The organism is Desulfatibacillum alkenivorans DSM 16219, assembly GCF_900142135.1.
Classification (GTDB): Bacteria; Desulfobacterota; Desulfobacteria; order Desulfobacterales; family Desulfatibacillaceae; genus Desulfatibacillum; species Desulfatibacillum alkenivorans.
The window spans coordinates 57,672-288,357 of the sequence record NZ_FQZU01000002.1 but is presented as its reverse complement, the minus strand read 5'-3'; the positions used below and the strand labels follow the sequence as shown (position 1 = coordinate 288,357).

Sequence of the window (230,686 nt, the reverse complement as noted above, 5' to 3'; positions counted from 1 at the left end):
CACCAGCCCGTGATCGGCCAGCTCGCGCATGACGCGGTCCGGATCAGCGCCTTCCTTATCCATCTTATTGACGGCCACGATGATGGGAACGCCGGCCGCCTTGGAGTGGTTGACGGCTTCCACGGTCTGGGGCATGACCCCGTCGTCGGCGGCCACAACCAGAATCACGATGTCCGTAACCTGGGCGCCCCGGGCGCGCATGGCTGTAAAGGCCTCATGGCCGGGAGTATCCAGGAAAGCGATCCTGCCCTTGGGGGAGTCCACCAGGTAAGCGCCGATGTGCTGGGTGATGCCGCCGGCCTCGCCCCCGGTTACGTTGCTCTCGCGAATGGCGTCCAGCAGGGAGGTCTTGCCATGGTCGACGTGGCCCATGATGGTCACGACGGGCGGACGGTTTGACAAGGCTTCGGGAGCGTCTTCCTCGGCCTTGAGGACGGTTTCCTCCTCGAAACTGGCCTTTTCCACTTCATATCCGAATTCCGCGGCCAAAAGCACGGCGGTGTCATAGTCCAGCATCTGGTTGACCGTGGCCATAATGCCCATGCCCATCAGGGTTTTGATAAGCTCGGCGGCCTTGATGCCCAAGCGTTTGGCCAGATCGGCCACGGCGATGGCCTCGTCGATCTTGATGCGGCGCTTGATGGCCTTGGGCGTGGTGGTTTGCGTCTTTTGCTGTCTCACAGGGGCGGCCTTCTGGCCCTTTTTGCCTTTACGCATCTTTCCGGGGGTCTTGTCGTAAAGATCGGCCCCTTCCACCACGGCCTTTTTGCGGAAAGAAATCTTTTTCTTAAAGAACCTGGAATCCGTTTCCTCGGTGGTTCCGCCATCGCGGCGTCCCTTTTTCTTGCGTTTTTCCTTCTTGGCCGACGGATCGCCGCCAAGGTCCTGAGGCGCACGGGGCTGGGAAGGGCCGCCCGGTCCACCCGGACCACCCGGTCCGGCCGGCGGCTGAGGAGCGGGTTTTTGACGGGATGCAGGCGGAACAACGGGTTCCACGGGTTTTGTAGGCAGACTGATGATTTTCGCCGCAGTCTCCTTTTTCTTTTTCTTTTTGCCCTTGGGCTTGGGAGCTTCCTTGGGGGGTTCCTTGGCGGCCTGAGGCTCCTGGGATTTGCCAGACTCCTTTTCATCCGGAGCTTTGGCCTTTTCTTCGGATTTTTTGTCTTCCGCAGGTTGAGCGGGCTCTTCGGCCTTGGCTCCTTCCTGGGGAGCTTCCGGAGCGGCTTTCCGCTCTTCCTGGGCCTTGGGCTCTTCCTCCGGCTTGGCAGGCGTCTCTTCTTCGGCTTTGGCCTCAACCTTGGCTTCCGGCTTGGCTTCCGGCTTGGCCTCGGGCTGTTCCCGGGGCTCGGCGGGAGCATCGGCGGCCTTGGCCGGAGCAGCCTGTTTTTCCTCAGGCGGTTCCGCAGGCGCGGGAGCTTCCTTGGGCGGCTCGGGCTCGGCCGGCTGGGCCGGCTCGGGCTTGGCTATGATCTTGGCCTTTTCCCCCGGAGGAGTCACATCCACCTTTTTCGAGGGTGCGGGCTTGGCTTCCGCCTTGGGAGCCTCTTCCGGCTCTTCCTTGGCGTGGACGGGAGCAGCCTTTTCGGGCGCAGGGGCGCCCTCTTCAGCCTTGGATTCTTCCGCGGCGGGAGCAGCCGCTAGGGGCTCGGGCGCTTTTTCGGCAACGGGTTCCGGAGCCTTTTCGGCTTCCGGAGCGCTGACGGATTCCTGCGCTGCATCCATTTCCTGCACGCCTTCCTCCGCCCCGTCTTCGGGCTTCGCCGCTTCTTCGGGGCCGCCTTCGGCCGGTTTGACGACTTTCTTACGCCGGCGAATAACGGTTGTCCCTATGCGCTTTTCCACCACGCTTTTCGCTTTAGGCCGGACCAGGCTGGCTTTCACCAAGGCCACCACATCGTCATCCAGACTGCTCATGTGGCTCCTCACAGGCGTGGGGAGGTCCATGGCCTGGAGTTTATCCAGGAGCACCTTATTGGTCATGTTGAGCTCCCGGGCTAATTCATGCACTCTGAGTTTTGCCATCCATTCCCCCTAAACCTGGTCTTGCATTTGACTGCTTCCGGTCATGTTCGGAAGTTGTTCCCGTTTCAAAAGAAGAAATACCCCTCTAAACGTTTTATGCAACCCTTTGGGCCTCTCCTGCGCCGCTGGGCGGCTTGGGCGGAAGGGCCCCTGGTTTATTCGTTTTGGTGTTCGTAATCCTATTGCCTTATTTCTCTTCTTCCGGCTCCTCTTCAGGCGCCGGTTCTTCCGCCGAATCTTCGTCCGAGCCGTCTTCAGGCTCGTCCTGCGGAATTTCTTCCTCTTCTTCGGCTTCTTCAACTTCTTCAGCTTCTTCGCTCTCTTCCGGGAACTCCTCTTCAGGCGCTGCTTCCTCCTGCTGGGCGTCCTCGGCTTCTTCAGCCTCCTGCGGCGCAGAGGCCTGCTTCTCCATGGCCATGCTGGCCATGGCTTCCTGGGCGGCGACGATGAGCGTGTCGGCCAGGGTCAGGTCTATGCCCTTGATCTGCACCAGATCGTCGGGGTCTGCGGCGGAAAGCTCTTCCACGGAGTAGAAGCCTTTTTCATATAGGGCGTCGGCGATGCTCTCGTCCAGTTCAGCCAGTTCCATGAGGGAGTTGTAGCCGTCCTGCATGGTCCTGCTGTAACGGGTTTCGCTCTTAACGTCCAAATGCCAGCCGGTGAGCTTGGAGGCCAGCCGGACGTTCTGCCCTTTCTTGCCAATGGCCACGGAAAGAAATTCGTCGGGGACGATGACTTCCATGGCATGGTTTTCTTCGTCGATAATGACCCTGGAAATCTGGGCGGGGGCCAGGGCGTTGCAGACGAACTTGGCGGAATCCGCGTGCCAGGGCACGATGTCGATTTTTTCGCCCCGGAGTTCGTGCACCACGTTCTGAACCCGGCTGCCCTTCATGCCTACGCAGGCGCCCACGGCGTCGATGTCCGAGTCGCTGGAGGCCACGGCGATTTTAGCTCTGACTCCGGGCTCCCGGGCGGCGGCCATCACGCTGACGATGCCTTCGCCGATTTCCGGCACTTCCATTTTAAACAGGCTGGTGAGGAAGTTGGGATGGGTCCGGGATAAAATAATCTGGGGCCCCCTGCCTTCCAGGACCACGTCCAGGATGAAAGCGCGAATCCGGTCCCCCCGGTGATACGTCTCCCTGGGAACCTGTTCGCGGGAGGGAAGCACGCCTTCGGTCTGTCCCAGGTTGACGATGATGTCGCCCCGGTCCATACGCTGCATGATGCCGTTGATGATTTCGCCCTTACGATCCATAAAGCTGGAGTAGACGGCGTCCCGCTCGGCGTCCTTGAGCTTCTGGATGATGACCTGCTTGGCGGATTGGGCGGCGATTCTGCCGAAAGTGGCGGTGTCCATTTTGCTGCCCAGGCTGTCGCCCAGTTCGCAGTCAGGATCCAACTCCCTGCCGTCTTCCATGGACATTTCCAGGTCCGGTTCGGTCACTTCCTCGACCACTTCCCTGAACTGAAAGACTTCCAGTTCTCCGGCTTCCTCATTATATTGGACTTCGATGTCCGCCCTGGGGCCTAATTTTTTTCGGGCTGCAGCCTGAAGAGCTTCTTCAAGGGTGGCAATGAGCACATTCCTGTCTATGCCTTTATCCCGGCTGACCTGGTCTATGACACGGCCGATGTCGCTGATCAACATGTGCTTTCTCCGTGCTTGTATTGGAGTCTGGCGGACTCGATTTCATGGAGCGCAAACTCCATGGGGACTTCGTCCGCGACTAAGGTTATCACGCCGTTTGAAGCGCCGGACAAGACGCCTCTGAATTTCTTGCGTCCCTCCCGGGGCTCCTTGGTCACAATAAGGGCCGTCCGCCCTTCGAACCGCCTGAAATGATCCTCCCTGGTCAGGGGCCTGTCCAGACCCGGCGAGGAAACCTCCAGACGATACCGGGGCATTTCATCCGCATAGGCGTCCAAAAGGTCGCCTACATACCGGCTGACCATGGTGCAATCGCCCAGGGTGATGCCCCCTTCCTTGTCCACGTACAGGCGCAAAATATAACCGCCGCCTTCCCTTTTGAACTCAGCAAGGACCAAGTCCATGCCCTCGGCTTCCAGGGCCGCTCCCGTCAGCTTCCGAACCTGCTCCAGAATCCTGTCCGCATCCACGCGGCGAATTCTGTCCTTGGAAACCCGGGGGGCGCCTTTTCGGGACTTATCTTTTTTCGTCTTTTGTCCCATATTCCTGTTCAGTCAAGGGCTTGGCCGTTTTTTCCCAGCCCTGGGGTCCAACAAATAAAAAACGGGCTAATCGCCCGTTTCCTGAACGCGGACACCTTGTGAACTTACATACGTCACCGGTCAACCGTTATCAAAAACTCCACAGCCAAAGTCAAACGTCCGGCAGTTGGTGACGAAACCGGAAGCCGCCTCGGTCAGGGAGCAGGCGAAGCCATTGTTTTGGAGCGGGCAACGAGATTCGAACTCGCGACTCCGAGCTTGGGAAGCTCGTACTCTACCAGCTGAGTTATGCCCGCCAACGCAGCTTGCAAATATGGCCTTTTTAGAGTGGGTTGTCAACTTTTTTTTAGGAATATTCGCCAAAGAGGCCTTTTACCGCCTGACGAACGAACTCCCTCTCCTCCAAGGCTGCCTTTATTTACAGCATCAGGGGGTTTGCGTCAACACCCCGGCTGCGGCGCGATTGGCCGTTTTATTTGAGGGAGGGCTTTTTTTCCCCTATGATATTATAAGCATTTCATCGGCCCTGATACGTCCCGGGCGAAAAAAACCTTCTTGACGCCGCCCTCCGCCTGCGTTATATTGCCATATAGCGATATGGAGGACGCCATGAAAGAATTCATCAAAGTCATGAAAGCCCTGTCTGACCCAAGCAGGGTGAGCATCGTAAAAATGCTGGGACGCAAAGTCATGTGCGTTTGCGAACTGCAAAACGCCTTGGGGCTGGCCCAGAGCACTGTTTCCAAGCACTTGAAAATACTTGAGGAAGCCGGGCTTATCGAATTTTACAAGGAGGGCCTGTGGGTGAACTACCGCCTGGCGGACGGTTCGGACAGCCCCTATGCGGCCAGCCTCCTGGGGCACCTGAAGCACTGGCTGGAAGACGACGCCGGAGTGCAGGGGCTGATGGCGCGGCTTCCCGACATCAATCGGGAGGAAATCTGCTCCAAGGGCCGCGCCCTGGCCAGTTAAGAACCCATACATCGATACATTCCGAAATATACAGCATATGCCGGGCGCCCCTCCCAGGGGCGGGTTTGGCGAACGGAGCAAAGGATAAATGGAACCGATTCAAGAAGATGCATGCAATTGCAAAGCCCCCCGGACGGGCGGGAACGCCGCCAGTGAGGCGGCCATGGAAAGAAAAACCTTAGCCCTGTATTTGGGCGGCAGCGTTTTTTTTCTTGTCCTCTGGTGGATTCTTTATAAAAATCTTCTTCCTCTTTCAGAAGCGGCGTCCGCCTTTTTGGCCTGGGCGGCCGGTTTTGATCTGGATGGGCATTTGGGAAGCTCCATATCCTTCTTTATCTATGAAGTTCCCAAAGTGCTCATGCTTTTGACCCTGGTGGTTTTCGGGGTGGGCATTGTACGGTCCTTTTTCACCCCGGAGCGCACCCGCGCCATATTGGCGGGCAAGCGGGAGTCGGTGGGCAATGTGCTGGCCGCCCTGCTGGGCGTAGTCACGCCTTTTTGCTCCTGCTCGGCCGTGCCTCTGTTTTTGGGATTCGTGACCACGGGCGTTCCCCTGGGCGTCACCTTTTCCTTTTTGATCGCCGCGCCCATGGTCAACGAAATCGCCGTGGTGCTGCTTTACGGCCTGTTCGGCTGGAAGATAGCCGCCATTTATGCAGGCACGGGCTTGCTTATCGCCATGATCGCAGGCTGGACCATCGGGCGGCTTAAAATGGAGAAGCACCTGGAGGACTGGGTTTTTCAGATTCAATCCGGCGGTCTGGGCGCGGAAGAGGAGGAACTGGACTGGGTCGGGCGCATTCGCTACGGCATTGAGGCGGTCAGGGACATTGTGGGCAAGGTGTGGCTCTACGTGATGCTTGGCATCGCCGTGGGAGCGGGTATTCATGGATACGTCCCCGAGGGCTTTATGGCTTCCTTTATGGGCAAGTCCGCCTGGTGGTCGGTTCCCGCCTCCGTATTGGTGGGAATCCCCATGTACTCCAACGCCGCCGGGATCATCCCCATTGTCCAGGCTTTGCTGGGCAAGGGCGCGGCCCTGGGAACGGTTTTGGCCTTCATGATGTCGGTCATCGCCCTTTCCCTGCCCGAGATGATCATCCTGCGGAAGGTCTTGAAGCCCCGCCTGATAGCCGTCTTTATCGGCGTGGTGGCCCTAGGAATCCTGCTGGTGGGATACATTTTCAACTTCCTGTTTTAGACGCGAGGGTTTCATGAAGATAATCAAGCTGGAATGGCGGCGTTTGACCCAAGGCGGCAAGACTTGCGATCGTTGTTCGGACACAGGGTGGGAGGTGCGCCGTGCGGCCAGCGAGTTGAGAAAATTGGGATGGGAGGTCTTGCTGGAGGAAATTCCTCTGGATGAAGAAAGCCTGGATCAGTCCAATATCATCCTGATTAACGGCGTCCCCATTGAAGAGATTCTGCCGGGGGCGCAAAAATCGGAAAGCTGCTGCGCGTCCTGCGGCGAAATGTTGGGCGCTCCGGTTATGTGCCGGACCGTACAATACAATGGAACAACCCACGAGGCCATCCCCGCTTCCATGATCATGGAGGCTGCGGCCTTATGCAAAGAAGAATTTTCGGAGTAAACGAGAAAGGAGATGCAATGGATATTAAAGTTTTGGGGCCCGGGTGCAAGAAATGCGAACAAACCGCCAAAATCGTCAAGGAAGCCCTGGCTGAAGCCGGCGTGGAAGCCAATGTGGAAAAGGTCACCGACATGATGGAAATCGCGGGCTACGGCGTCATGGCCACTCCCTCCGTGGTGGTGGACGGCCAAATGAAAATCGCAGGCAAGGTTCCCAAGAAGAAAGACGTTCTTTCCTGGCTAAAGTAAATAGGCTTATCAAGGGGGAATTCAATGAAAAGGCTGATCTTGATCAACCTGCTATTTCTTTTTATGCTGCTGCTTCACAGTCCGGCGGCGTCCCAGGATGCCGCCGGGGAGCCGATTCCGCAAGTCCCGACCCCGGGCATGGTCACCATGCTGGATTTGGGCGCCCACAAATGCATTCCCTGTAAAATGATGGCGCCGGTCATAGAGGAATTGCAAAAGGAGTATCAAGGGCGGGCGTCCGTCATCTTTATCGACGTGTGGCAAAACAGGGAGGAAGGCGCTAAATACAGCCTCAGAGCCATCCCCACCCAGATTTTTTACGACGAGACCGGCAAGGAAGTCAGCCGTCATGTAGGCTATATGGACAAAAAGAGCATTGTCGCCATGTTTGACAAACTGGGCGTCCCTAAAACCAAGGCGGCCGGCAATGCTCAATGATTTTTTCGTTACCGTAAACCACTGGATGTCCGGAGGGCTCCTTGCCGCTGCATTTGGCTGTCTGCTGTGGGGAATGATCAGCGTGCTTTTGTCTCCCTGTCACATGGCTTCCATCCCTCTGATAGTCGGATATGTCGGGGGGCAGGATAAAATCCTGGAAGTTAAGGGGGCGGCGAAATACGCCGCCGCCTTTACTTTTGGCTTGTTCATAACCATCGCCGTTCTTGGCGTCGTGTGCGCCGTCCTGGGGCGGATGATGGGGGATGTAAGCCCCTATTGGACCATCCTGGTGGGCGCCATCCTGCTTTGGGTCTCCCTGGATATGCTGGGGGTTCAAGCCTGCTCCATGTCCTCCGGCGCCATGTCCAGGCTGCGGGTCAAGGGGATAGGCGGCGCTTTTATTCTCGGCCTGGCCTACGGAATTCTTTCCGGATCATGCACCTTCGGGTTTATCGCCCCTATCCTGGCCGTCATTACGGTCCAGGAAAAAATTGCAACCGGCGTCATGATGATTGTATTGTTTGGGATCGGCCATTGCATTCCCATTGCAGCGGCTGGATCCAGTGCAGCGCTGGTGCGCAAGGTTTTGTCGAACAACGCCTTTCAACGGGGAGGCGCCTGGTTTCGAAAAGGCGCAGGCGTTCTGGTGGCCGGACTCGCCGTCTATTTCATCGTCCGGCCGTTTTTGCAAAATCCTCTGGTTTAAACGCCGTAATAAAGGCGCAGCCTAAAAAGCCGGTAAATCTTTTGCTACAACTCAACCTTACTAACGCAAATCAAACAAACAAGGTTTAATCTGCAACCTGCGGAGGAAGTTTATGATTCTGGAAAGCTACTCCAAACGCATCACCCGGCCGGATTGCAACCACAGTTTTGAGTCCGTGGTGTGCATAGCCAGCCTGGATTCGGATGTGGGAGATGCCCTGCCCTATCTGAACGCCGAGTTGGGCGGCATTGAATACCACAAGGACCCGCCCACGGTCATGTTCCGGGTGAATAATCGGATCATCAAGGTGGGCGCCCGGGAAATCGCTATCAACGCCCTGGCGGATGAGGCGGAAGCGGACAAAATTCTGACCTGGATGATCAACGAAATCAACCGGGTCTGGGAGGAAAGGGATTCCATAACCCCCTGTTACGAAGGCAAAAAATCGCCCCAGTTCCTGGAGATCCTCAAGCGCCTCCCAAAAACCAATTGCAAAAAATGCGGCCAGCCCACGTGCATGGTTTTCGCCAACCTGGTGCGGGAAGGCGGCAAGGGCGCGGAAGACTGCCCGGAATTGACCGGAGAAAAACTGGAAAGCCTGCAGGACTATCTGGCGGATTTCGACTTTGACGCCTGATAAAGGCTTTTGGAGATATAATCATGTCTGAAGAACTCATCAAAATCCTGTTTTTGTGCACCGGCAATTCCTGCCGAAGCCAGATGGCCGAAGGCTTTGTCAATCACTTGAGAAGCGACGAGTTCCGGGCCTGGTCCGCAGGCGTCGAGACCCACGGGCTCAACCCCCTGGCGGTCAAAGTGATGGCCGAAGTCGGGATCGACATTTCCAGCCACACCTCCAAGCTGGCGGACCAATTTCTGGACAAGGACCTGGATTACGTAGTCACGGTTTGCGACCATGCCAAGGAATCCTGCCCCATGTTTTTGGGCAGGGCCAAAAAGGTCCACGCAGGCTTTGAAGATCCTCCCGCTCTGGCCGCTGACGCAAAAACAGAAGAAGACGCTCTAGTGTATTACAGAAAGGTCAGGGACGAAATCCGGGCCTTTGTGGAAGCCATGCCCGATAATCTGAACAATGACTGACCATTTTCAAAAAGGGGATTTACCATGCAAAAAACGCGCGTTTTATTCGTCTGCGAACACAACTCCGCCCGGAGCAGAATGGCCGAGGCTTTTTTAAACGCCCTGGCAGGCGACCGGCATATGGTGGAAAGCGCAGGTTTTGATATCGCGCCGGTGAATCCCCTGGCAGCCAAGGTCATGGCTGAGCTTGGCATGGATATTACAGCCAAGGAATCCCAAAAGGTTTTCGATCTTTATAAATCCGGGCGCATATATGAATTCGTAATCACCGTCTGCGACGAGTCCCTGGCCGAGCAATGCCCTGTCTTTCCCGGCATTGTAAGGCGCTGCCATTGGAGTTTTCCCGATCCCTGGAACTTGGAGGGAAGCGAAGAAGAACAGTTGGAGAAAACCCGGGCGATCCGCGACCAGATCAAAGGCGCCGTGGAAGAATGGCTGGCGAACCCGGAGCAATGCTGCACATTAAAACCCGGCGAATAGCCAACCGCAATTTTATCTGATAATTTACAGCAGGGGGCCGAATGAGCGACGCCAAACGACTTTCATTTTTGGACCGTTTTTTGACTTTATGGATCTTTGCGGCCATGGCTTTAGGCGTGGTTAGCGGCTACCTTTTTCCGGATATCAAGAACGTCATTAACCATTTTTCCGTGGGAACCACCAATATTCCCATCGCCGTAGGCCTTATACTCATGATGTATCCGCCTTTGGCCAAGGTCAAATATGAGAAGCTCGGCCTTGTTTTTCGCGATTTCAAGGTATTGAGCTTGTCTCTGGTGCAAAACTGGGTCATAGGCCCCATTCTTATGTTCGGTCTGGCCATTGCATTTTTGTCCGGCCATCCGGAGTACATGGCCGGCCTTATCCTCATCGGCCTGGCCCGGTGCATCGCCATGGTAATCGTCTGGAACGACCTTGCTTCCGGAGACAGGGAGTATTGCGCCGGCCTGGTGGCCTTTAACTCCATTTTCCAGGTCCTGTTCTTTTCCGTATACGCATGGTTCTTCATCACTGTCGCGCCCGGTTGGATCGGCCTGGCGGGCATGGAAGTGGATATTTCCATGGGCCAGATTGCCGAAAGCGTGTTCATCTACCTTGGGATTCCTTTCATCGGCGGAGTGCTTTCCCGGGTCATCGGTCTGAAAACCGTAGGCGAAAAACGTTACGAAGAAAACTTTCTGCCCAAAATCAGCCCCATTACACTGATCGCTCTTTTGTTCACCATCCTTGTAATGTTTTCCCTCAAGGGCGAGTACATTGTGCAACTGCCCCTGGATGTTCTTCGCATTGCCGTTCCGTTGTGCGTATATTTTATCGTCATGTTCTTTGCGTCTTTCGTCCTCTCCATGAAAGCCGGGGCCACCTACGAACAATCCGCCACCCTTTCCTTTACAGCCGCCTCCAATAATTTCGAACTGGCCATCGCCGTGGCCGTGGCCGTTTTCGGACTGGATTCCGGCCAGGCTTTTGCCGCGGTAATCGGGCCGTTGGTGGAGGTGCCTGTGCTTATTGCCTTAGTCAACGCTGCTTTGTGGTTTAAGAAAAAATACTTCCCCTTTGAAAAACAAACGCCCACAGGCGTGTGCCACGTGACGTGCGAGTAAAATCAGGCTGCGCATTCCGTCAAAACAGGGGGCGGCCCAAATCGTGGATGACCGGCGGGAGTGCGGCATTGATTGCAGGTTTGCTTTTATGCCAACCAATGCTACTTATCAAATCCAACATCCAATTACTTAGACACCGGAGGATTTATGAGGCCGAGAATCAGCATGATCACCCTGGGCGTTCGGGATATGGACCGGGCGGTCCAATTTTATGAAGAAGGCCTGGGGCTTCCCAAAATGGACTACGACCCGGCGGTCGCCTTTTTCACCCTGAACGGAACCTGGCTGGCATTATACCCCTGGAACCTGTTGGCCGAAGACGCCCAGGTTCCGGCGGAAGGAAAGGGATTCCGGGGCGTGACCCTGGCTCATAATCTGGCCTCGGAAGCTGCGGTGGACGCGTTCATGGCTCAAGCGCTTGAAGCCGGGGCGGCCCAGATCAAGCCTCCCCAAAAGGTTTTCTGGGGCGGGTACTCGGGATATTTCGCCGACCCGGACGGGCATCTTTGGGAAGTCGCGTACAATCCTTATTTTTGGATCGGCCCCAAGGACGAAGAGGCCTGATGATAAAGGCGGGGGGAGCCCCCCCGCCCTTCTCCCTTTTACACGCCCAAAATCAACTTGGCCGACGTGAAGTAGATGAGCAGCCCGGTGATGTCCACCACCGTGGTGAGAGCCGGGCTGGCCACAATGGCCGGGTCCCATTTCATCTTTGCTGCAAACAAAGGCAAAATCGCCCCCGCCAGGGTGGCGGTAACCACCTGCAACGCCAGGGCGGCGGCTATGGCGAATCCCGCCTTGGCCAGGGAAATTCCCATGGGGATGTTGTCTCCGCGGGAAAGAAACATGACCTTAAGCCAGGACAGCCCCCCCAGAATCAACGCCAGCAAAACCGAAATTTTCAATTCTTTGTAAAGCACCCTGAACGTATCCTTGGGCGAAATTTCCTTTAAGGCCAGGGCTCGCACCACCACGGTCGCCGACTGGCTGCCCGTGTTTCCGCCGGTGTCCGCCACCATGGGCATATACAGCGCCAAAATCAACATGTGCATGAGGCTGGCCTGAAAGGAATGGATGATCACGCCGGATATCAGCCCCAGGGCGGCAAGGCCCACTATCCAGTATGCGCGATTTTTAAAATGAATCCAGGACGGGGTTTTAAGATACACGCCGGCTTCGTGGGCTCCGGTGATGGCCGCCAGTTTCTCCATATCCTCCGTGGTTTCCTGGGTGATGACATCCAAGGCGTCGTCATGAGTGAAAATTCCCACCAGAGCGTCGCCTCCGTTGACGACAGGCAGGGCCAACAGGTCGTATTTCTGGATTTTCCTGGCAGAGGCTTCCTGGTCGTCCTCCACCCGGGAAAAAATCACATCCTTGTGCATGATGTCCCCCACCCTTGCGTTGCGCCGCGCCGTAATGAGGTCCTTTAAGGATACAAATCCAAGCAGCCTGCGTTGTTCGTCCACCACATAGGTGTAATAAATGGTTTCCTTGTCCGGCGCTGCTTCGCGCAAGCGGTCGATGGCCTGGGATGCAGTGAGGTCCGCTGAAAGCGCGGCGTAGTCCGAGGTCATTACGGCGCCGGTGGTTCCCTCTTTATACGAGGCCAGGCGGCGGATATCCTCCCGCTCAGCCTGGGCCAGGGCCGGCAGCACGTTTTCCTGCAGTTCGCTGCTCATTTTCTTGAACAAGTCGGCCCGGTCGTCCGGGGGCATCTCCGCCAACAGGCCGGCAAGGTCCTTCCGGGACATCCCGGAAGCCATGCTCGCCTGAACGTCTTCATCCAGATGGCTGAAAATCTCTGCGCCCAAAGGGGCCGGAGCATGGCCAAGGACAACCCGCGCTTCGCTGTCCGGGAAGGAAGACAGAGCGTCGGCGATGTCGGCCGGATGATAGGATTGGCAGTAATTTCTTATGGATTGATAATCGGCGTGCGCGAGCATTTCGCGCAGTTCAATGATGTGGAGCGGATTTTTGATGTTCATGATTCACCTCCTTTTCAGCCGCGGCGAAAACGCATGGCGGCCGGAGGCGAATCAACAGGCTAGAACGGACCGGAGAGCCTGCCTATCGCGGAAGGGGCTGCATTGCGTGTACGCCGCAAAGCATGGGCGCATGGGCGCCAGACGATTTTTGCGTCCTGACAACGGGGACTGTGACTGTCTCCTGGGTCGTTCATGGGGCTTTCTCCTAGTGATTTCTGATATACGGGGGCAAACCTCCGCCCCCCTTAGCCGAGGGGGATTATCCTCCTGATCATATGGGAAGGCAAGAAAAAAATTCGGCCAGAATCACTTCCGGCTTAACAGGCTAGTTAAATGACATTTATAAAATTTTACACTGACTATGATTTCTCATTTTTTGCCATTAAAGGTCATATCCATCCTTGACTAATACGGATGCGTGTGGCACGGTTCAGGCTAATTCAACAATCGTACAAACTTGTTTGCAATTGGTTTGCAGAGGGGACGTTTTTTCGGCAAGCAATTGGTTTTTTGCTTGTGAGGGAGAGCAATGCCCAAAGACACCCGTTTACTTACTATCTTGATGCTGGCTTTGTTTTACTGGGTTCCCCAGGCTGCGGCTCAAATACCGGAAACGGAAAGAGCGGCCCTTATAGCATTGTACACAGCCGCGGGGGGAAGCAATTGGACGAATGCAGGCGGCTGGAAAGAGGAGCCTCTCGCCGAGGATGGATTCGCCCGGCCGGGAACGGAAGCCGGATGGTACGGCGTGACATGCAATAATGACGAGAGCCATGTGACCGGCGTCGCCCTTTCGGGAAACGGCTTGGCAGGGTCTATCCCGCCGGATTTATCCGCCCTGGCCCTGTTGGAGACTCTTGACCTGTCGAAAAACGCGCTCAAAGGGGAAATACCCGCTTCGCTGGGAAGCCTGAGCGCATTGGCCGGCCTGTATCTTCATCGCAACCAGTTGGAAGGCTCGTTCCCCGCCTCCCTGGGAAATTTAGGCGCCCTTGAACACCTGTACGCCAATCGCAACAACCTTTCCGGGCCTTTGCCCGAGGAGTTCTCCAGGTTGTCGGAGCTCAGGATACTGGACGTCCATCACAACTTGTTGAGCGGCGAGATTCCCGCGTGGCTGGGAGATCTTTTCTGGCTGCAACAGATATTGATCCACGCCAACAAATTTACCGGAAGGATTCCGGCGGAGTTGACCAAGCTCTTCATGCTGACCAAGCTGAACGTCAGCGAAAATCGCTTGACAGGCGGCCTGCCATGCGGCTTTGACGGCCTGTCTCAACTTCAGGAATTTCTGGCCTCCCAAAACAGCCTTTGCGGAGCCATTCCCTCGGGCATGGGAAGCCTCTCCAATCTCATGGTCCTTGATCTGAGCAACAACCGTTTTTGCGGGCCTGTTCCCGAAGAAATCGTCCACCTGACCTCCCTCCAGAACGGAAAAAACGATTTCAGGTACAATCAATTTTTTACGGATGATGCCACGGTCCGCGCCTTTATGAACGCCAAGCAGACGGGCGGAGATTGGGAATCCTATCAGATCGATTTTTTCTACGCCGGAGACCTAAACTGCGATTCCATCCTGACCCTGGAGGACGCCCTGGACGCTTTGCAATTCACAACGGCCAATGTACTCCCGTGCCGCAATCTGGGCGCCGGCGACGTCAACCAGGATGGAAAAGCCGGCATGGAGGAGGCTTTACACGCCATGCAAGCCTTTGGATCGGCGCCCGTTATCGAGGCTGTGCAGAGCAAACAAATTGAAGAAGGGAAAGCCCTGAGTTTTACCCTGCAGCTGGAAGCCCCTGGAAGCCTGCCGGTTCGATTCACCATGACCAACATGCCTTTAAACGCCTCCTTAAATCCGGAAACCGGCCTGTTCTCCTGGACCCCGGGAACTCAGGACGCTCAGGTGCACCAACCGGTCTTTTGGTGCGAGAACGCCCAGGGCGGGGGGGATTTCGCCTCCACGACGATCACCGTCACCCAGGGCATTGTTGAGGAAGGATGGGTTCTGGCGGACAACGAGCAGCCGACATCCCTGGATGTGGATTTGACCCTCCGTTGGAACACCCAGGATGCCATTGAGGCGGACGCAATCTGGAGCATCGCCCACCAATGGGGGGAAGACCCGGTCTACCATGCGTCAGTGGAAGGCTCGGCCCAAGGCGCTCCTGCCCTCATGAATCAGGATTACACAATAAACATTTCCTTCACTTCGTCGGACCCGATAACCACGGATTTTCCGTTCCTGGACGGACAAGTGATCACATACACCCTGAATCTGAAGAATATGATGTTTTATCAGGGCGCCTCGGCCGGAGATTGGGACTCCTTGCTGCCCTTATCCCCTGGCGTGGTGGAGTTGGAGCTTTCGGGAAGCGTGACAGGATCCCGGGTTTGGGGCGGCGGCCTGACCCCATGATAAAACAGGCCGGACAGCATGCGCCCGGCCCGTCGCCTGCTGCATTGACAAAAAAACTACAGATAAATTTTGCTCTGCTTTTTGTTCAGATCCTGGGGCGTGGACTTTTCCATCTCCATCCTCTGGGCGAACACGCCGCTCATGTCATTGATCTCCAAGGCGTCTTCCGGGCATGCGTCCAAACAGCCCAGACAGGCGATGCAAAGCGCGGGGTCGGCCTCCCCTTTCTCGGCATCCATGGCGCCGCTGGGGCATTGTTCCTGGCAGGCCATACACAGGCTGCACTCCTTGCCGTTTCTGGTGGGAAGCTGAGTCAGGGCCTTGAAACGAAATCCCTCGATGGCGTCCAGAAACTCCTCGTTCATATCGGTTTTTTCCAACTCGCCCAAAACGCCTGCGTCCTTGCCCGAAAAACGGGCGTAAACTGCAGCGGCATAGTCTTTTGCAACAGCAAAATCCGAGGCGTCCGGCCGCTCGGGGACGGCTTGCCAGCCGCCCCTGTTAAAGGTGTGGGCGCCCAGAAACTCGGCCGAAGCGACCACGGTGAAGCCGGCGGCCGCCAATATCTCCCTGGTGGAGTAATGGCAGGGATGCACGTGAAACCCGCCGTAGGTGAAATACATGGCCGCCTTTTTTCCCTGGCCGTTCAGGGTCTGCAGCCATTCCCGCAATACCCGGGGGGCGCGCATGGAATGGATGGGCGCCCCGAAAATCACGCCGTCCCACCCGGAGAAATCCATGGATTCCCTGCGAGCGGAGGGAACAGTGACGTCAATCTTCTCCACCTGGGCGCCCAGCCCGGCAAGGGATTGTTCAATGACGTCCGCCATCTTTTTTGTGTTGCCGGTGGCCGAAAAATATAGGACGGCAATCTTCATGTGCAGCTCCTTTCCCTATTTTATGGGTGTGCATTTCAAATATTCGGGTTTCTCTTCCGCAATGCTCCAGGCCCCGGACTCCAATATTTTGGCCTTGGTCCGCTCCCGGGGTTGGTGGCCGTCGTCAATAAACAGCAAGGCCGAAGACTTGGCAAACCGGTTGATCTCCCTCAAAAAAGCCGTGGGTTGGCTCACCATGTGGAACATGTCAAAAGCCCATACCAGGTCAACCGACTCGTCTTCCAGGGGCGCCCTGTCCTTTGCCGCCAGCACGGGTTTGACGTTGGCGAGGCCTCCCTTTTGAACCCTCTTTTGCACAGCCTCAATGGCCAGTTCATGGACGTCTATGGCGAACACCGTCCCCTTGGGACCGACCTTGCGGGAAGCCCGGGGAATATAAGAACCCGGCCCGCATCCGTAATCCGCCACCGTCATTCCCTCCCGGATGGGCAATTCCTCCAGCCGGGAGTCCACGGGAAAAAAACGGTCCCGGATGCTAAATAGGAAAGACATGCCCCGGAAGGCCCATCCGGGCATGCGATCCATCCTTTGGCCGAAGCCCTTCTCTTTCAGACTCATGATTTATGCTCCTTTGTTTAGCAGGTATACGCTTTTTGCAAAAAAAATTATCGGCGCTTCCCGAAAAAGTCGATCAGCCTGTCCAGGAACTCGTCCAAAAAAACCAACTGCTCCTCGGGCATGCCGAAAAAATACTCCTTAAACCCGCCGTCCATGGTCTCGTGCCAGTGCTCATGGGCGTAAAAGGCCACCTTGCCTTTGGACGTCAGGTGAACCAGCAAGCGGGAACTGTTGTCCGGATCCGCAATCTTGCTCACAAGCCCTTTGCCTTCCAGTTTTTTCAGGGTTTGCGACACGGCGCCCTTGGTCACGCCCATAAGCTCCGCCAAATCGGTCACGCTCACCCCCGCATGATGGCCCACGGCTTCTATCAGATGGATTTCGGCGCTGTGCAAATCCTGTTCTATACCGAACTTCCTGGGCTGTTTTTCCAGGTCCTGCCAGACCTTTACGGCTTTCATGAATTTTCCGATCAGGGAGAACGGCGTCGGCTTGTTTGAGTTCGTGTTCATGGAGGAAGTGTATAGCGACTAAACGCTTGCGTCAATCATTATTTTTCTTTCTGCTTTTTTTATGGAGCCCCAAAACCGCCTCGGTTATACCTGAAAACGGTTAGCCATATTGCTCAAAGACTCCCCAAGCTCCTTCAGGCTTCCGGTGGACTGCTCCAGTTGCCTGGCGCTGTCCATGTTTTGCTCGCACACCTGTTTTATGTTTTCCAGGGCGTGCGCCAATTGCTCCATGCCGGCCAATTGCTGGTGGCTGGAAGCGGCGATTTGCCGGGAGGACTTGGCGGATTCCGAGGAGCTTTGGGACAATCTGCGGATGGCTTCCTCGGCTTCGGAGGAGAGCATGCCTCCCTCATCCACGGCTTTGGAGCCTCGTTCCGTGGCCATGACAGCGGCGCTGGTGGCGTTTTGAATCTCGGAGAGAATGTTCCGGACCTGTTCCGTGGCCTGCTTGGACTGGTCGGCCAGGGTCTTGACTTCCTGGGCCACCACGGCGAAGCCCTTGCCGAAGTCGCCGGCTTTGGCCGCTTCGATGGAAGCATTGACGGAAAGCAGGTTGGACTGATTGGCCAATTCGTTCACGGCGTCGATGATTTCGGCGATGTTCCGGGTTTGCTCGCTCAATTTGACAATGCTTTCGGCCACATATTCCATTTCCGCTCTAATGCGCTCCATGCCGTCCAAGGTCTTGGCCGTGGCGGACAGCCCGCCTTGCGACACTTTTTCCGTGGCTTCCGCGGTTTGAGCCACTTCTTCGGCTTTTCCGCTGGAAAGGCGGACGGTTTCCTTGACTTCCTCGCCGGTTGTGCTGATTTCCGTCACCGAGGCCACCATTTCGGCGGCGCTGGCTGCAAACTGGGAGGCGGCGCCGGAAATCTGAGAGGTGAGATTGGCCAGATAATGGGCGGAATCCATGATTTCCGTAATCATGTCCTGCTGAGCGTCCATGAAGGCGTTAAACCACGAGGCCAGGTCGCCAACCTCATCCTGATTGGCGATCTTTATCCTTTGGGTCAGGTCCCCCGCTCCCTGAGCCACGTCCTTAAGGCCGTCGCGCACGGTTTTCAAGGGCTTCAGGATGGAAAACTCCAGGAAAAACCAGATGCCCAGAGCGATAAGCAGCATAAGGATCAGGCCCAGACCGATCACCCACCTGGCCATAATCCTGACGCCCTTGAGAATTTCCCGATCCTGGGCGTTGACCGCGACAAATAAGTCCGTGCCTTTCACTTTATTAATGGCCGCAGTGTAGATGATGCTCTTCCCGTCCTCCTCCCGCACCAAGTTATGATAAATTGCGTCCTCATTGCCTGAAAAGCCTGCATCAAGGCCGATATTGGTAAGATTCAAATTAAAATCAAGACCTTCATCCGGGTGAGTGAGGACCAGTCCCTGAGAATTGATCACAAAGGCGTGTCCGCTTTCCACAGTCTTTTCTTTCTCCATGAATCGGCTGCGGAAGAAAATCAAATTGATATTGGCGGTCAGGGAGCCCTTTAGGGAGCCGTTTTCCACGGCCACTTGAATTGGAATCACCGGGAGGCCGGACAGGGGGCTTTTCATCGCCTGATATATTGTGTATTTTTCATTGGAGATCAACACATTCGCGTTTTTCCCGGAATCGGAATACTTGACCGCGGCCTCCATGTCGTCAGAAACGAGGGGGGTTCCGTCAACATCCCGTAAAGTGACAAGTTCAAAAAAAGGATACAACTCCACAAGGCTTTTGAAATCCTCGGCCACGCTTTCTCGGGACGCCTGCCCCAAAAAATTGTCTTTGAGGGAATTGCGGTAATAGGCCTGCTTGGAAAGGCGAATCAGTTCAGACGTGTTTCTGCGCACCCAGGAGCCTAAATGGGCTGCCGAGGACGCCGCCTGGCTGGAAATGCGCGCCTCGGAATTCTTGACAAGCACGGTGCTAAGTTTGAAATAATTGATGGCGCCGATAATGCTTAAAAATACAAATGCGACAAGCACGGCCGGAAGCATGAACTTGATGCGGAGGCTTTTCTTCACGGGTTGGAACCTTTCCTTTTTTTATTTCATCAAGCTGGGGATGAATGCAAGAAAGAGGGCGCAAAACCCTGTTTAACGGCCTACGCCCTGTGCATATAAAAAAGGGCGCACCGTCTTGAACAACACGATGCGCCCATTGCAATTCCACACGAAATTTTGCAAAACAACATGCTTTCAGTACGTACTATCCAAACAGGCCGGAATCCAAACGGTCTGGTGCAATATAGACGGCAGCCTAACTGCCTCATTCACCAAATAAACCAACTCAGCTTGTTAAATGTTAATGGCTGCCAAAAAACCTCCGTGCACCGCTCCGTCTATCTTTCCCGGGGCTGCGCCATCCCCGATCACGGCGTAGGGGATGTCCAGTTCCTCCACCATGTTCGAAACCGTTTTTGCGGACCGGGAGCCCACGGCCATGATTACGTTGTCAAACTGCTTTTCCAGGGCCTTTCCGTCCACTTCAAACTTCACCAGCCCGCCGGCTACGGACAGCACCTTGGCGCTGGTGAGAATGTTGATCCCAAAACGCTGGGTGTTGTCCATCAACACCCACTTGGTGGACCGGCCCACGTCCTTGCCGGATTTGTCCAGCATTTCAAAAACCGTCACCTTGGACGAGCCTTCGAACATGAACTTCTTGATGCGTTCCGGCGGGACCGCATCGTAAGCCATGAGAAAATGCACGGCTTCGGGGCTGAGCGTGCCCTTTTCCGCGGCGAACATGGCGGTCTCCAGGCCCACGGCGCCGCCGCCCACAACCGCCACTTCCGGGCCCAGGGGGGGATCGTTCTTCAATACGTCCCAGGCGTTCAGCACGCAGGGATCGTCCTTTCCGTCAATGGGTGGAATCAAAGGCTCGGCGCCCTCGGCCACGATGATGTACTCCGGCGCCGCCGCCTTGATGAGCTCCGCATCCACTTCCGTGTTCAGGTGCAGGTCGATTTCAAGGCTTTCCAGCATGGCCCGGTAGTAACGGATTATTTCAAACAACTCGTGCTTATGGGGAGGCGCGCCCGCCAGCCACAACTGGCCGCCGATGTCGTCGCTTTTTTCATACAAGGCGACTTTATGGCCCGCCATGGCCGCCGTGACCGCGGCTTCCAGCCCGCCCGGACCGGCGCCGATGACCATGACTTTCTTGGGGGAGCCGGTTTTCTTCAAAATCCGCTCGCCCTCGTAGCTGGCCCTGGCGTTGAGCGCGCAAAATACGGGCTGGCCCGAAAAAACCTGGTCCGTGCAGCCCTGGTTGCAGGCCACGCAGGGACGGATTTCCTTTTCCCGGCCCGCTTGCGCCTTCATGGGCCATTCCGGGTCGGCGATCAGCACCCGGCCCAGGTTGACCATGTCCGCGCAATTGTCCCGGATGATCTTCTCGGCCAAGGCCGGCTCGGAAATGCGGTTGGACGCCATAATCGGCACATTGACCGCCTTTTTCACATTAGCCGCCAAAAAGGCGAACGCCCCGCGGGGCAGATCCATGGGAAGCTGAGGCACCTTGGTTTCGTGCCAGCCGCCGGTGACGTTGATGGCGTCGATGCCGGCCTTTTCGTAAACCTGGGCGATGGCGGGCATGTCCACGTCCGTATTCGCCCCGGGTATGAAATCATTACCGGCCATGCGGATGGTTACGGGAAAATCAGGCCCCACAGCATGTCTCAGCTTTTCGATGACTTCCCTGGGAAAGCGCACCCTGTTTTCAAAAGATCCGCCGTACTGGTCCGTGCGAAGGTTGGTCGTGGGAGAAAGAAACTGGGTGATGAGGTATCCGGCGGACCCGATGATCTCCACGCCGTCAAACCCCGCCTTTTTGGCCCGCACTCCCGCGTCCACAAAGGCTTTTTGGATTCCCGCCAACTCGTCCAGGGTCATTTCCTTGGGCGTCGCTTTGGAATAGGGGCTGAAAACCGGGGACACGCCCAAAGGCTGCTCATTGTTGATTGCGATGGGATGGGCGTAGCGCCCCGCATGAAAAAGCTGAACCCAGGCCTTGGCGCCCGCTTCGTGAATCACGTCCGCCAGCTTGGTGAACGCGGGAACCGCCTCATCGGAAGCCAGGGACAAAACGATAAATCCGGACCCGATAAAATCCACGCCCACGGGGCCGACGGTCACCAATCCGGCGCCGCCCGCTGCTCTCTCCCTGAAAAAATTGTAATAACGGTCGTTTAGACAGCCGTCATAGCTGTACAGCACCCCCAACGCCGGATAGGCTATCCGGTTTTTGATTTCCACCTTGTTGATCTTAATAGGAGAGAAAAGATAGTCGTACATACTAAACTCCTTGTAAAAGTGTTTGGGGGGTGGTTTGTTTGGGGCAATTGTAAAGAAATTGGAAAAATGCGCAAGCGAATTCTGAAAAAACGAAGGCTCGCTTAATTTCTTTCTCCGAAACAAGACCTTGAACGCTTGTTGAGCCGAACGCTCCACCCCCGAACGCCGGTCATTCATAGTATATACCTTCAACGCCGGATAAAACAAATGGACCTTTTTTCGTGAGCGGGTTAAAGTTTTTTACACAAAAGGCATTGCGAACCATTACCAGGCGAGAAAAAGCCATTCCGGAGGGCCTTTAATTTGAAATATATTATTTATAATATCATAATATTGAAAATAATTTTACCGCTTTTTGCATGGTGTTTTTTATGTTTGTTGATTAACGCGGCCTACGCCGAACCCATTATCGGAAATTTGCTGCCAGAGCGATCCGCCCCCTCCCCGGTGGTGGTTAAGGACGCCGATTCCCTCCCCAAGGCCGTTCCCAATACGGGCGCCCACCGGATTAAATTTTCCTGCACCGTGTTTTCGCCCAACGAAAACTGCTCCATAAAATCGGTCCGGGCGCTCATGGGGCATACGGCGACTTTTCAGGACGTTTATCTGCGTTCCGATCCCCGGCACACCCTTCCTTCCGGAGAAGGCCGATACACTGGCAGCCTGCTGGTGGACTCCTTGGCCGACTGCGGAACCTATTGGACGCCCCTCCGGGCGGAGGACTCCGCAGGAGCGCAGGGCCAGGGTATGACGCGATTTACGGTGGTGTTTCACAGGCCGGACGATTTCCCGGCCATCGGCTCTTCGGAATTCAAAACCCTGCTGGAAAGGGCGGGCGACAGCAATTTCGCCCCGGGAAACGTCATCCAGGTTCTGGCCGACGGCCCCGCCGCCCTGGCCAAACGCATGGAGCTGATCGAGCAGGCGACCCGGCAAATCAATCTCCAAAGCTACACCTTTGATAAAGACGCGGCCCAGGGCGCCCTGATGGAGCTTCTTCTAAAGAAAGCGAAGCAGGGGGTGGAGGTCAACATCATCCTCAATGCAGGCAGCCAGCTGCCCACGTCGCCTTCCGGCGCCTTGCGCCTGGAACTGGATGAGCTTGTGGGAAAATGGCTGGAAAGCGCGGAAAAGAAGCTCTCCACAAACAAGCCCGGCGAGTTCGTAGTGAAAAACTTTTTGTCCAAGAGCCCGGGACGGGGCGTGAATCTGATCCTGGTTTCATCCAAGGATCTGGCCCAAAGGCATAACGCCCGCAAGGGGCCTCCCGACCATTGGCTTACCAGAGTTTTGGAGGATAAGGGCGTGATTTCACCGGACCGGAGCCCGCCCTGGGACATCCGGGAAATATTCAAAGGCCCGGGCGGCCTGCCCGCCCTGCCCTTGCTGGACCACGCAGTGCACGAAAAAATTTTGGTTGTGGACGGCGCCAGGGCCATTGTGGGAGGGCGCAACCTGGAGGATCAATATTTTGACGCGTGGACCGACCTGGACCTGTATCTGGAAGGCCCGGTTGTGGATCAGATCCAGGGGGGCTTCCTGTATAACTACCGGGAGCTTGGCCGCACCAATCCTGAAGTCAGGCCGCCCATGGACTTGACCGTCCGGAACCAGGTGACGGGAAGCCAGGAGGCCATGTTCGTCCAAAGCAAGCCCTGGGACAAGGATTACGCCGCCCTGTACGCCCTGATTCAAAGCATTCGGGCCAGTGAAAAAAGCCTGTACATCACCTCCCAGTACCTTTCCCTGTCCCAAAGCCTGTTGTGCGACGCCATTATGGACGCCGCCGGACGGGGCGTGGACGTCCGCATCCTGACCAACTCGTACGAAACCTCCAGCCAGTTGTATTTCAGCGCCGGCTATTTCATCAGTTTGAACAATATGCAGGACCTGCTGGACGCAGGGGCGAGAATCTATACGGTCAACGGAGAGCCCGGCGATAAGGGCGCGCCCTACTGCCACAGCAAGGAATACCTGTTCGACTCCAAAATGGCGGCGGTGGGCTCTTTTAACCTGTCCCTGCGTTCGTCTTACATCGAGTCGGAAAACCTGACCTTTGTGGACGACGCCGCAATTTGCCTGGACAGGGAAAAGGATTTTCTGCAGAGAATCGGGAATCCGGCGACGGAAATAACCGCCGGGGAACTGGCCCAACAAAAAATCAAATACAAAAACCGGTTGGAGATCGCCTGGTACCTGGATTTGCTCTTTTAAGGACGATTCATCTGCGCAGGTTGGCCATATAAACGCCGATGAGCGTGAGCGCGCCGCCGCTCATTTGCGCGGCGTTCAGGCTTTCTCTCAACAAAACCCAGGCGGCCAGGGCTGTGACCACGGGAATTCCGTTCAAAAACACCGACGCCGAGGAGGCCCGGATTTTCGTCAGGGAATAGTTCCAGCAGAAAAAAGCCGCACACGTGGCGAAAATCACCAAGTAGCACAAAGCCCACAAGGAATGGGAAGTCAGGCCTTCCCACTTCACCTGGGGGAATTCCCAAATAAAGGCAGGCAGGTATAAAGTTGCAGCGAAAAGCGATTGCAGGCCCGTGATTGTCAAAGCCGAATGGGTCAGCCCCAAATCCCTGGCCATGATAATGTATATACTGGCGGCGATCACGGCGCCGAAAACCAGGGCGTCGCCCAACATCTCTCCGGACAGGGACCACTGGATCTCACGGCCTCCGGCCACCAAAATCCCGATTCCGGCCAAAGAAACCGCCACGCCCATGAAGTTCAGCCTGCTGGCTTTTTCCTTAAGAAAAATCGCGGCTGCAACCAGCACAAAAACCGGGATCGTGGCTATGATCAGGGATGCTTTGGGAGCGGAAGTAAGGCTCAGGCCTGTGGTTTCGCAATAAAAATACAATCCCGGTTCGAACAAGGACAATAAGGTTATTTTTATCCAATCTTTTTTAAGAAGGCGGGGAAATCCGGTCTTCAACCAGATCCCTGTAAACAAAAGCGCGGCCAGAAAAAACCGGATGAAAATCAAAGTGAATATGGGGATGGTTTCCAAAGCGATCTTGGACGCCACAAAGGACAATCCCCAAAAAACCACCGCCGCGAATATGGCCAGATAGGCAAGGGCGACCCCTTTGCCCGGCTGATCCCCAGCGGCTGTTACAATGTTGTTTTGCGCCACTTCTTTACTCCCTGCCCCGCCTCCATGGCCCTCAAAAGAGCATGGCTTCATAACACCTTTTGAAAAAAAGAGAAACGCCAAAAAGCAACGAGATAGTGAATCTTCAGCCTTTGGCAGCGACATTTTCAAAAGCCTTAGGGACGCCCGAGGAGCATGCCGGGCAGGGCAAGCCCCGCCCCTAAACCAAATCCAACCAAATTGGGGGCAATTATTCGAATAGTCGCGCGCCCCCTCGCCCTTTCCTTGACTAATTTTTAAAAATTATGTACTTTTATTCCAGAAGCTTATGACAGATAACCTTACGAAAAAGCAACGAAAACACACCATGAAGCAGGTGCGGAGCAAAAACACCAAGCCTGAATGGACCGTGCGGCGCACCGTCTTTCGACTGGGATTTCGATACCGGCTTCACAGAAAAGACCTGCCCGGCAAGCCGGATCTTGTCTTTCCCGGACGAAAAAAAATCATCTTCGTCCATGGCTGTTTCTGGCATCAGCACCAGGGATGCCCGGCGTCCAACAGGCCTGCATCCAACACGGAATACTGGAACAAAAAGCTGGACCGGAACATGGAGCGGGATAAAAAAAACATCGAAACCCTGGAAAGCAACGGCTGGCAAGTTCTCGTCATCTGGGAATGCCAGATCAAAGACTTGGAGCAGTTGGAAACGATCATCCGGGATTTTATTGAGGACTAAGGCCCATGGCTGACAAATTCCGATTTTACGAGTTTTTCGCCGGCGGCGGCATGGCAAGCCTTGGCTTGGGGCCTCAATGGAAATGCGTCTACGTCAACGAATGGTGCAAAAAAAAAGCACGCTCTTACGAAATCAACCACGGCGGCGCCCCCAGGGTGGATGTTCGGGACGTGGCGCAGGCGACTCCCGCCGACCTTAAGGAAAACGCGGATTTGGCCTGGGCCTCCTTTCCGTGCCAGGATTTGTCCCTGGCTGGGAACGGAAAAGGGCTTCAAGGCGCGCGCAGCGGAACCTTCTGGCCGTTTTGGGATCTCATGAAAGAACTGGACTCCCTGGGCCGGGGCGTCCCGGTAATTGTCCTGGAAAACGTAGTGGGCGCCCTAAGCTCCAACAAGGGGGAGGATTTCAAGGTTCTGGCCAAGGCGCTTAGCAGTGCGGGATATTGCTTCGGCCCATTGGTTATGAACGCGGTCCATTTCACGCCCCAATCCCGTCCCAGGCTCTTTATCGTCGCCTGCAAGAAGGCCGTGCTCATTCCAGAATCCCTTCGCCGGGAAGGGCCCGACGGATTCTGGCACACGCCCAAGGCGGCGCAGGCGTATAACTCCCTGCCGGCTTCCACAAAAAAGGATTGGATTTGGTGGAATCTGCCCAGGCCCGAACCGAGAAAGGTTGAACTGGCCGACCTCATTGAAGACGCACCTCAAAGCGTCTCCCTGTACACGCCTGAAGAAACGAAACGCATCCTCTCCATGATGTCCGAGGCCAACATCAACAAGGTGGAAGCGGTCAAAAAGTCAGGAAAAATAACCGTGGGGACCGTCTACAAAAGAACCCGCAAGGATTCAGACGGAAACCGGGTGCAAAGGGCGGAGGTGCGGTTCGACCAGATCAGCGGATGCCTGCGCACTCCGGCGGGCGGGTCCAGCCGGCAGATTTTAATGATCGTCAACGGCAAGGACGTTTCCGCCCGCCTGATTTCCACTCGAGAGGCGGCCCGGCTGATGGGCCTGCCCGACGACTATCAATTGCCCCAAAAATACAACGAGGCCTACCACCTGATCGGAGACGGCCTGGCTGTGCCCGTGGTGTCCTGGCTGGCGGACCATTTGCTTTATCCCCTTGCCAGCGTAAACAACGCCGCCAAGGAAGAGTAAACGCAACGTAGAAGACGCCGCCTATTGTGTATTTTCAGTTTTTCGAGAGTGAAAACACTATTTGTCTTTGGTGAAATAGTAAGTTACGCAGGCGCCCACAAAACCCGAAATGACAGGCAGCCAACTATTGAATAAATCCCCAAGAGAGGCGACTTTTTGGTCGCAATCCAATAGCAAGGCAACGAACATCGCCAAGTAATGCACAAAAAAACTGACTCCAAATATGATGACAATTATTATCGCCAATATTCGTGCGGTCTTGGCCTCATGCGCAACTTTATTGAATGTAAATTGATGAACATCCAGGTCGGTTACTTCCCCGGCTTCGAGGTAGAAGGGCTCCTCCGCACCTGAAATGGGAACGGCGCTTTCTTCAAACGGCTCACCGGCGACGATCTCGCCTCCGTCAATGGCTTCCAAAGAGTCCCGCCCGGTTCCCTCTTCTGTCATCATTTAGCTCCCATTAGTCAACTCAGGGATCACCATTACCCGTTCTTCGCCGGTGGACGGATTTTTCACCACGATCTCCGTAAAACCCTTGGCGCTTTGCTCCCTAAGGGCCTTGTTGATTTGCAGCGAGCGTCTGACCGCTTCCGCCATGGAGGGAAAGCCTCCGTCCTCTTTTAGTTTTTGCAGGCTTTTAAGGCTGGCCTCGTCAAAGGTGAACATGACGCGCTTTTTTTGATTTTCCATCTTTGGAACTCCTTTAATCCCCCTTCGCAAATTCCTCCGTGTATAAAATATGTTTTGTTTGTCATGGTGTCAATAGAATTATATCAAAATGATATAAAAAATATATCAAAAATATATCAAAAATATAAATCCAACCCAATGCCATGTCAAATTGCGTGGTAAGATAGCGCTATGGGAGGCTGTTTGCAGTGGGCTCTTTAGCTGGTTGGGAACAATCATCACCCTCCAACCCCTTGCCAGACGATGATAATCAGATTACATTGTGTTATGTGATAAAAATGCCGTTTGATGCACAATCATGGACCATGTAAAAAAATGACAATGCACGCAGCCGTTAAGAAACCGTTTTTCGCTGCAAATTAAATAAAAGGTGCAATCCAAATTATGCCCAATACCGTATTTGTTAAGAAATCCCGCATTCCCGCTTCGGTGGAGGAAGTCTTTGCCTGGCATGCCAGGCCCGGCGCCCTGGAGCGTTTGACTCCGCCCTGGACGGACATGGCCGTGCTGGAGAAGACCGGTCTTTTGGAGGTGGGAACCAAGGTTACGCTCCGTTTGAAAACCGGCCCAATCGCCTATAAATGGCGCAGCGAGCATTTCGCCCTGGAGGAGAACCGCTTTTTTGCGGACCGGCAGGTGAGCGGACCGTTCTCCCAATGGATTCACAAGCACCGCTTTCATAAAAACAACGGCGACTGCATTTACGAAGACAATGTGGAATACCGCCTGCCTTTTTCCTTTGTGTCCGGGCCGGCGGCCGGATGGTGGGCCGCCAGGGAGTTGGAAACCATGTTCACGTGGCGGCACGAAACCGTGCTTCAGGACGTGGCCTTGCATAAAAAGCTCGCCGCCAAGCCCATGACCATCGTCATATCCGGCGCTTCGGGCATGATCGGCAGGACTCTGGTTCCCTTTCTCACCACGGGCGGGCATAAGGTCAAAAAGCTGGTTCGCCGCCAGCCCGTTAACGAGGATGAAATCTTCTGGGATCCGGTCCGCGTCAAGTTGAATCCCCGGGATCTGGACGGGGCGGACGCCATTATTCATCTGGCCGGAGACAACATCGGCCAGGGGTTGTGGACCAACAAGAAAAAACGCCTGATCATCGACAGCCGGGAGCTTGGAACCGGACTTTTGGCCCGGGCCGCCGCAGCCATGAATCCCAAGCCCAAGGTGTTTTTAAGCGCTTCGGCCATCGGGTTTTACGGGGATACGGGCGACCGCCTTGTTTCGGAAGCGGACGGCCCGGGCGCTTTGTTCATATCCGAGGTGTGCGACCGCTGGGAAAAGGCGGCTCAGCCGGCTGCGGACGCTGGCATCCGCACCGTTTTGGGCCGGATCGGCGTGGTTTTATCCCCTCAGGGAGGCGCCTTGGCGGAGTTCCTGCCCCTTTTCCGGATGGGCCTGGGCGGCAAGGTGGGAAGCGGCAGGCAATATCTTAGCTGGCTCGGCATAGACGACGCCGTGGGCGCCCTGTTTCATTTGGTGTGCAACGATGCCGTGGAGGGCCCGGTGAACATCGTGGGGCCGCAGCCGGTCGCCAACCTGGAATTCACCAGGACCCTGGCCGGCGTGCTCAAGCGTCCTGCGTTCTTTCCGGTTCCGGCCTTTGCTGTGGACGCGGTCTTTGGGGAGAAGGGCCGGGAAGTGGTGCTTGCCAGCGCGCGGGTGAGCGCGGACAAGCTGGCGGGCTCGGGCTATGATTTCCGGTATCCCGGCCTGGAAGCCGCCCTGCGCCATATGCTCGGCAAAACCGGAGAGTCTTTGGATCAGGATGAGGAGAGATAATGCCAAGTCGAGTTCGAACAAGCAACCATGTTCCGAGGTAGTTCCCAAGGACGCTGGGTCCCGGCTTGCGGGACGATCCTGAAAAGCGGATCGCCCTTGCCGGGATGACGATCTTTTGAGCTTGTTGAAAGATTGGAGGGCGCTTGCCGCTCTTCTGTCATGACAAGAGAAAAACATCCAAGATCCTTTGAGTACGGAGGCCTCTGCACTCCGTCATCCCCGTGGAGAGAGGCGGCGGGATGATTGCGGTTTTTTTATGCAATCATCATGACGCACTCTCGGAAACGGGGCCCCAGTGTCTTTTTGGAAGCTGACAGATATAAAACAGAACGAACGCCTCCTTGAAAAGATAGAGGAAAATATGAGTTCCGGACTGAAAATCTTTTTTGCAAGCCTCATGTCCCTGGCCCTGGCCTTCGGATACCTGGACTATTTCGTAACCTCGGCCCATAGTTTTGAAAGGCTGCACATTTTCCTTTTCAACCTGTGCAGCGGCGGAACCATCATCCTGCTTTTCAGCGAAGAAAAAAGATGCCTGACGCTCCGGACCACGTGCTTTTTGATCCTGGGAATCGGATACGCTATCCTTGCTTTTCTGGAGATGTACATCACAGCCATGATCGTATCGGTCATCATGGCCGGAATCGTGGAAAGCATCCGCATGGAAAGATTCACCGTATTTCCATGGGGATTCGTCCGAAAAAACGAGCCGGTCTCCGCCAAGTTCCATCAGGCTTCGCTCCTGTGCCTGTCCATGGGCCTGTTCATCTCCACGGCCGTCATCCTGAACAACCAATTCATGCACTGGATTTATCTGCCCAAGCTGACCTTGAACGTTTTTTTCTTGGGATTCAGCTTTCCCTCCTCCCTCATCACCATGTCGCTCATTTTCTCCTACATGGAAAAAAGCGACAAAGGCGCCTCCGGGCCTTTGAAGGAATTGGGTTTCTGGGCCATCAACCTGGGCGTGATCATTTTTTTCATCTTCATCATATTCGAGCAGCTCGCCTGGCAGGTGGTGGTGACCCTGTGCCTCTTCGCCGCCGTTATCATGATTCTGGGCATCCACATGAAGTTGGGCCTGCCCCAGCAGCAGAAGCAATTCCTGACCTCCGGCCTGGGATTTCTTTTGTTCACGGCCGTCACGGGCATCGCCTACATCTTCCTGGAGATAGGCCCGGGATACGCCACCGAAAAATACAGATGGCTGCTTCGCCTCCATGCCTTCGCCTCCCTGTACGGCTGGAATTTGTGCGGGCTGGCGGTCATTGCCAGGTATTACGACTTTCCCATCAGCCTGAACTCCAAAACCCTCATCGGTTGGCATTGGTTTGTGGTTATCGGGCTGGCGCCCATCGGCCATTTGCATCCCATGCTGGCTTTCGCCGCCGTGGGCGGCTACATAGCCGTGTTGTACACCATCTTTTTCACCCACAAACTGGCCGATCCGGGGCCGATATAAGGCTGTTTTCGGCGTCTCAAAAACCAAAATTTGCTGCGCAGCCTCCTTGACTGCCTTTTGGAAATGATTATTTTAAAGTTACGGAAAGGCGGTGTTAACCGCTTGATATAATTCTTAAAGGAGGTGCGATTATGAACGAATATTTACCTGAACTTCGTAGGCAAGGACTGTTGGCTCGTCCCGCCTGGGACCTGTTCGATCGCATGTTCGAAGACTTCGGCTTAGGGCTTGCCAGAGACAGGGAATGGATCCCCTCTCTGGACGTTGCGGAAAACGAAGGGGAGTACGTCGTGACGGCGGAAATCCCGGGCCTGGCCAAGGAAGACATCGACATCAGCCTCAGCGAGGGCCTGCTCACCATCAAGGGTGAAAAAAGGCAGGAGAAGAAAGAGGAAACCGATACATACCACGTGATGGAGCGCAGCTACGGCAGCTTTTCCCGCAGCCTGCGGGTTCCCAACGGCGTGGATCTGGCCGGTGTTAAGGCCGAAACCGCCGACGGCGTGCTGAAAATTGTCCTTCCCAAGACTGAGGAGGAAAAAACCAGGAAAATCGAGATCAACTGATATCCTCCCAATGGCCTCCCCGGCCTGAATGGAATTTAACCAGGCGCCGGGCTTTGCCCGGACGCCTGTTTTTTCTTCACGAGCAAATTCACAATCCAACGCCAACTGGTCTACTGGGTTACTGGTCGGACCAATTTGCCCATTTATATCCCGTACATGCCCACGAATCACATGGTATGTATCTTGCTTCGAATAGAAAATCAGCTCCAACCAAAAAATATTCAAAAAAATTCTTATTCTTGACTCAGGTCAAGGACCGCTCGCTGTTTCCGTCCTATAACCGGAGTCAACATCGGGGACGGAATGCAATCCCCCGGACATAAAAAAAAGGACGGCCGAAAATATCGGCCAAGCAAATACAGGAGGCAAACCATGGCTCTTAGAAAAATCATCGAGATCGACGAGGAAAAATGCGACGGCTGCGGACAGTGCATTCTCTCCTGTGCGGAGGGGGCCCTGGAAATCGTTGACGGCAAGGCCAAGCTTGTCGGGGACATCCTGTGCGACGGCCTGGGCGCCTGCCTGGGCGAATGCCCCCAGGACGCTTTGCACCTCATCGAACGGGAGGCCCCCGAGTTTGACGAGGAAGCCGTGCACGAAAGAATGGCCAGGATGAAGAGCGACGCGCCCAAGCCGGCCGCCGGATTCGGCTGCCCTTCCTCCCAGGCCATGATCATGACCATGCCCCCCCAGGGAGATCCCGGGGAAGCCGGAGCATCCACCCTGGGCCACTGGCCCGTCAAGCTGCAGTTGATGGGGCCCAATACGCCCTTTTTAAAAGGCGCCGACCTGGTCCTGCTGGCGGACTGCGCGGCGGCGTCCAACCCGGCGCTGCATCAGAAAGTGCTGCCGGGCAAGGCCATCGCCATGGGCTGCCCCAAGCTGGACGACCTGCAGGCCCATATTGACAAGCTGGCCCAGATATTGGCTGGCGCCAAGCCCAAGTCCCTGACCGTCATGTTTATGGACGTGCCCTGCTGCAAGGGCTTTGTGTACGCCGCCCAGAAGGCCGTGGAAAAGGCCGGCGTGGATATGCCCATCGGGCTGATCCAGATCGGGCGGAACGGCGACGTGTTGATGGAAGGAACCCTGGATAAGGACGGAAAGCTAAGCTGATGAAATTATTCGCCGGAAAAGACGCGCAGGGCGGCCTGCCCTGGGATAGGGAGGCTGAACAGGCCCTGAAATCCGTACCCCTTGTGGTGCGCCCCATGGTTCGCGGCAAGGTGGAGCAAGCCGTGCGGGATAAAGGCGGAGCCGCGGTCTCCTTGGGCGACTACCAGGCGGCGGAGCAACGGTTCAAGGCCTTGATGTCCGGCAAATCCATGGATTCCCTGAAAGGCAAGATGCCCGCGAAGAACGAGGCCGGGGTTCCCATGCTGGTTTTCAACGCCTGCCATAACGCCTTGGCGGGCTGCCAAAATCCTTTGATCGACACGGAGGAATGGACTCTGGCCGTCAAAGATTGGGCCGAGGCCGCCGGGATTTCGGAGAAGCTGCGGCAAAAGGTCAAGGCCGACACGATCAAGTTTCATAACAAGGTCAAAGTGTCGGTTTCGGGCTGCCCCAACGGTTGCAGCCGGCCCCAGATATCGGACCTGGCCATTGTAGGATACGCACGGCCTGAATTTAACCTGGACGAATGCGTGGGCTGCGGCGATTGCGCCGAGTCCTGCCCGGATCACGCCATCGCAATGAGGGACGACCGCCCGGTGCATGATCCGGCCGCCTGCCAGGGATGCTTCAACTGCTCCCAGGCCTGCCCGGCCGGATGCATCCGCCTTGAAGAAAATGGCGGCAGGCTGCTGGCCGGCGGCAAGTTAGGCCGCCATCCCCACCTGGCGAGGGTTGTGGGCGAGTTCACCAGCCCCCGGGACGCCATGCCCGTGATCGACAAGATCGTCAGGGATTATTTGGATCACGGCCTGGAAAACGAACGGTTTGCGGATTTTTGGATCCGCTGGAATAGGAGGGAATAATGGGAAGAACAATGTGCCCCGGACAAGACACCATGTTTTGGTCCGCAGACGATGTTTTTGAAATTCCGTGCGGCAATTGCGGCCACGAAATTGAGTTTTTCCGCGATGACGCCCGCCGCAGATGCCCCAAGTGCCAGCATATGGTCAAAAACCCCAAGCTCAACCTGGGCTGCGCCCTGTGGTGCGAGCACGCCAAGGAATGCCTGGGCTACGATCCCAAAGAGAAAATGGGCGAGGGAGAAGGCGGCGCCTCCCTGGTGGATCAACTGGTGGACGCCATGAAAATGCAGTTCGGCAAGGATGAAAAACGCATCAACCACGCCTTGGAAGTTTTAGGTCACGCCCAGGACCTGATCAAGACGGAAGAAGGCGACCCCAAGGTGGTGCTTTCCGCCGCGGTGCTTCACGATATCGGCATTCAGGAAGCGGAAAAAAAGCACGGCAGCAACCGGGGCCGCTTTCAGGAGATTGAAGGCCCGCCCATCGCCCGGCCCATCATGGAAGGTTTGGGCATGGATAAGGAAACCGTTGACCATGTGTGCGACATCATCGCCAACCACCACACGGTCAGAGGCATGGACACTCCGGAGTTCCGCATCCTGTGGGATTCGGACTGGCTGGTGAACATCCCGGACGTGTACCCGGATTTTGACAAGGAGCACCTGGCCAAACTCATCAACAAGGTTTTCAAAACTGAAACGGGCAGGCAAAAAGCCCTTTCGATGTACGCTCAATAAAGAAGATTACGCGCAATATTACGCAGGACAACTCACACAACAAAGGAGGCCCCAACATGTTTTGTTACCAATGCGAACAAGCGGCGAAAGGAACCGGATGCGATGCCATAGGCGTTTGCGGCAAGCAGCCCGAGGTTGCCGACATGCAGGATCTTTTGGTCTACGCCCTGCGCGGCCTGGCCCAATACGCCCTGGAAGCCCGGAAACAGGGTATCGTGGACAAGGAAATTGACGTGTTCACCTCCAAGGCCCTGTTTTCCACCCTGACCAACGTGAATTTTGACAAAGACAATTTGGCTGAATGGGTCCGCAAAACCGTGGCATTGCGCGACGCCTGCAAGGAAAAGCTGGGCGTGACCCTGGACGGCCCGGCGGCCTTCGTCCCCGGCTCCACCTTAGACGAGATGCTGGTTCAGGCCCCGCAAGTGGGCCTCAAGTCCGAGCCGGACGTCAACCCGGACATCCTCTCCCTGCAGCACATTCTGCTTTTTGGGCTTAAAGGGGTTGCGGCCTATATGGATCACGCCGAAATCCTGGGCCAGAGCGATCCCGAAGTTTACGCCTTCTTGTACGAAGCCCTGACCGCTCCCCTGAATGAGGACCTGGGCCTGGACGAATGGGTCGGGCTGGTGCTCAAATGCGGAGAGGTTAACCTCAGGGCCATGGAACTCCTGGACGCGGGCAACACCGGAACCTACGGACACCCGGTTCCCACTCCCGTGCCTCTGGGCGTCAAGGCGGGCAAGGCCATCCTGGTTTCCGGCCACGACCTCAAAGACCTGGAAGCCGTCTTGAAGCAGACCGAAGGCAAAGGGATTAACGTTTACACCCATGGCGAAATGCTGCCTTGTCACGGGTATCCGGAACTGAAAAAATACGGCCACTTTTACGGCCATTACGGCACCGCCTGGCAGAACCAGAAAAAGGAGTTCGCAGCCTTTCCGGGCGCGATCCTCATGACCACCAACTGCATCCAAAAGCCCAAGGAAGAATACGAAGGCGCCATTTTCACCAGCGGCGTAGTGGAATGGCCCGGCGTGCAGCACATTGCCGACGGCGACTTCACCCCGGTCATTGAAAAAGCCCTGGCCCTGCCCGGCTTTACAGAAGACGCTCCCGGCAAGGAAGTTCTGGTGGGATTCGGCCGCAATGCAGTCCTGGGCGTGGCCGACAAGGTAATCGAGGCGGTCAAGGGCAAGGCCCTCCGGCATTTCTTTCTGGTGGCCGGCTGCGACGGCGCCAAGCCCGGCCGGAACTACTACACCGAGTTCGTGGAAAAAGTCCCCTCGGACTGCGTGGTCCTGACCCTGGCCTGCGGCAAGTTCCGGTTTTTCGACAAAGAACTGGGCGACATCGGGGGCATCCCCAGACTTTTGGACGTGGGACAGTGCAACGACGCCTACTCGGCCATCCAGATCGCCGTGGCCCTGGCCAACGCCTTTGAATGCGGAGTCAACGACCTGCCCCTGTCCATGATTTTGTCCTGGTACGAGCAAAAGGCCGTGTCCATCCTCCTGACCCTGCTGTTCCTGGGAATCAAGGACATTCGCCTCGGGCCGACCCTGCCTGCGTTCATCACCCCCAACGTCCTGGACGTGCTGGTGAAGAACTTCAACATCATGCCCATTTCCACCCCGGACGACGACCTGAAAGCCATCCTGGGATAATCAGGACGGCGTAAAAAACACCTTACAACAAACCCGGCCCGGGAGGTGTTTCAGCCTCCCGGGCCTTTGCGCTTGGACGCAGGAATCCAGGGTCCTTGCTTTTACATGAATCCGGGTTGCATCCATTCTCTCGGCGATTTTGTCAGAATGACGCCGGGTTCCCCTTTTGGGAGTGCTGAGTTTCAGCGCGACATGCAGTAAAACCATGCAGAGCAAGGAGTCCAAAAAATTCGGTGAACACGAGCGCCGCATCCAAAATCAAACAAAAAAAGCAGGTTTTCAACCCGCGCTGTTCGCCCGCCGGCCATCCCCAATTCCAATTATCAGTCCCGGTGGCACCTTGTGTTGCTAAAGCAAGCCAGACAGTAAACTACACTGTCTGGGCCACCCTAAAAAAACACAGCAAGCTGTGCGCCTGCATTGCTTTAACCAATCGATAGGCTCGAAGCCGAGTCCTTATCTATGGGTAGCCCCGGCACAGCAGTATCGTGCCGGGGTCGCAATGCGACAAGTAGTAAAACCTTGCGAGCCATGGAATCCGGGAAATTGGTAAGGACGGATGGTTCACCCAAAGCCAAGAACAAACGCAGGTTTTCAACCAACTCTATACGCCCGCCGACCATCCCCGATTTCCATCATCTTCACAGGCCGCTCCTTCTGTTGCTAACCAAACCCAGGCAACATACTACCGTTGCCTGGGCCACCCAACCAAAGAACGCGGCAAGCGGCGCCCCTACGGGGAGGAAAGACATTGCAACAAAAAAAAACCTCCCTGGAGGTTATTCCGGGGAGGTTTTTTGGGGTATTCAAATTGGCCTGTTCAATCAGGCCTTGTTTTTGTTCAATGCAAAGTAGGTGACCGGCACCACCAGTAGGGTAAAGGCCGTGGACGCAAACAAGCCGAAGATCAAGGCCCAGGCCAGTCCCGAGAATATGGGATCCAGGGTGATGGGCCAGGCGCCCAGGGCCGTGGTTGCGGCTGTCAGGATGATGGGCCGCAGCCGGACCGCGCCGCTTTGCAGGATGGCGTCTTTCAGGCCCATGCCTTCTTTAAGGGCCTGTTGGATAAACTCGATGAGCACCAGCGAATTCCTGATGACAATGCCGCCCAGGGCGATCATGCCGATCATGCTTGTGGCCGTGAAAAACACCGGGTTTTCAAAGGCCGCCACAGGCGGCGCGAAAAACAGGTTAAACAGCCAGAATCCCGGCATGATGCCGATGAATGTCAGCGGAATGGCCATGAGGATCAACACGGGCATGAAAAAGGAGTTCATCTGGATGACCAGCAGCACGTAAATGCCTGCAAAGGCCGCCAGATATGCTAGTCCCATATCCCGGAACACGCTCAGGGTGATTTTCCATTCCCCTTCTCCGGCCCAATCCACCTCGATGCCCGGAGGAGGCGGATTATCCTTTAAGCGGGATTGCATATCCAGGATGGCCTCGCCGGGCGCCCTGCCTGCCATTTCGCCGAACACGTAAACCACGGGCTTTAAATTTTTATGGTAAATGGGCTGATCCACCGGGATTTTCCGGAAGGCGCCCAACTCGCCCAGAGCAACCATCTTGCCGGCGGCGGTCTTGACGGGAATTTGCGACAATCCCTGGGCGCTGGACCGTTGAGCCCGGGGCAGGATGACCGTCACGGGCAGGAACTGGCGTTCCCCCGGAGCGTGCACCGTGGCCGGGCTGGCGCCGCCCACCGCCATACGCAGGGTTTGGGCGATCATTTCGGTAGTCACCCCGTGAAGGGCGGCTTTTTCCTTATCCAGCACAAAGTCCAGGCGATCCCGGGGCGTTTCCGTGGTATCGTCTATGTCCACCACAAAATCTTCATGCCGGAAAATTTCCTCTACATGAGCGGCGCCGTCAATGAGATCCTGGTACTGCATATGCGGAGAGCCGTAGATTTCCGCAACCACAGTGGAGATGACCGGAGGCCCGGGCGGGACTTCCACGATTTTCATGTCAACGCCGTGCTGATCGGCGATGGCCTGGAGGTCCTGCCGGAGCCTCAATACGATGGCATGGCTTTGTTCCTGACGCCTGACCTTGTCGTACAGGTTGACCCGGATGTCGGCCAGGTTTCCGCCCTTGCGCAAATAATAGTGGCGCACCATGCCGTTGAAGTCCATGGGGGAAGGCTCGCCTACGTAGGAAATGGTGTTGGTCACTTCCGACACGCCCCGGAGGTATTCTTCAAAGGCGCGGACCGCGCGGTCCGTGGCTTCCAGGGGCGTTCCCTCCGGCATGTCCAGGATAATCTGGAATTCGTTTTTGTTGTCGAAAGGCAGCATTTTCAAAGGCACGTGGCGGAACAAAGCCAAAGAGGCGGAAAAAATCAGCAGCCCGACCACCACCAGGCCCAGGAGGATGCGCCGCAGGCCTGAGTCCAAAAACGGCCGAATCACCCAGGCGTAGCCTTTTCTTATCCAGGCCGGGGTGACGTCCTGGCCGGCTTCCTTGGGAACCCCGCTTTTCTTAAGCAAAGTAAAGGTGAACCACGGCACAATGGTAAGCGCGCAGACCGTGGAGAATATAACGGTCAGGGGCACGTTGGCGGCCATGGGGGACATATACGGCCCCATCATGCCCGTGATGAAAAACATGGGCGTAAACGACACGATGATGGCCAGGGTGGACATGATGACCGGAGGCAGCACCTCGTTCACGGCGAACAGGGTGGCGCCCTTGGGCTTCAATTTGCCCATGCCGATATGGCGCTGGATGTTGTCCACATTGGTGATGGGGTCGTCCACAACCAGGCCCAGGGAAAGAATCAGGGCGAACAGGGTCACCCGGTTGATGGTATAGCCCATCATCATATTGACGAACAGGGCCAGGGCGAAGCTGATGGGCACGGCCAGAGCCACCACCATGGCTTCCCGCCAGCCCAGGGTAAAGATGAGAAGCGCCACCACGGTGAGGATGGCGAAAAAGAGAGAGCTTAAAAGGTCGTCCACCTTGGTTTGGGCGGTCTGGCCGTAGTCCCGGGCGGTTATGACGTGGACGTCGGGGGGGATCACGTCCTTTTTCAGCTCCTCCATTTTTTTGTGGATGTTTTGGGCCACGTTAACGGCGTTGACGCCTTTTTTCTTGGCCAGGGCCAGGGTGACCGCCGGGTATTCAACAGGCTCGCCGTCCAGGCCGTTTTCCTGGCGATAATGCTGGGAATAGCCGAACCGGGAGTACGAAAAAGCCTCCTCCGGCCCGTCAATGACCCTGGCGATGTCCCGCATGTATACGGGGCGATCGCCGTGGACGCCCACCACCAGATTTTCCACGTCCCGGGCGCAGCACACGAATCCGTCCGCCGTGACGGTGATATCCTTGTTGGCGCGTGAGAAGGATCCGGCTGTGACGGACGCATCGGTTCCGGCCAGGGTCCGCCCCACCTCCAGCATGCTCACGCCCAGGCCGTTCATGCGGTCGGGCAGCAATTCCACCCGCACCTCGCGCTTGCGGCCGCCCACAATGGACGTGCGGGAAATGTCCTCCACTTCGGAGAGGCGCGCCAGGACTTCCTGGCCGATACGGGTGAGGGCGTGGTCGTCGTATTTATCCGAATACAGGGTCAGGTTGACGATGGGCACGTCGTCGATTTCCACCGGCTTGACCACCCAGCCTTTGACAATGGGCGGCGCCTGATCCTGATTCATCATTATTTTGTTATGAAGCTTGACGATGGATCGCTCCCGGTCCTCGCCCACATAAAACCGGACCGTGACCACGGCCATGTCGCGGTGGGAGGTGGAATACACGTATTCCACGCCGTCTATCTGCCACAACAGCCGTTCCAGGGGCGTTGCCACCAGCTTTTCCACTTCCTCGGCGCTGGCGCCGGGGGCCTGGACGTACACGTCCGCCAGGGGCACCACGATTTGCGGCTCCTCCTCGCGGGGGGTGACGTAAATGCTGGCCGCTCCCATGCCAATAGCGAACAGGATGAACAATATGGGCAGCTTGGATTCCAAAAACAGGCGGACCACCCCAGTAATGAATCCGCCGGGCGCGCGGTCCTGATCAGCCATTTTCTCCCCCCCTGACTCCTACGGTTTCGCCGCCTTCCAGGCCGGACAACACCTCCACCTTGCCGCCGCCCAAAGGCTTTCCCGTCTTGACGAAGACCTTTTTCCAGATTCCGCCTTCCCGGACCGTGACCATCTCAAGCTGGCCGGTCCGTTCAATGGCGGATTTGGGGACCGCCACCACGGATCGGGTGGATGCGGGAATCATCAGCCTGCCGAACATGCCGGGGAACATGCCCTGGGTTTGGGGCAGGTCCACCTTGACCAAAAAGGTGCGGGTGACCGAATCGGCCGAAGGCACGATTTCCTCCACCGTTCCTTCAATAATCAAATCCATGGAGTCGATGGCGATTTCCAAAGGCGTTCCAATGCGCACCCGGCTGATGAGCCCTTCCCGGACCACCGCTTCCAGCCTAAGCTGGCTGCGGGTCTGGATGACCAGCAAGGGCTTGCCCGGCCACGCCAGGTCTCCCTTTTCCGCCAGCCTTTTGACCACCTCGCCGTCGGTGGGCGCTGTAATGGTGGTGTAGCCCTTGGCGATCATGCGCTGATCCACCACCTTTTGCGCCCTGGCCACGCCGGCTCTGGCCGCCTTGACCCCGTCCTCAGCCTGCCTTACTCCGGCTTGCGCCTGGAGATAGGCGGATTCGGCCTGCTCCAATTGCTGCTGTGTGGCGGCTTCGGAGGCGAAGTAGGTTTTGACGCGCTGATAGGCTTTAGCCGCTTCGTCAAAGGCCGCCTTGGCCTGCTCCAAAGCCTGCTTGGCCTGCTCGTGCATGGCCCGGGCCGAAACCAGGCCTTGGGCCGCTTCCTCCACCTGAGCGTTCAATTGGTCGCTGTCCAGTTGGATGAGCACCTGGCCCTTGTCCACCTGGGCGCCGGGGCTTACGTTGTATTGCAGAATGCGCCCGGTGGCCTGGGCTTCTATCCGGGTTTCGGTCCGGGGCCGAACCGTTCCCACGGCCTCGTAATATTCGATGATATCCTCCACGGACACGGTCGCCGTTGCTTCGGGCGCCGGTTCGGAGACCTTGGCGTCCACCCCGCCGGGAGGAATTTTTCCTCCGGCGAACACGCCGGTCATGTACAACATGAGCAAAACCAGCACAGCCAAGCCGATGACAGGTCCGATGATTTTTTTCGCTTTTGACTGACTACTCATTTTATTCACCCTCCAGGGAAGCCCATAAGCCCAAGGCGCGGCCGACGGAGGCCGCTGCTTTTTCACGGTCGAACACGGCGGAAGACGACCGGATGCGGGCGCTGTTGAACGCCAGCTCCGCGTCCAGATACCGGGTGACCGTCACCGAGCCTCCTTCGTATTGCTTTTTCACCAAACGCAGGGATTCCCGGGCTTGCTCCACGGCCGCGGCCGCCACGACATTTCTCGCCCTGGCGGAATCCAGGTTTAAATACGCCGTCTTAACGTCCAACAGCACGTTTTGCGCGGCTTTCCGGTCTGCGGCCAGCATTTCGTCCTGCACGTTTTTCGCCTTCCTGATTGCGGAGGAAGTCCTGCCGCCGGTGAAAGCGTTCCAGTTGATGATGACTCCGGCGGTCCAGTTGTCGCGATCCGAGTCAAAAGAGGCGTCCGGGTCGTCCATATAATATTTCAACTGCGCGTCGGCCGTGGGCAGATAATGGCTTTTGGCCATGTCCACGCCCATGGCGGATTTGATTACGGCGAGCCGGGCCTGCTTAAGCTCCGGGCGCTTGGCCAAAGCCAGGATCGAGCCGGCGGAATAGTCCGGCGGCAGGTCCGGATTCACGGCGGTCTGGGCGTCCAGCTCAAACTGGGCGTCCGGGTTCAGGCCCATGAGGTTGGCCAGGGCGGCCAGGGCCAGGCTGCGGTTGCTTTGGGCGCGCACCAGCTCTTCCCTGGCCTGGGCCAGACGGACGTCCAGGGAAAGCACGTCGGACTTGAGGGCGCCGCCCGCGTCGTACCGCACCTGCATGAGCCTCAACTCTGCCTCCACGGTGGACACCGATTCTTTGGCGATCTCGATAAAGTCCCCGGCCGCCAGGCAGTCGTACCACGCGCTGATGACCGACGAGACCAGTCCGTTATTGATGGCCCGGCTATCCAGCTGACTGATAGCCAGCCCGGTTTCGGCCATGTGGCGGTTAAGCCAGTCGCGGCCGCCGTTAAACAGGTTGACGCCCACCTTGGCGCCGATCTCGTAATTCTCGAACCATCCGGGGTCGTTAAAGTTGGTATTGGGAGGAAGCAAACGCTGATCGATGGTGGAAAACAAATAGCCGGAAGGCGCGTCTCCCTGGGAATAGGATCCGTACAGGGAAAGCACGGGCCAATAGGCGGCCTTGGCCTGATCGATCATGGCCTCGGACTGGCGAATACGGGCCAGGGCCATGTCGGTGTCCGGATTGTTCTCCAAGGCCGTTTTGATGGCCTCGGCCAGGGTGATTTTGCCCAGATCCTTGGCCGCTGGCGGCGTGTTTTGCTCCGGCGCCGGGCTTTGAATGTTTATCCTGCTGACTATGTTGTCGTAGTCGTAGCGGTTTTCCCATTGGGAGCGGGCGCAACCCGCGGAAAAGGCCAGCAGGGCGATGAGCCCCGCTGCAAGGAGCGGCCGAACCGGCGATGCGGCGCCTCCGCTCCTGAAAAGGAAAAAGGGTTTAAATAGCCAAGTCATACGTCCTCCCTGAATACGAAAATTATTCAGCCAACCCACGGGGGAACACGTCATGATACCAAGTTACCGTCTTCAAGTAATATCAACGCCGATTGTGCGGGGGCGCGATGCTTATCTCAAACCGCACACCCGGTTTATTGAACTGCCGTACCGGAGATAAGTTCACGCTCCCCAAAATCTCATACGCCCTCAGACGCATGCGCCTTTTTATTACCCGCCCCAAGGCAACTTGTTATGAAACCTGCGGCGTCAGGTTACCGGATAGCCTGCATTGATCCAGGCTTTCATGCCTCCGGCAAGACTGTGAACATGCTCGAAGCCCTGGCTTTGTAAAAAGCTGGCGGCGATGTTGCCCCGGTATCCCACGGCGCAGGTGACAATCACCTCTTCGTCCTTGGGAATGTCCGGGGGCGACTTCAATAACTGGGTGATGGGTAAATGGTCCGCGTACTGGATGTGTCCGCCGGCCCATTCGGCCGGGGTGCGAACGTCAAAAAAGTATTTTGGCTGACCCTTCGCCAGTTTGTTTTTCAACTTTTCCGGCGAAATCTGCCATAATTGGGTGATTGGCAGGCCCTCTTCCTGCCACGCGGTAATGCCTCCGTACAAATAGCCTATAATCCGGTCGTAACCTATGCGATGCAACTGAATTTCCATGTCATGGTAGGCTTTTTCGTCCGGAACTACAAGGATGAGATCCGCCTTGGGATCGATGACCATGCCGATCCAGTTGGCGGTTTGCTTTTTCAGGCCGATATTGATGCTGCCGGGAATATGCACCCCTCCGAAGGAGGCCGTGTCCCTGGCGTCCAGCACCAGTGCGCCCTGCTTCATGAAGTGCTCCACCTGAGCCGGGGACAGGTCTTTTACCACAGGGCACCGGTCCAGCAAGGGGACGCCCTCCATGTTGGTGTTGATGATATGGGAGAAGCTCTTGGGCCGCTCCGGGAAGGTCCCGGACATTTCCTTTTTGAAATCCGGCTCGGCCATACGCAAAAGTTCATTGCTCCGCTTTTCAAAACCAATGGTGGAGCTTGACTTGGAGCTCATGCCCCGGCCGCACAGGGAGCCTTCTCCGTGGGCCGGAAAAACCTCCAGGCTGTCCGGCATCATGCCCAACTTATTGTACAAGGAGTTGTAAAGGTTTTGCACCTGCTCGTCGATGAGTTCATTCCCCGCCAGGTCAGGCCTGCCCACGTCTCCCACGAACATGCAGTCGCCGGTCAAAACCAGCCAGGGATCTTCGCCCCGGGAAAGATCGGTCACCAGAATGGACATGGCGTGGGGCGTATGGCCGGGAGTCTTGATGAACTTGAGTTTGGCGTTTCCGAAGGTCATTTCCTGGCCCTCTGTTAAGACCGTGTGCTCAAACTTGACCGGGGTGTCTTCCATGTAGCAAATTTCCGCCCCGGTGCGGGATTTGATTTCCTGGTTGCCGGAGACGTGATCCGCATGGACATGGGTTTCAAAAACATGGGTGATGCGCATGTCGTTTTCCCGGGCCACGTCCAGGTACACTTGCATGTCGCGCCTGGGATCCACTACGCAGGCGACCCTGGCCATGGGGCAGCCGATCAGGTAGGAAAGGCATCCAAGGCCCTCTGCTACGAATTGTTTGAAATACATAGTCATCCTCCCTGCCGAATATTGATGAACGGAATATTTAATCCGGAGTGGGGTCGGCGCCATGAAAGACGCACAAACCAATGCATAATTTTCAGCAAAAACTCTCATCGTTTAATAATGATAATGCTTCCCACCCATGCTGGCAAGTTTTTGATTTTCTGTTGCAGCATGCCCGGCGTTGCCGCAATCCCGAAATATGGTGACTGGGAGCAATACAGTGACACTGGATCCCCGTTTCCGCCATTGCATCATGATGATCGCAAAACGACCCGCAATCATCATGCCTCCATGGCTCCACGGGGATGACAGAGAGGGTCGGCCTATATGGCATGTGGGCAATCCTGGTACAGTGCCCGGGCGCCCCGCGCCTGATTGTTGGATTTCGAATTCCACCCCCAAAATATCGACCGCCTTTTTTTGGCGAAAACGGGTTTCTCTCAATTTGATAATTGCTTGAGCTCTCTACTCAACCTACTATTTTTACATGAAAAGACGTAGGTTAAGTTGAGCTTGCCAAACCCAACAAGCAAGGGCGAAAGCAGCGTTTAAAGCATGATGCTTTGCCCTGCAACTATGTAACGAGTCAGGCGCTTTTTTGTTGGGTTCGAAGTCCAAAATCAGCGAAGGCTGCGTGATGCCTGGAAGCCGGACTTCTTAACCCAACCTACGGCTCTGCTTGACGCGACGTAGGTTGGGTTGAGCTTGCTAAACCCAACAAATGCAGATGGTAATCCCTCGATGAGTTTGCCAACGCCTAAATCGATCGTCATCCCCGCAAGGGAGATCCGCTTTTCCGGATCGACCGCAAGCGGGGACCCAGCGTCATTCTTGCTTTACCAGGAAGCCCGCCGACTTTTGCCCGATTGTTTGAAGCTGATCGGCGGAATTCGGGGGACATGACCTTATCTCGGGCATAATTCTCAAACATGAACGGCGCCCGATGAGATAAGGATTGTGTACCCTGAATTCGCACTTTGATCTATCGCTCCTCCATATTCTGGGATACTATGGGTACACGGTACTGATTTCGCCAGTTTTTCCAGGTGTATTTTTCCGGTTCGCGGAAATCAGTTCATGTCCCCAAATATTATGTTTCAGGCCCGAAGGGATTCAATGCGGGCCGCGTAGTCCTTGATCTTGCATTTTCGCTCCAGGCCGGAGGCGGCCATATAGCGGACCGTGCCGAATATGGGGCGGCGGCTCCAGCCGCGGTCGTGCAGCCCGAAAATCCAGCCGACGCCGGCGTAGGAATTCGGGTCCCTTCCGTCCAGGAAATACTTGTTGTTCAGATATAGCAGGACGTCCCAGGCTTTTTGCGGCGACGGCGACCACTCCAGGATTTTTTTGCCCCAATACATGCGCATGTGGTTGTGCATGTATCCGGTGGCGACCATTTCCCGCATGGCCGCGTTCCAATAGGGATCGTGGGTCTTGCAGGCCTCCAGTTGCTCCAATGTGTATAGGGGATCGCGCGGGTCTTGGGCGTGCTCCTTTAGGGTCTTTTGCGCCCAGTTGGGAAGGCAGGCGTATTGGTCGTAGTTCGGGGTAAAATGGACGAAATTCATGGCGAGCTCCCGGCGGACGATAATCTGCTCCAGATAGGCGGCCTGCGCTTCGGGATCCGCGTCTTTGAGATTTTTCACCTGCAGGGCCAGGGCGGCGGCGGAAACCTGGCCGAAATGCAAATACGGCCCCATGCCGGACACGTCTGCCAGGTCCGGCCGGTTGTGGTGTCGGCTGTAGTTGTCCAGGCTTTTTTGGATGAACGCGTCCATGCGCTTTTGCGCGGAGGAGGCTCCTCCTTTGAAAAAGGCGGAAACGCCGGACGGATTTTCCTCCATGCCCAGGCTTTTTAAGAGCGGCTGGGGATCAGACAGGTCCAGGCCCTGGACGTCAAAATCCCGGAGCTTGTTTTTCAGGGCGATTTTTTCAGGAAGCCGCAAAAAATTGTCCAATTCCCGGGTTATTTTGGGACGAATGGTGCGGGCCGCCCATTCAGCTTTTTGGGAGGCGATATTCACGGGGACGATGACGTCCGTCTCCACCTGGACGACCATACAGGAGGCCTGGGCGGCGACCTGGGCGCGCCACGCCTTTTGATGGCGCAAATATCCCTTGTCCATCACGATCAAGGCGGCTTTTCCGCCCAGTTCCAGGGCGGCCAGGGGCGGAGAGTTTTCCAGCACGACCAGGGGGATTCCCCTTTCACGGCAATGCTTTTGGGTTTCGGCCAGGCCTTCCAGCATGAACAAATAATGGCGATAATTGGCCTCGGGATAGTTAGCGGTCAGGCCGAACACAACGACGACGGGCAGGCCCAGATCGTTGGCCCGGCTGACGGCGAACTCAAGGGCCAAATTATTTTCGGCCCGCTGAGATTGCTGCATCCAGTACAGGACGCAGGCGCCCTTTTGCACGGGAAGGCCGTTCAGCTTTCGAATGCGGGCGGCGTCGGTTTTGTGCATGGCTTATCCGTGATTGCGCAGGCCCAGTTCCAGGGGATGCGGGTAAAGATAGACCTGCTCACTCAAATAGGGCTGATCGTACTTGCGGACGAAATGCTTGATCAGGGTGACGGGCACGATCAAGGGTACGGCGCCCTGGCGATATTGGTCCATGAGCTCCAGCAATTCCTGCTTTTCGTCCGGGGAGAGCTGCTTTTTGAAATAGCCCATCATGTGCTGAAGCACGTTGATGTTCTTGGCGGGCGTGGTCTTGAGGGCCAGGGCCTGGGTGAGGATTTCCAGGTACGCCGGGAAGAAATCCTCGGGCCTTTGCTCCCGGATTTTGGCCACCATGGGGCCCATCTGGCGGTAATGCTGCTGGCTGTGCGCCAGAATCAAGAGCTTGTGGCGGGTGTGGAAGTCCACCAGTTTGCCCGCGTCATAGCCGTCCGCGATCATGTCGCGCCAGCGCTTCATGACAAACACCCGGGTGATGAAGTTCTCCCGCAGGCCGGGATCGTGCAGCCTGCCTTCGTCCTCCACGGGCAACAGGGGGAAGTGGTCTTTGAACATCCTGGCCCAGATGCCCACGCCGTTCTTGCGGACGGTCTTGTCTTCTCCGTATACGGCGATCCGCTCCATACCGCTGGACGGAGAGCGGGTCTTGAAAATGTAGCCGCACAGATCTTCCTTTTCCAATTCCTTCAATTTTTCCACGCCCCATTCCTGCATCATGGGGGTGAGGTCCCGGCGGGTTTTGTGGGTCATGAGCCGCGGCGCCGCGGGATCGCCTTCCAGGCGCATGGACTCCCTGGGCACGGGCATGCCGCATTCCATCTCCGGGCATACGGGCACAAAGTCGAAGTAATTGCCCAGGGTTTGGGTGATGTATCTGTCGTGCTTGTGGCCCCCGTCGTAGCGGACTTTTTCGCCCATCAAGCACCGTGCGATTCCCATTTTTATTTTTTCGGTCATGGTAGAACGCCCCGTTTGAGTGTGAGTTGTTGCGAACCATGATACAGAGGTTTAGGGCGCAGATCAAATAATGTTCTGAACACAAACGGCAAAGGAGCTGCGAAGGCGTCGCATATATTGTTATCGTTAAGAGATATGGGGCGTCCGATTCAATCAGGATGCTAACGAACAAGGTCCTTTTTGGGCACTACGGCCATGGTGAAGATGGCCAGGGCGGTCATTTTTTCTTCGCCGCCGTTTAGGTCATACACTCGGCTTTCCGTGACCATGATTTTTCTGCCGCTGCGGATGACCTCGGACCGGCAAACCAGGCTGTCCCCGTGGGCGGGCGCCAGAAAATTGATCTTGAACTCAACGGTCAAAATCTGATCTTCCTCTCCGGCCAAGGTAAAAGCCGCGTACCCTGCGGTGTGGTCCGCCAGGGTGGAAACGGCGCCCGCGTGGACGAACCCGTCCTGCTGGCGATGGTTTTCTGTAATGACCATGCGGGATTCAAACTTGCCGTCGGAACTGGAGACGGCCTCCATACCGATATATTTGGTGAAGCCCAGGGAAAAATTCCCCATCAGATATTCCTGATATTTTGCATCCATGATTGATTTTTTCGCCTGATCTTGGGTTTGTTGATGGGTGAAAAATGGTTCCGCAGCCCTATGTGTTTGTCCGATCGTGCAATTATAGCATTAAACAGAGGGGGGCGCCACCTTAGAAAAATGAACGGAAAGGGTAGTGTGGCAAGGGTAGCCTCGGCACGGCGGTATCGGCGCCGGGGTCGCAACGCGACATGTAGTAAAACCTTTCAGGCAGTGGAACCTTAAGATTTATTCCGGACGGACAATCTGTCCAAAACAAAAATGCGAGGAGACCTCGCGAATACGAGCGCGGGGACCGTGCAACTACATATACCTGGTTTTGGATGAGGTTTTCGGCCGCTGGTTATTCCCAATTTCAACATGCCTCTTAGGTCGCGCTTATTGGCCTGGCGGCCCCCGGCATTGCATGCCGCGGCTGGCCAAAAAGACTTCTTTGTTGCGTCAATCGACCCGATCGTCGGGTTGATCCCCATCCAGGATCTCATGGGGCCGGACCAGTTCCGCACTGTGTTCTCGGGCGGGAGGCGGGCCGGACGTTGGGGCTTCCGCGTGCTCATGCGCTTGTTCGGCTGCGCGTTTCAAGGTTTTTACAGGCTTTCCGTTCCGGGCGGAGGAGCCTTGGATGAGGGCCGCCAGTCGGCTGACTACGGACGTCATCTGTTCGGCCTGAGCGTTCATTTGTTGGGATGCGGAGGCGGATTCCTCGGCGCTGGAGGCGTTTTGCTGAGTAATCTGATCCATCTCCCCCACAGCCTTGCTGACGGATTCAATGCCTCGGGCCTGCTCGTCCGATGCGGCGGCTATCTCTTCCACGATCTTCCCCACTTTAGAGGCTGTGTTGGACACTTCCATGAAGGCTTCGTTGGCGTCTTTGACCAGTTCGGCGCCTTCCGCCACCTTTTTGACGGTACCCTCAATGAGGCCGGCCGTGTTTCCGGCCGCCTGGGCGGCTCTTGTCGCCAGGTTGCGCACTTCTCCCGCCACTACGGCGAAACCGGCGCCCGCCTCTCCCGCCCTGGCGGCTTCCACGGCCGCGTTTAAGGCCAGCAGGTTGGTCTGAAAGGCGATTTCATCGATGGTTTTGATGATCTTGGAGGTCTCGCCGCTGACCTTGGCGATTTCCTCGATGGAACGGGTGAGTTCGCCCATGGAAGCGTTGGCGACGGCCACCACTTGCCCTGCTTCCTGCATGAGAAGGTTCGCCTGGTTGGCGCTTTCGGCGTTCTGCCGGGTGGCTGCGGTCATTTCTTCTATAAAGGAAGAGGTTTGCTCCAAAGAAGCGGCCTGCTGGGACGCCCCCTCGGCCAAAGACTGGCTTGCGGAGGAAACCTGACAGGAGGCGGAGGAGACTTCCTCCGCGCCCTGATTAAGCCCTTCGATGGCCTGGTTGATGGGGCTGGTGATGTAACGGGTGATGAGGAAAGCCACCACAACAACGGCTGCAAAGGTAAACAGCGCAATAAGGCCCATGAGCCCCATGATGGCTTTGGACGAAGCAAAGGCCTCGTCTTCGCTGATCTCAGCCGCCAAGGCCCAAGTCGCGTCGCCGAACTTGATGGGCGTGTAAGCGCAAAGCACGGAGTCGCCCCTGTAGTTGGGAAAAACGCCTTCGCCGGTTTGGCCTGACAGGGCCGCCCTGGCGCCCGGCGCGTCCACGCTTCCGGCTTGCGGATTGGCGAATGACGCGATTAAGGAGCGATTGACAGGGTCCAGAAAGGAATCGGAGCGCATCAGCTTGTCCGGCCCCACCAGATAGGTTTCGCCCGTCTCGCCCATGCCTTGCCTTTTGGTCATGATCGCATTGACGGCCTTGTGGGAGAGTTGGAGGGCCACCACCATTTCAAGCCGCCCGTTGCTGATCAGGGGTTGGGCCATGAAAGCGGCGGGCGCGCCCTTTGAGGGAGCGTAAGGTTGAAAATCGGTGAAGGAGAATTGCCCGGTTTTCAATACTTTTCGCGTCAGCTCGCCCAGGCCGGAGTCGGCGAATTCGCCGTTGATGATGTTGGTTCCGTAATCCGGCTCCCTGGCTACGGTGTAGAAAACGTCGCCTTTTGGGTGGATTAAAAAAAGGTCGTAATACCCCAACTGATCCACGAACTTGGAGAAGTAATCCCGGGCCTCGCCGTTCGCGACGCCGGCGATGGCCTCCTTTAGATTGATTTTGGATACGGCCGCCCAGTTCAGGCCCTGGATGGGCAGAGGATCGTAGGCGGTCATGACCAGCTTGCCGGTGCTGTCCGTAAACACGTTCCGGCCGGACTCCCCCTTGAGGGCGGCTTCAATATAGGGCGTGGATATGGGATGGCCCACCACGTACTTTCCATCGCCCATGGTTTTCATGTCGCTGCGAAAAGAGGTTTGGTCTCCGATCCTGCCCACGAGGTAGGACTCGCCGCTGACGCCCATTCCCGCCCGCTGTTGCATGATGGCGTTGATCTTTTCCGTGGGAATGCGAAAGGCCACGTAGCCTTGCAACTCTCCCATCTGATTGACCAGCCTGGCGGCCGTAAAGGCGGCCGGTTTGCCGCCGGAAGGAGCGTAAGGCTCAAAATCCCCAAGGCAGGCGGCGTTGTTTTTGGAAGCCTGGGCTTGCACGAACGCCTTGCCCAAGGGGGAGTCCTTCAGGCCGCTTTCCAGGATATTTTCCCCAAGATCCGCGCCTTTGGCCGTGGAGTAAATGATGTCTCCGTTCTTCCGGATAAGCAGCAAGTCGTACCACCCGTTTGCCTCGGCCATGGCTTTCATGCGTACGTCGTATCGCTTGACAGTGCCTTTATATTCCGCGGACTCCAGGTCGTTGTCAAAGGCTTCCAGGATGGCGTCCATTTCTATCAGAGCGTCCATGGTGTAGGGGTCTCCCTTGAGGACGTTCATCTGGGAGATCATGCCTTCCATGTATTCCATGATGTTGGTGCGTTTTAACTCCTGGGCCGTGGACAGCTTGGCGAAGGCGGCGTCTTTCAGGCTTTGCACGGTTTCCATGAGCACGCCCATGTCGGCTTGACGCGCAGAAAAAAAATCCTCCAGCTGGGATTTTTTGATTTCCCGAACGCTTTCCAAAGACTGATAGGCTTGCTTTTCCAATGCCTTGCCGGACTTATACAGAGAAACGCCCCCCACGAGGCCGAATGGGATCAAACCCACCGCCAAAAATGCAACGGCCAGTTTGACGCCCAGATTGATCTTGTCAAGCATTATGCATCTCCTTTGTCGAGCTATGGAACGCCGCCCGCTGGCGTTTATTCGCGGGCGAAATCTTCCGATCGATGAAAAACCGGGCCGTAAAATCCGCTGCAAACCGGATCGAACTGATTAATGAAATGGAAATACGGGCAACCAGATTGCAAATTCAATGCCGTTAAACGCATGAGAGGGCTTAAAACAAGGGATTTTTTACAGACCATTCCCCCGGGGTCGGACGGTTGACGGATGCATGTTGCAAGGGCGGGGCTGGATAAAAAAACTCCCCGTCCGAAAGACGGGGAGCAGATTGCATAAGGGCGTGCGCGAATGCGTGAATTTCTGTTTAAGGCCGGGCATGGGTCCGGCTTCGCGTCTTGTTTGCAGAAGATCAGGCGGCGCTTTGCAGCATGCCCACTTCCTCGGCGCTCAGGACTTTGTCGATATGGAGCAGAATCTTGACGCCGCCCTCCATTTTGGCCATGCCCAGGATGTAGTCCGTATTGAGCTTGGCGCCGAAAGTCGGGGTGGCTTCAATGTCTTCGGCCCGGATGTTAAGCACTTCGGAGACGGAGTCCACGACGATTCCGATTTGTACGGTTCCGGCTTCGGAAGCGATTTCCACCACAATGATGCAGGTGCGCTCGGTGTAATCAATGCCTTCGATCCCAAACCGGAGGCGCAGGTCCACAATAGGGATGACCTTGCCCCGCAGGTTGATGACGCCCTTGACGAAATCCGGGGTTTGGGGAACGGTGGTCACGGGCATCATGCCGATGATTTCCCGGATTTTAAGAATGCCAATGCCGTACTCCTCTTCCGCCAGGGTAAAGGTGAGATATTTGCCTTCGTGGTCGGACATCGCCTGGGTTGCTGCGTTCATTGCCTGGATTTCCTTGGACATGTTTCCTCCATTCACAGCCATCGCCGCCGGGCGCCAAGTTTTGGGCCGGGCGTTTCTTTGGATTGACGTTATAAATCGTTATTGTTCGGAGCCCGGAGCGTCTTGTATCAGGCCCAGGTCCTGCATTGTGCTCAAAAGCGCCTCTCTTTTGATGGGTTTGACAAGATACCCGTCGCATTGCTCCCGGAACGCCTTCATAATGCTCTGGGTGTCGTCCAGGGCCGTGGTCATGATGATTCTCGCGCCCTGCCCCGGCCGGATTCCATTTCTGATTTCCGTTTCCCGGATGGATTGCAGCACTTCCTGTCCGTCCATCTCAGGCATCATGACATCCAGGCAAATCAAATCGTAAGGCTCTTTTTTCAGCATGGACATATAAAAGGCCTTCACCGCTTCGGCGCCGTCCACGGCCAGATCCACCTCTCCATAAGCGGACAAGTGCTTAAAAAGCAGCTTGCGTCCCACAAAGTCGTCTTCCACAACGAGAATTTTCAGCCCCCCAGCGGTTTTGGGGCGCTGCTCCTGATTTAACAACCCGTTCTCCATGGTTGCGTCTCCTTTACCGGATGCCATCCATTGCGAATGAACCGTCAAAGCTCTGACAGCTCCACGCCGGCCCAGGGGCGGCCGGACTTTTTTTTACGAAAGCGGTTTTTTCGGCGGTTCACATTTTTCCGCCTTCCCGGTTTTACGGGAGGCCTTTGATCAATCCCATTTGTAACAGCATAGAATTTCGCCTCGGTATTTATCGCCCTACGAGATATGCAAGATTGATACCGAAGCCCAGGAGGAGCGCTCCAAAAACCCGGTTTAACGGAAAGAAAATACGGCGGAGACAAAAAAAACCCGCACAACCAAATACTTTCGGCTGTGCGGGCGTATATTCCAAAACGGCCCGTCAGGCCGCTTGGGCGCCTGAATCTATTCAGGCCTTTTTTTAGGGGCTGATAAAACTACGCGGTCAATTGTTTAAAGTCGAAATCCGGACTTTGGAGCTGCTCCTTGAATTGGGAAAAATCACGGTCCTTGCCGATGAGCTTGGTCACCTGGAAAAAGCCGGTCTTGTCGCCCAGCATGACGCACCCCACAATACGGCCGTTGTCAAAGACGATTTTCCGGTACACGTCTTTGGTTTCATACACTGCGGAGTCCAGTTTTCCGTCCGGGTCCAGTTCGCCGGCGGCCGCCAGTTCCACGCCCGCCACCTTGAGGGTGTTGGCCATGGGCGTGCCCCCGTATTCCTGGGCCTTGCCGGCCATGTTGTTTCCGGCTATGCGGCCCTGTTCGGAAGCAGCGGGCCAGATGCCGTAGGGGCGGCCCTCAAATTCTATCACGTCTCCGGCTGCGTAGACGTCCGCCATGGAGGTGAGCATATGCTCGTCCACCTTGACGGCCTTGTCGCAGGCCACATCCACCGGCTCGGCCAGGTCCTTGCACGGCCGGACGCCGGCCGAGATGATGACCATGTCCGCATCAAGGCTTTCGCCGCCTTCCAAAAGGACTTTTTCCACCCGGCCGTTTCCCTCAATGGCGCTGGTTTTGGAGTCCAGGCTGAAGCTGAAGCCCATGCCTTCCAGGATAGCCTGGAGCCGCTTGGAGCATTCCCAGTCCGTCTGGCGGGGCAGCAGGCGGCTCATGAACTCCACCACCCGGACTTTTTTCCCCAGTTTGATCAAGGCGTTCCCCGCTTCCAGGCCCAGAACGCCGCCGCCTATGACAACCGCATTGGCGCATTTTCCGGCGTAATCCTTGATGGCCCGGGCGTCCTGGACATTACGGAGCGTAAACACTCCGGGCAGGTCCGATCCCTTAATGGGCGGGACGAAAGAACGGCTTCCCGTGGCCAGCAGCACCTTGTCATAGGAAATCTTCTCGCCGTTTTTCAAGGTCGCGGTTTTAGACTCAGGATCTATTCCGGCCACTTCCGCCTTCAGGCGGATGTCTATGGCGCGCTCCTTGTACCAATCCGGGGCCTTGATAACCAGATCGTCCTCATCCGTCTCTCCGGCGATGTATTCAGGCAGCCGAATCCGTGAGTAATAAGGCAGATCCTCTTCGGTCAGGATGGTTATGCGGCCTTGGGAGTCGGCCTTGCGAATGGTTTCGGCGGCCGTGGTTCCGGCCACGCCATTGCCTACAATCAGATAATGAGTCATGTCTCCACCCGGCAAAAAAAATCCAACCGGCCCCCGCGGGCGGAGGCCGGTTATTGATTGGCGCCTAACACACAAAAAGAATTAAAAACTTGTAACAAAAGCCTGCACGGCTCGACTCTCCGCAAGCCGCCAAGGACGGAATCGAGCAAGGTTGAACCGATTATTTTCGGCATGGCGCCGCGAATCAGGCTTTGGCCAGCCGATTCGTCAGAACGGTGACGTGGGTCATCTCTTCCTTGATAATCACGTCGATTTTATCTTTGCCGTCCTTGCTGTCCACCAGCTCTTTCATACCAAGGTAAAAGACGATGGAGTCTTTTTCAGCCACTATGGCGTCTTTGATGATGGACTGCATCGAGGAAAAATCCATTTCCTTTTTAAAGAACACCCGCATATCGGCCAAAGACTTCAGGTACTGGCCGGTTTCGCCTTCAGGATCAAATGTGCTGGAGTTCTTGAGTTCCTCAGCAAGGTCGGAACGCAGCATGGCGAAAACCTTTTCGTGGTTTCTTTCCATGGCCGCCAGTTCCTCCAGAAATTGCTTGTTGTCGGCATCATCCACTTTTGCAGCGGCGTCGGAGTAAAACTTGGCGCCGTTCTTTTCAATTTCTTCCGCCATTGCGAATATTTCGTCTGCACTAAATTCGTAAGCCATGGTACGCCTCCTTAATAGGGTGACTAGTATGTTGATAAAGATTATTGTTATGGCACAAGTATTGTCAAGAAGAGTTTGCCATATTATAATTTCGGGAAAAAAGCAAAACAATCAGGGTTTGTTCTGAATGAACCCTGCGGTTTCCGACCAAAACCCAGGCATTATGCAAAGGAGTCAAGCCGAAAAAAACGCCGTGAAGCGCAAAACGGCCCCAAACTTCAACCCGGCGCCTGCCCGCCGGCGGGCAGGCTGAACAAAGGGAGCGCAGGAAAGACATCCATGTTTTTTTGGGAATCGGAAATAGCAGGGACCCGGGCGAAAAGGCTTGACAGGCGTCTTTCTCTTTGGATATAAGACAAAAAGCATCTTATTTATCTTTCTTTGGGAGGCCCCGTGAGACTCACACGCGCAGGAGAATACGGAGTGCGATGCATCCTTTATCTGGCGGCCTGCCCCCGGGGGGCGGTGGTCAAAAAAAAGGAAGTTGCGCTCAACATGGAGATTCCGGATCAATTCCTGTCGAAAATCGCCCAGCAACTGGCCGTGGCCGGCATCGTGGAAATCATCCAGGGCTCCAAGGGAGGGCTGCGCCTGGCCAGGGATGCCAAAGACGTCAGCCTGTTGGACGTGGTGGAGGCCATAACCGGGGAGATTTTTCTGAACGACTGCGTGTCGGATCCCAACTCGTGCCGGAACCAGCCCACGTGCTCCGTCCACCGGGTATGGAGCAAGGCCAGGATGCAACTGCGTGAAACCTTGGGGCTGGCGACCTTCGCCGGGCTGGTGGAGGAGGGCCACTGCCTGCAGAAAAAAGATGATAGAGCTTAAGCGATTCTTAGTTTATAATAAAAAAAATACATTCGTATAACATAAATCAACCCCAACCCCGTGGAGGAGGCGCCTTATGGACGTTTTGATGCTGTCTCGCCTGCAATTTGCAGCCGCAACCATGTTCCACTACCTTTTTGTTCCCCTCACCTTGGGTCTTTCCATCCTGGTCGCCATCATGGAGACAAAGTATGTGCGCACCGGAGACAAGGTGTATCTCAGGATGACCAAGTTCTGGGGAAAGATGTTCCTGATCAATTTCGCCCTTGGAGTGGTGACGGGCATCACCCTGGAGTTTCAGTTCGGCACCAACTGGTCCCGGTACTCGGCCTACGTGGGCGACATTTTCGGATCCATCCTCGCCATCGAAGCCACGGCGGCTTTTTTCCTGGAGTCCACGCTGTTGGGCGTGTGGATTTTCGGTTGGAAGAAGCTGTCGGCCAAGGCCCACGCCACGGTCATGTGGCTGGTGGCAGGGGCTTCGTCTCTTTCGGCGGTGTGGATTCTCATCGCCAATTCCTGGATGCAGCATCCCGTGGGATACGTCATCCGCAACGGCCGGGCCGAGTTGACGGACTTCTTCGCGGTTGTCACCAACGAATTCGCCATTTTGATGATCCTGCACACCCTGGCCGGCGCTTACGTGCTTTCTGCGTTTTTCGTCATGGGCGTCAGCGCCTATCATCTGCTTAAAAAGACGGATGACGATTTTTTCACCAAGTCCTTCCGCATGGCCCTGGTCATGGGCGTCATCTTTACGATCTTCGTGGCCGTTGAAGGCGATATCCACGGCAAGGACGTGACGCAGAAGCAGCCCGCCAAGCTGGCCGCCATGGAATCCCTGTGGGAAACCCAAACGCATGCGCCCGTCTATATGTTTGCATGGCCTGACGAGGAAAACGAGCGCAATGTCATTGAGATCATGCCGATCCCCGGCTTGCTGAGCCTCCTGGGCCACGGGAGCTTTGACGCCGAGGTTCAGGGCCTCAAGGACTTCCCCAAGGACGAGCGCCCGCCGGTCCTCATCGTCTCCATGGCGTTTAAAGGCATGGTGGGGCTGGGCACGCTGTTCATCTTCCTGACGCTGTTCGGGTTGTGGAAGCGGGACAAGCTCCAGGAGTACCCCCTGTATTTGAAAATCATGATGTTCGCCATCCCCCTGCCGTACATCGCCAACGAGTTGGGCTGGGTTTTGACGGAAGTGGGAAGGCAGCCATGGATTGTTTACGGAGTCATGAAAACGTCGGACGCGGTGTCGCCCATTCTGCAATCCCAGGGCGCCATTTCCCTGACGGCCTTTATCCTGATTTACGGCCTGTTGGGCGCGGTGGGATTTTACCTGATATACACCGCCGCCAAAAAAGGGCCTGAAGAAACCGAGGCATAACGCCGAAGGCCGCTTATAAAACGTTTATTCAACGACTTTGATAGAGAGTGCAACAAGGAGGTTTCCATGGTTTTGCAGAATATATGGTTTTTCTTATGGGGCCTGTTATGGGCGATTTTTTTCATGACGGACGGATTCGTTTTCGGCATGGGGACGATGTACCCCTTCCTGGGCAAGACCGAGGAGGAAAAGCGGATCATGATCAACTCGGTGGGGCCTTTGTGGGACGGGAACGAGGTCTGGCTGATCACTGCGGGCGGCGTCACATTCGCCGCATTTCCCGCTGTGTACGCCACCATGTTCTCCACCCTGTACACGCCTTTGATGCTGATTTTATTCGCCCTGATCCTGCGGGGCGTGTCTTTTGAATTCCGCAGCAAGGTGGACAGCCCCAAGTGGAAAAGGGTCTGGGACACGACCATTTTCATCGGCAATTTCGCCCCTGCGCTTTTGTTCGGCGTGGCTTTCGCCAACATCTTCCAGGGCATTCCCTTTGATGAAAACGGCATATTCCAGGGCACCCTGATTACGCTGCTCAATCCTTACGGGCTCATTGGCGGCGTGGTCTTTCTGCTTATGTTCATCGTCCACGGCTCCTTGTGGCTGGCCATCAAGACCGAAGGCGATTTGCAGGCCCGGGCCATTCAAACGGGCAAGAGGTTGTGGCCGGTCATGGCGGGCGCCATTGTGGTGTGCCTGATCGCCAGCGCGGTTTTTACGGATTTGTACGACAATTATCTTGCCAACCCGGTTCTGTTTCTTATTTTGGTATTAGCCGTGGCCGGGTTGCTCGGCATTAAAGTATTCATGGGCAAGGAGGCCTGGTTTAAAGCCTGGGGCTGCTCCTGCCTGTCCATCGTCGGCGTGACCTTTTTTGGCGTTGCCGGGTTGTTTCCCCGTTTGTACCCTTCAAGCATCAACGCCGACCTCAGCCTGACGGCGCACAACGCCTCTTCCAGCCCTCTGACCCTTAAAATCATGCTGGTGGTGGTCGTCATTTTCATTCCCATTGTCCTGGCTTATCAGACATGGGCGTATAAACTTTTCTCCGGCAAGGTTACGGAAGAAGATCTGTCGCACGAGGAAGCGTATTAGGAAACCCGGGCCGGCCCACAAGGTCTCCGGACTCACACGGAGCATGGGCCGGCCCATCTGAATCAGTGGCGCCTGATTCGTATTATTGTTTTACCAAAAACAGAGTGAAAGGTGAGTGGAATGTCACGAAATGAAGAACTCGACAAGGCTCTGGCCAATCTTCAGGCCAGCTCCGCAGACGTCCAGGCTTGCGCCGTGGTGTCTGAAGACGGACTGATTATCGCCAGCATGCTTCCCCAAGGACTGGAGGAAACCCACATCGCAGCCATGAGCGCAGCCATGCTGTCCATGGGAAGCCGCACCTCCATGGAACTGAAGCGCGGCAAACTGCAGCAGCTTTTCGTCAAGGGCGAGGACGGGTACGTCATCATCATGTACGCCGGCCCCCACGCTGTGATGCTCGCCATGACGGGAAAGGACGCCAAACTTGGACTGATCTTTTTCGACCTGGCCCGCGCCGCCGAGCAAGTGGAAAACATCTTGATGTAAAAGTAAATGAAGGACGCTGAGGTTTACCATGATAAAGTTATTTGAAAGCGCTGATCACGTAAACGTGATGTACAATGATTTGGGTTCGGGGGCTATGGTTCAGGCCAACCAGCACCTGGTGGTCCATAAGGGCGAAGGGCTGGTCCTGGACCCCGGCGGGCACAAAATCTACTCCAAGTTTTTTCCCGAGATCGCCGGCATTCTGTCCATCAACAACTTAAAGCACATCTTCTTCTCGCACCAGGATCCTGACATCATCGCCGCCGCCAACGGATGGCTTATGGTGACGGACGCGACAGCGTATCTCTCCACCATCTGGACCCGGTTCATCACCCATTTCGGCGTGGACGAACTGGTTATCGACAGAATCAAGCCCATCCCGGACGAAGGCATGGTCATTGAAGTGGCCGGCGAGCGGTTTCCCCTGATTCCCGCACACTTTCTCCATTCTTCGGGCAACTTTCAGGTTTACGATCCGGTGGCAAAGATCCTGTACTCGGGCGACCTGGGCGCATCCTTAGGCCAGGACTACGCTATTGTCGAGGATTTCGACAATCATATTCAATACATGGAAGGTTTCCACAAGCGCTATATCCCCACCTCCAAAGTTTTGAAGATGTGGGTGAACACGGTGCGCAAGCTGGATATTGAAATCATTGCGCCCCAGCACGGCGCCGTGTTCGGGAATCGGGAAATGTCCAACAAATTCATAGACTGGATCAGTACAATGAGCTGCGGCCTGGACCTGATGGACGCGGAATTTCCCATTCCCGCATAGCTGGAGCGCCAAGCAGTATGAACAGCAGTAACCAGGAATTATTCTCCGACGTCATTCGGGCCATGTCCCTTGTGCTGGATCTGGACGAGGGACGCAAGCTCAATCATGCCTGGAGGGTGGGGGTCATGTCCCACCTGATCGGCAAGGCCATGGGGCATCCCCGCTGCGATCTTTTATATCACGGCGGCCTGCTCCATGACATAGGATCGGTGGGTCTGAAAGACCATATCATCCACCATGCCAAAATGGGTTTTGAGGACCAGGAGGCAAGGGAGCACTCCTCCCGGGGGGCGGCCATTGTCAGGCCGTTCGCGCCCCTGGCCCCCATTGCGGATCACATCGCCCATCATCATGAGCATTATGACGGCGGCGGGTTCCCCAACGGCCTCAAGGGGGATGAAATTCCCGTAGAGTCCTCCATTTTGCAGGCCGGCGACATCATTGACGTGGAATTCCGCGGCATGCCGGCAAATGAGCGAACGGCCAATGTGGAACCGGTGCTGCGCTATCATTCGGGGCGCTCGCTGCCTCCGGAGACGGCGGAGGCGGCCATAGAAGTCCTTGCCTCGAACCCGGATTTGATGGCCGCCCTGTTCGATCCCATGGGGATAAAAACCCTGGTTTACGAAGTCGAGGCCGTTCCTCCTGAAGCGGAGAACTACTCCCGGCTGGATCTGCTGGGCCAGCTCTTGTGGCTTTCCGCCAGGATGATAGACGCCAAAAGCCCCAAGCTCATGGGCCACTCGGTGCGCGTCGCCTATTACGCCCAGAAGATAGCCCAGGCTTTGGGCGAAGAGGATATCAACCCCTGGGACGTGTTATGGTGCGCGTTGCTGCATGACATAGGCATCATGGGAGTGTCGCGCCAGGCATTGAACAACTGCGCCCGGGGCGAATCCCGCCACGGAGCTTTTGAGCGTCACGCCCGGTTTACGGTGGAGATCATTTCCAACATCAAGGATCTTGCGTACCTGGCTTACGCCGCAGGTTCGCACCACGAATGGTACAACGGGACCGGGTACCCTTTTGGCAGCAGAGCGGAAGGCATCCCCCTGATCGGCAGGATGCTGGCTTATGCGGACGCCTACGACTGGTTGACCAGCTGCTCGGTGGATGGCCCGCCCCTGGAGCACCAGGAGGCCATGGCGAAAATCCGGCGTGAAACCGGCTCCCGGTTCGACCCCAGAATAGCGCCCACGGCCTTGATGGTCCTGGACTCCTGCGGCGCCGGCGCCCTGCCCTTGCCTAAGGAAGCCTTGGAATTTCAGCGTCTGTTCATGACAGACGAGGCGGACGTGACCAGCCTGACGCCCGGCAAACGCGCCGTCACCCTCACTCCGGAAGGACGCGGGGCCATGCTGGGTCAGGCCGAGGAGTGGATCCGGGTGGTTTTGTCGGAAAAGCTGGAAATCCTGGAAGGCGGAGAAGGGGTGAAGAAGCTCCTGGGAAGCGGCGCCTCCCGCATAATGCAGATGATGGAAGGCGGCGCGGGAACCCAAAAGTTTCTGGCCATGCTTGAAAAGAGCGGAAAAAAGGTGATTTCCACGGATCTGGCGGCCCGGAACGGCGTGCATATGGAGGCGATCTTCCTGCCCCGCGCAAGGGGATGGGACGCCCTGCTCCGAAAAAAAAGCGGCGGCGGCCATCCCGTCAAACGCCTGTCCGTGCTGTATCAGAGCTTTTTGAACAGCCTGGAGGCCATTGTCTTCACGGACGGCAAGGGGTTTATCACGGACGCAAACAAGGCCATGCTGGACCTGTACGGCTACTCCATGGAGGAGCTTTTGGGCCAAACGCCGGCCATGCTTGGCAGTCCCGGCCAAAATGAGGTATATGATAAGATCCGGCGCGCGTTGGAAAAGCAGGCGGGAGGAAGCTGGTCCGGGGAGTTGAGCCATCGCACCCAAAACGGTGACGAGGTAACGGCCCTGGTTACGGTGAACTGTCTGTCGGATTCCACGGGGAATACGGTGGGCCATATCTGGCACATGGCGGATATCACCGAACGGCGGAATCTGGAAAAAGCCCTGGAAAGCCAGAACATTAAACTGGAAAGGCTGAACCAGTTAAAAAGCGACCTCATGGCCGTGACGTCTCACGATTTGAAGTCGCCCTTGAACGTCATCGCCGGCTATGCCGGACTGATTAAGGAAACGGCGGGATTCGCCTCGCCGGAAACCATTGCCAAGTACCTGGACAACATTATCTTTTCCGTGAACCGGATGGTCAAGTTCATCGGCCAGATTCTGGACGCGCAAAAGATTGAATCCGGCAAGCTGGACGTGGAAAAGGAGCCGCTGTTCCTGAACGAATTGCTTCAGGAGCACGTGGAGAACATGGCCACGGCCCTGCAGAATGGCGACAAGCGGATTATTTTTCAGGACAAAGGCGGGCGCCGCAAGGTGAACGCCGACCCCGAACGGATGATTCAGGTTTTTGACAATTTACTGTCCAACGCCCTGAAATTCTCCCCGGACGGGGGCGCCGTGGAGGCGCTATACAAAGACGACGGCGGAGACCGGGTTGAGATTATTATATCCGACGAAGGCCCTGGCATCCCCGAAAGCGACATGGAAAAAATTTTCGACCGGTATTTTCAGGTCAAGAAACAAGGGACTCATTCCGCGGAGCGCACTTACGGCTCCGGTCTGGGGCTGTATATATCCCGGGAAATCCTGCGGATGCACGGCGGATCCATTTCCGTTCGCAACCAGGCTCAGGGAGGGTGCCAATTCATTCTCTCCCTGCCTGCTCTCCAGGCGGAGGATTGAATCTACAGGAAAGGACGAAGTCCGGTGATCTCATGGCGGGTTTTCTAATTCTCATTACGGACGATGAACCCATGCAAAGGGAGCTTTTGGAGGAATATCTCAAGCTCTCCCATTACCGGGTGATCCATGCCAAGGATGGAAATCAGTGCCTGGAAATGATGCAGCAGCACGAGCCTGACCTTGTGCTGCTGGACATCCAGATGCCCGGCATGGACGGCTTCGCCACCCTGACCCAGATTAGGAAGATCCCGGCAATCGCCGACACGCCGGTTCTTTTTCTTTCCAGCCTGGACAGGCAGCACCTGAAAGTAAAAGGCCTGGAGCTGGGCGCCGACGACTATATTACCAAGCCTTTTCATCCCCCGGAGCTTCTGGCGCGGGTCAAGGCGAGCCTGCGGCGCACCATGCGCTACCGCAAGACCGAAGGGCTCATGGCCGGGGATCTGGCCAACGTCGCTTTGACGGATCTGCTCCAGAGCATGGAGTTGGGCGCCAAGACCGCGGCCATCCGCCTGGAAGGGATGAAGGCCAATATTTACCTGGAGGACGGAGCTTTGGTCCACGCCTCCATGGGGCCGTTCACCGGGGAGAACGCATTGGAGCGCATGTTCCTCATGGAAAAAGGTCCTTTTAAGGTGCAGTTCGATCAACTGCCCGAGGACCTGCCCAAAGGGTCCACCCCTTTGATGGCGGTCCTGATGAACGTCCTGGCGGAAGTGGACGAAATAAACGCCCACATCAACCGCATGAGCAAAGTCCCGGTGAGCCTGGAGCCCGGCCCGGCCTGGGATGATCCGCCGGGGTTGAAAGACCTCATGACGGAGCCGCCCACGCCCTTGCGCGATCTGACGGCCCTCATGGGCGGGAGCCTGAAAGAGAATTTACTGGCTGTGGTGGACGCGGTGAAAAAAGGAAAACTAAAACCTTCAAAGCCCCGGAGTTCAGCATAGGAGCCTGCGGGCTTCGTCCGGGCGGCAGGGAAGCTGATGCCGGCTCCCATGCCCTGAACCATACATTGGGAGACAGATATGGCCAAGGTCATTACAGTAGCAAGCCAAAAGGGCGGGGTTGGAAAGACGACCACCGTGCTTAACCTGGGTTACAGCCTGAGCAGGCTGGGCCAGAAGATCCTGGTGATGGACGCAGACCCCCAGGGCGGGATTGCCATTGCCAGCAACCTGAAAAAGCGCACCACCCAGGGGCTCGTGGACATTCTCAAAGGCCAGGAGGACCCCTCCAAGCTCATCATCCCCACCAAGGACGACAGCATGGCTTTTTTGGGCGTGGGCGCCATGGAGCCCGAAGAGGTCATGTATTATGAAAAGGAAGCCCTTAAGGGGAACCTGTCCAAGGCCATCCACGCCATCGCACAGCAGTACGAAACCGTGCTCATAGACGCTCCGGCGGGCGCGGGAAGCATTGCCTACGCCCTCCTGGCCGTCAGCAACAGCGTCATTCTTCCGGTCAATTGCCGGACCATGAACATGAAGACCATGGCCGGCATTTTAAAACTCATTCAACGAGTCAAGGCCAGGGCCAACAAAAGCCTGGCCCTGGAGGGCGTGGTGTTCACCATGATGGATGAGCAAAGCCCCTATCAGCGGGAAATCCAGCAGGAGATCCTCCAGAGCTTTCCACCGTCCATTTTTTTCGAAACCGTCATCCCCTATGACGAAATGTTTGAGTGGGCCTCCATGCGGTCCGTGGCCGTGGGTATGCTTCCCGACGGACAGGAAGCAGCGCGCCCCTACTTGGATCTGGCCATGGAACTGAAGGTCAGGGAACTGCAAAGCAAGATGAAAGGCGCAAGCAATGAAGACGTTGAAGGACTCTTCTGAAATACAGGAAGCGGCACGCATTCTGGACGAACTGGCAGGCCCGGCGGCATGGTCCCCTCCCCGCACTCCGGGATTTATGAGGCGCTCCGCGCCCCAGCCCGCCCCGGCGCCCAGGCAGGCCCCCCCAAGGCCCTCCGCTCCCGCAGCCCCCACCCAACTGCCCCCTCCGCCGCCGGAAGGAGAAACCAGGGGCGCGCGCCTGGAGAACGTCCTGTACGCCATGTGCAAACGGGGCGGCTTTAAAGGCGCCGTCATCGCCGACGACGACGGCCTGCCTCTGGCCGTGTTTAACAGCCCGGTGCAGGAGGAGGCCATCAGCGCCTTCACCATCGTCCTGGGCGACGCTTTGTCCAAGGCGGCCAAGCTCCTGGACCAACACGACGCTAACAATATTTCCATGGACATAAACTATACCGACAAGGTAGTCTTACGCAGATTTTTCATCAATGAAATACCATCCTATCTCATGGTGATATGCTCCCAGGAGGTGGATGAACGCGGTGAAATTGAGCTGTCCATTGATCAGGTTGCAGGGATTCTGCACGCCCGGTAATGGCGGCCTATTTCTATTCATACCCTTGACGGACGGGGGAATCGTACCTAGGTTTTTCAGGTAAATGCATTACCCAGCGCAGCTATGATGAGTGTCGCAGGCCTTGAAAAACCATCTTTTTAGGAGCTTTGAAAAAAAGCTCTTGACTTTTAGGAATAATTACTATTATTATTCTCAACCATGAACGCAAGCAATCACACATATCGCCCCGAGCCCCTGCGCATGACCAATCAGCGCAAAGGCATCCTGGAGGAAGTCCAAAAGGCCAGGCAGCATCTTACGGCGGATGAGGTTTATGAACTGGTGCGGAAAAAGCAGCCAAGGATCAGCCTGTCCACCGTATACCGCAACTTGGAAAAGATGGCGGACGCCGGCATTCTGGCCCGGCTGGAGCTTTCCGGGAATCAAAGGCGGTATGACTGGAACACGGACATGCACCACCATGCGCGTTGCGTGCGTTGCGGCGCGGTGCGCGACGTCCCAGTGGATGCAGGCGTGGAGCTTGATCTTGGAAGCCAGGCGATTAACGGCTTCGCCGTTTCCGGCTTTCGTTTGGAGTTTAAGGGCATTTGCGAGAAGTGCAGATAGGCGTTGGCCGCCGGCATGCTGCATGAACTCAACCGATTAAAAAAATCTTTGAAGGAGGATAGCAACCATGGCGTCATTAAAAGGCACTAAAACCGAAAAAAATATTTTGACCGCATTTTCCGGCGAATCCCAGGCAAGGAACCGTTACACCTATTTCGCCAGCAAGGCTAAAAAGGAAGGTTACGTGCAGATTTCCGCTGTTTTCGAGGAAACCGCCGCCCAGGAGAAAGAGCACGCCAAGCGCCTGTTCAAGTTTTTGGAAGGGGGCGAAGTGGAGATCACGGGTTCTTTTCCGGCGGGCGTCATCGGCTCCACCCTGGAGAACCTGAAGGAGGCCGCCGCGGGCGAAAACCATGAGCATACTTCCATGTATCCCGAATACGCCAATATCGCTCGGGAAGAAGGGTTCAATGAAGTCGCGGACGTGATGATGGCCATCGCCGTGGCTGAAAAGCAGCATGAAAAAAGATACCTGGACCTGGCCGCCAACATCGAGGCCGGCAGGGTTTTCAAGCGTGACGCCGCCGTCACTTGGCGTTGCCGCAACTGCGGATACCTGCATGAAGGAAACGAAGCCCCGACAGTATGTCCTGCATGCGCCCATCCCCAGGCCCACTTCGAGCTTCTGGGCGAAAACTGGTAACCGTCAACCATTGATTGCGCCCGCATTCCTTCGAAAGGCGGAGGCTTTAACGGCGCGCCAAACTTATGGAAAAGCAAACCAACTCAACAGGAGGTTAAAAAATGGCTGAAAGACTTCAGATCTACAAATGTGAAGCATGCGGAAACATCGTGGAAGTGTTGACCGGCGGCGCCGGCGAACTGGTATGCTGCGGCGCTCCCATGAAGCTCTTTACGGAAAACACTGTGGACGCCGCCAAGGAAAAGCATGTGCCTGTGGTGGAAAAGACCGCCGACGGCGTCAAGGTGACGGTCGGCTCCGTGGCCCATCCCATGGAAGACAAGCACTACATCGAATGGATCGAGGTCATCGTGGACGGCAAGGCCTATCGCGAGTTCCTGTCCCCCGGCCAAGCGCCCGAAGCCTCCTTCTGCGTGCCGGACGGAGACATTACCGTGCGGGAATACTGTAACATCCACGGGCTCTGGAAAGCCTAAGGAACCGTCGTCCCATACAGCGTAAAACCGCCCCGCTTTACTCCCTTGCCGGGGTAGAGCGGGGCTTTGATAAGGAGGCTCAAATGGCTACTTGGAGATGCTCCAACTGCGGTTATCAAATGGAACAGGACGCACCGCCCAACGAGTGCCCGTCCTGCAAGCAAAAATGTGAATTTTTGGACGCGTCCTGCTATACGCCGGATTGCCAGGATACTCAGACGGACGACCGGATTAAATAGGCCATGGCCCGACGCATTGACATGTGGAAAAAGGGCCTGATTCCGGCGGTTTTGGCCGCTGGAATGCTTGTCTTTAATTCCGGCGCTTTGGCGCAAGCGCCTCCCTTGAGCGAGGCCACGGAAGGCTGCCTGATGTGCCATGAGGAGGCCACCCCGGGAATCGTGGCCGATTGGAGAAACAGCCTCCACGCCAAGACGTCCTTTACCATGGCCGCCGGCGCCCCGGAGAAGTCCCGGAAGGTTTCCTCCCAGGCGCCGGAAGGCGAGCTGGCCGAGGTCGCTGTGGGATGCGCGGAGTGCCACACCTTGAACCCGGACACCCACAAGGACACGTTCGACCATGAGGGTTTTCAGGTTCACATCGTGGTGTCGCCCAAGGACTGCGCCGTCTGCCACGCCCGGCAGACCGACGAGTACAGCCGGAATAAGATGGGGAACGCTCACAGGATTCTGGTGGACAACCCCTTATACATGACCATGGTGAACGCCATCAACGGCCCGCCGGTCATCAAGGAAGGCAAGCCCGTGACTACGGCGGCGGACGATCTTACCAACGCGGAATCCTGCCTGGCCTGCCATGGGACCGAGGTGAAGGTTAACGGGACCCAGGTGCGCGAGACGGATTTCGGGGATCTGGAGTTCCCGGTTTTGGAAGGCTGGCCCAGCCAGGGCGTGGGCAGGATCAACCCGGATATGAGCGCGGGCGCGTGCACGGCCTGCCACCCCCGCCACGGGTTTGACATGGCCACGGCGCGCAAGCCGTACACATGCTCCCAATGCCACAAGGGGCCCGACGCCCCGGCGTACAGCATTTATTCGGTGAGCAAGCACGGCAACATCCAGGCGAGTCAGGACAAAGATTGGGACTACACCCAAAAGCCCTGGGTCGCGGGACGCGATTTTAACGCCCCGACTTGCGCGGTCTGCCATGCCAGCGGCGTGGAGGACGAGTTTGGAAACGTGCTGGCCGAGTCCACGCATCAGATGAACGACCGGCTGCCCTGGCGGCTTTTCGGGGTGATCTATTCCCATCCCCAGCCTAAAAAAGCGGATACCACCGTCATCCGCAACAAGGAAGGGCAGCCCATGGCGACCAGCCTGGACGGGGAATGGGCCAAGGATTACCTGATTGACGAAGCCGCCCGGGAGGAAAGAAAGAACGCTATGCTTGGGGTGTGTGCAGGCTGTCACAGCCGCCAGTGGTCGGAAGGCCATTGGGAGCGCATGGAAAACACCCTCAAAACCTCGGACGCGATGGTCAAGGCGGCTACGGACCTCATGGAGGAAGCCTGGAGCAAAGAGTACGCTCAGGCGGACAATCTCTTTGACGAATCCATTGAACGCAAATGGATGCTCCAGTGGCTGTTCTACGCCAACTCCACCAGAAAGGCCTCCGCCATGGCCGGGGCTGATTATGGGGTCTTTGCAGGCGGACGCTGGGACATGTCCAAAAATCTGGCGGACATGGCCCAATGGCTTGAAACGCAGAAAAAGTCTCAGTAGGGAGGTTTAAAATGGCCAAAGAAAGATATCAGATCAAATCGGAATGCCCGGAATGCGGGTGCGGCCTTATTTGCAACATGACGCCGGACGAGTTTAGAAAAAAATATGGTGACACCGACGGCAAAGTTAGGGTTAACTGTGACAAGTGCGGTAAGGATCATGAAGGCTGCGTGATTCACGAAACCGAATAACAGTTAACTAAAGGGATCACCATGAAAATCAGAACGTTTGCTTTGGGCGCCCTATGTGCGATATTGGCTGCAACAGGCCTAATGATTACGGCCGGCCCGGCTGTCTCGCAAAACCCGGGCGCCGCGCAAATGACGCTTCACGGAGGAAAGACCGGGGACGTCCCCTTTCCCCACGGCCAGCATCAGACCGTCCTGGGAAAATGCGACGCATGCCACGGCATGTTTCCCCAGGAGAAGGGCGTAATTGACAAGAAAAAGGAGGACGGCTCGCTTAAATCCAAAGCGGTCATGAACCAATGCACGGGCTGTCATAAAGAAATGAAAAAGGCGGGCGAAAAAACCGGCCCCACCTCGTGCAGGGGCTGCCACCAGAAAAATTAGGGAAAAAGCCGATTTTACCGGCGATACAAGACCACTGAAAGGAGAATCATTATGGATAGATGGGTATGTACGGTTTGCGGTTATGTTTACGATCCTGCGGACGGGGATCCGGACAACGGCGTAGCCGCGGGCACGGCTTGGGAAGATGTGCCCGATGATTGGGAATGCCCGGTCTGCGGCGCATCCAAAGACGATTTTGAAAAAGAGTAACACCCTGTTTGTCAGGTTTTTTCAGGGCGCCGGTTATGCCCGGCGCCTTTACTAATTCGGAGGGATAAGGACACAGAAACATGAAGCCCTTAGAAATAGCAAAAGATATTTATTGGGTCGGAGCCATTGACTGGAACATACGGGATTTCCATGGATATTCCACGTACCAGGGAACCACGTACAACGCCTTTTTGATCGTTGACGAAAAGATCACCCTGATCGATGCGGTCAAGGAAGAATTCACCAACGACATGTTCAGCCGGATCAGTCAGGTTGTGGATCCCTCCAAAATTGACATCGTCATATCCAATCATACTGAAATGGACCACTCCGGCGGCCTTCCCAAGGTCATGCATCGCCTAAGCAAGGACACGCCCCTTTATTGCTCCAATAACGGCATGAAGAATTTAAAGGCGCATTTTCATCAGGAGTGGAACTTCCAGCCCGTGAAAAGCGGAGACGAGTTGTCTCTGGGCAAACGCACCCTGTCCTTTTTGGAAACCCGGATGCTCCACTGGCCGGACAGCATGTTCACCTATCTGCCCTCGGACAAGATTCTGTTCTCCAGCGACGCATTCGGCCAGCATTACGCCAGCCTGGAGCGCTTTGACGACGAAGTGGGCGAAATGATCATGCCGCACGCCGCCAAATATTACGCCAACATCCTGCTGCCTTTCTCCCAACTGGTGACCAAGCTGGTGGACCAGGTGACGGAAATGGGCCTGGAAATAGACATGATCTGCCCGGACCACGGCATCTTGTGGCGCAAGGATCCCGGCAAAATCATCCAGGCATACGCCGAGTGGGCCAAGCAGACGCCCAAAAAGAAAGCCGTGGTGGTGTACGACACCATGTGGCACAGCACGGAAAAAATGGCGGACGCAATGGTGGAGGCTTTCAAGGATCTTGGCATCGAAGCCCGGGTCATGCATATTCGCTCCTGCCATCGCAGCGAGATCATGACTGAAGTCATGGACGCAGGCGCCGTGGTGGTGGGCTCCCCCACCATCAACAACAACATGTTCCCGACCGTGGCGGACTTTTTGACCTACATGAAGGGCCTCAAACCCAAGAACAAGGTCGGGGGCGCCTTCGGATCCTACGGCTGGAGCGGCGAGGCCGCCAAGCAGGTGAACGCGGAGTTGGAAGCCATCGGCTTTGAACTGCCCAACGATCCCCTGCGCGTCCAGTACATCCCGGACGGCGACAGCCTGCAGGCGTGCTACGCATTAGGCGAACAGATCGGCCAGACATTGTTGAAAAAGGTGGAATAATGAAAGTTCCGGTCGTGGATAACAGTACGTGCGTGGATTGCGAAGGCTGCATCGAAGTATGCCCCGAGGTGTTTTTTAGAAATAACGCCGGCATGATCCAGGTGAAAGACCTGGATTCCTATCCCGAAGAATGCGTGGACGAGGCCATCAAGTACTGCCCGTCGGACTGCATTACCTGGGAGGACGAATAGGAGAGAGCCATGGAGCAAAAGATTGTTTTGTTCGCATTCAGGGACGACCCCATGTGCTTTGTCCATGTGCTTTTATACGCCTTGGACTATGAGGCCAAAGGCTGGGAATCCAAAATCGTGGTGGAAGGCGCCGCGACCAAGCTCATCCCAGATCTGGCCGTGGAAGGCGCGCCGCGCCATTCGTTGTACAAAAGGGTTTTGGACAAAGGCCTTTTCGCCGGGGCGTGCAAAGCGTGCTCCCAGCAGATGAAGGTCTTGGAAGAAGTCAAGGCGACGGGCCTGGAACTGCTGGACGACATGGCGGGCCACCCGTCCATGTCCGCATTTCAGGAGCAGGGCTACACCGTCGTCACATTCTGATTTGTTTTATTCAAGCCCCGCCCTTTTTCACAAATCGGCGGGGCTTTTGTTTCCTATTTCGCTAAGACCCTATCAAGGAGCAGGCATGGCGGAAAAACGGACCGGAAGAAGGGCGTTAAAAAAACAGGTCCTGGAGATTTTGTCCCAGGAGTCCCCGGACCAGGCCCTGGCTCGAATATTGCAGCTTCCATGGAAGCAGGCGGTCAATCCGCTCATAGGGCTTTTATGCCATCAGGACGAAAAAATCCGGTGGCGGGCCGTTACGGCCCTGGGACGCCTGGTTCCGGCCATGGCCGAGTCCCGCATGGAGGACGCCCGGGAAATCATGCGCCGCTTCATGTGGCAGATGAACGAGGAGTCCGGAGGCATTGGATGGGGCGTGCCCGAAGCCATGGCCGAAGTCATGGCGAATCACCCCGGCCTGGCCAGGGAATTCGCCAAAATCGTGGTCTCCTACGTGGACGAAGACCAATGCTTTCTGGAGCACGACGTTTTCCGGCGAGGCGCCGTGTGGGGCGTGGGACGAATCGCCCAGGTCCACCCGAAGCTGGTGCAGGATGCGGGACCGGCCCTGGCGACCCTTTTGGACTGCCCGGATGCTCCGAATCAAGGCCTGGCCGCCTGGGCCGTCGGCAATATGGGTTACGCCCCGGCTGCGGATAAGCTCCGCGCCATGACGGATGACAAAACCATGACGCCTTTGTTCCTGGACGGAGAGTTAACCCAGGCGAGCGTAGGCGATCTGGCCCGGCAAGCCCTGAAAAAATTGGAGGCCGCTGCATCGTGAAAAAGGATAAAGGCGCCCTCCCCTGGCCCAAGCTCATTCAAGGGACCCTTTTACGGCGGTATAAACGCTTTATCGCCGACGTGGAGTTGGAGGACGGAACCGTGGTATCCGCCCATTGCCCCAATTCCGGCAGAATGACCGGCTGCTCGGACCCCGGCAGCCCGGTATGGATTTCTCCGGCCTCCAACCCCAAACGCAAACTCAAGTACACCCTCGAAATGATTAAAATGCCGGACTCCCTCGTCGGAATCAATACGGGAGTCCCCAATAAACTGGTGGCAAAAGCCATTGAGGATCAGGTGATCCCCGAACTTTCAGGATACGGCGGGCTGCGTATGGAAGTCCCGTACGGAGCCAACTCCCGCGTGGACATCATGCTTTCGGAGGAAGGCCGGCGGGATTGCCTGGTGGAAGTGAAAAACTGCACCCTGGTGGAAGACCGCCGGGCCATGTTCCCGGATGCAGTCACGGCCAGGGGCCTCAAACACCTGGAGGAGTTGGAGAAGGCATTGTCTCAAAATAAACGCAGCGTTATGTTCTTTCTCATTCAGCGAATGGACGCCGACGTCTTTGCACCTGCTGACCACATCGATCCGGCCTACGGGGCCGCCCTGCGCCGGGTTTGCGCCAACGGCGTGGAAGCCCTGGCCTGGGACGTTGACATGGACCTGAATTCCCTGCGCCTCAACCGGCCGCTGCCCTGCGATTTATCTTAACAAGCCTGCTGCATTTGAGTTGACAAGCCCCGCTCCTGTGTTAGATTATTGATAATGAGTCTCATTATTGAAACAGGCCCTTGGCGGCCCGATCAACTAAGGAGGCTGTTATGGAAAACTTTGAATACGATGTCACCTTTTACCCCCAGGACGCCTTTTCCAGGGTGGTTGCTTTCTGCAACGAGTCCGGGGGCTGTACTTTGGACAAAGTACCGGAAACGCAATGGTCCGCCCTGACCGCCGTCCTTAACGAGAAAGGGGCTCAAGGATGGGAGTTGGTTCAGGTTGGATTCGGCAAAGATGGATGCATGGCCATTTGGAAACGGCGTAGGCAGGAGTAGGAGCCTGCACGCTCATTTTCACGGTAAGGCGATTAGTTGCAGGAAGGCTTGAATGGGTTGGCTCGCTGTATGGGAAATAGGCATGCCGCCCTGTACTGATCCCCCCAGTAATATGCAAGGAGGATTGCATGGGAGAGACTAAGGAGCTGAAGAAAAAATTGACGCCTGCACGCGACTGCACCACTTGCGAGGCCACTGCGCAAATGATTGACAAGGCCCGCAGGGACGGGGTGGAGCTCGTGTTCGATAGGGCTGCGAGCATGAAGCCGTGTCCTATCGGCGCTGATTCAGCGTGTTGCAAACACTGTTCTATGGGGCCCTGCCGGTTGAACGCCAAGGATCCTTACGGAAAGGTCGGCGTTTGCGGCGCCACCATAGACACCATTCAAGCCCGAAACTTTGCGCGCATGGTCGCGTCGGGCGCCGCAGCCCATACAGACCACGGCATGAGCATTCTCCATTTGTTCGGAGAAGTGGTCAAGGGTCACAACAAGGACTACCAAATCAAGGACATCCAGAAGCTCCTCCAGGTCGCCGAGACTCTGGAGATTGAAACCGACGGCAGGGAGTACAATGACATCGGCCTGGATATTTACGAGGAGCTGATGAAAACCTACACCCTGGTGGAAGGGGAATTTCCCTTTGCCAAGGCCGTTCCGGAAAAAACCCTGGAAACCTGGCGCAAACAGGGCATCGTGCCCCGCGGGGCCATGCGCGAGATCATGGAAATCATGCACCGCACCCACATGGGCGTGGACCAGGATTACGAAAACATTGTCAACCAATGCAGCCGTACGGCGCTCTCCGACGGTTGGGGCGGCTCCATGGTGGCTACGGAGATTTCCGACATTATGTTCGGCACTCCCAGGCCTGTCATGGCGGAAGTGAACATGGGCGTTTTAAAGGAAGACCATGTGAACATCATCGTTCACGGCCACGAACCCAACCTGTTTGAGTCCATCATGGTTTCCACCAGCGACGCCACCATGGTTGAAGCGGCCAAGGCGGCCGGCGCCAAGGGCATTAACCTGGTTGGCATGTGCTGCTCGGGCGCGGAAATGATGTCCCGCCACGGCGTGCCCCACGCGGGCAACTTCATGTCCACCGAAGCCGTACTGGTAACCGGAGCCGTGGACGCCATGGCCGTAGACGTCCAGTGCATCAAGCAGGGTTTGGGCAAGGTGGCGGACTGCTACGGCACGGAGCTTTTCACCACCAACCCCCGTTGCCATATCGAAGGGGTAAAGCACATTGAGTTTGATGAAGACAATCCCATGGCTTGCACCGACGAAGTGGTGATCAAGGCCATCTCCCGTTTTAAGAGCAGAAAGGGAGATATCCAGATTCCCAAAAACAAAAACATAGGCATCCATGGATTTTCCAAGGAATACATCGGCTACATGCTGGGCGGAACCTTCCGGGAATCCTACGTGCCCCTGAACGAAAACATCATCAATGGTCGCATCCGCGGCGTGGCCGGCGTGGTGGGCTGCACCCAGCCCAGGACCAAGCAGGATTACATGCACGTGGAGCTGGTCAAGGAACTCATCAAGAACGACGTTTTGGTGCTCCAGACCGGATGCTCCCAGATCGCTTTGGCAAAGGCCGGGTTGCTCATTCCCGAGGCGGCGCACCTTGCCGGAGACGGACTGGCCGAAGTTTGCGAAACCGTTGGCATGCCGCCCATTCTTGGCTTGGGCTCCTGCGTGGACAACAGCCGTATTTTGACCGCAGCCAGCGAAATGGTGCGGACCGGCGGCCTGGGCCACTCCATTGCAGACCTGCCTGCCGCAGGCGCCGCGCCCGAATGGATGAGCGAGAAAGCCATATCCATCGGCCATTACTTTGTGGCCTCCGGCGTGTACACGGTGTTTGGGACCACCTTCCCCATCACCGAAGGCACCAAATTCCACAAGCACCTTTTTGAAGAGCTTGAGGAAATGGGCATGGGCAAATGGGGATTTTCCAACGACCCCATTGAGATGGCCCACATGATGATCGCCCACATCGACAAGAAGCGTAAGCAACTGGGCATTGACAAGGCCCGGGAGCGCGTCCTCATGGACATGGCGGACCGCCAGAAACTTGACGTCGCGTAAACGGAATTTCATCCGGGGGCTTCCTTGGGGAGCCCCCGGCTAAAACCCATAACATTGTGGTTGGAGCATCAAATAAACGAACCTGAACATCCGGGCTGCAGAAGAGGAGAATACGCATGAAAAGGGGATTGGTTGTTTATACCACACGGACAAAAGATACGGAAAAGATAGCGAACCTGGTTGCTGAAGGAATGCGCTTCGGAGGCATGGAAGCCAAGGTTTTGAACGTCAAGGACGTGAAGAACGAGCAGGACCTGGACGGATACGACGCCTATGCTTTCGGCGCGCCCACGTACCACGGAGAAATGCTCCAGGCCATGAAGACCTTTTTGTTCCTGGCTGAAAAAGCCGACCTGGCGGGAAAGATCGGCGGCGCTTTCGGCGCTTTCGGCTGGAGCGGCGAGTCCCCGGACCGCATTTTCGACACCATGAAGAATATTTTCAAGATGGACATGGTTTCCCAGTCCCTGCGTCTGAAAAATGCAGACCTGGGCGGCGGAGTGGCCATGGCCCAGGATTACGGCCGCGACATGGCAAAAAAGGCGGGGTGATATAACTCGCTGAAAATATATCGACCTGCAGAGGAACTCAAGGCCGGGACGCCGGCTTGAATACAAGCCCCATTTGGGCGCAGTTCTCCTTGCTCCAGGCGGCTAAGCCGCCGCCGCGGACCGGTTAGGCCCTATTTGGCCGGTCCGCGGCTTAAGAGGTTGTTTTGCCGGACCGATATAGTAATGAGAACTATTAAACCCTCTGCATCCTCTCCGAGGAAAAGGGGAGTATAAAAAGCACAATGAATAAAAAACCAAGGAGGCGCCCTATGATGCAACTGGAAGATATTAAAGCCAACAACGACCTGCTGAATAAAATCGACTGGGACATGACCCCCGAAGAAGCCGTCCGGCTTTACCTGGAATGGGGCAACAACTGGGCCATGGCCAAGCGCTACGTCATTCGCTCCGTGGACGACGAGACCCATTATTTCGTCGTGTACAACTGGGAGGAGGAACCCTACATCCTGCTCATCCGCCGCGATTCCTCGGAGGCCGAGGAGCTGGCCAGGATCGAGCTTCCCAAGGAGATTCAGGAAGTGTTTCGCGAATCCGTGGGCGGCAACCACGGCGTATACGCCGTGGAGGGCGAAGTGCGGGACTGGCTCAAGAACAGGCTTTACGACGCGTAATATGTTTCGGCCGGCGGAAAATCGGCTGCCGCCGGCCGGAATTCATCCCCGGTCACTCCGGAAATTTTTGCAAGGCGGCGTCGGCCCGTGGCGCTGCAAAAAAGGCGATCCGTCATTTCGGCGGGCCGCCTTTTTTTTGATCACATCACTCAACAGAATAACGCCTGCCGCCTCTATTTCAAAAACCGGCTCAAAAATCGCTTTCATGTTGGGTTCGAAGTCCCCATTCTTTATTGGCGGTTGGAAAAAATTCCTCAGGACTTCTTAACCCAACAAATGCAGGCCATTGCCAGCAAATCCCTATGGCATCAAGCCAGGGATTGTTCCGCCGATAATGAAGATTTTTGCTATGCCTGGATGGTTTCCCTGGCTTTTTCAACGGCTTCCTGGATATTGTTCATGATGTGGTTCATTTCCAGGGTTTCCAGGCCCAGGAGTTGGACTGCGTTCCGGTCGATTTTGTAGGGATTTGCAGGCATTCCCAAGTCCGCCGCGCAGACGTGGGCCATGGCGTCGGCCAAATGAACGATGGAGGCCAGGGTCTTGTGTTTCGTATTTCCCGGCTTGTGATGGTGCATGACCGCTTCGGTCATGTGGTCGGGGACCTTCCAGGAACTGCAAATCTGGGAGGCGATTTCCGCATGGTTCCAGCCGAGCAGTTCCTTCTCCGCCTCATAGGAGAGCTGCTTATTGGCAATCATACGGTCGAACTCCGCTTTTTCCTCCAGAACGAATTTGTCCAGGACCAGCTTGCCGGCGTCATGAATCAGGCCCGCTGCAAAGGCGTCTTCAGCCAGTTTTGGGCATACTTTTTCGGCGATGATCTTGGCGCCCATGCCCACGGCGATGGTGTGCCACCACATTTCTTCGCCCGTGAATCCGTATCCCATATAGTCCCTGTTTGCGAACACTGACATGGACGCCATGGATATGATTTCCGACAAGGTTTTGCGGCCCAGAACCACAATGGCTCTATCGATGGAGGCGACCTTGCACGCCAGGCCGTAATACGGAGAGTTGACCAGCCTGAGAATCCGGGCGGCGATGCCCTGGTCTTTTTCCAGGATTTCTCCTAACTGGCGGAGGTTGGAACTGGGATCAGCCATGACCTTTTGGGCCTTTTGGATGACAGACGGCATGGGGGGGAGCACCCGGACGCTGTTGGCGATGCGTTTTTTCATACGATTTGCATCCACGGCCTGCCTGGCGGGATAAAAGGACTCCAGGGAAACCGGGGCGTCCTCATAGGCAAAGCTGCCTGATCTCCAATGGAGCAGCTCTTCCATGGTTCTGTCTGTCAGAGCCTTTATTTCCGTATGCAGATCCTTGGGTTCAATCAAATGCTTGTCCACCAGAGCTTGGCCTAAAATGACCTTCTTTTGCCTGGCGTGAGTCACGGCCATCCTGAGGTTATCCTCTGAAATCAGGCCCCGTTTTCTTAATAACAAGCCTAGCCTTGCCTGGGATTTGGGGCCGGAGGCGTAAACCGCCTGTCCGTCCTTGAAAAATATAATCACGGTCTGAGCGTTGTCGGAAAACCGCAACACGCCGGTTCGTTTTGTCTGGGACAGAGTATCTATAAGGTGCGGAAGAGATCCCGGCTTGGAGAAATTTCCTTCAATCTGCATTTTTCTTTCCTTAAAATGTGGGAGAAGCGTTTTTATTGGTTCTTTTTCCAATTTCGGAATAATGCCCCTTAAGGTTTAGCAGGAATCCATAAATATTTGAGCCGGGGATAAAAATTGCAAAGTTGTGCAGAATTATGCGCTATGTTAATATGTTTTGTTTGGATATAAACCTCGTCGGGAGGCCGGCCCCTTGCAATCCCAGGTGAAAATTGTATATTGCCCGGGCGATTCCATTAAGCCGGCGTTCGGTCTGGCTGATACAGCCAGCCGGACTGTGTATGTCAGCCGGGACCTGCCCGGGCCTGTGAAGGACTTCGTTCTTAAGCACGAGCTTTTTCACATAAAGGATCGGCGCGGTTTTTGGTTTTGGCGAGAGGCCAAGGCCAATATGGCGGCGGGCTTTGAACATCCCCTGGGCTTCTGCTGGTGCGCGCTGATGAGTTTACAGCCATACAGGCTTCGATTTTATTTGCGCCGTTTTATAAAGGGCTTTTGATATGAGCATCGACTACGACATCGAGTTAGATGGCGTAACATTTGGATATACCCGCCAACCGGTATTGAACAACGTGCGCCTGCAGGTGGAGAAAGGCGAGTTCGCCAGCATTGTGGGGCCTAACGGAGGCGGAAAAACCACCTTGCTGAAACTCATGCTGGGACTGCTGAAACCGGACGCCGGCTCCATTACCATGTTGGGTACGACGCCTGAAAAGGCCCGGCTGAAAATAGGCTACATGCCTCAATACTCCCACCTGGACCCCCAATTTCCCGTGACCGTCATGGACGTGGTGCTCATGGGGCGTATGCGCAAAGGCGCCATGCTATGGCATTCCAAAAAAGACAGGGATGCGGCCATGGAATGCCTGGAGGAGGTTCAATTAAGCCCAATGGCCCACCATATGTACAGCGCCCTTTCCGGCGGCCAAAAGCAGCGGGTGCTCATCGCCCGGGCTTTGGCGTGCAAGCCTGAGCTGCTCCTGCTGGACGAGCCCACCTCCAACGTGGACCCGGAAGTGCAGCAAAGCCTGTTTGACATGCTTCAAAAATTGAACGAAAAAATGACCATCCTCCTGGTATCCCACGATCTGGGTTTCGTCTCCCAGGTGGTGAAAAGCGTGATCTGCGTCAGCCGGGAGCTGGTGGTGCATCCCACCAGCGAATTGAACGGCACCCTGATCAAGGAAATCTACGGCGGAGACTGCCGCCTGGTCAGGCACGATCACCGGTGCAGTGAGGGAGGGCATTGCCATGATTGAGTTCACCCAGGCCTTGATGAACCCGGACAACGCCTTTTTGCGACTCGCCTTCATCGTAGGCGGACTGGCCAGCGTGCCTTTCGGCATCATGGGCGCCTATGTGGTCACCCGAAGGATCAGCTATCTGGCCGGCGCTATTTCCCATTGCGTGTTCGGAGGCATCGGCCTGGGCCTGTATCTCCAAAACAAGATGGGCTTGCAGTGGTTCGACCCCATGTACGGGGCGGTGGGAGCGGCTTTGCTGGCCGCGGTCATCATCGGCGCGGTCTCCTTGTACGCCAAACAGCGGGAGGATACGGTTATCGGCGCCTTATGGGCCGTGGGCATGGCCTCGGGCCTGCTGTTTGTGGACGTTACGCCGGGATATTTTGACATCTCCAGCTATCTTTTCGGGGACATCCTTCTCATCTCCACCCAGGACGTATGGATGGTTCTGGGTTTGAACGTCCTGGTGGTGGGCTTGTCCCTGTGGTTCTACAACCGGCTCCTGGCCGTGTGCTTTGACGAGGAGTTCTCCGCCCTCAGGGGCATTCCCGTGGGCGCGGTTTACATGCTCTTGCTGTGCCTGACCGCCCTGACCGTTGTGCTTCTGGTGCGGGTGGTGGGCATTGTCATGGTGATTGCGCTTTTGACCATCCCGGCCGCCGTGGCCAGCCAGTTCGCCAAACGCTTGTGGCAGACCATGGTCATGGCCGTAGTCTTTTGCCTGGCATTCACCTGGACCGGCCTTGGCGTGAGCTATCATTTCAGCCTGTCCAGCGGACCCACGATCATCGTCATTGCCGGCCTGACCTATCTGGCCGTGGTTTCCGGCGCACGGTTTGTCGGCAAGAGAAGTTAAAGGCGGCGCATTTTTTTGGGGTCCGTGTCATTGGAAGCGGTTTCAGGTGCGCAACCATTATACGCAACATTCTTAATTTCAAATAGTTATATAGCATTCCCACGCGAAGCATGGGAAATAGGGCAAACAGGCGCCCTCGTGGAACGAAGCAGCGCTGCGCGGCTTGCCGCGCCATTCTATAGGGTGGTTCAGGCTTGATTGGTTGATGATGCAATCCTGGCGCACAGCTTGTTGCGCATTTAGGGAGCCAGCCCAGCGCATCGGGATTCCTGCAAACACAAAGGCCGGCCCCCTTTAAAGGGACCGGCCTTGTTGTATTCTTGAACGGCTTGTATCAGGCTTTGCCGCAGCAGCTTCCGGGGCCTGCGCAGCCGGCGTGGCCGGGGGCGGAGCCGCAGCAAGCGGTGTCTCCGGGGCCGGGCATGGCGCCAGTGGAGGCGCCGGCAAAGCTGGAATGGGCGGAAAGGAGCTTTTTCAGGTTCTGACTTCCGCAGCTTCCGCATTTTGGCGATTCATCCGAATTAAAGATCAATAATTCAAACTGGCTGCCGCAATCCTGGCATTGGAACTCAAAAACCGGCATGGTCATCCCTCCTTGTGATTATTACCCTTTTGGTATTCTTCAATGGCGTTTTGAAGCGTTTTTACCGTCAATTGAATGCAGTGCTGCTTTTGGTCGGGAATGTTTTCCAGTTCCTTAAAGATGACGCCTTCCGTGATTTCCTTTGCCTCCTCCAGGGTTTTTCCCTTGGCCATATCCATGGCCACCATGGCGGAGGAAATGGCGCCGGGACAGCCAAGCACCTGAATTTTGGCGTCCTGGATCTTGTCGTCTTCGATCTTGAGGAAAACCTTCATGGTGTCTCCGCAAGGGCCGGTCAGCTCGGTGATCTGGTTTGCTTCGTCCAGCTTGCCCATGCCTTTGCGTTCCGTATAATACTTAATGGCTTTATCAGAGTAGCCTGAAGATTGCAGCATTTCCTTTACGGCTTCTGCATCATAGTTTTGTAAAATGTCGCTTCCCATAGTTCGTTCCTTTAATCCATACTCTCATCCAAAAAGTTATCAAAGCGTCTATGAGGTTCAGGGCGCTCCGTATAAAAGCGCCGCCGAATTGACGCGTATTCTTTCACCCCGTCTTCCATGCCATTAATGCCGGTTTCAATCAAGGTCTAACTGCAAAAATGTTCCTTTTGAGAACAATAAAAGTCCGGCTTCAGGAAAAGGCGGAGGCTAACCAGCCTTTTGTTTGCCGTCCTTAATCGACGTCCATATAAAAACCAGGGTTCCCAAAATCGCCAAGACCGCGCTTGCCGTAAAGGCCGCGGACAGGGAGAACATGTCCATAAGCACGCCCGCCGCCACGGAGCCCGCAAGCATGCCCAGGCTGTGGCCTATGGTGAGCAGGGCCATGACCGAGCCCATGGCTCTTTCCTTATGCCCTTCAATGACGCAAATGGCGGTGAGGGCGGGCACCACAATGCCGCCGCCGATTCCAAAGGCCATGTTGCTGGCGAACAGATGCCAGAATCCGTCGGCGAAGGTGAAGGAATACACCGCAGCGGAAATCATAAGGCTGCCGATCACGCACAAGAGCCGTTTATCCACCCGGTCGGCCAGCCAGCCCATGGGCGTGGTAAGCACGCCGGAGGTTAAAACGCCCAGCATAATCAGGAATCCGATGGCGCTGGAAGACAGGTTAAAATGAGCGTCGGCGTACACCGGCAAAAAGCCCCAGATGGCCCCGATGCAAAAGGTGTAAGTGGTCCTTAACAGGACCGCGCCCATGATGCCGGCGTTTTTAACCAGGATCCTGTATGTCACCGGCTCCCGGCCCCTTTCCAGACGGGGTTCTTCCTTGACCGGGGGCAGAAAGTACTGGGCCATCAAAAAAGCCAGCAATGACAATACTCCCATGCACGCAAAGGCGGTTTGCAGGCCGAAGTGATCGTTCACCACCCCGCCCAGTATGGGGCCCAAAGACAGGCTGCTGTACATGGAGATATTGAACAGGCCCATGAAAAATCCTTCCCGGCCTTGAGGGGCTATCTCTCCAATGTAGGCCTGGCATACGGGAAGAATCATGGCCGAGGCAATGCCCTGGATAAACCGGATGACCACCAATTGAGTCACGCCGTGGGAAAACATGAAGGCGATGGACACCAGGGAGTAGGCGAACAGGCCAATGGTGATGAAGGGCTTGCGGCCCAACATGTCCGAACGCTTGCCGAAATAAGGCAGGAACAGAATGCGGGAAAGCGAGAACGAACCGAAAATCATGCCAACCATGAAGCCGGACGCGCCCAGATGATTGGCGTAGACCGGCAGGAGAGGCACGACGATTCCCACCCCTGTTACGGACGTAAAAATGCTGAAGAACAGGGTGATAAAAATTTTACGGTTCATAAAACTTCCTGTAGCGCCTAGTTGATTTCAGGGGACGCGATGTTTATCTCAGGCGTCATACATGGCGAGTTTCAAAATTTGCAGGAGATAAGTTCATGTCCCCAGAAATCGTAAACGCCATTAACGCATGCGCCCGCCTAGTATTTTCACCCCAAAAAAAACCTGGCGTAAAACGCCTTCCCCCTCCCCCTCTTTATCCTCGGATTTCGGCCACCACGGATTCCACGTACTGTCTGATTTCAGCCAGGCGCTTTTGGGACAAGGCCTCGAAGCGTAAAACCAAAACCGGCTGGGTGTTGGAAGCTCTCACAAGTCCCCAGCCGTCATCAAATATAATACGCGCTCCGTCAATATCAATGACCTCATGGCGGGAACGGAAATATTCCGTGACCTTCTCCACCACGCCGAACTTGACGTCCTCGGGGCATTCCACGCGTATTTCCGGGGTGTTATAGGTCTTGGGCAGGTCTGAAAGGAGCTCCGACATTTTTCCGCCGGAGTCGGCCAGGATTTCCAAAAGCCTGCACGCGGCGTAAGAGGCGTCATCAAAGCCCAGGTATCTGTCGGCAAAAAACATATGGCCGCTCATCTCGCCGGCAAGCTCGGCGTTCTCCTCCTTCATCTTGGCGCGAATCAGGGAATGGCCGGTTTTCCACATAATAGCCTTGCCGCCGCGTTTGTTGATGTCGTCATACATGGTCTGGGAGCATTTGACCTCGGAGATGAATACGGCCCCGGGCTTGCGGGTGAGAATTTCCCGGGCGAAAAGAGTCATCAACTGATCGCCGAAAATCATGGCGCCGGTTTCGTCCACCACGCCGATGCGGTCTCCGTCCCCGTCAAAGCCTATTCCTATATCCAGGCCTTTTTCCCGGACCAGGGCGGCCAAATCCTCCATATTGGCCATGACCGTGGGATCGGGCTCGTGGTTGGGAAAGGCGCCGTCCATATCGCAGTAGATGTCGTGCACTTCGCAGCCCAGGGCTTTCAGCAATGGGACGGCTATCACGCCGGCCGTGCCGTTGCCTGCGTCCACGCCGACTTTCAAGGGTTTGGCGATCGATATATTGTTGACGACATATTCCTGATAGGCGGGCTTGACCTCCACGTCCTGATTGGATCCTTCGCCCGATTCGAAATCCCGGTTATCCAGCAAAGCCAGAAGGCTGCGGATTTCCTGGCCGTGAATGGAGTCCGTGCCGCTGCTTAACTTGAATCCGTTATACTCCGGCGGGTTGTGGCTGGCCGTGACCATGACTCCGCCTTCTGCGTTCAGGTGATGGATGGCGAAGCTGAGCAACGGCGTGGGGCACACCCCGATATCCAAGAGGTCGCAGCCTGCGTCCATAAGCCCCTGGGCGGCCCGCGCCGACAAAGAGGGCGAGGACACGCGGCAATCGCGGCCCAGGACGATTTTGCGGTTTCCCTTTCGGATTAACAGGGTCCCAATGGCCCTGCCCAGATCATAAACGTTTTCCTCCGTAAGATCTTCGCCTGCAATTCCTCGAATATCGTACTCCCTGAACATTTGCGGATTCATGCAAAACCTCCAAAAATGATAATAGCATCAAGTTATATTTTTTTCCGGAAAGCTATATGAAATTGGCGACCAATACGGTTGCGCCCACCAGCCAGCAATAGGGGGCGAACCACCACAGGCTGCCCTTGCGCACAATGGCCAACAGCCATTTGAGGGCGGCCAGACCAGTGAGTGCGGAAACGATTCCTCCCAGCAACAGCATGGAAACCGGAGGATGAGCCGCGGCGCCGGCGTCCGCAACTTCCAGAATGAGCGCAGCCGCAATAGCGGGTATGGACAGCAGAAAAGAATAGCGGGCGGCTACCTCTCTGTCTACGCCTAAAAACAAAGCCGCGCAAATGGTGGAGCCTGAGCGGGATATGCCGGGCAGGATGGCCAGCCCCTGGACGGTTCCAACGGTCAGGGCGTTTCCCCAGGTTACCTTGGGCAATAGTTTGCCCTCGGCCCTGACATAGCGCGTGGCCCAAAGCAGGGCGCCTGTGATCAAGAGCATGGCCCCGGCCAGGACCGGAGACGCAAAGAGCTTGTCCGCAATTTTGTGAAAACCCATGCCGATGAATCCGGTGGGAATGGTTCCGATGATGATGAGCAGGGCCATGCGGGCGTCCTGGTCATCGGCCCAGACCTGGGCCATGGCGGCCCTGCCTTTGAGGACGGCTGCGCAAAAACGGAAGAGGCCTTTGGCGGCCTCAAGAATTTGGGGATAAAACACCCAGAGTACGGCTGCCAGGGTGCCCACATGCAGGCAGATGTCCAGCAGCAGCTCCGGTTCCTCCATGCCCATGAGTCCTTGGAAAAGGACCAGATGCCCGGAGCTGCTAACGGGCAGAAATTCCGTCAAACCTTGAATAACGCCTAATAAAACCACTTCAAGCCAATGCAAGGAGGTTCTCCTTTCAAATAGAAATTAGCATCTTAGGGGGCGTCCCCCGAGCAGTGCAGATGCTTTATCGTTTTTTGGGCGTTTGGGCAACCATTGTCTTCTCCGCAGCATTATCTTGTTCCAATGCAGGACGGCTTGCCGGATTGACAGTGAATTTTCTGGGTGGTAGGCTCCGGCAAATCAAATCAGGCTCCCACTGGAAAGGACATTGCTTGCATGAGGCGCTTTGATGCTTCAAAATTCCTGTTTTTCACGGCTTCAATCATTATCATCCTTGGTTTTACTTTTGTCTCAGGGCTTTATTTGGGAGGACATAAATCGCCTCTTTATATGGCCGTGTTGGACGTAAAGCATCAGATTGAGGAGTCCTTTGCCACGCTTTTTGGCGAACTTCCCACTCTGACAAAAACCAGCCCGCACCAGTTTCTGCAGCCGGCCAAATATGAAGGGGAAGGAGTCACCATTAACCACCCGGATAATGATAACCATGAATTTATATTTATGACGGGTTTTTTTGATGGAGGGAACGAAATCCGGCTCATCAAAAGGGACGGCAGTTTTGTTAACAGGTGGCCCATCAGGTTTTCGGAGATATATGAGGATGACAGCCACATGCTGCAGCCGCCGGCCACGGATTGGAATATCGATATACACGGCGCCGTCGCTTTGCCGGACGGATCGGTTGTATTCAACATGGTGCACGCAGGACTCGTCAAGCTGGATCGGAACGGCAATGTCGTTTGGAAATTGTACAAGGACACCCATCACTCCGTGGAGATAGCTGAAGACGGCGGATTTTGGGTCTGCAGCACCCGGTATTACGACGCAGACAGCGCATCCCCTCTCCCCCCTTTTGAAACTCCCTGCCGGGAAGACACGGCATTAAGGGTTTCCGGCGATGGTAAACTCTTGCAGGAAATCTCCATCCCCAAGCTGTTTTTGGATAATGGGCTTGAAACGATTTTGACCGCCAACGGATGCAGTTTTGACCTGGATGCCTGGTTGGACGATGAAATCGTCCATTTGAACAAGGTAGCCGAGTTGTCCAGGGATTCGGCGAAGAACTTTCCTCTGTTCGAGCCCCACGATCTGGCTATTTCCATCCGCGGATATAACCTTCTCGCGGTTTTCTCGCCCAGCACAAAAAAAATCAAATGGTGGAAAATCGGCCCCTGGCGGCGGCAGCACGACCCGGAGTTCAGCCCTGACGGCTCCATTGTTCTGTTCAACAACAACATATACCGCGATGTTTTCGGGCGTCCCCCCCATGCATCGGAAAGCCGTCCGGACATCCCTCGAGTAACCAACATCATGGCATGCAATCCCGTGACCGACCAATGCAAGGTTCTGTATGGCGGCGTTAAGGGGCAGGAATTTCTATCTGTCATCCGGGGCAAGGTGGAATTGACAGCCCGCAACGGATTGCTCATCACGGAATATGAGGGAGGGCGCGTGTTTGAAACCGACGCGGAAGGCCGCATCGTGTGGGAATACATCAACCGCTACGACGAAAACAGAGTGACTGAAATCACCGGCGCCCGGATTTATCCGGCCGAATATTTTTCGGAAACGGATTGGGGAGCCGAGGGCTAATAAATCCTTCGGTATGAGGCCAATTGCAACCAACTCATGCAGGCGGCCCCAGGTTCAGGGCCGCCTGCAAGCAGCGTTATGATTTGTATTTCCGCCAGATATCCATGAGGTTTGCGATGGCGGATTCCGGGTCCTGGGACTGGTTGACGGCCCGGACCACGGAAAAATTCTCCGCGCCGTGCTCCAAAACCTGGGGCAGGTTATCCGGGTTGATCCCGCCGATGGCCACGCAGGAAAGAGGCGATCCCTTGATGATCCGGCCCATGGCTTCCAGGCCCACCGTCGGGTCGGGCTTGTCCTTGGTGGGGGTGGGGAATACCGGTCCCACGCCGATGTAGCTGGGCTTCAAGTCCCGGGCGGCCAGCTCCTGCTCCACGCCGTGGGTGGACAGGCCGAACAGCTTGCCCGGCGCCGTCCATAACCTTCTGGCCTCCTCCAGGCTCATGTCCTCCTGGCCCAAATGCACGCCGTCCGCGTTCGCCTCCTTGGCGATGTCCACATGATCATTGACTATGAAAAGAGTGTCCGAACCTTTCGTGATTTCCCGGAGGCGCAGGGCTTTTTCCAGGATTTCCTCCCTGGGCTCGTTTTTCATGCGCAGTTGGAGATATCGCAGGCCCTGGTTGACGGCGGCCCGGGCGCAGGCCTCGTACCCGGCGATGGGATTGGTCAGGATCAGGTACAAACCGTACGGCTTATCCATCGATATCCTCCAGGATCATCCTGGCCACCTTGCGGCCGCTCATGAACATGCCGCCGAAAATGGGGCCCATGCGGAACCCGCCGCTGGCGTTGTTGGCGGCCATGCCCGAGACGTACAGGCCGGGATACAGGCGTTTGGTGTTTTCCACGGTGGAAGCCTCGCCCAGCTCCATCCACATGGGCTTCTCGCCCATGATCTTGCCCGTGGGGGTGTCGATTTTGATGCCCGCCTTGCGGGTGGCCAGGTCGGTGATTTCTCCGGGATGGCCGGTGCCGTCCAGGACGGCCTTGGCCATGACCACCAGGGGGTCCACGTGCATGCCCAGGCGCTCCACGGGAGTCCAGTTGACCACCACGCCGCAGATCCGGCCTTCGCGGCAGACCACGTCTTCCACGGACACGGCGTTGTTAATCATGACGCCGGCCTTTTTTGCGCCGAAAATCAGGCCCGAGGCCACTTCCACGGAGTCCGCGGTGTACAGGCCGTCTCCCGCGCTTTTATAGGAGATGTTGAAGTCCTCCAAAATGTGCAGGGCTTCCTCCTGGATGACGATTTCGTTGAACAGCATGCCGCCGCCCCACACGCCGCCGCCGGGCGCCAAAAGGCGTTCGAAGATGGCGACCTTTTTGCCTTCCTTGGCGAGCGCTGTGGCCGCCACCAGGCCGGAAGGGCCGGCGCCCACGATGGCCAGATCCACTTCCAGGAAATTCTGCAGTTTTTCAAAGTAGGTCCTTACGATTGCCGATGTGATTCTTTCTTCCATGATTCCTCCGAAAAAGTAAAAAAGGCGACTCCCGAATCCGGGAGCCGCCTTAATACTCTTTCGTGCACATGGTTCCCTAGCGCCGGCATTACCCGGATCAGGTTCAGTGGGTATAATCTCAGCCCGAATTTCTCTTCGGGCACCCCAACCATCATTTCGGTGTGGTATAGCCTGAAAAAGCCGCCATGTAAAGGGATTAATGACCGGGCGTCATTAGAAGACGCCAAACAAAAAGGAATCAGGCCGGCATATATATGCTCAAGGCATCCAGGTAATGATGCCGGCTTCGGGCTGCCGGGCCTTCCAATCCAAAAAGGATTGGATGTCGCGCATTCCGTGTTGAATCACCGCCTGATAGATTTCTATGCCCATGACGTTTTGATCTGCGGGCATGGCGTTCTTGATGGATAGAACGGCAAGGCGCGATTCCGGCGTCAATGCCTTGGAAACCCGCTCGGCAACCTTTTCAAAATGCCCGGCGAAGACGGAGTCCACCAGAATATGGATCATATCGATCTTCCAGGCTTGTCCATCCGGGGCTTCGTATACGGCGTGCCATTCCAGGCACTTGTCTTCGGCGTCCAACAGGTTGATGTAGTTGACGGAGCGGACGCGGGGGTTTTCCGCAATTTTCGACACGGCTAAAAAACTGTCCGGCAGGCTGAAAGGGTTTGTATAGACATGGCAGTCTATATCCCTGTGGTTCATCATCAGGCCCATGGCGAAGGAGCCCACCATGTTCAGGGTCGCGCCCACGGACTTCCAGGATTCCATGAGACGAACATCTTGGATCACTTGCCGGGCTTGTTCGTCCAGCAGTTCGGCCTTTTTCAAAAGATCTTCCATTGGTTGCCCCTCTTTATTTCCGGACTTCCACCTGTAAGCGCCCGCCGGCAGGCCCGGTTCCGTGGGTTAAAACGCAAAGGCAGGTTTTTTGTCATATTTCCCTGATCAAGGCAAGGAAAAGGTCTGATCCGGGGGCGCGTTTTTTTCTTCGGTCGTAAAATTTATTCTTGACAACATGAGGCAGAACATCCAAGTATTATTCATCAAACAGTTTGCAGCGATCCTTGCTTTTTCAAGCCGAAGCCATGCCCATGGCGCCGCAGGCCTTGAAAACCGCGGGCGCTTTTCAAGAATCGGCCTGAATCCGGGGGGAAATTCAGGACGCCTCAGGCCATATGCAACCAGGCTAAACGCCAATTTGCTTTACTTTAGACTAACTACACGGATTTCCGGGGACACGATCCTTATCTCAAACGATAGCCATGGAGAGTTGAATCGTTTTGACAGAGATAAGGTCATGTCCCCGAAATCCGCCGCTTCCGAAATACATCGTAGTATGTACTTCTTGATGTAAAGCAGCTTGGCCTTAAAGCCCAATCACAGCAGACACGTCAGGACTAAATTATGAAAGCATGGATTTTCGCCGTTTTGCTAGCTGCGGCATCGGTCAGTGTGTATAGTTATCCGAACGCGTTAAACGACATGACTCCTGACGGCAAGGGCGCGCAGGCCGCGGAGGAAATTCTTGAGGTAGTGCAAAGGGCGGCTGCGTCCATGGAGATGGCGCCGAACATCCAGGAGTTTAATGCCTTTGTGTATGAAAAAGCCTCTAAATTCAGCATCGATGAGTTATATGAAAGCGGCTTTTTAGAGACTCTTCCGGACGGGTCCAGGGGACTGGTTTTTATCGGAAGTAACCAACCTGGCTCTTACGCCCTGACCACCGGCCGGTCAGGCGCCAAGCCTTGTCCCGGCGGTTTTACGGCGGAATTCGGCTTAAAGCGGCATGAGACCTGCGAATACGGCGGCCCCAGTTTTTCGGCCCATATGGACATCCGGGCCAACACCCTGAGAATGTCGGACCAAACCGGCCTGGCGCTTCACGAGGGTTTTTTAAAAGTGATCGATCCGAAAAACTTTCATGAACTGCAGGCCTTGCGCACCCGCAGGGACCGCCATATCAAAATGGAAGCCCTGATGGTGTTGAAGGAGTTTTACACAAAGTTTCCTCACGGTGCGCGGTTGATTCAGCTTTACACCTACCCGCTCCATTCCGAGATCGTCACCCGGGAATTTGAGGGACAGGAATACACGGTGCAAAATTTCCGGGTGTTTTTAAAGCTGGACGCCATCAAAAAAGATTATCCTTTTTTAAGCGGCTACCTGGAGGATTTCAGGGATCTGTTTCGCAGCGAGGTAATCGTCTCCAACAAACAGGGCGCGACCATCCTCAAGATGGCTTTTGACTCCCAGAAAGACATTTTCAGCCTGTCCATGCTGACCCGGCAGGGGAAGGTCATCCCCTTTGACGCCAAGGGAAATCCTCTGTTTGATCAGGAAGTGCGGGGCGTGGGCCTGAAGGAATTGGAATTCGACGTGGACATGACCTTGTTCGTGAATGTATTCGGCATCAAGTTCACTACGGAAAACATAGACTCTGCATGGCGCTATCATCGGGAGGGGACCAAGGGGGCCCTGGAAGTCAGGCTGACCAACATTGACCGGACCAGCCTTTTCGGCAAGGCCGAAGGCAAAGTCCCGGATTGGGTCCGCGATCTGGCCATCCCCAAAAAGGTGGACAACGTGCTGTTCGGCTTCACTCGCCTGCTGGTGAACGCCAATAACGGGGAAGGCTCACGCATGGTCATGGAATGGGACGACTCAGACCCGGAGAACGTGGCCTTTCATATGCGCGGAACCACGGAGTTGCTGGATAATTACTATGTGCGATTCGCCGCCGCAGCCATCAAGTATTGCTTCCAGACCGACGGAAACACGCAGTACGACATGCAGCGCTTGCTGACCCGCACCCTGAATGCTATAATTCTGGACATGCGAATGTACTCGGGGGACGGGGTGCGGCAGGAGGCATTGAGCAACGCGGGAAGCGTTTCCAAAGACGGTTAAAGGAGGCAGGATGCAAGGAGAAAACACGCACAGCGTGGCGGTCGGCTACATCTTATGGATTTTCGGATTTTTCGGCGCGCACCGTTTTTATTTCGGCAAGCCGGTTTCCGGCACTATTTATTTTTTCACCTTCGGCCTGTTTTTAATTGGCTGGATTGTGGACCTGTTACTCATCCCGGGCATGGACGCCAAAGCGGAAGTCAGATACGAATCCGGCCCCGTGGATTACACCATCGCCTGGATTCTGCTCACCTTTTTAGGATATTTGGGCATACACCGGTTTTATATGGGCAAATGGCTGACCGGCCTTTTGTGGCTGGTTACCGGCGGGCTGTTTGCCGTGGGATACCTTTACGATTACTGGACCTTGAACGGGCAGATCAGCGAAGTCAACTCTCAACGCGCTTAATCAAACTATCTGATTTAAAAACTATTTAGCACTTCATGAGGCGGCCTTTGCATTGCAGCACAGGCCGTCTTTTTTTATAAGCGCCCATATTCGCGTCCCGCACATTGACATCTACGGCTTGAACATGTACACTATAGCTGTACATATATGTAAAGGAGGCGAAAATGGCTATCCAGACAACCTACACGCATGCCAGAGCGCATTTGGCTTCGCTGCTGAATGAGGTTTCGGAAAACCGGGAAGTGGTGATCATCCAGCGCCGGGGGCATGAGGACGTGGCGTTGATATCGGCGGATGAGTTGGGAGGGATTCTTGAGACAGCTCACTTGCTCAGGTCTCCCAGGAATGCAGAGCGTCTGTTGACGGCATTGGAAAGAGCCAGGAGCGACCAGGGCTCCGCCCAGCCCGTGGAAGATCTTCGGAGCGAGGTCGGCCTTGAGTAAAAGGCGGGAAAAGCTCCCGGACGATTCCGGGGGGCGCCTGTCGGTCTTTCAGCCTGAGTTCAGGGAGGACCTTCGATTCTGGGTGGAAAAGGACCGAAAGACAGCGTTGCGGATTTTTCAACTCATAGAAGCGGTCATGCGCGGCCCATTCAAGGGGATCGGCAAGACGAAGCCTTTAAAATATCCCGGCCCCGGCGTATGGTCCCGCCGAATCACCCAGGAGCACCGATTGGTATACTTGGTGCGTGATGCGCGAATCGACTTTATTCAGGCGCGCTATCATTATTAGGATAGAGATTAGTAATCAGGCATTATCGTTCAAATCAGTTGAAAGACCCGCCTAAAAAAGACGACAGCAGCCATGATGCCATGCTTTCAAAAGGACGCTGGGTCCCCGCTTGCGGCCGATCCTGAAAAGCGGATCGCCCTTGCGGGGATGACGGACTGTTACGGCAAATGCAAACATAGAGGTCGGTTGAAATTTCAGCAGAGCATGACTGCACCTCTGAAAAATCTCAAATTTATCCAAGTCGCTCGTCATCCCCGTGAAGGGATGCGGCGGGATGATTGCGGTAGTTGTGCAATCATCATGACGCACTCCCGGAAACGGGGACCCAGCGTCTTTTTTTTGGGCGCTTGCCCAACAATGGCGCCTCTGGTTTTCTAATTGGCGCAACTATGCGTCAGCATGCGTCACGAACGCAGAGTGGCGATGAGGCGCAGGGGCTTGAGCAGCAGATCCAGGGCGCACAGGATGTTGGGCGCCACAATGTCCGCCGCCTGCACGGCGACTCCCGCGGCGCATTCAGCGCCCACAACGGCAATGCCCAAAGCGGCTTTTTCAAGCATCAGGCAATCGTTGCGCCCATTGCCCACGGCAATGGTTTTTTTCGCGCCCTGCTCCACCACGTATTGCTGCTTCGCCAGGTCCTGGGCTTCTTTGCCGAGGACGGAAACCGTAAAGCCGGTCCCTTCAAAGGCTGCTTTTACCGTACCGAAGGTATCGGCGGTTAAAATATGTATTTCCAGGCTTTGGGAAAGGGTTTTCAGCCTTTCCATAACTCCGTCTATCACCTTGCCGTCTATGGCCAGGGTTCCGTTATAGTCCAGCACGAGACTGCCGTAAGACGCGTCTCCGTAACCGGGGATGGAAATATTGATCACGCGTTTACCTCCACGCCTGCAATCCGGAGTTTGTCATCCACGGTTGTTACGGCCTGCATTTCAAGCATTCCGAAGGGTTCCGGGGGACTGAGGCGAATGGTCAATGATTTAGGATCATTGACGAACTTCTTCAACTCTTCCGTGATGGCTTTGACGGCGGGGCTTTCGTCTCCCGTCATCTGGGCATCCAGGGCTTCAATCATTTCCGCTTTGACCTCGGCAATGGTCATGCCCTGCTCTTTGGCGGCCTGCTCCATGGCCAGGACGAGCAATCTCGGGTCTTTATAGGTTAGTGAAGCGCCGACAACCTTGGCTTCCGAAAGAACCTTCAAGGCCGTCATGTAAGCCTGAAGCCGGGAGACCTTCTCTTCGGGAAGGTTCAGGTTGCAAAAATGAAAATCCATCTCCAGGGTTCCCATCTGGTCTTCGGTGATGCGCAGGGTGTTTATGTCCAGGGTCTTTTTATCTTTGGCGTAATCATAGGCGCATTCCAGGTTCCAGGACAGGGCCTCGGGATCCAGGCCGGCGGCCTGGGCCCTGGCGATGTATTCGGCGCCGCCAGCTTCCGACTTCATTCCGATAAGTTCAAAATGCTGCTTGCCGGGGTCGGAAACGCCCCACCTGAAAGAGTGGATGATGGCCTTGTCAATGGATATGGGTTCGGGAGACTTTGCCGTGATGAACTTCAGGCCTCGAAAATGGGCGGCGCCGGTAAAAAGGTTGACGGAAGCCTTGTCGCACTGGACGTCGGCCGGAATGCCGGCTTTCTCCAGGCCTTTGGTCAACTCTTTTTCCGCGCGTTGGTTGAGATGCCACTGCCCCCCTGCAATGGCGCAGCCCAGCAGTACGGCCAAGACAACAATACTCGCCGCAACCTTTTTCATGAGGAATTTTCCTTGTAATATTAAGCAGTAAAAAGAAAACAGCTTCCCTCCGAATTTCGGAGCATAAACCAGGGGCGGGTTTTTGTCAAACCCCAACGAGGAGACAGGTTTTTTCCGTAAAAAGCTGCTTTTGAGCTTAGAGCCTAAACCGCCCGGCAAGCTCCTTCAACTCCTGCCCTAAATTATGCAGTTGGACGGTGGCGCTTTCCAATTGCTTGGCGCCTTCCGAGTTTTGCTTGCTGGCTTCGGTAATGCTGTCCAGAGCGTCGGAAAGCTGCGCAATGCCGACCAGTTGCTGCTGGCTGGACGCAGCAATCTGGGTTGCGGAGTTGGAGGCCTGCAGCACGCTGGATTCCAGAGCCCGGATGGACTCCCCGGAACGGGATGCCAGGGCTTCCCCCGTGTCCACGGCCTTGGAGCCTCTTTCGGTGGCGAGCACCGAGGCGCTGGTGGCTGTCTGGATGTCGTTCAGGATGGTCCTCACCTGGCTGGTGGCTTGCTTGGAAAGGTCGGCCAGAGACTTGACCTCCTGGGCCACCACGCCGAAGCCCTTGCCGAACTCGCCGGCCTTGGCGGCTTCTATGGAGGCGTTGACCGAAAGCAGATTGGATTCGTTGGCCAGATCCGCCACCGTATCGATGATTTCGCCGATGCTGTGGGTGTGCTCGCTCAATTTTACGATGCTTTCGGCGATGTACTCCATTTCCTCCTTGATGCGCTGCATGCCTTCCACGGCTTCATCCGTGGCTTTTCTTCCGGCCTCGGAAATCTGGGCGGTGGCTTCGGCCTCCCGGGCCACGGCTTCGGCTTTTTCGTTGGCCACGGTGGTGGTCTGCTTGACTTCCTCCGCCGTGGTGCTCAACTCCAGCACGGTGGTGGAGGTCTCCATGGAACTGGTGGACAACTGGGATGAGGTTGCGGAAATCTGGCTGGACGAGGTTGCCAAGGCGTCCGCGCTTTCTTTAATGCGGGAAACGATGACGTGAATTTTCTCGATAAATACGTTGAAGCTCCTTGCCAGATCCCCGATTTCGTCCTTGGACTCGACGTTCAGGCGCACTGTCAGGTCGCCGTCGCCTTCGGCGATGTCCCGGAGGTTGTCCACCACTTCCTGCACATGGGAGAATATGCTTCTGGAGGCGAAAAAACTGACCGGAAACATCACGCCCGTACACACCAGAAAGATGACAATCAGCACCCAGGTGACCTGCCACGTGTTGGACCTGGCCAGATCCATGGGAGTGAGGGAAACCAGGGCGCCGATGCACTGGGATTGAGCGTACAAAGGCAAAGAAGCCTGAAAATAATTTTTCCCGCCGATTTTGACCTCACTATGGATGGGATCCTGCGCCATGAGGCTCCAGTTATCGTACACCTTCTTAAACGGGGTGAAGTCGCATTGCTGCTGGGCGGGCAAAGTCCCCCGGCTCAGGCCCCCGGGCAGGAACAGGTTGACATTGGCGTCGCTGATCTTGGCGGAGCGCTCCACAAATTGCTGCTCAAAATACTTCACCGCAGTAAGAAACCCGAATTGCCTGGGCTCAAAATCCTCCAATTCGTCGCTATAAACCGCCCCCATAACGGGGACCAGCGCAAACTGCCCTATCCGATCCCCTTTTGTATAAAAGTCCTCTATTGCGAAGGCGGGGGCGTTTCCTTCCCAATCCCTGCTTATATCCGGATCGATGGCGTCCACTTCGGTCCATTCCACATTGGCCATGTTAACGCCTTTTTTCACCTCAACCATTTCCTGATTTTCCGCGTTGTGGGTAAAGGCAATCGTGACGTTATCCCCATTGGTTTGCAGGCCGAGAATGAACTTGCCTTCCAGATTGTACAGACGCACTTCCTGCACCCCGGATGAAGAAGCCACCTCGAAAATGGATTCGGCCATGGTCAGATACTCGGACCGGAACATGCTCCTGTATTGCGACCCGAACAAGGAAAAGTCGGCGCTGTTTTTTTCATCCGTATTCTCCTGGATGAACTGCACCTTGATTCCCAAATCCTGAGCCGTGGCCATTTGGCGGGCTGCAGCGGCCAGCTTTTCCTGCCTTTCCGTAATGTCCTGCCTGATGATTTTAAATGATTTGTCCAGGCTGTCATTGGATGCGGCGCGCTGCTGCTTGTACACGATAAGAGAAACCAGGATGGTGCACACCACCATGACAATGAGTAATACCGAAGGGACTCCCAGCATCAATTTGGTCTTTAATTTCATTACAGGAACCACTCCTCTAACATTGGATGATTAACGGACGGGACGGCCTGCCGGCGGACGCGAGGCGCAATGTTACGATTCGTTTTCCGCAGAAAAATTTTTAGGATGGATAAATGGAAGAAGAACTCCCCCTCACATTGTAACGGTAGACTGAATTATACATGATTTAAAACGTTAGGCAATAGCATGTTTGAAATCCGTTTGGATTCCGGCAGTTAGTTTCATTCTTAAGTGTAAAATCCTGGGGAAAACTTGAGATTTTTGTCTGTTTTTATAAAATCATCGCCTTGGCGTCCTGCGGGGAAGGCATTTGGAGGACGCTGGCCGCCGGAATGCGGCAGGATAAAGGATGCACCGGGGCGCCGCCGGGCGGGGCCATAGAAGTCCTTGGGAATGGATCAGGCCACGGGGCCTGTAAGGGCTTGAACGAAAAGAAGGTATTCCGGTGCAGAAAAAAGGGGCTGGCTGGCCCCCGGACCTTTGGGAAAAAGGTCCGGGGATAATAAGCCTTAGGGCTTTACGATCTTGCCGGATTTAATGCAGTTGGTGCAAACCGTGATTTTTTTAACCTGCCCATTTTCCTGCAAGCTGCGGACTTTCTGCAGGTTGGGGTTAAAACGGCGTTTGTTCACGTTATGGGCATGGCTGACGTTGTTGCCGACCATGGGTTTTTTTCCGCATATTTCACACATTCTGGACATGATTCATTCTCCTGGCTGTTCTATGTCGTCTTTGGGGCCCCCAAAGACGAGCCCCTGCAAAAGAACAATCTGGTATACCAAACAGCCGGTCTTGTAAAGTCTTTTTTTTATTTTTGCCCCTGAAAAAGAAAAGGCGGAGGCCTTAAGCAGGGCTGCTCCGCGCTTTTCAAAACCTATTCAGATTCGGGCGGGCCGGACTCCACCTCGGGGATGACAACCCCTTTTTTGGCGGCCTTGGCCCGTTCCTTGTCCAATTTCTTTTTATACTTCTCAGCCTCTTCGCGGCGTTCTTCCTGGGCTTCGGCCTTCAATTCCCTGGCCTCGGCCTCTTCCTTGGCAATGAACGCGTCGCACAAGGCCGCATATTCCAAGGCCTGGCGATGCACCCCTACGTCCGGGTAAGCGGCGAGAATGTCTCTAAAGCGCACCCGGGCTGCGTGAAACTCTTTCGCCTTAAAATAATAAGCGCCCACAAACAGGTCGTGGCGGGCCAGGGTTTCCTGGCAAACCTTGATGTGTTCCAGAGCCATGGCCGCTTCCGCGGAGGCGGGATATTCCCGGGTCAGCCGCAGAAAATTCTCCAAAGCCGATTCCGTGGCGGTCTGGTCCCTGTCCGGCAGGGCTTTTTGTTCGAAATAGCACATGCCGATTTGAAAAATCACGTAAGGAATGGCTTCGTTCCTGGGATGCAGGCTTTCAAAATACTCATAGGCGTAGATGGCGTCTTCGTAATTTTTCCTTTTAAAATAGGAGTCCGCCAGTTTCAGCTCGGCCAGAATGGCGTACTTGCTGAAAGGGTACCAGTCCTTGAGCTTTTCAAAAGACTCGATGGCCTGGGTGTAATCGCCTTTTTCATAATACCGGATCCCGTCCGCAGCCAGTTCCTCGGCGGGTTTTTCCTTGGAATCCTTGAACCAGGAGCATCCCGGCGCCACGAGCGCCAGGATGAGAAGGACTAATAGCGTCTTTTTCAAGATTTTACCTGCTCTACGTAATGTTCCGCGCTGACGGCGGCGATTGCGGCGTCGCCTACTGCCGTGGCGACCTGCCGTAAAGGAGTGTTGCGCACGTCGCCCACTGCGAACACGCCGGGGACCGAGGTTTGCATCCTGGCGTCGGTGACGATAAAGCCGCCGTCATCCACTTCCACGGCGCCGCCGAGGAAGTCCGTGTTGGGCAGGATGCCCACCCAGATGAAGCAGCCTTCCACGGCCAGCTCCCTGGTTTCGCCGGTTTTTACGTTTTCCACCAATACCTTGTCCAGGCCGAACAGCCCGTCCACCTTGGTGACGATGGAATCCCAGAGGATTTCCACCTTGTCGTTGGCCAAAACCCGGTCTTGAAGAATCTTTGTGGCCCTAAGCTGATCCCTCCGGTGAATCAGGTAAACCTTGTCCACAAACTTGGTCAAGTACAGGCTTTCCTGCACTGCGGTGTCCCCTCCGCCCACGGCGGCCACGGCCTTGTTCCTGTAAAAAGGAGCGTCGCAGGTGGCGCAGGTGGAAATGCCTTTGCCGATGAACTGCTTTTCTCCGGGCACGCCCAATTTTTTCGGGGAGGCGCCGGTGGCCAGGATCACAGTGGTTGCGGTGAGGGCCGCCCCGTCGGACAGGTTGACCTTTTTCACGTCCCCGGTAAAATCCACGGAAGTGACTTCGCGGCTTTCAATGGGAACCCCGAAATTTTCGGCCTGGGTCTTCATGGCTTCCACGAGTTCCCAGCCGGAGAGTCCTTTGGGAAATCCGGGGTAGTTTTCGATAAAATCCGTCACCAGGATCTGACCGCCGACGGCGGCCTTTTCCAGGAGAAGCACTTTCATGCCCGCCCGGGCTGCATAAATGCCTGCGGTAAGCCCGCCCGGACCGCCGCCAATAATCAGGCAGTCGTAATGGGAGTCGCTCATTGATTTATCTTCCGGCTTTTGAGGTGACAAAAATTTACAGGGCCTTGTTCAGCGCTTCCTCAATCTTGGCGCGAGGCACGTTGCCCGTAATCTGCTCCACCACTTCTCCGCCCTTGAAAACGATCAGGGTGGGGATAGCGCGAATTCCGTATTTGCTGGGAGTGACGGGATTGTCGTCCACATTGCACTTGGCGAATGCGACTTTGTCGCCCATCTGGGCAGCCAGTTCCTCAACAACAGGAGCGATAGCGCGGCAGGGGCCGCACCAGGGAGCCCAGAAATCCACGAGTACGGGTTTGTCCGACTGCATAACGTCGCTGTCAAAGCTGGAATCGTTTACTTCCAAAATGCCTTCAGCCATGATGTATTCCTTTCCTTTTTATAAAGGCCTCTGGCCTTTTATGGTTGCGCATTCTCCGGCCTGTGTGCATATTTGAGCAAGGCGCGGGAACGCGAAGGACTTGTACTGTCATGATAGTATCGCTTCTCGATAATGTCAACCTGCCAGGGTCAGGGAAACAGCCGTTAATTCCCGCAAAAAGGGCGTTGCCAAAGCCCTTTATAAAGCGTACCATGGCCCTGGCTGTTTTTTAGGCCTGTTGGAAAAATTGCAGACTTGTTTTAAGGAGGCGGCATGAGCCATCATCATAACGACGACCACGCCCATGATCACGGACACGATCACGGACACGATCACGGGCACTGCCATGATCACGGACATGACCATGAGCATACCCATGCCCACAGCCATCCCCACAGTCACGGGGACGGACAGGATCACGGGCACGCCCACGAGGGCCAGGCGCCCAAAGAGCACGAACACGAGCACAAGCACTCCCACGCCCATGATCACGACCACGGCGCAGGGGATCACGGCCACACCCATGAAACGGTATCCACCATGACCATGGGGGAAAAGCTGGCCAAGCTGCTGGACCATTGGGTCGCCCACAACCGGGACCACGCCCAAACCTACGAAACCTGGGCGGCCAGGGCGGACGGGGAAGGCATGGGCGACGTGGCGGTTTTGCTGCGTAAAGCAGGCGACATGAACCTGGAAATCAACAAGGTGTTTCAGGAAGCGGCCTCCAAGCTGAAATAAGGTCTATTGATTTCCAAGGGGGGCGCGATACTTATCTCAAGCGTCAAAACCAATGCATTGCTGCTTCTTCCAAGAGATAAGCGCATGCCCCCGGAAATCTGCACTGAAATAGAAACGTCTTAGAATCCCGGAAAACAGGAATCCCAAAAGCCGGCCGCCGGCTTTTGGGAGCCTTGTTTCAGGATATTGTCGTATCAGGAGAGGGCTTCGGCCCTCGCATCGTATGGAATGCAACTTGCATAAATATCGCGTGGATCCTCGGGAGATTCACTTCATCCGCTTTATCATGGAAGCCTGCGATCACGTGGCCGTGGTTTCCACCCTCGACGTAAAATCCGGGCTGATTTCCCTCTCCGTGCCGCCGGACAGGGAGGAGGAAGCGGAGGAGATTATGAATTCCCTGGGCAGATCCATCTTCTTGGATAAGCTGGAAGACAGAGAGCAGGCGCCTTGAAACCAAAGAAATTATACATAAAGACAATGGGATGCCAAATGAACGTCTACGACTCGGAGGCCATGGCCCGGGTTTTGGCGCCCATGGGATACGAACTGACAGCCCATAAAAAAAACGCGGATTGCCTGCTGTTAAACACCTGCGCCATTCGCGCCAAGGCGGAACAGAAAGTGTTCAGCTACCTGGGGCGGCTTACGGGCCTGAAGGGGAACAACCCGGACCTGCTCATCGGCGTGGGCGGCTGTGTGGCCCAGCAGGAGGCTAAAAAAATTTTCGACCGGGCGCCCCATGTGGATTTTGTATTCGGCCCCCATGCCATCAACCGGCTGCCCGAAATCGTCGCCCAGGCCGAGCAGGGAAAGCGGCACGCTGCGGCCACGGAGTTTCTGGATTCCTTTGAGGAAATCACGCAGCCTCTTCTGGACAAAGCCGATCAGGAGCAAAGCGGCGTTTCCGCCTTTGTAACCATCATGTCCGGCTGCGACAACTATTGCACCTATTGCGTGGTGCCCCACGTCCGGGGCAGGGAAATGAGCCGGGCCAGCCAGGCCATCCTGGCCGAGGTGGAAAGCCTGGCCGCCAAGGGCGTCAAGGAAATCACCCTTTTGGGCCAGAACGTCAATTCCTACGGAAACAAGGAAGGCTTCGGCTCTTTTGCCGAACTGCTGGGTTTGGTCCATGAGGTGGAAGGCGTGGAGCGGATTCGCTTCACCACCTCCCACCCCAAGGATTTGTCGCAGGAGTTAATACAGGCCTTTGCGGAGCTCCCCAAGCTGTGCAAGCACATCCACCTGCCGGTCCAATCCGGATCCAACCGCATTTTAAAAAAAATGAACCGCGGCTACACCCGGGAGGACTATTTGGGCAAGGTGTGCGCTTTGAGGGAAGCCTGCCCGGAAATCCGCCTGACCACGGACATCATTGCGGGATTTCCATCGGAAACCGAAGAGGATTTCCAGGACACCATGGATCTCATCCGCCAGGCGGATTACGACTCCCTGTTTGCATTCATGTATTCGGACCGCCCCCTGGCGCCCGCCGTCAAATTTCCCGGCAAACTGAGCGAAGAGGTGAAAGGCCGCCGCCTGGCCCAGGTTTTGGAGGTTTCGGAGGAAATAGCCCGGGCCAAGCACGCCGCCATGATAGGCTCCAAACAGCAGGTTTTGGTGGAAGGAAGAAGCGTTCAGAACCCGGAGCAATGGCGAGGCAGGACCGGCGGCCACGTTACGGTCAATTTTCTCGCCCCGGCCTGCGGCGGTCTTGTGGGAAAACAGGTGGACGTTTTAATAGAAAACGGGTATTCTAATTCCTTGTCAGGAAAGTTATGGACAGAGGACGGAGACTGCCCAAAGCCCCCAACGGAGGAAAGCCATGCTGCATGAAATGGAGGTAGCTGGACTTGCCCTGGACCCTTCCAACAACACGCCTATTCTGGTGTTGAAGTCCCTGGACGGCGAGCAAACCCTACCCATTTGGATCGGGCTGCTGGAGGCGGCTTCCATTGCCATGGCCCTGCAAAACGTGGAGTTCAGCAGGCCCATGACGCACGACCTGTTCAAGAATTTCGTAGACACCCTGGCTATCAGCGTGGACAAGGTGGAGGTGTGCGACCTGCAGGAAAGCACCTTTTTCGCCAGGATTTTCTTTAAAGGGGAGGAAGGCGAGTTTTCCCTGGACGCCAGGCCCAGCGACGCCATAGCCATCGCCCTTCGGACCAAATCGCCCATATTTGCGGAAGACGAGGTCATCGCCAAGTCATCGACTTCGGGCCCGGGCATTGCGGAAGACGAAAGCGAAGAGGGTAAAAAGTGGGCCGAATACCTGGAAAAACTCAACCCCGAGGATTTCGGGAAATATAAAATGTGATCGCCCATGATTGATCTGCACACCCATACGGTTTTTTCGGACGGCGTCCTCATTCCCGCGGAACTGGCGCGGCGCGCCCAGGTGGCGGGCCTGACGGCCATGGCCATGACGGACCACGGGGATCATTCCAACCTGGATTTTATCATCCCCAGACTGGTTACGGTGGCCAAGGAGTTAAACGCGGTCATGCCTTTCACCGTGATTCCCGGCATTGAACTGACCCACGTGCCGCCGCCCATCATCGCTGACGCGGCCGCCAAAGCCAGGGACCTGGGGGCGCAAATAGTGGTGGTTCACGGAGAAACCATTGTGGAGCCCGTGTGCCCCGGAACCAACCAGGCGGCCATCAAGGCCTGCGTGGACGTGCTGGCCCACCCCGGCCAGATCACCGAAGCTGAGGCGGCCCTGGCTGCAGATAAAGGGGTGCTCCTGGAAATCACCGGACGCAAGGGCCATAGCCTGACCAACGGGCATGTGGCGCGCATGGCCAAAAAGGCCGGCGCCCGCCTTGTGGTGAACTCCGACTCCCACGCGCCAGGCGACCTCATGAGTCCTGAATGGGCCGAAAAGGTGGTTTTGGGCGCCGGCTTGACAAGCGAGGATTTTCAGGCCATGCAAAAGGAGGCCCAAGCTTTTCTGCCCAATCAAGGGCTGGCCAAAAACGCCTCGTTGCGAATGCTCGTTGTGGATGACGACGCCATGAGCCGCATGGTGTTATGCCGCTCCTTGGGCGCCTACGGGGAATGCCTGACCGCCGCTAACGGCCGCGAAGCCATCGACGCCTTTCGCCGGGCTCTGGCGGAAAACAGGCCCTTTGATATGATTACCCTGGATGTGATGATGCCGGACGTGGACGGGAGGTCCGCTCTGACCCAGATTCGCTTCCTGGAAGAAGATAGGGATATCGAGCCCGAAAAAAGAACCAAGATTATTATGACCACCACCCTTTCGGAACGAAAAGATATTGAGGGGGCGTTCAGGGATCAGTGCGACGCATATGTCACCAAACCCGTCAGAGTGGACGAGCTTTTGGAACGGGTGAGGCAGTTCGGGCTCATCGACTGATTGCAAACGCCGGGGAGGACATTTGAGGCCGTTTTTTTTATTCAAAACTTTAAGCGCACTGGCTTGCTGTTTATTCTGCCTTGCGGGTCCGGGACATGCCGTGGAAGTGAGCATCGCCCAAGCGGAAGCAAAGTCAGGCGAAACAATCTCCGTGCCGGTTATGATTGACGCGGTGGACAACCTGGCCGGAGTGAAGCTGGTGGTCCTGTACGACGCCAGCGTGCTGGAATTCAAGAACGCCGTCAAAGGCCCCAAAGCCGGCAGCCTGATGCATGTGGTCAACAGCAAGACTCCGGGCCGGGTGGTGGTTGTCATGGCCGGCGCCCGGGGCATCAAAGGCGAGAACTTTCCCATAGTCACCCTGGACTTTCTGGCCAAGCCCTGCGGCCAGGAATCCTGTGTCTCCAACCTGAAAATTACAGAGGCTCAGCTCATGAGCGACAAGCTCAAGGATCTGCAATTTTCACTTAAATCTCAAGATGTTGTAATTGTTCCAGCTAAGGAGGCCACAGCCTCGCCGGCCCCGTCGGAAAAAATACCGAACGCCTCCTGAAATATTTTGACAAGCCGAGAAAAAGCGTGTTACCCATAGCCGTTTTGACCAACGCCTAACTTTTGGCTGATGCGGTTCATGACCTTTGTCATGTTATCCAGGAGGATGAGTATGCCCTACCCCTACGAGAAGTTGACCAAACTCCCCACGCGCGAAAAACTCACACTGCTCATGAGAAACGAAAAACTGTTTCACATCATTTTCGCCGAACAATTCGGCAAAAAAACCCTGGATTTGTTGTTCGGCGTGGCCACCAAACTGCGCAAGATCGCAAAATCCCGGGAAGGGCAGGACTTTCTGGGCAACCTGCTGGCGCATAAGTCGGCCATGCTGTATTTCACCCAGCCTTCCACAAGAACCTATTTGTCCTTTGTGCGGGCGTGCCAGTTTTTGGGCATGAACTACGCCGAAGTCCGGGATCCCAGCATTTCGTCCTCGTTCAAAGGGGAGAGCGATATTGACGGCGTGCGCACCTTTTCCAATTATTTCGACCTGATCATCATGCGCCACGCCGAAGGAGGATTCGCCGAACGAGTCGCCTATCTCATGAACGAGACGGGCAGGCCTATTCCGGTCATCAGCGCGGGCGCAGGCCCTGACGAGCATCCCACCCAGGCGCTTTTGGATCTGTATACGTTAAACCGCTCCTTTGGGGAAAGGGCCGGCGGCATCAACGGCATTCACATCGCCTTCATGGGCGACGTGGCCAGGGGCCGCACGGTGCGCTCCCTGGCCAAACTCCTCACCCGGTACGAAAACATTACCATGTCCTTTGTGTCTCCCCCGGAATTGAAGATCAAAGAAGATCTGAGAAAATGGCTGGACCGCAGAGGCGCCACCTTCCAGGAAATCGAGGACGTGAACACCATTATCAAGGATATTGACGCCATTTACGTCACACGCATTCAGGATGAGTACAAAGACGAAAGCATTGTGGAAGATGAGGTTAATTACGAACCTTATTGCCTGACCATGGAGCAGGTGAACCTGATGAAGCCCACGGCAATCGTCATGCACCCCCTGCCCCGGCGCGACGAACTGGACGTGAGGATCGACCAGGACCCCAGGGCCGCTTACTGGAAGCAGGAGCGCAACGGCATGTGGATTCGCGCCGCCCTGGTGGCCTACGTTTTTAATGCAGACAGCATGATCAATCATTATTATACGGAAAATTACAGCCACTAAAAATGCCGAGGCCGCGCCCCGGGGCGCTTGCTATGAGGAATGATAAAGCCGATGGGCGTTTTGTGCGCCCATCGGCGTTTTTTTACAATTTTTTCGGGGCGCTTCATACCAAGTTGCAATCATTCCAGTGATTTGCTCATTCTTTTAAATCACACCCTGTATTATTTCACAATGACACTGGGTCCCCGTTTCCGGGACGGCGGCGGGGATGACGGAGGGCGGCGGTCGTAGCAGCCGCCTTGCATTGTTGGGTTTCGCGGCGGCGATGCAATTTTTTAGACAGGTTTTAGCAAAACGCATTTTTTCCGATTCAATATTCTGTTTCAACGCTCTACCCAACCTACGTTTTATCCATAAAAATAGTAGGTTGGGTAGGGCTTGCAGAATTTTTTCAAAGAAGAATGTCCATCCCCCGCCGGAATAGTGGTTGACGCCTGAAACGTACGCGCGAAACCCAACAAATGGATTTGCGACCCCAAAACTTATTGTCTCCCGGAAAAATCGTCATCCCGGCAAGGGCGATCCGCTTTTCAGGATCGTCCGCAAGCCGGGACCCAGCGTCATTTTGGATTTAGCTTTGCGTATTATTACCTGTTTGAACGCAGTTTGGTATCAGACTTGTTTTTGTTGGGCTTCGCGGGGCGCTGCCCAAGCTGCGGCGTTACATGGTGAGGCCTAAATTGGGTTAAAAAGTCCGGCCTTCAAAATAAAAGCCGGCGATCATGCATACGGACTTCGACCCCAACAAAATGCCGCCTGAATCGCTTCATTCAAACCCGCCTCAAGAAGTCTCAAACGTCAAACGTAGATTTGACCCCATGTCCATTCGACCTAAAGCCGGCGGAGTACGCCCAGGGTTCCGGTCATGGGACATTCTTCAAAAAGCTTGGACGCCTTGGCCAGGTTGTAAATCTCGTAGGGCGCCTGGCCGCCCTTGGCCGGATCGTCAAAAATGTCGTGAATGGCAAGGTAGCCGCCGGGCATCACATGCCCCGCCCAGGAGACATAATCGGTATAGGCCGCTTCAAAGGTGTGGCCGCCGTCAATGAACACCAGGGCCAAAGGCGTGGCCCACTGCCTGGATGCGATGCGCGACCTGGTCACCATGGCGATGACCGTGTCTTCCAGGCCGGCGGTTTCCAGGGTTTTCCGGAAAAAGGGAAAGGTGTCCATCCGGCCTTCGCCGTCCACCAGATCCGAATCGTGGTATTCCTCGCCGGGCTGCTGCTCTTCGTTGCCCCGGTGATGGTCGATGGAAAAAAGCACTGCGCCGGCTTCTTTGCAGGCGGTTCCCAAAAACAGGGTGGACTTGCCGCAATAGCTGCCGATTTCCAAGCAGGGGCCTTTGGCGCCGGCTTCCAGGGCGATGTCGTAAAGCCTTTGGGCTTCGTCCAGGGCTAAGAAGCCCTTAACGGGCAGATTGTACAGGGTTTTGATATCCATATGCTTCTTTCTGCCTCTTTTTACAAGGCGCAGATGTTTTATTTCACATTGCAGTCAATCAATCAGCTTCTGAAGATTTCGAGGGGGCACGATACCTATCTCCGTAGTCATACTCAGTGAATTTTTGCGCTTTTACAGAGATACATTCATGTCCCCGAAATCACAAGCGCACTAGAGGCATTGACCCGCCTATTCTCCATTAAAAATGTCGACCACAGCCCGGCTTATCTGATCGGATGCCCGGCGGCGACCATCATAATGATTCCCTCTTCCTCCGGGTCCAATTGCAGGAGGGCGTCGGCCTCTTCGTCGTATATGGCGCCGATGGCGCAGGTTCCCAAGCCCAGGCCGGCGGCGCTCAGGGCCAGGTTTTGGCCCATGTGCCCGGCGTCCAGATAAATGTATCTGTAGGCCCGCTGTTTGTATTTCCATTTGCTGCGCTCCCAGACCGCGGTGAACAAAAAGGTCGCGGCGGCGGACATGCACATTTTCTGGTCCAGGGCGGCCCGGGTGGCATGGGGGCGAAAATCCCCCTCTTCCATCAATTCCAAGGAGTGATCCAGGGGAAAGTAATGGTACAGGCCGGGGGGCGCGTCCTTGACGTTATGAACAACCAGATAGGTTTCAATGGGATACAGAGCGCCGGCTGAGGGAGCGGTGCGAAAGGGGTAGTTTCCCTCTATGCGCTGAACGCCCGCCGCAGCCCAGGTTATATAGGAAATATCCTGAAACGAGACGGCCTTGCCGGAGAATCGCCTGACGCTTCGACGGGTTCTGATGCAAAGGTCCAGGGGGGCGATGAGCCGGGGTTTGGGCTTGTCCAGGACGATTTTTTTCGCGCCTTCGTATTCTTTATACGGTTTGGGCCGCGTGGAAAGATCCAGGCGCCCGCCCGGCAGTTTGTCGCGCTGGTATTTGGTTTCCTTTTGAAACCTGTCCCCTATTCCATCCATATTCCCTCCCTGTTTTTTTTCGGATGCCCTTTAGTGCATCGTCCGGGGTTCCTGGGACGGCTGGATTTCCCCGTACATTTCTTCGTAGTTTTTCAGGTTTTCCAGCAGTGCCGAAATCATGCGTTTAAGGTGTCCCGGACTGGTGACCACCCGGGATGTGACCGCCCCGGCCGGAGGCGCAATCATCAAAAAATCCAGAATGAATTCCTCGCGGGTGTGGGAAACCGTCATATTATTAGCGTAATTGCCTCCATGCAAAGATTCCGGAAAATGCACGCGGATTTCCTTGGGTTCGTCTTTCATGGTCTTCTCCTGATAAGGGTTTGGCGCAGGTGGAGAGAATTCAACCGTCACTGGAATCGCCCGGGCGAAATCACCACAACGGGGGGCCTTCATCCAAGACAGTAGTGTAAAACACAGGGCCGACCTTGGCGGTGGCGGACACGTCCTCGGGGTCCAGATACTTGATGACCTCTTCCTTGCCTTCAAAGACGCCGGGAATGGAGGCGTACTTGTCCGTGTAAAAGCAGTACTGAATTTTGAAATAATTGCGGTAGAAAACAAACAGCGCCCTGTCGTGATTGTCTTTCCGGCAGTCGTAGATATGGTAGTCGCCCACTTTTTCCATGGACCGTTTTTTCCATTCCGTGGCCTGGGAGGCCAGTTGCACGCTATCCACTTCGGCGTTCAACACAAGGGAGTCATGGACGAAAAATATTCCTTCGTGGGTGACCCCGTACAACGGTTTTTCTTCGGGGATGGGATGCGTCGGGATTTTTTCAGCCCGGGAGGCGCAAGCCGCCAGGAGCAGGGAGCAGACAAACAATATTGCGAATTTTTTCATGATTCCTCTTGTAAGTTGGGTTTCCCCGGGACCGGGTCAGTCCTTTTTTTGCCTGACTTGGCCTGTATTGTCAAGAAGACCTCATGGAGCGGGCCGGCCTTCCTGTCTTTTCGTTCAGGAATTTTGCTCCAAAAACGACTGTATTAAAGTAAAATACTCCCGGCCCGCCCTGTACATGATGTCATTGTGATCGGCGCCCGGGACCATGAAAAAATGCTTCACCGCGGCCGGGCAAGCCTCATGGAGGTTCTTCCCGTGCGACAGCGGGATGATGTGGTCGTGCTCGGCATGGATGACCAGAGCGGGCTTTTTGCATACGGCCATTTTCGCCAGATTGGCCACGGGATCGTCCTCTCTGGTGAGCCCCATATCCATGGTGTTAACGCCGATGGTGCGCAAAAGAGGAACCACCTGGGCGAACCCGGACTCTATAATCACCCCGTTGATTTCGGGCTGACGGGAGGCCGCAATCTCCAGGGCGGAAGCGCTGCCCAGGGACCGGCCCATGATCCACAGGCTTTTGGTCCTTCCCTCGCGTTGGAGCCAACTCCATACATGGTCGAAAACCGTCTGGGCGTCCGCAAGCATGGACGATACGCTGGGCGAGCCTTGGCTTTTTCCATAGCCCCGATAATCCACCACTAAAAAACTTATACCCAGGGATGTGTAAATCGGGCCTATGTCTTCATAGTCTGCGGCTATCTCCCCGTTGCCGTGAAAAAACAGGATGTTGTGACTGTCCTTATCCGCAAGATATATGCGGGCGCCCAGTTGCACTCCGTCGTTGGCCGGGATGGTCATATCCTGTCCGGACGGGGGCGCCGGAGACGGGTATTGAGGGCGCGGATGAAACAAAAACTGCGAGACCAGGGGGCTGTCGAGCTTTTCCAGGAGTTCTTGGGGGTCCATGCTTGCCTCCGAGTTTGAGTTATTCCTCATCGTCCCGGTATCGTTCCCGGATGGATTTGATGACGTCCACGCAGGAGAAAAAAATGTCCACCAACTCCGGATCGAACTGGGTTCCCCGCCCTTCCTGCAGGACCTTAAAGGTTTCCTCGTCGGTCCAGGCTTCCTTATAGACCCTTTTTGAGCACAGCGCGTCAAACACGTCCGCCAGGGCCACGATGCGCCCCAGAATTGGGATTTCCTCGCCTTTTTTCCCCCGGGCCATGCCGTTGGGCCCTGCGTATCCTTCCAGGGGTTCTCCCGTCAGATAATCCACGTGCCCCGGGTAGCCCTTGCCGTCCCACCGTTCATGGTGGTTGAGGGCCACGATCCGTGCGGCGTCGTCAAAATCCGACTGGGACTCGGCGAAAAGCCGGGCGCCCAGAACTGCGTGCTGCTTCATGATCTCGAACTCTTCGGGGGTAAAGCGGCCGGGCTTTTTCAGAATCAGGTCCGATATGGCCACCTTTCCCACGTCGTGAAGCATGGCCGCCATGCGGATGCTGTCCCGGGTGGATTCGATTTCCTCGGTGGATATGTTTCGCCTGGCCGCCCAGCGCTCGTAAAGCTCCAGGGAGTAGCCGCCCACCCGGTTAACGTGGGCGCCGGTTTCCTTGGGGTCGCGCATTTCGGCCATTTTGATCATGCGCAGTAAAATGGCGCGTGTCATCTGGGCCCGCACCAGGGCCACGGAGGCGATGCCCGCAAAATGGGACATCATCTGCTCGTCTTCCTGGGTGAAGGAAATGACCTCGCCGCTTTCGCCCTGGGCGTTGATGATCTGAAGCACGCCCATGACCTCATCCTTCATGTTTTTCATGGGGATGGCCAAAACCGAGCGGGTGCGGTATCCCGAGGTTTCGTCGAATTTCTTGTTGAAGCCGTACGGCTTGGACGGATCTATGGCGTGGGCGTCCTCCAGGTTCAGAGGACGGCCGGTTGCAGCGGCGTATCCCGCCACGCTTTTCTGGTCGATGGGAATGGAAAAGGTGGAGTAGATGAGCTTTTCGCCTTTGGGAAGCCTTTTTCTGAGGGTGTCGTTTTGGGTGTATGTAAAGTCAAGAGCCCCGTTCTTGGCGATATAGATGGAGCCGGCGTCGGCGTTGACGAACTTTCTTGCACGGGCGAGAATCCGCTCCATGAGAATGTCCAGGTCGTGCACCTCATTCAGGTCCGCGCCCAGGGTGGCCAGCGCCTGAATTTTTTCGTTTTCCCTCATCATGGCGAAACTCCTTCTCCAATCATGAAACCAAACCAGGTTACTCGCAAGGAATGAACAGGGGTCTGCGCTTTATCCGGGCGCCCAGGCCAAAGGATATTTTTTCACGTCTAGAATCTATTGTCTTTACCACTTACGTCAAGCCAAGAAAATTTTCAACCCCTGGGGCCATGGGCCGGGCTTTTTAGGGCTTGTGATTAGTGCGTTCCCTATGGTATATCTGAACGGAACATTAACTCATCAGCTTTTATGCTCTTTTTCAGGGGGACCCATGGATAATAAGGATATTCCCAGTGTAAATAACGATTTTTTCGAAGGCCTGACCGGAAAAATCTCTCAGGAAGACTCCAAGGGCTCGGAGGATGTCGGGAAGCGCATTCAGGAAATCCGCACCCAACGCGGCCTGTCTTTACAAGAATTGTCCCAAATGACGGGCTTTGACGTAGATCTTCTGGAAGGAATCGAAAACAACACGGTTCATCCCCAATTGGGAACCGTCATGAAGCTTTCCAAGGCTTTGGACAGCGCCCTATCCCGTTTGATTTCCGGCCAGGGCAATAAACCGTACGAAATTACAAGAAAAGGCGAGCGCAAAAGCATCGCCCGCTCCACCTCGGGCAAAGGCGGCAAAAAGGTGTACAGCTACCACGCCCTGGCCCATGACGTTCACGGCCGGAATATGGAGCCCCTTATGGTGGAGTTGGAGGAGAACCCGGACGCGGAAATGTCGGTCCACGAAGGGGAAGAGTTTATCTTTGTGCTCAGCGGCGTAGCCCACTTGAAAGTCGGGGACGATTCCTTCGACCTGGAGCCCGGCGACAGCGCTTACTATCTTTCCACCACCACACACAGCATCACCGGCAAAGGCGGGAAAGCGACCATCCTGGCCGTATTATTCGAATAGGCGCCCGAACGGTGAAATTCACCTTATCCTGGTGAATTTCACCGTTCCATCCATCCCCGCTCTAATTTCCGACCTTTTGATTAACACAGTTATCCCATTTTTTTCTTGTTTTTTCCCTGAGCTAATTCTAATTTCTTCCCTTTCCGCAGAAAATTGCCAGGCAAGGCCTTTGCTTTGGCATTGTCATTGCTAATCCTTATTCACAACTTTTTCAGTTCAGGGGGCCGGCCCTGTTCAGCCGGAAAACCGGTCCGCCGCAACCCGATGCATAAATACTGTCCGTATTGGAAAGAGGTTTTACAAAATCCTTGCCAAAACGCAGAACAGGACGATTTTGTGTTGCTAGTGCAAGCCAAAGGAGAATACAAGCAATGATTCGCCTGAATAAAAGGAATCAGCAAGGGTTCACGCTAATTGAACTTATGATAGTCATCGCCATCATCGGCATCCTGGCGGCCATCGCCATCCCCAACTTTGTTTCTTACCGGAAAAAAGCCTATAACCGCACGGCCCAGGCCGACCTTTCCAGCGCGTACTCGACGGTAATGGCTTATTACGCCGACGAAAAGCACAAGGAAATCGACAACTTCACCCTGGATAACCTCAAAGACGCAGGCTTCAAGCAAACCGTCGGGGTTGCCGTCACGGTGACCAGTGTGAATTTCCAGGATTTTGAACTGACTGCCAGGCACAGCCAAGGGGACATCGTGTACACCATTGACGCAGCGGGCGCCCGGTCTCACAATTAGTTCCACGGCTTGCATGCAGCGGTTAATCAGGACCGCCGGTTACGACGGGCTTGATATCCAGGATAGGGGTTCCGTCCATCATGTCCAAGCCTTTTACGTGAATAACATTGCCCTGGACGTCCAGAACGGAAAGCATCGACATGCCGATGGCGTTGGGCCTGACCGGGGAGCATATGGAAAAGACCCCCTTGGCCTTGGGGCCGTGCGGAGGGGTTTGATGCAGCAGTTCCGGCGAAAAAGCCGGGCTTTTATGAAAATGAAAGAGAACGACAATCCGGTCGCCGGCTTTGACGTCGTCCAGCCCGGCCTGCAATTCCCGCTTGATTTCCAGGGTTCCCTCCACGTCTGAAATCGAGCAGTGCCTGGGCATCTTTTTTTCCAAAGTATGCACAACTCCAATAGGTTCAAAAACAACAGCCATGGGCGGCTCCTTTTTTTTGCAAAGTTGCTTTCCATAAATCAGTATTTGGGCCGATTTCGTGGGGACGCGATACTTGTCTCAAGCGCCGTAACCGGCGAGTTCATTCCTTTTTTCAGAGATAAGGTCATGGCCCCGGAAATCTGAAACAACAGCCATACGCTGCACCTCCGCTTTTATCGATCGGCCAGTTCAAATTGATGGCGGGCGACGCTGCAGGCGCCGGTCACGCCTTCCGGGCCGAAGGTCCTTTCCTCCACGTCCACCCGCCCTGTAAACGAGACGGTCAGGACGGTGGAGCATCTTGTTCCGTATCCCGGGCTTTTGACGAAAATGGAGCTGAGCACGCGCTCCCAATCCAGGCCCACGCCGGTATCGGGCAGTTTGTCGTCGGGGGCTGTTTCGGAGTCCGCCAGCATGGAGAAAAGCGCTTCCCTGTCAAGGTCGCCGTTTTCCAGGGCGTCCTCCACAATGGAAGCCAGGACCCTTTTCCCTTTTTTCACCTTGGGCCAGGGGGTGTCCAGGCCCCAGTTGGACAGGCCGAACACGCCCACGTCCAGTTTTCTGACCTTGTTGTCCACTCCTGTGAGACAGCACAGGCCGCCCAGGTCCCCCGCCACCAGGTTGAACGGGTTGTATTGATCCGCTGTTTTTTTCACCGCTCTCAGATAATCCTTGGGTGCGTCCTGATTTTGAAGAAACCCGGAGACGAGCAGTCCCCGGCTCTTGGCCTCCTGCCTGATGCGGGAGATGTCCCTGACATTGGTCAAAGCGGCGAATCGCCCGTGATCATTGACGCCCATCCAGGTTCCGCCGCCCTGGAGGTCCCTGCCCGCCAAAATATGGGGAAAATCCTCCCACCTGGCCATGGAGGCGGTGGGGCGGTTGAAAAACTCATCCCGGTTAGCCGCCAGAATCAGGGGGTAATCCGGATGTTTTCTATAGGCCCACAATAAGATGCACAAAAGATGATGCTCCGTTTTTTTTAATTCAGTTTCGCCCAAAGCGCCGGAGCGCCTGTCAAGCTCGCGGGCTGGGAAAAAATGCCCGGTGAAAATCCCCTGATTGCGGCGAAAATTCCCTCCCGGGCCGCAACTGTTTTATTTTTCCCGATGGCAAAACAACCCAAAAAACCAGGGGGAATTTTCTTTCATCCCCAAACCACGCCCTATTCATGGATTTGTGACAAAATTCACACTAAAATAGGCTGTTTCTGGCATTTTGTTTGCACCTGGAGTTAGGCAAGGGGATACGCAAAATCCCCGCAAAACGCCGAAAAAACCGGCCTCGATCCGGTTTACGACTTGCTTATGAAGGATACTTGGGCGTTGGTGCTCAGGGCTTGTTGGCGGATGCTCCAAATAAGGCGAATGCCCACGCGTCTTGCCAAGGGTTTCACACGGCGCCTTCAGGTTCCTTTCATAAGCACATAAGGGCATACGCGGCTCGGCCGTGCATGTCCCTTTTTTTGCGGGCTATCCGAACGTTTTGCCGTTCCAGCCCAGTTGCCTGGGATTAACGTCTTCAAAGGCCGCAAACACCCTGTCGGGCGGCACATCCAACTCCTGTTGCAGAAAATCGCAGACAGCCTTGGCGTATTCCGAGCACTTGTCCGCGTCCAGGCCGATCTTCCTGATGGTCACCTGGGCGGCGGGGCCGGTCGTCGCTCCAAACATCATGTCTTTGCCCGGTTCCAGAGTCACCATGACGTATTGCTCGGTCTTGCCGAACAGGTTGGCGACAAAGGCCGAAGCCTTTTCCATAACGCCCTGGCGGGCGGGGTCGCTGATTGCCTGATTGGTTTCTATTTTAATTAAAGGCATGTTTGATCCTCCTAAGTCAGCTCGTAATAGTCGCCGTTTTTGACGGCCCTGCCTTGGGCGATGAGGCTTTCCAGGTGCTTGCCCATGATTGCGCGTTCGCCCATCTCAAAAAACTCCTTGGGCTCCCGGGCCTTTAAATAAACTATATGCTGCCCGATGACGTCCTCCATGGTTCTGGGTTCGGTCATGAAGTTCAGGAGCTTGTCCTCCCTGGTGCGAATGACTTGCAGATAGTCGTCCCAGACCTGTCCGGGCTGCTCCGTAAACAAGCCGGTTTCGTGGCAGGCGGTCCAAACTCTGGCCGGAACCTGGCGCAGCTTTTTGACCGAGGCCTCGGTCTGCTCGATGCTGGAAAGGACGTCTCCGTACCAGGGGCCGAAGGGCGTGAGATCGTAGTCTCCCAAAAGAAGCACGCCGGGCTCCCGGAAATAAAAACAGGTATGGCCGGGAGTGTGGCCCGGAGCGTGAATGACGTCCACGGTCACGTTTCCCAGATTGATGGTTTCGCCGTCCACAAGCAGGCGATGGGGCTTCCGGGGCTTGAAATGGAACTGAGACTCCAGGATGTCCATCCAGTAGGCCCGCACGGTTTCCATGCCCGGCTGGTCCAAGGCGTACCAGTCGCAAAAGATGTCCTTGCTGGAAAGAGGCAAAGCGTCTTCCTCGCAAATCCACAGGGGGAGATCGTCGAACAAATCCAAATGGGCGATGTGGTCTTCGTGCCAGTGGGTGAGCCAGACTGCCTGGACCTTGCCCTGGTCCCGCAGCTCCTTGAGACGCTCCCTGTCTGAAGCGGGATCGATGAGCACCCCCGCCTCCTCCACGAACAACGAATGGCAATGAGGGTATTTCCCCCGATTGGGTCCGGGCAGAAACCGGACCGGTCCGAAAGCCTGCTCCACACACTCTTGCTTGCGATTACTCACCGAAACTCCTTTCCAGCCTTCGCTTCAGTCAGCCTGACCGCGCTGTAAACACGCCTCTTTTATTGCACGATAATGCCCAGCCACAAAACATAGGTCAGGGCCGAAGCCAGGGTATTGAGGGATATGGCCGAAGAAGCCAGGGCGGTGGCGCCGCCCATCTCCCGGGCCATGACATAAGTGACCGTCGCTGTGGGAGCGCCCAAAAGAATGATCCCCACCAGTTGGAGATCATGGGGCACGCCCATCATGGTGAACAAAAACCATCCCGCCGCAGGCAGGAATATCAACTTGATGAAGCCCGTGGCCAAGGTGGGCGCCCAATGGGCCTTGATTACGGGGAACGACAAAGACCCGCCGATATCCAGCAAGGCCAGGGGCAAGGCCATGCCGGAAATAATGTGCAAAAACCGCGAAATAATCTCGGGAATGGGAATGCCGGCCAGGGAGACGGCGGAGCCCGCCACCGCGGATACAATCACCGGGTTGCCCGCCACATTTTTAAGGAACACGGAGAACTTGCCCCGGGTTTGTTCGTTATTGGAAAAATATTGCAGCCCGGCCACGGACAGGAAATTCTGCAAAATCAGAATAAACGCGGACAGAATGCTGGCCCGGGTGAGCCCCAGGTCGCCCAGAAAATAATAGGCCACGGCCAATCCGATGTAGCCGATGTTGCCGTGAAACGAGGCCTGGGCGAAAGTGCCTTTGTGACGCGGGTACACGGGAAAAATGGAGACGACCAGGACCGCCAGGAAAAACCCGGAGGCCGCAGCCAACAGCACGCCGACCACCAGGGTGGTGGAAAAGTTGGCGGAAAAATCCGCGTGGGCCACCTTTTCAAAAATCATTACCGGGATGGCCAGATAAAAAACAATCTTGTTCAGCGGACCGCTGACTTCCCGGGTGAGAATTTTTTTATGGGATAACCCCCATCCCACCATAATAACCATGAAGATGGGGGCTATGGTTTCAATAATGGAAAGCATAAAACAAACCTATCCGATGGCGATTTCCTTCAAAGGGCTTCCCAACTGCCCGTTGGCTTTCTCCAACAAGGACTTGCTGGTTATGGCCGCCACCGGCGTAATGTCCCGGGGTTTCTTAAACCATGTTTTCGCCGCTTCCATAACCTGTGTTTTGGTTACGGCGGCAACCCGTTTTTTGTAATCCCGGCGCGCTTCGTCCGTCAGGCCAAGGAGCTTGGCGTAAAAGGCTTTTTGAGCCAATGTGGAAGGCGCGTCCGGCTTGTCGATGTCCGAGCACACCTGCAGGATGGCCTCGGTCACGTCCTGGTCCGTAAAGTCCCCCTGGAGAATAAAGTCATAGGTGCGCGCAAAAACGTCTATGGTTCGGGCAAGGTGGGGATCGCGGTAGGATGCGAACCCGAACAGGCCTTCCTCGGCGTTGGACAGGGCGTAGCCGCCGTAAGCCCCGCCTTTTTCCCGGATTTCCCGATGGATGAAAAGAGACCGGAGCATTTTGGCGATGACCGCCAGGGCCGGGGCGTCCGGGTGGGTCATACGCACCGTGGGGAACACATGCGCCACAAAAGACACCTGGGACGAGGTGGTCCAGGCTTCCCTCTCGGGCATGGGGAAGGAAAAATCCGCAACGCCTTCCTGGGGAGTTCCCCGGGCCGCCAGATTCTTTTGCAGGGCCTCGGCGGTTTTTACGGCCTTTGCCAGGACTTCGGCCTCGCCGACAAGACCCGTCTCCAGGCAGTCGCCGGCGAACAGAGCCTGTGCGATTTGCTCCAGTTTGTCCGCCAGGGCCGCCAACCCGGCTTCCTTGTCGGCGGCGATGGACTTGGCCAGATCCTTGGCGGTCTGCAATTGATGCACACCGTGCCACGCCTCTTCAATGGCCTTGGCCCGGGAGTACCCCCTGGAGGCCAGGGAAATGGCGTATTGATGCCCGCCGGGTATGATGCTGGACTCCAGGGCGGCCACGTACTCGCCCATCAGAGTGTCCAGGCGTTTGTGGTCTGCAAAGCTGCGTTCGAACAGGATTTCCTTGATCAGATCGAACATCCTGTCCAGGTTGCGGTCCAGGCACTTGGAGGCGAAGGCGATCATTTCCAGAGTCTTGCCGTCGCCATTGTAGCCTGTGCGGGCTGTGGCCTTGGCCCCGATTCCGCCGGTGTAGGCGGCCATGTCGCGGGTCAATTCCACATAGTCCCTTTTCGTGGAGCCCATCTTCGGAAGCACATGGCAGAACAGGGGAAGCAGGGGCAGAAGATCGACCGGGAGGTTCTGCGTCCGGGCGATAAGGGAATAATACACAATCCCGTTGGTGGGCTGCACATAAGCGGACACGCCGTCCCTGCTCAAATTTGGGTCCGGGTGGGCGGTCTGGATTTGATCGTCGATATCCCCCCGGCCCAAAGTAGGCAGGCAGGATACGTCTTCGGCGGCTTCCTGGAGCTTTTCCAAAGCCTGGGCCTGGTCCCTGATTGTCTCCCGATCCTCCTGGGAAAGGGTTTTTGCAATGGCTTCCAGCTTTTCCTTTTCCTCGGCTTCCATGTCCGCGGCTTTTTCCTCGTCGGGATGGAGGATCATCAGAATTTGATGATTGTTTTCCAGGAAATACTTTTTGATGAGGCCCTCAAAAAAACCGCCCTTCGCCGCTTCCTTTCTCAGCCGGTCCAGGTCGTCGTCAAACCTCAGGTTAGACACCGGGTCGCCGTGATGGAACCAGGGCGAGCACAGGTTTAAAAGCAGCTTGATGCCGTAAGGCATGGGATTGTTGGTGACTTCCTTTTTCTGGAATTCGTACTGATGAATGGCCGCATCCACCAGGGTTTGGTCTATGCCCCCCTTAACCAGTTCGTTCAGGGAGTCGAACACAATCTTTTTGACGGCGTCGGGATCGGAGTCGTCCGCATTTTTCAGCCCCACGGAAAACATGGTGTCCAGGCTGTCTGCGTGAAACCCGGTTCCGTCAGCCAGGGATGAGCCCAGGCCGGACTCGATCAGGGCCTTGCGCAACGGGGACGCCGAGTTGCCCAAAAGCACGCTTTCCAACAAATCCAGGGCCAGAACCTCAAAGGAGTCCGTAGCCGGACAGGTCAGCCACGCCACGGCGATCTGGCCCTTTTTATTGGTGTCCGAACCGGGGGCCACGGGATAGGACTGGTGGACCTCTTTAGGCATGTCCCACCGGGGTTGAAACTCCACGTCGGTCTTGGGGTCGATGGCTTCAAACTCCGACAGCACGCGTTCTTCGATCATCTTCAGGTGCCCTTCCAGGGGAAGGGCCCCGTAGGTATAGAAAAAGGCGTTGCTTGGATGGTAATGCCTTTTATGAAAGGCGACCAGGTCCGCATGGGTGAGGTCCACAATATGGACGGGATCCCCGCCGGAGTTGTTGCCGTAGGTGACGTCCGGGTAAAGGGCCTCCATAAGGGCGTGCCCCATAATGTCCCGGGGGGAAGACATGGCGCCTTTCATCTCATTGTACACCACGCCCTTGAATACCAGGCCGTCGCCTTCCTCCTCCACCCGAAAGCCTTCCTGCTTGAAGCTCAGTTCATCCAGCTTGGGGAAGAATGCGGCGTCCAGATACACCTGCATGAGGTTGTAAAAGTCCTTTTGATTGCAGGTGGAATAGGGGTACATGGTCCAATCGGACGAGGTAAACGCGTTCATGAAGGAATTCATGCTGCGTTTGATCATGGAGAAAAAAGGATCGCGCACCGGAAAAGACCGGGAGCCGCACAAGGCCGTATGCTCCAGGATGTGGGCCACGCCCGTGGAATCCTGGGGAACGGTCTTGAATGCCACCGCAAAGGTGTTCTCGCGGTCTTTATTGGCCAGGTGGATGTACCTGGCGCCGGTTTTATCATGTTGAAGTTCATAAAACACGGCTGACAGCCTGGGCAACGGGACGGCGCGTTTAACGGTGAATCCTGATATCTCGTCCCCGGGTTGGTAAGCGGGCGTCAAATCTTGTTTATCCATGGCGTTAGAAATCCTTTATGAGGGTGACCGGGATTAAAATTCAAAGGCCCGTGTCCCTCCAAAAAACGGGGAGCGGGCCTTTAAACAATATAAGGCGGAACAGCCTTAGATCAACAACCGGATTGGAAAAAAATCAGGGAACGATGTACACCCCTCTGGATTTTCGGGTGATCCGGCCTAATTTGTTCAGGCGGAATATGATATTGCGCAACTTTTTATCTTCAAATCCGGTGGCGTCCTTGATGGCTGGGATGCCTATTCCTGTGTCGCCGGAAGCGCGAATAACCTCCTCAACCAGGTCGGAGGCGGTCATGCCGACGCCGGGATCTTCCTTTTTCCGGACCGACCGGCCCCGGATTTTTCCGGCTTCCACGACTTTTGTCTTGATGGTTTTTTCCAGCCTGTCGATCCTGTCCATGAGCTTTTCAAGATCTTTTTTGGTAGGAATGCGGTAGTACTGAAGAAAAAGTTTTACCATCCTGTCCAGGCTCATATTGCGCTTTTCTTTGTCCGCCTTATCCATCTCCCCATTCTCCTTTACTAGGCATTTTGCTTTTTCTACTAATGTTTCATAGACGAGGGGCAAACCAAAAGTCAAGTATTTTAAGGAATTAAAAAGGGTTCTGGCATTTAACTCCTAACAAACAATTTACAAATGATTTTTTCAGTTGCTTCGGTTATAATAGAATCATGAATGATTACGAAACAAATAACAGAGCCCTTTCCGCCAAAGCGCTGCTGGCTGCTTTTGACTTAAAACCCAAAAAAGCAAAGGGCCAGAACTTCCTGGCCGACCCGGCGACCGCCCGGGCGTGCGTTGAACGAGCGGACCTTTCGCCGGACGACTCGGTTTTGGAAATAGGCCCCGGCCTGGGCGCTTTGACTATTCCCATGAGCCGCAAGGCAAAGCAAGTAATCGCCGTGGAATGGGACTCCAATCTGGCCAAGGTTCTGGAAAATCAAATCGAATCCCTGGGCTTGAGCAACATAACCATCCTGAACCAGGACATCCTGAAAACCGACATCAGAAGGATTGCCGGGCAGGCCGGCGGAAACATGGTTGTAGCGGCCAACCTGCCCTACAACATTTCCTCCCAGGTCTTGATCCGCTTAATTCAAAACCGCGATTTATTTAAAAAAGCCGCCCTCATGTTCCAGACCGAACTGGCCCGGCGCATCATGGCCGAACCCGGCGGCAAGGATTACGGACGCATTACGGTCCTGGCCCAATACTCCTCCCGCATCCGGGTGCTTTACTCGTTGGGGCCGGCGCATTTCTACCCCAAACCCCAGGTTGACTCTCAGGTTCTGGAGTTTTTCTTTAAGGAACCCGATCCCGCAGTGAATGAAGACATCCTGTTCGCGGTAGTCAAAGCAGCCTTCGCCAAAAGAAGAAAAACCCTTAAAAACGCCCTGTCCAACAGCGAACTGCCTTTTTCCGGCGATCAGGCGCAAGCCGCCCTGGACGAAGCGGGAATCGCCCCTCAACGCCGGGCCGAGACCTTGTCCGTGGACGAGTTCGTCGCCCTGGCCAAGGCTGCGGGCAAGCAAATCCAATAGCCCCATCCCAGGTAAAATTCCATTAGGTTCGTTGCAATGCATTGCCTGAGTAGAACATTTATGTTCTTATGCCTGTTGGTATACCATTGATGCCGATAGGGTTGTAACGCAGACTAAGATGCAGGACGGCCTGGCCGGATTTTGCTTTCATTCACTTCAGGGAGGTTTTGGCATGAACGCACAGGAAATTTTGCAAAGCGACGAATTCAAACAATGCGCCGATTTCCACGGGCACATCTGCCCGGGCCTGGCTACAGGCTTTAAGGGCGCTAAAGCCGCTTTGGCGTGGCTTAAGGAAAATAAATCGGAAGATGAAGACCTGGTGGCCGTGGTGGAAACCGACGCCTGCATGGTGGACGCCATCCAGGTGCTGACCGGCTGCACCTTCGGCAAGGGCAACCTTTTGTACAAGGACTACGGCAAGGCGGCCTTCTCTCTGTTAAGCCGCAAAACCGGTAAAGGCGTGAGGGTGTCCATGAAGCCCGGCGCTTTCAGATTGTCCGACGAGCACATGGCCCTGGTCAAAAAACGTCTGGCGGATACCGCCACGGAAGAGGAGAACAAACGTTTCTGGGAATTGCATCACGAACGATCCAACCTGATACTGGACCAGGACCCGGACAATATTTTCGATCTCAAGCCCGCCTCCATTGAAATGCCGGCCAAGGCCAACATCCTCCAATCCAAGCCCTGCGCCGAATGCGGCGAGCCGGTCATGGAATCCAAGCTGTGCGAATCCAACGGAAAAATGATTTGCCGGGGGTGTTTGGAGAAAAATTGAAAAAATGTTGGGTTTCGTGCAATCCGTGTGGGTTCTTAAAAATGTGATTGGAAGTTGACAGCCCCACGGCCATGGAAGCCAAACAAAACTCTACCCAACCTACTATCTTTATAGAAGAAACGTAGGTTGGTTAGAGCTTGCGAAACCCAACAAATATCTGCAAGGTCGAGCGACATGACGTGGAAGATTGAAGCCGTCGCCCATGAACGCCTCTCGGACGCGCGAAGCGCTTTTTGTTTAGTCGTGCGGTCCCTGCGCTTTAATGCCAGGCAAGCCCTGCGCCTACAAATCGAATCCATCTCCTACGGCCAAATAAAACAGTGCCGCACGGCTTGCCGCGCCTTGTTTTGGGTGGCCCAGGCAAGGCGGTTTTTGCCTGGGCGTAAAGCGCAAAAGGCGCGGCCGGGGAAGTTTGCAGAAATCAAGGATGGCCGGCGGGCGTATGGCATTGGTTGAATCCTTGATTAAATTGGCTTCGACAAAGCAGACAAACGCAATCAAAGCCTATGATTTCAGATAGTTCAGTGTCCATTCCCACGCGAAGCATGGGAACGAGAAGGCGAAGATTGGGAACGAGAGGGCGAAGCATGGGAACGAGAGGGCGGAGGTGGGAAGGGCGTCCGCTGTTCCAAGGTTTTCGGTTTCAGGCTTCGCAAAGGCCGTATTACATGCGCTTGCGCACCCTGGCAGGATACTGCTCTGCCAGGGCTACCCACGCGGGGCAAATTTTTGGTTCGGCAAACGATTAGGGTTACCAGTTTCTGCAAGGGTTTACGTCATATCGCTTTACGATCCCAGAACGATACCACTGCGCCGGGGCTGCCCATACCCATTGACAGGCGAGCCTTGCGGATGCGGTTAATCCAACGCCAATGCCCGGTTGTATTCGTTCAACAGGAACTGCTTGCGGGTGCGGTTATCGATGAAATCCCAGGGGAAGACTTCTTCGGGAGAGCGCTGACGGGTGACGTAAAAGTCCGGGTTGACGGGAGTTTGTTTGAGGGTCTGGGGCCAGTTGCCGTTATTTTTATGGGCCAGTTCCAGGATTTCGCCGACCCGCCGGTCTCCCCGCGCGATCAAAGCCTGGATGAAGGCCCACCTGGGCACATCAGCCGCGACGGTCACGTTGGCCACCCTTGCCAGGCCGTTTTTCACCTGTTTGATCTTCTGTTTGAGCGTTTTTAAATCGTCCATGGGCGCCCATTGAAAAGGCGTGAACGGCTTGGGCACGAAGGAGTTCAGGCTGATGTGGATGGTTCCGATGCGACCGATGGGCTGGCTGGCTTTGAGGAACCGGTGCTTGATGCGTTTGGTCAGAGCGACGATTTCCTCCACGTCCTCTTTGGTTTCCGTGGGCAGGCCCACCATAAAATACAGCTTGAGGTTGGGTATGCCCGCCTCCACCAGAATCTGGGCGGCGTCCAGGATGTCTTGTTCCGTGATGTGCTTCTTAATCACGTCCCGCATGCGCTGGGATCCGGCCTCGGGCGCCAGGGTGGCGGTCTTGACCTTGCCGCGCGCCAGGGACTTGACCAAATCCTCGCTCATGTTATTGGCCCGGAACGAAGAAAAGGACAAAATAGCCTCGGTCGCCTCTCCCCGCCTGCATAACTCGTCCAGGCAGGGCAGATCCGACACGGCCGCGCCCATGAGCCCTATTTTTTTGGTGTGCTCCAGGCCCTGGTCCAGGCAATCCAAAAGCACCTTTTCGGACCGAAACCTGACAGGCCGATAGATATACCCCACAGTGCAAAACCGGCACCCATGCGGGCAGCCCCGGCTGACCTCAACCAGGCAGGTGTTGTCGAAGGTCGTGTCTTCGGTATATATTTTTGTAACGGCGGGCGCCTGATCCACGTCCTTTAAATACACCCGTTCAATGGTTTCGGGAGCGCCGGGATCGGGATTCATGGAGAGGAGGGTTCCATCCTCCTTGTATTCGGGTTGGTAAAATGAAGGGACGTACGCGCCGGGAACGTTGGCGGCCAGGTCCGCCAGCACCTGCTCCTTTGGCTTTTCCAAATCCAGGTTTTCCACAAGTTGATCAATGACGGGCTCGGCCTCGCCCAGGATGAATGCGTCAATAAAAATCGCCAGGGGTTCGGGATTCATAAAACATCCCACCCCCCCGGCGATCACTAGGGGATGGGAGGCGTCTCGCTTGTCAGACCGTAACGGGACGCCTCCCGCATGCAACATGGAAAGAATGTTTGGGTAGTCGTTCTCAAACGACAATGAAAAAGCGATTACATCAAAAGCGTTAAGAGCCTGTTTGCTTTCCACGGACTCGGGCGCGCCTTGAACCGGGCTGAAAACCCTTTCGCACACCACGTGGCCGAAGCGGTTGAACAGGTGGTAAACCGTCTGGAAGCCCAGGTTGGACATGCCCACCTGATAGGAGTTGGGAAAAGCCAGGGCGATGCTCAATCGATTGCGCCAGTTTTTCCTGACTGCTCCGGATTCCCTTACGGATGAAGGAGCTTTGCTTCCTCTTTTACCCACCTGCCTTCTCCCGGCTCGCGAGACCGATTGGGACTAATCCGCGGTCTTGCGCATGAAAGTGGGGCGATCCAGGTCGTCGTCCTCCGAAATATAGCTCTGGTATCCCCGGTACATGGACCTGGCCGACTCGCCTACGGCCCGCTGTTGGCGGGAGCGCATGAAAGTGGGCTCGTCCAGATCCAGGACGTTCTCCAGGTCGTCCGGCGTGACGTCCCTGACCCTGCCGCGCGGCGCCGCCTCCTGGCGCCCCCTGGGTTCGCTGATGGGCACGGGCTGCTTAAGGCCGCCGGGAGCATCGGAGCCGATGCCGGTTGCGATAAGAGTGACCCGCACTTCGTCGCCCATGTTTTCATCCACAACGCAGCCCCAGATGATGTCCGCGTCGTCTCCGGCTTCCTCGTGGATGCGTTCGGAGGCTTCGGCCACTTCGTCCAGGCTGATGTCTGAGCCGCTGGTGATGTTCATGAGCACGCCGCGGGCGCCGCTGATGGACAGGTCTTCCAGCAGGGGATGGTACAGGGCGCGTTCGGCGGCGTCCAGGGCGCGGTTTTCGCCCCGGCCCATGCCGATGCCCATGAGGGCCATGCCCGCTTTATCCATGGTGGAGCGCACGTCGGCGAAATCCAGGTTGACCAGGCCGGTTTTCATGATCAGGTCCGTAATGCCGCGCACCGAGTGCAGAAGCACCTCGTCCGCCCTTTTGAACATGTCCACCATGGAGGTGCCTTTTTCGGCCAGGGTCCGCAAACGATCGTTGGGAATGGTGATGACCGTATCGGCGTTTTCCTTGAGGCGCTCCAGCCCTTCCATGGCCATTCTGGTTCTTTTCTTGCCCTCAAACTTAAAGGGTCTGGTAACCACGCCTACGGTGAGCACGCCCAAATCCTTGCAGATCTTTGCGATGACCGGAGCTGCTCCGGTTCCGGTGCCGCCGCCCAGGCCCGCGGTGATGAAAACCATGTGGCTGCCTTCCAGCGCCTTTTTGATTTCCTCCTGGTTTTCTTCCGCCGCGGCCTTGCCGATTTCCGGTTTGGCGCCTGCGCCCAGGCCTTCGGTGAGGCGTTCGCCCAACTGGATTTTGGTGGAGGCCTTGCTGGCCATGAGGGCCTGGGAGTCCGTGTTGGCGACGATGAAGTTCACCCCGTCCAGGCCCGCCTCGATCATGTTGTTGACTGCGTTTCCGCCTGCGCCGCCGGCGCCGATCACTTTGATCCTTGCAGACTTCTCCTTGGGCACCATTTTAAACATCATGTCTGACATATTCTTTCCTCCTGTTGCATGGCTTCATGTTAGCCGGCAAAGCCCCCTAAAACCCGCCGGCTGTTTTCGCCAGAAACTATAACCGTTATACAACGTCTTTAAACCATTTCTTCAGCCAATTGACTAACTTGTCGAACATTCCCTTTTCCCTGAGGCGGGAATGACCCGGGTTTTGATTCCTGGCGCCGTAAAGCACCAGGCCCACGGCCGTGGCGTACATGGGGCTATTGACCATATCCACCAGGCCGGTGACTCCGGCGGGCTTGCCTATGCGAGCCGGCACGTTGAACACCTGCTCTGCAATCTCCGCCATACCGTCCAGGAGCACTGCGCCTCCCGTAAGCACAACGCCCGAGCTGATATTGTTTTTCATGCCAGCTCTCCATAGCTCCTGATCCAACAGCTCAAACATTTCCTGCACCCTGGGCTCCAGGATTTCCCCCAGGATCTGCCGGGGCAGCTTGCGGGCTTTACGCCCTCCCACGCCGGGAATTTCTATGGAATCGTCCTTCCCGATTTTTCCGGAAGCGCAGGTTCCGTAATATTGCTTGATCTTTTCAGCGTCCACCAAGGGCGCCCGCAACCCGATGGATATATCGTTGGTCAGGTTGGCGCCGCCCAGGGGCAAAACGTATGTGTGGCGGATGCAGTTTTTCGTGAAAACCGCCAGGTCCGTGGTTCCGCCGCCGATGTCAATGAGTGCGACGCCCAGGTCCCTTTCCTCGGGAATGAGAACGGCCTCGCTGGAAGCCAGGGGTTCCAGGACCATTTCCAGCACGTCCAGATCCGCCTTTTGCGCGCATTTGACAATATTCTGGGCCGCCGCGGAAGCGCCGGTCACCACATGGATGTTAGCCTCCAGCCTGACGCCGGCCATGCCCACCGGGTTGCGGATGCCCCGCTCGCCGTCCACAATGTATTCCTGGGGCAGGACGTGGATAATCTCCCTGTCCTGGGGAATGGCTACGGCTCTGGCCGCTTCCAGAACCCGTTCCTTGTCCGCGGGCGTAATTTCGTTTCCTTTGATGGCGATGATGCCGTTACTGTTAAAACCGGCCACATGGCCTCCGGCAATTCCGGCGTAGACATTGGAGATATCGCACCCAGCCATGAGTTCGGCTTCCTGCACAGCTTTCCTGATGGACTCCACAGTGGATTCGATGTTCACCACGACGCCTTTTCGCAGCCCGTCGGACGGATGGTGCCCGATTCCCACAATCTGAACGCCTTCCTCAGTGACCTCTCCCACCGCCGCGCAGATTTTTGTGGTGCCTATATCCAGCCCCACGATCAACTCACCCTGACTGCGCATACCTACACCTCCTCCCGGGGACGCACGACCACCCGGTCCACGTCCACAATGTCTATCAATGCCACCTCTATTCCCTGCTCCTTATTGCATTTTAAAAGCACCTGATTCAGCCGCATGAGCTTGTTGGCGTAGTCTCCGTAGCCAAAACGCACGGCGAATTCCGGTTCCCGGGAAACCAGGGTCAACCCCATGTCTCTATCCACCCGGATGGCGGCGACGCTTGAGCAGGGCAAAGCCCATTCGTATTCTTTTTTAACTTTCAGAAACTCGTAAACCGCCTCATAAACCGGAGACATTTTCTCTCCGGCCACGCTGATGTCGGAGAATTTCAACCCGGTGATTATGGGCAGGTCCCTGGGATCCGCCGCTTCAAAGCGTTTGAAAATTTCGCCCTGGGCGTCCATGAGAAAAGCCTCGCCCAGATCCAGGACGGCTATGGCCTTGCGCTCCGTAACGGTTATGGTCATTTTATCGGGCAGGTTCCTGCGGACCTTGGCCTTGGATACCCAGGGATGGGCCGTCACGCTGTCCTGCACTTTTTTCAGGCTGACGGAGAGGATGTTATCCCCCAAACTCAGGCCGGCCTGATCCAAAACATCCTGGGCCGAAAGCCTGCTGTTTCCCCGGATTTCAATATCCTTGGCGTTGAAATACGGGCTTTGGGTGAACACGTCGTACACCAGGATGGACAGGACCGCAAAAAGGGCCAGTCCCGCCAGCAGCCCCGTCCCCACAAAGCACCGCAAGAAGACCTTTTTAAAATTGGTCTTTGCGGGAGCGGTGCTTTTTTTGTACCTGTTTTTCCGGACTTTTTTACGCACCAACAATTTTCACCTCCGGTTCCAGGCTGACCCCGTGTTTGTTCAATACTTCCTCTTGAACCAATTCCATAAGCGCCAAAATTTCGGACGCGGTTGCTTTTCCCGTATTGACGATCCAGTTTGCATGGACCGTGGAAACCATGGCGCCGCCGATGGTTTTTCCCTTTAAACCTGCTTCGTCTATCAATGCCCCGGCCGAAGGGCCGTCCGGGGGATTTTTAAAGAAGCTGCCAGCGCTTCGCACTCCCTGGGGCTGAGTCGCCTTGCGGCGCTCCAAATGCTCTTTGGCCTGCTTTTGCAGGACCTCAGGATCGGCCGGCCGGGTTAGAAAACTTCCGCCGGTCAAGATAACCGGCCTGCCCGGCTTGCTTTCCAAACCGTGATCCATGGTGCGGTATCCCCAGGCGATTTTCCCGGCGGCCAGGCGTTGTTCCGTTCCAAGATTATCCATGACTCGGACTTCCCGGATGGAATCCGCAACGCACCCCTCATGCGTACCCGCGTTCATCAGGATGGCGCCGCCGACGGTTCCTGGGATGCCCACTCCGAAATTAAGGCCTTCCAGGCCATTTTTTACGGCGTAGAAGCAAAGTTTCGCCAGCATCACGCCGGCGCCGGCCCGAATCAGGACCCCATCATTGGCCGCCTCTTCCTCCATGAGGTTGAAATCGCCGGACAGCCGAATAACGACGCCCGAAATTCCTTTGTCCCGAACCAGGAGATTGGTTCCCTTACCCAAGACGAAATAGGGAAGGTTCTTTTCTCCGGTCCACCGGACCAGGTCCGAAAGGCCTTTTACGGTCAATGCCTTGACCAGGGCGCTTGCCGGACCTCCCACTCCAAAGGAGGTGTGCTTTCCCAATGGTTCGTCAAAGAACACGCTCCGCCCGAAGCGTTGGGACAACCAGTCCCGGTCTTCGGCGGACAGGCTTTTTACAAGCCCGGTTTTCACGCGGCTCAACTTCTGCTCGCCAGGAAGGATTCTCCCACTCTGTAAACATCTCCTGCGCCCAGGGTGATGAGTACGTCCCCTTCCCGCACGGTTTTATCTAACTCCTGCAAGGCGGATTCCTTGCTGGGAGCGTGGATTACTTGTTTATGCCCGTAGGCTTTGAGAGCCTTGCATAGGCTCACGCTGTCCACTCCGGGTATGGGCTTTTCGCCCGCCGCATAAATGGGCAGCACAACCAGGTAGTCCGCCTGATAAAAGGACCTGGCAAAGTCCTCGAACAGGCTTTGGGTCCTGGAATACCTGTGGGGCTGAAAGATCACCCCGACCCGGCGCTCCGGGTAACTGTCGTTCACGGCCTGAAGCGTGGTTCTGATTTCCGTGGGATGGTGGCCGTAATCGTCCATAACCACAATGCCGCCGACCTTGCCCTTGGTTTCCAGGCGGCGGTGCACGCCGCTCAGGCTTTCCAGCGCCGCCTTGATATTTTCAAAGGGCACGTTCAACTCCAGGCCGACCGCAATGCTCGCCAGGGAGTTGTATACGTTGTGCAGGCCGGGAAGATTCAGCGTAATCCGGCCCAGGCGCTTCTTATTGTGGCGCACCGTAAACCGGCTGGTCAGGCCTTCGGTGGTCACGTCCCCGGCCTGCAAGTCGGCCTGAGTGCTGAGACCGTAAGTGACATACCGTTTATTGATAAACGGAATCAGATCCTGCACGGGCTCGGAATCCAGGCAAAGTACGGACAACCCGTAGAAGGGAATCTTATCCACAAACTGGGCGAAGGCGTCCTTGATTTCGCCCATGTCCTTGTAATGGTCCATGTGCTCGCGGTCGATATTGGTCACCACCGCAATGCTGGGGGACATCTTAAGGAACGAACCGTCGGATTCGTCCGCCTCGGCCACGATAAATTCGCCATGACCCAATTTGGCGTTGGAGCCGATGCTCAAGAGCTTGCCGCCGATGACCACCGTGGGATCCAGGCCGCCTGCGGCCAGCACGTCCGCCACGATGGACGTGGTGGTTGTCTTGCCGTGGGCGCCAGCAATGGCCACGGAGTATTTCAGGCGCATAAGCTCGGCCAGCATTTCCGCACGGGGGATGACGGGAATTCCCTGCTCCCTGGCGGAGGCCGTTTCGGGATTCTCCTGGCGGATCGCGGAGGAAACCACCACGACGTCGCAGCCCTTGACGTTCTCGGCGCGGTGGCCGCGGTATATGGTCCCGCCCAATTTCGCCAGACGCTGGGTAATATCCGATTCTTTGATGTCGGAGCCGGAAACCTGGTAGCCAAGATTCAGAAGCAGTTCGGCAATACCGCTCATTCCGATGCCGCCAATACCCACGAAATGTATGCTGTACTTTTTACGGTACATGGCTTTCTCCTGCGTTCATTGCCGTTTGCGGTTGAATATTCAGCCATGCCAGGACGTCTTCCGCAATGTCCGCTGCCGCGCGGGGTTTGCCCAGGCTCTTGGCGGCGGTCTCCATTTCCCTCAATCTGGCTTTATGGTCTTTGTAAAAGGCGATTCGCTCCGCCAACAAGGTTCCGGTCAACACGTCTTCCAAAATCACTTCCGCAGCCCGGAGGTCTTCCAAAGCCCTGGCGTTGTATTCCTGATGGTTATCCGCAGCAAAGGGAAAGGGGATGAAAATGCACGCCTTGCCCAATGCCGTCACTTCGGCCACGGTTGAGGCTCCTGCGCGGCACACAACCAGGTCCGCCTTTTTGTATTGCGCGCCCATGTCGTGAAAAAAAGCCCGGACGTCCGAAGGCCCTTTCCAATTTTCATAGGCCTTTTGGGTCGTCTCCAGGTCTTGCTGCCCGGTTTGATGGATAAATCCGATCTCCTCCGGCGCCTGCAATTCCTCCAAGGACTCAATCACAGCCCGGTTAATGGCGTGCGCTCCCTGGCTGCCGCCCAAAACCAGCACGGTAAAGGGCTTCTCGGCGGCTTCCGGATCAGCCTGGGCCGCTTCCTCCAACAGGCTGCCCCTGATGGGGTTGCCGAAAACCTTGGCCTTGCCGGGCTTGAAATACTCCGTGCTTTTCTCGAAGGACACATAAGCCCTGCCCGCGACCTTGCCCAGCCACCGGTTGACCATGCCGGGCATCAGGTTTTGCTCCTGGATTCCGGTTTTTTTGAACAGCAACAACCCAGCCAGCATGCACGGCGCCGACGCATAGCCTCCCACGCCCAGGATGACAGCGGGGCGAAACCGGATGATGAGCGCCAGGGCCGTAATCATGGATACGGCCAGCTTGAACAGGGACCTTATTTTCAGCAGCAGCCCCCTGCCTTTCAGGCCTTCCACGCTGATTGCCTTATGGGTGTATCCGGCCTTTTCCACAGCCTGCTTTTCAAAGGGCTTTCGGCTCCCTACAAACAAAATGTCCACATCGGGGACCAGAGACTTTACCGCCTCGGCCACGGCGATTCCGGGATACAAATGCCCTCCCGTTCCTCCGCCGGCTATAATCATTTTAAGGGCTGTTTCGTTTTTCATGCCACAGCCCTCCTTTTCCAAAAAACCAGCCTGCCGAAAAACGGCGCACGCGCCCCCGGGCTGGCCGGATGCGCGTAGGCGATATTCTCCAGAATTCCTATGGAGATCATGTTTATCAGCAGGGAGCTTCCCCCGTAGCTGATAAAGGGCAAGGCAAGCCCTTTTGTCGGCAGCAGGTTGGTGGTCACCGCCATGTTCAGGCAGGCCTGCAGCCCGATGGACGTTGTAATTCCAAAGGCCAGAAGCCTTGCAAAACCGGCCGGAGCCCGCTGGGCGATGGCCAGGCCCCTCCAGACAAGAAGCGCGAACAAGCCGACCACTATGCCAACGCCGATAAGCCCCATTTCCTCCCCCAGGACCGAAAAAATGAAGTCCGTGTGAGGTTCGGGCAGGTAGAACAACTTTTGGTATCCGTTGCCCACGCCTACTCCCGAATATCCCCCGGTGCCGAAAGCCATGAGGGAATGGGTGATCTGATAGCCGTCGCCCATCTGGTTTTCCCAGGGGTTTAAAAAGGCCGCGATCCGGTTTCTCCTGTATCCTTCGCTCATGAGCAGTTTAAAGCCCACCAAACCGGCGAGGGCGACCAAACCGCCCAGGTGCCCTATGTGGGCGCCGCCCGCAAAAAGCATGATTCCAATGACAAAGACCAGCATGGCGAAAGAGCCGAAATCCGGCTGAAAATAAAACAGGCCTCCGATGAGCCCCATCAGAAACAGATGGGGAACGATTCCCACGGAGAAGTCCTTCATTTTTTCGCCCTTTTTGGTCAGGGAATAGGCCATGTATATAATGATGGCCAACCGCATGATTTCCGCGGGTTGAATATTAATCGGCCCCACGCGCATCCAGCGGGTGGCGCCGCCCACGTTCACGCCGATCCCCGGAACCAGCAAGAGTCCCAGCAACAGCACGGAAAGGCCCAGGATCGGATAAGCCAAAACCTGATAGACCCGGTACGGGATGTACCGGACGGAAAACAAGAAGACCAGGCCGGTCAGGGCGAAAAACAACTGTCTTTTGAAAAAGTAGGTGTCGGAGCCGTAGATTTTGACGGCCATGGCCGAACTGGCGCTGTACACCATGACCAGTCCCATGCCTATCAAACCCAGGACAGCCACCAGGATCACTTTGTCAAAAGCCCCCTGATTTTTCTTTGCTGTCTTTTCCGGCATCATAATCCTCTCATGCAATCCTAAGCCGGCAGGGCGTTTACCACCCTGCAGAAATCCTTGCCGCGTTCCTTGTAATTCTTGTACTGATCAAAGCTGGCGCACCCAGGAGAGAGCACGACAACCTCCCCCGGCCTGGCAGCCCGTTTGGCGAATTCCACCGCCTTTTCTATGGTTCCGGCCTGAACGACCTCCACGGAGCCTGAAAGGGCCGAAGTGATGATCCCGGCGGCTTCTCCGGTGACGTACAAGCGGGCCGCCTTTTGCTCCACCATGTCCTTCAAATCGCGAAAATGCCCGCCTTTATCCCGGCCTCCCATGATCAGATGGACCGGCGCATTAAAGCCTTCCAAGGCGCGGAGCACCGCATCCACGTTGGTGGCCTTGGAGTCGTCGTAATATTTGACGTCCATGACCTCCCGGACGAATTCCAGACGATGGGGCAATCCTTTAAAGGAATCGACGGCCTTTTGAATTCCCTCGACGCTTGCGCCGGCGGCGTAAGCGGCCAGGGCGGCGGCGGCGGCGTTTTCCTTGTTATGCTCGCCGGACAGGGTCATTTTTTCCAAGGAAAGGGACCATTGCTTTTGAGCCCCTTTGAAAAAATCCATGGCCCCGGCGTTCATGGCCATCCCGGCTTCGGCCGCGTCCCTGCCCGCAAAGAACCACTGGGAGGCTTTGATGCCGCCGCACATTGCGCGGGACCATTTATCGCACCCGTTCAGAATCGCAAAGTCCGCCTTGGTCTGGTTCATGAACACCCGGGCTTTGGAGGCGGCGTAGGCTTCCATGCCGTCGTAGCGATCCATGTGGTCTTCGGTGACGTTGGTCAACAGGGCGACTTTAGGAGCGAACGACTCGATGGTGTCGAGTTGAAAGCTGCTGATTTCAGCAACCACGACATGGGCTTTGTCCTCGCCTTTGGCGTAATTGACCAAGGGGTTGCCGATGTTGCCGCCCACAAAGGCAGAAATTCCCGAGGCTTCCATCATCTCGCCGATGAGGCTTGTGACGGTTGTCTTCCCGTTGGTGCCTGTCACAGCGATGATCGGCGCCTGGATGAACCGGCTGGCAAGCTCCACCTCGCCGATGACCGGGACGCCCTTTTCCCGCGCGGCGTCCAACACCGGAATGGTGTGGGGCACTCCCGGGCTGATGACGATCAGGTCGGCCTGGGTGAAAGTCTCCACCTTATGAGGCCCCAGCTCCACCTGGGCGCCCATATCCCGCACATTTTGGACGCGTGCGCCCAGGCTGGCTTCCGAAGCTATGTCGGCAATGGTCACGATGGCGCCTTTGTCCAGGCAAAAAGCGGCCACGGCTTCTCCCGTGAGAGCCAGGCCGACTGCAACGATTTTTTTGCCTTTAAGATCCATATTCTCTTTTCTCAGCGCAATTTCAACGTACTTACGGACAACAGGGCCAGCATGATGGCGATAATCCAGAATCGGACGATCACCTTGGGCTCGGGCCAGCCTTTAAGTTCAAAATGATGATGGATCGGCGCCATCTTGAAAATCCGCTTTCCCTTGGTGATCTTAAAAAAGCTCACCTGGAGGATGACGGACACCGCTTCCATGACAAACAAGCCGCCTACAATCACCAAAGCCAGTTCCTGCTTGGTGAGTATGGCCACCACGCCCAAGGCGCCGCCCAAAGGCAGGGAGCCCACGTCGCCCATGAAAATCTGGGCCGGGTACGCGTTGTACCAAAGAAAGCCCAGGCCGGCCCCCACAAGGGCGCCGCAGAAAACCGACATCTCGCCCGATTGGGGCACATGGCGGACGCTCAGGTACGTGGCGAAGTCGTAGTGGCTGGCCACATAGGCGAAAATCATATACGTTCCGGCGGCGATGGCGACCGGCACAATGGCCAGGCCGTCCAGGCCGTCGGTGAGGTTTACGGCGTTTGACGCGCCCACCATAACCAGCATGGCGAAGAGCACGTATCCGGGCCTGGTGAGGTCCGGATTCAGGTTTTTAAAAAAGGGAATGTTGACGGTCGTATCGCCGTTCAGCCCGTAAACCAGAATGGCGCCGGCTATGCCGGCCACGGCCATCTGCATGCAGAACTTCCCTCTTGCGGACAGTCCCTTGCTCCTCTTTTTCACCTGCATGAGGTAGTCGTCCACAAAACCGATGAGGCCGAAGCCGAAGGTCACTCCCAGGGCTATCCACACGTAAGCGTTGGTCAAATCCGCCCACAACAGGGTGGAGAACATCACGGCGCTCATGATCAACACCCCGCCCATGGTGGGGGTGCCCGCCTTTTTCAGGTGGGTCTGAGGGCCGTCTTCCCTGATGTGCTGGCCGACCTGCATTTCGCCCAATTTCCTGATGAGCCACGGTCCCAGCACAAAGGAAATCACCAGGGCGGTCAGCGAAGCATAGATCGTCCTGAACGTGATGTACCGAAACACGTTGAAGACGGTCATGTACTTGGCCAGCGGTGTGAGCAGATGATAAAGCATGTTTAACCTGTTTTGTTCCTGCCTGACATTTATATACGGCCCGATATTAGGCCGGTAACGCGTCCTTAAGGCCTTGCACCACTTCGCTCATGCCGGTGCTGTTGGATCCCTTGACCAGAATCCGGTCCTTGGCCTGGACGGCCTCGGCCAGCCTGGCTACGATATTCGGCTTTTCGCTGATGAACACCTGATCTATTCCCATGCCCGCTTCCCGGGCGCCTTTGGCGGTCCAGCCTGCGTAGTAGCCGGAGATAAAAAGCAGAGACACGCCGGCTTGGGCGGCCATCCTGCCGAGTTCCATATGGGCGTCTACGCTGTAATCCCCCAGCTCCAACATGTCGGAGACGGCCATGATCATCCTGCCCTTGGAGGCCTTGGCCAAAGCCTGCAGCGTCATGACGGCCGCGGCGAAGCTGGCGGGATTGGCGTTGTAGGCGTCGTCGATCATTTGAACGTCGTTGCCCAGGGAAACCACGTTTTGGCGGCCTTTCACCGGGTTGGCCGTTTCCAAAGCGTCGCGGATTTCTTTGGGAGAAACGCCCGCGCTGACGCCGACGGCGGCGGCGGCCAGAGCGTTGTGGACCATGCAATCCCCGTGAAGCCGAAGCTGCACGGGCAGTTCATCGCCTTTGATGCACAGGGTGAAACGAACGCCTTCATTGGCGTGCTTGATGTTTTTAGCCCGCACCTGGGCTTTGGCGCCTTTGCCGAATAAAACGGTTTCGCCCTGGTATTTGTCCGCCAGGGTGGAAACCAGCTTATCGTCCAGATTCAACACAGCAGTTTTGTTCGCCATATTCTCCAAAAGCTCCCCTTTAGCCGCCAGGACTCCTTCTATGGACCCCAATCCTTCCAGGTGTCCGGGACCTACGTTTGTGATTACCCCTATATCGGGCTCGCAGATTTGCGTGAGCTTGGCTATCTCTCCAAAATGATTCATGCCCAACTCAACCACGGCCCATTGATGATTCGGCCCGAGCCCCAGCAATGTAAACGGCAGGCCGATCTGATTGTTATGGTTGCCGGTGGACTTGTGGACCTTGTATTTGGCGGCCAGCACGGCGGCGGTCAGTTCCTTGGTGGTCGTCTTCCCGTTGGAGCCTGTTATGGCTGCGATGGAAACGCCGAACCCCTTACGGTATTGGCTGGCGATCTTGCCCAACGCCTCAGTGGTGTCCGGGACGACTACGCATCCCAATTCCAGCTTGGCCATTCTGGCGTAGGAGAAGCTCTCGGCGTGCTTTTTGTCGATGACAATGCCCCGCACGCCGCCGTTGATCGCCTGGCGCACAAAATCGTGGCCGTCCAGCCTTTCACCTACGATTGCTATAAACAGATCGGAGGACATGGCGGTTCGGGAGTCGATGGCTATGCCGCTGAAGCATAAATCCGGCGTTCCCGAAAATCTTTCTCCGCCAGTTGCCTGAACAATTTCAGACAAGGTAAATGTAACGTTCGCTCTCACCGGTGGTCCTCCTGCAAAATAACACTAACGCGCTGAAAAGCCCCTTGGGCTTCAGCGGGAACATACATAGCGCCCGGAAAGGGGGCTTTCCTGCCTGGAATGGATGTTTCTGGACAGACATTCCAGGGCGTTCCGGGCCTCCACCCGGTCGTCAAAGGCGAAGCGCCCGTTCTTGACGATCTGATAGGTTTCATGCCCTTTTCCGGCTATCAACACCATGTCGCCCGGGCCGGAAGACATGATCGCGGTCAGAATGGCCTTGCGCCGGTCCGGCTCCACCATAAAGGCGGATTTTCGCGAACACATCATGCAATAGGAGGCGTTCAATCTTTGCGCGCCTTCGCCTGATATGCCCGGCAGGATGTCGTCAATAATGGCCTCGGGATCCTCCGATCTCGGATTATCGGAGGTCACCACAACCAGGTCGCTGTGCCTGGCCGCCGCCGCACCCATTTTGGGGCGTTTGCCCTTGTCCCGGTCTCCGCCGCATCCGAATACGGTGATGATTTTCGCCTGGGACACCCTCCGAAGCGCTTCCAGGACGTTTTCCAGGGCGTCCGGAGTGTGGGCGTAATCCACGAAAACATGCCGATCCAGGCTGTTTTCGACCTTTTCCAAACGCCCGGGTACGTTTACCGCCGCATTCAGTCCCATCTCCACCTCCTCCAGGCTCAGGCCGAAAGCCAGGCCGACGCCCGCCGCGCTCATGAGGTTGTAAAGATTGTGCCTGCCAACCGCCGGAGATGCGAACACCAATTCTCCGGCCGGAGTTTCCATTACGCCTTTCAGGCCGTCCGCTCCGGCCTTGACGTCAATACTTCGGATGCTGCTTCCTTCGGTTAAGCCGGTGCATAAAACCGGGGTTTTTACTTCCCGGCACAGGACCGCGCCCTGGGGGTCGTCCAGGTTGATGACGGCGATCTTGTTTTCCTTGGTGGACGCGGCCAGTAAATCGTCAAACAAAATCCGCTTGGCCTGGAAATAGGACTCCATGTCCTGGTGATAGTCCAGGTGGTCCTGGGTAATATTCGTAAACACTCCCGCGTCGAACTGGCAGAAAGCCGGCCGGCTTTGGGTCAGTGCGTGGGAGGAGACCTCTATAATGGCGTGAGTCACGCCGGCGTCCACCATCCGGGCCAGGGCTTCTTGAAGCTCCAGAGACTCCGGTGTGGTTACGCTGCTTTCTTTTTCGTGGCCGGGCCAGCGGCTGCTTACGGTGCCCACAACGCCCACTTTGCACCCTGCGGCGTTTAACATGGCCTCCGCAAAGTAGGTGACGGTCGTTTTTCCGTTAGTGCCTGTAATTCCAGCCAATTTCAGCTTTTCACTTGGTCGGCCGAAAAATTCGGAGGCCATATTGGCCAAGGCCCTGCGAGAGTCCTTCACCCGGATCACGGCCACGCCATCCGGGACTTCCGCCGGATCTTCCGTCACCACGGCGGCGGCGCCTCTTTTTACGGCGTCCTGCACAAAAGCGTGCCCGTCCACGGCGTTGCCTTTGATAGCCGTAAACAAGCCCTGGGGCTGCACCAGCCTGGAGTTGTACTGGATGGAAATGATGTCGGGATCGCCATGGGCGCCCGTTATCTCCAGCACGGGATTCCGCTGGTCGGCCTTAAGGCCGTCTATGAGCCGGCTTAGCTTCATGCGGGGCCGTTTTTCCTTTTCAAGGATGCGGTCAAATGGGTGGTATCCAATTCCGGCGCCACCTTGAGGTAGTGCAGGGTTTTTTGCATAATCTCCCGAAACGCCGGGGCCGCCACCACGCCGCCGTAATGATCCGTTGTGGGCTCGTCAATAACCACCACCACGGTCACGGCGGGATTGGACAAGGGAGCGAAGCCCACAAAGGAGGCTATGTATTTATTGTCCTCGTAGCCGCCCTTGGCAGCCGGTTTTTGCGCCGTCCCCGTCTTGCCGCACACCCTGTAGCCGTCGAGAGCGGCCTGGGTGCCGGTTCCGCCCTCGGTGGTGACGGTCTTCATGATTCGGGCGACCACCTGGGCGGTTTCCTCGGAAACCGCTCTCCCCAGAGGCTCGGGCTGAAAACTTTCCACCAACCGGCCTTTGGAATTGGTGATGGCCTGCACCAGCCTGGGCCTCATGAGCACGCCGCCGTTAGCGATGGCCGAAACCGCCGAGGCCAGTTGCAACCCGGTGACGGACACGCCCTGGCCGAATGCTATGGTTCCTGCGTCAATGGCGGTCCATTGGCTGTGAGGCCTGAGCGTTCCGGAAGCCTCGCCGGGGCAGTCCACGCCCAGCTTTTTGCCGAACCCGAAGGCGTCCAGGGTTCGGAACAGGGAGTCGGGGCCGATTTTCTCGCCCACCTTGACTGCGCCGATGTTGCTGGACACCTTGACGATCTGCTGCAGGGACAGCCAGGAGTGGGGATGGGTGTCATGCACCACATTGGGCCCGATCCGGTAATTGCCCTGCTCGCAATAAAAAATAGAGTTAGGGCCGCATTTTCCCGACTCAACGGCGGCGGCGGCCATAAAAATCTTAAGCGTGGACCCCGGTTCAAAGGTGTCGGTCACGGCCCTGTTTCTCCAATCGCTGAAGCTGTACTCGCTGATGGCGTTGGGGTTGTACAGGGGCGCGTTGGCCATGGCCAGGACGGCGCCGGTGTCCGGAACCATCACCACGGCGATGCCCGACTTGGCCTGGTATTTTTCCACGGCTTCGGCCAGGGCTTCTTCGGCTATGTACTGCACCGTGCGATCCAGGGTCAGGACCAGGTTGTCTCCGGTCTTTTTGGAATAGGTCTGCCTTTCCCGGGCGAAGCTGCGGCCCATGGCGTCCTTGAGGATGGTCCACTTGGAGCCTTTGCCGGTAAGCAGGTCGTCGTATTTATATTCCAGGCCTTCCAGGCCGTGGCCTTCGGCCCCGCAAAAGCCCAAAACCTGAGCGCCCAGGCCCAGGTTGGGATAAAACCGGCTGGCGTCTTCCTCCAGTTCCAAGCTGGGAATGTTGGGATTTCGGCCGGGGCCGTTGTATTCAAACGAGGCCTTGGCGGCGTCCCATTCCTTTTTGACGGCCCGGGCCGTGGCCGTGCTGACCCTTTTATCCACGTAGATGTAGGCCCTGTCTTTGTTTTCCAGCTCCTTTTGGTACTCCGCGGCGCTCTTGTCCAGGTAGGAGGCCAGGATCTTGCTGGCCGCCTTGGCGTCCTGAATCAGGCCGGGGCGGACCGCTACCTTGGCCACGTCCAGGTTGACGCCCAACTCCCGGTATTGGGCGTCGTAGATGACGCCCCGCTTGGGCTGGGTTTCCACAGACTGGGAATATTGGCTTTTGGCCTTTTTGGACAAAAAACTTTTATCCAGCACGTGCAGCTCGACCAGCCTGCCCGCGATGATCATGAAGCCTGCGGCGAAAAGCAGGCCCACAAAGACAATGCGTCCCGAGGCTTTGTTTTTTCCCGTCTGTTTCATCACGGCCTCACCATTTGCTCCGGGTCGGGATGTTTCAGGCCCAACCACTCTTCGGCTATCCTGGAAATCCTTTCGGGATTTCTTAAATGCTCCAACTTGACTTTCAACTCCTCCTGCTTGTCCAGGAGGTCTTCCTTATGGGACAGTTCGGCGGTTATTTGGTATCCTCTTTGGGTGCATTGATTCCGGCACCACGCAAAAAGGAAAAGCTCCAGGAATAAAATCCCTGCAAGCAGCCCGTAAGCCCAATTCCTGAGCGCCTCATTGTCATTGCTTCGCCCGCCCATCTTCCCCCCCGGCGCCCTCGACGGCCAGCTTTTCCATGGCCCGTATTTTGGCGCTCCGCGACATGGGATTTTTCTCCACCTCGGCCTGCGAAGGCTTGACCACCTTTTTGGTCAAGAGTTTGACCTTGGGCTGATTCCCGCAAATGCACACGGGAAAATCCGGGGGGCAGGTGCAGCCCTGGGCCAAAGCGGCGAAACGCCTTTTGACGATCCTGTCCTCCAACGAGTGAAAGGAGATGATGCACAACCTGCCGCCGGGAAGGAGGCAGTCCAGGCACGTCTCCAAAAACTTTTCCAGGTGGGCCAGCTCATTATTTATGTGAATGCGCAAGGCCTGAAAAACGCGCGTGGCCGGATGAATGCGGCCGGGCTTTCCCTTGACGGCTGAGGCGACAATATCGGCCAGACGGCCGCTGGTCGTGATGGGCTCGTCTTCCCGGCGCTGGACGATGCGGCGGGCTATCCGCTTGGCCTGGCGCTCCTCCCCGTATTCCAGGAAGATCCTGGCAAGCTCATCTTGGGAGTATGCGTTGACAACGTCCATGGCCTTGGGTCCGCCTCCGCTTCCGTCCATGCGCATATCCAAGGGCTCTTCGCGCTGAAAGCTAAACCCCCGTCCGCTCTTTTCCAGAAGATGGAGGCTGACTCCCAGGTCCAACACAATGCCGTTGGCGCCCGCCAACCCGCATTGATCCAGAACAGCCCGGATATTGCTGAAATTATCGTGGAAGATCCTGAAATTATCTTGAACATCCGCAAAGCAGGCCTGAGCATTGGTGACGGCGTCTTCGTCCAGATCCGTGCCGATCAGTAGTCCGTCAGGTAATATCCGCTCTAAAATTGCCCGGGCATGCCCTCCTCCGCCAAAGGTTCCGTCCACCACAACGTGACCAGGGGCCGGACTCAGCAGGCTTAAGACCTCCTGCTTCATGACCGAAACATGATGAAATGCCATGTCTAAAGCCCCATATCCTCAATTTCGTCATCCAGTTCGCCGCTGTTGAGCACCTCCTCGAAGTCCTCGTAGGCGGCGTCGTATTTATTTTTGTCCCAGATTTCAAAGTGGCTGACCGCTCCCACCAGGGCGATTTCCTCCTTGGCCCCGATGCCTGCGTAGTCCCGCAGATCCTTGGGAACCAGAATGCGCCCCTGCTTGTCGCACATGCACTCCTGGGCGCCGCCCACGAAAAAACGCCGGAACTGCCGGAGTTTGGCGTTGCGCTTGGATTTGGTCATGATGCGGTTTTCAATGACCTGCCACTCGTCAAAGGGGTAGGCCACCAGGGCGCCGTCCATACGGGACACCATGACGCCGTCGACTTCGCCGTCCTTAAGGACTTCGCGAAACCGTGCAGGCACGGTGATGCGGGCTTTCTCGTCCGTGGAATGGTACGAGGTGCCCCGAAAGTTTTTGGACTTGGCAGCCATATCTAACCCCACTTTAAACCACTTTCTACCCTCAATGACATATTATCCAGACGCATGTCAAGAGAAAATCCCAGGGGGCGAACAATTTTTCATAATGATTTATAAAATTTATATACAGCCAAGGAGAGTTGAAATGCAAGGGTAAATTGTGGGGAATTTGTGGAAAAATGACAAAAATCCAAACCTGATCCCGACGAGGCGGCCGCCCGGAAAAGGATTAAAGCCCTGGATTTTCCCCAAATAGGGGGAAAATGTGGGGGAAATTTTTTCAAAATTATAGGAGGGGAACTTTTTTAATGAAATCCTAAAAAAATGCACCGGCGCTGTGGGGGAAAGTGGATCAAGTTGGCCAAAAATAATTTCACTATTTAAATCAACAGATTATATAATATCCAAGAGTCCAAGGGCGCTTTTCCTCGATTGAAAAGCATGAAAAGGCATCAGTCCGCCCCTCCCGCCCCCAAGATTTCAACATTTGTTTCGGGCCGCACTTATTGCGCTGGCGCGCCCTGGCAGCCGACTACGCTGTCACGGCTGGCCCTTTCGGGATTCGGGAGGCGCGCTCCCTATGTAGTGGTGAACACCCAAGGAACGCGCAACGGTTTTGCGTCCGGTTGAATTACTGGGACATGCCGGGGAAGGATTTTTCGTAAAGCATGAGCAAATTGCTGGCCGCGGCGATGGAGGGGTCCAGCTCCAGGGCCTTGCGCAGGTCGGCCTTGATGACCTCCTCCTCCTTGCTTCCCATGGCGATGCGGCTGAGGGCCCGGTGGAAATACGCCTGACCCAGGGCGGGATCCAGGCTGACGGCCTTGTCGTAGTCTTCAAAGGCTTTGTGAAGGTCCTTCATTTTGACGTATACGTGACCGCGGGCCAGCCGGGCCTGGGCGGACTCGGGTTTGAGCTCAACGGCCCGGGTGTATTGGTCCACGGCCTCCCGGCATTTGGCCTGGCTGGTTCCGGAGGCGAAGGCGGACTTGCCTTTATCCATGGCCTCCTGGAATTCCTTGTCGTTATTCCCGCAGCCCGAAAAGACCGCCAAACATGCAACCGCAATAACCGCCGTCAGCCAATATTTACGCATACCCGCCTCCTGTCGCTGAAAATGCTGCATCCATAGCCTTTTTTAAAAAAATTCTCAAGTTGGAGTGAAGAGTGTGCAAAAGTTTTGCAAATAACCTGAAATTAGACTTGAAACGCCTTGCAAAGCCTTGACACTTTTAGGGGTCTCGTATAGTCTCTGAGCCATCAAAGCGGCGTCCACGCCTCATGAAACATTCAAGCATCCTACTGTAATTACGGGGAAATTATGACTGGTGCAAGTTCTGACATCTTTAAGTTGGTGACCCAATCAGGATTGATGGTCCAATTCGTCCTGTTTGTTCTCCTGAGCTTTTCCGCCGCCTGCTGGACGATTATCGGGCTGAAAATCCGCCAATTATGGCTTGCCAAGAATGAAACCGCCCAGTTTGTGGAGTTCTTCTGGAAAAGCGGAAACATGGCCAAGTCCTACGCCAAGGCCAAGCAACTGACCAACAGCCCCGTGGCGCGATCCTACAGGGTGGCTTATATGGAAATGGTGCGGATCAACCAGAGCGGCGGCGCCGGCCAGACCCAGGAAGGCTTTTCCATGGGCACGGACAACATCAAGCGGGCTCTGCGCCGGGCCAATGTGAGCGAATTGACCCGCCTGACCCAGTGGGTGCCTTTTTTGGCCACCATCGGCAACACGGCGCCGTTCATCGGCCTGTTCGGCACGGTCTGGGGCATCATGAGCGCCTTCCACGGCATCGGCCAGCGCGGGACCGCCACCCTGGCGGTTGTGGCGCCCGGAATCTCTGAGGCCCTGGTGGCCACCGCGGCGGGCCTGGCCGCGGCTATCCCGGCTGTCATGGCGTACAACCATTTCACCTCCCGGATTCGCGTGGCCGAGTCCCAGTTGAACAATTTCGCCTCGGATTTCATCAACGTGGTGGAGCGGGAAGTGGTGAACAAGCCCGCCCAGCCTCCGCAACAGCCCCAAAAGGCTCCGTTGCAGCAGGCCAAAAAGCCGCAGCAGCAGGTCGCCCAAAAGCCCCAACAGCCGGTTCGCAAGCCCCAGGAATAAGGAACGTCAGGAGGAGCAAGGCATGGCCGGAACAAGCGAAACCGATCGCCTGATGTCGGAAATCAACGTGACTCCCTTTGTGGACGTCATGCTGGTTTTGTTGATCATATTCATGGTAACCGCCCCCATGATGGTGCAGGGGGTCGACGTGGCCCTGCCCACCACCACATCCGCGCCCATGGAGACGGACGAAAGCAACGTCACCATCACCATTGACAAAAGGGAGCGGGTCTACATCAACGACGCTCAAATTCAAATTGACATGCTCGGCCAGAAAATCGCCGCAATCTATGACCAGAACAGGGACCTGCGCTTTTTTCTGAGAGCGGACAAGGACGTGCGGTACGGCCTGGTGGTCCGTGTGATGGCGGACGTGAAGGAAGCGGGCATTCCCAGGCTGGGGGCCATCACAGTCCCCCTGCCGGACGAAGAATCCAAATAGCGGCGAATCGGCCAAAAGCCTAATATAGCAGCGCATGACACCAAAAACGCCAAAAAATATCGGTCGGAAAATGCCGCCTAAAAGGACGGCTCCTGCGGAGAACCAGTCTCCGGACCTGCCGAATGAGGACGGCCCGGTCTGGATGGCTTTCGCCGGAGGATCCGTAGCGCTTCACATTATCGTCCTTGCGCTCATGATCTTTTTGCCCCAGATGGTAAGCTCCAAAAAACCGAGCCTGCCGTACCTGGACATCGCCCTGACTTCCCTGCCCACCGTGGCGCCGGGCGCGCCCGGCCCCAAGGCCGCGCCCCAGCCCAAAACGGAAGCGCCCAAGGAAGAGCCCGAACCGGAGCCGGTTAAAGAACCGGAGCCGGCCAAGGAGCCCGAGCCGGTGAAGCTGAAGCCTGCCGAACCCAAGGAGGTGAAGCAGCCTGTGGTCGTCAAGCCGGTGGAAGCGGCGGAAATCTCCACGGCCCCCAAAAAGGAGCCGGACGAAATTCCGGTTTTGACCTCCCTGAAAAAACGCACCTATAAAGTGGAGGTGGCCAAGGACAAGGCCCTGCGGGAAATCAGGGAAAAAGTGGAGTCGGGCAGGCCCAGCTCCGTGGAGGACGCCATTGCAAGAATGCGAAAGAACCCCGGGGAGAGGCCCAAGCAGGAAGCCAAACAGGGCGACGGAGGCTCTGGAGGCAGGGCTTATTTGGATAAAATGGAAATGCTGCGAAACAGCTACATCCAGGAAGTGGGCGCCATGGTGGAAATGAACTGGGCCATGCCGGAAAAATACGCCGGAGCAAACCTGGAAGCCAGAATATGGTTTAAAGTTCACCCGAATGGAAACATAACTGATATCGGTTTTGAAAAACGTTCCGGAGATAAGTTTTTTGACGACTCCGGAGAACGGGCTGTGAGAAAATCCATCCCAACCAAGCCTTTTCCGCCGGAGTTGGAAAAGACGCCCTTTGAAATGGTGGTGACCTTTACCCCTCCGGAAACTTAAACGGGAAACCATGCCGCAAACGCACAAAAAGCTAATCATCCTATGCATTATATCGGCTGTGGCCCTGGCAGCCCTTGCTGGATGCGTGGAAAAGGAGCCCCGTCCGCCCATTAGACAATTGCGGGACTTGTCCAAGCTGACGCCGCAAGAGCGGATGCGTATGGAATACATAGAAGAGGTTGGGAAAACTATTCAAAATAACTGGGCCATGCCGAAGCGGTTTGTAGGTAAAAAAATAGAAGCAAGGATTGTCTTTACAGTCAACCCGGACGGCAGCCTGACCAACCTTTGGTTTGAAAAGCGGTCTGACAGCCGCAGTTTCGACGACTCGACGGAAAAGGCTGTAAAAAAAAGCAGTCCGGTGTCTCCTTTTCCTGAGAACCTGGAAAAAACGCCGATAGAAATGGTAGTCTGTTTTACACCGCCCAATAAATAACTTTGGCAGAGGAAGGACTTAGCGTGCCAACAAAAAAAACAGGTGGAAAAATGAGCAAAACATTCAACAGGACAGCCTGTACGTGTTTTTTATTCCTCCTAATCATGACCGTACTGACCGGGTCGGCGTCGGCCGCCCGGTATGAATACTGGATCAACAATCCGTTTTTGCGGAAAATCCCCATAGCGATCAAGGATTTCGAGCCAAAGACGGTGAACGAGGAGCCCCGGCAAGCGGCGGTCCAGGCCAAGGAATGGCTGGTTTCGGGCCTGGAGTTTGTCAGGTATTTTCAAATCCTTCCAGAGGAGTCCTATATCATCGGCGACGGGGAGGGGCTGACCGCCCAGACCATCAATTTCGCCAACTGGATAAGCATCGGCGCGGACCACTTGGTGACCGGCGGCCTGGATTTGCGGGACGGGGTTCTGGTGCTGGAGCTGCGTTTGTTCGACGTGCCCCGGAACCGCCTGATCGTTGGCAAGCGCTATAAAGGCCGCGTGGAGGATATGCGCAAGATGATCCGGCGCTTTTGCGTGGAGATCGTCACGGAGTTGACCGACTCCCGGGGCGTGTTCGGCACCAAGATCGCCTTTGTATCCAACGGACCGGGAAACAAGGAAATTTTCGCCTGCGAGTATGACGGATTCGACCCTCAGCAACTGACTTCCGGCAGCCAGATCGCCCTGTCTCCGGCCTGGTCCGGGGACGGAACCCACATGGCTTATGTGTCCTACGCCGACGGGACGCCCCAGATATTCATCCGCAATCTGGCCCAAAAGCGGGGAGTCAAAGTGGCCTATAAAGGCATTAATGTCACTCCGGCCTGGGACCCCACCCGCTTCGCCCTGGCGGCCACCCTGTCATTAAATGGGGATCAGGAGATTTACTCATTGACCGGAAACGGAAAAATTATTAAGAAGTTGACGAATAACTGGGGCATTGACGTATCGCCCAGTTACTCCCCGGACGGAAAGCGGATGGCATTTGTTTCCAACCGGGGCGGCAGTCCTCAAATATACATAATGGAACTGGATACAGGGCAGACCTCACGCGTCACCTTTGACGGCAAATACAATTCGGCCCCGGCCTTTTCGCCCAGGGGAGACCGGATTGCCTATTGCGGCATGGTGGACGGAACCTTTGACGTCTTTACGGTGCGGACGGACGGCACGGACGTGCAGCGCCTGACCGATCATCCGGGGGACGACGAGGAGCCAAGCTGGTCCCCGGACGGCACCCTGATAGCGTTCAGCACCACCCGGGAGGGGGAGGCCAAAATTTACGTCATGACGTCCCACGGGACGGACCAGAGAAAGCTGCTCGAGCTGGAAGGGGCGCAAACCCAGCCGGCCTGGTCGCCTTGGTTAGGGGATTATTAAAACTGACTGTGAAAAAAAGGCCATGGGTTGCAATCTATGCACGATTGTGAAAGGTTGACCTTTGGATTAAAACAGCCTTATAATATAAGGATGTTCCATGAAAACGAGCGGGCGGGAAGCAAATGATGCATGATGCTTCCGGCGCGCAGACAAATTTGAAGCATATTACCCATTCTGTCCATCTGTTAAAAAGGAGGAACACCATGCAAAGGCGGTATTGGAAGGGATTGATGATTGCAGCGGCCATCCTGGCCCTGGTTTGCACCGGCGCTCTGACGGGCTGCGGTCCAAAAAAGGTTGAGTCTCAGCCCGAAATGAGTTCTACGGGAACGTCCACCAGCACGGGGACCGTGGCTACCAGCAGCGCCGGATCTACCACCGCTTCCAGCTCAAGCATGAGCGAAGAGCCCATGGGCGGCGACACCGGCCCCGAAGCCGAAAAACCCGGTGTAAATGTCGATGAGTTGAGAGTTCGTTTTAACACGGAAAACGTCCACTTTGCTTTTGACAGCTCGGATCTTTCCCCCGAAGCCATGGCTATCCTCAAGGATAAAGCTTTCTTTCTGCGCCTGAACCCCTCCAAGGGCGTTCTCATCAAAGGCCATTGCGACGAACGCGGCTCCCTGGAATACAACCTGGCCCTGGGCGACAGACGCGCCAACAGCGCCAAGAACTTCCTGACCGATCTGGGCATTGACGCCCGCCGCATCAACACCATCAGCTACGGCGAGGAAATGCCTTTGGATCCGGCGCACAACGAAGCCGCCTGGGCCGTCAACCGCCGTTGTGAATTCGCGCTGGAATAAGCATACATTACTGAATAAAAAATAGCGGCCTTTCCCCGTCTTTCAAGGGCGGGGAAGGGTCTTTGTTTTTCACGCCTGTTTTCATCTTTTTTTGGAGGGACCGCATGACCGGGATCAATCAAATGCCTATACTGAGAGGCTGTTTGAAATCTTTTCCCAAACCTGTTCTTTTCGCGCTTTTAGCCGCCCTGCTGATGACCGGCTGCGCCACCCAGGACGACCTCCTGGTGGTGTACAACCGGGTCATCACCCTGGAAGGCCAGCAAAAGGAAGCGACCGCAGACAGGGAGCAAATGCGGAGCCGCCTGGATGAGTCCATCTCCAACATGGAAATGGACGTGACCAAGCTGAGGGAAGACCTGGCGGAAATGCGGGTCAACACCAACAGCCTGCGCAACGAAGTCCGCACCATCAACGGCCTGATGGAAGAACAGGGATACCAGTTGCGGTCCCGAGTCGGGTCGGCCCAGACCACGGGCGGCCAGGCCCAGGAACATGCGGCCATTCTGGAGGCTCGCGTGGAGTCCCTGGAAAAAACTCTGCTCAAGATGGAATCCTACCTTGGCATGGAAGGAAAAACCGGCGAGGTTCCGGCGCCCGCCCAAACCGAAGCCGAGGCCGCTCCTGTTCCGGCCAAGGAGCTTGACGAGGATCAGGCCTACGCCCAGGCCAAGAAAGATTTTGACGAAATGCGCCTGGAAAAGGCCCGGGATGGCTTCAAGAACTTCCTGGCCCGGTTCCCCAACTCCTCCAAGGCGGACAACGCCCTGTTTTGGATGGGGGAGACCTTTTTCAAGGAAAAATGGTACGAAAAAGCCATTTTGCAGTATCAGGACGTCATCGAAAAACACCCCAAGGCCAACAAGGTTCCTGCAGCCTACTTTAAGCAGGGGCTTGCTTTCTCCATGCTGGGCGACAACTCCAACGCCAAGCTCATCTGGACCGAGCTGATCCGCAAGTTCCCCAACTCCGCGGAAGCGGGCTGGGCTCAGAAAAAACTGGATGCGCTTTAAAAACGCCCGGGAAAGCAGGATGCATCCCATGCTCTTGCCTTTTAACCATAGCCCTAAAAGGCGCCCCTTATGAAGGTCCTGGGCATAGATCCGGGGCTGGCCGCAACGGGCGTGGCCCTGGTCAACGGAACCTCCACCCAGGTTTTCGGCTATTCGTTCGGAACCATCACCACTCCGCCGGAGTCGCCCCTGACTGACCGGCTTATCCACATTTACGACCGCATACGCGAAGTCGCCGAGGCGGAACGCCCCGACCTCATGGTGGTCGAGGACATTTTTTCCCTTGGCAAATACCCCAAATCCGGCATAACCTTGGGCAAAGTCACAGGAGCTATTCTGGTTGCAGGGCGCCACGGACGGATTCCGGTCCGGGAGGTGGCCGTGCGCGAGGTGAAAAAAATCCTGACCGGAAACGGAGCGGCGGACAAAAACCAGCTTGAACGGGCCGTGCGCCAGCGTTTATGCCGGGAGGAGGCCATCAGGCCCTCCCATGCATCGGACGCCATGGCCCTGGCGTTGATCGGCCTATACCGCGGAGACCATTATCTGAGGAACGGACTTGATCGGATATCTTGAAGGAAAAATTCTGCACAGGCAGGGGGAACGGATTATGATCCTGGCCGGCGGCGTGGGCTACGAGGTGCTTTTGCCCTCGGTGGTCAGCGCCTCCATGACTGCTGGTCCCGGGGAGGAGGCCGGGCTGTACATCTACTTCCACCAGACGGAAAAGCAGCCCAAGCCCGTGCTCATCGGCTTTAACTCCCTGGAGGAGCGGGAGTTTTTCGAACGGTTCATCTCCGTGGAGGCCATCGGTCCTATCAAGGCGGTTTCGGCCTTGTGCATCCCCATTGGCGAGATCGCCGCGGCCATTGAAAACAAGGACTCAGGGGCTTTGCGCAAGCTGAAAGGCATCGGGGCCAGAACCGCGGATAAAATCATCGCCACCCTGCGGGGCAAAATGGCCGTCTTCGCTGGAGAGCACGGAGGTGAGCCTGCAGGCCCTGCGCCCGTGGAGGAAAACTTCCACCTGCTGGTGCTGGACGTTCTGGTCAACCAGTTGGGGCATAAAGCGGCCGAGGCCAAGGAATTAATCAATCAGGCCATTAAACGCAACCCCGCCATCTCCTCGCCCGAGGAGTTGTTTGACGAGGTGTACCGGGGGGAAACAGGGTAAATGGACGGAGAAAACAAAAAAAGCTGGTTTTCGGAATCCTCCGGCGTCATGTGCGCGGTGGAAAGCCCGGCGGATCAAACGCCGGAGTTGATCTCCTTGCGGCCTGAAAGGCTGAATGAGTACATCGGCCAGAAGGACGCGGTGGAAACCCTGCAGATCGCCATTGAAGCGGCCCTGGCCCGCAACGAAGCCCTGGACCACACCCTGTTCCACGGCCCGCCCGGCCTGGGCAAAACCACCCTGGCTCATATTATCGCCAACGAACTGGGCTCCCGGCTTACCGTCACCTCGGGCCCTGCCCTGGAAAAGGGAGGGGACCTCCTGGGCCTGCTGACCCATCTGGAGGAAAAGGACGTCCTGTTCGTGGACGAAATCCACCGCCTTCCCAAGACCGTGGAGGAATTGCTCTACCCGGCCATGGAAGACTTTGCCGTGGATTTCATCTTTGACAAAGGCATGCACGCCCGCAGCCATCGCTACAGGCTGAAAAACTTCGTGCTGGTGGGCGCCACCACCCGGGTAGGGCTCTTGTCCGCGCCCCTGCGGGACCGGTTCGGCATATTCCGCAACCTGGATTTTTACGAGGAGCCCGACCTGATCAAGATCGCCCGCCGTTCCGCAATGCTCCTGAACGTGGAAATGGACAACGAGGGCGCCTTGGAGCTTGCCCGAAGATCCCGGGGAACGCCCCGCATCGTCAACAGGCTTTTGAAAAGGGTGCGCGATTACGCCCAGGTGCGCAGCCACGGGCGCATCGACAAAAAAACCGTGTCCGAATCCCTGGCCCTGGAAGGGGTGGACGAGATCGGCCTGACCAACCAGGACCGCCGGTATCTGGAAACCATTATCAACTTTTACGGCGGAGGCCCGGTGGGCATCGAAGCCATCGCCGCCACTATCCAGGAGGAGTCCGACACCCTGGTGGACGTGGTGGAGCCCTTTTTGCTGAAAATCGGATTTCTCATGCGCACGTCGTCAGGCCGCAAAGCCTCGGAAGCGGCGTACAAACATTTGGGCATCGCCTATAAAGGACAGGTGGGGTTGTTATAGGTTCAGTATGGGTAGCCCTGGCAAAGCAGTATCTTGCCAGGGTCGCCAAGCGACATTTTTTGCAAACCGGATAGCGTGTAAAAGCCATAGTTATTCTGCGGACGAACGGCGCCGTTTGAAAAAATTATTTGGTTTTAAATAAGGCCGTCTTCCGACCAAAACAATTGGTTTTAGGACGCCGCATAGGCCGCACCTTTTGTCCTGCGGACCCAGGCAAAAAAAAGCCTTGCCTGGGCCGCCCATACAAACGCAGGCCAAGCCTTGCGGCTCCTGCTTATGATTTCGCGGGACGCATTCGACATGTAGCATCAGGGCTTGCCCTGCTTGGTCGATGTAACACACCTCCCAAAGGCGCCCACAGGGGGGCGCGGCTACATTGCAAAAAATCATGGCGGGCAAGCCCGCCTTGGGCGGGGAAACCCTGCCCCAACCCCAAAAACCTCCACATATTAAGCTGTTGCATCGGAGGATTGCTTTGGGGTTGGGCAGCCCTGGCAAAGCAGTATCCTGCCAGGGCCTCCAAATAATATTGTGCTAAAATAGATGCATGACGTATATGGGTTGTATAGGCTTGGTATAAAAAACTTTGTGAGGACGCAATGGGAATAATCACCTTATTGACGGATTTTGGATTGACCGACGAGTACGTGGGGGTCATGAAGGGCGTTATATTGGGAATTAACCCCAAGGCCAAAATCGTGGACCTCACCCATCACATCCCGGCTCAAAGCATTCGGGCGGCGTCCTTTTTGCTGAAAACCAGCTACGCCTATTTTGCGCCGGGAACCATCCACGTGGCCGTGGTGGATCCGGGCGTTGGCTCGGACCGGCAAATACTGGCGGTAAAGGCTGACGGCCATTATTTTCTGGCGCCGGACAACGGGCTTTTGCGCCCTATCCTGGATGAAGCGGCCGAGGTGGAAGCCGTTATCGTCTCCAATCCCAAAATATGCCTGGCGCAGATCAGCCGGACATTCCACGGCCGGGACATCTTCGCCCCGGCGGCGGCCCATCTTTCCCTGGGAACGCCCTTGGAAGACATGGGATCTTCCATAAGCCTGGAAGCCATGCAACACGAGGAGACGGCCCGGGAAGAGCAAATGCCCGAGCAGCTTCTGGGGCAGATTGTGTGGGTGGACCATTTCGGAAACCTGGTGACAACCATCAGCAAGGACGGGTTGGAAATGTTCGCCCAGGGCAGGCCGTGGGAGGACATGGTCGTCCACGTGCAAGGCGGGGAAGGCCTGAGAATCCTGGACACCTACTCCGAGGTCGGCAGAGGCGAGTTGCTGGCCTTGATCGGCAGCCGGGGCTTTCTGGAAATCTCGGTGAACATGGGCAACGCCCAGGAGGCCCTTTACGCCGGGCCTGGCGCCCGGGTTACGGTCAGCTTTTCCAAGTAAACTCGCAATACACCTGGAAGTGGTCCGAGGGATAGACTCCGCAAAACCTGTCCCGGACGATTTTCCGCGACGCCTTAACCGGCTCGATCCCGCCGCGGTAAAGAATCCAGTCAATGCGCCTGCCGTCATCCTTACCTGTAAAATTGTGGTGGGTTCCGCCGAACCGCCTGTCAAAGGGATCTTGAAATCCGCCCTGCTCAAACTCCTTGCGGCAGGAACTGTCAGGCTTTGCGTTGAAATCCCCCATGACCAGGGTGGGAAGGCCGGGGGCGAACTCCTCCAAAACATTTAGCAGCAGCCTTGCGCTGCGGGCCTGGACTTCGGGCTTGAAATCATAATGGGTGTCCACGCAGGCCAGGGTTTTACCGTCCTTTTCCAGTTGAACCAAAGTCCCTTGCCGGGGCCATTTGGAATCCTCCCATTTGCTTTCTTCGTCCGGCGTGTCCGAGTAAAAAATGTGGCGATGCTTTTTCAAAGCCCAGGGCTTTTTAAAAAACAGGATATTGCTTTGCCAAAAATCCGGAGCGTTTTTACGAAACCCTGCGCAATCGTATTCTTCCAAGCGTTGAATGAGATGCTCCGCCTGAAAGTCATTGGCCTCCTGAACGGCCAGGATGTCGGGTTTGTAGGTCCTGAAAAGCTCCAAAAAGGCGTCCTTGCGGAACTCCCAGCCGTGTTCGCCGTCCTGGGCCCTGCCGAAACGCAAATTGGCGGTCATCGCCGAAAAACAATCCATGATTAAACCTTGTCCGCTTTAAATTGATTGATGTATTTATCCATGTTTATGGCGAGGCCTTCAAAGGTCTCAAACACAAAATCCCGGGACTCCAGCCCCTCCCCTTTTCGCATAATTTCAAATATTTGCATATAGTTCAAAACAATGCGGTCATTCCAGTCTTGGCCAAGCCGGGCCGCCAAATCCCGGATGGGCCCCCGGCGGCCCTCCAGTTCCAAAAAGGCGCCGCAGGGCATGTCGTCCAAAAGCAGCTTGGTCGGCCCAAGGGTGAAGGTTTCGCGCCATTTTTCATACTTCCGCACCGGTTGGAACCCCAAGGAACAAAGAATCTGCTCCATTCGATCAAAGTCGTTTACTTCCACTTCCAATTCCTTTACGATTTTGAATGCGGGATCAGAGCCCGGGACCGGCTCTTTGTAGGTCAGGGAGATTTTTTTGTCCTGGCGGAGCCTCAGGACGGAAAGTCTGTGAAAAAGTTCGTCCCCCCGATCATATAACGTGTTCTTTTCAAAGAACCTGCCCTCGGATAAAGCTCCCGCCTCCAGGATAAGATTCCTGGTTTTTTGGGGATTCGGACAGTAAAACTTCACTTCTATTTCCAGGTCATCCATGCATAACTCCCTAAAAGCACGCAACATTGACGCACGACATATTTTATGTCAGCTATGGAAAAGCCCCTTCATCCATAGGGGAGAGAGAGCTTGTTGTCAAATGATGATTACAATTCTGTTGACACCCTCCATCATTTGATGGATAAACTAGTAAAGTTAATAATCGGTCTGTCCTGAACTCCGGGATGGGGGAATGCAGCCCGCATTTTGCGGGAGTCCGGGCTGTAAGAATTTCAAATGCATGAGGAGGTAAAATGGACTGGGTCAAGGGGACGTTTGGAACGTCCATAGGGAAAAAACAACTCATGGCGGTGACCGGATTGGGCTTTATCGGCTTTTTGACCGGCCACCTATTAGGTAATCTGACGATTTACCTAGGGCCGGACGCTTTCGACTCCTATGCGGAGCATTTGCATGCGTTGGGTCCGCTGGTGAACGCCGCTGAAATCGGCCTGCTTTTGTTCGCGATTATTCACGTGGGCACGGGTCTGCTTTTGTTTTTGCAGAATTACAAGGCGCGGCCGGTCAAATACGTGGGCAAAAAATGGGCGGGAGGCCGGACCATTTTTTCCGCCACCATGCCTTACACGGGCATCCTTATCCTATTGTTTTTGATCATTCATTTAAAAACCTTCCATTTTGTGGATCATGACAACCAGACCATATCGCAGATCGTTTCCCACGCCTTTTCCAGCGTGGGCTATGTGCTGTTTTATATGTTTTCCATGATCGTGGTGGCTTTTCACGTCAAGCACGGGTTTTGGAGCGCCTTTCAGACCTTGGGCTTGAATCATCTGAAATACATGCCCACGATTTTCGTGCTGTCCGCCCTTGCAGCTTTGGCGGCCGGCTTCGGCTTTGGATTTTTACCGGTAGTGTCCAGGCTGGTATTATAAAGGAGGGTGATAATGCAATTAGATTCCAAGGCTCCAGGCGGGCCGATAGAGACCAAGTGGGATCGCCACCGCCAGGACCTGAAACTGGTTAATCCCGCTAATAAAAGAAAATTCAACATCATCGTGGTCGGGTCCGGCCTGGCCGGCGGTTCGGCCGCCGCGTCTTTGGCGGAGCTTGGCTACAACGTCCAATGCTTCTGCATCCAGGACAGCCCCCGCCGCGCTCACAGCATTGCAGCCCAGGGCGGCATCAATGCGGCCAAGAACTATCCCAACGACGGGGACAGCGTGTTCCGGCTGTTTTACGATACGGTCAAGGGCGGCGATTTTCGCGCCCGCGAGTCCAACGTGTATCGCCTGGCCATGTGCAGCAACAGCATCATCGACCAATGCGCGGCCCAGGGCGTGCCTTTCGCCAGGGAGTACGGCGGCGGACTTGCCAATCGTTCCTTTGGCGGCGCCCAGGTTTCCCGTACATTCTACGCCAGGGGCCAGACGGGCCAGCAGCTTTTGTTGGGCGCTTACAGCGCTTTGATGCGTCAGGTCGCCGCGAAAAAAGTCACCATGATGCCCAGGCGCGAAATGCTGGATCTGGTTGTGGTCAATGGCAAGGCCCGGGGAATTATCGTCCGCAACCTGATTACGGGCGAGCTGGAGCGCCACGCGGCTCACGCGGTGGTGCTTTGCACCGGCGGCTACGGCAACACCTATTATCTTTCCACCAACGCCATGGCCTGCAACGTCACGGCGGCCTGGAGATGCCACAAGCGGGGCGCCTTGTTCGCCAACCCCTGCTTCACCCAGATTCACCCCACCTGCATCCCGGTGCACGGGACGTATCAGTCCAAGCTGACCCTCATGAGCGAGAGTCTTCGCAACGACGGCCGCGTATGGGTGCCCAAGAAGCCCGGGGATAACCGCAAGCCGGACCAGATCCCGGAAAGCGAACGGGATTATTACCTGGAGCGCAAATACCCCAGCTTCGGCAACCTGGTGCCCAGGGACGTGGCCTCGCGCAACGCCAAGGCCATGTGCGACGAAGGCAAGGGCGTGGGCCTGACCAAGCTGGCGGTTTATCTGGATTTCGCCGACGCCATCAAGCGGGACGGCGAGGACGTGATTCGGAAAAAATACGGCAACCTCTTCGCCATGTACGAAAAAATCACGGCCGACGATCCTTACAAGACTCCCATGATGATCTACCCCGCCATCCATTACACCATGGGCGGCCTGTGGGTGGACTACAACCTTATGAGCAACCTGGAAGGCCTGTTCGTCCTGGGCGAAGCCAACTTCTCGGACCACGGCGCCAACCGCCTGGGCGCAAGCGCCCTTATGCAGGGCCTGGCCGACGGCTATTTCGTCATTCCGTACACCATGGGCGGCTATCTTGGCGGGACTCCCCTGGACGATGTGGACGAAAACAACCCGGCCTTCGCCGACGCAGAGAACGACTGCAAGGAACGCGTCAACACGCTCCTGAACATCAAGGGCAAGCGCACCGTGGACGACATCCACCGTGAACTGGGCCTGTGCATGTGGGACCATTGCGGCATGGCCCGGAACGACGCCGGACTTAAGGAAGCCCTGGACATCATTCCCAAGCTGCGGGATGAATTCTGGCAGAACGTCACGGTTCCCGGAGATTCGGGCGACTTCAATCAGTCCCTGGAAAAAGCCGGACGCGTGGCCGACTTCCTGGAATTCGCCGAACTCCTGGCGAAAGACGCCCTGGACCGCAGAGAGTCCTGCGGCGGCCATTTTAACGAAGCGTTCCAAACCGAGGAGAACGAAGCCCAGCGCGACGATGAAAACTGCTGCTATGCGGCCGCCTGGGAGTTTACAGGCGTGGGCAAGGAGCCGGTTCTTCACAAGGAGCCTTTGACCTTTGAGAACGTCCATCTGACGCAAAGGAGCTACAAGTGACCAAGAAAATCAATCTCACACTCAAGGTTTGGCGCCAGAAGGGCCCCAACAACAAAGGCGTCATGGAAACCTATTCCGCCAAACAGATTTCCACGGACATGTCTTTCCTGGAAATGCTGGATATCGTAAACGAAGACCTGACTCTTTCGGGCCAGGAGCCCATTGCTTTCGACCACGACTGCCGGGAAGGCATCTGCGGCATGTGCGGCGCCATGGTCAACGGCCGCGCCCACGGCCCGGAAAAAGGCACCACCCTGTGCCAGCTCCACATGCGCCATTTCAACGACGGCGACACCATCATGATCGAGCCCTGGCGCGCCATGGCTTTCAAGGTGGTCAAAGACCTGGTTGTGGACCGGAGCGCCTTTGACAAAATCATCGCGGCCGGCGGATATGTGTCGGTAAACACCGGCGCCGCGCCGGACGCCAACAACATCCCCGTGCCCGCCGACGACGCGGAACTGGCCATGGACGCAGCCCAATGCATCGGCTGCGGCGCCTGCGTGGCGTCCTGCCCCAATGCCTCGGCCATGCTCTTCACTTCCGCCAAAATCTCCCATCTGGCTTTGCTTCCCCAGGGCAAGGTGGAGGCGGACAAACGGGTGCTCGCCATGCTCAGATGCATGGATGAGCAAGGATTCGGCAATTGCTCCAATGAAAGGGAGTGCGAGGCCGAATGCCCCAAGGAAATCAACATCACCAACATCGCCCGTATGAACCGCGGCTTTTTAAAGGCCGCCCTGGGCTCCCGCTACAAATAAGCCATTCAAAAAGGGGGCTTTTCAGGTGAAAGGCCCCCTTTTCACTTCCCTTGCAGGATTTTTCAAGTTCAACTCATCCTTGGTCCTTGTTGCAGATGGCTTGTTGGGGCGCGCCGGAGATACAAAATGACGCCGGGTCCCGGCTTGCGGACGATCCTGAAAAGCGGCTCGCCCTTGCCGGGGGAAGGGACGAGGCATTTCGGGCTCCGTCATATGCGCGGGCCAGAGCCCAAGACACACCCCCTTGATTTCAAAGCATTATTTTCAATCCCGAAAGTTGAATTATTAGCCTGTCACCCCCGGAGCTTTGCCGGCCACGGTGCGGGCGATGTCGAAATAGAACACCATAATCATCAAAAAAATCAGGGCGGCCAGGCCCACCTGCATGGCGACCTCGCGCACGCGCAGGCTCAGGGGCTTGCGCATGATCCCCTCAATGGCGAAAAACAAAATATGCCCGCCGTCCAGGATGGGCACGGGAAACAGATTGATAATGCCCAGGTTGACGGACAAGAGCGCCATGATGAACAAAAAGGAAGTCAGGCCCGCTTCGGCGGCGACCCCGCTCACCTGAGTGATGAGAATGACCCCGCCCAGGTTGTCCAGGGGAATGCTTCTATCCACAAACTTGAACAAAGCCTGAAAAGTGAATTTAACAAAAAACCAGGTTTGCTCCACTGCATATACGGCGGAGTTGACGGGCTCATAAGGGACAAAGTCCACCCGGTTGGAGATGCCCACCTTGTAGGCCTTCACATCCTCTCCAAAGGCGTTTTTGCCTTCGGTTTCCTTCGGGATAACCGTAAACGCCAATTCCTCGCCGTTCCTGCCCACAACTATCTCCACAGGTTCTCCGGGATTTTTGTTGATCTCGGCGGAAACCTGCCTGAAGTTTTCGATGGCGGTTCCATTGACATACAGAACCTCGTCCCCTTCAAGCATTCCGGCTTGCGCAGCCGGAGAGTCTTCCATTACCCTGTCCAGAGTGTTGGTGCTGTGGTCCACGCCGGAGAAAAATCCGATAGTAAAGAAAATCACAACCGCCAGAAGAAAGTTAAAGACCGGGCCGGCCGCGACAATGGTGATGCGTTTCCACACGGGCTTATGGGAAAAGGATATGGAGGTGTCTTCCGGCTCTTCGTCGGAGTCAGGATCTTCGCCCACCATCTTGACGTAACCGCCCAGGGGAACGGCCGACACCCGGTAGTCGGTCATGCCGGATTTTTTTCCGAAGAGCCGGGGGCCGAATCCCAGGGAAAAGGTTTCCACCCCGACTCCCAGAAGTCTTGCGGCCAGAAAATGGCCCAATTCGTGAAAAAAGATCAAAGCCCCCAACAGGGGAATTACCGTCGCGTAATACCACATACTTTAAGACCTCGCCGCCTGCTTCATATAATCCCTGGCCCAGGCGTCGGCTTCCAGGATCTGCTCCAGATCCGGCCGGGCGCTGGGGGTGTGGGCGTTCAGGCATTTTTCGATCAATTGCGGGATTTGGGGAAACCGGATTTGATGATCCAGAAAAGCCTGCACCGCAATTTCGTTGGCGGCGTTCAATACCGCCGGATAGGTTTGTTCGTCCCTGCACGCCTGCTGAGCCAGGGCCAGGCAGGGAAATTTTTCCAGGTCGGGCTCAAAAAAATCCAGGGAGCCTAAGGCGAAAAAATCCGGGATGGGCTGCCCCAAGGGAAGCCGGTCCGGATAGGACATGGCGTAGGCTATGGCCCCGGCCATATCCGGTACACCTAATTGGGCGATCACTGAGCCATCTTTATACGCCACCATGGAGTGGATAATGCTCTGGGGATGGACCACCACCTGGATGTCCTGTTGGCGCACGTCAAACAGCCATTTGGCCTCGATGACTTCCAGGCCTTTGTTCATGAGCGTGGACGAGTCGATGGTGATTTTTGCGCCCATGTCCCAGGTTGGATGGGACAAGGCGTCCTCCGGGGCGAGACTTTCGAATTTCTCCCGGGAAACCGTGCGAAAAGGGCCGCCTGAGGCCGTCAGAAGAATTTTATCCAGATCCTTACGGTCGTTGCCTTGCAGGCACTGGAATATGGCGCTGTGCTCGGAGTCTATGGGCATGAGCTTCACGCCGTTTTCCCTGGCTTCCCGCATGACCAAAGCGCCGGCCATGACCAGGGTTTCCTTGTTGGCCAGGGCCACTTGCTTCCTGGCTCGGATGGCGGCCAACGTGGGCAAAAGCCCGGCTGCGCCCACCATGGAGGAGACGACCATATCCACCGAATCCAGGGTTGCGGCCTTTTGGTACCCTTCGTCTCCATACATGATGTAAGGATGGGGAGTGGTCGCGCCTTGCAAGGCGGTTTTCAGCTTGCCGGCCAGATCTTTATCCCGGACCACAACCAGTTCAGGCAGAAACTCCACAACCTGTTTGGCCAGGGCGTCGATGCTGGTATGGGCGGCCAGGGCGCGGATTTTAAATTGGTCGGGAAACTTGCGAACCACGCCCAGAGTGCTTTTTCCGATGGAGCCGGTCGAGCCCAGGATGGTCAGGTTCTTTACGCGAATTTTATCTGATAAGGACAATGGGATCCTCAAAAAGTAACCAAAAAAAGATAGACTACCGGTCCCGTAAACAAGAGGCCGTCGATCCGGTCAAGCATCCCCCCATGTCCAGGAAATATAGTCCCGGAATCCTTTACGTCAAGGGAGCGTTTGAGCATGGACTCGAAGAGATCGCCCAGTTGGGTGGCGATGGCGGCGGAAGCGGCCAGGACCGGAACCACCAGCCAGGGGATGGTTGGAAGCAGGGTCAGCTTGAAAACCGATACCACGATGAGGTCGGCGAAAATGCTGCCGATGGAGCCTTCGACGGTTTTGTTGGGGCTCAGATTGGGGATGAGCTTGTGCTTTCCGAAGGTTTTGCCTGCGTAGTAGGCCCCGGTGTCGGATATGAAAGCAAGAAACAGGATGAAGAAAAGCCAGGTCACGCCTTGCTCGCTGCAACGGGCCAGGACCACGGAGGACAGGAGGCAGGGAATATACAGGATGGACAAGGCTTCTTTGGCAAGAAGGTCGTATCCCGCCTTGCCCTGGTTAAAACGGATCATAGCCCGGCTGGCGTAGACGAAGAACATGAGCCACATAACCAGAAACAGGAGCTTGAAGGAGCCGATAGCCGCAGCCCAGAATATGAGGCTGGACCCGATTACGGCGAAACAATAGCCCAGGTCCATGGGCGCATTGGTTTTGCAGAAATTCTTGAAATACTCGTACAGGGCGAAAGCGCTGATAAAGGCGCCGAAAATGGCAAAGGCCCACGCAGGGGCCATTAAGAAAAATGCAACCAGGATCGGGACGATTACTGCAACCGTCATCCAGCGTTTGGCGTGGGAAGAGTATGCCATGGTATAAAATCCGTTCTTTTGATTCGCCGGGTTATTCCAGTTGGTCCCCGGTCTTGCCGAATCGCCTTTCCCTGTCTCCAAAATCCTTGAGAATCTGGATATAATCCTCTTTTGAAAAATCCGGCCACAGTTTGGGTGTGAAAGCCATTTCAGCGTAAGCAAGCTGCCATAATAGGAAATTGCTGATGCGCACTTCCCCCGAGGTGCGAATCATGAGGTCCGGGTCGGGCATGGTTGCGGTGTACAGGTGCTGGCTGATCACGGATTCGTCGATCAGTTCCGGATCCAGGGTGTGGTCCGCAACTCTGTGGGCCATTTTCCGGAAGGCCCTGACCAATTCCTCGCGGCCGCCGTAGGACAAGGCCAGGGTCAGGGTCATTTTCCGGCCCTGGGCCGTGGCCTCCATGGTGTGGTTCATGGCGGCCTTGACGTCGTCGGGAAGCCGTTCGGTCTGGCCGATGACATTCAGGCGAATGTCGTTTTCCAGCATTTCTTTTTTTTCGTTGACCAGAAAGCGCTTCAAAAGGGTCATGAGGGCCATGACTTCGGCCTTGGGCCGCTGCCAGTTTTCCGTGGAAAAAGCATACAGGGTCAGGAAGGGGACGCCCAGCTCGCGGGTGGTGCGCACCACCATGCGGACGGTTTCGGCCCCTTGCTCATGGCCCTTTACGCGATTCATCAGCTTTTTTTTGGCCCACCGCCCGTTGCCGTCCATGATAATGGCCACATGACGGGGAAGACGCTCAAAGTCGGGAAGCGGCGAATCCGAATTTTCCACTTTAGAACTCAAGGATTTCCTTTTCCTTTTTGGCGCAGATGTCGTCCACCTTTTTGACGAAGTCGTCGGTGATCTTCTGGACTTCTTCCTGGCCTTTAAAAGCCAGGTCTTCTGCAATGTCGCCGTCCTTTTTCATGGACTTGATGGTTTCGTTGGCGTCTCTCCGGGCGTTGCGCACGGAAATCTTGCCTTCTTCCGCCATCTTGTTGACCAGCTTGACCATTTCCTTGCGCCTGTCTTCCGTCAGGGGCGGAATGGCGATGCGGATGATCTTGCCGTCGTTGGACGGGTTGAGGCCCAGGTCGGACTTTAAAATGGCTTTTTCGATCTCTTTGATGACGGAAGCGTCCCAAGGCTGGATGGTGATCAGCCTGCTTTCCGGGATAGCCACGGTGGCCGCCTGGTTGATCGGGGTGGGAGTCCCGTAATAGTCCAGTTTAACCCCGTCGAGCATTGACAGGGATGCCCGGCCTGTGCGCACGCGCAGCAACCCTTTTTCCAGAGCTGCAATGGCCTTATCCATTTTTTCACGAGCTTCTTCATAGACCAGTTCAAGCATTTGTCAGTCTCCTATGTATGTACCGATGGTTTCGCCGCAAACCGCTTTGCAGATATTGCCAGGGGTCAGCATATTGATGATGCCGATGGGCAGTTTGTTGTCCATAGCCAGGGAGGTGGCGGTGGTGTCCATGGCCCGCAGCTCCCTTTCCAGGACCTGCTTGTGCGTAATGGCGGTAATGGGCTGGGCGTCGGAGTTGCACTCGGGGTCCTTGTCAAAAAGGCAGTTCACCTTGGTGGCCTTGAACAAAATTTCCGCGTGAATTTCCTGGGCGCGCAAGACGGCGGCCGTATCGGTGGTAAAATAAGGGTTGCCTGTGCCTGCGGCGAAAATGACGACTCGTTTCTTTTCCAGGTGCCGCAAGGCTCTGCGCAGGATATAGGGCTCGGCGATTTCGTGCATGGCGATGGCGCTTTGGACCCGCGTGGGCATGCCCTGCTTTTCCAAAGCGTCGCACAAGGCGATGCTGTTGATGACGGTGGCCAACATGCCCATATGGTCCGCGGAGGTGCGGTCCATGCCGTAACTGCTGCCCTTGATGCCCCGGAAGATGTTTCCGCCGCCAATGACCAACGCCACCTCGACGCCAAGGTCAAAAATGGAGCGAATTTCCGCGGCTACGTAACCGATGACTTCCGGGGAAATCCCAAATTCCTGATCCCCCATGAGGGCTTCGCCCGAGAGTTTGACCATAACCCTTTTGAATTTTGCAGTTGGCATATGATTTTCCGGGGTTTGTTTGTACGCCGTATCAGGCGCAGCGTGCGAATAAAGGCCTTCCCGCACATTGTGCGGGAAGGCTATATGATCGAACAGGCCCGAACGGCTGGCCGCCGGGCCCGGTCTTGGCTCTCAGGCGCCGGTTTTATTCTTCGCCCAGCACAAAGCGGGAGAAGCGGCGGATGGAGATGTTTTCACCGGTCTTGCCGATGGTTTCGGTCAGAAGATCGCCTATGGTGATGTCGGGATTCTTCACGAAAGGCTGATTGACCAGGCAATTGTCCTTGAGAAACTTGGCGATTTTGCCGTCCACGATCTTGCCGGCGATGTTTTCGGGCTTGCCCATTTCCAGAACCTGGCCCATGTAGATTTCGCGCTCTTTTTCCACGATCTCGGCCGGAACGTCTTCTTCGGTCACGGCCAGGGGGTTGGTGGCGCAGATGTGCATGGCCACGTTCCTGGCGAATTCCACAAAGTCATCGTTCTTGGCCACAAAATCGGTTTCGCAGTTCACTTCCAGGAGCACCCCGATTTTGTCCATATGGATGTAGGACATGACCACGCCGTTTTTGGTCTCGCGGCCGGCGCGCTTCTGAGCGGTTGCAATGCCCTTTTTACGCAGATAGTCCAGGGCCTTGTCCATGTCGCCGTCAGACTCGGCCAAGGCCTTTTTGCAGTCCATCATGCCCGCTCCTGTAGCAGCGCGCAGGTTTTTTACCATTTCTGCTGTAATGGTTGCCATGATACTCTCCTCTATAAAACGCTATCTAGTTCGCGGCCTCGCCGTCTTCTTCGGGGCCGGATTTTTTGATTACTTCAATAATGGGGCCTTCTTCGGCCGGAGCTTCTTCCGCGGCTTCCGCTGCAGGGGCGGGGGCGGCGGGTTCAGACTTGGCGGCTTCTGCGGCGGCCTGTTCCTGGGCCTTGTCGTCAGCAGCCTTATCCTGCTCCGCGGCGCGCCTTTCGGCGGCGACCTGCTTGCCCTGAATCACAGCTTCGGCGATCCGGGATGTCATCAGGCGAATGGCCCGAATAGCGTCGTCATTGCCGGGGATGACGTAATCGATGTCATCCGGGTCGCAATTGGTGTCAACTACGGCCACGATGGGGATGTTCAGCCTTTTGGCTTCCCGCACGGCGATGGCTTCGTTTTTCGGGTCGATGATGAAGATCACGCTAGGCAGCTTAGTCATGGTGCGGATGCCGCCCAAGTTGGCGTCCAGCTTGATGCGCTCTTTTTCCAGCTTCAAACGTTCCTTTTTGGGGAACAGGTTGATGGTCTCGTTGAGCTTGATTTCGTTCAGATAATTAAGCCTGTCGATGCCTTTTTTGATGGTCTGGAAGTTGGTGAGCATGCCGCCCAGCCAACGATTGTGAACGTAGTAAGCCTCGGCGCGGTTGGCTTCTTCGTAGATGGATTCCCGAGCCTGCTTTTTGGTGCCCACGAACAGCACGGAGCCGCCGTTGGCCACCACGTCGCTCACGAATTCGCAGGCGGTGCGGAACATGCGGACGGTCTTCTGCAGGTCCACAATGTAGATGCCGTTCCTGGCGCCGAAGATATAAGGTTTCATCTTGGGGTTCCAGCGTTTGGTCTGGTGACCAAAGTGGACTCCGGCTTCCAGGAGTTCCTTCATCGAAATCTTTACCATAGTGTTCTCCTTTGGTTGTCTTTCCTTCGCCCCCATCGTCCCGAATTCCCACCGCGGCCCACCCGCAGCACCAAGAATCCAGTCCGGAGACGTGCGAAATAAATTGATAAAAAGTGCGCGAAAAAAATATTCCGCGCAAATACAGGCTATTAAAGCCGGACTTCCGGCGCAGGGAATTTTGTGCGAAACGCTCCCCAACGCCAAAAGCGATACTGTTTAACACACCAGGCCTGGGCCTGCAAGGTTTTTTTCCCCTTTTCGGGAAGGCTATAATTGTGCAAAAAGGCTCCCTTTCGCACAACCGCGGGCCTTGCAGCCTCAAAAAATGGCGGACTCCTCGCCTGCGATCAGGCGTTTGATGTTAGCCTCGTGCTTGAACCAGACCAGAACCGTGACGGCCAGGGCCGCCCCGGTGTAGGGCAGGGAGTGGGTTTGCCAATAGACCAAAGGCGCCAGGGAGGCGGCGGAAATCAGGGAGCCCAGGGAAACGCGCCTGAAAATCCCCACCACGGCGGCGAAGACCGCAAGCGCGCAGACCAGGGCGGCGGGCGACAATATAAGCACGCACCCCGCTGCAGTGGCCACGCCCTTACCGCCCTTTTTGAACAAGGAGTACAGGGGAAACAAATGCCCCAGAAAAGCGGCCAGGGCCGTCAGGGCGACGGCCGTCTGGGTCCAAAAGCCGTCCGTCCCCAAAACCAGAACCGCGCCCAATACGGGCAAGGCGCCCTTGGCCATGTCGCAGGCCAGAGTGGCGACGCCCAAAGCAGGCCCCGCCTGCCTCAGCACATTGGTGGCGCCGATGTTGCCGCTTCCCGCCTTGGTGATGTCCATGCCGGCGCGCCAGCGGGAAAGCACCGCACCAAAGGGCACGGAGCCCAGCGCATAAGCCAATGCCAGAAAAAAGGGAAAATACATGGTTACCTTGAAGTAAGGGGACAGAAAAAAATGGCCCTGATCGGGCGCACGGGTAATTTGTTAAACCTGACCCCTAAAATCTAAGCGGCGGCGGGCTTTTGTCAAGGAGGACGGACCCAGGGTTTTCCGGGACATTTTCCGGAATCAGAGAGTTAGTTTTGAAGTAACGGATGTCTCCAAAAACTCACTACTCCTCCGAGTCGTCCCCAAGAGTCTTTTTACGAAAGACGCCGTTTTTTTGACTGGTTTTACTTCCGATAATGTCATTTTGAAAAAATTTGACTGCCTCGAAAAAGGCCCTTGACAAGGGCCCGCTATACGATCATAATAATCAATAAATTCAGAAAGTTGAACTAGTTACTTTCTAGTTCAAATCTGAATTAACGTGTAATAGTTTTTTAACTAGAGCATCTATAAGAAACCAAGCTATTAAAAACTAGGAAGGAGATCAGCCATGTATTATCAAAAAGACAAAGTCAGCGATATCATTTCCGTCCTAATGGTCATGAAGCATGAGTTTGGCAAAAAGCCATATAGCGACACTTCTGAACTGCGCAGAGACGCGGTGAAGGAATTTGCCGAACGTGAATTTCGGGCGGGCAGGTATGTGTCAATGAATTCGGCTGAAAAGACCGTCCACGATGCTTGCGCACGCCGCCTGAAGCCTGATGTGAACGGCATAAAGGAATTCGACGAAATCGCCGATCAATGGCTGCACGATGAGTCGATGCGCATGGCGGAAATCCTTTTGAACCACTCAGAGGATCGTTCCCAGTTAGCCACAGTTGTTGTGTTTTTTAAAAGGAAAAACGGGATGTGTTCAAGGGGATGTCCCTGACTAATCCACCAACTTTATATCGTTCTGAAATAACATGGAAATTATTTCAGAATGATGTAAACTTAATGTGGTTCATTAATATTTTATCGGCCAGTTCCATTTTGGGGCAATCTTCAAGAATCAGAGAGTTAGTCTTGAAGTAACGGATGTCCCTAAAAATTCCTTTTCAGGATTAATAATGAGGTTTTCGCATGGCTTTCTTCACGCTTGACGACAGATCCTTGAGACTGGATACTTCTACTCTTGGGCTTAACGAAAAGCCTTTGATTGAAAAACTTTGGACGCTAATTGAAGCTCATGGGCACGATCTTGATTCGGCAGCCTTGGGTTTATACCCATGCCCGGATTTCGGCTATTTTGCATTATCAGATAGGTACTGGCGCGGGGCTCTTTGCATCTATTTTGCTGGATTCAGCAGAGCGTTTGTAGAGGCCGGCGCAGGCTTTCTTGAACCCTGGCTTTTCAATTCACGACATGCAGTAGAGCTATCCCTGAAAGGATGTATCCTTTATGTGACGTGGTATGAAGAACTGCTGACAAAACCGCTAACGAACGGCTACAAGGCAGAGATTGAAAAAATCGATAATGACCATAACATATCAGGATTGTATTCCAAGTACGACAAGAAAGTGAAAAAGTTAATGCAAAACTGGGGCACCGACATCCTAGGGGAGCCGCTCGAAGATGACGGATGGTTGCTTTCAGAACGATCCCAAAAGATCCTTCAAGAACTGTCAGAAATTGATCCGCAGGGCTTTAACTTTAGATACCCGAGCATCAAGAGCTTTATTACAAAGTTTGATGATGGAAAAGAATCAGAAGTTCCGATACAGAAGCTGCTGAAAACTTCCTGGAAATGGGATGAGACCGAATTATTCACAGAGACAGGGCTTCCCAAAAAACAAGGTATCGCATTTACCCATGTAAAAGTGGTTAACGCTCTCCATGATCTTATCAGCGAATTGTCCGGTATCCAGGATCAGCACGACGCATTCTACGCATATCTTGATGAGGTACAAAGGTGCTTGTGATCATAGGGGACATCCCCAAAAACTGACCTATAGCGCCCAATGAACTCCCGAAAAAACGTCTACTTGTATTGATATTGGCTTGGTTGGTTGGAATCTTTGCGGGTTGGGATTGTCGGGTCGCTGCGCACGAGCTTGTCAAATTTCAAGTTCGGGTAGGGCGAGGAGGCGCGTTTGGGCGTCCCATTCAATTTCGCCGCTCCGCGTGACCCGACCTACGCAGCCGCATATAATCATTCCTTTTTGTTGGGTTTCGCAAGCTCAACCCAACCTACGCCGCAACAAGTAAGGTCGTAGGTTGGGTTAAGAAGTCCGGCTTCCAAGCATCGCACAGCCTTCGCTGATTTTGGACTTCGAACCCAACAAAAAAGCGCCTGACTCGTTACATAGCTGCAGGGCAAAACATCAGGGTTTAAACGCTGTTTTCGCCCTTGGTTGTTGGGTTTCGCAAGCTCAACCCAACCTACGCCGCAGCAAGCAAGGCCGTAGGTTGGGTTAAGAAGTCCGGCCGCAAGGCGCAGGCGCTCATGAGCCGAATTCCAGCAGACGCCCTTTATAGGCTACTTGTTCTTTTTAAGATTTTTGAAGTTCGGCTTACGCTTTTCGATGAAGGCCATAATGGCTTCCACGTTTTCCGGGCTGCCCGCCTGTTTGGTCATGGCTTCGTGCTCCTGCTCCAGGGTGGCCTGGATGTGGGCCTGGCGCCAGACCATGAGGCATTTTTTGGTTTCCCGCAGCCCGTTCACCGGCCATTGGGCCATTTCAGCGGCTTTTTCCTGGGCTTTGGCCAGCAGTTCGTCGTCGGAGAATTTGGCCCGGGCAATGCCGAATTCCAATGCTTTATCCGCATCGATCCATTCGGCGGTGAGCATGAGCTCGGCGGCGCGCTGGGCGCCTATGTTTTGCTGGAGCAAAAAGCTGCTGGCGAATTCCGGCGCCATGCCCAGGCTCACAAAAGGCAGGCGCATGCGCAGGCTTTCGCCCACGTACAGAACGTCGCTGAAAAACAGGGTGGTGGCGCCGCCGCCCACGGCGATGCCTTTGGCCGCGCCGATGAGGGGTTTGTCAAAGGCCATCATGGAGCGCTCCAGGGTGCGATAGGGAGATTCGCCCTCGGGCCGGCCGGCGGCCAGCTCCCCCAGGTCCTGGCCCGAGGAGAAATCGTTACCCGCGCCGGTCATCACCACCACGCCCACGTCTTCATTCTCCCGGGCCTGGTCGAATGCGTCGGCCAGGGCGAGCCACTGCTCGGTGTTGAAGGCGTTCTTTTTGGCGGGGCGGTTGAGGGTCAGGGTTAAAACTCCGTCATTAAAATCCTGGAGGACTGTGTCGCTCATGATCTTGCTCCTTAAATTAAACAGCCCCTTGCAGAGAGCTGCTTGTAAAAAACCTGCTTTGCTGAAAACAAAGCGCATTGAGGGTAAATATCCGGTCCAATTCACCGGCTATTATATACCCCCAACGCGCTTATGCCAAACCGGACTATAATCCGAGGCTACTCCGTTTGAATGTCGTAACGCACGGTGAACCGGGCCAGGGCGTCGTTGACCGCCTTCCAGGCTTGATCCTCGGTCACTCCGGCCATGGGCTTCACCTTAATGAGGGCCTTGGTTCCATGGACCTTGTCCTCATTGACGGTCACGTCCACGGATTCGAACATGTTTTCGATTTTTTGGACTTCATCCAAATAGGCCAGACGAACGGCTTCGTGGCGCAGGCTGGGCTTGAATATTTTGCCCACCGGGGTGAGAGGAATTTCCTCCAGAATGTAGACTTCCTTGGGAATGGCGGCCCGCTCCCCGATTTCCTTTTGCAGGTGGGCCTCGATTTCCTCTTTGGTCAGCTCGGAGCCTTGCTGGAGTTGGACGAAAGCCACGGGCACCTCGCCTGCATGGGCGTCGGGCCTGCCCACGGCCGCAGCCACCTGGACGCCCATGAGGCGGTACAGGGGCTCTTCGATGGCGGCCGGGTCGATATTATGCCCGCCGCGGATGATCAGGTCCTTTTGCCGGCCGGTGAGCCAAAAATAGCCGTCCTCGTCCTGACGGCCCAGGTCGCCGGTGTTGAACCAGCCTTCCTTCATCCAGATATCCGTGTTTTTGGTTTGGTCCAGGTATCCGGTGAACACGTTGGGGCCCTTGATGCACACGGCGCCGATTTCATTGGGCGCGGCTTCCTTGGCGCCGGTGGAGGTGGGGATCATGATTTTCATTTCCTGGTACGGCAGGCGGATGCCGATGGAGCCCACCCGCTGCTCGCCCTCGGGCGGGTTGACGCAGGAGGCGGTGGTGCCTTCGGTGAGGCCGTAGCCTTCCAGGACTTTCATCTTGGTGTGAGCCTCGAAGCGCTGAATCAGCTCCACGGACAGGGGCGCGGCGCCGCACAGGGCGAACTGGAGGGACGATATGTCCGCATCGCCGGTTGGGATGTCCAAAAGGACGGACAGGACCGTGGGCACGCAGGAGAAGAACGCGGCTTTGTAGAATTCCACGATCTTGAAAAAATTCATGAGCACGCCGGGATCCCGGTATCCCTGGGGGGAAAGCAGAACCACGTGGGCGCCTATGGAAAAGGGAGCTCCGCCCGTGACCATCACCCCGTTTACATGAAACAAAGGCAGGCCGCACAGCAGGGTGTCGGAGCTTTTCATGATGCCGCTCATGGTCATCATGGTTGCCATGGCGACTTCGTTGTAATGGGTGTGGGGCGCCAGCTTGGGCGTGCCCGTGGTGCCTCCGGTATGGAAGAGCGAGGCGATGTCCTGGGGCTGAATTTCCCGGCCCGAGTCCAGGGAGTCTCCGTTGTAGTTTTCGATCACTTCATCAAAGCCCACGATATTGTTGGCTTCATCGCCGGCGCCGAACACCCGCACGATCTTTTGGATGCCGGACACTTTCTCCCGGACCATTTCCGCCTTCTCCCAGATGTCGGAACCGGGAACCTCGCCCAGGGCCACCAGGACCTTGGTTCCGGCGGCTTCGCAGATGTCGGCTATGGTGTGCGCCTCCAGCATGGGATTGATGGGGTTGACCACGCCCGCGGCCTCTCCGCCCCATAGGATGTAATGGGTGTGGGGCAGGTTGGGCAGCAGGTAGGTAATGACGTCCGTAGGGCCAATGCCCAAGTCGTGGAACATGTTGGCCGTCTGGTTGATTTTGCGCCAGAACTCGGCGTAGTTCACGGTCATGGGGCTGTTGTACGTCTCCCCGGAAAGCATAAAGCTCATGGCCGGAGCATTGGGATCGACCTCTGCTCCCAGTTTAAGCATTTCGTAGGTGTTTTTCGCCTTAAGCCTTTGTTCAAAAGGAACTTTTTCCAGTTCCTCCACGTCTGCAACCGAAGCAATCCTGATTTCCTGCATACTTCCCCCCGAATACGTCTGTAGGTTTTTGTGAGAGAACTTGGTCTAACGGTCTGTAATGACGAAAGGAAAACTTTCCCGCACCCACGCCCTTTGCGGGAAAATGTAAAATGAAATCTTAAATTAAAACAAGAGATTAAATATTAACAGGATATAAAGATTCCGGCAAGCGAAAATACGTTTAAATTTTGGGGGAAGCGCATGGCGGGGATTAAGTAGGGGAGCATGATTCAGACGGGGCCGGGACGCCTATCCCCCCGGAAAAAAGCCCGGGCCTTCCGATCTCGAATCATGCCCCCTAACCGGTTATTTCCCTTCTTTTGCTTCTTCCTCCAACTTGGACTTCTGAATTTTTCCGGCGGGCGTCAACGGCAGCTCCGCCCTGAAAACGATCTCCCTGGGGACCTTGTAATCCGCCAAATGCTCCTTGCAGAAGGCCTTGATCTCCTCTTCCGTGGGATTGGCGTCCGGGTACGGTACAATGTAGTAGCGCCCCACCTCTCCCAGGTATTCGTCGGGCACGCCGATTCCGGCCACCATGGCCACTTTGGGATGGCGTGCTATGAGGTTTTCCACTTCCACGGGATAGACGTTGAATCCGCCCTGGATGTACATTTCCTTTTTGCGGCCCCTCAGGTAGATGAAGCCTTCTTCGTCCAGGTATCCCATGTCGCCGGTGTGCAGCCAGCCGTCCCTGAAGGTTTCGGCGGTTTTCTCCGGCATGTTGTAATAGCCTTTGGTTACGGCGTCGCCTTTGAAGCACAGTTCGCCGGTTTCTCCCAGGGCGACTTCCTTTCCCAACTCGTCCACCACCTTGACTTCAAAATCCGCAATGGGCTTGCCGATGGATTTGAGGGTGGTTTCAAAGTCTCCGTCCCAGGGGCTTAAAACCACGGCGCCGGAGGTTTCGCTCAGGCCGTAAAGGTTCATGACCCTTGCGTTGGGATAGGAGTCGTACATCTTTTTAAGAAGCGTGTCGTCGGCGTTGGAGCCGCCCACAATGGCCATGCGGCACTGGGAAAGATCCAGGGCCTGATAGGCTTCGTTCATCAACACCAGGGCATGCATGGTCGGAACGCCGCTGGCGGTGGTGAATCCGTATTTTTTAATCTGGGCTGCAATGTGGTCCGGGCTGAACATGGGGATGAGTATGTACTTGCCCATGCCCAAAAGGCTGGTGATCGCGCCGCAGGTAATGCCGCCCACGTGGTTGAAGGGCAAAGCCAGGGCCACGTTGTCGTCCGGGCAGGTGGAGGTGTGCACGGCCTGTCCCCGCGCGGAAGCCAACTGGCTTTTGTGGCTTAACACCGCGCCCTTGGGAACGCCCGTGGTGCCGGAAGTGTAGATGATCATGATGGCGTCGTCCGGCTCCACGGCGGCTTTTGCCTGGTCCAGCCTGGTTTTGTCGATTTCGGTTTCCAGCATGTCTTCAAAGGAGAAACTCCCTTTAAAGCCCGGCCCGCCCATGAATATGAACTCCTTGACCTTGGGAATGCGGGGCTTGAATCCTTCGAAAAAGCTGACGTAATTCATTTCGCCGAGGGAGGCGAGCGTAAGCACGGCCCGGGTTTCGCTCTGGTTCAGGATGTATTCCAACTCCGTATCCCGATACCGCACGCTGAGCCCGGTGATTACCACGCCGATTTTCACCGCGCCGAAGTACATGTACAGCCACTCCGGCTGATTAAGGCCGATGATGCCTATTTTATCCCCGCGGACAAACCCCATCTTCAACAGAGCCATGGCAACCCGATCCGCGGTTTCATTCACTGAGGCGTAGGAATACTCCTTGTCCTCGTAATAAAACATGGGGCTGCCGGGCCGTTTGGATGCGGCCGTTTCCAGGGCTTCGCCTACGGTGTTGGCTTGGATAATCTCGCTCATACTCCCTCCTTATGTCATGGTAACAATGATCGGGGAATGTCCGCGGTTTTCGCCCGCAGATACTCCCCGAGGGTTTTAGCCTGCGGATCCATTCGCAGGGACGCGGATACTCCGTCCCCAAGCACGCCAATGATATAAAAATTGAGCGCCAACAGGTTTGGCAGCTCGTAACGTTCGATTTCATACCCGGCCATGTCGGTCAGGATTTCCTTCAGCTTGTCCACGGTGAGAAAATCCTGCAAAAACGCATAGGCCTCGGGGGTTTTGCCCCACACGCCCAGGTTGGCGTTTCCGCCTTTGTCGCCGGACCGCGTGGCGAACACCCGGCCCAGAGGGGCCGCGACCTTTTCGTCCGAAGGGACGGGCGGGATGGAGACTTCCAGGCTTTTCACCGGAGGGAATTCCCGGCCCATGGGCGCGGGCTCGATCTCCATTTCCTTGCCGTCAAAAAAGAGCTTCTGGACCACCTTGTCCCTGGAGACCAGGGTAGGCCAATGCTGGATTACCGGACGGCCCTTGGCCGGGGGCGCGGTTCCGGTGAATCCGGGAATGTTGCACAAGGCCAGTTCCACGAGCTTGGCCGAGAACAGCCCGACTTTTTTCGGGTCCGGGTCCAGGACGGACAGGCGCAGGTAGGCGAAGGCCTCTTCGTTGGAGGCCGGGTTTTCACGGTCCGTGCGGATGAGCTGAACCTCGGCCTTGCGGAACTGCTCCTTGCCGCCGATGCTGTTGAACAGGGCGTTTTCCAGAATTTTCGCCTTTTTCTCAATATCCAGGCCCGTCAACAACACGGTGAATGAGTTGGTGTGGCCGTCCAGGTTGTTGATGCAGACCTTGGTGGTGTCCGGGGGAGGCTCGCCGCATACGCCGGAGACTTCCACCCGATCCTGGCCCTGCTGCTTGATCCGGATGGTATCGAACCGGGCGCCCACATCCGGAGTCAGGTATCTGGGCTCGCGGACTTCATAAAGAAGCTGGGCCGTAACCGTGCCCACGGAAACCAGGCCGCCGGTGTTGGGATGCTTGGTGATGACGAAGGAGCCGTCCTCGTGCATTTCGGCGATGGGAAAGCCCACGTTGTCGTAGGAAGGGACTTCGTCGATAAAGGAGTAATTGCCTCCGGTGGCCTGGCCGCTGCACTCGATGATGTGCCCGGCCACGGCGGCGCCGGCCAGTTTGTCCCAGTCGTCCCGTTTCCATCCGAATTTCCAGGCGGCGGGCCCCATGACCACGGCGGCGTCGGCCAGGCGGCCGCCCACCACGATGTCCGCGCCCTGGGACAGGGCTTCCACCACTCCCCAGCCGCCGAAATAGGCGTTGGCGGTGATGGGCATGGCGCCGGCGTCTTTCAAATGAACGCCTTTGTCCAGGTGGGCGAAATTTTCGCCCTGCTCCTGCAACTCGGCGATGCGGGGAAGAATGTTATCCCCTTCAATATAAGCGATTTTGGGGTGCAGCCCCAATTCGCCCGCCACCCTCTGCAGCTCGTCGGCCAGGCCTTTGGGGTTCAGGCCTCCGGCGTTGGAGACCACCCGGATGTTTTTATCCAGGCATTGGCCCATGATCTGCTCCATTTGCTTCAGGAAGGTATGGGCGTAGCCTTTGGTGGGGTCTTTCATGGTCTGGCGCACCAGGATGGCCATGGTGAGCTCCGCCAGATAGTCGCCGCTCAGGATGTCAATGGGGCCCCCTTCCACCATTTCCCTGGCTGCGGAAAAACGGTCTCCGAAGAAGCCGCTGCAATTGGCGATGATGAGTTTATCGTCAAATAACGTCTTTGGCTCGGCCATAATGTGCACCTCAATAATTAGATTGTTTGAATTTATGGATAAGGCCTGACAGCGCCGGGTTTGACCGGCCCGGCGGTACAGCAATCGCCCGGGGGGACGATCCGGTGCTTTTTTATTTGAGCAAGGAGCGTGCCAGGGGCTGCCAATTTTTTAACGGTTTGATTTAATGATTAATTCTAAAAGTATTCATCCTTGAGCCGCCCCCTTCATGCCGGTATATCGGCGTAATTGCCGATATATCGGCGAATTTCCTTGACCGAAACCCCCTTTTCCGGCCATAATCCCCCCAACCCTAACCATGGAGAAGCCCCATGCCCCCGTCCCCGCCCCCGTTTCAGGAAAACCAATGGCAATTCCTCACCGCCCTGGAAACATTGGGCGCCCCGGTCAGCCAGTCCGTGGCCCAGGCTCTGGCGCCCGTGGACTCCCGGTCCCTGGACCGGCTCCTGGCCCATTGCCGGGAAAAAGGATGGATACAGGAAGCCGGGGAAGGGTTGCTGCGTTTGAGCTCCCGCCTGCCGGAGAAGATTCGGCTGGACCTGGAAGTGCGCAACACGGACAGGCTGAACGGACTTCTGGCGGACAAGATCGAAGATCTGGGTCTGACCGAATCCCTGGGGCCGGAAATCATGGCCCGGATTCAGGCCCGGGCGGGCAGGATGGACAAGGCCGGAGAGATCGAGGTGGAGCGGGCTCACCAGTCTCTGACCAGAAAGGATCATGACGAGGCCTACCGGCGGTTGAGCCGGGGCGTGGCCATGCTCCACAGCCACATAACCATGGGACGAATCGGCGTGGATCGGCTGTACACCGAATCCACCCTGGAGCTATCCAACCTTTCCTACGCCGTGGGACGGGGCATGCGGGTGTTGTCCGCCTATCTGAAAACCGCCATAGGCGTGGCGAGAAACTCGGGCGACGACCGTTCCCACGCTCTGGCCTGCCTGCACATGGGGCGGCTCATGGCCTATTACGGCCGGCCGGGCGAAGCCATGGCCTTGCTCATCCAGGGCAAGGAGGAAGTGGAGCGCCTGGGGGATTCGGACATCCACAAGGCTGCGGCTGAATTTTTGGGGCTTTGCAGCATCCACCAGGGAAAATTTTTGGAGGCCGTCGGGTACTTTCAGACGGCGGAGCAATCTTTCGCCCAAAACCAGGACCGGCTGCTTTTTTACCCCACCATCCTATGGAACCTGGGCATTACCCTGTTTTTCAACGGCCAGGTTCCCCGGGCCCTGGGCTTTTTCCACTCCTACTGGATTCTCGCCCGCGACATGGGGTGGTCCGCCGTGGCTTGCATCGCCCGGGCTTTGCTGGGCCTGGCCCTGGCCACGGCCCGTAAAAACCCCCAGGCCCTGCATCACCTGCAGGAGGCGCTTAAGGACGCAGCCCAAGCCAACAACGAATACGCCCTGTTCATCGCCCGGGCCGGCATGGCGATCCACGCTTATTACGAGGACCGGAACCAGGAATCCTTCGCCATTTTGCACCAGGCCCTGGTGGAGGGCCGGCAGGCCGCCACCGCTCCCATGCTCTCCAGTTTGTTCATCGTGGACATGCTGCCCGAGTTCAACCGGCAGGAGCGGGACGCCTCGCCGGGCAAATGGAATTATCAACGGCAAATGGAACGGGCCATGAAGCAGGAAGGAGTGCTTTCAAACGGCGTGGGCCTGCGTCTGCGGGGAGAGCAGCGGCTGCGCAACGGGGAAAGCCCACTATTGGCCATGGAGGATTTTGAATCCAGCATTCGCCAATTTCAGAAGGTCGGCGCGGTGTTCGCCCAAAACAAAACCTTCATCGCCGCGGCCATGCTGCACCTTGCGGAAGGAAACCAAGGGCAGGCTGCTGACGTGGCCTTCAAGGTCTGGCAGAGAATCCGGGGCATGGGCCTGGACAAGGACCTGCTGCCCGTGGAGTTGCAACGTCTGCTGGATGAGCAAGGGCGCTGGCAAGAAGCCGAAGACAGCCTGGAGAATTTTATCGCCAGATACATGAACGCCCTCAACGTATTGGATCAAATCCAAGACGAGGAGGAGCTGCTGTACGAGGTCATCCGCAGGCAACTGCTGCTTTTGATCGCCGAACGGGGCGTGCTGTTCGTCCCCGATCCCAACGACGAAGCCTCCCTGATTTTCCGTACGGGCTGCAACCTGTCCCGGCAGGAAACCGGGTCCCCGTCCTTCCGCGCCAGCCTGGATCTGGCCGTTAGGGCGTTTCATGAGGACGCGGTGATCGTGGAGGGGCTTCCCCAGGACCCGGACGCCCCGGCCGAACTCGGGCGCCGGCGGGCTCTGGCCCTGCCCATCATAGCCCCCGGACATCTGCGGGGAGTCATATACCTGGAAAGCATGTACGTGAACGACGCCTTTGACCTGGTTCCCCACTCCCTGCTCAAGCTGGGCGCGGAGCACCTGGCCCGGTACGTCCATAATCTGGTGGAGTGCATCCGGCTGCGCCAGGAGGCCAGCCGCCTGGCCTCGTTCAAGGAAATCCGGTTCGGCCAGCGCAAGGACGATTCCATCATCACCCGGTCCAGAGCCATGTTCCAAGTTTTGGAGCAGGCGGAAATGGCGGCCCGGTCAGAAGCCACCCTCCTGGTGACCGGCGAGACGGGCACGGGCAAGGAGCTGCTGGTCAAACGCATTCACCATTTCAGCAACCGGTCCAAAGGCCCCATGGTGACCGTGGACTCCACCACCATCCCGGAAAACCTGGTGGAAAGCGAGCTCTTCGGCCACGAAAAAGGGGCTTTCACCGGCGCGGACTCCCGCAAGTTGGGCTTGATCGAAATGGCCCACGAAGGCACCTTGTTCATTGACGAAATCGGCGAGCTGCCTCCCCAGACCCAGGTGAAGCTGCTCCGCGCTTTGGAGTCCCGGACCTTCCACCGGGTCGGAGGCGCCCAGGCCGTCAAATCCGACTTCCGGCTGGTGGCCGCCACAAACCGGAGCCTGGCAAAAGAGGTGGAGCAGGGCCGGTTCCGCCAGGATTTGTATTACCGGCTGAACGTCATCCACCTGGTTTTGCCCCCGTTACGGGAGCGGGGGGACGACGTGATTGTGCTGGCCCGCCATTTTCTGGACCATTACTGCTCCAAATACGGCTTCAAGCCCCTGAACTTCAGCGGACGGGACGAAGACATGCTGACCGGCTACACCTGGCCGGGCAATGTAAGGGAGTTGAAAAACGTCATCGAACGGGCCGTGATTCTATCCGGAGGCCGCAGGCCCGCCCTGGACATCCGGGGCGGAGTCCAGGCCGAAGGCCGGGATTTTTTCAGCGGAGCGCCCACCATGGAAGAGGTGCAGCGCCGGTACATCACCAAGGTGCTGGAAAAAACCAAAGGCCGCATCGACGGCCCTGGCGGCGCTGCCGAAATTTTAGGCATGAAGCGCTCCACCCTGTACTCCCGCATGTACAAACTGGGGTTGAAGGACGTGGGGAAAAAGGAATAATCGGAGACGCCTTCCAGACTGCTGTAATATGCATGATTTCAAGACATTATGAAGGTCGGGTTACGCGAAGCGGCGCAATGAAATTTGAATCACAAAAACGCTGGTATGCCGCATCCGAACCCGAAGTATGGCAAGCCCGTGCGCAGCAACCCGACATTTCCGGTGCAAGGCTCTGGGACAAAACAAGCGGCGAGAAAAGGCGTTAATCAAGTGAATTGAAAAATGTTTGGGAGGTTCAGTATGGATACGATCTCGGGAGATCTATTAATAAATATGACATCCCCTAAATTCATTTTTATTGACAAGCCATAAAATCATGAATACTAATATGGATATAAATGGACTGGGAATGCTCGGTCGGCGCTTGGCTTCGGTGAATACCGGGGCTTTTCGCTTTTTTAGGGAAACACTTTCAGTCCCCAGCCAAGGAAATCTCCCCTTTGATTGCAGTTAAATTTCTTTTTAATGACGTCGTATGCTCTATTTTCCTGTTTGGGTTTCAAGATGTGCCTGCCAATGGGTCTTGCTATCAAATCAGCTAGTTGCAACCCCGCAGAATTGGTTTTTTTATCGGCTAGAATAATTTCGAAAGGAAGCGCTTTGCCCGTGGCGTTTCGACTGCATACACGCCGAAACTCTAACTCCAAATCTTTGTCTTCCTTTCGTCCTCTACTTTCAAAAACCAAGTGGGTTTTTCCAGTTTCGGATTTCACGTTGCTTTGCAGAAATAGAAATACTCGTTCCAACCCAAAGGTTAAAGCTATGTCATAAGGATTGTTTGGAAAACTGTATCTATCGAGAAGGCGTTTTTTGTCTATCGCACTCGCAATAAGTACAAACTCACAGGTTTCCACCAAGGTATTGAGATCGGCCATAAATGATTGTCTTATTTGACTATTTTGTAAAATTCGAAAACAATCTTTTGATTTCCTTATGTCACGTTCATGTAAAACAACCTGATCGTGTCCAAAGTATTTAAACTTAAATTTGACTATGTTGGGAGCAATGCATTCAGCATACGAATTTTTTTTAAAAATACAAAAAGCCAAGACGAATACCGGATAGTTCTTATCAATAGACTCCAGTCCATGGTCACCGCTTTCATCAACATAAACAATGTAGTCATCAAAGCATTCCATGGATTTACATTAACCTTTTCAGGTAGTTGCATAGATAATGAATCCAACGTTCATAAGTTCTTGTATACCCCTTCTTTTTTTTCGCCTCTCCCCTTTTAAAGCCTTTGGATCAGGTACACGAACACCGGCAGTCGGCTGATGCTTTTCAAATCAAAATAGCGGTCCAGCAATTGCTCGTCCTCCCCCCTGTTTTTCAAGGGGGAAAGATACACCGCCCCCTTGCCCCGCGAAGGGCCCGGAGCGTTTTTCAGCAGATCCTCCAGGGCCGGAAAATGGCCTTGGGGCAACCGTTCCCCCATGAGAAAATTGCCGGTGACTTCAACATTTTCATACCGGGCATTCACGGCATGCATTTTTTCAAAGGCTTCCAACACCTTTTCCCGGGTGATGGGCTTTTTGATGAACTTGAGGGTTTCCGGGTCTACGGATTCGAAGCCCAGGTTGATATAGACGCGAAAGCCGGACCGGTTCAGGGCGTCCATGAGCGTGGGCTTTGATTTGAGGAAGGCGCCCACGCTTCCGAAGAAAAACAGCAAAGGCTGTTGCGCTCCGCTCCCCCCAATGTCCAGGACTTCCTTGGCTTCCTTGACGGCGAAGGTGATCGCTTCCTCGCCGGCTGCCAGAGCGTCATGATCTCCTAAAAACAACCCGCGGTAATTTTCCAGGTTGCGGCCGAAAAACTCCTTGAGGCTTTTGATTTGCTTGAGGATATCCTCTTTTTCCCGCACCTGAAACTTGTTGGAAGACTTCACGCAGCAGAAATCGCAATGGTACAGGCATCCCTGGGATATGGAAAGGGGAACGACTTCGTAATCCACGTGCCGGGTGTCCGGGGGAAGCACGCTCACCCTGCCGCCGATAATCTCCTGAAGGCGCTTGGAGCGCTGGTACAGAGTATTGTCGTCGTGGGCCAGAATGCGCTCCACCAGGTCCTTGTCTCCGGGCTGGAGGCCGTTGGCCTGGAGTTCGTAAAGGGTTCCGAACAGCATGGACCAGGCGCCCAGGGCCTTCATCACAACGGGATTGGAAAAATACTCAGCCCGGTCCAGGGAATTGTTGGGATAGGGCAGGCAGGGCAGGTAATACTCGCCCAGCCAGAATATGACGCCCCGTTCTCCGCCCTCTTTTCCGCAGGAGTAGTAAACCCAGTCGTTGCCGTCGGTCCGCTTTAACTGCTCAAAGGGATGGGGCCACTCCATGGTTCTGCCCTTGATGAATTTAATCTCGCCGTTCAGGTTGAATGCAAATTCATACTCCGGGGTGATAATTTCCGAATACTTTCCGTATCTAAGGTCGAACCCGGGCTTTCCTTTGGCCTGGAGGCCCTTTTTTTCGCCGTTGATGGTTATTTGATGCTGCGGGTATACTGCCATGGGTTTATTCGCCTCTCGCCTGATCACATAAAGGTTTCCGCTTTGGGGGAGCAAATCCTCCTTTTTTTTGCGACGCATCCCCCTTCAACCTTTATCTTCCCAAAAAATATGGGTCTCGTCAAACAAGCCGGAACCAATGCCGGAAGCCATGTTTTTACATTGTCATTTTCCGCTGGAGATCAGCTTTTGCACATACTCCAGGTTTTTCCGGGCCATGGCGTAGTTGGGGTCCAGGTCCAGGGCTTTGGAGAACTGCTCCATGGCTTCCTGCTTCCTGCCCATCACAAGCAGGACCGCACCCAGGCTGTTATGGGCCTTGGCCAGGCCGGGATCTTCGGCTATGGCCATGCGAAACTGGGAGGCTGCCTGGGGATAGTCCCGCACTTGCAGGTAGACGTCCCCCAGGGAGAAATGGGTTTCGGCCTTGTTAAAGCCCATGGCGAGATTCTTTTCCAATAAGGGCGCGGCTTCCTCCGGACGTCCTGTGCGAACCAGCACTCCGGCCAATCCCTGGGCGGCCGCCCCGGAGTTTGGATGCAGACCCAAGGCCGTCCTATAATATTTTTCCGCCTGATGGAGCATGTCCAGGGACGCCAGCGCTCCGGCCAGGGTGGTCAGCGGCTCTTCTCCCGCCGGGTCGGCGCGGAGCGCCTTCTCCAATAGGGGAACCGCCTCGTCAGGCCTCCCCATGCGGGTCAGCAGAGCGCCCAGGCGGCTTAAAGCGCGCAGGTTGCCGGGCTTCAAGCGGAGGGCTTCCCGATAGTGGGCTTCGGCTCCGGCATAGTCGCCCTTGGCGGCCAGGGCGTTGGCCAGATAATAATGGGCCGGCGCGTAGCCGGGATCAACCTCCACCGCCTTATAAAATCGTGAAAAGGCAAGCTCTTCATATCCATTGGCATTAAGCCAATTTGCCAGGCCGACCAGAGAGGGCGGATAATCCAGATAAAAACGGAGATTCCGCATAAAAGCCTCCCTGTCGCTCCTCCAGGAGTTCAGGTAATCGCGGGCCGCCAGATAGTTGGGGACCAGGGCGGCGACCAAGACCAAGGCGAGAACCTTGGTTCTGAAATGGGCCGTCTTTTCATAAGAGGGAAACAGCCAGACCACCGCCCAAATAAGCCCGATGGACGGCAGGTAGACGTGCCAATCCGCAAAAATGAACTCGGCCGGGCTTTGCAGCCAAAAAGGCGTTCCAAACTGAACGAACAGAAACCAAAGCCAGCCCGCCCAAAGGGCCGGGCGCTTTTCCCGCGCCTTGTATATGAGCCAGGTCATCAACAGGATCACGGATTGAAAAATCTTCAGGGCGTAAGGAATTGGTTCGACGAAGTAAGGGTAAAAAATCGTCATCCCTTCCGGGGAGAAAATCATTTTCAGGCAATAGAAAATATGGCCGAGCTGACTGTAAAAAAGGTCCGTTATTCCGGCATTCCACTCAAGGGAGCGATAAGGGATTAAGGCCAAGGCCATGCCCATGGCGGAAGCAATCAGCAGAGGAATTTTTCCCCGGAAAGAGGTTTTTGATCCGGCGCCATCATCCATCCGGCCCAGCGGCCAGTAATCCAGGATGACAAGCATGAAGGGAAAGGCAATGGCTTCAGGGCCGCATAACAGGGCGATGACATGGCACAACAACACGGCGGCCGGCCACAGCCGGCCGCCCACCCCTTTTTTGAGGACGTAAATAAAAACGCCGGCCAAGCAGAACATGGCGCAAAGCAAGGCCCGCAATTGGGCGATCCAGGCGGCCGCGCCCACGCTGACCGGCAGGATGGCGAAAAACAGGGCGGTCAGGATGCTTTTCCTTTTATCCCCGGTGGAGAGGCTTAAAATAAGCAGCACAAGCCAGGAATTGATCAAATGCACGCCCACATTGACCAGATGGTGGGCGGCCGCAGAGTCTTTGAAAAGCCTGAACACGGCGGCGTGGACTAATGCGGCCAAAGGCCCCCAGGGCTTGCCGCTTTCCAGGCCGAGAATTTGAGGCCAATCCTCCATGGAGAGGCCGGAGCGCACGATGGGATTGCCGAATATAACCTGGTAATCCCCCGCGGATATCAGGCTGAAGTCGAATACGGGATAATAGACCAACAGGACGGCCAGGGCGATCAGTCCCAGCCCTATCCCCCACTCCCGGCTCAGCTTTTTCACGCCCCCCTCCAGCATAGTCGCTCCGGCGCCTAATTCGGCGCTTCCCTGCTTCGCCCCATGTCTTCCAGGTTATTTTTAGCGTCCTGAAAATTTGGGTTTATCTCCAAGGCCTTGTTAAAACACGCTTGCGCTTTATTTTCCAGCCCCCTGCCCCAATAAACAAGGCCCAGGTTATTGTACGCCTGAAAAAACCGGGGCGCCAGGGCGATGGCCGCCTTATATTCCCGCTCGGCCGAGGCGGCGTCCTTGTTTCCCAAATGCGCGTTGCCCAGGCTGAAACGAAGATACGCCGGATACCCCGGCCCGTCTTTTGGGGAAATAAGAGCCAGGGCTTTTTCATATTGATCCACTGCCTCGCCGTATCGTCCGTCCCCCATAAGGGCGACCCCGTAATTATGCCGCAGCATCAGGCTGTTGGGAACATTCCGGACGGCCCGGCTGAACAGGGCGACGTCATTGGCCCACGCCCCGGCCTGGGTCCAGGCTGAGAAGCCCAGCAGGCAAACCCAGACCGCAGCCAGGGCGGTGGCCCATTTTTCGAACCCGAAGTCGGCCTTTTTTAGGGAGAATATGGTCCAGGCGGCGGCGATGTACAATCCCCAATAAGGCAAATAGGCGTAACGATCCGCCCAGGCAGGAAACACGCCCGCCTGAATCACCCCGATGACCGGGGTTAAAAAAACCAAGAACCAAAGCAGGCCCACGATCAACTGCGGGGCCTTTTTGCAAAATCGGAGCGCCAGGGCCGTCATGGCGGCAATCAGCAATAGGGCTAAGACCGGCTTCCACCAAGGGAGGGCGCCGGGGAACGGCACGTACACCGTGGGGCCCGTGGAGTAAAAAAACTTGCCCAGATACACGATCGTCGCAACGAACGCGTTTTCCAGCCTCAGCAACATGGGAACGCCGTGGACCAGATTTAAGCCGCCGTAAGGCAGGCCGGTAATATAGGTCATGATCATGGTTAACAGGCTCAGGCAAAGCAGGGGGATTTTTTCCAGGATCAGCCGCCCCGGGCCGGATTGGGGAAGCCGGCGCAAAGGCCAATAATCGATCAAAAGCAAGGCGATGGGCAGGGGCGCAGCCGAAGGCTTGGACATGACGCAAAATCCGGAGAGTACGAATACCCACAAATATCTTAAGAAGCCTGGCTTGCGGGCGTAATGGGCGTAGGATAAAAGGGCCGCTGCACAAAACAATCCGGTCAGGATGGTTTTGCGCTGCGTCAGCCAGCACACGGCCTCCACATTGATGGGATGCACGGCGAACAGCAAGGCCGCCAAAAGGCTGGGCCAGAGCTGGCGGGTCATGGCGTGAAGGGCCAGAAAAAAAAGGGCGGCGGTCGCCGCATGAATGAGTGCGCTGGAAAAGTGGTGCCCCCCGGGGCGGGGCCCGAACAGGGAAAAGTCGGTCATGGCCGAAAGGGTGGCCAAGGGATGCCAGTATGTGGCCTGCTCCGGGCCGAAAGCATGCTTGACGGCCTGCCAGCTCAAGCCCTGGTTGACCTGGGGGTTGGAAACCAGATACCAGGGATCGTCCAGATTGACGGCGCCGAAATGAATCGTCTGCCAATACAACCCGAATGAAATCAGTCCAAGGCCAATAGCCCAAAGTATGAGGGCGCGACTGTTTTGCATAAGGCGTTTATACTATAATCCCAAGTTGCGTTCAAACAAGTAATTGAATTCCAAGGCATTATTTTTGTTGGGTTTCGCACATAGGTTTCCGGTTTTGACCATTAATCCGGCGCAACATAGACAGGCTTCCTATGAAGCATTGTTCAAGCTCTACCCAACCTACGTCGCACAAGGATAGGACGTAGGTTGGGTAGAGCGATGAAAAAGGATGCTGAAATAACTTTAAATGCATCTTGTTCAGGCGCAATAAAAGGCCGATATCATGCCGCGAAACCCAACAAAATAGGCGCCTTGAGATTCACCAGTTGCCCTACTCCCGCCTTAACCCGATTTGGCGTCAAGAAGGATATCCCGTGATGTCCCGGATGCTTTTGTAAATGGGGCCCAGCCTTTTGTACATTTTAAGAAAGACTTCCTTGTACAGGCGATGGTAAAGTTGACGGTTTTCCTCAATGGGAAGAAACTCGGCGCCGGGCCTTGTCATGGCGGAGACGGCCTGATCAAAATCCTTGTGCAGGCCAAGCCCCACGGCGGCGATCATGGCCGCGCCAAGGCCCGAGGTTTCGTACAAATGGGGCCGCACCGCAGGCAGGCCGAACACGTCGGCCGTAATCTGCATGGCGCTGTCGCTCTGGGATCCTCCGCCGGAGACCGCCAGCCGGTTGATGGGAGTCCCGGTGCGTTTTTCCAAGCGTTCCTTGCCCTCCCGCAAGGCGTAGGCCAGCCCTTCCAGGATGGAGCGGTAGACGTGAGCCCTGGTGTGCACGTCGCCGAACCCGATGATCGCGCCCTTGCCCTCCGGTCCCGGATGCTTGATGCCCGGGGTCCAGTAAGGCTGAAGCATCAATCCCATGGAGCCGGGCGGGGCTTCCTTCACCAGCTTTTCGAACAGGATTTCCGGCTCCGTGCCTTTTTCCATGGCTTCCATGCGCTCTTCAAAGCCGAACTCCTTTTTGAACCAGCTTACCATCCAATATCCGCGAAAAATTTCCACCTCGATATTGTAGGCGCCGGGTATGGCGGCGGGATACGGCGGCGCCAGCCAAAACGGCGAGACCGGCTTTTTGCTGGCCACGTTGATGGTGGCCGTCGTGCCGTAGCTGAGGCAGCCCAGGGAGGGCTCCAGGCCTCCCGAGCCGAGCACCTCGCAGGCCTTGTCCGCAGCGCCCGCTATGAGCGGCAGCCCTTTGGGAATGCCCGTGGCCTCCGAGGCCTGGGAAGTAATCTCTCCCAAAACCTTGGCCGCCTCGATGAGCTCCGGCATTTGCCGGGGCTTCAAGCCTTGGGCTCTCCACCGGAAGTCCAGGGAATTGGCCCATTTGAGCTTGCGATAGTTGAAGGGAATGTACCCCACCTGGCTGGACGTGGAATCCACGAATTTGTCCAGCAGCTTGAAGGTCAGGTAGCCTGACAAAAGCAGGTATTTGTGGGTGTTCTTCCAGATTTCCGGCTGCCGGGTCATGATCCAGGAGGACTGCGCCTCGGAAAGAAAATGATCCACCGTGGACTTGGCGCCGGCGACGGTGAACAGGGCGTTCCAGAAAGGTCCGGCGCCCGGATGGTTTTCCGTCTTGCGCTGATCCAGCCACAGCATGGCGGGCCGGAGCGGATTTCCCTTGCCGTCCACGTTGATGACGCTGGACCGCTGGGTGGTCAGGGAAACCCCGGCAATGCGGGATTTATCCACCCCTTCCCGTTTCCACAACCTCTGGCAGGCCGTGCACAACGAGTTCCAGTAGACCAACGGGTCCTGCTCGGTCCAGCCCGGTTTTTGGGAAAAGTACGGCTCAAAATGCACCTGCTCCTTGGCCAGGAGGTTTCCCTCCGGGTCGAAAAGCAGGGCTTTGATGCTCTGGGTTCCGTTGTCTATGGCAAGCAGCAGATCCTTTGCGCTCACAATGCTCCCCCCTTTTTATGAGCGTTGCGGCTGTCAGGCCGGAATGGAATAGGCTTTTTTAACTATTTCCAGGTAGGCTTCCCGCTCCTCTTCCCAGCGCTCGTCGTCCCAATCCAGGAACGGCTTGCAGTACTCGATGATGCGGTCCAAAAACTCCTCGCCGCCTTTGGGCGTCAACAGGCCCAGGCGGGTTCTCCTGAGCATGAGGTCTGAAAGGCGCCGGATGGTTTCATTTTTGGCGGCCCAGGGCAGCTCCGCATACAGGGTTTCGGTGTCGCCCACGGCTTCCAGGGCGCCTTCCGGGGCTTCCTCAACCAACTGAGGGGCCTTGACCCCGTACCTGCCGTACAGCCTGCGCCACGCCTGGGCGGTGAGGCCTTTGTCGTCCGCCGGTTTTTGTGCGGGAACGGGCGCGAATATGGGCTCGCCCGGCTTGTGCTGGGGAATGCGCTCCATAAAGGGTTCGGCCGCTTCCAGAGCGTCCAGGGCCATGAGCCTGAAGGTGGTGAGCTTGCCGCCGATGATGGTGACCAGCCCCTTGTCCACCCACACCACGTGCTCGCGGGATTCCTGGGACGGGTCCTTTTTGCCCCGGCTGAGCACCGGACGCACGCCTGCAAAGCTGGAAATAATGTCCGATTCGCCAATTTGCAAGGAAGGATAGACCCCGTGGATGCCGTCCATGATGTAGTCCAGCTCGCGCCGGCTCATGGCGGGCTCCTGCCAGGGATCGTCCTTGTGGTCCAGGTCCGTGGTGCCCACCATGGTGGCGCCTTCCCAGGGCAGGACGAAAATCGGCCGTTTGTCCACGGGATGGGCGAAGGCCACTGCCTGGGCGGCGGGCAGCTTGTGGGCCGGAAACAGGATGTGGCTGCCGCGCAGGGGGCGGATATGCAGCCCTTCCACCGGGGAGGGATACAAGCGCTCGGCCCACCAGCCCGTGGCGTTGATGACCGCCCGGGAGGCCGCAGTGAAGGTCTCCCCGGTTTCCACGTCTTGGATGGCGACGCCGACAGCGCAGTTTTCTTCGTCCCGCAGAATTTGCGTTGCGGCCGTATAGTTCAGGGCGGTCCCCCCCAGGTCCCTGGATTCGGTGATCAGACGCATGACCAGCCGGGCGTCGTCCACCTGGGCGTCAAAAAACTTAAAGCCGCCGATAAGTTTGTCCTGCCGCACATGGGGCGTAAGCAAAAGAAATTTGCCGGAGTGAAAATATTCGTGCTGCTTTTCCCGAGCCATAAAATCGTACAAGGTCAGGCCGATTTCCAACGAATGCTTGCCCGGAGACTCGCCTTTGTAGATGGGCCATAAGAAGCCCATTTTCTCCACCAGGCCCGGCGCTTCGTTCAAAAGGCGGCAGCGCTCCTCCACCGCCGCTTTGGTGAGAAAAATCTTGCCTTCCTTCAAATATCTCAAGCCGCCGTGCACCATCTTGGAACTGCGGCTGGAGGTTCCCTGGGCGAAATCCTGTTTTTCCACCAAAAGGGTGCGCAGGCCGCATCTGACGGCTTCCCGCAGGATGCCGGCGCCGGTGATTCCCCCGCCAATAACAATCAGATCGAATTCCTTGGGCAAATCCTTAAAACTCATTGTCGTTGCTCCTTTTCCCTCAACAAGGCCAAAACGGTAATTAGTCGTTATTCATACCTTGTTCCAGGCCCTTAGTCCAGCAGCTTGCCCGTGTTCATCCTCTGGTCCGGGTCGCACAATTTGACGACGTCCTGCAGAATTTCCATGCCAAGAGGGCCTTTTTCCGCGGGCAGATAAGCCTTATGATCCACACCCACCCCGTGCTGATGGGTGATGGTTCCGCCGGCCTTGACGATCTCCTTGCTGGCCGCGGTCTTCAGGGCCAGAAAGCGTTCGTAGGTCTGGGCCGGGTTTTCCCCCAGCCTAAAGACGTAGCTGGTGTAGATGCTGGACCCGGTGGGATAGATATGGGACAGATGGGTGAAGACATGGATCTTTTCGTCAAATCCGGCCATGGCCTCGGTGACGGCGCCGTCTATGGATTGCAGGAGGTTGGTCACCTTGTCCCAGGTGACGGCGGTTTCCAGGGTGTCCACCACGTAGCCTTGCTCCCATAGGGTGTTCCGCAGGTACGGGATAAGAAAGCGTTTTTTCTCCCAGGACTCGCCCATGGTCTTTCCTATGATCACGCCCCGGTGTTTTTTCGCGATGCTCCAGGCCTTGGACTTGCCGGCCCGGGCGACCTTTTTGGCGCCGATGACGCCCACCAAAGCCATACAGGCTTTTTCGGGATCGATCCCCCGCATGGAAAGATATTGGTTCAACAGCTTGGTCTGGGTTTCGTGCCCGGACAAAGCCAGGTTGGTCTTGGTTTCCTTGGGATTGGAAAGGCGCATCATGGACAACGGCAGGCTGGCCGAGGCCAACTCGCGCACCGCGTCCACGCCGTGATTCCACGTGGGAAAGACCATGCCGTAAACCTGGTCCATCTCAGGCAAGGGCTGGACCTTGACCGAGGCGTTGGTGAGCACGCCCATGCGGCCTTCGGAGCCCAGGACCAACTGGCGCAGGTCCGGGCCCGCCGCGGAAGCGGGAAGCGCCGGGAGTTTCATCGTCCCCCGGGGGGTAATCATCTCGCCGCCTAAAAACAACTGATCGATCCTGCCGAAATGCATGGACTGCTGGCCGCTGGACCGGGTGACCACCCAACCGCCCAGGGTGGAGTATTCAAAGGACTGGGGATAGTGCCCCAGGGTGTAGCCAAGAGCCCGAAGCTGCGCCTCCAGATCCACGCCCCGCACTCCGGCTTCAAAATTGGCCAGGCTGCTGTACCGGTCCAGGTCGACCAGCCGGGTCATGCGCTCCAGGGAAAGGGACAATACCGGCCGGTTCGACTTGGGGACGTTCAAATGCCCCACCACGCTGGTGCCGCCGCCGTAGGGAATGACAAGGCAGTCGTTGTCCTGGGCGAATTCCATGACGTCCTCCACTTCCTGGGAAGACGTGGGATAAGCCACGGCGTCGGGAAAGTTTTCCAGCGTTCCCCCGCGCATGGCGATCCAATCCGGCAGGCTCTGACCGTGGGCGTGAGTATAGCGGTCCATGGGCTCCCGGCTCAGCAGGCTGTGCTCGGGGAGGCGCGAGGGGCCGACCTTGGCCAACATCTTCGCTAAAGGGCAATCTTCGCCCGGCTGGCCCGGTCCTACAACGTCCTTGAGCATTTCAAGGCCCTTTTTGGCCGTTTCCATGGTGACGGACTCGTCTCCCCATCCATTATACCTAATCATGTAATCCCCCTTCCTTCTGGTGCAAATCGTTCCAGATTGCAATGCTGTCCTGCATGGCGGCTCGGGCCGCCTCTTTGACCGCCTCCGGCCCCAGTTCCAAGGCTTGAGCCAGGCTTGAGTAATATTTTTTTGAGGCCGCCCTGCCCCTTGCCAAAGAAAAATACGTGTGAGCGAGGTTTTTAAACAGGGGGCCGAAATCGTTCAAAATCATGGGAAAGGTAAAGTTTTTGGAGGCCTTGGCCATCAATTCCTGCAGGCTCCAGTCATATTGGGCGAAAGCCTCGGGATCGTCCTCCAGGCTTTTGGCCAAGGCCAGATGCCTGGCTAAATCCTCGGGATTGCGTTCGCTGGCCATGGCCGCCACGCTGGGTATGAGCACCACACGCAGTTCCAATAAGTGCACTATAAAATTCTTGGGCAAAAACCGGCCGTATCTGGCCATGGTGGAAAGCAGGCCCAGCCCGCCCTTGGTCCAGTAATCGTTGACGATGGTGGGCTTGCCGTGGCGGATGGCGATCCAGCCTTCCGCGGCCAGGCGGTGCAGGGTTTCCCGGAGGGTGGGCCTTGTCACCCCTAGTTCCTGGGCCAGGGCGCGTTCTCCGGGGAGGCACGCGCCTGGGGGATACTTCCCTTCCAGGATGGCGGTGAGGATTTGATTTTCGGCGTATTGCGCCGGCTTGAGCAATTTAGCGTCTTCCATGGGCGTCTCCTGGTAAGAGGTCATACCAGTTTCGGCGCCCATGTCAATACTTTTTTTACCATGCGTTTGATTATTTACACAAGGATCAGGTGTTGGGCTCGGCCAAGGCCTCCAGAGCCTTGACGATCTTTCGGTCGTGGGGGGCCTCGCTGGACAGAATGCCTCGCACCGAATCCAGGACAAGCTGGAGTTCGCTCACTTTGGCGTCCAGTTCGCGAATGGTTTCCGCGGCGGAGGATTCGGTGACGTCCATGGCTTCCTGGAGTTCCTGGGAGTCTCTGACCAGCAGGTTCAGGTCGCGCACCCGTCCTATTTTAATGGCCAGTTCGTCCAGGTGAATGGGTTTTTGCAGGTAGTCGTCCGCGCCTTTTTTCATGGCTTCCACGGCGGTTTCCACGGAGGCGTGGCCGGTAATGAGCACCACGGAGGTGCGGGGAGAGCGGGCCTTGGCTGCTTCCAGAACTCCGACGCCGTCCACTTCGCCGGGCATCATGAGGTCGGTGACCACCAGGTCGTAGAGCTTTTTCCGGATCATGTTGGCTGCCTGGACTCCGTCTTCGGCGGATTCCACAGAGAAGCCGGCGTTAGCCACGCCGCGCTCCAAGAGCATACGGGCGCTGGTTTCGTCATCCACAACCAAGGCATGTAAGGCGCACATCAGAATCTCCTTTGATAATAGGTGCAGCTGGAAAACATTTTAGGGATAAACCGGGAGCACATGGCCGCCAGGGACTCGGAGGCGCCGGCCACCAGGAAGCCGTCGGGCTCCAGGGCGTTGGCCAACTGGTTAAACAGCCATTTGCGGTGATCCTGCCGAAAATAGATCGCCACATTGCGGCAGAGAATAAGGTCCCACTCTTTAAAACCGTTGACGGGCTCCAGCAGGTTCACCGATTTAAAACTCACCATCTCGCGGATTTCGGCGCGAATTCTATAGGCGTTCCCCTCCGGGGTAAAGAACTTTTTTAAACGGGCTTCATCCAGCCCCCGTGCAGTTTCGAATTTGGAATATACGCCTTCCTTGGCCCGGTCCAGGGCCCGCTGGGAAATGTCAGACCCCAACAGGGTGATTTTGTAATTTCTCAAATTCGACAGGCTTTCCTTGAGGCACATGGCCAGGCTGTATACTTCCTGGCCGGTGGAGCAGGCCGCGCTCCATATGCGAATGGGAATCTTGCCTGTTGAGTCCGGGAGCCGATTGGCCGTCAGGTAAGGAATTATCTTGTACTGAAACAGCTCGAACGGGCCTGCATCGCGAAAAAAACGGGTTTCGTTGGTGGCCACCGCGTCGATAATATCCTGAGCCATGACTCCGGAGGCGTCTGCCTTGGCCTCCGTAAGCAAGGACCAGTAATCGGGGATTCCATATTTTTCGAGCAAGGGGTTCAACCGGGTCTCCAGGAACCGGTTTTTACTGGAATTGAGGGAGATTCCAGCTATTTGAAGTACAAACCGGCATACGCGCCGCGCCTCGTCAGGCGAAATCTCCCTTAATTGGAGCCTGCTTGTTTTTTGTTTCCGTCCAAAATCCATAATACCATCCTAGAAAAATCGGCGCTACAAAATACTCCCCGCCGCATGAGGTCTGCGGCGAGGCCGCCTTAGCGGCTCAAGCAATTTGTTGGCTGCAGGAAGGACTCAGCCAATGGAGAGACATGTGATGGTGCAGGCGTCGGGATTCCACAGCGTGGCGTACCCACGGGTTAAAGCCCCGCATGTGACAACGCAGGGCAGGCGATCCTCCAGAGGGAGGGTTCTACCGGGCTCAAGGGACTGGGAGTGCACCCGGCCGTTCGCCAAATAGGCCGCGGCCGGGTCGTGGCTGTGTCCTCGAAAGAACAAGCCGTTTTTTTTCAGGGAAAAATACCGAAGGGTCTGGGCGTCGGTCATGGGGCCCACCATGGCCGAAAGTCCCATCTCCTTGGTGAACGGCAGGGAATGGGCGAAATCCGCCCCCCGCCATTCCAGGCTTTTGGGAAGATCCTTCAAATACTGAAGGACGTCCTCCCTCACCAACCCTGTGTTCATGCCCCACTGGTTTACAACCACGGCATGATCGTTGTTTCCTTTTACCACAAAAACGTTGGCCTGGGCCAGAAGATCCACGCATGCGTTCGCCGTCTGGGGAATCATGGAGTCGCAAACGTCTCCCAGGTGGTACACTCTTTCGCATCCCAGGGATCGAAAGGCCTCCAAGGCCGCCCCAATGGGTTCGGACCTGCCGTGGCTGTCCGCCATGATGCCGACCAGTAAACTCCGGTCCTTCATCCAATCCTCCGGATAAAAGACCGGCCTTGGTTCGGCATAAAACGGATTTTGGAACAGGGGAGCAATCCCTGAGACGTGATGGCGTGCATACGGCCTTTATTTCTTCACTGTCATGACCGGACAGGGGGCGTTCAAAATGACGAACTGGGCGTTGGAGCCGAACAGCAGCTTGCCGACCTTGGACTTGCTCTTCACGCCGATAATGATTTCATCCACTTCCTTTTCCTTGGCGAAATTCACCAGATCCTCGCCGGGCTCCAGGCCGCGGACCAGCACGTGGGTTTCGCACTCAATGCCTTCGGCGTCCAGGGTTTCCTTGGCTTCCTTGAGGATCTTCTCCGCCTTTTCCAGCTCATCCTTTTCCATTTCCACGCCCCCGAACAGGGAGGTGGCCAGGAAAATCTTGCCATCCCACGCCTTGGCGTGCTTGATGGCGATGTCCATGACGTTTTTACTTTCTCTACTTCTCTCGTATCCGACCAGAATCTTCATTATGGGTCCTCCAAAGGGTGAAAGAGACATAACATCCAGGTTAATTAGCTACGTCTGTGTATAACATGAAATCATCCACATTGGGATACCCAAAGTCAAGGAAGGTTTTCACGGACGTGCATTTTTTTTGAACGACGTGGAAAAAATAGGTCGTTGCGCGTGACAAAGGGGCTGGGCAACCCGGGCAGCGTAGTTTGCTGCCCGGGTTGCGCCGGCAACAAAAGGCGCGGACTGGAGCGGCATTCAAAATTGGGACTGTCCGTCGGGCGGATGGCTTAAAAGAATGGGAACACGAGTCCATGACTTAGGGCAGGGCCTCGGTCATTCTCATACTGCGGGAATCCTGTCTTCCCCCTGCGTAAAGCAAGTGTGCTCCGCGCCCTGGCACGGGGGCCTGCACACCATCGCCGGGTGTGATTTAAGGCGGCGTGCGAGCAGGGCAAGCCCTGAAACTACGAATAAAATGCAGCCAATGCGGCGCGATTAAAAGTCAACCTCGGCATGCAGTGACGGGGGGCTCGGCAAACAAACGCGACCATTATAAAATCTCAAAATCGGTGGAAATCTGGAATTCTCGAATTCTCGGGGACGTCTCTCAGGAATTCTCGGGGACGTCTCTCAAATTCTCGGGGACGTCTCTCAAAAACTCAATAACTTTTTATCCGCCAAAATTGCGGCAGGGCAAGCCCTGAAACTACGGATCAAATGCAACTGATGCGCTGTGATTTGGAGGGCAAGCCCTGCCGCTGCGCCGCACAATGCCCCCCTGTCGTTACCAAATGAAGCGGAGCCAAGTCATAGCCCGTATCCATCACCCGCGTAAAACAAGGTAATGGAACAACGTTTCTGAACCACGGAAGTCAGAGAGCTTCTCAATTCCGTGTTGTCCGCGCCTTCCGCGGTTAATATCACATGGGCTGAAAACATTCGGCGGCGCCAGGGCAATTTTCCCTTGATCTGATCCCGCTGAGGCGCCATGGATAGCCACGGTGCAATTTGAGCGTTCCATGCCAGGTTGCACTTTTTCGAATAATTTCAGCCAAAATTTCCGGGGCATCCTCAAAAAAATCATGAACAAACCCTTTCTGTTATTCGATCTGGACGGCACGTTAAGCGATCCCCTTGAAGGCATCGCCCGGTCATTCAATTACGCCCTTTCTTCTTTAGGATACGAAGAAAAGCCCATCGCCGACTTTGCGCAATACATCGGCCCTCCGCTGGATGAGTCCTTTAAGGTCGAAACAGGCATTGAAGATGATGCAGAAATAGGCGCCTTCATAACCAAATTCCGGGAGCGCTATATTGAGGTGGGCTTTTCCGAAAACGAGCTGTATCCCGGGATAAAAGAGTCTCTGGAAGAACTTGCCGGCCGGAACGTTTCCATGGCGATCTGCACGTCCAAAAGACGGGACATGGCGGAAAAAATATTGGATCTTTTCGAAATCCGGGGCCATTTTCAATTTGTCAGCGGCGGGGACGTGGGAATTCAAAAATGGCGTCAAATTAAGTCCCTGCTTGCACAGGACGCCATAAACCCTAACGCCGTCATGATCGGCGACAGGGACATTGACCTGACGGCGGCCCATAAAAACGGCATCCGGTCCGCCGGGGTTCTTTGGGGGTACGGCTCCCGCGCTGAGCTGGAAGCCCAGGCTCCGCTCCATTTGTTTTCAAAGCCCTCGGATATTGTGAAAGTTGCTGATAGATTGGAGCCCATTTTGCCAGAGTCATGACTAACCTCGGTTGTCATGGAGGTTTTTCAGACTCGCCGGCGATTGTATTGTAAAAAAACGCATCTGCGTTTCAGCGCACAAGTTTCTATTCGCCGGAAAAATTTTGAGCCACCCATTCATCCACTTTCATCCATTGATTAAAAAGCCATATCCTGCGCTCTTGCCGCCCGGACGGAATCTCGCCGGCGGGTATTCTCCAAAAGGCCGCTTTAACGGTTTTGCCTATGAGGGCGCCTTGCCAGAACTCGCTGAAATTGGCCGAGCCTTCAAACCCCGTGTGGACGCAGACGACGATGTCAGCCTCCCGGGCCGTCTCGGTTATGGCGGAAAAGCCTCCAATCCGGGGAGGGAGGACATGGGTGAACTTCGCCGCCATGCTTGATATGACGGGCGTCTCTTCTTGTTTGAAGCGCTTTTGAATTTTTTCCAGCTTATGCTGTTGAAAGCGGGTGCCTTCGGGATAGATCAGGATGCCGTCCCGGGAGGACATATCCCTGGACAGGTCCTTGATCGCCGCCAATTCCCGTTCCGTGGTCTTGCCGTCTCTTTGCACAAACACGTTTGGAATCCGATTTCCAACCACATCCAGGCAGGGATCCCAAAGCAACTCCTGCTTTAAAACGAATCGTAAGCGCATTTTAAACCTTTTGGCCACCAGCACCGATGCCAGCACGGTGTCGGCGGTGCTGGCATGGCGTATCATAAGGACCACGGGGCCGGGAAAGGCGCACTCCGCGCCTTGGGTTTTCAGCTTGACGGAGAATATGAAAAAGGCGCCCTGAAGGAGCGCTGAAGCCCAGGTGGACTGGAGAGCGTAATTCGCTTTGACGAAAAAATCCCTGTTTCTTCCCAGCCAGACGCCGCTGAACAGCCAAATTAAAAAAGCAGCGGCCAAGCCCAATATCTCGCAATTCAAATACAGCACGAAAAACAGAATGCAGCGGGACCTCGCACCGGCCTTTCTCAGCGGCCGGAGCCAATCCATGACGCCCGTAATAATCAGGATGAGGGGCAGAGTCCCGGTCATTAAACCCCACAATAAAAAATAGAGCGTTATTGAAATGCACCTGCGTTTCCACTTGGCAAAAAAACGGTCTTTGGAAGGGTCGGTTATCATGGTTTTTCCCCCTGTAACCAAATACGGAGATGATGCAGCAAGGACTTTAACCGGCAATAGCATAGGGAAATATGGCCGCAGCGATGCGTCCTTTGGTGCGACCGGCAAATCAAAAACAGAGAAGCGATATCATATTATGCAGGCAGGCTATCAGAAATTACCCCGAAGGGATAGAGTTAATGCATGAATCACGAATAATTCTTAACACCATGATCTTTTAAAATTCCAAAAACAGCTTTTTAGAGAATATCGCAGGCGGATTTGGCGGAAACATTCCAAAGGATAAAACGGCCGGAGCGTTGAGGCTTGGAACCTTGACCCCAGCCGGGGGTCTTGGAGTGTGTCCGGCATGGCCTTGACAAGGGCTTCAATTAATATTTAACTAAATTAAACTCAAGTTATTATTCAAAATTTATGCTTGATTTCAATATGTTATCAACTTACTATCTTATTAAGAGACGTCCCCGAAAATCACTATCTTATTAAGGGACGTCCCCGAAAATCACGTTATTAAGGGACGTCCCCGAAAATCACGAATCTTTTTCACTTGATGGTAAGTATCTTTTACTTCTAACAGACAGGGTGGACCCCGTATTAAAATCAAAGCGGGCATATATCGCCTCCATTATGGATTTCAGTAATCCTTCCAGGCGGCATGTAATAGGCTATGGTTTTAGAACACGGTGGAAAATGCTCGAATGGACAACGTCGAGGACATTCTAAAATCCCCTCAGTCAACGAGAATATTTAGGAGCATTAAAAGGTTACAGGTCCGTACAAGGCCCAAGGCCTTGATTGCCTGCGTGGTCGAACAAAATGTTGCTTCGCAACCCTGGCAAGATACTGCTTTGCCAGGACTACCCAATGACCAGGATTCCGGATTCCCGAGAGTGACATTCGGGAATGACGGCGAAAAAAAATAAACTGCCTTTGCGCGGAGCGCCATTGAAACGTTTTGATCAAACTTTTTCAAAAGTTTGCCGCCGGAGGCACGTTCTCTTGCTTTTCTGGCGAAAAGAAAACAGGGCCGTAACGCCTGGTTTAGGCGTCCGGCCCTGTGATCCCGAAAATAGCTTTTTTGCAATGTTTTAAAGCTGCTGCAGTCCCCCCCAGGACTTGACGGCTTCGGCGCCTATCATGGCGAACGCGGGAGGCCTCCGAAGCCCCATCATTTACAGCCCCATAAATCTTGCCGCCACTATCTTCATGACTTCGTTGGTTCCAGCAAAAATAGGCAGGATGCGGATGTCCCGCATGGCCTGCGCCAGGCCGAGGCTTTCCGCCATGGCGGGTTCGCCCACGATGCTGATGGCCCTGTCAATGGTGCGTTTGGCCAGGTCCGTGGTCCAGTATTTGGCCATGGAAACCTCCACCACCACCTGCTCACCGGCCACGTGCTCGGCGATGAGCTTATCCAGGAATGCGCGGCCGAGTTTGGCTTCCGTGGCCATTTCCACCAGTTCAAACTGGATGGCCTGGAACTTGCTCAACGGCTTGCCGTTGCGGGTGGTCTCCTTGCAGTACTGAATCATTCTTTCGGTCATCATTTCCGCGGCGACGACCGCGCCGATGGCGCAAATGAGCCTTTCCTGCTGCAATTTCTGCATGAGGATGATGAATCCGCCGCCTTTTTGGCCCAGGAGGTTTTCCTTGGGAATGCGGCATTTGGAGAAAAAGAGCTCCGACGTATCCTGGCTGTTGAAGCCCATCTTGTCCAGATGACGGCCGCGCTCGAATCCCGGGCGATCCCCTTCCACCAGATACAGGGAAATGGCTTCGTAGGGATTTTCCACGTTGGGGTCCCTGGCCGCCACCACGCACAGGTTGGTGTTGATGCCGTTGGAAATAAAGGTTTTGGTGCCGTCGATAATAATGTCGTCCCCGTCCTCGACGGCCGTGGTGGACATGGAGGAAAGGTCGGACCCTGTGCCCGGTTCGGTCATGGCCACGGAAGTAATGGTCTCGCCGGTCACGCAGCCGGGCAGGAATTTCTTTTTCTGCTCTTCGGTGCCGAAAGTTTCGATATAGGGCACCACGATATCGCTGTGCAGCCCCAAGGTCAGGCCGCAGAAGCCGGTCTTGCCGATTTCTTCGGTGATGATGACCGAGTACAGAAAATCCATGCCGTGGCCGCCGTATTCCTTGGGCGTGGCCGTGCACAGATAGCCGTTGCGCCCCAAATCCCGCCATACTTCGGGAGGCACGATGTGGTCCGCTTCCCATTGCGGGATGTGCGGAATCACATTCTCGGCCAAATAAGCCCGAAACTGCTCGCGAAACGCGTGGTGCTCCGGGGTGTATTGCAAGATTTCCATATTATATTCTCCAGAAAAACCTCGGGCTGGGCATGCTTTGCGTCTTAGGCCTGCTCGCCGTTATCAGGCGATTTCAGATAAGATCATACTCCTGAAATCTTTTCGAAAAGACCCGATCCTCAAACGTCAAACGTAGATTTGACCCCATTACAGAGCGGCGGTGAACGACCCTCCCTGATCGTCAAAGGCGGTGATGGAAGAATACAGCTTCCATTCCTCATCATCCATGTTGCAGTAAAAGGCCGCCGCCTCTCCGGGCTGAATCACCTGGCCTCCGGGCGGATACACGGTGGTAAGCTCCACCTGTTTTTCGCCCGCATCCAGGACAAAGCGGCTGAGCGCTTTAACCGGTTTTTCGCCGGCGTTTTTCACATGGATTTCCAGGTTTTGGTCGGGCAGGTTGCAGCATTTGAACCCGATGACGTCCTCAACGCTGGAATTCATGATGGCCTTGACTTCGAGCATGCCCAATGCCTCTGGGTAAACGGCCCCGGGCCGCCAAGGCGGTCCGGGGCCGCGGATGGGTTATCCGTCGTATTTTCCGACTATGGAAATGGCGCAAACGTTCTGGAACGGGAAGCCGCCCAGGTTGTGCGTAAGGCCCAGCCTGGGATTGTCAATCTGGCGTTCCCCGGCCTTTCCATGGAGTTGCAGGTACATTTCGTACAGCATGCGAAGTCCGGAAGCGCCGATGGGGTGGCCGAAGCACTTGAGGCCGCCGTCCACCTGGCAGGGGACTCCGCCGCCTTTGAGGTCATAGAAGCCGTCCATGATGTCCTTGACCGCCTGGCCCCTTTCGGAGATATGGAGGTCTTCCATGGTCACCAACTCGGTGATGGAGAAGCAGTCATGCACTTCCATCATGGAGATTTCCTCCCTGGGGTTGGTGATGCCGGCTTCTTCGTAAGCCTTGACGCTGGCGCGACTGGTGGTCATGAAATGATCGCCGTCCCAGTCATTGTATCCCACTTCCTCGCCGGAGGACAAGGCAAGCTGCAGGGCCTTGACCGTGATGAAATCCTTTTTGCCCAATTTCTTGGCGATTTCAGGCGTGGTGACAATGGCGCACGCCGAACCGTCGGACACGCCGCAGCAGTCAAAGAGTCCCAGGGGATGGGCGATGATGGGCGCCGCCATGATCTGGTCTTCGGTGACTTTCTTTTGCAGGTGAGCCTTGGGGTTCAAGACGCCGTTGTCGTGGCTTTTGGCGGAGACGTGCGCCATGGCGCGTTTGAGGTCTCCGTCGGGGATCTTGTACTTGGCGGCGTAGGCGCTGGCGAGTTGGGCGAAGGAGCCCGGAGCCGTCAGCATGGGCCACCACTGCCACATGAGGGAGCCGGCGTTGGAGCCGCCGCCGGGCAGTCCGCCGTAACCGGTGTCTTTCAGCTTTTCCACGCCCAGGGCCAGGCAGATGTCATAAGCCCCGGAAGCGACCGCGTATACGGCGCCGCGGAAGGCTTCCGTACCGGTGGCGCAGTAGTTTTCCACCCTGGTGCAGGGGATGAAAGGCAGGCGCAGGGTTGTGGACAGCGGCACTGCGGACTTGCCTACGTTGACTTCATCCAGGCAGGTGCCGAACCATGCGGCCTGGATTTCTTTTTTATCAATTCCAGCGTCTTGTATACATTCTTGAAAAGCTTCCACCATCAGTTCTTCGGCGCCCACGTCCCAGCGTTCGCCGAAACGGGTGCATCCCATGCCGATGATAGCGACTTTATCTTTAATTCCAGTAGCCATGATGCGTCCCTCCTGTTATTTGGCGGTGAACAGTTTGTCGATGAGCTGGGATTTCATGACGTCGCCTTCGATCTTGAGCTTGCCGGAGTTGAACGCCGTCATGGGGTTCAGGGTTCCGGAAATCATGCCCACAAAATCGGCGTCTTCCATGATAATCGTGCAGGTCGCCTTGCCGGCCTTGCCTTCAGCCACCGTGCAGGTCTTATCCTTGACCGTCACGTTCCATTCTCCGCCATTGCCGCCGGAAATGTTGAACTGGAACACCACGTCCACGCCTTCGGCCTTATCGGGATTGAATGTGTCGGCCATGCCGGCGAAGATGTCGGCGGGTTTGATTTCGCCGCCTGCAGCGGGAGCTGCGGCTTCGGCGGCCGGAGCCGGCGGGGAGAGCATATCAAACATGGCGGAGTTCAGGTCGTTAAGCTCCTTGGCGCCTTCCATGCTGTTGATGGCTTCCCAGTTATCGGCGATGTCTTCCAGGGTCGGAGGCGTATCGCCTTCGCCCAGTTGTACGGAAGGCCCGGTCATGACCGCGGCCCGGTTGAAGTAGCCCATGCCTGCGTTGAAGATCTGGCCGGTTTCCTTGCAGTCTTCGGAGCAGAGGTACAGCACCATGGGAGACACGAACTCAGGCTTCATCTTGGCGAAAATCTCGGGCGGCATGATGTCTTCGGTGAGACGGGAGGCCGCCAGAGGCGCCACGGTGTTAACCTTGATATTGTACTTGCCGCCTTCCAGCTTCAGGGTGTTCATGAAGCCCACCAGGGCCATTTTGGCGCTGGAGTAGTTGGTCTGGCCGAAATTGCCGTACAGGCCTGCGGCGGAGGTGGTCATGATGATGCGGCCGAAACCCTGCTGCTTCATGATGGAGAAGGCGGGCTTGGTCACATTGTAGGCGCCGTGCAAATGCACGGCCATGACGGCGTTCCAGTTTTCGGGCTCCATCTTGAGGAAGGACTTGTCCCGGAGGATGCCCGCATTGTTGATGACGATGTCCACGCGTCCGAATGCGTCGATGGCGCTCTGGATGATGGCTGCGCCGCCTTCGGGGGTCGCCACGTTGTCGTAGTTGGCGACGGCTTCGCCGCCCATTTGCTTGATTTCCTCGACCACGTTGTCCGCCGGGCTGGCGCTGCCGCCGCCGGAGCCGTCGCGGGCGCCGCCCAGGTCGTTGACCACCACTTTGCAGCCCCGGGAGGCCAGTTCCAGGGCGTAGGTTCTGCCCAGGCCGCCGCCGGCGCCGGTGATGACGGCCACGCGATCGTTGAAGTTGATTTTATCCATTTCCGCGGCTGCGCCCGGAACCGGGGTCGCCTTCCAGAAATAATTGCGGAAGCCGCGATCCTTGTCCCAGCAGCGGAGGCGGAAGACCATCTTCATGGGCAGGCCCACGCGGATTTCTTCCTGATCGCAGTCGGTGAAGTCGGCCATCATGCGGCCGCCGCCCTCAAACTGGATGAGGCCGTATTTGTTGGGGGGCTCAAAGGACACGGACAGCATGTCCGCGGTAAAGGTCTTGACCTTGGCCGGAGTATTGATGAATTCCTGCTCGTCCTGGCTGTGAAAGGCGCCGCACTCGGGATTCACGCAGATATCCATTTTGGGGAACTGCTTGGTTCCGCACTCGCGGCACTTGCCGCCCACCAGGCCCAGGAGCATTTTGCGTTTGCGCCACAGGACGGTCATGGCGGTCTGGGTTTCCGCTTCGGCGCGAATGCCCATTTCATTTTCCAGGAGGCCGCGGAAGATCAGGTACTTGGCGTAGTTGTCCACGATCTTTTTGTTGGCGATGGTTCCTGCAAATCCGTCGCGCTCCGCCAGGTCGGCGATTTTGTCCGTGACCTTGAAGACCAGGGCGTCCACGCCGTGGCCGTAGCCGGCCACCACGATGATGTCGCCGGCTTTGGCGCCGTCCAGGGCGGAGGCCAGCATCACAAAGGGATGGGCCACTCCGCACTCGCCGCATTCCTTATGCAGGTTGCCGACGACCTGTTCTGGAGTTGCGCCCAGTTTTTTGGCGATCTTTTTGTGTTCCGCGCCGAAGAAGCAGGGGTAAACCAGCTTGCTGACGTCGCCGATGGCCACGCCGGCTTTTTCCATGGCGCCGTTGATGGCCTTGGGGATGAAGTTGCTGTAGCCCATGTCTCTGGCCCAGCGTTCTTCCCACACATAGTCAAAGCGGTTGGATGCGCCGCGGTAGTGATCGTTGAAGTCGTGGGATTCGGAATAGGAGCCCAGGAATTCGGCGATGACGTCGTCGCCGTTTCCGACGGCCACGGAAGCCGCGCCATCGCCGAACCACATTTCGTAAAAATAGGCGCCCTTGGTTTCCCGCTTGTCGGAAGCGGTGACCAGGATATTTTTCTTGTTTCCGCCGGAAACGGCGTCCAGGGCCGTAATCAGGGCGGAAGTGCCTGCTTTTTGGGAGCCCACAACGTCGGTGGCCAGAAGGCCGTCGGACAGGTTCAGGGCTTCCTTAATAACGCCCGCATTCTGCCTGTCGGCGAAAGGCAGGGTGGTGGAAGCCAGGTAAACGGCGTCCAGTTTCGATTTATCCATCCCCTTGAGGCAGTCTTGGGAAGCGGACACAGCCATGGTGAGGGCGTCTTCGTCCCAGTTGCACATGGACCTTTCGCCCTGGGCCACCACCATGATGGCCGGTGCAAACCAGCCCATGCTCTGGAAAATGGCCATACGGTCCAACCTCAAGCGAGGAATGTATGCTCCATATGAGGTGATGCCTATCATAGTTCCTCTCCTTATATCTTTGGTGTTTCGTAATCTTGGTTGTTCCGGCCCTTTCTTTAAAAAGGAGCCTTGTTCAGGTTGGGAACTCTACGCCTTGAACAGCTTTTCAAGAAGCTGGGATTTCATGACGTCTCCCTCGATTTTCAGCTTACCGGAAGTATAAGCCTGCATGGGATTCAGGGTTCCGGCCGTCATGGCCATGAAGTCTTTGTCTTCCATGATGATGACGGTGGTGGGCTTGTCGTGTTTGCCCTCGGAGACCTTGCAGGTCTTGTCCTTGATCACGGCATTCCATTCCCCGCCGGTTGCGCCGGAAATGCTGTACTGGAACACAACGTCCACGCCGTCGGCTGCATCGGGCTGGAATGTGCTTTCCAGCATGGCGAATGCGTCGGCCGGAGTGGCCGGGCCCGCCGCTGCAGCTCCGCCGCCGGACGGAGGCGCCTGGAAAGCCATCATGACGTCGCCTACCTGGGCGTTGAGCTCAAAGTACTCCTTGCCGTCCTTGAGCGAACCGATCTTAGGCATGGCGGCTTTCACGTCGTCGCAGGTGGGGATGTCGTCGCCCTGTCCCAGAACGGCGCCCGGGCCGGTAACCACGGCGGCGCGGTTGAAGAAGCCCATGCCCACATTGTAAATGCGGCCGGTTACGTCGCATTCGTCGGTGCAGAGATACAAGGTCATGGGAACCACGTATTCGGGTTTGGCCTTGTTGAAGATTTCCTCGGGCATGATGTCTTCGGTGAGACGGGAGGCGGCCAGAGGCGCCACGGTGTTCACCTTGACATTGTACTTATTGCCCTCGAGCTTGAGGGTGTTCATGAAGCCCACCAGGGCCATCTTGGCGGCCGAGTAGTTGGTCTGGCCGAAGTTGCCGTACAGGCCCGCGGCCGAGGTGGTCATGACGATGCGGCCGAACCCGTTTTGCTTCATGATGGGGAAGGCGGCCTTGGTCACGTTGTAAGCGCCGTTCAAATGCACGTTGAGGACGGCGTTCCAGTTTTCGGGCTCCATCTTGAGGAAGGATTTATCCCGGAGAATGCCCGCGTTATTGATGAGAATGTCCACCCGCCCAAAGGCGTCCATGGCGGTCTTGACCACGTTGGCGCCGCCTTCGGGCGTGGCCACGTTGTCGTAGTTGGCGACCGCTTCGCCGCCGGCGGCCTTGATTTCGTCCACCACGGCGTCGGCTGCGCTGGAGCTTGCGCCTGTGCCGTCGCGGGAGCCGCCCAGGTCGTTGATGACGACTTTGGCGCCGCGTTTGGCCAGTTCCAGAGCGTAAGCCTTGCCCAGGCCCGCGCCCGCGCCGGTGATGACCGCCACACGGCCGTCGTAGCGGATTTGCTCTTCCACCACGTCGCCGTATTCGAAGATGCCCTGGTCGATGACCACGTCTCCGTTTTCCTGATTGATGACGCGCCATACGGCCGTGCCTTCGCCGGTCTTCCAGATTTTAATGGCGATGGGAATTCCGGGGTACAGGGTCTTGGAGAAGCGGCACTTGAGCCTGCGGACCTTTTCGGGTTCGCCGGGGCACAAGGAGTTGATCAGTGCGCGGCATGCATAGCCGTGGGTGCACAGGCCGTGCATGATGGGCATTTCAAAGCCGGACATCTTGGCGAATTCCGGGTCGATATGAAGCACGAACACGTCCCCGGACATCCGGTACAGCAGGGGAGCGTCCTTGGAGGGATGCTCTTCCACCACAAAGTCGGGATCCCGGTCCGGGTACTCCACCACTTCCTTGGGAGGAGCTTCGCCGCCGAATCCGCCGTCCAGGCGGCCGAACAAGGTGGTTTTGGCGGTGAAGAGCTTTTTGCCCTTGGCGTCCCTGGACACGCTTTCGCCGACGATAATAGCGCCTTTTTTGCCGGCCGCGGCCAGGTCGTAATACTTGGTGACCGCCCCTTCGCTCACCAGCTTGCCCGAAGTCGGGATGGGCCTGTGAAAGATCAAATCCTGTTCGCCGTGAAGGAGACCCGCCAGATTCACGTTGGAATTCGCTCCAATGTGGCTTAAAAACTCAAAAACCGCCGCAATGGAGAAACTGGGGATGACCTTCAGGTCTTTCTCGTACACATAGTCGAGTTCATCGAACCCGGCGCCAACGCCCAATGCGTAAAGGACCACATCCTTCCAGGTGTAATCCTTCTCTATCGGGCCGATTTTCTTGCCGATTGCATCCATGTTTAGAGCCATGTTACTACCTCCTTTACAGTGTAAGTCCGTCTAATGCTACACTTTTGATCGACTGCCGTAACTGCAAATTTGTGGAGGCGAACCTGGAACTATTCAGAGGAGTCCTGAGCCTTCGTTGCTTGCGTAAATGCAGGAATCAACACAAAACCCAGAGTTTCTTTCACCACCCTCACATAGTCCTCATGGTCCACATCCAACAGAACCTTGAAAAACCCTTCCCCCGATATGAAATTATGGATTGAGTTCATCATTGCCAACATCTTCATTTTCGCATCCACAGGCAAGGCCTTCTTGTCATTCACCAGCCCCATGGAATAAGCTATATTCCCCATGGTTTCAGGCACTTTTACTTCCAAGACCGACTCGTGCCGGGTTTTGGTGAAATAACGGTACAGCGTCAGGTTGGAAATTTCGGGATTCTCAAAAAGATAATCCGTCATGATGTCCAAGGCGATGGTCAACCTGTCCGCCAAAGGCTTGCCGTGAATGATGTGCTCGATTTCCACCAGCTTGGACCGCAGATCCTCAAAGATGTCCTGGACGACCGCTTCGTACAGGTCGCCCTTTTCCCCCCAGTGATAATACAGGGTGGAAATGTCGATCCCCACCTTTTGGGCGATCATGCGGGTTGTGGTGCCGTGGAAGCCGTATTCTCCAAATATCTTGCGAGCGTCGCGCAGAATTCTCCCTTTCATGGAGTCCGGATCTTTGCGCGCTTTTTCTAATGCTGTAAGCAGGGTTTCTGCTCCTTTATTGTAGTGAAGAGTAATTCAAGCCTTCCCTTTCCCGGACGGGAATTGATGGGGGGAAGGCGCATTTAAGGGCTCTTGCAAGCCAGCATTACCAGGCGAAACGGAATAACAAAGCAGATGGTTCCAATAAAGCGTTTCCATCAAGCGCTGGAAACATTCATATGCAGGAAAACAGACCTATGTGTCAAGCAAATAATTGCTTTCTAGTCATGTGAAAAAAATAACTTTTGAACGGATGGTGAAATTCCAAAGAATTACGCAATCCTAAGAAAATCCGGCGGCTAAGTGAAGGCTTTCACAATCTCCCGCAAAGCGCTTTTACAGGGGGCGGGCCGTCCGGATTCGGGAAGGGCCGCGGGAACAACAGGTGGATAATCATGCCCGTCAAACCGCTTTTTCAGCAGATGCGACATCCTATAAGGAGGAGGCGCGCGGGGCGATCGGGACCTGAATTTTGATCCGGAAATTTTTTGATTGGGAGCCCATGGAGGGATGTCCAGGCGCCCGGACGGGTGGAGTTTTGGACGGGGGTTTTGGGTGGACCGACGGCGGCTTGATTTTTCTTAATCTGTTTTCCGCCGGGGGAAAGGGGAAACTATACACCCTTATTTAACCATATATTATACCCCTACTATCTATTCATTTCAGCCACGCCGTACATAATAAACAAGGATATAATTTAAGGTAATTAATCAACATTACAAACAAAGGCTATTGACTTAATGGTCAAGAGCATGTTAGACGGGTTAGTCAATAAGGGAGCTGCGCGGCGCCCCGCCTTGATACGCCGCCCGCCTCCCGGCCTTGCACACACACCTATGGAGGGGAAACGCATGACAAAGAGATCCGTATTTAAAGTCCTGAGCCTGGTTGTTGCAACCCTGATCCTGGCCGCATCCGGGGCCTACGCCATGAGCCCCAAACCAACCTGGCCGGAGCAGCACACCATTGATTATAATCACGTCATGCGGGACGGCCTGGGCGGCTGGAACATCCTGCAGGATGATTATCGGAAATTTAACGCCCTGGACGGCTTCTCCCTGGAATGGGACTATTACTCCTTTCACGACGACGACGGCAAGTTCACCGGCGTGGTCGGAATCGTGGTGGCGGACCCGGAAGGGAAACTGGGCGGCAACGAAACCTTTTCGGCCCTCAACCTCATGCCTTCGGGGGTCAATTTCGCCCTGTACGGCCAGTTTCCCGGCAAAGAACCGGTGGCCATTTACACGCCTCTCGGCCTGGGCCACGAAGTGGGCGTGAACGAGCGCTCCCTGTACGCCGAGGGCGAGGACGGAGTTTTTATTGAAGAAATTCCGGTCCCCGGAGAAAACGGCGAGCCCGACGTCATGATCATTCGGGGAAATAACGGAGCTTACGCCTGGGACTTTTCCGTAAACCAGGGATTCACCGATTACGCGCCGTTAAAGCCCGAAACCTGGGTTGTGGGCAACGATACCGACGCCCTGCTGCCGGACGAACACTGGACGGTCAACATGCTGTGGCCCACCACGGAGGTCCATGGGAGCATTACGGATCTTTCCACGGGCGAAACCACGGAAATCAACGGCCACGGATACCGGGAAAATTCCTTCGGCAGATGGGCCTTCGTCCTGGGCGGATGGGACTTCGCCTTCATGTCCGACCCCGACACCCATGTGCAGTGGGCCTTCCAGACCTATCATTTCAATACGGAAAACCTGGACTACGTGGACGTGGACTTTCTGGACAACGGCAATCCGGTCGTTCAACGCTTTCACGCGGAGGACGGCGAGCTGGGCTGGGTGCACGGAGACTGGCAGTGGGACGCAGAGGCCCGCCAATACCTTCCCACGGATTTGACGGTCGTCGGCAAAAACGACCAGTACACCGTGGAAGCCTACGTGAACATCGGCTCTAATTACGCGCCCATGCTTTCGGACGTAACCTTTATTGTGGAAACCTATTGCATCTTCGCCCAGATGCCCTGGATTACCGGCGTGGTCAAAAGAACGGAGACCGGCGAGGTCGTGGCAACCTTTGAAGGCCAGGGCGGCGGAGAATTTTCGGTCATGCGGAGCTTTTGCGCCAACGAGCCCAGCCTGGACGTGAAGAAAAACATCTTCACCAGCACCTTCTCCCATCCCATGCCCGAATAACCGATTTGCGGAAAGGGAAGCCAGGCCTTTTTCGCAAGGATAGGACCATGTTCTATCCCCCTCAGGGGGGCTCGCTGTCGGCGGCGGGCCCCCTTTTCTATTGGAGTTCGCCAGCCGCAAGGGCCTGTCACTACGAGGGCGCGGCAAGCAGCGCCCCTGCTTATGGGGCGCCTTTTAACACTTGGGGACATCCTTACCTCTTTTGATACGTCTCCTCAAACATCCGGAGAAGTTCTTTTCGCCATGGATCGCTATTTTTGTAGGATAATTGTGGGATGGGCGGAAATATTCAAGGAGAAAAAAAACGGCCGGGGCGTTGAAGCGTGACGCTTTCGCCCCAGCCGGAGGGTCTATGGTTTGTCCAGCATGCCTTTGACGACCACTTTGGCGCCGAGGCTGATAAATAAAGACGTCCCCAAAAACATAAAAAATCGAACTGCTGCAACTGCATGAAAAAAATATAAAAAGCATGCCTTCGGCAAAAGATTGCCTCCGGCGGCCAACTTTTGAAAAAGTTGGATCAAAACTTCTCAATGGCGCTCCGCGCACTACTTAAAAAAATGCCTCCGGCGGGTCGCTTTCTTGAAAGAAAGCTCCGCAAAGAACTTTAAAATGCGCTCCGCGCAAGAGCGAAGTTCAATTTGTCATTCCCGAACGCCCTAATTCGTTTGGGCGCCCCTGGCAAAGCAGTATCTTGCCAGTGTGCGAAGCATATTTTTTTCAGGCAAGGCTGAATTCCGGAGCCAAAAATATTTTACGTCCCCATGGCGCCCCATTGACATCGCAGGTTGGGTAGAGCCTGCGAAACCCAACAAATACCGCCGCGAAGCGGCATCCATATTCTTTCGCCGTCATTCCCGAGCGTCCTTATCGGGAATCCAGCGTCCCTGTCCTTGTCTTTGGGCGCCCCTGGCAGAGTAGTATCCTGCCTGGGTGCGAAGCACAAAAGGCGCGACCGGATCTCTTTCCCAACGCCAAAAATGCCTTGCGTCCCTTGGATGCATCGTTATTCTCGTTCCCATGTTGCACGTGGGAATGCATACCGTGGCGCCATTCTCCATTCGAATAAAAATACGGCCGTCAAACATCCATCATCCTTGGGCGCTCCGACATCAGTGCGGCTTGCCGCGCCTACCCAAATAAACGCCGCGAAGCGGCATCCTATAAAGTCCCTTCCCCACCGGCGGGGGAAGGTCAGGATGGGGGGGCTCGTCATTCCCGAGCGTCTTTATCGGGAACCCAGCGTCCCTGACCATTAAAACAACAATGTTAACCACGGAAGACACGGAAGACACGGAAGACACGGAAAACGATCCCTCCGTGGCTTCCGTGTGTTCCGTGGTTCATGCTTTGCGGGATGTATGCAAGCCCCTGCCTTATGAAAAAAGAGTCCTTACGGACCCCGGCAGCAAAAAGCAAAGACGCTGCCGCGGCCACCCTACTGACAATGCTGGCGCTTGCCGCGCTCGCGTAGGGGCGATCCTTGTGATCGCACAAATTACCGCCGTTGTTGGGGCGAATACAAGATTCGCGCCCTACTGCCTGGGCGAATACAAGATTCGCACCCTACGTAATGCGCCTCTGTAGGGGTGATCCTTGTGATCGCCCTGGAGGATGACGGGCGACGGGAGCAATCATTAGCGGATGGAGAGGGCGCCGTCCCACCAAACGGCGCCCTCTCGCTATCTATCTCCAGGCTGAGTAAAAGCGATGAGATGCAAGGCGCACGATCCCCGAGAAATGAGACGTACTTTACGTACTTCGCAGTGACGAGGGGAGAAGTGTTACAGCGCATCCGAAGTCCATATGCATGGTTCCGTCCTGTCGCTGATTAACGCCGCGCAACTTCAACCTGCCTATGGGAAAAAAATGGCAGATCGCGGTTATACCCAGCCTGGTTTATCTCCGTATTTTTATTCGAATGTCAAAGACCTTGCCCAATACAGGGACCGGGAAAAAAACCGCTTCCCTGCGTGCGGGTGAAAACCGAAAATTTATGTTTCAGGCCCCTTTCAGGGGGTTTGCCCAACTATTCAGATTTTTATTATTTTACCATTGTCCCAGAGACCCCTCATGGAGTTAGTCGATTAATCAGGGACGTCCCCAAGACGTCCGTGCCTGTCCGACATTTCCCGCAGGGGCGCTGCTTGCTGCGACCGCGTAGGGGAGATCCTCGTGATCGCCCTTAAGGATGACAGGCAACGGGGCAATCATTAGCGGATGGAGGGGGCGCCGTCCTACCAAACGGCGCAACTCTCCATCCGCATTTATCTCCGTATTTTTATTCGAATGTCAAAGACCCTGCCCAATACAGGGATCGGAACAAAACCGCGTCCCTGCGTGCGGGCGAAAACCAAAATTTTATGTTTCAGGCCCCCCTTGGGAGGCTTGCCCAACCAGTCAAATTATTCCTTTTTACCATCGTCCCCGAGACCACTCATGGAGTTAGTCGATTAATCAGGGACGTCCCGAGAGTCCCGAAGTCAATCCTTCCTCGAATTATAAATACCAAATAATATCAACAGAAAAAACACTAACCAAACCATTGGGTCTGTAAATCCTCTTTCCGCTAACTGCCGAGGTGTCAATTCAAGAACTGAAGAAGAGCCTTGCTCATTATAAAAACGACCATTGATAAAACCCAATATCCCTAAAACCAAAAACACGCATCCAAATTTAATATAATTGTAACTATCTTTGGGAAGAAGTAAATTTAAACTAATCCAATATAGCAACTTTCCAATTTTCGAGTCACTTTCAGATAACTTTTTGCTAAAAATCATTGTACAGCTTATTAGAGTAAATAATACTCCAGACATCTCCATAAAATTCCCTCGTATATATGCAGTAACATATATGGTTATTAAACCGATTATCCAAATAACATCAAACAGTATAATTCTCTTTCTCATTAGTCAGCCTTTTTTTAAAGTTAGTTTTCACAACAAGGATCTGTCCATTCTTTTTCCAACCAGGTCCTTCCAAGCCATAATGCATCCATGCTCCAATCTAATCCAACTTGTTCTGAATGCTGTTCATCGAAATCCAGGCTCGTATATGTCTTACCAAACTTCAAAATTGTTAGAGAATGGCCAAGGCCAAACAGTGCGGTGCTTGCTGTGGAAACTCTTGACCAACCTTCCAAGTCTCTAAGTTTTGGACCTCCAATAGGAGTTTGATAATACTGGTTTCCATCACCATAATGCTGAGTTATATCAAAAATAGTAACTCCTGGAAGACCAACTGAAGGCCCCAAAAAGCGACCGTGTAACCATCCCGCTTGTCGTTTTCCTTTAATGCAACGTGTCCATACAAGGCACATAATTTCCCCATATGCAATTGCAATTCCTCCTGATGCATATATACATGAACCTTTAAAATCCCATTCTTTTGGGACCATATACTGTTCCGACCATTCCTTCCATCTCTGGTATCTTTCCCATTGGTCCTGCAAACCGCCTTTAGGAGGAGACGGCCGTGCTCCTGGGCCGCCGTAATCAATGTCGTATGTTGAGATATTGGGATGTTTACCATAAACCTTTCCCAAAGGATCTAAAGTGTTAGTACACATATTTGCAACAAATCCATAAAGGTTCCACCCGCCTTCTTCCTCAATTGGATCTCTATTCACCCACCTGCCAAGTTCAACATCAAGATACCTGTAGCCGTAATAATAGAGGCCCGTCTGCTGGTCCATGGGCTTGGTGGAGAAGCGGTAGGGGTTCAGGTTGGCTTTGGAACCTTGTGCGTTGATGAGGCGTCCAAAGGGGTCATATTCATATGTGGCATGGAGCGTACCATCGGCGGCGCTTATCAATTGCCCCACGTTTCCATTGGCGTCGTGTTTTTTGGGGACGTCTTTGATTAATTGCCTAACCAATGTTTTTGGGAACATCCTTAATAAGGTACTACGAACCTATTTTTGTATGATAATTTGGATGGGCGGAAATATTCAAGGAGAAAAAAAGGCCGGGGCGTTGAAGCGTGACGCTTTCGCCCCAACCGGAGGGTCTATGGTTTGTCCAGCATGCTCTTGACGACCACTTTGGCGCCGAGGCTGATAAATAAGTTAGTCGATTATGCAAAGACGTCCCCCCAAAAACACTCTGCCGGAGCCGCCCCAAAACCGAGCGCAGCCCCGAAAAACCGCAGGGCAAGCCCTGAAGCTACATTGCGTTTTGAAACGTCAACGGTAAAATTGACCCATTGTCGTTTTATCTTCCCTTTATCCCCCTGCGCGAAGCGCCATTTTAAAAAATTTTGATCAAACTTTTTTAAAAGTTTGCCGCCGGAGGCCCTTTTTTTTATGTCTTTCTCTATGTTTTCTGCGTTTCAGGCCGTTAAAAGGCAAACATGGTTTTGACGGCGCGGGTTTTGCCTTTGTCCAGGTTGGTTTGGATCAGCTCTTTGTATTGCCCCAGAGAAAATGTATGGGTGATCATGCTTTCCAGGAATTCGGAATGGTCCAGGGCCAGCCTCATGGAGGTGGTGAAGGCGTGCTCGCGCTTGCCGTCCACCATGTTGTATCCATAGGCGAACACCCCTTTGATCGTCTGGATTTTCAGCCACAGGGGCGTGAGGTCCAGCTTGACGTCGTCCCCTATTCCGACCACGGACAAAACTCCCCGGCCGGCCAAACAGCGCATGGCGATATTGATAGTGGCGCCGGTTCCCACGCAGTCGAAAATCTTGGTGAAGCCGCCCATGCAGATGTCGTCGCCCATGACCGGCGAGTAGCGCTCGGCGTCCGTAATGCGTGCTGCGGCGGTGAAGAGGTTACCGTCCTTTATGATGTGGTCAGCCCCGGCCCTTTTGGCCATGTCCTGGGCAAAGGGAAAGGGCTCGGAGACCGTGATGTCGCATTCCAGGCCCATGGCGCGCAAGGCCCACACGATCATCTGTCCTATGACTCCGCCGCCGATGACCAGGACCTTGTCCTTGTTTCCGGGAAGGTTATCCAGGACGGCCTGCACGGCCACGGCCGCCGGCTCTGTCAGGGCGCCCAGGCGGGGGCTCAGGCCTTCGGGCATCTTGAACAACTGGCTTTGGTGGGCCGCGGCAAAGGGGGCGAATCCTCCGGGGACGTCCCGGCAGATGCCGTTGAACATGCCGGGCGCCAGGGCGCCTTTGGCCATGTTCTGGCAATTGGCGGGCCTGCCCGTCCGGCAATTGGGGCAAATGGGGCTGATCTTCCGGGCTTCGCACCCAAGATGGGGCGCCACGGCCACGATGTCGCCCAGATCAAAGCCTTTGACGTCCGCGCCTTTTTCCACAATCTCGCCGCAAAACTCGTGCCCCATGATGCAGGGCATGGAGGTGAACGGGCTGGCCGAGGGGGAGTCCTTCAGAAAAATCAAGTTCATGTCGCTGCCGCAAAATCCGCAATACTTGACCTGGATTTTCACCCAGGACTCGCCGGGCAGCCGGGGTTCGGGAACGTCCACCAATTTGACGGTCGCCAGTTTGCCGTCATAATAGGCCTTTTTGTTCAATGGGCTGATGGCTTTCAGGGCGATGAACCTGGGAACGGAAAAGGAAAACTGCAGGGCTTCCATCATGGGCCTCCGTTTGGTTTGTTCTGGGGAAATGGTGCAAGGGGAACAAGGGTGTTTGATGAATTTACACAAAAAGCCGTCAAAAATGCAATGACAAACTGAATTTATCAGGTATCCGTAGGGGTGGAGTCCCAATCCTCGGCGTACATGCATAGCCAGTTTAAGGCCAGATGCCGCTCCCTGGCGATGGATGCCGCCAGTTGAAGCTCCTCAGGCCCCAGGCTGGCGTAGGCCTTGCCGAAAACGGGAAAATCCCCGCCCAGGGGCTGGGGGATTTCGTTTTGCGTATAAGCCGCATTGGCCGCCTGGCTGATGATCTGCTCAAAGGAAAAACCTTCCGGGGCTTCCACGCCCTGCTCCATGATCTGCGTGGTCCTGGCTCTCCAGTGCCAAAGCTCCGCCAGTTCCCGGGCGTTAGCAATCTCCTCGGGGTCCTTAATGACGGCTTTATGCAGAAACAGGCCCACGGGGTCCGGAGCCGGGAAATCCTCTTTGGCGGCCGGCACGGGAAGCTTTTGGGACAGGTCCTCCCATTCAAAAGGATGGTCGTAGGGAGGGATTTCCTCCACGGCGCCCAAGGCCCACAAGAGCGTCCCCAGAGCTTCGTTCCGCCAGCATGCGGCGCCGGCTTCCTGCTGGGACCAGGTTCCGCCCATGCGGCGCAAGAGGGCGGATTCGGAGTCGGCAAGGGCCTCATAAAGGGCGTTGTCCTTCACCCACTGGTATAATTCGTTAATCTCTTTATGGATGCTTTCGTTGCCCCTTGCCTGGGATTTTCGCAGCTTAATTTCCAGCCTGCCCCGTTTGACCATGACCGCCAGGCATAACGCCCTGCGGGCCACGGCCCGGGCGTTCTGCAGTTCTCCGCCGACCTCCGGCTTGATGCGCGTCAATTTATGGACGCCCCGGAACCTCTCCAAGGCCAGGCTGAACAAAACTCCCAGGACGAACAGGAACACGATCACCCATCGCGGATCCCAATCGTACAGCATCCACAAAGCCAGGCCCAGGGCCGTCATAGCGGAGAAGGCGAGAAAAATGACAACCTGCACGGCCGCAAGAGCGGGCGGGGTCTGCTCCATGCCTTTGACCTGCTTTTGGTTGAGCATTTCAAGCAAGGCTTGCAAGGCTTGGGAAGAAAAGGGCCTTAAGGAGGCGATGGGCAGTTTGGGATTGTACACGGTATACACCAGGAACACGCCCTGCTTTTCCTGCATGTGGTCTATTTCATCCCATTCCAGAAAAAAGGAGACGCCCGCCCGCAAGCCTTCCTCGCCAACGTAAAAAGGCGCTTTCAGCTTGATCACATTTCCGAAGAAAAAGAAGAGCCCCAGGGACAAAAAGGCCGTGAACAGCGCCGAATAGGGCTGCGTGGGAAGATCGGACGACGCCCCGCTGAGGATGGCAAGGGATTGGAGGACGGTGAACAATGCGCCCAAAAGCACGGGCGGCCACAGCATCAAGGACATCCACCAGTCGGTTTTCAATGAGGTCAGGTACGTGGCGTCTTCAATGAGAATTTCGCCTGGGGGATTTTCAAACTCCACCGGAATGGACAGGTGATTGTAGACCATGAGGCCGGGGACGATCACCAGAAGGGCGTGGGCCAAGAAATTCGCCGGGGCGGAGGAATAGGCGAAAGGCCTTCCTGCAAACCACAAGTACGCCAGGTAGCCGGCGCCGGCCCCGGAAGCAAGCAAGATCAGGCATCCAAGATTATTGGACTTAGTCGTGTCAACCCTTTTGGCTTTAAGGGGTTGCGGCATGATTGCTACGGCTCCGAGAATAAATTAAGCGGCGTTAATATCATCCCGCACGATAACACCAGGACCCGGCTGAATGCAAGCAGGGTTTTGTGTGATTCGTTCAAAGCGCGCATGGGACCGGGCGGTTATGACAATCACATAAACCTTTTCGGTATGATTATTGCTTCCTAATTACAAGATATTTCCAGGACCGGACTGCGGCTTTTTCTTTACTCCCGCATCCCGCCCGGCTCAACAAATTGAGGACAGGAATGAAACTGATATACAGGCTGTTTATAGGTTTTTTCTCCGTGGTGCTGCTGACAGGCTTTGTGGGCCTGATCGGATTGGACGCCGTCAACAAATTGGGAGAAGCCTTACGCAGAATCGAACGCGATAATATTCCCCACACGCTTTTGCTTGAACGCATCACAGGTTCGTCCCACGAGGCCTGCGTTCAGGCGCTCCGTTTCACCCTTCGAGGAGAGGAAGCAAACAGAATCAAAGCCCTGGAAGCGCTGGGTGAAATCCAGTCGGGTTTGCAGGAATATTCCGGGATAGTCCAGAACGACCCGAACAGGGAGAAGGCGAAGGGCCGGGAGAGGGAAGTCCGGGAGAAGGCGGCCGCCTTTAACCAGACGCTGAGAAGTTATCTGGCCATGAACGAAGGGTATCACATGGAGCGGATGAAAGAGTCGGGATCTTTCAGTCCGGATTTCATGCCCCAAGCGGTGATGGATCAGGAAAACTCTCTGCGCATCGCCAAGCAGGAATTGATAACCAGCCTTGAATCTCTGACGCGTATGGAGCAAGACAACCTCCGGAATTTCACCGAGTCCGCCGCACGGATAGCCTCAAAAACAAGGATTTTAATCCTGGCGATTGCCATTGGCGCTCTGATTTTCGCTGTTTTCCAGGGCGTCGTCGTTTCCGGTTCCATTTCCAAGCCCTTGGACAATCTTGTAAAGGCCGCCATGGAAATCGGCAAAGGCAACCTGAATGTCTCCATAGAGGAAAAGGGGGACGTGGAAATCGTCCGCATGGGCGAGGCTCTGACAAGGATGATTCAAAACATGGAGGAATCCAAAAAGCGGCTCATTGACATCGATGAGTTGGAATCCGCCCAGGAGGCCCTCCGAAAAAGCGAGAATCTGCTCCAGACGCTGATCAACACCACCCGGGACGCCATCATCGCCATTGACCAGACCGGCAGGATCACGCTGTTCAACCACGCGGGAGAAAAAATGTTCCAGCGGACCCGGGAGGAAATGCTGGGGCAGCCTCTGGAGCCCCTCATGCCGCCGGAATTCCGGAAAAACCATCCCCAGTATCTCCGGTCCTATTTTTCCACGGGAAAACCGGACGCCGCCATGGGCAAAATCCTGGAGCTTCCCGCCATGCGGGGGGACGGCGCGGTTTTCCCCATGGAGATTTCATTGTCTTCGGGGGAGGCCGACTCCAAAACCTTTGTGGTGGGCGTAGCCAGGGACATCAGCGAACGAAAAAGAACGGAAGAAAACATCATTCGGGCCAAAAAGGAATGGGAGCGGACCTTCGACGCCGTGCCGGACCTCATCGCCATCATTGACAGCAGCCACAAGATAGTCCGGGTGAACAAAGCCATGGCCGCCGCCTTTGGAACCACCCCCGGCAAAATGGCGGGGGCTTCCTGCGCTCAGGTGGTTCACGGCGCCAGCGGACCGCCGGCCTTTTGCCCCCACGTCCTGTCCCTGGCGGACGGCAAATATCATGACGCCGAAGTGTACGACGACAATTTGGGCGCCCACCTGCACGTGAGCACCTCTCCCATCCGGGACGCCGAGGGCGCCATCACCGCTTCGGTGCACATCATGCGGGATATCTCGGACCGGAAGCGGGCGGAGGCGGAGCTGAAAAAAACCCATGCCAAGCTCATAGAGACGGCCCGGCAGATCGGCATGGCCGAGGTGGCCACGGGCGTGCTTCACAACGTGGGCAACGTGCTTAACAGCGTGAACATTTCCACGGAAGTGATGCAGCGTAAGGTCAAGGATTCCCGCATTAACGATTTGAGGGAGGTCATGAACCTGGTGAAGCAGCATGAGGACTCCTTGCCGCACTTTCTCTTTCATGACAGCCACGGCCGGGAAATTCTTCCGTTTTTACATGATCTTTCCCTGCATCTTGCGGAGGAGCGCAGCGCCTTGCTCAACGAGATCAAAGAGCTTTCAGGATACACCTCCCATATTTCCGAAATCGTCAAAACCCAGCAGGAATGGAGCAAGGTTCCCGGCCTTGTGGAGCCCCTTTCAATGAAAGACGTGGTGGAGGAGGTCCTGACCATCAACGCGGCCGGCCTGAAAAGAAACAAAATCCAAGTGGTCAGAAACTATCAACCGGTCCCGGAGGTTGCGGCGGACAGGCACAAACTCACCCAGATTTTGATGAACCTGGTTGCCAACGCCGGGCATGCCTTGAATTCCACGGCGGAAGAGGAACGCACGTTGACCGTAAGCCTCTTTTCCGACAGCCCCGGCTTCACCTCGGTCCGGGTGACGGACAACGGAGAAGGGATTGCCAGGGAAAACATGTCCCGCTTATTCAGATACGGATTCACCACCAAGAAAAAAGGCCACGGCTTCGGCCTGCATTCCTGCGCCCTGGCGGCCCAGGAAATGGGAGGCAGCCTGTTCGCCGAAAGCGAAGGACCCGGCCGGGGAGCTTCGTTCACCATGAGAATACCCAGCAATGACGGAGGAAGGAAAGATGCCTGAACCGACCGCCGCCTTTAACAAGCGGATCCTTATTATTGACGACAGTCCGGATATCCACAGGGATTACGTAAAAATACTGGCCAGGCCGCTTGACACCTCTGATCTGGACGCCAGAAAAGCCATGATATTAGGCTCCCAGCCCAAAACCGCTTCCAGCGCTCCGATCTACGACCTGGAACACGCCCTCCAGGGAGAGGAAGGAGTGGAAAGAATCCGGCAGGCGGTTACGGAAGGCGCCTATTTCGCCGCGGCATTTGTGGACATGCGCATGCCCCCGGGCATTGACGGCCTGGAAACCATCCAGGAAATCTGGAAGATCGACCCCAAAGTGGAGGTTGTCATATGCACAGCCTATTCGGACTACTCCCTGGAAGCCATCCGCAAACGCCTGGGAGACTCCCATCAGTTATTGATTTTAAAAAAGCCCTTTGAAAGCATGGAAGTGGCCCAACTGGCGGCCGCGCTCACGCAAAAGTGGAGCAACGCCAGGCAGGCCGAGTTGAAGCAGTGCGAGCTGGAAGTGCTGGTGGAGGAACGCACCCGGGAGTTGGCCATGGCCAAGGAGGCCGCCGAAAAGGCGAACCGGTGCAAGGCCGAGTTCCTGGCCAACGTCAGCCACGAATTGCGAACGCCCATGAACGGGGTGAAAGGCATGCTGGAGCTTTTGCTGGAGACCGCCATGAACGCCGAGCAGCAGGAGCTGGCCCAAGTGGCGCATCAAAGCGCCATGAACGAACTGGAAATCATCCAGGCCATCCTGGACTACGTGCGCATGCAGGAGGGGGACCTGGAGATCAGCCCGGAGGAATTCAATCTTCGCAGCCACATCAGCGAAGCGCTGGAAGCCCTGGAAGCCCGGGCCAAAAAACGGGGCCTGGATTTCCGGCTCCGCTTTTCGGACCATATCCCCCCCGCTTTGGTCGGAGACCCGCTTTTAATCCGCCGCGCCCTCATCAATCTGGTGAGCAACGCCATCAAGTTCACCTCCCGGGGAAGGATCCAGGTGGACGTCCGGTCCACGGATCATGCCGAGTCGGCCATTATCCGATTTTCCGTCGCCGACACCGGGGTGGGCATTCCCAAAGACATGTTGGAGAAAATTTTCGAATCCTTCACCCAGGTGGACGGCTCGGCCACCCGCTCGTACATGGGGGCGGGACTGGGCCTGACTTTAACCCGGCAGATCATCACGGGCATGGGCGGCTCGCTGGGGGTGAAGAGCGAGTTGAACTCCGGGTCTGAATTCTGGTTTGAAATACCCTTGAAAAAAGCGCCCTGGGACAGCCGGTTACAACCAAACATTAGCATCAAACAGCCGCAGAATTCTTGACAATAGTCTTGTTGACTGATACATAATGATGGTGGAGTCAGGTAAATATTTTCATCGAACGCACGATTTGCGTCCGTCTATGCATGAGCGTGCCTAAGGTTTTATGTTGCGCAATGTCCTTAGCATAGTGCTTTCCTTCGTCATTCTGGCGGCGGCGTGCCCGTCCCTTCATAAGGACGGGTTTGCACCCGATTCCCGGACCGACCTCATGGAGTCCATCCGGGCCGTGGCCAGCCTTTCCCGCTCGGCCGAGACCTCCACCAATTTTAAAAACGACCTGACCCAGGCCCTGACAGCCCTTTCCAAGGCGGCGGGCCTGACCCACGAGCTCGGCAGGCAGGGCCGGGAAGTTTCCCACGGGGTCCAGAACGCCGACGCGCTCTATTTACCCGGCCCGGACGTTCAGCCGGGCGTGGACGGCGGCGCCGCCGCCTTTTCCGAAAAGCCCGTCATGTTTTCCAATCGGACAATCGCCCCCCCGTTCCGGCCGCCCAAGGCCTGATTCCGTCCAGAAAACGCATACATCAATTCTAATATTATTTTGCAGTTCCCGGCCGGCGCCCGCCGGTCCACAGTAATTTTGGGGAGGAAACATGAAATCAGTCAAGATTATAGCCCTCGCACTGGCAGTGTGCATGGCCCTGGGCCTCGGCTCCGCCATGGCTGCTTACAGCCTGGACCTGGCCGTCACCTCGGACGGCGTCACGCCGAAATCGGCCTTTTTGCCCGGCGAAACCGTATACATGACCATCTCGGCTTCCAACGACGCAGGCGATGAGGAAATCGCAGGCGCCGCTTTCAGCCTGCAATACCCCGCCGACGTCCTCACGGGCCCGGCGGTGGACGCGGACGGCGTGGCCGTTGACAGTTCCATTGTCACGTCCTTCAGCTTCAGCATCACCAAGGACAGCGTGACCACGGACACCCACCGCCAGAACACGGTGGTTTCCGGGACCGTGGGCACGGTGTATTTCGCCGGCGCCGGCATCAGCGACACTGGAACCTACCCGCCTCAGAGCGCGGATCCGGAGCTCTTCACCGCCAAGTTCACCGTCCGCAACGATGCGGTTTTGGGCCCCTTTCAGGTCACCCTGAAGCCCACCGAACTGTATAACCCGGACGCAGGATACGGCGACGCCTCGGACGCAAGCCAGACTCCCGAAGCCGTGACCGTCCTGGTTGGCGCCAACACGCCGGGCAGCCCGGAGGAATTCCCCGTCCTCCTGAACACTTTCGCGGCTCAGGACTACGACGGCCTGTGGGCCACGGACGGCGACTCCATTGACGATCAGTGGGAAATGGACAATTTCGGCGATCTGGACACCGCTACAGATACAACTGACTACGACAACGACGGATACCTGGACAGATACGAACAGACTTCCGAAAACAATACCAATCCCAAGGTGCAGGACCAAGCCTGGACCCTGGACAACTACGATCCGGCCACGGATAACCGCGGACCGTATCAGGTGGTCACCGGCGATCCCTCCGAGCCTCGCGCTCCGGCCGGCGAGTCCTTTGCCGTCAACCTGGAATACTACACCACGGACAGTGCAGTCGACCTGAACGGCCTGGAACTGGTGATCAACTACGACTCCACCGAACTGACCATAGACAGCATCGGCAGCCTGATCGCCGCTTCCGGTTCGGTTGTCACCGCCACGGACGTGAGCACGCCCGCTTCCGCCACCTACACCATTACGTGGACCGGCGCAGGCGACTGGACCGGCGGCGCCCTGCCGGCGACTCTGGGCGTTGTGAACTTCACCTCCGCCATAACGCTGAATGAAGGCGACACCAGCGTTGTCACCCTGACCGCTACGCCCAACGCTGGCTACGCATTCCATACCGCGCCCATCACCTACACCGTCGGCCCGGCCTTTACGCTGGATGTGGATGGGGACGGCTCCTACAACAGCCTTACGGACGGCATTTTGATATTCAGGTATCTGGCATATACACACCTCAGTTACCCGACCACCTGGTTCAGTGGAGCTGTTAACGGCGATGTTAGAACAACTGGACCCGAGCTGGCAGCATACATCCAAGGCGGAATTGATAGCGGACTTCTCGACATTGATGGAGACGGAAACTTTAACAGCCTTACAGACGGCATTTTGGTATTCAGGTATCTGGCATATACGCATTTCAGCTACCCAACTACTTGGTTTAACGGCGCCGTTAACGGTGACGTCCGGAATACCGGTCCCGAACTGGTGAATTACCTTGATGCTCTGGCTCCAGCGCCTTAATTTCGAAAGGCCTGACATAGTGAATACGGCAACGCGTGAAATATTTTACTGGAACTTTCTTTCAGGGAGGACTTTATGAGATCCATTCTTCGTTCTTTTAAATTTCGAACTCTATTTGTGCTAATAGCACTCACAGCTTTAGTGGCTGGTGGAGCCGGTTCTGCAATTGCTGCAGATCAAATAATCACTTTGAGCCCGTCCACAGCAACAGCCGCTCAAGGGGGCGCCTTCTCATTAGATGTTTTGTACAACACTTCTGATGGGAACGCCCTTCTAACAGGAGTCAGTGTTACAGTTCATTACGACTCCAGTAAGCTGACATACACGGGCTTTACTAATTTTAACAGCGCCAGCACCACCAACACGTTGCAGCCAGCAGCATCCACGGATGAAGTTGCTGTTGCTATTTTCAATGACGGTGATGCTGATACTGACAAAATGATCCAGATGTTGTGGAGTAATACAACAGTAGGCAGCGGCTGGCCTAATCAAGTGATGCCTACAACGTTGGTCACCTTAAATTTTTCCGTCAACAATGATGCAGTTGCCGGAACCACCAACGTAAATTCAAATATTTACCAGAACGCTGCAGGCTACACGGAAGATGTGTCTCCTGCAGTAGTTACCATAGTCGAGGCCCCCAAGGTAACCGACGTCACGTCCAGCGTTGCTGACGGATCTTACAAGGCCGGGGATGTGATTCCGGTTCAGGTGACCTTTGACCAAGCGGTTGACGTGACGGGCACGCCTCAACTCACACTGGATACAGGCGTGGTCAATTACACCAGCGGAACCGGCACAACCACCCTTACCTTTAATTACACGGTGGCAGCGGGCGACGCCACTTCCGACCTGGCTTACACAGGCACGGACGCTTTGGCTCTGAACGGCGGAACCATCGTCGGCGCAAACGCCGCCGCTATTGATGCGGCTCTCACCCTGCCCGCCGTCGGCGGCGCGGGCTCTTTGAGCGGCAACAAGGATATTGTGATTGACACTGCAGCGCCTTCCGTAGCCATCACGGCTCCGGCGGCCGATGTGTATCAGAACACCAACACCTACCAGTTTAAGGGTACGGCGGATTCGGACACCGGCTCGGCCATTGAGTACGTCAAGGTCAGCCTGAACGGCGGCGCCTATGTGGACGCTACAGTGCCCGCCCGCAAGGCTTCGGTCAACTGGACTTATGACGCCACGTTGACGCTTGGCGAAAACACCTTGGACGTTTACGCCATTGATGAAGCAGGCAATGAGTCCAACGTGCTTAACGGGACTTACAGCGTCTTTTACGATACGACGGACCCGCAGGCCGTGATCACCATTTCGCCTCTGACCAATGACGGAACGACGAATTGGGCCAAGGCCGGCACATTGACCGCCACCGTGGATGTGTCTGACAATTACGGTTTTGCCGCCAGTCAAATACTGACCATGGCCTTTAACGTGGACAAGAAGGCCGACTGCTCCAACGGGTTCTCCGGAACCTGGACAGACGGCGACACATGGCAGGGAACCGCCACCATTGGAACCGGCTGCGACGGCGCCCAGGAAGGAACCCTGACCGGCTTCAGCGACTGGGCCGGAAACGCCATCACGCCCACCTTCCAGTTCAGCGTGGACACGGTGGACCCCGATCTTACCATCGCAACCACGGTCACCAACTGCGTGGGAACCGCTTTCACCCTGGAAGGCTACGCAGACGACAGCCTGTCCGACCTTGAAAGCGTGGAAGTGAGCCTGGACGGCGGATCCACCTGGAACGCCGCCACGGTGCAGAGCACTTCCAAGATTCCCAGCTATTCCTGGTCCTACGTTGCAACCTTGGCCGCCGGCGCAAACACCCTTACGGTGCGTGCAACGGATTGGGCTGGCAACATTACGACCGACTCTCACGACGTATTCTCCGCTGACCAGTTGGCTCTGTCCGTGAACGGCCAGGACGTAACCGGCGGAACCATTTACGTACCGAACGTCGACGGCAGCAATAACGTGGACGTCACCGTCACCGGCGGAACCGAAGCCTGGGGAACCTACACCTGGAACCTGAATCCCGCAACTCCCACGGTGGTTTCTCAAACCATCGGCGCTGTTACGACCCTTTCCGCCACGGTGGGCCTCACCGGCACCCAGACCCTGCTGGTGCAGGATCCGGTTGACGGCGGCATGGTCTTCTCTGCCACGGTCACCGTTCAGACCGTGGAATTCACCATCACCGGGCCTGAAGACGCCGTGATCGGCGACAGCCTGACTTACGCGGCTCTGGGCGCCACCGGCACGGTCACCTGGAACGTAACCCAAGGCGCAGACCTGGTTTCCGCTTCCACCGGAACCGGCGACACTTTCACCGTGACCGCCCTGGCCAAGGGAACCGTCAAGGTGACCGGTACGGACAGCACGACCTCCGTCACCAGCCAGCCTGTTACGACTGAAATTTACGATCCTGTTTCCGTAACCAACAAACCCGCCGACACGCCCACCGTGGAAGCCGGAACATCCACCGGGCTTTACACTGTGACGGGCGGCGACGGAACCACCTACACCTGGACGGTCACCTATCCTGACGGGACCACTACCTTTGTCAGAACCGGAACGTCCTTTGCCTTTACTCCGCCGAAAACCGGCGCCTTTGCGGGAACCTATACCATCGTTGTTATGGACGGCTCCGGCTACACCGACACATTCAGCATCTTCACGCCCATCAAGCTGGTGGCAGCCGAACCCGACTACGGGAAGATCGGCCCCAGCGTGGATAATTTGCAGGCCGTGCCTCCCGTCGCCTACGAAGGGGATTCCATTTACCTGTGGGCCCAGGGCCTGGCGGAAGACGAAAACCTGAGTGTAACCTACATCCAGAACCCCGTAACCGCAAACGACCTGGTCCTTGAGGAAGTGGTTACCTCCACCCTGAGCTTCTTCCAGGTGGATGCGTTGAACGAAGGCGTCTGCCTTGTGGCCGTAAGCGCTCAGGACGGGACCTTTACCGACAGCCTGCGGGTTGACGTGATCGGCTTTGGAAGCCTTTCCGGCGCCATCACCAACAATCAGCCCCTGGTAGACCTGGCTGACGTGGAAGTGGACCTGTTCGACTACGCCACCGGCCAGTGGATTGACGACGACAATAATGTAATCACCGGAACCTACCGGATCGACAACGTGCCTAATGGCGTGTACATCGTGTCCCTGGAAGGCGACGGCGCCAACTACGTGCCTTTTGACGTGAGACAGCGGGTGCAGATTGACGGCGACACGGTCCTGGACCTGGTGATCCCCGAAGTCACCCCGATCACCGGCACCTACAGCCTGGACGTGACCTTCAACGGCGACTACACCGGCAACGGCATTGATTACACCCTGACCAATGCGGACACCGGCGCCGTGGTTCGTCAAGGTACACATCCCGAGCCCTCTAAAGGTGCGATCGACGACGACCTGCTTCTGACCGGCCTGTCCGCCGGCCTGTACACCTTCGGCGTTTCAGGCGGAGGGTACGTGCCGCAGGTCTGGACGGACCTGTCCGGCAGCGACGTGATTTCCCTCACGGCCGACGCCGCCATCACCATGACTCTGGTGAACGACGCTCCGGCAGTGGAAGTCTATCATCAGGTGACCCAGGGCGGCGTGAAGGTCTTTGTGGTTCTGGCCGGCGCCGGCTGGAGCCTGGGCGAGTTTGAGGCCGAGTTGAACAACACGGACATCACGGACGAAATGGACGGCAGCGGCTCGGCTTTCCGCCCGTTCACCTACGAGTGGACCCCGAGCGATCCCAACGTGGACATCACCCCGGCCATGCAGCCTAACGGCGATGCGGTATACACCCTGAACTTTGACTTCGCTCGCGACACCAAGGCTGAGTACGTGCCTTACACCTACACGGTCACCTACACGGTGTACGCCAACGATGACAACCGGGAAGACGACCTGGACGAAGATCAGACGGAGCTGGAAACCCTGAACGGCGGCAAAGCCCTGTACGTGACGGAAGGCACGGCGGACTTCCTGCCGGGCGTGGGCGCCACCTTCCTGGTGAATTTGCCCGACGCCGACGGGGTCCTGCACGAGGTTCCCATCACCATTCCGGCCCTTCCGCTGAACTTGCTGTACGTGGATGACTTCGACATAGCGGGCGCCGGCAACGACAACCTGCTGTACGGCGACACCAAGGCCAACGCAGGAAGCGACTACTACGAAGAAGACAAGGCCAACGCCATTCCGCTGACGCCCAACACCATGCTGCGCGCCGTAGCCAAGTTCTACACCTTTGGCGGCGACGCTTACGGCGCAGGCGCAAGCATCAAGCTGGTGCTGGCTTCCGATGGAACCACGCCTGTCAGGTACAACCCCATCCTGCTTGACGGAACCAAACGGGCAAGGGTTGAAGGCGCCCCGGATATCATCCTGCCGGTGCTCCTGAACAAGGACTCCAAGGTTTACGCCTCGCTGAAGAAGATGTCCGACGCTGAAAGCAAACTGGGCATCAAGGTCAGCGAACGCGGCGACGGAACCGCCGGCTTCCATTACGAAAGCCTGGACTTCTCCGTCTCCGATAAGGGCGTCCTGTACCTGGAACTGCCCCACCTGACGGTTATCGCCCCTGCCGCCAAGCAAGCAGCCGGTGACGATAACCCGGTTGCCGATGACGACGAAAGCGACTGCTTTGTGGATACCGTTTCCACCGGCAGCGGCTTTGCCGGACTGGTGCTTGCCATGGCCGCCCTTTTGGCCGCCCTGGCCGTCAAGACGCGTAAAAACGCCGCATAAGCGCTTTTAACTGTCAAACCCTACAAGGGGGAAGCCTTCACGGCTTCCCCCTTTTTTTTGTTCCTTTCTCCTCCCGGAAAGCGATTCCGAACATAATAACTTTATGTTGTGGCGTTTCACGGGGCTCTACCCAACCTGTCATTTTAATAAGGCGATCGCAGGGGGGGTTAAGAAGTCCGGCTTGGGGCTTCACATCGCTGGAAACGCTTGTGGATTTCGGACCCGGCAAAAGTTTTTTGCGGAAGGCGCCTTCTCCCATAACCCCATTTTTTGGGCGGCGCTGCTCCAGCAATTGGACGAATTTTACCCCTCAAAACCCTCACCGGCCTGCTCCAAAACGCATAGTCCATGTATGCCTTCAAAAGGCACAATACGCCTGGACAGGCCCAATTCCGGGCGGACCGCCCATTTTAGGGCCTGAAGCATAGGCAGCCATTGCCCCATTGAGCCGGTATTTTTAACCGAATAACCGTTTGAAAATATGCATTATTTTAGGGTGCGCGGCGTTTTATGCCAAGAGCCGCCCCATTTTGTCGCATATTTCAAAAGACCCCATTCAATTATGGGCCTATTTTTTTACGGGTGGTGCAATTTTCCCCTTGACACGGAGCGGGGCAATCGTCTAACGATGATCAACACTGAATGACTTCATTTTTGAAGGTGAAAATGAAGCGTCACAACATTTCGACCATGGGTCCGCCGTCCGGGACCCGATATTATTAGCTTTTTACGATCGGTTTACTGTGAAGTCTTGTAACAACAGCCCGCGCCCTAACCAGGCCGCATGCTTGGATGCATTGCCCGAAAGCCAGACCGCCAAGGTTTTCAGAGATGCACCCTCGTTCCCCCCAGGACCCCCCCCCAGGCGGGTTTGCCGCAACCGGCGAACCTCTATAAAAACATGCTCACCAAGTTACGGCGTTGGGCTTTTGGCCCGCGTCCGGAGCAACGCAAAGACGTTCCGGGCGCGGGTTAGCTCCACCTCGCCCCGGCCCCTCGCTGCAATCCTATTCCCGCAGGAGAAAGGACCATGCCATGAGCGGCCCCACTAAGGCAGAACTTCGCAAAGAAAGAATCATTGACACGGCTCGGCGGATTTTCGCCGAAAAGGGGGTGCATGCAGCCACCGTGTCTGAAATAGCTCAGGAAGCCAAAGTTTCGGAAGGCACCATATACGAGCATTTTTCCAATAAGGAAAATCTTCTGTTTCATATACCCGAACATTTCACCCAGCGGCGCCAGAGAATCGGCGTATACCATCTCAAGTTGATCCAGGGCGCGGCCAACAAATTGAGAGCCTACGCGTATATATACACGGAATTGTTTCACGAAAACCCCGACTACGCCACCATTGTGCTTTTGTACTTGAAGGGCAACGCCAATTTCAGGCAGACCCCGGGATACCAGGCGATTCGGAATTGGTTCAGGTTTTTGACGGAAATAATCAACGAAGGAATAGAAAGCGGCGAATTTCGCCCTAACGTTGACGCCTATATTGTCCGGGCGTTGATCATGGGGGCGATCGACCAGGTGACGGTGAACTGGCTCATGTCGGGCAAGAGCACCAACCTGATGGAGACCGTGGATCCCATAGTGGATGCGGTCATGGAGGGCATCCTGAATCCGGAAGTTGATGAGGACGCCCACTGGAGCAATTGGCGCCGGACCAAGGCGCGGTTGCGCAATAAAACAATTCCGGCGAAGGAAAAGAAGGAACAAGCCGGATAGAATTCCGGGGGATTGAAGAGCCTTGCAACCCGGGGGGGTTAAGGGGGAAGCGCCGCAGCTAACCGTTCATTGCAGACTTTGGGGGCGCTGAACGGCCTACAAGGCGGCGGAATTATCAATTATCAGGCAGCCAGTGGGGTGCAGACCGCGAAGAAATCCGTTTTGGGGAATTCCACCGCGGCCGCATGGTCTGCCGGGTTTCAACCAACCATATTTTTTACTGCCCGTATCAGATGCGGGGGGAATCCAAGGGAAGGATTATCTTTTATGTCAGTCAGAATGATTCAAAAAACCCCTTCGGCCTACGGTTATCCTCTTTTAATCAAACAGCTCCTTGCCACGATTTATGAGCCGGATCAGGAAATCGTATATCGCGACAAGATGACCTACACTTACAAGGACATGGAGAAAAGGACCAGGAAACTGGCCAACGCCCTGGAAGGATTGGGGATCACCCAGGGCAGCACCGTCGCGGTCATGGACTGGGACAGCCACCGTTACCTGGAATGCTTTTTCGCCGCGCCCATGATGGGCGCCGTGCTTCACACCATAAACATCCGCCTGTCTCCCGAGCAGTTGGTGTACACGATCAACCATGCGGAAGACGACATCATCCTGGTTCACAAGGACTTCGCGCCCTTGCTGGAAGCCGTCAAGGACCAGCTGACCACGGTGAAGAAGTTCGTGCTCATCGCCGATTATGAAGACGCCCCGGCCTCCAGCCTGGAGTTCGCGGGAGAGTACGAGGAGCTGGTGGAAGCGGCCGGCGAGGATTACGAATGGCCGGATTTTGACGAAAACGCCATGGCCACCATGTTCTACACCACGGGAACCACGGGCCTGCCCAAGGGCGTGTATTTCAGCCACCGCCAGCTGGTGCTGCACACCTTCGGCCTTATGAGCGCGGCCAACTCGTTCCGGGCTCAGTTAAAGATCGACTCCGGGGACGTATACATGCCCCTGACGCCCATGTTCCACGTTCATGCCTGGGGCATGCCCTACTCCATGACTGTAATGGGCGCCAAGCAGATTTATCCCGGAAGGTACGAACCCGAGCTGATCCTCAAGCTCTACAGGGATTACAAAGTTTCCTTCTCCCATTGCGTGCCGACTATTTTGCACATGCTGCTTAACTCCCCCTCCGCCAAGGACACGGACTTCAGCGGCTGGAAAATGATCATCGGCGGCGCTGCACTGCCCAAGGGCATGTGCATCGAAGGCCTGAAGCTGGGCATCAACATTTATTCGGCTTACGGCATGTCCGAAACCTGCCCGCTTTTGACCCAGGCGCTGCTCAAGCCCAATATGCTGGATCTGCCCCCGGAAGAACAGGTGGTGTACCGGACCAAGACCGGCCTGCCCTGCCCCGGCGTGCAGCTTCGCGTGGTGGATCCCGCGGGCAATCCCCTGCCCCACGACGGCAAAACCGCCGGCGAGGTGGTCGTGAGAGCCCCCTGGCTGACCCAGGGCTATCTGAACAATCCGGAAAAAAGCGAAGAACTTTGGGAAAAAGGTTGGCTTCACACAGGTGATGTTGGTATCATCGATGAACTCGGTTACTTACAAATTACCGACCGTATAAAAGACGTGATCAAGACCGGCGGCGAATGGCTCTCCTCCCTGGAGCTGGAAAGCATCATCAGCCAGCACAAGGGCGTCAGCGAAGTTGCGGTTGTAGGCGTGAAGGACGACAAATGGGGCGAGCGCCCCATGGCTCTCATCGTTCCCAAGCAAGGCCAGGAGCTTAGCAAAGAAGAAATCCAGACCTTCATGGGCGCTTGGGTGGACAACGGCGCAATACCCAAATACGGCATCCCTGAAAGCATTCTGTTTGTAGACGAAATCCCCAAAACCAGCGTGGGAAAAATTGACAAGAAAGAAATTCGGGCTCAGCAGGGGTAATCGTGTAAATTCCTATTGCACCCCCCTGCTCCGGGAGAATAAAGCCGTCCGCCGGGCGTTCCGGCGGACGGTGTCCAACCTACATATCTTCACAGAGGAGGCACCATGAAAACCAGGACCATGATGAAAACCATCGCTTTGATTCTCGCCGTTTTATTTTTGTCCGCTCCGGCCATGGCCGCGGACACCATCAAGATCGCCTTTATCGATCCCTTGACAGGCCCCTTCGCCAACGTGGGCGACATGGGCCTCAAGCACTTCATCTTTGCTGCTGACAGAATCAACGCCAATGGCGGCGTTCTGGGCGGCAAACAACTCGAAATGGTCCCGTTTGACAGCAAGGTGAGCCCCAAGGAAAGCCTCATTCAGCTTCAGCGCGCCATTGACCAGGGCATCCAGTACGTGATCCAGGGCAACGGCTCCGCAGTCACGGGCGCCCTCATGGAAGCCATTGCAAAACACAACAAGCGCTATCCCGACCAGCAGCTGCTTCTGATCAACCACGCCGCCGTCACCCCGGCCTTCACCGAGGAAAAATGCGACTTCTGGCATTTCCGCACTGACGCGCATGTGACCATGAAAATCAAGGTCATCGCCGACTACCTGACTTCCAGACCCGACATCAAGAAAATCTACCTGATCAACCAGGACTACGTGTTCGGTCACTCCGTCAGCGCCGCCGCCAAGGAATACCTGGCCAAAATGCGCCCGGACATTGAAATCGTGGGCGACGACTTCCATCCCATCGGAAAAATCAAGGATTTCTCCCCTTACATCACCAAAATCCAGTCCTCCGGCGCCCAGGGCCTCATCACCGGCAACTGGGGCAATGACATGACCCTGCTCATCAAGGCCGGCACCAGCGCAGGCCTGGACCTGGAATACTACACCTTTTATGCAGGCGGCCTGGGCGGCCCCACGGCCATCGGCGAAGCCGGCATCGGCAAGGTTTACCAGGTTACGGAATTCAACAACGCCCTGTGCATCCAGTACAAGAACAAGGAAGACGAAGAACGCATCCTCGCCTTCAAGGAAAAATACGGCGAAGACATCTTCTACCTGAAGAGCAAAGTCACCATGGACATGCTTGCCATGGCCATGGACAAAGCCGGAAACGCCAAGCCCAAGGACGTGGCCTACGCTTTGGAAGGCATGGAAATCGACGGCTACTACGGCAAGACCATCATGCGCGCCCAGGATCATCAGCTCCTGCAGCCCATGTTCATGTCCAGGCTGGTTAAGCAAGGCGAAGGCTTTGCCAAGTATGACATGGAAAACACCGGCATGGGTTGGGAAACCGTGTACAAGGTGGACGCCTTGGATACCGCCATTGACTCTCCTTGCGACATGAAACGGCCCTAGTCCTAGAGCCAAGAATTAGATAGAGCCCTATCCCGTCCGGCCTGTTTCAACAGGCCGGGCGGGAAACGATTTCTTTATTCCCGGGGGAGCACCATGTCCGAATTTATAATTTTTTCACTCCTAAACACGCTCATATACGGCTTGTTGCTGTTTATGCTTTCCAGCGGCCTCACCCTCATTTTCGGTTTAATGAATGTTCTTAACTTTGCTCACGCCAGCTTTTACATGCTCGGGGCTTACTTCGCCTATCAGGTCAGCATACATGTTGGGTTCATTCCCGCCTTGTTCCTGGCTCCGTTGGGGGTGGGAATTCTAGGCATGATTGTGGAGCGTTACGGCTTGCGCAAAGTACACGCCCATGGCCACGTGGCGGAGCTTTTGTTTACGTTTGGTCTTTTCTTTTTGTTCAATGAACTGGTCATCCTCATCTGGGGCCGCAACCCAGTGGATTATCAGATTCCAGACTTTCTGGACTTTCCGTTATTCACCCTGTTCGGCGCGGACTTCTCGGCGTACAAAGGCTTTATGCTGCTGATTTCCATCGCCATGTTTATAGGCATGTATCTTGTTATAAATCGCACCAGAATAGGTCTTGTGATTCAAGCATCCCTGACGCATCCCGAAATGGTCAACGTATTGGGCCATAACGTTCCCGCCGTGTTCATGTACGTATTCGGCGCCGGCGCCGCTTTGGCCGGGCTTGCCGGCGTCATCGGCGGCAACTTCCTGGTCACCGAACCGGGCATGGCCATGGCGCTGGGCCCCATTGTCTTTGTGGTGATTGTGGTGGGCGGCATGGGCAGCCTGACGGGAGCTTTCATCTCGTCGCTGTTTTTGGCCGGACTTCAGACCTTTGCCGTAGGCATGGACTACTCGCTGGCCGACTTCCTGGGCCATTTTGGGATCCAGGCAAGCAGCGAAGGCTTCTGGGGGGACATTGTGCGCATTGAAATTGCGAACACCCGGGCCATGATCCCCTTCCTGTTCATGATTTTTATGCTGATATTCAGGCCCAAAGGTCTTATGGGGGTGCGTGAAGAATGATTGATAATACCACTATGGACAGCGCTGAAATTAAGGGCGGCCAGGCGGTTCAATCCGGTTTTTCCGGGGCTGCAATCGCCAAATGGGCCGGAATCTGGCTCGGCTTCATCCTGATCTCTTTGGCTCTTCCGAAAATTTTCGACTCACGGTTCGCCATGTCCATGTTCAACCAAATGGGCATAGCCATAGTTTTTGCATTATCCTTTAATATGCTGCTCGGACAAGGCGGCCTGCTGTCCTTCGGCCACGCCGTGTTTTACGGCATGGGAGGCTTTGGCGCCATCCACGTCCTGTGCATGGTCAATGACGGAGAGCTTAGAA

At 55.9% G+C, this 230,686-nt stretch carries 204 protein-coding genes, 1 tRNA gene and 1 riboswitch (2 of these 206 only partly in view); of the genes, 97 read left to right on the top strand and 108 right to left on the bottom strand.

Annotated features, from left to right (window positions below):
- The 4 genes from infB to BUE18_RS03310 form a co-directional block, all read right to left on the bottom strand.
- Positions 1 to 2,022: the 5' portion of a translation initiation factor IF-2 gene (gene infB / locus BUE18_RS03325; protein ID WP_073472798.1), read on the bottom strand. It extends 1,113 nt beyond the left edge of the window; 2,022 of the gene's 3,135 nt are visible here — the first part of the coding sequence; it begins with the start codon at positions 2,020 to 2,022; its stop codon lies beyond the left edge, outside the window.
- Positions 2,023 to 2,209: 187 nt separating this feature from the next.
- Complete coding sequence (nusA, locus tag BUE18_RS03320) at positions 2,210 to 3,676, bottom strand: transcription termination factor NusA (RefSeq protein ID WP_073472796.1); 1,467 nt, start codon at positions 3,674 to 3,676, stop codon at positions 2,210 to 2,212.
- Positions 3,670 to 4,218, bottom strand: a complete 549-nt coding sequence (locus BUE18_RS03315; RefSeq protein WP_083610731.1) for a ribosome maturation factor RimP — start codon at positions 4,216 to 4,218, stop codon at positions 3,670 to 3,672. The genes nusA and BUE18_RS03315 overlap by 7 nt, the downstream gene beginning before the upstream one ends.
- Before the next feature lie 220 nt (positions 4,219 to 4,438).
- Positions 4,439 to 4,514 (bottom strand) — tRNA-Gly (locus tag BUE18_RS03310).
- Between the two features lie 313 nt (positions 4,515 to 4,827).
- Here BUE18_RS03310 and BUE18_RS03300 point away from each other — a divergent pair.
- From BUE18_RS03300 to BUE18_RS03250, 11 genes are all read left to right on the top strand, one after another.
- Complete coding sequence (locus BUE18_RS03300; RefSeq protein WP_073472792.1) at positions 4,828 to 5,190, top strand: ArsR/SmtB family transcription factor; 363 nt, start codon at positions 4,828 to 4,830, stop codon at positions 5,188 to 5,190.
- An 88-nt stretch (positions 5,191 to 5,278) separates the two neighbouring features.
- Positions 5,279 to 6,391, top strand: a complete 1,113-nt coding sequence (locus BUE18_RS03295) for a permease (RefSeq protein ID WP_139264593.1) — start codon at positions 5,279 to 5,281, stop codon at positions 6,389 to 6,391.
- A gap of 13 nt (positions 6,392 to 6,404) precedes the next feature.
- Positions 6,405 to 6,782: a DUF2703 domain-containing protein gene (locus BUE18_RS03290; protein ID WP_073472790.1), complete on the top strand. Its 378-nt coding sequence runs from the start codon at positions 6,405 to 6,407 to the stop codon at positions 6,780 to 6,782.
- Between the two features lie 17 nt (positions 6,783 to 6,799).
- On the top strand, positions 6,800 to 7,030 hold the full coding sequence (locus tag BUE18_RS03285) for a thioredoxin family protein (protein WP_015949449.1): 231 nt from the start codon (positions 6,800 to 6,802) through the stop codon (positions 7,028 to 7,030).
- Positions 7,031 to 7,054: 24 nt separating this feature from the next.
- A complete protein-coding gene (locus BUE18_RS03280) occupies positions 7,055 to 7,468 on the top strand; it encodes a thioredoxin family protein (RefSeq protein WP_083610730.1) in 414 nt (137 codons plus the stop codon).
- Positions 7,458 to 8,174, top strand: coding sequence for a cytochrome c biogenesis CcdA family protein (locus BUE18_RS03275; protein WP_073472789.1), 717 nt, complete (start codon positions 7,458 to 7,460; stop codon positions 8,172 to 8,174). Before BUE18_RS03280 ends, BUE18_RS03275 begins: the two co-directional genes overlap by 11 nt.
- A 112-nt stretch (positions 8,175 to 8,286) precedes the next feature.
- The gene (locus tag BUE18_RS03270) at positions 8,287 to 8,811 is read left to right on the top strand and encodes a (Fe-S)-binding protein (RefSeq protein ID WP_073472787.1); all 525 of its coding nucleotides are present in this window, start codon (positions 8,287 to 8,289) and stop codon (positions 8,809 to 8,811) included.
- A gap of 23 nt (positions 8,812 to 8,834) precedes the next feature.
- The gene (locus tag BUE18_RS03265; protein WP_073472785.1) at positions 8,835 to 9,275 is read left to right on the top strand and encodes an arsenate reductase ArsC; all 441 of its coding nucleotides are present in this window, start codon (positions 8,835 to 8,837) and stop codon (positions 9,273 to 9,275) included.
- Between the two features lie 24 nt (positions 9,276 to 9,299).
- Positions 9,300 to 9,755, top strand: a complete 456-nt coding sequence (locus BUE18_RS03260; protein ID WP_073472783.1) for an arsenate reductase ArsC — start codon at positions 9,300 to 9,302, stop codon at positions 9,753 to 9,755.
- 41 nt (positions 9,756 to 9,796) lie between these two features.
- Complete coding sequence (gene arsB, locus BUE18_RS03255) at positions 9,797 to 10,879, top strand: ACR3 family arsenite efflux transporter (protein ID WP_073472781.1); 1,083 nt, start codon at positions 9,797 to 9,799, stop codon at positions 10,877 to 10,879.
- Positions 10,880 to 11,026: 147 nt separating this feature from the next.
- Positions 11,027 to 11,443: a VOC family protein gene (locus BUE18_RS03250; protein WP_073472780.1), complete on the top strand. Its 417-nt coding sequence runs from the start codon at positions 11,027 to 11,029 to the stop codon at positions 11,441 to 11,443.
- 38 nt (positions 11,444 to 11,481) lie between these two features.
- Here the strand turns inward: BUE18_RS03250 and mgtE are convergent, their stop codons facing one another.
- Entirely contained in the window at positions 11,482 to 12,867 is a 1,386-nt protein-coding gene (gene mgtE, locus BUE18_RS03245; protein ID WP_073472779.1) for a magnesium transporter, read from the bottom strand.
- Positions 12,868 to 13,396: 529 nt separating this feature from the next.
- Between mgtE and BUE18_RS03240 the strand changes: the two genes are divergently transcribed.
- Positions 13,397 to 15,286 carry an Ig domain-containing protein gene (locus BUE18_RS03240; protein ID WP_073472777.1) on the top strand — a complete coding sequence of 630 codons (1,890 nt, stop codon included), beginning with the start codon at positions 13,397 to 13,399 and terminating at the stop codon, positions 15,284 to 15,286.
- A 56-nt stretch (positions 15,287 to 15,342) separates the two neighbouring features.
- On the opposite strand, the gene BUE18_RS03235 is transcribed toward BUE18_RS03240, so the two are convergent.
- The 5 genes from BUE18_RS03235 to BUE18_RS03215 all read right to left on the bottom strand — a co-directional run bounded on the left by BUE18_RS03235 (position 15,343) and on the right by BUE18_RS03215 (position 21,542).
- Positions 15,343 to 16,164 carry an EFR1 family ferrodoxin gene (locus BUE18_RS03235; RefSeq protein ID WP_073472775.1) on the bottom strand — a complete coding sequence of 274 codons (822 nt, stop codon included), beginning with the start codon at positions 16,162 to 16,164 and terminating at the stop codon, positions 15,343 to 15,345.
- 15 nt (positions 16,165 to 16,179) lie between these two features.
- On the bottom strand, positions 16,180 to 16,743 hold the full coding sequence (locus BUE18_RS03230; protein WP_073472773.1) for a class I SAM-dependent methyltransferase: 564 nt from the start codon (positions 16,741 to 16,743) through the stop codon (positions 16,180 to 16,182).
- A 47-nt stretch (positions 16,744 to 16,790) separates the two neighbouring features.
- Positions 16,791 to 17,204 carry a MarR family winged helix-turn-helix transcriptional regulator gene (locus BUE18_RS03225; RefSeq protein WP_170868246.1) on the bottom strand — a complete coding sequence of 138 codons (414 nt, stop codon included), beginning with the start codon at positions 17,202 to 17,204 and terminating at the stop codon, positions 16,791 to 16,793.
- A 135-nt stretch (positions 17,205 to 17,339) separates the two neighbouring features.
- Positions 17,340 to 19,268: a methyl-accepting chemotaxis protein gene (locus tag BUE18_RS03220; RefSeq protein ID WP_073472769.1), complete on the bottom strand. Its 1,929-nt coding sequence runs from the start codon at positions 19,266 to 19,268 to the stop codon at positions 17,340 to 17,342.
- A gap of 273 nt (positions 19,269 to 19,541) precedes the next feature.
- Positions 19,542 to 21,542, bottom strand: a complete 2,001-nt coding sequence (locus tag BUE18_RS03215) for an oxidoreductase (RefSeq protein WP_073472767.1) — start codon at positions 21,540 to 21,542, stop codon at positions 19,542 to 19,544.
- Positions 21,543 to 21,917: 375 nt separating this feature from the next.
- Here BUE18_RS03215 and BUE18_RS03210 point away from each other — a divergent pair, with 375 nt between their 5' ends.
- The gene (locus BUE18_RS03210; RefSeq protein WP_139264592.1) at positions 21,918 to 23,756 is read left to right on the top strand and encodes a phospholipase D-like domain-containing protein; all 1,839 of its coding nucleotides are present in this window, start codon (positions 21,918 to 21,920) and stop codon (positions 23,754 to 23,756) included.
- A 7-nt stretch (positions 23,757 to 23,763) separates the two neighbouring features.
- On the opposite strand, the gene BUE18_RS03205 is transcribed toward BUE18_RS03210, so the two are convergent.
- Entirely contained in the window at positions 23,764 to 24,684 is a 921-nt protein-coding gene (locus BUE18_RS03205) for a DMT family transporter (RefSeq protein ID WP_073472763.1), read from the bottom strand.
- A gap of 286 nt (positions 24,685 to 24,970) precedes the next feature.
- Between BUE18_RS03205 and BUE18_RS03200 the strand changes: the two genes are divergently transcribed.
- A complete protein-coding gene (locus BUE18_RS03200; protein ID WP_073472761.1) occupies positions 24,971 to 25,381 on the top strand; it encodes a very short patch repair endonuclease in 411 nt (136 codons plus the stop codon).
- A gap of 5 nt (positions 25,382 to 25,386) precedes the next feature.
- Complete coding sequence (locus BUE18_RS03195) at positions 25,387 to 26,538, top strand: DNA cytosine methyltransferase (protein WP_073472759.1); 1,152 nt, start codon at positions 25,387 to 25,389, stop codon at positions 26,536 to 26,538.
- 57 nt (positions 26,539 to 26,595) lie between these two features.
- Here the strand turns inward: BUE18_RS03195 and BUE18_RS03190 are convergent, their stop codons facing one another.
- Both BUE18_RS03190 and BUE18_RS03185 read right to left on the bottom strand, forming a co-directional pair.
- Entirely contained in the window at positions 26,596 to 26,958 is a 363-nt protein-coding gene (locus BUE18_RS03190; RefSeq protein ID WP_139264591.1) for a hypothetical protein, read from the bottom strand.
- 33 nt (positions 26,959 to 26,991) lie between these two features.
- Entirely contained in the window at positions 26,992 to 27,231 is a 240-nt protein-coding gene (locus BUE18_RS03185) for a hypothetical protein (protein WP_073472755.1), read from the bottom strand.
- A gap of 384 nt (positions 27,232 to 27,615) precedes the next feature.
- Here BUE18_RS03185 and BUE18_RS03180 point away from each other — a divergent pair, with 384 nt between their 5' ends.
- From BUE18_RS03180 to hcp, 7 genes are all read left to right on the top strand, one after another.
- Complete coding sequence (locus tag BUE18_RS03180) at positions 27,616 to 29,019, top strand: TIGR01777 family oxidoreductase (protein ID WP_073472753.1); 1,404 nt, start codon at positions 27,616 to 27,618, stop codon at positions 29,017 to 29,019.
- Positions 29,020 to 29,380: 361 nt separating this feature from the next.
- Positions 29,381 to 30,481, top strand: a complete 1,101-nt coding sequence (locus BUE18_RS03175) for a hypothetical protein (protein WP_073472887.1) — start codon at positions 29,381 to 29,383, stop codon at positions 30,479 to 30,481.
- 131 nt (positions 30,482 to 30,612) lie between these two features.
- Positions 30,613 to 31,047: an Hsp20/alpha crystallin family protein gene (locus BUE18_RS03170; RefSeq protein ID WP_073472751.1), complete on the top strand. Its 435-nt coding sequence runs from the start codon at positions 30,613 to 30,615 to the stop codon at positions 31,045 to 31,047.
- A gap of 372 nt (positions 31,048 to 31,419) precedes the next feature.
- Entirely contained in the window at positions 31,420 to 32,163 is a 744-nt protein-coding gene (locus BUE18_RS03165; protein ID WP_073472885.1) for an ATP-binding protein, read from the top strand.
- A complete protein-coding gene (locus BUE18_RS03160; protein WP_073472749.1) occupies positions 32,163 to 33,026 on the top strand; it encodes a 4Fe-4S dicluster domain-containing protein in 864 nt (287 codons plus the stop codon). Before BUE18_RS03165 ends, BUE18_RS03160 begins: the two co-directional genes overlap by 1 nt.
- Positions 33,026 to 33,763 (top strand): HD domain-containing protein, encoded by a 738-nt coding sequence (locus BUE18_RS03155; protein WP_073472747.1) that lies wholly within the window; start codon positions 33,026 to 33,028, stop codon positions 33,761 to 33,763. The genes BUE18_RS03160 and BUE18_RS03155 overlap by 1 nt, the downstream gene beginning before the upstream one ends.
- A 56-nt stretch (positions 33,764 to 33,819) precedes the next feature.
- Positions 33,820 to 35,430, top strand: coding sequence for a hydroxylamine reductase (gene hcp, locus BUE18_RS03150; protein ID WP_073472745.1), 1,611 nt, complete (start codon positions 33,820 to 33,822; stop codon positions 35,428 to 35,430).
- 824 nt (positions 35,431 to 36,254) lie between these two features.
- Here hcp and BUE18_RS03140 read toward each other — a convergent pair.
- The 12 genes from BUE18_RS03140 to BUE18_RS03085 all read right to left on the bottom strand — a co-directional run bounded on the left by BUE18_RS03140 (position 36,255) and on the right by BUE18_RS03085 (position 54,648).
- Entirely contained in the window at positions 36,255 to 39,464 is a 3,210-nt protein-coding gene (locus BUE18_RS03140; protein ID WP_073472742.1) for an efflux RND transporter permease subunit, read from the bottom strand.
- Entirely contained in the window at positions 39,457 to 40,623 is a 1,167-nt protein-coding gene (locus tag BUE18_RS03135; protein ID WP_083610727.1) for an efflux RND transporter periplasmic adaptor subunit, read from the bottom strand. Before BUE18_RS03135 ends, BUE18_RS03140 begins: the two co-directional genes overlap by 8 nt.
- A gap of 1 nt (position 40,624) precedes the next feature.
- Positions 40,625 to 42,115 carry a TolC family protein gene (locus tag BUE18_RS03130; protein ID WP_073472740.1) on the bottom strand — a complete coding sequence of 497 codons (1,491 nt, stop codon included), beginning with the start codon at positions 42,113 to 42,115 and terminating at the stop codon, positions 40,625 to 40,627.
- A gap of 249 nt (positions 42,116 to 42,364) precedes the next feature.
- The gene (locus BUE18_RS03125) at positions 42,365 to 43,741 is read right to left on the bottom strand and encodes an MBL fold metallo-hydrolase (RefSeq protein WP_073472738.1); all 1,377 of its coding nucleotides are present in this window, start codon (positions 43,739 to 43,741) and stop codon (positions 42,365 to 42,367) included.
- Positions 43,742 to 44,835: 1,094 nt separating this feature from the next.
- Positions 44,836 to 46,206 (bottom strand): deoxyribodipyrimidine photo-lyase, encoded by a 1,371-nt coding sequence (locus BUE18_RS03120; RefSeq protein ID WP_073472736.1) that lies wholly within the window; start codon positions 46,204 to 46,206, stop codon positions 44,836 to 44,838.
- A 3-nt stretch (positions 46,207 to 46,209) separates the two neighbouring features.
- Positions 46,210 to 47,160: a YbgA family protein gene (locus BUE18_RS03115; RefSeq protein WP_073472734.1), complete on the bottom strand. Its 951-nt coding sequence runs from the start codon at positions 47,158 to 47,160 to the stop codon at positions 46,210 to 46,212.
- A 161-nt stretch (positions 47,161 to 47,321) separates the two neighbouring features.
- Entirely contained in the window at positions 47,322 to 47,753 is a 432-nt protein-coding gene (locus BUE18_RS03110; RefSeq protein ID WP_073472732.1) for a PaaI family thioesterase, read from the bottom strand.
- A gap of 441 nt (positions 47,754 to 48,194) precedes the next feature.
- The gene (locus BUE18_RS28600) at positions 48,195 to 50,948 is read right to left on the bottom strand and encodes a methyl-accepting chemotaxis protein (RefSeq protein ID WP_073472730.1); all 2,754 of its coding nucleotides are present in this window, start codon (positions 50,946 to 50,948) and stop codon (positions 48,195 to 48,197) included.
- A 376-nt stretch (positions 50,949 to 51,324) separates the two neighbouring features.
- On the bottom strand, positions 51,325 to 51,837 hold the full coding sequence (locus BUE18_RS03100; RefSeq protein ID WP_015947119.1) for a chemotaxis protein CheW: 513 nt from the start codon (positions 51,835 to 51,837) through the stop codon (positions 51,325 to 51,327).
- A 78-nt stretch (positions 51,838 to 51,915) separates the two neighbouring features.
- The gene (locus tag BUE18_RS03095) at positions 51,916 to 52,383 is read right to left on the bottom strand and encodes a response regulator (RefSeq protein WP_083610726.1); all 468 of its coding nucleotides are present in this window, start codon (positions 52,381 to 52,383) and stop codon (positions 51,916 to 51,918) included.
- Positions 52,384 to 52,790: 407 nt separating this feature from the next.
- Positions 52,791 to 53,993: an NAD(P)/FAD-dependent oxidoreductase gene (locus BUE18_RS03090; RefSeq protein WP_073472729.1), complete on the bottom strand. Its 1,203-nt coding sequence runs from the start codon at positions 53,991 to 53,993 to the stop codon at positions 52,791 to 52,793.
- A gap of 184 nt (positions 53,994 to 54,177) precedes the next feature.
- Positions 54,178 to 54,648 carry a ferritin-like domain-containing protein gene (locus tag BUE18_RS03085; RefSeq protein ID WP_073472727.1) on the bottom strand — a complete coding sequence of 157 codons (471 nt, stop codon included), beginning with the start codon at positions 54,646 to 54,648 and terminating at the stop codon, positions 54,178 to 54,180.
- A gap of 393 nt (positions 54,649 to 55,041) precedes the next feature.
- Between BUE18_RS03085 and BUE18_RS03080 the strand changes: the two genes are divergently transcribed.
- From BUE18_RS03080 to BUE18_RS02960, 26 genes are all read left to right on the top strand, one after another.
- Entirely contained in the window at positions 55,042 to 55,476 is a 435-nt protein-coding gene (locus BUE18_RS03080; RefSeq protein ID WP_073472725.1) for an RrF2 family transcriptional regulator, read from the top strand.
- A 76-nt stretch (positions 55,477 to 55,552) separates the two neighbouring features.
- The gene (locus BUE18_RS03075; RefSeq protein ID WP_073472723.1) at positions 55,553 to 56,863 is read left to right on the top strand and encodes a cytochrome ubiquinol oxidase subunit I; all 1,311 of its coding nucleotides are present in this window, start codon (positions 55,553 to 55,555) and stop codon (positions 56,861 to 56,863) included.
- A gap of 66 nt (positions 56,864 to 56,929) precedes the next feature.
- Positions 56,930 to 57,958 carry a cytochrome d ubiquinol oxidase subunit II gene (cydB, locus tag BUE18_RS03070; protein ID WP_073472721.1) on the top strand — a complete coding sequence of 343 codons (1,029 nt, stop codon included), beginning with the start codon at positions 56,930 to 56,932 and terminating at the stop codon, positions 57,956 to 57,958.
- 120 nt (positions 57,959 to 58,078) lie between these two features.
- Positions 58,079 to 58,447 carry a roadblock/LC7 domain-containing protein gene (locus tag BUE18_RS03065; protein ID WP_015947126.1) on the top strand — a complete coding sequence of 123 codons (369 nt, stop codon included), beginning with the start codon at positions 58,079 to 58,081 and terminating at the stop codon, positions 58,445 to 58,447.
- A gap of 28 nt (positions 58,448 to 58,475) precedes the next feature.
- Complete coding sequence (locus BUE18_RS03060) at positions 58,476 to 59,225, top strand: oxygen-binding di-iron domain-containing protein (RefSeq protein ID WP_073472719.1); 750 nt, start codon at positions 58,476 to 58,478, stop codon at positions 59,223 to 59,225.
- A 17-nt stretch (positions 59,226 to 59,242) separates the two neighbouring features.
- Positions 59,243 to 61,996: an HD domain-containing phosphohydrolase gene (locus BUE18_RS03055; RefSeq protein ID WP_073472718.1), complete on the top strand. Its 2,754-nt coding sequence runs from the start codon at positions 59,243 to 59,245 to the stop codon at positions 61,994 to 61,996.
- 32 nt (positions 61,997 to 62,028) lie between these two features.
- A complete protein-coding gene (locus BUE18_RS03050; RefSeq protein ID WP_073472716.1) occupies positions 62,029 to 62,946 on the top strand; it encodes a response regulator in 918 nt (305 codons plus the stop codon).
- Positions 62,947 to 63,024: 78 nt separating this feature from the next.
- A complete protein-coding gene (locus BUE18_RS03045; protein ID WP_073472714.1) occupies positions 63,025 to 63,834 on the top strand; it encodes a ParA family protein in 810 nt (269 codons plus the stop codon).
- Complete coding sequence (locus BUE18_RS03040) at positions 63,809 to 64,387, top strand: hypothetical protein (protein WP_073472712.1); 579 nt, start codon at positions 63,809 to 63,811, stop codon at positions 64,385 to 64,387. The genes BUE18_RS03045 and BUE18_RS03040 overlap by 26 nt, the downstream gene beginning before the upstream one ends.
- Positions 64,388 to 64,609: 222 nt before the next feature.
- Entirely contained in the window at positions 64,610 to 64,975 is a 366-nt protein-coding gene (locus BUE18_RS03035) for a Fur family transcriptional regulator (RefSeq protein ID WP_244549270.1), read from the top strand.
- Between the two features lie 67 nt (positions 64,976 to 65,042).
- The gene (rbr, locus tag BUE18_RS03030; RefSeq protein ID WP_073472709.1) at positions 65,043 to 65,618 is read left to right on the top strand and encodes a rubrerythrin; all 576 of its coding nucleotides are present in this window, start codon (positions 65,043 to 65,045) and stop codon (positions 65,616 to 65,618) included.
- Positions 65,619 to 65,719: 101 nt separating this feature from the next.
- On the top strand, positions 65,720 to 66,094 hold the full coding sequence (locus tag BUE18_RS03025; RefSeq protein ID WP_073472707.1) for a desulfoferrodoxin: 375 nt from the start codon (positions 65,720 to 65,722) through the stop codon (positions 66,092 to 66,094).
- 83 nt (positions 66,095 to 66,177) lie between these two features.
- Positions 66,178 to 66,333, top strand: a complete 156-nt coding sequence (locus BUE18_RS27820) for a rubredoxin-like domain-containing protein (RefSeq protein WP_170868245.1) — start codon at positions 66,178 to 66,180, stop codon at positions 66,331 to 66,333.
- Positions 66,334 to 66,336: 3 nt separating this feature from the next.
- Positions 66,337 to 67,836, top strand: coding sequence for a multiheme c-type cytochrome (locus BUE18_RS03020; RefSeq protein WP_073472706.1), 1,500 nt, complete (start codon positions 66,337 to 66,339; stop codon positions 67,834 to 67,836).
- Positions 67,837 to 67,847: 11 nt separating this feature from the next.
- Complete coding sequence (locus BUE18_RS03015; protein ID WP_073472704.1) at positions 67,848 to 68,027, top strand: hypothetical protein; 180 nt, start codon at positions 67,848 to 67,850, stop codon at positions 68,025 to 68,027.
- A gap of 21 nt (positions 68,028 to 68,048) precedes the next feature.
- The gene (locus BUE18_RS03010; RefSeq protein ID WP_073472702.1) at positions 68,049 to 68,408 is read left to right on the top strand and encodes a cytochrome c3 family protein; all 360 of its coding nucleotides are present in this window, start codon (positions 68,049 to 68,051) and stop codon (positions 68,406 to 68,408) included.
- 51 nt (positions 68,409 to 68,459) lie between these two features.
- Positions 68,460 to 68,618 (top strand): rubredoxin, encoded by a 159-nt coding sequence (gene rd, locus BUE18_RS03005; RefSeq protein ID WP_073472700.1) that lies wholly within the window; start codon positions 68,460 to 68,462, stop codon positions 68,616 to 68,618.
- An 80-nt stretch (positions 68,619 to 68,698) separates the two neighbouring features.
- The gene (locus tag BUE18_RS03000) at positions 68,699 to 69,892 is read left to right on the top strand and encodes an FprA family A-type flavoprotein (protein WP_073472699.1); all 1,194 of its coding nucleotides are present in this window, start codon (positions 68,699 to 68,701) and stop codon (positions 69,890 to 69,892) included.
- Positions 69,892 to 70,083 (top strand): ferredoxin, encoded by a 192-nt coding sequence (locus BUE18_RS02995; protein WP_073472697.1) that lies wholly within the window; start codon positions 69,892 to 69,894, stop codon positions 70,081 to 70,083. The genes BUE18_RS03000 and BUE18_RS02995 overlap by 1 nt, the downstream gene beginning before the upstream one ends.
- 9 nt (positions 70,084 to 70,092) lie before the next feature.
- Entirely contained in the window at positions 70,093 to 70,443 is a 351-nt protein-coding gene (locus BUE18_RS02990) for a cytoplasmic protein (protein ID WP_073472695.1), read from the top strand.
- A gap of 85 nt (positions 70,444 to 70,528) precedes the next feature.
- Positions 70,529 to 71,230: a DVU0298 family protein gene (locus tag BUE18_RS02985; protein ID WP_073472693.1), complete on the top strand. Its 702-nt coding sequence runs from the start codon at positions 70,529 to 70,531 to the stop codon at positions 71,228 to 71,230.
- Positions 71,227 to 71,946: a DNA/RNA nuclease SfsA gene (gene sfsA / locus BUE18_RS02980; RefSeq protein ID WP_073472692.1), complete on the top strand. Its 720-nt coding sequence runs from the start codon at positions 71,227 to 71,229 to the stop codon at positions 71,944 to 71,946. The genes BUE18_RS02985 and sfsA overlap by 4 nt, the downstream gene beginning before the upstream one ends.
- A gap of 110 nt (positions 71,947 to 72,056) precedes the next feature.
- The gene (locus BUE18_RS02975) at positions 72,057 to 72,287 is read left to right on the top strand and encodes a hypothetical protein (RefSeq protein WP_073472690.1); all 231 of its coding nucleotides are present in this window, start codon (positions 72,057 to 72,059) and stop codon (positions 72,285 to 72,287) included.
- A 128-nt stretch (positions 72,288 to 72,415) separates the two neighbouring features.
- Complete coding sequence (gene cooS, locus BUE18_RS02970) at positions 72,416 to 74,386, top strand: anaerobic carbon-monoxide dehydrogenase catalytic subunit (protein ID WP_073472688.1); 1,971 nt, start codon at positions 72,416 to 72,418, stop codon at positions 74,384 to 74,386.
- Positions 74,387 to 74,502: 116 nt separating this feature from the next.
- Positions 74,503 to 74,937, top strand: coding sequence for a flavodoxin domain-containing protein (locus BUE18_RS02965; RefSeq protein WP_073472686.1), 435 nt, complete (start codon positions 74,503 to 74,505; stop codon positions 74,935 to 74,937).
- 269 nt (positions 74,938 to 75,206) lie between these two features.
- Positions 75,207 to 75,569, top strand: a complete 363-nt coding sequence (locus BUE18_RS02960; protein WP_073472684.1) for a DVU0772 family protein — start codon at positions 75,207 to 75,209, stop codon at positions 75,567 to 75,569.
- A gap of 347 nt (positions 75,570 to 75,916) precedes the next feature.
- On the opposite strand, the gene BUE18_RS02955 is transcribed toward BUE18_RS02960, so the two are convergent.
- The gene (locus tag BUE18_RS02955) at positions 75,917 to 77,197 is read right to left on the bottom strand and encodes an HDOD domain-containing protein (protein ID WP_073472683.1); all 1,281 of its coding nucleotides are present in this window, start codon (positions 77,195 to 77,197) and stop codon (positions 75,917 to 75,919) included.
- A gap of 497 nt (positions 77,198 to 77,694) precedes the next feature.
- Here BUE18_RS02955 and BUE18_RS02945 point away from each other — a divergent pair, with 497 nt between their 5' ends.
- On the top strand, positions 77,695 to 78,453 hold the full coding sequence (locus BUE18_RS02945; protein WP_073472679.1) for a metal ABC transporter ATP-binding protein: 759 nt from the start codon (positions 77,695 to 77,697) through the stop codon (positions 78,451 to 78,453).
- On the top strand, positions 78,446 to 79,294 hold the full coding sequence (locus tag BUE18_RS02940) for a metal ABC transporter permease (RefSeq protein ID WP_073472677.1): 849 nt from the start codon (positions 78,446 to 78,448) through the stop codon (positions 79,292 to 79,294). The genes BUE18_RS02945 and BUE18_RS02940 overlap by 8 nt, the downstream gene beginning before the upstream one ends.
- A gap of 334 nt (positions 79,295 to 79,628) precedes the next feature.
- Here the strand turns inward: BUE18_RS02940 and BUE18_RS02935 are convergent, their stop codons facing one another.
- From BUE18_RS02935 to BUE18_RS02915, 5 genes are all read right to left on the bottom strand, one after another.
- On the bottom strand, positions 79,629 to 79,877 hold the full coding sequence (locus BUE18_RS02935) for an FmdB family zinc ribbon protein (protein ID WP_073472675.1): 249 nt from the start codon (positions 79,875 to 79,877) through the stop codon (positions 79,629 to 79,631).
- Positions 79,878 to 79,879: 2 nt separating this feature from the next.
- On the bottom strand, positions 79,880 to 80,320 hold the full coding sequence (locus tag BUE18_RS02930; protein WP_073472673.1) for an iron-sulfur cluster assembly scaffold protein: 441 nt from the start codon (positions 80,318 to 80,320) through the stop codon (positions 79,880 to 79,882).
- Positions 80,321 to 80,527: 207 nt separating this feature from the next.
- Entirely contained in the window at positions 80,528 to 81,700 is a 1,173-nt protein-coding gene (locus BUE18_RS02925) for an MFS transporter (RefSeq protein WP_073472671.1), read from the bottom strand.
- A gap of 193 nt (positions 81,701 to 81,893) precedes the next feature.
- Complete coding sequence (locus BUE18_RS02920) at positions 81,894 to 83,240, bottom strand: phosphomannomutase/phosphoglucomutase (protein WP_073472669.1); 1,347 nt, start codon at positions 83,238 to 83,240, stop codon at positions 81,894 to 81,896.
- A gap of 52 nt (positions 83,241 to 83,292) precedes the next feature.
- Positions 83,293 to 84,123, bottom strand: a complete 831-nt coding sequence (locus BUE18_RS02915; RefSeq protein ID WP_073472667.1) for an undecaprenyl-diphosphate phosphatase — start codon at positions 84,121 to 84,123, stop codon at positions 83,293 to 83,295.
- A gap of 612 nt (positions 84,124 to 84,735) precedes the next feature.
- Here BUE18_RS02915 and BUE18_RS02910 point away from each other — a divergent pair.
- The gene (locus BUE18_RS02910; RefSeq protein ID WP_170868244.1) at positions 84,736 to 85,716 is read left to right on the top strand and encodes an arylsulfotransferase family protein; all 981 of its coding nucleotides are present in this window, start codon (positions 84,736 to 84,738) and stop codon (positions 85,714 to 85,716) included.
- 76 nt (positions 85,717 to 85,792) lie between these two features.
- Here BUE18_RS02910 and thiE read toward each other — a convergent pair whose 3' ends face one another.
- The 3 genes from thiE to BUE18_RS02895 form a co-directional block, all read right to left on the bottom strand.
- On the bottom strand, positions 85,793 to 86,419 hold the full coding sequence (gene thiE / locus BUE18_RS02905; RefSeq protein WP_073472663.1) for a thiamine phosphate synthase: 627 nt from the start codon (positions 86,417 to 86,419) through the stop codon (positions 85,793 to 85,795).
- Positions 86,412 to 87,182: a sulfide-dependent adenosine diphosphate thiazole synthase gene (locus BUE18_RS02900; protein WP_073472661.1), complete on the bottom strand. Its 771-nt coding sequence runs from the start codon at positions 87,180 to 87,182 to the stop codon at positions 86,412 to 86,414. The genes thiE and BUE18_RS02900 overlap by 8 nt, the downstream gene beginning before the upstream one ends.
- A 56-nt stretch (positions 87,183 to 87,238) precedes the next feature.
- Positions 87,239 to 87,339: riboswitch (TPP riboswitch) on the bottom strand.
- A 101-nt stretch (positions 87,340 to 87,440) separates the two neighbouring features.
- Positions 87,441 to 88,028: a hypothetical protein gene (locus BUE18_RS02895; protein ID WP_073472659.1), complete on the bottom strand. Its 588-nt coding sequence runs from the start codon at positions 88,026 to 88,028 to the stop codon at positions 87,441 to 87,443.
- A gap of 564 nt (positions 88,029 to 88,592) precedes the next feature.
- Here BUE18_RS02895 and BUE18_RS02890 point away from each other — a divergent pair.
- The 4 genes from BUE18_RS02890 to BUE18_RS02875 all read left to right on the top strand — a co-directional run bounded on the left by BUE18_RS02890 (position 88,593) and on the right by BUE18_RS02875 (position 91,236).
- The gene (locus tag BUE18_RS02890) at positions 88,593 to 90,095 is read left to right on the top strand and encodes a hypothetical protein (RefSeq protein ID WP_073472657.1); all 1,503 of its coding nucleotides are present in this window, start codon (positions 88,593 to 88,595) and stop codon (positions 90,093 to 90,095) included.
- A 10-nt stretch (positions 90,096 to 90,105) separates the two neighbouring features.
- Positions 90,106 to 90,504, top strand: a complete 399-nt coding sequence (locus BUE18_RS02885; protein ID WP_073472655.1) for an NINE protein — start codon at positions 90,106 to 90,108, stop codon at positions 90,502 to 90,504.
- Between the two features lie 164 nt (positions 90,505 to 90,668).
- Entirely contained in the window at positions 90,669 to 90,947 is a 279-nt protein-coding gene (locus tag BUE18_RS02880) for a type II toxin-antitoxin system Phd/YefM family antitoxin (protein WP_073472653.1), read from the top strand.
- Positions 90,940 to 91,236, top strand: a complete 297-nt coding sequence (locus tag BUE18_RS02875) for a Txe/YoeB family addiction module toxin (RefSeq protein WP_073472652.1) — start codon at positions 90,940 to 90,942, stop codon at positions 91,234 to 91,236. The genes BUE18_RS02880 and BUE18_RS02875 overlap by 8 nt, the downstream gene beginning before the upstream one ends.
- A 404-nt stretch (positions 91,237 to 91,640) precedes the next feature.
- Here the strand turns inward: BUE18_RS02875 and BUE18_RS02870 are convergent, their stop codons facing one another.
- The 7 genes from BUE18_RS02870 to trxA form a co-directional block, all read right to left on the bottom strand.
- On the bottom strand, positions 91,641 to 92,111 hold the full coding sequence (locus BUE18_RS02870; protein ID WP_073472650.1) for an HAD family hydrolase: 471 nt from the start codon (positions 92,109 to 92,111) through the stop codon (positions 91,641 to 91,643).
- A complete protein-coding gene (locus BUE18_RS02865) occupies positions 92,108 to 92,995 on the bottom strand; it encodes a hypothetical protein (RefSeq protein ID WP_139264589.1) in 888 nt (295 codons plus the stop codon). The genes BUE18_RS02870 and BUE18_RS02865 overlap by 4 nt, the downstream gene beginning before the upstream one ends.
- Before the next feature lie 136 nt (positions 92,996 to 93,131).
- Positions 93,132 to 95,216, bottom strand: a complete 2,085-nt coding sequence (locus tag BUE18_RS02860; RefSeq protein ID WP_073472646.1) for a methyl-accepting chemotaxis protein — start codon at positions 95,214 to 95,216, stop codon at positions 93,132 to 93,134.
- A gap of 509 nt (positions 95,217 to 95,725) precedes the next feature.
- Positions 95,726 to 95,917, bottom strand: coding sequence for a 50S ribosomal protein L28 (gene rpmB / locus BUE18_RS02855; RefSeq protein ID WP_015947170.1), 192 nt, complete (start codon positions 95,915 to 95,917; stop codon positions 95,726 to 95,728).
- A gap of 173 nt (positions 95,918 to 96,090) precedes the next feature.
- Positions 96,091 to 96,891 carry an outer membrane protein assembly factor BamD gene (gene bamD, locus BUE18_RS02850; RefSeq protein ID WP_073472644.1) on the bottom strand — a complete coding sequence of 267 codons (801 nt, stop codon included), beginning with the start codon at positions 96,889 to 96,891 and terminating at the stop codon, positions 96,091 to 96,093.
- A complete protein-coding gene (trxB, locus tag BUE18_RS02845) occupies positions 96,888 to 97,820 on the bottom strand; it encodes a thioredoxin-disulfide reductase (RefSeq protein ID WP_073472642.1) in 933 nt (310 codons plus the stop codon). Before trxB ends, bamD begins: the two co-directional genes overlap by 4 nt.
- A gap of 34 nt (positions 97,821 to 97,854) precedes the next feature.
- The gene (gene trxA / locus BUE18_RS02840) at positions 97,855 to 98,181 is read right to left on the bottom strand and encodes a thioredoxin (RefSeq protein ID WP_073472640.1); all 327 of its coding nucleotides are present in this window, start codon (positions 98,179 to 98,181) and stop codon (positions 97,855 to 97,857) included.
- A gap of 273 nt (positions 98,182 to 98,454) precedes the next feature.
- On the opposite strand from trxA, the gene BUE18_RS27815 reads away from it, so the two are divergent.
- The 7 genes from BUE18_RS27815 (at position 98,455) to pyrB (ending at position 104,045) form a co-directional block, all read left to right on the top strand.
- Positions 98,455 to 98,922, top strand: a complete 468-nt coding sequence (locus tag BUE18_RS27815) for a DUF8180 domain-containing protein (RefSeq protein ID WP_170868243.1) — start codon at positions 98,455 to 98,457, stop codon at positions 98,920 to 98,922.
- Between the two features lie 235 nt (positions 98,923 to 99,157).
- On the top strand, positions 99,158 to 99,376 hold the full coding sequence (locus BUE18_RS02825; RefSeq protein WP_244549269.1) for a DUF4911 domain-containing protein: 219 nt from the start codon (positions 99,158 to 99,160) through the stop codon (positions 99,374 to 99,376).
- Positions 99,373 to 100,758 carry a tRNA (N6-isopentenyl adenosine(37)-C2)-methylthiotransferase MiaB gene (gene miaB / locus BUE18_RS02820; protein WP_073472632.1) on the top strand — a complete coding sequence of 462 codons (1,386 nt, stop codon included), beginning with the start codon at positions 99,373 to 99,375 and terminating at the stop codon, positions 100,756 to 100,758. The genes BUE18_RS02825 and miaB overlap by 4 nt, the downstream gene beginning before the upstream one ends.
- Positions 100,748 to 101,242 carry a bifunctional nuclease family protein gene (locus BUE18_RS02815; RefSeq protein ID WP_073472630.1) on the top strand — a complete coding sequence of 165 codons (495 nt, stop codon included), beginning with the start codon at positions 100,748 to 100,750 and terminating at the stop codon, positions 101,240 to 101,242. Before miaB ends, BUE18_RS02815 begins: the two co-directional genes overlap by 11 nt.
- A 6-nt stretch (positions 101,243 to 101,248) precedes the next feature.
- Positions 101,249 to 102,307, top strand: a complete 1,059-nt coding sequence (locus BUE18_RS02810; RefSeq protein WP_073472629.1) for a histidinol phosphate phosphatase domain-containing protein — start codon at positions 101,249 to 101,251, stop codon at positions 102,305 to 102,307.
- A gap of 100 nt (positions 102,308 to 102,407) precedes the next feature.
- Positions 102,408 to 102,860 carry a cohesin domain-containing protein gene (locus BUE18_RS02805; RefSeq protein ID WP_170868242.1) on the top strand — a complete coding sequence of 151 codons (453 nt, stop codon included), beginning with the start codon at positions 102,408 to 102,410 and terminating at the stop codon, positions 102,858 to 102,860.
- A 111-nt stretch (positions 102,861 to 102,971) separates the two neighbouring features.
- Positions 102,972 to 104,045 (top strand): aspartate carbamoyltransferase, encoded by a 1,074-nt coding sequence (gene pyrB / locus BUE18_RS02800; protein ID WP_083610725.1) that lies wholly within the window; start codon positions 102,972 to 102,974, stop codon positions 104,043 to 104,045.
- A gap of 831 nt (positions 104,046 to 104,876) precedes the next feature.
- Here pyrB and BUE18_RS02795 read toward each other — a convergent pair.
- The 6 genes from BUE18_RS02795 to BUE18_RS02770 all read right to left on the bottom strand — a co-directional run bounded on the left by BUE18_RS02795 (position 104,877) and on the right by BUE18_RS02770 (position 109,452).
- Positions 104,877 to 105,488: a class I SAM-dependent methyltransferase gene (locus BUE18_RS02795; protein WP_073472625.1), complete on the bottom strand. Its 612-nt coding sequence runs from the start codon at positions 105,486 to 105,488 to the stop codon at positions 104,877 to 104,879.
- Positions 105,489 to 105,712: 224 nt separating this feature from the next.
- A complete protein-coding gene (locus tag BUE18_RS02790; RefSeq protein ID WP_073472623.1) occupies positions 105,713 to 106,441 on the bottom strand; it encodes a SagB/ThcOx family dehydrogenase in 729 nt (242 codons plus the stop codon).
- Between the two features lie 30 nt (positions 106,442 to 106,471).
- Entirely contained in the window at positions 106,472 to 106,744 is a 273-nt protein-coding gene (locus BUE18_RS02785; RefSeq protein WP_015947859.1) for a DUF3467 domain-containing protein, read from the bottom strand.
- 70 nt (positions 106,745 to 106,814) lie between these two features.
- Entirely contained in the window at positions 106,815 to 107,285 is a 471-nt protein-coding gene (locus tag BUE18_RS02780) for a hypothetical protein (protein ID WP_073472621.1), read from the bottom strand.
- A gap of 114 nt (positions 107,286 to 107,399) precedes the next feature.
- Complete coding sequence (locus BUE18_RS02775) at positions 107,400 to 108,194, bottom strand: alpha/beta hydrolase (protein WP_073472620.1); 795 nt, start codon at positions 108,192 to 108,194, stop codon at positions 107,400 to 107,402.
- A 19-nt stretch (positions 108,195 to 108,213) separates the two neighbouring features.
- Positions 108,214 to 109,452: an HD domain-containing phosphohydrolase gene (locus tag BUE18_RS02770; RefSeq protein WP_073472618.1), complete on the bottom strand. Its 1,239-nt coding sequence runs from the start codon at positions 109,450 to 109,452 to the stop codon at positions 108,214 to 108,216.
- A gap of 268 nt (positions 109,453 to 109,720) precedes the next feature.
- On the opposite strand from BUE18_RS02770, the gene BUE18_RS02765 reads away from it, so the two are divergent.
- Positions 109,721 to 110,353 carry a helix-turn-helix domain-containing protein gene (locus tag BUE18_RS02765; protein ID WP_073472616.1) on the top strand — a complete coding sequence of 211 codons (633 nt, stop codon included), beginning with the start codon at positions 109,721 to 109,723 and terminating at the stop codon, positions 110,351 to 110,353.
- A 371-nt stretch (positions 110,354 to 110,724) separates the two neighbouring features.
- Positions 110,725 to 111,102, top strand: coding sequence for a type IV pilin protein (locus BUE18_RS28690; RefSeq protein WP_073472614.1), 378 nt, complete (start codon positions 110,725 to 110,727; stop codon positions 111,100 to 111,102).
- Positions 111,103 to 111,124: 22 nt separating this feature from the next.
- Here the strand turns inward: BUE18_RS28690 and tsaA are convergent, their stop codons facing one another.
- The 7 genes from tsaA to BUE18_RS02725 all read right to left on the bottom strand — a co-directional run bounded on the left by tsaA (position 111,125) and on the right by BUE18_RS02725 (position 118,751).
- Complete coding sequence (gene tsaA / locus BUE18_RS02755) at positions 111,125 to 111,523, bottom strand: tRNA (N6-threonylcarbamoyladenosine(37)-N6)-methyltransferase TrmO (protein WP_073472612.1); 399 nt, start codon at positions 111,521 to 111,523, stop codon at positions 111,125 to 111,127.
- Positions 111,524 to 111,696: 173 nt separating this feature from the next.
- Positions 111,697 to 112,524, bottom strand: coding sequence for an NRDE family protein (locus tag BUE18_RS02750; RefSeq protein WP_244549267.1), 828 nt, complete (start codon positions 112,522 to 112,524; stop codon positions 111,697 to 111,699).
- A 471-nt stretch (positions 112,525 to 112,995) separates the two neighbouring features.
- Complete coding sequence (locus BUE18_RS02745; RefSeq protein ID WP_073472610.1) at positions 112,996 to 113,343, bottom strand: phenylpyruvate tautomerase MIF-related protein; 348 nt, start codon at positions 113,341 to 113,343, stop codon at positions 112,996 to 112,998.
- Between the two features lie 11 nt (positions 113,344 to 113,354).
- Positions 113,355 to 114,269, bottom strand: a complete 915-nt coding sequence (locus BUE18_RS02740; protein WP_073472609.1) for an MBL fold metallo-hydrolase — start codon at positions 114,267 to 114,269, stop codon at positions 113,355 to 113,357.
- Positions 114,270 to 114,328: 59 nt separating this feature from the next.
- Positions 114,329 to 115,255: an AEC family transporter gene (locus BUE18_RS02735; protein ID WP_073472607.1), complete on the bottom strand. Its 927-nt coding sequence runs from the start codon at positions 115,253 to 115,255 to the stop codon at positions 114,329 to 114,331.
- Between the two features lie 9 nt (positions 115,256 to 115,264).
- The gene (locus BUE18_RS02730; RefSeq protein WP_073472605.1) at positions 115,265 to 118,228 is read right to left on the bottom strand and encodes an insulinase family protein; all 2,964 of its coding nucleotides are present in this window, start codon (positions 118,226 to 118,228) and stop codon (positions 115,265 to 115,267) included.
- Between the two features lie 133 nt (positions 118,229 to 118,361).
- Positions 118,362 to 118,751, bottom strand: a complete 390-nt coding sequence (locus BUE18_RS02725; RefSeq protein WP_073472603.1) for a hypothetical protein — start codon at positions 118,749 to 118,751, stop codon at positions 118,362 to 118,364.
- Between the two features lie 167 nt (positions 118,752 to 118,918).
- On the opposite strand from BUE18_RS02725, the gene rsmA reads away from it, so the two are divergent.
- From rsmA to BUE18_RS02710, 3 genes are all read left to right on the top strand, one after another.
- Complete coding sequence (gene rsmA / locus BUE18_RS02720) at positions 118,919 to 119,788, top strand: 16S rRNA (adenine(1518)-N(6)/adenine(1519)-N(6))-dimethyltransferase RsmA (protein ID WP_083610724.1); 870 nt, start codon at positions 118,919 to 118,921, stop codon at positions 119,786 to 119,788.
- Between the two features lie 172 nt (positions 119,789 to 119,960).
- Positions 119,961 to 120,569, top strand: coding sequence for an FmdE family protein (locus BUE18_RS02715; protein ID WP_073472873.1), 609 nt, complete (start codon positions 119,961 to 119,963; stop codon positions 120,567 to 120,569).
- A gap of 174 nt (positions 120,570 to 120,743) precedes the next feature.
- Positions 120,744 to 121,025, top strand: coding sequence for a hypothetical protein (locus tag BUE18_RS02710; RefSeq protein ID WP_073472601.1), 282 nt, complete (start codon positions 120,744 to 120,746; stop codon positions 121,023 to 121,025).
- A gap of 402 nt (positions 121,026 to 121,427) precedes the next feature.
- On the opposite strand, the gene BUE18_RS02705 is transcribed toward BUE18_RS02710, so the two are convergent.
- From BUE18_RS02705 to BUE18_RS02620, 17 genes are all read right to left on the bottom strand, one after another.
- The gene (locus tag BUE18_RS02705) at positions 121,428 to 123,071 is read right to left on the bottom strand and encodes a radical SAM protein (protein WP_073472599.1); all 1,644 of its coding nucleotides are present in this window, start codon (positions 123,069 to 123,071) and stop codon (positions 121,428 to 121,430) included.
- 33 nt (positions 123,072 to 123,104) lie between these two features.
- The gene (ftsZ, locus tag BUE18_RS02700) at positions 123,105 to 124,331 is read right to left on the bottom strand and encodes a cell division protein FtsZ (RefSeq protein WP_083610723.1); all 1,227 of its coding nucleotides are present in this window, start codon (positions 124,329 to 124,331) and stop codon (positions 123,105 to 123,107) included.
- 85 nt (positions 124,332 to 124,416) lie between these two features.
- Positions 124,417 to 125,643, bottom strand: a complete 1,227-nt coding sequence (ftsA, locus tag BUE18_RS02695) for a cell division protein FtsA (RefSeq protein WP_073472597.1) — start codon at positions 125,641 to 125,643, stop codon at positions 124,417 to 124,419.
- 2 nt (positions 125,644 to 125,645) lie between these two features.
- On the bottom strand, positions 125,646 to 126,464 hold the full coding sequence (locus BUE18_RS02690; protein WP_170868241.1) for a cell division protein FtsQ/DivIB: 819 nt from the start codon (positions 126,462 to 126,464) through the stop codon (positions 125,646 to 125,648).
- On the bottom strand, positions 126,457 to 127,416 hold the full coding sequence (murB, locus tag BUE18_RS02685; RefSeq protein ID WP_211482778.1) for a UDP-N-acetylmuramate dehydrogenase: 960 nt from the start codon (positions 127,414 to 127,416) through the stop codon (positions 126,457 to 126,459). Before murB ends, BUE18_RS02690 begins: the two co-directional genes overlap by 8 nt.
- Before the next feature lie 5 nt (positions 127,417 to 127,421).
- Entirely contained in the window at positions 127,422 to 128,792 is a 1,371-nt protein-coding gene (gene murC, locus BUE18_RS02680) for a UDP-N-acetylmuramate--L-alanine ligase (protein ID WP_073472593.1), read from the bottom strand.
- On the bottom strand, positions 128,782 to 129,924 hold the full coding sequence (gene murG, locus BUE18_RS02675; protein WP_073472591.1) for an undecaprenyldiphospho-muramoylpentapeptide beta-N-acetylglucosaminyltransferase: 1,143 nt from the start codon (positions 129,922 to 129,924) through the stop codon (positions 128,782 to 128,784). Before murG ends, murC begins: the two co-directional genes overlap by 11 nt.
- Positions 129,921 to 131,102: a putative lipid II flippase FtsW gene (ftsW, locus tag BUE18_RS02670; protein WP_244549266.1), complete on the bottom strand. Its 1,182-nt coding sequence runs from the start codon at positions 131,100 to 131,102 to the stop codon at positions 129,921 to 129,923. Before ftsW ends, murG begins: the two co-directional genes overlap by 4 nt.
- 17 nt (positions 131,103 to 131,119) lie before the next feature.
- Positions 131,120 to 132,472 (bottom strand): UDP-N-acetylmuramoyl-L-alanine--D-glutamate ligase, encoded by a 1,353-nt coding sequence (gene murD / locus BUE18_RS02665; protein WP_073472590.1) that lies wholly within the window; start codon positions 132,470 to 132,472, stop codon positions 131,120 to 131,122.
- Between the two features lie 11 nt (positions 132,473 to 132,483).
- Positions 132,484 to 133,566 carry a phospho-N-acetylmuramoyl-pentapeptide-transferase gene (gene mraY, locus BUE18_RS02660; protein WP_073472588.1) on the bottom strand — a complete coding sequence of 361 codons (1,083 nt, stop codon included), beginning with the start codon at positions 133,564 to 133,566 and terminating at the stop codon, positions 132,484 to 132,486.
- A 46-nt stretch (positions 133,567 to 133,612) separates the two neighbouring features.
- Positions 133,613 to 135,031, bottom strand: coding sequence for a UDP-N-acetylmuramoyl-tripeptide--D-alanyl-D-alanine ligase (locus BUE18_RS02655; RefSeq protein ID WP_073472586.1), 1,419 nt, complete (start codon positions 135,029 to 135,031; stop codon positions 133,613 to 133,615).
- A 51-nt stretch (positions 135,032 to 135,082) separates the two neighbouring features.
- The gene (locus tag BUE18_RS02650; RefSeq protein WP_073472584.1) at positions 135,083 to 136,678 is read right to left on the bottom strand and encodes a UDP-N-acetylmuramoyl-L-alanyl-D-glutamate--2,6-diaminopimelate ligase; all 1,596 of its coding nucleotides are present in this window, start codon (positions 136,676 to 136,678) and stop codon (positions 135,083 to 135,085) included.
- Positions 136,675 to 138,468, bottom strand: coding sequence for a peptidoglycan D,D-transpeptidase FtsI family protein (locus BUE18_RS02645; RefSeq protein ID WP_073472582.1), 1,794 nt, complete (start codon positions 138,466 to 138,468; stop codon positions 136,675 to 136,677). Before BUE18_RS02645 ends, BUE18_RS02650 begins: the two co-directional genes overlap by 4 nt.
- Positions 138,468 to 138,755, bottom strand: a complete 288-nt coding sequence (locus BUE18_RS02640) for an FtsB/FtsL family cell division protein (protein ID WP_073472580.1) — start codon at positions 138,753 to 138,755, stop codon at positions 138,468 to 138,470. Before BUE18_RS02640 ends, BUE18_RS02645 begins: the two co-directional genes overlap by 1 nt.
- The gene (rsmH, locus tag BUE18_RS02635) at positions 138,736 to 139,710 is read right to left on the bottom strand and encodes a 16S rRNA (cytosine(1402)-N(4))-methyltransferase RsmH (protein ID WP_073472578.1); all 975 of its coding nucleotides are present in this window, start codon (positions 139,708 to 139,710) and stop codon (positions 138,736 to 138,738) included. Before rsmH ends, BUE18_RS02640 begins: the two co-directional genes overlap by 20 nt.
- A gap of 2 nt (positions 139,711 to 139,712) precedes the next feature.
- Positions 139,713 to 140,183, bottom strand: coding sequence for a division/cell wall cluster transcriptional repressor MraZ (gene mraZ / locus BUE18_RS02630; protein WP_073472576.1), 471 nt, complete (start codon positions 140,181 to 140,183; stop codon positions 139,713 to 139,715).
- A 619-nt stretch (positions 140,184 to 140,802) separates the two neighbouring features.
- Positions 140,803 to 141,267 (bottom strand): tetratricopeptide repeat protein, encoded by a 465-nt coding sequence (locus BUE18_RS02620; protein ID WP_073472572.1) that lies wholly within the window; start codon positions 141,265 to 141,267, stop codon positions 140,803 to 140,805.
- A gap of 225 nt (positions 141,268 to 141,492) precedes the next feature.
- Here BUE18_RS02620 and tolQ point away from each other — a divergent pair, with 225 nt between their 5' ends.
- The 11 genes from tolQ to BUE18_RS02565 all read left to right on the top strand — a co-directional run bounded on the left by tolQ (position 141,493) and on the right by BUE18_RS02565 (position 150,993).
- Positions 141,493 to 142,290, top strand: a complete 798-nt coding sequence (gene tolQ / locus BUE18_RS02615) for a protein TolQ (protein ID WP_073472570.1) — start codon at positions 141,493 to 141,495, stop codon at positions 142,288 to 142,290.
- A gap of 22 nt (positions 142,291 to 142,312) precedes the next feature.
- Positions 142,313 to 142,732 carry a protein TolR gene (tolR, locus tag BUE18_RS02610; protein ID WP_015947893.1) on the top strand — a complete coding sequence of 140 codons (420 nt, stop codon included), beginning with the start codon at positions 142,313 to 142,315 and terminating at the stop codon, positions 142,730 to 142,732.
- A 70-nt stretch (positions 142,733 to 142,802) separates the two neighbouring features.
- Positions 142,803 to 143,732, top strand: coding sequence for an energy transducer TonB (locus tag BUE18_RS02605; RefSeq protein WP_073472568.1), 930 nt, complete (start codon positions 142,803 to 142,805; stop codon positions 143,730 to 143,732).
- Positions 143,733 to 143,892: 160 nt separating this feature from the next.
- On the top strand, positions 143,893 to 144,168 hold the full coding sequence (locus BUE18_RS27810) for an energy transducer TonB (RefSeq protein WP_170868239.1): 276 nt from the start codon (positions 143,893 to 143,895) through the stop codon (positions 144,166 to 144,168).
- Between the two features lie 50 nt (positions 144,169 to 144,218).
- Positions 144,219 to 145,547, top strand: a complete 1,329-nt coding sequence (gene tolB, locus BUE18_RS02595) for a Tol-Pal system beta propeller repeat protein TolB (protein WP_073472566.1) — start codon at positions 144,219 to 144,221, stop codon at positions 145,545 to 145,547.
- A 203-nt stretch (positions 145,548 to 145,750) separates the two neighbouring features.
- Positions 145,751 to 146,353 (top strand): OmpA family protein, encoded by a 603-nt coding sequence (locus BUE18_RS02590; protein WP_073472565.1) that lies wholly within the window; start codon positions 145,751 to 145,753, stop codon positions 146,351 to 146,353.
- A gap of 104 nt (positions 146,354 to 146,457) precedes the next feature.
- Complete coding sequence (gene ybgF / locus BUE18_RS02585) at positions 146,458 to 147,366, top strand: tol-pal system protein YbgF (protein WP_073472564.1); 909 nt, start codon at positions 146,458 to 146,460, stop codon at positions 147,364 to 147,366.
- Between the two features lie 69 nt (positions 147,367 to 147,435).
- The gene (locus BUE18_RS02580; RefSeq protein WP_073472563.1) at positions 147,436 to 147,942 is read left to right on the top strand and encodes a crossover junction endodeoxyribonuclease RuvC; all 507 of its coding nucleotides are present in this window, start codon (positions 147,436 to 147,438) and stop codon (positions 147,940 to 147,942) included.
- A complete protein-coding gene (ruvA, locus tag BUE18_RS02575) occupies positions 147,926 to 148,540 on the top strand; it encodes a Holliday junction branch migration protein RuvA (RefSeq protein ID WP_073472561.1) in 615 nt (204 codons plus the stop codon). The genes BUE18_RS02580 and ruvA overlap by 17 nt, the downstream gene beginning before the upstream one ends.
- On the top strand, positions 148,541 to 149,590 hold the full coding sequence (ruvB, locus tag BUE18_RS02570; RefSeq protein ID WP_073472560.1) for a Holliday junction branch migration DNA helicase RuvB: 1,050 nt from the start codon (positions 148,541 to 148,543) through the stop codon (positions 149,588 to 149,590).
- Positions 149,591 to 150,189: 599 nt separating this feature from the next.
- Entirely contained in the window at positions 150,190 to 150,993 is an 804-nt protein-coding gene (locus BUE18_RS02565; protein ID WP_073472558.1) for an SAM hydrolase/SAM-dependent halogenase family protein, read from the top strand.
- On the opposite strand, the gene BUE18_RS02560 is transcribed toward BUE18_RS02565, so the two are convergent.
- Positions 150,977 to 151,729, bottom strand: coding sequence for an endonuclease/exonuclease/phosphatase family protein (locus BUE18_RS02560; RefSeq protein WP_073472556.1), 753 nt, complete (start codon positions 151,727 to 151,729; stop codon positions 150,977 to 150,979). The genes BUE18_RS02565 and BUE18_RS02560 overlap by 17 nt on opposite strands.
- Positions 151,730 to 151,731: 2 nt before the next feature.
- Positions 151,732 to 152,340 (bottom strand): class IV adenylate cyclase, encoded by a 609-nt coding sequence (locus BUE18_RS02555; protein ID WP_073472554.1) that lies wholly within the window; start codon positions 152,338 to 152,340, stop codon positions 151,732 to 151,734.
- Positions 152,341 to 152,594: 254 nt separating this feature from the next.
- On the opposite strand from BUE18_RS02555, the gene BUE18_RS02550 reads away from it, so the two are divergent.
- Genes BUE18_RS02550 through BUE18_RS02540 form a run of 3 tightly spaced genes read left to right on the top strand, consistent with a single transcriptional unit; the run spans position 152,595 to position 155,923 of the window.
- On the top strand, positions 152,595 to 153,236 hold the full coding sequence (locus BUE18_RS02550; protein ID WP_073472552.1) for a succinate dehydrogenase cytochrome b subunit: 642 nt from the start codon (positions 152,595 to 152,597) through the stop codon (positions 153,234 to 153,236).
- Positions 153,237 to 153,248: 12 nt separating this feature from the next.
- Positions 153,249 to 155,162, top strand: coding sequence for a fumarate reductase/succinate dehydrogenase flavoprotein subunit (locus BUE18_RS02545; protein ID WP_073472550.1), 1,914 nt, complete (start codon positions 153,249 to 153,251; stop codon positions 155,160 to 155,162).
- Positions 155,159 to 155,923: a succinate dehydrogenase/fumarate reductase iron-sulfur subunit gene (locus BUE18_RS02540; protein WP_073472549.1), complete on the top strand. Its 765-nt coding sequence runs from the start codon at positions 155,159 to 155,161 to the stop codon at positions 155,921 to 155,923. The genes BUE18_RS02545 and BUE18_RS02540 overlap by 4 nt, the downstream gene beginning before the upstream one ends.
- 285 nt (positions 155,924 to 156,208) lie before the next feature.
- On the opposite strand, the gene rseP is transcribed toward BUE18_RS02540, so the two are convergent.
- From rseP to plsY, 9 genes are all read right to left on the bottom strand, one after another.
- Positions 156,209 to 157,288: an RIP metalloprotease RseP gene (rseP, locus tag BUE18_RS02535; protein ID WP_073472547.1), complete on the bottom strand. Its 1,080-nt coding sequence runs from the start codon at positions 157,286 to 157,288 to the stop codon at positions 156,209 to 156,211.
- A 3-nt stretch (positions 157,289 to 157,291) separates the two neighbouring features.
- Positions 157,292 to 158,476 carry a 1-deoxy-D-xylulose-5-phosphate reductoisomerase gene (locus BUE18_RS02530; protein WP_073472545.1) on the bottom strand — a complete coding sequence of 395 codons (1,185 nt, stop codon included), beginning with the start codon at positions 158,474 to 158,476 and terminating at the stop codon, positions 157,292 to 157,294.
- 8 nt (positions 158,477 to 158,484) lie between these two features.
- The gene (locus BUE18_RS02525) at positions 158,485 to 159,297 is read right to left on the bottom strand and encodes a phosphatidate cytidylyltransferase (protein ID WP_073472543.1); all 813 of its coding nucleotides are present in this window, start codon (positions 159,295 to 159,297) and stop codon (positions 158,485 to 158,487) included.
- Positions 159,298 to 159,328: 31 nt separating this feature from the next.
- Positions 159,329 to 160,087, bottom strand: a complete 759-nt coding sequence (locus tag BUE18_RS02520; protein WP_073472541.1) for an undecaprenyl pyrophosphate synthase — start codon at positions 160,085 to 160,087, stop codon at positions 159,329 to 159,331.
- Positions 160,077 to 160,634: a ribosome recycling factor gene (gene frr, locus BUE18_RS02515; protein ID WP_073472539.1), complete on the bottom strand. Its 558-nt coding sequence runs from the start codon at positions 160,632 to 160,634 to the stop codon at positions 160,077 to 160,079. Before frr ends, BUE18_RS02520 begins: the two co-directional genes overlap by 11 nt.
- 3 nt (positions 160,635 to 160,637) lie before the next feature.
- The gene (pyrH, locus tag BUE18_RS02510) at positions 160,638 to 161,354 is read right to left on the bottom strand and encodes a UMP kinase (RefSeq protein WP_073472537.1); all 717 of its coding nucleotides are present in this window, start codon (positions 161,352 to 161,354) and stop codon (positions 160,638 to 160,640) included.
- A gap of 145 nt (positions 161,355 to 161,499) precedes the next feature.
- Positions 161,500 to 162,096 (bottom strand): translation elongation factor Ts, encoded by a 597-nt coding sequence (gene tsf / locus BUE18_RS02505; RefSeq protein WP_073472535.1) that lies wholly within the window; start codon positions 162,094 to 162,096, stop codon positions 161,500 to 161,502.
- 25 nt (positions 162,097 to 162,121) lie between these two features.
- Positions 162,122 to 163,006 carry a 30S ribosomal protein S2 gene (gene rpsB / locus BUE18_RS02500; RefSeq protein WP_073472533.1) on the bottom strand — a complete coding sequence of 295 codons (885 nt, stop codon included), beginning with the start codon at positions 163,004 to 163,006 and terminating at the stop codon, positions 162,122 to 162,124.
- 318 nt (positions 163,007 to 163,324) lie between these two features.
- Complete coding sequence (plsY, locus tag BUE18_RS02495) at positions 163,325 to 163,924, bottom strand: glycerol-3-phosphate 1-O-acyltransferase PlsY (RefSeq protein ID WP_073472531.1); 600 nt, start codon at positions 163,922 to 163,924, stop codon at positions 163,325 to 163,327.
- Positions 163,925 to 164,378: 454 nt separating this feature from the next.
- Between plsY and BUE18_RS02490 the strand changes: the two genes are divergently transcribed.
- Together BUE18_RS02490 and BUE18_RS02485 are read left to right on the top strand one after the other, a co-directional pair.
- Positions 164,379 to 164,762 (top strand): hypothetical protein, encoded by a 384-nt coding sequence (locus BUE18_RS02490; protein WP_073472529.1) that lies wholly within the window; start codon positions 164,379 to 164,381, stop codon positions 164,760 to 164,762.
- Between the two features lie 191 nt (positions 164,763 to 164,953).
- A complete protein-coding gene (locus tag BUE18_RS02485) occupies positions 164,954 to 165,793 on the top strand; it encodes a hypothetical protein (protein WP_073472527.1) in 840 nt (279 codons plus the stop codon).
- A gap of 557 nt (positions 165,794 to 166,350) precedes the next feature.
- Here the strand turns inward: BUE18_RS02485 and BUE18_RS02480 are convergent.
- The 4 genes from BUE18_RS02480 to BUE18_RS02465 form a co-directional block, all read right to left on the bottom strand.
- Entirely contained in the window at positions 166,351 to 167,127 is a 777-nt protein-coding gene (locus BUE18_RS02480) for an enoyl-CoA hydratase/isomerase family protein (protein ID WP_073472525.1), read from the bottom strand.
- Between the two features lie 158 nt (positions 167,128 to 167,285).
- The gene (locus BUE18_RS02475; protein WP_073472524.1) at positions 167,286 to 169,151 is read right to left on the bottom strand and encodes an acyl-CoA synthetase; all 1,866 of its coding nucleotides are present in this window, start codon (positions 169,149 to 169,151) and stop codon (positions 167,286 to 167,288) included.
- Positions 169,152 to 169,457: 306 nt separating this feature from the next.
- Positions 169,458 to 171,035, bottom strand: a complete 1,578-nt coding sequence (locus tag BUE18_RS02470; RefSeq protein WP_073472522.1) for a class I adenylate-forming enzyme family protein — start codon at positions 171,033 to 171,035, stop codon at positions 169,458 to 169,460.
- 14 nt (positions 171,036 to 171,049) lie between these two features.
- Positions 171,050 to 172,825, bottom strand: a complete 1,776-nt coding sequence (locus tag BUE18_RS02465; RefSeq protein WP_073472520.1) for an acyclic terpene utilization AtuA family protein — start codon at positions 172,823 to 172,825, stop codon at positions 171,050 to 171,052.
- A gap of 311 nt (positions 172,826 to 173,136) precedes the next feature.
- Here BUE18_RS02465 and BUE18_RS02460 point away from each other — a divergent pair, with 311 nt between their 5' ends.
- Entirely contained in the window at positions 173,137 to 176,280 is a 3,144-nt protein-coding gene (locus BUE18_RS02460) for a sigma-54-dependent Fis family transcriptional regulator (protein WP_073472518.1), read from the top strand.
- Positions 176,281 to 176,678: 398 nt separating this feature from the next.
- Here the strand turns inward: BUE18_RS02460 and BUE18_RS02455 are convergent, their stop codons facing one another.
- The 12 genes from BUE18_RS02455 to BUE18_RS02400 all read right to left on the bottom strand — a co-directional run bounded on the left by BUE18_RS02455 (position 176,679) and on the right by BUE18_RS02400 (position 191,194).
- Positions 176,679 to 177,419 carry a DUF3800 domain-containing protein gene (locus tag BUE18_RS02455; protein ID WP_073472517.1) on the bottom strand — a complete coding sequence of 247 codons (741 nt, stop codon included), beginning with the start codon at positions 177,417 to 177,419 and terminating at the stop codon, positions 176,679 to 176,681.
- 95 nt (positions 177,420 to 177,514) lie between these two features.
- The gene (locus BUE18_RS02450; protein WP_073472866.1) at positions 177,515 to 178,792 is read right to left on the bottom strand and encodes a radical SAM protein; all 1,278 of its coding nucleotides are present in this window, start codon (positions 178,790 to 178,792) and stop codon (positions 177,515 to 177,517) included.
- Positions 178,793 to 178,954: 162 nt separating this feature from the next.
- Positions 178,955 to 180,943 carry a tetratricopeptide repeat protein gene (locus BUE18_RS02445; RefSeq protein ID WP_170868238.1) on the bottom strand — a complete coding sequence of 663 codons (1,989 nt, stop codon included), beginning with the start codon at positions 180,941 to 180,943 and terminating at the stop codon, positions 178,955 to 178,957.
- 29 nt (positions 180,944 to 180,972) lie between these two features.
- On the bottom strand, positions 180,973 to 182,580 hold the full coding sequence (locus tag BUE18_RS02440) for a tetratricopeptide repeat protein (RefSeq protein WP_083610716.1): 1,608 nt from the start codon (positions 182,578 to 182,580) through the stop codon (positions 180,973 to 180,975).
- A gap of 337 nt (positions 182,581 to 182,917) precedes the next feature.
- A complete protein-coding gene (locus BUE18_RS02435; RefSeq protein WP_073472511.1) occupies positions 182,918 to 184,477 on the bottom strand; it encodes an FGGY-family carbohydrate kinase in 1,560 nt (519 codons plus the stop codon).
- Positions 184,478 to 184,510: 33 nt separating this feature from the next.
- Positions 184,511 to 186,067, bottom strand: a complete 1,557-nt coding sequence (locus tag BUE18_RS02430; RefSeq protein WP_073472509.1) for a glycerol-3-phosphate dehydrogenase/oxidase — start codon at positions 186,065 to 186,067, stop codon at positions 184,511 to 184,513.
- 71 nt (positions 186,068 to 186,138) lie between these two features.
- Positions 186,139 to 187,734 (bottom strand): FAD-binding oxidoreductase, encoded by a 1,596-nt coding sequence (locus BUE18_RS02425; protein ID WP_073472507.1) that lies wholly within the window; start codon positions 187,732 to 187,734, stop codon positions 186,139 to 186,141.
- Positions 187,727 to 188,434, bottom strand: coding sequence for a GntR family transcriptional regulator (locus BUE18_RS02420; protein WP_073472506.1), 708 nt, complete (start codon positions 188,432 to 188,434; stop codon positions 187,727 to 187,729). Before BUE18_RS02420 ends, BUE18_RS02425 begins: the two co-directional genes overlap by 8 nt.
- An 85-nt stretch (positions 188,435 to 188,519) precedes the next feature.
- Complete coding sequence (locus BUE18_RS02415; protein ID WP_073472504.1) at positions 188,520 to 189,092, bottom strand: response regulator; 573 nt, start codon at positions 189,090 to 189,092, stop codon at positions 188,520 to 188,522.
- Positions 189,092 to 189,967 carry a CheR family methyltransferase gene (locus tag BUE18_RS02410; protein ID WP_073472502.1) on the bottom strand — a complete coding sequence of 292 codons (876 nt, stop codon included), beginning with the start codon at positions 189,965 to 189,967 and terminating at the stop codon, positions 189,092 to 189,094. The genes BUE18_RS02415 and BUE18_RS02410 overlap by 1 nt, the downstream gene beginning before the upstream one ends.
- A 105-nt stretch (positions 189,968 to 190,072) precedes the next feature.
- Positions 190,073 to 190,702, bottom strand: coding sequence for a metallophosphoesterase family protein (locus BUE18_RS02405; RefSeq protein WP_073472500.1), 630 nt, complete (start codon positions 190,700 to 190,702; stop codon positions 190,073 to 190,075).
- A 96-nt stretch (positions 190,703 to 190,798) separates the two neighbouring features.
- Entirely contained in the window at positions 190,799 to 191,194 is a 396-nt protein-coding gene (locus tag BUE18_RS02400) for a universal stress protein (protein WP_073472498.1), read from the bottom strand.
- Positions 191,195 to 192,264: 1,070 nt separating this feature from the next.
- Here BUE18_RS02400 and BUE18_RS02395 point away from each other — a divergent pair.
- Positions 192,265 to 192,927, top strand: a complete 663-nt coding sequence (locus BUE18_RS02395; protein ID WP_073472864.1) for an HAD family hydrolase — start codon at positions 192,265 to 192,267, stop codon at positions 192,925 to 192,927.
- An 85-nt stretch (positions 192,928 to 193,012) separates the two neighbouring features.
- On the opposite strand, the gene BUE18_RS02390 is transcribed toward BUE18_RS02395, so the two are convergent.
- The 7 genes from BUE18_RS02390 to BUE18_RS02355 all read right to left on the bottom strand — a co-directional run bounded on the left by BUE18_RS02390 (position 193,013) and on the right by BUE18_RS02355 (position 203,738).
- Complete coding sequence (locus tag BUE18_RS02390) at positions 193,013 to 194,044, bottom strand: lysophospholipid acyltransferase family protein (RefSeq protein WP_073472496.1); 1,032 nt, start codon at positions 194,042 to 194,044, stop codon at positions 193,013 to 193,015.
- Between the two features lie 1,172 nt (positions 194,045 to 195,216).
- On the bottom strand, positions 195,217 to 196,359 hold the full coding sequence (locus tag BUE18_RS02380; protein WP_073472492.1) for an acyl-CoA dehydrogenase family protein: 1,143 nt from the start codon (positions 196,357 to 196,359) through the stop codon (positions 195,217 to 195,219).
- Positions 196,360 to 196,506: 147 nt separating this feature from the next.
- Positions 196,507 to 196,824: a hypothetical protein gene (locus tag BUE18_RS02375; protein WP_073472490.1), complete on the bottom strand. Its 318-nt coding sequence runs from the start codon at positions 196,822 to 196,824 to the stop codon at positions 196,507 to 196,509.
- Between the two features lie 60 nt (positions 196,825 to 196,884).
- Positions 196,885 to 198,096: an acetyl-CoA acetyltransferase gene (locus BUE18_RS02370; RefSeq protein WP_073472488.1), complete on the bottom strand. Its 1,212-nt coding sequence runs from the start codon at positions 198,094 to 198,096 to the stop codon at positions 196,885 to 196,887.
- A 15-nt stretch (positions 198,097 to 198,111) separates the two neighbouring features.
- A complete protein-coding gene (locus tag BUE18_RS02365) occupies positions 198,112 to 200,844 on the bottom strand; it encodes an SDR family NAD(P)-dependent oxidoreductase (RefSeq protein ID WP_073472487.1) in 2,733 nt (910 codons plus the stop codon).
- 87 nt (positions 200,845 to 200,931) lie between these two features.
- The gene (locus BUE18_RS02360; protein ID WP_073472485.1) at positions 200,932 to 203,043 is read right to left on the bottom strand and encodes an SDR family oxidoreductase; all 2,112 of its coding nucleotides are present in this window, start codon (positions 203,041 to 203,043) and stop codon (positions 200,932 to 200,934) included.
- Positions 203,044 to 203,132: 89 nt separating this feature from the next.
- Entirely contained in the window at positions 203,133 to 203,738 is a 606-nt protein-coding gene (locus tag BUE18_RS02355; RefSeq protein ID WP_073472483.1) for a TetR/AcrR family transcriptional regulator, read from the bottom strand.
- Positions 203,739 to 204,628: 890 nt separating this feature from the next.
- Here BUE18_RS02355 and BUE18_RS02350 point away from each other — a divergent pair.
- The gene (locus BUE18_RS02350; protein WP_073472481.1) at positions 204,629 to 205,933 is read left to right on the top strand and encodes a hypothetical protein; all 1,305 of its coding nucleotides are present in this window, start codon (positions 204,629 to 204,631) and stop codon (positions 205,931 to 205,933) included.
- Positions 205,934 to 207,199: 1,266 nt separating this feature from the next.
- A complete protein-coding gene (locus tag BUE18_RS02345; RefSeq protein WP_073472480.1) occupies positions 207,200 to 207,520 on the top strand; it encodes a hypothetical protein in 321 nt (106 codons plus the stop codon).
- 1,345 nt (positions 207,521 to 208,865) lie between these two features.
- Here the strand turns inward: BUE18_RS02345 and BUE18_RS02335 are convergent.
- The 3 genes from BUE18_RS02335 to BUE18_RS02325 all read right to left on the bottom strand — a co-directional run bounded on the left by BUE18_RS02335 (position 208,866) and on the right by BUE18_RS02325 (position 213,254).
- Complete coding sequence (locus tag BUE18_RS02335) at positions 208,866 to 209,813, bottom strand: RHS repeat domain-containing protein (protein WP_073472476.1); 948 nt, start codon at positions 209,811 to 209,813, stop codon at positions 208,866 to 208,868.
- 460 nt (positions 209,814 to 210,273) lie between these two features.
- Positions 210,274 to 211,491, bottom strand: coding sequence for a zinc-dependent alcohol dehydrogenase (locus BUE18_RS02330; RefSeq protein ID WP_244549265.1), 1,218 nt, complete (start codon positions 211,489 to 211,491; stop codon positions 210,274 to 210,276).
- A gap of 104 nt (positions 211,492 to 211,595) precedes the next feature.
- Complete coding sequence (locus tag BUE18_RS02325; protein WP_073472474.1) at positions 211,596 to 213,254, bottom strand: DUF4272 domain-containing protein; 1,659 nt, start codon at positions 213,252 to 213,254, stop codon at positions 211,596 to 211,598.
- 251 nt (positions 213,255 to 213,505) lie between these two features.
- Between BUE18_RS02325 and BUE18_RS02320 the strand changes: the two genes are divergently transcribed.
- The 10 genes from BUE18_RS02320 to BUE18_RS02270 form a co-directional block, all read left to right on the top strand.
- Positions 213,506 to 215,986: a PAS domain S-box protein gene (locus BUE18_RS02320; protein ID WP_073472472.1), complete on the top strand. Its 2,481-nt coding sequence runs from the start codon at positions 213,506 to 213,508 to the stop codon at positions 215,984 to 215,986.
- Complete coding sequence (locus tag BUE18_RS02315; RefSeq protein ID WP_073472470.1) at positions 215,979 to 217,316, top strand: hybrid sensor histidine kinase/response regulator; 1,338 nt, start codon at positions 215,979 to 215,981, stop codon at positions 217,314 to 217,316. The genes BUE18_RS02320 and BUE18_RS02315 overlap by 8 nt, the downstream gene beginning before the upstream one ends.
- 103 nt (positions 217,317 to 217,419) lie before the next feature.
- Positions 217,420 to 217,818: a hypothetical protein gene (locus BUE18_RS02310; RefSeq protein WP_073472468.1), complete on the top strand. Its 399-nt coding sequence runs from the start codon at positions 217,420 to 217,422 to the stop codon at positions 217,816 to 217,818.
- Between the two features lie 91 nt (positions 217,819 to 217,909).
- Positions 217,910 to 219,571, top strand: coding sequence for a hypothetical protein (locus BUE18_RS02305; protein ID WP_073472467.1), 1,662 nt, complete (start codon positions 217,910 to 217,912; stop codon positions 219,569 to 219,571).
- A gap of 495 nt (positions 219,572 to 220,066) precedes the next feature.
- Positions 220,067 to 224,329: a beta strand repeat-containing protein gene (locus BUE18_RS02300; RefSeq protein WP_139264588.1), complete on the top strand. Its 4,263-nt coding sequence runs from the start codon at positions 220,067 to 220,069 to the stop codon at positions 224,327 to 224,329.
- A 1,035-nt stretch (positions 224,330 to 225,364) separates the two neighbouring features.
- On the top strand, positions 225,365 to 226,057 hold the full coding sequence (locus BUE18_RS02290) for a TetR/AcrR family transcriptional regulator (RefSeq protein WP_073472461.1): 693 nt from the start codon (positions 225,365 to 225,367) through the stop codon (positions 226,055 to 226,057).
- A 267-nt stretch (positions 226,058 to 226,324) separates the two neighbouring features.
- The gene (locus BUE18_RS02285) at positions 226,325 to 227,959 is read left to right on the top strand and encodes a fatty acid--CoA ligase (protein WP_073472459.1); all 1,635 of its coding nucleotides are present in this window, start codon (positions 226,325 to 226,327) and stop codon (positions 227,957 to 227,959) included.
- Between the two features lie 105 nt (positions 227,960 to 228,064).
- On the top strand, positions 228,065 to 229,321 hold the full coding sequence (locus BUE18_RS02280) for a branched-chain amino acid ABC transporter substrate-binding protein (RefSeq protein WP_073472457.1): 1,257 nt from the start codon (positions 228,065 to 228,067) through the stop codon (positions 229,319 to 229,321).
- Positions 229,322 to 229,414: 93 nt separating this feature from the next.
- Positions 229,415 to 230,365, top strand: a complete 951-nt coding sequence (locus BUE18_RS02275) for a branched-chain amino acid ABC transporter permease (protein ID WP_073472455.1) — start codon at positions 229,415 to 229,417, stop codon at positions 230,363 to 230,365.
- On the top strand, positions 230,362 to 230,686 hold the 5' portion of the coding sequence (locus BUE18_RS02270) for a branched-chain amino acid ABC transporter permease (protein WP_073472453.1). 998 nt of this gene lie beyond the right edge of the window; 325 of the gene's 1,323 nt are visible here — the first part of the coding sequence; it begins with the start codon at positions 230,362 to 230,364; the stop codon falls past the right edge of the window. Before BUE18_RS02275 ends, BUE18_RS02270 begins: the two co-directional genes overlap by 4 nt.

Coding starts and splice junctions, on each gene's coding strand:
- BUE18_RS03100 (WP_015947119.1), bottom strand. CDS start 51,837: ATGTCCAAGGAAATCCAGGCAATGAACGCAGCAACCCAGGCGATGTCC.
- BUE18_RS02465 (WP_073472520.1), bottom strand. CDS start 172,825: ATGGCCGAGCCAAAGACGTTATTTGACGATAAACTCATCATCGCCAAT.
- BUE18_RS02325 (WP_073472474.1), bottom strand. CDS start 213,254: ATGCCGCAACCCCTTAAAGCCAAAAGGGTTGACACGACTAAGTCCAAT.
- BUE18_RS02415 (WP_073472504.1), bottom strand. CDS start 189,092: ATGTGCGCCTTACATGCCTTGGTTGTGGATGACGAAACCAGCGCCCGT.
- BUE18_RS28600 (WP_073472730.1), bottom strand. CDS start 50,948: ATGCTTGACAAGATCAATCTGGGCGTCAAACTGGCCGTTGCATTTTTG.
- BUE18_RS03045 (WP_073472714.1), top strand. CDS start 63,025: ATGGCCAAGGTCATTACAGTAGCAAGCCAAAAGGGCGGGGTTGGAAAG.
- BUE18_RS02790 (WP_073472623.1), bottom strand. CDS start 106,441: ATGGATGGAATAGGGGACAGGTTTCAAAAGGAAACCAAATACCAGCGC.
- BUE18_RS03160 (WP_073472749.1), top strand. CDS start 32,163: ATGAAATTATTCGCCGGAAAAGACGCGCAGGGCGGCCTGCCCTGGGAT.
- nusA (WP_073472796.1), bottom strand. CDS start 3,676: ATGTTGATCAGCGACATCGGCCGTGTCATAGACCAGGTCAGCCGGGAT.
- trxA (WP_073472640.1), bottom strand. CDS start 98,181: ATGGCTGAAGGCATTTTGGAAGTAAACGATTCCAGCTTTGACAGCGAC.
- BUE18_RS03175 (WP_073472887.1), top strand. CDS start 29,381: ATGAGTTCCGGACTGAAAATCTTTTTTGCAAGCCTCATGTCCCTGGCC.
- BUE18_RS03065 (WP_015947126.1), top strand. CDS start 58,079: ATGTCACGAAATGAAGAACTCGACAAGGCTCTGGCCAATCTTCAGGCC.
- BUE18_RS02735 (WP_073472607.1), bottom strand. CDS start 115,255: ATGCTTTCCATTATTGAAACCATAGCCCCCATCTTCATGGTTATTATG.
- BUE18_RS03050 (WP_073472716.1), top strand. CDS start 62,029: ATGGCGGGTTTTCTAATTCTCATTACGGACGATGAACCCATGCAAAGG.
- BUE18_RS02380 (WP_073472492.1), bottom strand. CDS start 196,359: ATGGAAATCTTGCAATACACCCCGGAGCACCACGCGTTTCGCGAGCAG.
- BUE18_RS02455 (WP_073472517.1), bottom strand. CDS start 177,419: ATGGAATGCTTTGATGACTACATTGTTTATGTTGATGAAAGCGGTGAC.
- BUE18_RS02945 (WP_073472679.1), top strand. CDS start 77,695: ATGAGCATCGACTACGACATCGAGTTAGATGGCGTAACATTTGGATAT.
- BUE18_RS02995 (WP_073472697.1), top strand. CDS start 69,892: ATGAAAGTTCCGGTCGTGGATAACAGTACGTGCGTGGATTGCGAAGGC.
- BUE18_RS02345 (WP_073472480.1), top strand. CDS start 207,200: ATGTTAACCACGGAAGACACGGAAGACACGGAAGACACGGAAAACGAT.
- BUE18_RS03165 (WP_073472885.1), top strand. CDS start 31,420: ATGGCTCTTAGAAAAATCATCGAGATCGACGAGGAAAAATGCGACGGC.
- rsmH (WP_073472578.1), bottom strand. CDS start 139,710: ATGGCATTTCATCATGTTTCGGTCATGAAGCAGGAGGTCTTAAGCCTG.
- BUE18_RS02525 (WP_073472543.1), bottom strand. CDS start 159,297: ATGGCATACTCTTCCCACGCCAAACGCTGGATGACGGTTGCAGTAATC.
- BUE18_RS02780 (WP_073472621.1), bottom strand. CDS start 107,285: ATGAAAAAATTCGCAATATTGTTTGTCTGCTCCCTGCTCCTGGCGGCT.
- BUE18_RS03110 (WP_073472732.1), bottom strand. CDS start 47,753: ATGGATGCAAAATATCAGGAATATCTGATGGGGAATTTTTCCCTGGGC.
- BUE18_RS02425 (WP_073472507.1), bottom strand. CDS start 187,734: ATGATTAGGTATAATGGATGGGGAGACGAGTCCGTCACCATGGAAACG.
- BUE18_RS02925 (WP_073472671.1), bottom strand. CDS start 81,700: ATGAACCGTAAAATTTTTATCACCCTGTTCTTCAGCATTTTTACGTCC.
- BUE18_RS02745 (WP_073472610.1), bottom strand. CDS start 113,343: ATGCCTTTAATTAAAATAGAAACCAATCAGGCAATCAGCGACCCCGCC.
- BUE18_RS02450 (WP_073472866.1), bottom strand. CDS start 178,792: ATGGCAGTATACCCGCAGCATCAAATAACCATCAACGGCGAAAAAAAG.
- BUE18_RS02360 (WP_073472485.1), bottom strand. CDS start 203,043: ATGGCTCTAAACATGGATGCAATCGGCAAGAAAATCGGCCCGATAGAG.
- tolQ (WP_073472570.1), top strand. CDS start 141,493: ATGACTGGTGCAAGTTCTGACATCTTTAAGTTGGTGACCCAATCAGGA.
- BUE18_RS03075 (WP_073472723.1), top strand. CDS start 55,553: ATGGACGTTTTGATGCTGTCTCGCCTGCAATTTGCAGCCGCAACCATG.
- BUE18_RS02480 (WP_073472525.1), bottom strand. CDS start 167,127: ATGAGCGACACAGTCCTCCAGGATTTTAATGACGGAGTTTTAACCCTG.
- BUE18_RS02650 (WP_073472584.1), bottom strand. CDS start 136,678: ATGAAGCTAAGCCGGCTCATAGACGGCCTTAAGGCCGACCAGCGGAAT.
- BUE18_RS02285 (WP_073472459.1), top strand. CDS start 226,325: ATGTCAGTCAGAATGATTCAAAAAACCCCTTCGGCCTACGGTTATCCT.
- BUE18_RS03200 (WP_073472761.1), top strand. CDS start 24,971: ATGACAGATAACCTTACGAAAAAGCAACGAAAACACACCATGAAGCAG.
- BUE18_RS03025 (WP_073472707.1), top strand. CDS start 65,720: ATGGCTGAAAGACTTCAGATCTACAAATGTGAAGCATGCGGAAACATC.
- BUE18_RS02765 (WP_073472616.1), top strand. CDS start 109,721: ATGGATAATAAGGATATTCCCAGTGTAAATAACGATTTTTTCGAAGGC.
- rseP (WP_073472547.1), bottom strand. CDS start 157,288: ATGTGGTATTACGCGACGGTAATTCCCCTGTTGGGGGCTTTGATCTTT.
- BUE18_RS02885 (WP_073472655.1), top strand. CDS start 90,106: ATGCAAGGAGAAAACACGCACAGCGTGGCGGTCGGCTACATCTTATGG.
- BUE18_RS02785 (WP_015947859.1), bottom strand. CDS start 106,744: ATGAAAGACGAACCCAAGGAAATCCGCGTGCATTTTCCGGAATCTTTG.
- cydB (WP_073472721.1), top strand. CDS start 56,930: ATGGTTTTGCAGAATATATGGTTTTTCTTATGGGGCCTGTTATGGGCG.
- BUE18_RS02350 (WP_073472481.1), top strand. CDS start 204,629: ATGACAAAGAGATCCGTATTTAAAGTCCTGAGCCTGGTTGTTGCAACC.
- BUE18_RS02910 (WP_170868244.1), top strand. CDS start 84,736: ATGCTGCAGCCGCCGGCCACGGATTGGAATATCGATATACACGGCGCC.
- mgtE (WP_073472779.1), bottom strand. CDS start 12,867: ATGAACATCAAAAATCCGCTCCACATCATTGAACTGCGCGAAATGCTC.
- BUE18_RS02315 (WP_073472470.1), top strand. CDS start 215,979: ATGCCTGAACCGACCGCCGCCTTTAACAAGCGGATCCTTATTATTGAC.
- BUE18_RS02815 (WP_073472630.1), top strand. CDS start 100,748: ATGCTGCATGAAATGGAGGTAGCTGGACTTGCCCTGGACCCTTCCAAC.
- ftsA (WP_073472597.1), bottom strand. CDS start 125,643: ATGCGCAGTCAGGGTGAGTTGATCGTGGGGCTGGATATAGGCACCACA.
- ruvB (WP_073472560.1), top strand. CDS start 148,541: ATGGACGGAGAAAACAAAAAAAGCTGGTTTTCGGAATCCTCCGGCGTC.
- BUE18_RS02715 (WP_073472873.1), top strand. CDS start 119,961: ATGAACGCACAGGAAATTTTGCAAAGCGACGAATTCAAACAATGCGCC.
- rd (WP_073472700.1), top strand. CDS start 68,460: ATGGATAGATGGGTATGTACGGTTTGCGGTTATGTTTACGATCCTGCG.
- BUE18_RS02565 (WP_073472558.1), top strand. CDS start 150,190: ATGGGAATAATCACCTTATTGACGGATTTTGGATTGACCGACGAGTAC.
- BUE18_RS03275 (WP_073472789.1), top strand. CDS start 7,458: ATGCTCAATGATTTTTTCGTTACCGTAAACCACTGGATGTCCGGAGGG.
- BUE18_RS02430 (WP_073472509.1), bottom strand. CDS start 186,067: ATGAGTTTTAAGGATTTGCCCAAGGAATTCGATCTGATTGTTATTGGC.
- BUE18_RS02645 (WP_073472582.1), bottom strand. CDS start 138,468: ATGAAACAGACGGGAAAAAACAAAGCCTCGGGACGCATTGTCTTTGTG.
- BUE18_RS02405 (WP_073472500.1), bottom strand. CDS start 190,702: ATGAAGGACCGGAGTTTACTGGTCGGCATCATGGCGGACAGCCACGGC.
- BUE18_RS27810 (WP_170868239.1), top strand. CDS start 143,893: ATGGAATACATAGAAGAGGTTGGGAAAACTATTCAAAATAACTGGGCC.
- murG (WP_073472591.1), bottom strand. CDS start 129,924: ATGAAAAACGAAACAGCCCTTAAAATGATTATAGCCGGCGGAGGAACG.
- BUE18_RS02920 (WP_073472669.1), bottom strand. CDS start 83,240: ATGAATCCGCAAATGTTCAGGGAGTACGATATTCGAGGAATTGCAGGC.
- cooS (WP_073472688.1), top strand. CDS start 72,416: ATGGGAGAGACTAAGGAGCTGAAGAAAAAATTGACGCCTGCACGCGAC.
- rbr (WP_073472709.1), top strand. CDS start 65,043: ATGGCGTCATTAAAAGGCACTAAAACCGAAAAAAATATTTTGACCGCA.
- BUE18_RS02770 (WP_073472618.1), bottom strand. CDS start 109,452: ATGATGAGGGAAAACGAAAAAATTCAGGCGCTGGCCACCCTGGGCGCG.
- BUE18_RS03230 (WP_073472773.1), bottom strand. CDS start 16,743: ATGAGTCTGAAAGAGAAGGGCTTCGGCCAAAGGATGGATCGCATGCCC.
- plsY (WP_073472531.1), bottom strand. CDS start 163,924: ATGTATTTTCCCTTTTTTCTGGCATTGGCTTATGCGCTGGGCTCCGTG.
- BUE18_RS03265 (WP_073472785.1), top strand. CDS start 8,835: ATGTCTGAAGAACTCATCAAAATCCTGTTTTTGTGCACCGGCAATTCC.
- BUE18_RS02605 (WP_073472568.1), top strand. CDS start 142,803: ATGCCGCCTAAAAGGACGGCTCCTGCGGAGAACCAGTCTCCGGACCTG.
- BUE18_RS02395 (WP_073472864.1), top strand. CDS start 192,265: ATGAACAAACCCTTTCTGTTATTCGATCTGGACGGCACGTTAAGCGAT.
- BUE18_RS02975 (WP_073472690.1), top strand. CDS start 72,057: ATGGAAAACTTTGAATACGATGTCACCTTTTACCCCCAGGACGCCTTT.
- BUE18_RS02960 (WP_073472684.1), top strand. CDS start 75,207: ATGATGCAACTGGAAGATATTAAAGCCAACAACGACCTGCTGAATAAA.
- rpmB (WP_015947170.1), bottom strand. CDS start 95,917: ATGTCCAGAATGTGTGAAATATGCGGAAAAAAACCCATGGTCGGCAAC.
- BUE18_RS02890 (WP_073472657.1), top strand. CDS start 88,593: ATGAAAGCATGGATTTTCGCCGTTTTGCTAGCTGCGGCATCGGTCAGT.
- BUE18_RS03270 (WP_073472787.1), top strand. CDS start 8,287: ATGATTCTGGAAAGCTACTCCAAACGCATCACCCGGCCGGATTGCAAC.
- BUE18_RS03060 (WP_073472719.1), top strand. CDS start 58,476: ATGATAAAGTTATTTGAAAGCGCTGATCACGTAAACGTGATGTACAAT.
- BUE18_RS03135 (WP_083610727.1), bottom strand. CDS start 40,623: ATGAGTAGTCAGTCAAAAGCGAAAAAAATCATCGGACCTGTCATCGGC.
- BUE18_RS03140 (WP_073472742.1), bottom strand. CDS start 39,464: ATGGCTGATCAGGACCGCGCGCCCGGCGGATTCATTACTGGGGTGGTC.
- rsmA (WP_083610724.1), top strand. CDS start 118,919: ATGAATGATTACGAAACAAATAACAGAGCCCTTTCCGCCAAAGCGCTG.
- BUE18_RS03055 (WP_073472718.1), top strand. CDS start 59,243: ATGAACAGCAGTAACCAGGAATTATTCTCCGACGTCATTCGGGCCATG.
- BUE18_RS03285 (WP_015949449.1), top strand. CDS start 6,800: ATGGATATTAAAGTTTTGGGGCCCGGGTGCAAGAAATGCGAACAAACC.
- BUE18_RS03180 (WP_073472753.1), top strand. CDS start 27,616: ATGCCCAATACCGTATTTGTTAAGAAATCCCGCATTCCCGCTTCGGTG.
- BUE18_RS02730 (WP_073472605.1), bottom strand. CDS start 118,228: ATGGATAAACAAGATTTGACGCCCGCTTACCAACCCGGGGACGAGATA.
- BUE18_RS03125 (WP_073472738.1), bottom strand. CDS start 43,741: ATGTATTTCAAACAATTCGTAGCAGAGGGCCTTGGATGCCTTTCCTAC.
- BUE18_RS03260 (WP_073472783.1), top strand. CDS start 9,300: ATGCAAAAAACGCGCGTTTTATTCGTCTGCGAACACAACTCCGCCCGG.
- BUE18_RS02550 (WP_073472552.1), top strand. CDS start 152,595: ATGGACTGGGTCAAGGGGACGTTTGGAACGTCCATAGGGAAAAAACAA.
- BUE18_RS02965 (WP_073472686.1), top strand. CDS start 74,503: ATGAAAAGGGGATTGGTTGTTTATACCACACGGACAAAAGATACGGAA.
- BUE18_RS03015 (WP_073472704.1), top strand. CDS start 67,848: ATGGCCAAAGAAAGATATCAGATCAAATCGGAATGCCCGGAATGCGGG.
- BUE18_RS03040 (WP_073472712.1), top strand. CDS start 63,809: ATGAAGACGTTGAAGGACTCTTCTGAAATACAGGAAGCGGCACGCATT.
- ftsW (WP_244549266.1), bottom strand. CDS start 131,102: ATGATGCCGGAAAAGACAGCAAAGAAAAATCAGGGGGCTTTTGACAAA.
- BUE18_RS27820 (WP_170868245.1), top strand. CDS start 66,178: ATGGCTACTTGGAGATGCTCCAACTGCGGTTATCAAATGGAACAGGAC.
- BUE18_RS02810 (WP_073472629.1), top strand. CDS start 101,249: ATGATTGATCTGCACACCCATACGGTTTTTTCGGACGGCGTCCTCATT.
- BUE18_RS02355 (WP_073472483.1), bottom strand. CDS start 203,738: ATGAAAGGGAGAATTCTGCGCGACGCTCGCAAGATATTTGGAGAATAC.
- trxB (WP_073472642.1), bottom strand. CDS start 97,820: ATGAGCGACTCCCATTACGACTGCCTGATTATTGGCGGCGGTCCGGGC.
- BUE18_RS02620 (WP_073472572.1), bottom strand. CDS start 141,267: ATGCGTAAATATTGGCTGACGGCGGTTATTGCGGTTGCATGTTTGGCG.
- rpsB (WP_073472533.1), bottom strand. CDS start 163,006: ATGGTAAAGATTTCGATGAAGGAACTCCTGGAAGCCGGAGTCCACTTT.
- BUE18_RS03240 (WP_073472777.1), top strand. CDS start 13,397: ATGCCCAAAGACACCCGTTTACTTACTATCTTGATGCTGGCTTTGTTT.
- BUE18_RS02710 (WP_073472601.1), top strand. CDS start 120,744: ATGACGTGGAAGATTGAAGCCGTCGCCCATGAACGCCTCTCGGACGCG.
- BUE18_RS02440 (WP_083610716.1), bottom strand. CDS start 182,580: ATGCAAAACAGTCGCGCCCTCATACTTTGGGCTATTGGCCTTGGACTG.
- BUE18_RS02320 (WP_073472472.1), top strand. CDS start 213,506: ATGAAACTGATATACAGGCTGTTTATAGGTTTTTTCTCCGTGGTGCTG.
- BUE18_RS02795 (WP_073472625.1), bottom strand. CDS start 105,488: ATGGATATCAAAACCCTGTACAATCTGCCCGTTAAGGGCTTCTTAGCC.
- BUE18_RS03215 (WP_073472767.1), bottom strand. CDS start 21,542: ATGTACGACTATCTTTTCTCTCCTATTAAGATCAACAAGGTGGAAATC.
- BUE18_RS02580 (WP_073472563.1), top strand. CDS start 147,436: ATGAAGGTCCTGGGCATAGATCCGGGGCTGGCCGCAACGGGCGTGGCC.
- arsB (WP_073472781.1), top strand. CDS start 9,797: ATGAGCGACGCCAAACGACTTTCATTTTTGGACCGTTTTTTGACTTTA.
- BUE18_RS02365 (WP_073472487.1), bottom strand. CDS start 200,844: ATGATAGGCATCACCTCATATGGAGCATACATTCCTCGCTTGAGGTTG.
- BUE18_RS03280 (WP_083610730.1), top strand. CDS start 7,055: ATGAAAAGGCTGATCTTGATCAACCTGCTATTTCTTTTTATGCTGCTG.
- BUE18_RS03010 (WP_073472702.1), top strand. CDS start 68,049: ATGAAAATCAGAACGTTTGCTTTGGGCGCCCTATGTGCGATATTGGCT.
- BUE18_RS03235 (WP_073472775.1), bottom strand. CDS start 16,164: ATGAAGATTGCCGTCCTATATTTTTCGGCCACCGGCAACACAAAAAAG.
- tsf (WP_073472535.1), bottom strand. CDS start 162,096: ATGGCAACCATTACAGCAGAAATGGTAAAAAACCTGCGCGCTGCTACA.
- BUE18_RS03155 (WP_073472747.1), top strand. CDS start 33,026: ATGGGAAGAACAATGTGCCCCGGACAAGACACCATGTTTTGGTCCGCA.
- BUE18_RS02560 (WP_073472556.1), bottom strand. CDS start 151,729: ATGGATTGTTTTTCGGCGATGACCGCCAATTTGCGTTTCGGCAGGGCC.
- BUE18_RS03095 (WP_083610726.1), bottom strand. CDS start 52,383: ATGGAGAACGGGTTGTTAAATCAGGAGCAGCGCCCCAAAACCGCTGGG.
- BUE18_RS02930 (WP_073472673.1), bottom strand. CDS start 80,320: ATGGGAAGCGACATTTTACAAAACTATGATGCAGAAGCCGTAAAGGAA.
- BUE18_RS03020 (WP_073472706.1), top strand. CDS start 66,337: ATGGCCCGACGCATTGACATGTGGAAAAAGGGCCTGATTCCGGCGGTT.
- BUE18_RS02460 (WP_073472518.1), top strand. CDS start 173,137: ATGCCCCCGTCCCCGCCCCCGTTTCAGGAAAACCAATGGCAATTCCTC.
- BUE18_RS02485 (WP_073472527.1), top strand. CDS start 164,954: ATGGCTTTCTTCACGCTTGACGACAGATCCTTGAGACTGGATACTTCT.
- ybgF (WP_073472564.1), top strand. CDS start 146,458: ATGACCGGGATCAATCAAATGCCTATACTGAGAGGCTGTTTGAAATCT.
- BUE18_RS02895 (WP_073472659.1), bottom strand. CDS start 88,028: ATGGAAGATCTTTTGAAAAAGGCCGAACTGCTGGACGAACAAGCCCGG.
- thiE (WP_073472663.1), bottom strand. CDS start 86,419: ATGGATAAGCCGTACGGTTTGTACCTGATCCTGACCAATCCCATCGCC.
- BUE18_RS02860 (WP_073472646.1), bottom strand. CDS start 95,216: ATGAAATTAAAGACCAAATTGATGCTGGGAGTCCCTTCGGTATTACTC.
- BUE18_RS02985 (WP_073472693.1), top strand. CDS start 70,529: ATGGCGGAAAAACGGACCGGAAGAAGGGCGTTAAAAAAACAGGTCCTG.
- hcp (WP_073472745.1), top strand. CDS start 33,820: ATGTTTTGTTACCAATGCGAACAAGCGGCGAAAGGAACCGGATGCGAT.
- BUE18_RS02310 (WP_073472468.1), top strand. CDS start 217,420: ATGTTGCGCAATGTCCTTAGCATAGTGCTTTCCTTCGTCATTCTGGCG.
- pyrH (WP_073472537.1), bottom strand. CDS start 161,354: ATGCCAACTGCAAAATTCAAAAGGGTTATGGTCAAACTCTCGGGCGAA.
- BUE18_RS03085 (WP_073472727.1), bottom strand. CDS start 54,648: ATGGCTTACGAATTTAGTGCAGACGAAATATTCGCAATGGCGGAAGAA.
- BUE18_RS02940 (WP_073472677.1), top strand. CDS start 78,446: ATGATTGAGTTCACCCAGGCCTTGATGAACCCGGACAACGCCTTTTTG.
- BUE18_RS02370 (WP_073472488.1), bottom strand. CDS start 198,096: ATGGCTACTGGAATTAAAGATAAAGTCGCTATCATCGGCATGGGATGC.
- BUE18_RS02280 (WP_073472457.1), top strand. CDS start 228,065: ATGAAAACCAGGACCATGATGAAAACCATCGCTTTGATTCTCGCCGTT.
- BUE18_RS02290 (WP_073472461.1), top strand. CDS start 225,365: ATGAGCGGCCCCACTAAGGCAGAACTTCGCAAAGAAAGAATCATTGAC.
- BUE18_RS03115 (WP_073472734.1), bottom strand. CDS start 47,160: ATGACCGAAAAAATAAAAATGGGAATCGCACGGTGCTTGATGGGCGAA.
- BUE18_RS02955 (WP_073472683.1), bottom strand. CDS start 77,197: ATGCAGATTGAAGGAAATTTCTCCAAGCCGGGATCTCTTCCGCACCTT.
- BUE18_RS03195 (WP_073472759.1), top strand. CDS start 25,387: ATGGCTGACAAATTCCGATTTTACGAGTTTTTCGCCGGCGGCGGCATG.
- tsaA (WP_073472612.1), bottom strand. CDS start 111,523: ATGGCTGTTGTTTTTGAACCTATTGGAGTTGTGCATACTTTGGAAAAA.
- BUE18_RS02490 (WP_073472529.1), top strand. CDS start 164,379: ATGTATTATCAAAAAGACAAAGTCAGCGATATCATTTCCGTCCTAATG.
- BUE18_RS03130 (WP_073472740.1), bottom strand. CDS start 42,115: ATGACTTGGCTATTTAAACCCTTTTTCCTTTTCAGGAGCGGAGGCGCC.
- BUE18_RS02640 (WP_073472580.1), bottom strand. CDS start 138,755: ATGGGCGGGCGAAGCAATGACAATGAGGCGCTCAGGAATTGGGCTTAC.
- ftsZ (WP_083610723.1), bottom strand. CDS start 124,331: ATGTCAGACATGATGTTTAAAATGGTGCCCAAGGAGAAGTCTGCAAGG.
- BUE18_RS02880 (WP_073472653.1), top strand. CDS start 90,669: ATGGCTATCCAGACAACCTACACGCATGCCAGAGCGCATTTGGCTTCG.
- BUE18_RS02420 (WP_073472506.1), bottom strand. CDS start 188,434: ATGGAAGACGCTAAATTGCTCAAGCCGGCGCAATACGCCGAAAATCAA.
- BUE18_RS03185 (WP_073472755.1), bottom strand. CDS start 27,231: ATGGAAAATCAAAAAAAGCGCGTCATGTTCACCTTTGACGAGGCCAGC.
- BUE18_RS02275 (WP_073472455.1), top strand. CDS start 229,415: ATGTCCGAATTTATAATTTTTTCACTCCTAAACACGCTCATATACGGC.
- BUE18_RS02865 (WP_139264589.1), bottom strand. CDS start 92,995: ATGAAAAAGGTTGCGGCGAGTATTGTTGTCTTGGCCGTACTGCTGGGC.
- BUE18_RS03000 (WP_073472699.1), top strand. CDS start 68,699: ATGAAGCCCTTAGAAATAGCAAAAGATATTTATTGGGTCGGAGCCATT.
- BUE18_RS03090 (WP_073472729.1), bottom strand. CDS start 53,993: ATGACTCATTATCTGATTGTAGGCAATGGCGTGGCCGGAACCACGGCC.
- tolR (WP_015947893.1), top strand. CDS start 142,313: ATGGCCGGAACAAGCGAAACCGATCGCCTGATGTCGGAAATCAACGTG.
- BUE18_RS02375 (WP_073472490.1), bottom strand. CDS start 196,824: ATGCTCGAAGTCAAGGCCATCATGAATTCCAGCGTTGAGGACGTCATC.
- BUE18_RS27815 (WP_170868243.1), top strand. CDS start 98,455: ATGAGCCATCATCATAACGACGACCACGCCCATGATCACGGACACGAT.
- BUE18_RS02475 (WP_073472524.1), bottom strand. CDS start 169,151: ATGCAGGAAATCAGGATTGCTTCGGTTGCAGACGTGGAGGAACTGGAA.
- BUE18_RS28690 (WP_073472614.1), top strand. CDS start 110,725: ATGATTCGCCTGAATAAAAGGAATCAGCAAGGGTTCACGCTAATTGAA.
- mraY (WP_073472588.1), bottom strand. CDS start 133,566: ATGCTTTATCATCTGCTCACACCGCTGGCCAAGTACATGACCGTCTTC.
- BUE18_RS03315 (WP_083610731.1), bottom strand. CDS start 4,218: ATGGGACAAAAGACGAAAAAAGATAAGTCCCGAAAAGGCGCCCCCCGG.
- BUE18_RS02330 (WP_244549265.1), bottom strand. CDS start 211,491: ATGATGGAAGCCCTGCAGTTTTCCTTTTCCGTTCCCAGGTTCATCGCC.
- BUE18_RS03300 (WP_073472792.1), top strand. CDS start 4,828: ATGAAAGAATTCATCAAAGTCATGAAAGCCCTGTCTGACCCAAGCAGG.
- BUE18_RS03120 (WP_073472736.1), bottom strand. CDS start 46,206: ATGCACAAAACCGACGCCGCCCGCATTCGAAAGCTGAACGGCCTTCCC.
- pyrB (WP_083610725.1), top strand. CDS start 102,972: ATGCCCTACCCCTACGAGAAGTTGACCAAACTCCCCACGCGCGAAAAA.
- BUE18_RS02935 (WP_073472675.1), bottom strand. CDS start 79,877: ATGCCGGTTTTTGAGTTCCAATGCCAGGATTGCGGCAGCCAGTTTGAA.
- mraZ (WP_073472576.1), bottom strand. CDS start 140,183: ATGGCTGCCAAGTCCAAAAACTTTCGGGGCACCTCGTACCATTCCACG.
- BUE18_RS02900 (WP_073472661.1), bottom strand. CDS start 87,182: ATGGAAGAAAGAATCACATCGGCAATCGTAAGGACCTACTTTGAAAAA.
- murD (WP_073472590.1), bottom strand. CDS start 132,472: ATGGATCTTAAAGGCAAAAAAATCGTTGCAGTCGGCCTGGCTCTCACG.
- BUE18_RS03225 (WP_170868246.1), bottom strand. CDS start 17,204: ATGAAAGCCGTAAAGGTCTGGCAGGACCTGGAAAAACAGCCCAGGAAG.
- BUE18_RS02545 (WP_073472550.1), top strand. CDS start 153,249: ATGCAATTAGATTCCAAGGCTCCAGGCGGGCCGATAGAGACCAAGTGG.
- BUE18_RS02390 (WP_073472496.1), bottom strand. CDS start 194,044: ATGATAACCGACCCTTCCAAAGACCGTTTTTTTGCCAAGTGGAAACGC.
- BUE18_RS03170 (WP_073472751.1), top strand. CDS start 30,613: ATGAACGAATATTTACCTGAACTTCGTAGGCAAGGACTGTTGGCTCGT.
- BUE18_RS02590 (WP_073472565.1), top strand. CDS start 145,751: ATGCAAAGGCGGTATTGGAAGGGATTGATGATTGCAGCGGCCATCCTG.
- BUE18_RS02470 (WP_073472522.1), bottom strand. CDS start 171,035: ATGAGCGAGATTATCCAAGCCAACACCGTAGGCGAAGCCCTGGAAACG.
- BUE18_RS03035 (WP_244549270.1), top strand. CDS start 64,610: ATGACCAATCAGCGCAAAGGCATCCTGGAGGAAGTCCAAAAGGCCAGG.
- tolB (WP_073472566.1), top strand. CDS start 144,219: ATGAGCAAAACATTCAACAGGACAGCCTGTACGTGTTTTTTATTCCTC.
- BUE18_RS02400 (WP_073472498.1), bottom strand. CDS start 191,194: ATGAAGATTCTGGTCGGATACGAGAGAAGTAGAGAAAGTAAAAACGTC.
- frr (WP_073472539.1), bottom strand. CDS start 160,634: ATGCTTGAACTGGTCTATGAAGAAGCTCGTGAAAAAATGGATAAGGCC.
- BUE18_RS02305 (WP_073472467.1), top strand. CDS start 217,910: ATGAAATCAGTCAAGATTATAGCCCTCGCACTGGCAGTGTGCATGGCC.
- BUE18_RS02300 (WP_139264588.1), top strand. CDS start 220,067: ATGCCTACAACGTTGGTCACCTTAAATTTTTCCGTCAACAATGATGCA.
- BUE18_RS03295 (WP_139264593.1), top strand. CDS start 5,279: ATGGAACCGATTCAAGAAGATGCATGCAATTGCAAAGCCCCCCGGACG.
- BUE18_RS02775 (WP_073472620.1), bottom strand. CDS start 108,194: ATGGACCCCCAAGAACTCCTGGAAAAGCTCGACAGCCCCCTGGTCTCG.
- murC (WP_073472593.1), bottom strand. CDS start 128,792: ATGTACCGTAAAAAGTACAGCATACATTTCGTGGGTATTGGCGGCATC.
- BUE18_RS02725 (WP_073472603.1), bottom strand. CDS start 118,751: ATGGATAAGGCGGACAAAGAAAAGCGCAATATGAGCCTGGACAGGATG.
- BUE18_RS03250 (WP_073472780.1), top strand. CDS start 11,027: ATGAGGCCGAGAATCAGCATGATCACCCTGGGCGTTCGGGATATGGAC.
- BUE18_RS02410 (WP_073472502.1), bottom strand. CDS start 189,967: ATGGATTTTGGACGGAAACAAAAAACAAGCAGGCTCCAATTAAGGGAG.
- BUE18_RS02555 (WP_073472554.1), bottom strand. CDS start 152,340: ATGGATGACCTGGAAATAGAAGTGAAGTTTTACTGTCCGAATCCCCAA.
- BUE18_RS02990 (WP_073472695.1), top strand. CDS start 70,093: ATGGAGCAAAAGATTGTTTTGTTCGCATTCAGGGACGACCCCATGTGC.
- BUE18_RS03290 (WP_073472790.1), top strand. CDS start 6,405: ATGAAGATAATCAAGCTGGAATGGCGGCGTTTGACCCAAGGCGGCAAG.